The sequence below is a fragment of the Aestuariivivens marinum genome (assembly GCF_022662175.1).
Classification (GTDB): domain Bacteria; phylum Bacteroidota; class Bacteroidia; order Flavobacteriales; family Flavobacteriaceae; genus Aestuariivivens; species Aestuariivivens marinum.
Genome location: NZ_JAKMCR010000001.1, coordinates 1 through 230,686, shown reverse-complemented (window position 1 = coordinate 230,686; position 230,686 = coordinate 1). Strand labels below are relative to the sequence as shown.

At 35.1% G+C, this 230,686-nt stretch carries 194 protein-coding genes, 1 tRNA gene and 2 riboswitches (1 of these 197 cut by a window edge); of the genes, 126 read left to right on the top strand and 69 right to left on the bottom strand.

Annotated features, from left to right (window positions below):
* From proC to MR053_RS00930, 9 genes are all read left to right on the top strand, one after another.
* Positions 1-692 carry the 3' portion of a pyrroline-5-carboxylate reductase gene (gene proC, locus MR053_RS00970; protein WP_242130655.1) on the top strand. It extends 103 nt beyond the left edge of the window, so 692 of the gene's 795 nt are visible here — the last part of the coding sequence; its start codon lies off the left edge, out of view; it ends in the stop codon at positions 690-692.
* A gap of 1 nt (position 693) precedes the next feature.
* On the top strand, positions 694-1,830 hold the full coding sequence (locus tag MR053_RS00965) for an aspartate aminotransferase family protein (RefSeq protein ID WP_242130654.1): 1,137 nt from the start codon (positions 694-696) through the stop codon (positions 1,828-1,830).
* Between the two features lie 49 nt (positions 1,831-1,879).
* Positions 1,880-3,076: a glutamate-5-semialdehyde dehydrogenase gene (locus tag MR053_RS00960; protein ID WP_242130653.1), complete on the top strand. Its 1,197-nt coding sequence runs from the start codon at positions 1,880-1,882 to the stop codon at positions 3,074-3,076.
* 1 nt (position 3,077) lies between these two features.
* Entirely contained in the window at positions 3,078-3,842 is a 765-nt protein-coding gene (gene proB, locus MR053_RS00955; RefSeq protein WP_242130652.1) for a glutamate 5-kinase, read from the top strand.
* An 11-nt stretch (positions 3,843-3,853) separates the two neighbouring features.
* On the top strand, positions 3,854-4,795 hold the full coding sequence (locus MR053_RS00950) for an N-acetylornithine carbamoyltransferase (protein WP_242130651.1): 942 nt from the start codon (positions 3,854-3,856) through the stop codon (positions 4,793-4,795).
* A gap of 93 nt (positions 4,796-4,888) precedes the next feature.
* The gene (argB, locus tag MR053_RS00945; protein WP_242130650.1) at positions 4,889-5,665 is read left to right on the top strand and encodes an acetylglutamate kinase; all 777 of its coding nucleotides are present in this window, start codon (positions 4,889-4,891) and stop codon (positions 5,663-5,665) included.
* Position 5,666: 1 nt separating this feature from the next.
* Positions 5,667-6,734: a M20 family metallo-hydrolase gene (locus MR053_RS00940; RefSeq protein ID WP_242130649.1), complete on the top strand. Its 1,068-nt coding sequence runs from the start codon at positions 5,667-5,669 to the stop codon at positions 6,732-6,734.
* 66 nt (positions 6,735-6,800) lie between these two features.
* Positions 6,801-8,075, top strand: coding sequence for an argininosuccinate lyase (gene argH / locus MR053_RS00935; RefSeq protein ID WP_242130648.1), 1,275 nt, complete (start codon positions 6,801-6,803; stop codon positions 8,073-8,075).
* A 116-nt stretch (positions 8,076-8,191) separates the two neighbouring features.
* Entirely contained in the window at positions 8,192-9,556 is a 1,365-nt protein-coding gene (locus tag MR053_RS00930) for a TrpB-like pyridoxal phosphate-dependent enzyme (RefSeq protein ID WP_242130647.1), read from the top strand.
* A 167-nt stretch (positions 9,557-9,723) separates the two neighbouring features.
* Here the strand turns inward: MR053_RS00930 and leuB are convergent, their stop codons facing one another.
* Both leuB and MR053_RS00920 read right to left on the bottom strand, forming a co-directional pair.
* On the bottom strand, positions 9,724-10,842 hold the full coding sequence (gene leuB / locus MR053_RS00925) for a 3-isopropylmalate dehydrogenase (RefSeq protein ID WP_242130646.1): 1,119 nt from the start codon (positions 10,840-10,842) through the stop codon (positions 9,724-9,726).
* A 10-nt stretch (positions 10,843-10,852) separates the two neighbouring features.
* Positions 10,853-12,028 carry a 2-isopropylmalate synthase gene (locus MR053_RS00920; RefSeq protein WP_242130645.1) on the bottom strand — a complete coding sequence of 392 codons (1,176 nt, stop codon included), beginning with the start codon at positions 12,026-12,028 and terminating at the stop codon, positions 10,853-10,855.
* 148 nt (positions 12,029-12,176) lie between these two features.
* Between MR053_RS00920 and MR053_RS00915 the strand changes: the two genes are divergently transcribed.
* The 4 genes from MR053_RS00915 (at position 12,177) to MR053_RS00900 (ending at position 19,978) form a co-directional block, all read left to right on the top strand.
* A complete protein-coding gene (locus tag MR053_RS00915; protein WP_242130644.1) occupies positions 12,177-13,727 on the top strand; it encodes a hypothetical protein in 1,551 nt (516 codons plus the stop codon).
* Positions 13,728-13,816: 89 nt separating this feature from the next.
* Positions 13,817-13,926, top strand: a riboswitch (SAM riboswitch).
* A 152-nt stretch (positions 13,927-14,078) separates the two neighbouring features.
* Positions 14,079-15,356: an O-acetylhomoserine aminocarboxypropyltransferase/cysteine synthase family protein gene (locus tag MR053_RS00910; protein WP_242130643.1), complete on the top strand. Its 1,278-nt coding sequence runs from the start codon at positions 14,079-14,081 to the stop codon at positions 15,354-15,356.
* Complete coding sequence (gene thrA, locus MR053_RS00905) at positions 15,356-18,757, top strand: bifunctional aspartate kinase/homoserine dehydrogenase I (RefSeq protein ID WP_242130642.1); 3,402 nt, start codon at positions 15,356-15,358, stop codon at positions 18,755-18,757. The genes MR053_RS00910 and thrA overlap by 1 nt, the downstream gene beginning before the upstream one ends.
* A gap of 48 nt (positions 18,758-18,805) precedes the next feature.
* The gene (locus MR053_RS00900) at positions 18,806-19,978 is read left to right on the top strand and encodes a trans-sulfuration enzyme family protein (RefSeq protein ID WP_242130641.1); all 1,173 of its coding nucleotides are present in this window, start codon (positions 18,806-18,808) and stop codon (positions 19,976-19,978) included.
* A 4-nt stretch (positions 19,979-19,982) separates the two neighbouring features.
* Here MR053_RS00900 and MR053_RS00895 read toward each other — a convergent pair whose 3' ends face one another.
* Both MR053_RS00895 and MR053_RS00890 read right to left on the bottom strand, forming a co-directional pair.
* Entirely contained in the window at positions 19,983-21,191 is a 1,209-nt protein-coding gene (locus MR053_RS00895) for a DUF2264 domain-containing protein (protein ID WP_242130640.1), read from the bottom strand.
* The gene (locus tag MR053_RS00890) at positions 21,188-22,384 is read right to left on the bottom strand and encodes a glycoside hydrolase family 88 protein (RefSeq protein WP_242130639.1); all 1,197 of its coding nucleotides are present in this window, start codon (positions 22,382-22,384) and stop codon (positions 21,188-21,190) included. The genes MR053_RS00895 and MR053_RS00890 overlap by 4 nt, the downstream gene beginning before the upstream one ends.
* Before the next feature lie 175 nt (positions 22,385-22,559).
* Between MR053_RS00890 and MR053_RS00885 the strand changes: the two genes are divergently transcribed.
* The 17 genes from MR053_RS00885 (at position 22,560) to MR053_RS00810 (ending at position 40,149) form a co-directional block, all read left to right on the top strand.
* A complete protein-coding gene (locus MR053_RS00885) occupies positions 22,560-22,997 on the top strand; it encodes an RrF2 family transcriptional regulator (protein WP_242130638.1) in 438 nt (145 codons plus the stop codon).
* Positions 22,998-23,138: 141 nt separating this feature from the next.
* The gene (locus tag MR053_RS00880) at positions 23,139-23,438 is read left to right on the top strand and encodes a DUF2061 domain-containing protein (RefSeq protein WP_242130637.1); all 300 of its coding nucleotides are present in this window, start codon (positions 23,139-23,141) and stop codon (positions 23,436-23,438) included.
* Entirely contained in the window at positions 23,438-24,058 is a 621-nt protein-coding gene (locus tag MR053_RS00875) for a phosphoadenosine phosphosulfate reductase domain-containing protein (protein ID WP_242130636.1), read from the top strand. The genes MR053_RS00880 and MR053_RS00875 overlap by 1 nt, the downstream gene beginning before the upstream one ends.
* A gap of 13 nt (positions 24,059-24,071) precedes the next feature.
* A complete protein-coding gene (gene cysD / locus MR053_RS00870; RefSeq protein ID WP_242130635.1) occupies positions 24,072-24,989 on the top strand; it encodes a sulfate adenylyltransferase subunit CysD in 918 nt (305 codons plus the stop codon).
* A gap of 93 nt (positions 24,990-25,082) precedes the next feature.
* On the top strand, positions 25,083-26,330 hold the full coding sequence (locus MR053_RS00865) for a sulfate adenylyltransferase subunit 1 (RefSeq protein WP_242130634.1): 1,248 nt from the start codon (positions 25,083-25,085) through the stop codon (positions 26,328-26,330).
* A gap of 113 nt (positions 26,331-26,443) precedes the next feature.
* Positions 26,444-28,546: a HEPN domain-containing protein gene (locus tag MR053_RS00860; RefSeq protein WP_242130633.1), complete on the top strand. Its 2,103-nt coding sequence runs from the start codon at positions 26,444-26,446 to the stop codon at positions 28,544-28,546.
* 9 nt (positions 28,547-28,555) lie between these two features.
* A complete protein-coding gene (cobA, locus tag MR053_RS00855; RefSeq protein WP_242130632.1) occupies positions 28,556-29,317 on the top strand; it encodes a uroporphyrinogen-III C-methyltransferase in 762 nt (253 codons plus the stop codon).
* 3 nt (positions 29,318-29,320) lie between these two features.
* Complete coding sequence (locus MR053_RS00850; RefSeq protein WP_242130631.1) at positions 29,321-29,905, top strand: precorrin-2 dehydrogenase/sirohydrochlorin ferrochelatase family protein; 585 nt, start codon at positions 29,321-29,323, stop codon at positions 29,903-29,905.
* Position 29,906: 1 nt separating this feature from the next.
* Positions 29,907-30,956, top strand: a complete 1,050-nt coding sequence (locus MR053_RS00845; protein ID WP_242130630.1) for an NAD(P)/FAD-dependent oxidoreductase — start codon at positions 29,907-29,909, stop codon at positions 30,954-30,956.
* Between the two features lie 51 nt (positions 30,957-31,007).
* A complete protein-coding gene (epsC, locus tag MR053_RS00840) occupies positions 31,008-31,751 on the top strand; it encodes a serine O-acetyltransferase EpsC (protein WP_242130629.1) in 744 nt (247 codons plus the stop codon).
* The gene (gene cysM, locus MR053_RS00835) at positions 31,735-32,625 is read left to right on the top strand and encodes a cysteine synthase CysM (RefSeq protein WP_242130628.1); all 891 of its coding nucleotides are present in this window, start codon (positions 31,735-31,737) and stop codon (positions 32,623-32,625) included. The genes epsC and cysM overlap by 17 nt, the downstream gene beginning before the upstream one ends.
* Before the next feature lie 78 nt (positions 32,626-32,703).
* Positions 32,704-32,826, top strand: a riboswitch (SAM riboswitch).
* A gap of 52 nt (positions 32,827-32,878) precedes the next feature.
* Entirely contained in the window at positions 32,879-33,898 is a 1,020-nt protein-coding gene (locus tag MR053_RS00830; RefSeq protein ID WP_242130627.1) for a homocysteine S-methyltransferase family protein, read from the top strand.
* A gap of 103 nt (positions 33,899-34,001) precedes the next feature.
* Entirely contained in the window at positions 34,002-34,100 is a 99-nt protein-coding gene (locus MR053_RS14025) for a hypothetical protein (RefSeq protein WP_394800307.1), read from the top strand.
* Positions 34,101-34,186: 86 nt separating this feature from the next.
* The gene (metH, locus tag MR053_RS00825; protein ID WP_242130626.1) at positions 34,187-36,862 is read left to right on the top strand and encodes a methionine synthase; all 2,676 of its coding nucleotides are present in this window, start codon (positions 34,187-34,189) and stop codon (positions 36,860-36,862) included.
* Between the two features lie 368 nt (positions 36,863-37,230).
* Positions 37,231-38,187 carry a methylenetetrahydrofolate reductase [NAD(P)H] gene (gene metF, locus MR053_RS00820; protein WP_223548833.1) on the top strand — a complete coding sequence of 319 codons (957 nt, stop codon included), beginning with the start codon at positions 37,231-37,233 and terminating at the stop codon, positions 38,185-38,187.
* A gap of 34 nt (positions 38,188-38,221) precedes the next feature.
* Positions 38,222-39,319 carry an acyloxyacyl hydrolase gene (locus MR053_RS00815; protein ID WP_242130625.1) on the top strand — a complete coding sequence of 366 codons (1,098 nt, stop codon included), beginning with the start codon at positions 38,222-38,224 and terminating at the stop codon, positions 39,317-39,319.
* Positions 39,320-39,402: 83 nt separating this feature from the next.
* On the top strand, positions 39,403-40,149 hold the full coding sequence (locus tag MR053_RS00810) for a head GIN domain-containing protein (RefSeq protein ID WP_242130624.1): 747 nt from the start codon (positions 39,403-39,405) through the stop codon (positions 40,147-40,149).
* Positions 40,150-40,296: 147 nt separating this feature from the next.
* Here the strand turns inward: MR053_RS00810 and MR053_RS00805 are convergent, their stop codons facing one another.
* The 3 genes from MR053_RS00805 to gldA form a co-directional block, all read right to left on the bottom strand.
* Complete coding sequence (locus MR053_RS00805) at positions 40,297-41,484, bottom strand: acetate/propionate family kinase (RefSeq protein WP_242130623.1); 1,188 nt, start codon at positions 41,482-41,484, stop codon at positions 40,297-40,299.
* A gap of 3 nt (positions 41,485-41,487) precedes the next feature.
* The gene (gene pta / locus MR053_RS00800) at positions 41,488-43,578 is read right to left on the bottom strand and encodes a phosphate acetyltransferase (RefSeq protein ID WP_242130622.1); all 2,091 of its coding nucleotides are present in this window, start codon (positions 43,576-43,578) and stop codon (positions 41,488-41,490) included.
* 118 nt (positions 43,579-43,696) lie between these two features.
* The gene (gene gldA, locus MR053_RS00795) at positions 43,697-44,593 is read right to left on the bottom strand and encodes a gliding motility-associated ABC transporter ATP-binding subunit GldA (RefSeq protein WP_242130621.1); all 897 of its coding nucleotides are present in this window, start codon (positions 44,591-44,593) and stop codon (positions 43,697-43,699) included.
* Between the two features lie 281 nt (positions 44,594-44,874).
* Here gldA and MR053_RS00790 point away from each other — a divergent pair, with 281 nt between their 5' ends.
* The 4 genes from MR053_RS00790 to MR053_RS00775 all read left to right on the top strand — a co-directional run bounded on the left by MR053_RS00790 (position 44,875) and on the right by MR053_RS00775 (position 48,977).
* Positions 44,875-45,702: a prephenate dehydratase gene (locus MR053_RS00790; protein WP_223548823.1), complete on the top strand. Its 828-nt coding sequence runs from the start codon at positions 44,875-44,877 to the stop codon at positions 45,700-45,702.
* Positions 45,699-46,844 (top strand): pyridoxal phosphate-dependent aminotransferase, encoded by a 1,146-nt coding sequence (locus MR053_RS00785; RefSeq protein ID WP_242130620.1) that lies wholly within the window; start codon positions 45,699-45,701, stop codon positions 46,842-46,844. Before MR053_RS00790 ends, MR053_RS00785 begins: the two co-directional genes overlap by 4 nt.
* 109 nt (positions 46,845-46,953) lie before the next feature.
* On the top strand, positions 46,954-47,805 hold the full coding sequence (locus MR053_RS00780) for a prephenate dehydrogenase (protein ID WP_223548820.1): 852 nt from the start codon (positions 46,954-46,956) through the stop codon (positions 47,803-47,805).
* 89 nt (positions 47,806-47,894) lie between these two features.
* Complete coding sequence (locus tag MR053_RS00775; RefSeq protein WP_223548818.1) at positions 47,895-48,977, top strand: bifunctional 3-deoxy-7-phosphoheptulonate synthase/chorismate mutase type II; 1,083 nt, start codon at positions 47,895-47,897, stop codon at positions 48,975-48,977.
* A 46-nt stretch (positions 48,978-49,023) separates the two neighbouring features.
* On the opposite strand, the gene MR053_RS00770 is transcribed toward MR053_RS00775, so the two are convergent.
* A complete protein-coding gene (locus MR053_RS00770) occupies positions 49,024-49,476 on the bottom strand; it encodes a hypothetical protein (protein ID WP_223548816.1) in 453 nt (150 codons plus the stop codon).
* 86 nt (positions 49,477-49,562) lie between these two features.
* On the opposite strand from MR053_RS00770, the gene rsgA reads away from it, so the two are divergent.
* From rsgA to MR053_RS00725, 9 genes are all read left to right on the top strand, one after another.
* Positions 49,563-50,510: a ribosome small subunit-dependent GTPase A gene (gene rsgA, locus MR053_RS00765; RefSeq protein WP_242130619.1), complete on the top strand. Its 948-nt coding sequence runs from the start codon at positions 49,563-49,565 to the stop codon at positions 50,508-50,510.
* Positions 50,511-50,536: 26 nt separating this feature from the next.
* Positions 50,537-50,989 carry a D-aminoacyl-tRNA deacylase gene (gene dtd, locus MR053_RS00760; protein ID WP_242130618.1) on the top strand — a complete coding sequence of 151 codons (453 nt, stop codon included), beginning with the start codon at positions 50,537-50,539 and terminating at the stop codon, positions 50,987-50,989.
* A gap of 176 nt (positions 50,990-51,165) precedes the next feature.
* Positions 51,166-53,088 (top strand): DUF3857 domain-containing protein, encoded by a 1,923-nt coding sequence (locus MR053_RS00755; RefSeq protein WP_242130617.1) that lies wholly within the window; start codon positions 51,166-51,168, stop codon positions 53,086-53,088.
* A complete protein-coding gene (locus tag MR053_RS00750) occupies positions 53,081-55,021 on the top strand; it encodes a DUF3857 domain-containing protein (protein ID WP_242130616.1) in 1,941 nt (646 codons plus the stop codon). Before MR053_RS00755 ends, MR053_RS00750 begins: the two co-directional genes overlap by 8 nt.
* Positions 55,022-55,348, top strand: coding sequence for a nucleotide pyrophosphohydrolase (locus MR053_RS00745; RefSeq protein ID WP_242130615.1), 327 nt, complete (start codon positions 55,022-55,024; stop codon positions 55,346-55,348).
* A gap of 120 nt (positions 55,349-55,468) precedes the next feature.
* On the top strand, positions 55,469-56,701 hold the full coding sequence (locus MR053_RS00740) for a 3-phosphoshikimate 1-carboxyvinyltransferase (protein WP_242130614.1): 1,233 nt from the start codon (positions 55,469-55,471) through the stop codon (positions 56,699-56,701).
* A 170-nt stretch (positions 56,702-56,871) separates the two neighbouring features.
* On the top strand, positions 56,872-57,921 hold the full coding sequence (gene queA / locus MR053_RS00735) for a tRNA preQ1(34) S-adenosylmethionine ribosyltransferase-isomerase QueA (RefSeq protein WP_223548805.1): 1,050 nt from the start codon (positions 56,872-56,874) through the stop codon (positions 57,919-57,921).
* 233 nt (positions 57,922-58,154) lie between these two features.
* On the top strand, positions 58,155-59,195 hold the full coding sequence (gene rlmN, locus MR053_RS00730) for a 23S rRNA (adenine(2503)-C(2))-methyltransferase RlmN (RefSeq protein WP_223548803.1): 1,041 nt from the start codon (positions 58,155-58,157) through the stop codon (positions 59,193-59,195).
* A 198-nt stretch (positions 59,196-59,393) separates the two neighbouring features.
* Positions 59,394-60,371, top strand: coding sequence for a polyprenyl synthetase family protein (locus MR053_RS00725; protein ID WP_242130613.1), 978 nt, complete (start codon positions 59,394-59,396; stop codon positions 60,369-60,371).
* 34 nt (positions 60,372-60,405) lie between these two features.
* Here the strand turns inward: MR053_RS00725 and MR053_RS00720 are convergent, their stop codons facing one another.
* Complete coding sequence (locus MR053_RS00720; RefSeq protein WP_242130612.1) at positions 60,406-60,786, bottom strand: DoxX protein; 381 nt, start codon at positions 60,784-60,786, stop codon at positions 60,406-60,408.
* Between the two features lie 183 nt (positions 60,787-60,969).
* Here MR053_RS00720 and dnaG point away from each other — a divergent pair, with 183 nt between their 5' ends.
* Positions 60,970-62,928, top strand: coding sequence for a DNA primase (gene dnaG / locus MR053_RS00715; RefSeq protein WP_242130611.1), 1,959 nt, complete (start codon positions 60,970-60,972; stop codon positions 62,926-62,928).
* Here dnaG and MR053_RS00710 read toward each other — a convergent pair whose 3' ends face one another.
* Positions 62,929-63,561 (bottom strand): response regulator, encoded by a 633-nt coding sequence (locus tag MR053_RS00710; protein ID WP_223548796.1) that lies wholly within the window; start codon positions 63,559-63,561, stop codon positions 62,929-62,931.
* A gap of 106 nt (positions 63,562-63,667) precedes the next feature.
* The gene (gene nadE / locus MR053_RS00705; RefSeq protein ID WP_223548794.1) at positions 63,668-64,456 is read right to left on the bottom strand and encodes an NAD(+) synthase; all 789 of its coding nucleotides are present in this window, start codon (positions 64,454-64,456) and stop codon (positions 63,668-63,670) included.
* 95 nt (positions 64,457-64,551) lie between these two features.
* Between nadE and gldB the strand changes: the two genes are divergently transcribed.
* Together gldB and gldC are read left to right on the top strand one after the other, a co-directional pair.
* Positions 64,552-65,520, top strand: a complete 969-nt coding sequence (gene gldB, locus MR053_RS00700; protein WP_223548792.1) for a gliding motility lipoprotein GldB — start codon at positions 64,552-64,554, stop codon at positions 65,518-65,520.
* Positions 65,521-65,856 (top strand): gliding motility protein GldC, encoded by a 336-nt coding sequence (gene gldC, locus MR053_RS00695; RefSeq protein WP_223548790.1) that lies wholly within the window; start codon positions 65,521-65,523, stop codon positions 65,854-65,856.
* A gap of 70 nt (positions 65,857-65,926) precedes the next feature.
* Here the strand turns inward: gldC and rodA are convergent, their stop codons facing one another.
* The 7 genes from rodA to MR053_RS00660 form a co-directional block, all read right to left on the bottom strand.
* The gene (gene rodA, locus MR053_RS00690) at positions 65,927-67,204 is read right to left on the bottom strand and encodes a rod shape-determining protein RodA (RefSeq protein ID WP_242130610.1); all 1,278 of its coding nucleotides are present in this window, start codon (positions 67,202-67,204) and stop codon (positions 65,927-65,929) included.
* Positions 67,204-69,147, bottom strand: coding sequence for a penicillin-binding protein 2 (mrdA, locus tag MR053_RS00685; RefSeq protein ID WP_242130609.1), 1,944 nt, complete (start codon positions 69,145-69,147; stop codon positions 67,204-67,206). The genes rodA and mrdA overlap by 1 nt, the downstream gene beginning before the upstream one ends.
* Positions 69,144-69,650 (bottom strand): rod shape-determining protein MreD, encoded by a 507-nt coding sequence (locus MR053_RS00680; RefSeq protein WP_223548786.1) that lies wholly within the window; start codon positions 69,648-69,650, stop codon positions 69,144-69,146. The genes mrdA and MR053_RS00680 overlap by 4 nt, the downstream gene beginning before the upstream one ends.
* Entirely contained in the window at positions 69,643-70,455 is an 813-nt protein-coding gene (gene mreC, locus MR053_RS00675; RefSeq protein ID WP_242130608.1) for a rod shape-determining protein MreC, read from the bottom strand. Before mreC ends, MR053_RS00680 begins: the two co-directional genes overlap by 8 nt.
* A gap of 22 nt (positions 70,456-70,477) precedes the next feature.
* On the bottom strand, positions 70,478-71,506 hold the full coding sequence (locus tag MR053_RS00670) for a rod shape-determining protein (RefSeq protein WP_223548782.1): 1,029 nt from the start codon (positions 71,504-71,506) through the stop codon (positions 70,478-70,480).
* Positions 71,507-71,728: 222 nt separating this feature from the next.
* Positions 71,729-73,261: a bifunctional phosphoribosylaminoimidazolecarboxamide formyltransferase/IMP cyclohydrolase gene (gene purH / locus MR053_RS00665; RefSeq protein ID WP_242130607.1), complete on the bottom strand. Its 1,533-nt coding sequence runs from the start codon at positions 73,259-73,261 to the stop codon at positions 71,729-71,731.
* Positions 73,262-73,452: 191 nt separating this feature from the next.
* Positions 73,453-73,908, bottom strand: coding sequence for a GAF domain-containing protein (locus MR053_RS00660; RefSeq protein WP_242130606.1), 456 nt, complete (start codon positions 73,906-73,908; stop codon positions 73,453-73,455).
* A gap of 88 nt (positions 73,909-73,996) precedes the next feature.
* On the opposite strand from MR053_RS00660, the gene xrtF reads away from it, so the two are divergent.
* The 3 genes from xrtF to MR053_RS00645 all read left to right on the top strand — a co-directional run bounded on the left by xrtF (position 73,997) and on the right by MR053_RS00645 (position 76,161).
* Positions 73,997-74,551: an exosortase family protein XrtF gene (gene xrtF / locus MR053_RS00655; protein ID WP_242130605.1), complete on the top strand. Its 555-nt coding sequence runs from the start codon at positions 73,997-73,999 to the stop codon at positions 74,549-74,551.
* Positions 74,544-74,978 (top strand): exosortase F system-associated membrane protein, encoded by a 435-nt coding sequence (locus tag MR053_RS00650; protein WP_242130604.1) that lies wholly within the window; start codon positions 74,544-74,546, stop codon positions 74,976-74,978. Before xrtF ends, MR053_RS00650 begins: the two co-directional genes overlap by 8 nt.
* Before the next feature lie 73 nt (positions 74,979-75,051).
* Entirely contained in the window at positions 75,052-76,161 is a 1,110-nt protein-coding gene (locus MR053_RS00645) for a sialidase family protein (protein ID WP_242130603.1), read from the top strand.
* 44 nt (positions 76,162-76,205) lie between these two features.
* On the opposite strand, the gene MR053_RS00640 is transcribed toward MR053_RS00645, so the two are convergent.
* The 8 genes from MR053_RS00640 to miaB form a co-directional block, all read right to left on the bottom strand.
* Entirely contained in the window at positions 76,206-76,844 is a 639-nt protein-coding gene (locus MR053_RS00640) for a DUF6090 family protein (RefSeq protein ID WP_242130602.1), read from the bottom strand.
* 113 nt (positions 76,845-76,957) lie between these two features.
* Positions 76,958-78,589: a chaperonin GroEL gene (groL, locus tag MR053_RS00635; RefSeq protein ID WP_223548768.1), complete on the bottom strand. Its 1,632-nt coding sequence runs from the start codon at positions 78,587-78,589 to the stop codon at positions 76,958-76,960.
* A 98-nt stretch (positions 78,590-78,687) separates the two neighbouring features.
* A complete protein-coding gene (locus tag MR053_RS00630; protein ID WP_223548767.1) occupies positions 78,688-78,963 on the bottom strand; it encodes a co-chaperone GroES in 276 nt (91 codons plus the stop codon).
* A 159-nt stretch (positions 78,964-79,122) separates the two neighbouring features.
* Positions 79,123-79,491, bottom strand: a complete 369-nt coding sequence (gene secG / locus MR053_RS00625; protein ID WP_223548765.1) for a preprotein translocase subunit SecG — start codon at positions 79,489-79,491, stop codon at positions 79,123-79,125.
* Positions 79,492-79,493: 2 nt separating this feature from the next.
* Positions 79,494-80,444, bottom strand: coding sequence for a hypothetical protein (locus MR053_RS00620; RefSeq protein WP_242130601.1), 951 nt, complete (start codon positions 80,442-80,444; stop codon positions 79,494-79,496).
* 189 nt (positions 80,445-80,633) lie between these two features.
* On the bottom strand, positions 80,634-81,140 hold the full coding sequence (locus MR053_RS00615; RefSeq protein WP_242130600.1) for an LptE family protein: 507 nt from the start codon (positions 81,138-81,140) through the stop codon (positions 80,634-80,636).
* Between the two features lie 69 nt (positions 81,141-81,209).
* Positions 81,210-82,478, bottom strand: a complete 1,269-nt coding sequence (locus MR053_RS00610) for a sigma-54 interaction domain-containing protein (protein ID WP_223548759.1) — start codon at positions 82,476-82,478, stop codon at positions 81,210-81,212.
* Positions 82,479-82,567: 89 nt separating this feature from the next.
* Positions 82,568-84,013 carry a tRNA (N6-isopentenyl adenosine(37)-C2)-methylthiotransferase MiaB gene (gene miaB / locus MR053_RS00605; protein WP_242130599.1) on the bottom strand — a complete coding sequence of 482 codons (1,446 nt, stop codon included), beginning with the start codon at positions 84,011-84,013 and terminating at the stop codon, positions 82,568-82,570.
* 379 nt (positions 84,014-84,392) lie between these two features.
* Between miaB and MR053_RS00600 the strand changes: the two genes are divergently transcribed.
* The 9 genes from MR053_RS00600 (at position 84,393) to MR053_RS00560 (ending at position 96,030) form a co-directional block, all read left to right on the top strand.
* The gene (locus tag MR053_RS00600) at positions 84,393-85,163 is read left to right on the top strand and encodes a hypothetical protein (RefSeq protein ID WP_242130598.1); all 771 of its coding nucleotides are present in this window, start codon (positions 84,393-84,395) and stop codon (positions 85,161-85,163) included.
* Between the two features lie 17 nt (positions 85,164-85,180).
* Positions 85,181-85,948, top strand: a complete 768-nt coding sequence (locus tag MR053_RS00595) for a hypothetical protein (protein ID WP_242130597.1) — start codon at positions 85,181-85,183, stop codon at positions 85,946-85,948.
* Positions 85,949-86,086: 138 nt separating this feature from the next.
* Positions 86,087-88,570 carry a type I DNA topoisomerase gene (gene topA, locus MR053_RS00590; RefSeq protein WP_242130596.1) on the top strand — a complete coding sequence of 828 codons (2,484 nt, stop codon included), beginning with the start codon at positions 86,087-86,089 and terminating at the stop codon, positions 88,568-88,570.
* A 219-nt stretch (positions 88,571-88,789) separates the two neighbouring features.
* The gene (locus MR053_RS00585; RefSeq protein ID WP_242130595.1) at positions 88,790-89,956 is read left to right on the top strand and encodes a formimidoylglutamase; all 1,167 of its coding nucleotides are present in this window, start codon (positions 88,790-88,792) and stop codon (positions 89,954-89,956) included.
* A 161-nt stretch (positions 89,957-90,117) separates the two neighbouring features.
* Entirely contained in the window at positions 90,118-91,479 is a 1,362-nt protein-coding gene (porK, locus tag MR053_RS00580) for a type IX secretion system lipoprotein PorK/GldK (protein WP_449500933.1), read from the top strand.
* Between the two features lie 78 nt (positions 91,480-91,557).
* On the top strand, positions 91,558-92,193 hold the full coding sequence (gene porL / locus MR053_RS00575) for a type IX secretion system motor protein PorL/GldL (protein ID WP_242130593.1): 636 nt from the start codon (positions 91,558-91,560) through the stop codon (positions 92,191-92,193).
* A 51-nt stretch (positions 92,194-92,244) separates the two neighbouring features.
* Positions 92,245-93,804 (top strand): type IX secretion system motor protein PorM/GldM, encoded by a 1,560-nt coding sequence (gene porM / locus MR053_RS00570; protein ID WP_223548745.1) that lies wholly within the window; start codon positions 92,245-92,247, stop codon positions 93,802-93,804.
* Between the two features lie 96 nt (positions 93,805-93,900).
* Entirely contained in the window at positions 93,901-94,791 is an 891-nt protein-coding gene (gene porN / locus MR053_RS00565; protein WP_242130592.1) for a type IX secretion system ring subunit PorN/GldN, read from the top strand.
* A 195-nt stretch (positions 94,792-94,986) separates the two neighbouring features.
* Positions 94,987-96,030: an NAD(P)/FAD-dependent oxidoreductase gene (locus MR053_RS00560; RefSeq protein ID WP_242130591.1), complete on the top strand. Its 1,044-nt coding sequence runs from the start codon at positions 94,987-94,989 to the stop codon at positions 96,028-96,030.
* Between the two features lie 98 nt (positions 96,031-96,128).
* Here MR053_RS00560 and MR053_RS00555 read toward each other — a convergent pair whose 3' ends face one another.
* Positions 96,129-96,512 carry a DUF983 domain-containing protein gene (locus MR053_RS00555; RefSeq protein ID WP_242130590.1) on the bottom strand — a complete coding sequence of 128 codons (384 nt, stop codon included), beginning with the start codon at positions 96,510-96,512 and terminating at the stop codon, positions 96,129-96,131.
* A 120-nt stretch (positions 96,513-96,632) separates the two neighbouring features.
* Here MR053_RS00555 and MR053_RS00550 point away from each other — a divergent pair, with 120 nt between their 5' ends.
* The 7 genes from MR053_RS00550 (at position 96,633) to MR053_RS00520 (ending at position 102,511) form a co-directional block, all read left to right on the top strand.
* Positions 96,633-98,543: an ABC-F family ATP-binding cassette domain-containing protein gene (locus MR053_RS00550; protein ID WP_242130589.1), complete on the top strand. Its 1,911-nt coding sequence runs from the start codon at positions 96,633-96,635 to the stop codon at positions 98,541-98,543.
* 51 nt (positions 98,544-98,594) lie between these two features.
* Positions 98,595-99,479 carry a leucine-rich repeat domain-containing protein gene (locus MR053_RS00545; protein ID WP_242130588.1) on the top strand — a complete coding sequence of 295 codons (885 nt, stop codon included), beginning with the start codon at positions 98,595-98,597 and terminating at the stop codon, positions 99,477-99,479.
* Between the two features lie 86 nt (positions 99,480-99,565).
* Positions 99,566-99,748, top strand: coding sequence for a CPXCG motif-containing cysteine-rich protein (locus MR053_RS00540; RefSeq protein WP_223548735.1), 183 nt, complete (start codon positions 99,566-99,568; stop codon positions 99,746-99,748).
* 60 nt (positions 99,749-99,808) lie between these two features.
* A tRNA-Met gene (locus tag MR053_RS00535) sits at positions 99,809-99,881 on the top strand.
* A gap of 288 nt (positions 99,882-100,169) precedes the next feature.
* The gene (locus MR053_RS00530; RefSeq protein WP_242130587.1) at positions 100,170-100,898 is read left to right on the top strand and encodes a DUF6090 family protein; all 729 of its coding nucleotides are present in this window, start codon (positions 100,170-100,172) and stop codon (positions 100,896-100,898) included.
* Between the two features lie 105 nt (positions 100,899-101,003).
* Entirely contained in the window at positions 101,004-101,744 is a 741-nt protein-coding gene (locus tag MR053_RS00525; protein ID WP_242130586.1) for a DUF6090 family protein, read from the top strand.
* 53 nt (positions 101,745-101,797) lie between these two features.
* Complete coding sequence (locus tag MR053_RS00520; protein WP_242130585.1) at positions 101,798-102,511, top strand: DUF6090 family protein; 714 nt, start codon at positions 101,798-101,800, stop codon at positions 102,509-102,511.
* Positions 102,512-102,878: 367 nt separating this feature from the next.
* On the opposite strand, the gene MR053_RS00515 is transcribed toward MR053_RS00520, so the two are convergent.
* Entirely contained in the window at positions 102,879-103,721 is an 843-nt protein-coding gene (locus MR053_RS00515; protein WP_242130584.1) for an AraC family transcriptional regulator, read from the bottom strand.
* A 138-nt stretch (positions 103,722-103,859) separates the two neighbouring features.
* Here MR053_RS00515 and MR053_RS00510 point away from each other — a divergent pair, with 138 nt between their 5' ends.
* The 5 genes from MR053_RS00510 (at position 103,860) to MR053_RS00490 (ending at position 109,990) form a co-directional block, all read left to right on the top strand.
* Positions 103,860-104,783, top strand: a complete 924-nt coding sequence (locus tag MR053_RS00510; RefSeq protein WP_242130583.1) for a dihydrodipicolinate synthase family protein — start codon at positions 103,860-103,862, stop codon at positions 104,781-104,783.
* Between the two features lie 161 nt (positions 104,784-104,944).
* Positions 104,945-106,468: an aldehyde dehydrogenase (NADP(+)) gene (locus tag MR053_RS00505; protein WP_242130582.1), complete on the top strand. Its 1,524-nt coding sequence runs from the start codon at positions 104,945-104,947 to the stop codon at positions 106,466-106,468.
* 10 nt (positions 106,469-106,478) lie between these two features.
* Positions 106,479-107,489 (top strand): 4-hydroxyproline epimerase, encoded by a 1,011-nt coding sequence (locus tag MR053_RS00500; protein ID WP_242130581.1) that lies wholly within the window; start codon positions 106,479-106,481, stop codon positions 107,487-107,489.
* An 11-nt stretch (positions 107,490-107,500) separates the two neighbouring features.
* The gene (locus tag MR053_RS00495; protein WP_223548726.1) at positions 107,501-108,748 is read left to right on the top strand and encodes an NAD(P)/FAD-dependent oxidoreductase; all 1,248 of its coding nucleotides are present in this window, start codon (positions 107,501-107,503) and stop codon (positions 108,746-108,748) included.
* Between the two features lie 27 nt (positions 108,749-108,775).
* Positions 108,776-109,990: a M24 family metallopeptidase gene (locus MR053_RS00490; protein ID WP_242130580.1), complete on the top strand. Its 1,215-nt coding sequence runs from the start codon at positions 108,776-108,778 to the stop codon at positions 109,988-109,990.
* A gap of 17 nt (positions 109,991-110,007) precedes the next feature.
* Here MR053_RS00490 and MR053_RS00485 read toward each other — a convergent pair whose 3' ends face one another.
* Positions 110,008-114,102 (bottom strand): hybrid sensor histidine kinase/response regulator transcription factor, encoded by a 4,095-nt coding sequence (locus MR053_RS00485; RefSeq protein WP_242130579.1) that lies wholly within the window; start codon positions 114,100-114,102, stop codon positions 110,008-110,010.
* 326 nt (positions 114,103-114,428) lie between these two features.
* Here MR053_RS00485 and MR053_RS00480 point away from each other — a divergent pair, with 326 nt between their 5' ends.
* The 11 genes from MR053_RS00480 to MR053_RS00430 all read left to right on the top strand — a co-directional run bounded on the left by MR053_RS00480 (position 114,429) and on the right by MR053_RS00430 (position 137,951).
* On the top strand, positions 114,429-115,790 hold the full coding sequence (locus tag MR053_RS00480) for a Gfo/Idh/MocA family protein (protein WP_242130578.1): 1,362 nt from the start codon (positions 114,429-114,431) through the stop codon (positions 115,788-115,790).
* Between the two features lie 50 nt (positions 115,791-115,840).
* Positions 115,841-119,101: a SusC/RagA family TonB-linked outer membrane protein gene (locus tag MR053_RS00475; RefSeq protein ID WP_242130577.1), complete on the top strand. Its 3,261-nt coding sequence runs from the start codon at positions 115,841-115,843 to the stop codon at positions 119,099-119,101.
* 11 nt (positions 119,102-119,112) lie between these two features.
* Positions 119,113-120,891, top strand: coding sequence for a RagB/SusD family nutrient uptake outer membrane protein (locus MR053_RS00470; RefSeq protein ID WP_242130576.1), 1,779 nt, complete (start codon positions 119,113-119,115; stop codon positions 120,889-120,891).
* A 32-nt stretch (positions 120,892-120,923) separates the two neighbouring features.
* Positions 120,924-122,507 (top strand): LamG-like jellyroll fold domain-containing protein, encoded by a 1,584-nt coding sequence (locus tag MR053_RS00465; protein ID WP_242130575.1) that lies wholly within the window; start codon positions 120,924-120,926, stop codon positions 122,505-122,507.
* A 110-nt stretch (positions 122,508-122,617) separates the two neighbouring features.
* Positions 122,618-124,177, top strand: a complete 1,560-nt coding sequence (locus tag MR053_RS00460) for an arylsulfatase (RefSeq protein ID WP_242130574.1) — start codon at positions 122,618-122,620, stop codon at positions 124,175-124,177.
* Positions 124,178-124,567: 390 nt separating this feature from the next.
* Positions 124,568-126,427: a LamG-like jellyroll fold domain-containing protein gene (locus MR053_RS00455; protein WP_242130573.1), complete on the top strand. Its 1,860-nt coding sequence runs from the start codon at positions 124,568-124,570 to the stop codon at positions 126,425-126,427.
* Positions 126,428-126,802: 375 nt separating this feature from the next.
* Positions 126,803-131,500, top strand: coding sequence for a PKD domain-containing protein (locus MR053_RS00450; RefSeq protein WP_242130572.1), 4,698 nt, complete (start codon positions 126,803-126,805; stop codon positions 131,498-131,500).
* Positions 131,497-132,198, top strand: a complete 702-nt coding sequence (locus MR053_RS00445; RefSeq protein WP_242130571.1) for a hypothetical protein — start codon at positions 131,497-131,499, stop codon at positions 132,196-132,198. Before MR053_RS00450 ends, MR053_RS00445 begins: the two co-directional genes overlap by 4 nt.
* A 75-nt stretch (positions 132,199-132,273) precedes the next feature.
* Positions 132,274-133,899 (top strand): DUF3472 domain-containing protein, encoded by a 1,626-nt coding sequence (locus tag MR053_RS00440; RefSeq protein ID WP_223548704.1) that lies wholly within the window; start codon positions 132,274-132,276, stop codon positions 133,897-133,899.
* Between the two features lie 8 nt (positions 133,900-133,907).
* Positions 133,908-135,326: a sulfatase gene (locus MR053_RS00435; protein WP_242130570.1), complete on the top strand. Its 1,419-nt coding sequence runs from the start codon at positions 133,908-133,910 to the stop codon at positions 135,324-135,326.
* A 21-nt stretch (positions 135,327-135,347) separates the two neighbouring features.
* Positions 135,348-137,951, top strand: coding sequence for an alkaline phosphatase D family protein (locus tag MR053_RS00430; protein ID WP_242130569.1), 2,604 nt, complete (start codon positions 135,348-135,350; stop codon positions 137,949-137,951).
* A 1-nt stretch (position 137,952) separates the two neighbouring features.
* Here the strand turns inward: MR053_RS00430 and MR053_RS00425 are convergent, their stop codons facing one another.
* A complete protein-coding gene (locus tag MR053_RS00425; RefSeq protein WP_223548699.1) occupies positions 137,953-138,414 on the bottom strand; it encodes an Lrp/AsnC family transcriptional regulator in 462 nt (153 codons plus the stop codon).
* Positions 138,415-138,585: 171 nt separating this feature from the next.
* Here MR053_RS00425 and MR053_RS00420 point away from each other — a divergent pair, with 171 nt between their 5' ends.
* From MR053_RS00420 to MR053_RS00410, 3 genes are all read left to right on the top strand, one after another.
* On the top strand, positions 138,586-139,539 hold the full coding sequence (locus MR053_RS00420) for an NAD-dependent epimerase/dehydratase family protein (protein ID WP_242130568.1): 954 nt from the start codon (positions 138,586-138,588) through the stop codon (positions 139,537-139,539).
* An 11-nt stretch (positions 139,540-139,550) separates the two neighbouring features.
* Positions 139,551-140,744: a glycine C-acetyltransferase gene (kbl, locus tag MR053_RS00415; protein WP_242130567.1), complete on the top strand. Its 1,194-nt coding sequence runs from the start codon at positions 139,551-139,553 to the stop codon at positions 140,742-140,744.
* A gap of 129 nt (positions 140,745-140,873) precedes the next feature.
* Positions 140,874-141,509 (top strand): sugar-binding protein, encoded by a 636-nt coding sequence (locus MR053_RS00410; protein ID WP_242130566.1) that lies wholly within the window; start codon positions 140,874-140,876, stop codon positions 141,507-141,509.
* A gap of 15 nt (positions 141,510-141,524) precedes the next feature.
* On the opposite strand, the gene MR053_RS00405 is transcribed toward MR053_RS00410, so the two are convergent.
* A complete protein-coding gene (locus MR053_RS00405; protein ID WP_242130565.1) occupies positions 141,525-142,571 on the bottom strand; it encodes a LacI family DNA-binding transcriptional regulator in 1,047 nt (348 codons plus the stop codon).
* Positions 142,572-142,829: 258 nt separating this feature from the next.
* Between MR053_RS00405 and MR053_RS00400 the strand changes: the two genes are divergently transcribed.
* The 4 genes from MR053_RS00400 to nagB all read left to right on the top strand — a co-directional run bounded on the left by MR053_RS00400 (position 142,830) and on the right by nagB (position 148,189).
* The gene (locus MR053_RS00400) at positions 142,830-143,732 is read left to right on the top strand and encodes a nucleotidyltransferase family protein (protein WP_242130564.1); all 903 of its coding nucleotides are present in this window, start codon (positions 142,830-142,832) and stop codon (positions 143,730-143,732) included.
* Between the two features lies 1 nt (position 143,733).
* Entirely contained in the window at positions 143,734-144,798 is a 1,065-nt protein-coding gene (locus MR053_RS00395) for a phosphotransferase enzyme family protein (RefSeq protein WP_242130563.1), read from the top strand.
* 106 nt (positions 144,799-144,904) lie between these two features.
* Positions 144,905-146,221, top strand: a complete 1,317-nt coding sequence (locus tag MR053_RS00390; protein WP_242130562.1) for a sugar MFS transporter — start codon at positions 144,905-144,907, stop codon at positions 146,219-146,221.
* Positions 146,222-146,260: 39 nt separating this feature from the next.
* Positions 146,261-148,189, top strand: coding sequence for a glucosamine-6-phosphate deaminase (gene nagB / locus MR053_RS00385; protein WP_223548687.1), 1,929 nt, complete (start codon positions 146,261-146,263; stop codon positions 148,187-148,189).
* A 188-nt stretch (positions 148,190-148,377) separates the two neighbouring features.
* Here nagB and MR053_RS00380 read toward each other — a convergent pair whose 3' ends face one another.
* Both MR053_RS00380 and hutH read right to left on the bottom strand, forming a co-directional pair.
* Positions 148,378-150,375: a urocanate hydratase gene (locus tag MR053_RS00380; protein ID WP_223548685.1), complete on the bottom strand. Its 1,998-nt coding sequence runs from the start codon at positions 150,373-150,375 to the stop codon at positions 148,378-148,380.
* Between the two features lie 3 nt (positions 150,376-150,378).
* The gene (gene hutH / locus MR053_RS00375) at positions 150,379-151,878 is read right to left on the bottom strand and encodes a histidine ammonia-lyase (RefSeq protein ID WP_242130561.1); all 1,500 of its coding nucleotides are present in this window, start codon (positions 151,876-151,878) and stop codon (positions 150,379-150,381) included.
* An 80-nt stretch (positions 151,879-151,958) separates the two neighbouring features.
* Between hutH and MR053_RS00370 the strand changes: the two genes are divergently transcribed.
* The 3 genes from MR053_RS00370 to era all read left to right on the top strand — a co-directional run bounded on the left by MR053_RS00370 (position 151,959) and on the right by era (position 154,689).
* Positions 151,959-152,849, top strand: a complete 891-nt coding sequence (locus tag MR053_RS00370) for a LysR family transcriptional regulator (RefSeq protein WP_223548682.1) — start codon at positions 151,959-151,961, stop codon at positions 152,847-152,849.
* Positions 152,850-152,909: 60 nt separating this feature from the next.
* A complete protein-coding gene (locus tag MR053_RS00365; protein ID WP_223548680.1) occupies positions 152,910-153,638 on the top strand; it encodes an FKBP-type peptidyl-prolyl cis-trans isomerase in 729 nt (242 codons plus the stop codon).
* Between the two features lie 169 nt (positions 153,639-153,807).
* Positions 153,808-154,689 carry a GTPase Era gene (gene era / locus MR053_RS00360; protein ID WP_242130560.1) on the top strand — a complete coding sequence of 294 codons (882 nt, stop codon included), beginning with the start codon at positions 153,808-153,810 and terminating at the stop codon, positions 154,687-154,689.
* 9 nt (positions 154,690-154,698) lie between these two features.
* Here the strand turns inward: era and MR053_RS00355 are convergent, their stop codons facing one another.
* On the bottom strand, positions 154,699-155,202 hold the full coding sequence (locus MR053_RS00355) for a GTP-binding protein (RefSeq protein ID WP_242130559.1): 504 nt from the start codon (positions 155,200-155,202) through the stop codon (positions 154,699-154,701).
* Between the two features lie 76 nt (positions 155,203-155,278).
* Here MR053_RS00355 and der point away from each other — a divergent pair, with 76 nt between their 5' ends.
* The 5 genes from der to MR053_RS00330 all read left to right on the top strand — a co-directional run bounded on the left by der (position 155,279) and on the right by MR053_RS00330 (position 162,872).
* A complete protein-coding gene (gene der, locus MR053_RS00350; RefSeq protein WP_242130558.1) occupies positions 155,279-156,583 on the top strand; it encodes a ribosome biogenesis GTPase Der in 1,305 nt (434 codons plus the stop codon).
* Between the two features lie 118 nt (positions 156,584-156,701).
* Positions 156,702-157,184, top strand: a complete 483-nt coding sequence (locus MR053_RS00345) for a gluconokinase (RefSeq protein WP_242130557.1) — start codon at positions 156,702-156,704, stop codon at positions 157,182-157,184.
* A complete protein-coding gene (gnd, locus tag MR053_RS00340; RefSeq protein ID WP_242130556.1) occupies positions 157,177-158,580 on the top strand; it encodes a decarboxylating NADP(+)-dependent phosphogluconate dehydrogenase in 1,404 nt (467 codons plus the stop codon). The genes MR053_RS00345 and gnd overlap by 8 nt, the downstream gene beginning before the upstream one ends.
* On the top strand, positions 158,577-159,920 hold the full coding sequence (locus tag MR053_RS00335; protein WP_242130555.1) for a GntP family permease: 1,344 nt from the start codon (positions 158,577-158,579) through the stop codon (positions 159,918-159,920). Before gnd ends, MR053_RS00335 begins: the two co-directional genes overlap by 4 nt.
* A 174-nt stretch (positions 159,921-160,094) precedes the next feature.
* Positions 160,095-162,872, top strand: a complete 2,778-nt coding sequence (locus MR053_RS00330; RefSeq protein WP_242130554.1) for an outer membrane beta-barrel protein — start codon at positions 160,095-160,097, stop codon at positions 162,870-162,872.
* A gap of 33 nt (positions 162,873-162,905) precedes the next feature.
* Here the strand turns inward: MR053_RS00330 and MR053_RS00325 are convergent, their stop codons facing one another.
* The 5 genes from MR053_RS00325 to MR053_RS00305 form a co-directional block, all read right to left on the bottom strand.
* A complete protein-coding gene (locus tag MR053_RS00325) occupies positions 162,906-163,757 on the bottom strand; it encodes a TPM domain-containing protein (protein ID WP_242130553.1) in 852 nt (283 codons plus the stop codon).
* A gap of 7 nt (positions 163,758-163,764) precedes the next feature.
* Entirely contained in the window at positions 163,765-164,202 is a 438-nt protein-coding gene (locus MR053_RS00320) for a TPM domain-containing protein (RefSeq protein ID WP_242130552.1), read from the bottom strand.
* 5 nt (positions 164,203-164,207) lie between these two features.
* Entirely contained in the window at positions 164,208-164,831 is a 624-nt protein-coding gene (locus MR053_RS00315) for a LemA family protein (protein WP_242130551.1), read from the bottom strand.
* A gap of 62 nt (positions 164,832-164,893) precedes the next feature.
* Complete coding sequence (locus MR053_RS00310; RefSeq protein WP_242130550.1) at positions 164,894-165,223, bottom strand: MerR family transcriptional regulator; 330 nt, start codon at positions 165,221-165,223, stop codon at positions 164,894-164,896.
* Positions 165,223-166,194 carry a M23 family metallopeptidase gene (locus tag MR053_RS00305; protein WP_242130549.1) on the bottom strand — a complete coding sequence of 324 codons (972 nt, stop codon included), beginning with the start codon at positions 166,192-166,194 and terminating at the stop codon, positions 165,223-165,225. Before MR053_RS00305 ends, MR053_RS00310 begins: the two co-directional genes overlap by 1 nt.
* 180 nt (positions 166,195-166,374) lie before the next feature.
* On the opposite strand from MR053_RS00305, the gene alaS reads away from it, so the two are divergent.
* From alaS to MR053_RS00280, 5 genes are all read left to right on the top strand, one after another.
* Positions 166,375-168,987, top strand: coding sequence for an alanine--tRNA ligase (alaS, locus tag MR053_RS00300; protein ID WP_242130548.1), 2,613 nt, complete (start codon positions 166,375-166,377; stop codon positions 168,985-168,987).
* A gap of 125 nt (positions 168,988-169,112) precedes the next feature.
* Entirely contained in the window at positions 169,113-170,078 is a 966-nt protein-coding gene (locus tag MR053_RS00295) for a GSCFA domain-containing protein (protein WP_242130547.1), read from the top strand.
* 130 nt (positions 170,079-170,208) lie between these two features.
* Positions 170,209-172,062 carry a PQQ-like beta-propeller repeat protein gene (locus MR053_RS00290; protein WP_242130546.1) on the top strand — a complete coding sequence of 618 codons (1,854 nt, stop codon included), beginning with the start codon at positions 170,209-170,211 and terminating at the stop codon, positions 172,060-172,062.
* 622 nt (positions 172,063-172,684) lie between these two features.
* The gene (locus tag MR053_RS00285; protein WP_242130545.1) at positions 172,685-174,772 is read left to right on the top strand and encodes a tetratricopeptide repeat-containing sensor histidine kinase; all 2,088 of its coding nucleotides are present in this window, start codon (positions 172,685-172,687) and stop codon (positions 174,770-174,772) included.
* A gap of 2 nt (positions 174,773-174,774) precedes the next feature.
* Positions 174,775-175,425: a response regulator gene (locus MR053_RS00280; protein WP_242130544.1), complete on the top strand. Its 651-nt coding sequence runs from the start codon at positions 174,775-174,777 to the stop codon at positions 175,423-175,425.
* A 147-nt stretch (positions 175,426-175,572) separates the two neighbouring features.
* On the opposite strand, the gene MR053_RS00275 is transcribed toward MR053_RS00280, so the two are convergent.
* Complete coding sequence (locus tag MR053_RS00275) at positions 175,573-175,878, bottom strand: rhodanese-like domain-containing protein (RefSeq protein WP_242130543.1); 306 nt, start codon at positions 175,876-175,878, stop codon at positions 175,573-175,575.
* 104 nt (positions 175,879-175,982) lie between these two features.
* Between MR053_RS00275 and MR053_RS00270 the strand changes: the two genes are divergently transcribed.
* A complete protein-coding gene (locus tag MR053_RS00270) occupies positions 175,983-176,732 on the top strand; it encodes an enoyl-CoA hydratase/isomerase family protein (protein ID WP_242130542.1) in 750 nt (249 codons plus the stop codon).
* Positions 176,733-176,916: 184 nt separating this feature from the next.
* Here the strand turns inward: MR053_RS00270 and MR053_RS00265 are convergent, their stop codons facing one another.
* The 4 genes from MR053_RS00265 to MR053_RS00250 all read right to left on the bottom strand — a co-directional run bounded on the left by MR053_RS00265 (position 176,917) and on the right by MR053_RS00250 (position 180,496).
* Positions 176,917-177,609: a CPBP family intramembrane glutamic endopeptidase gene (locus MR053_RS00265; RefSeq protein ID WP_242130541.1), complete on the bottom strand. Its 693-nt coding sequence runs from the start codon at positions 177,607-177,609 to the stop codon at positions 176,917-176,919.
* A gap of 19 nt (positions 177,610-177,628) precedes the next feature.
* The gene (locus MR053_RS00260) at positions 177,629-179,389 is read right to left on the bottom strand and encodes an aromatic amino acid hydroxylase (protein WP_242130540.1); all 1,761 of its coding nucleotides are present in this window, start codon (positions 179,387-179,389) and stop codon (positions 177,629-177,631) included.
* Positions 179,390-179,595: 206 nt separating this feature from the next.
* A complete protein-coding gene (locus tag MR053_RS00255) occupies positions 179,596-180,162 on the bottom strand; it encodes a DUF4136 domain-containing protein (protein WP_242130539.1) in 567 nt (188 codons plus the stop codon).
* 157 nt (positions 180,163-180,319) lie between these two features.
* On the bottom strand, positions 180,320-180,496 hold the full coding sequence (locus MR053_RS00250) for a DUF5522 domain-containing protein (protein ID WP_242130538.1): 177 nt from the start codon (positions 180,494-180,496) through the stop codon (positions 180,320-180,322).
* Positions 180,497-180,705: 209 nt separating this feature from the next.
* On the opposite strand from MR053_RS00250, the gene MR053_RS00245 reads away from it, so the two are divergent.
* From MR053_RS00245 to hemL, 3 genes are read left to right on the top strand one after another with little or no spacing between them, the layout of a single operon-like run.
* The gene (locus tag MR053_RS00245) at positions 180,706-181,617 is read left to right on the top strand and encodes a 1-aminocyclopropane-1-carboxylate deaminase/D-cysteine desulfhydrase (protein ID WP_242130537.1); all 912 of its coding nucleotides are present in this window, start codon (positions 180,706-180,708) and stop codon (positions 181,615-181,617) included.
* Complete coding sequence (locus MR053_RS00240) at positions 181,618-182,424, top strand: glucosaminidase domain-containing protein (RefSeq protein ID WP_242130536.1); 807 nt, start codon at positions 181,618-181,620, stop codon at positions 182,422-182,424.
* Between the two features lie 4 nt (positions 182,425-182,428).
* Positions 182,429-183,715: a glutamate-1-semialdehyde 2,1-aminomutase gene (hemL, locus tag MR053_RS00235; protein ID WP_242130535.1), complete on the top strand. Its 1,287-nt coding sequence runs from the start codon at positions 182,429-182,431 to the stop codon at positions 183,713-183,715.
* Positions 183,716-183,788: 73 nt separating this feature from the next.
* Here the strand turns inward: hemL and MR053_RS00230 are convergent, their stop codons facing one another.
* The 3 genes from MR053_RS00230 to MR053_RS00220 all read right to left on the bottom strand — a co-directional run bounded on the left by MR053_RS00230 (position 183,789) and on the right by MR053_RS00220 (position 187,104).
* On the bottom strand, positions 183,789-184,253 hold the full coding sequence (locus tag MR053_RS00230) for a hypothetical protein (protein ID WP_242130534.1): 465 nt from the start codon (positions 184,251-184,253) through the stop codon (positions 183,789-183,791).
* Positions 184,254-184,366: 113 nt separating this feature from the next.
* A complete protein-coding gene (locus tag MR053_RS00225) occupies positions 184,367-185,584 on the bottom strand; it encodes a hypothetical protein (RefSeq protein WP_242130533.1) in 1,218 nt (405 codons plus the stop codon).
* A gap of 11 nt (positions 185,585-185,595) precedes the next feature.
* Entirely contained in the window at positions 185,596-187,104 is a 1,509-nt protein-coding gene (locus MR053_RS00220; protein WP_242130532.1) for a hypothetical protein, read from the bottom strand.
* Positions 187,105-187,555: 451 nt separating this feature from the next.
* Between MR053_RS00220 and MR053_RS00215 the strand changes: the two genes are divergently transcribed.
* The 7 genes from MR053_RS00215 (at position 187,556) to MR053_RS00185 (ending at position 193,227) form a co-directional block, all read left to right on the top strand.
* On the top strand, positions 187,556-188,023 hold the full coding sequence (locus MR053_RS00215; RefSeq protein WP_242130531.1) for a hypothetical protein: 468 nt from the start codon (positions 187,556-187,558) through the stop codon (positions 188,021-188,023).
* A 31-nt stretch (positions 188,024-188,054) separates the two neighbouring features.
* Entirely contained in the window at positions 188,055-188,534 is a 480-nt protein-coding gene (locus tag MR053_RS00210; RefSeq protein WP_223548624.1) for a hypothetical protein, read from the top strand.
* A gap of 37 nt (positions 188,535-188,571) precedes the next feature.
* On the top strand, positions 188,572-189,318 hold the full coding sequence (locus MR053_RS00205) for a ceramidase domain-containing protein (protein WP_242130530.1): 747 nt from the start codon (positions 188,572-188,574) through the stop codon (positions 189,316-189,318).
* 126 nt (positions 189,319-189,444) lie between these two features.
* Complete coding sequence (locus tag MR053_RS00200) at positions 189,445-190,740, top strand: DUF2157 domain-containing protein (protein WP_242130529.1); 1,296 nt, start codon at positions 189,445-189,447, stop codon at positions 190,738-190,740.
* A gap of 4 nt (positions 190,741-190,744) precedes the next feature.
* Positions 190,745-191,314, top strand: coding sequence for a GDYXXLXY domain-containing protein (locus MR053_RS00195; protein WP_242130528.1), 570 nt, complete (start codon positions 190,745-190,747; stop codon positions 191,312-191,314).
* A 250-nt stretch (positions 191,315-191,564) separates the two neighbouring features.
* Positions 191,565-192,437: an alpha/beta hydrolase gene (locus tag MR053_RS00190; RefSeq protein ID WP_242130527.1), complete on the top strand. Its 873-nt coding sequence runs from the start codon at positions 191,565-191,567 to the stop codon at positions 192,435-192,437.
* Between the two features lie 40 nt (positions 192,438-192,477).
* Entirely contained in the window at positions 192,478-193,227 is a 750-nt protein-coding gene (locus MR053_RS00185; protein WP_223548615.1) for an alpha/beta hydrolase, read from the top strand.
* A 257-nt stretch (positions 193,228-193,484) separates the two neighbouring features.
* Here MR053_RS00185 and MR053_RS00180 read toward each other — a convergent pair whose 3' ends face one another.
* Entirely contained in the window at positions 193,485-194,924 is a 1,440-nt protein-coding gene (locus tag MR053_RS00180; protein WP_242130526.1) for a glycoside hydrolase family 125 protein, read from the bottom strand.
* Between the two features lie 279 nt (positions 194,925-195,203).
* Here MR053_RS00180 and MR053_RS00175 point away from each other — a divergent pair, with 279 nt between their 5' ends.
* Positions 195,204-195,755 carry an ester cyclase gene (locus MR053_RS00175; RefSeq protein WP_242130525.1) on the top strand — a complete coding sequence of 184 codons (552 nt, stop codon included), beginning with the start codon at positions 195,204-195,206 and terminating at the stop codon, positions 195,753-195,755.
* 76 nt (positions 195,756-195,831) lie between these two features.
* On the opposite strand, the gene MR053_RS00170 is transcribed toward MR053_RS00175, so the two are convergent.
* The 5 genes from MR053_RS00170 to MR053_RS00150 form a co-directional block, all read right to left on the bottom strand.
* Positions 195,832-196,458 (bottom strand): hypothetical protein, encoded by a 627-nt coding sequence (locus MR053_RS00170; protein WP_223548603.1) that lies wholly within the window; start codon positions 196,456-196,458, stop codon positions 195,832-195,834.
* Between the two features lie 181 nt (positions 196,459-196,639).
* A complete protein-coding gene (locus MR053_RS00165; protein WP_242130524.1) occupies positions 196,640-198,505 on the bottom strand; it encodes a helix-turn-helix domain-containing protein in 1,866 nt (621 codons plus the stop codon).
* 250 nt (positions 198,506-198,755) lie between these two features.
* On the bottom strand, positions 198,756-200,447 hold the full coding sequence (gene lysS / locus MR053_RS00160; protein WP_242130523.1) for a lysine--tRNA ligase: 1,692 nt from the start codon (positions 200,445-200,447) through the stop codon (positions 198,756-198,758).
* A 131-nt stretch (positions 200,448-200,578) separates the two neighbouring features.
* Complete coding sequence (locus MR053_RS00155) at positions 200,579-201,016, bottom strand: DUF1573 domain-containing protein (protein WP_242130522.1); 438 nt, start codon at positions 201,014-201,016, stop codon at positions 200,579-200,581.
* Between the two features lie 111 nt (positions 201,017-201,127).
* Complete coding sequence (locus tag MR053_RS00150; protein ID WP_242130521.1) at positions 201,128-202,186, bottom strand: helix-turn-helix domain-containing protein; 1,059 nt, start codon at positions 202,184-202,186, stop codon at positions 201,128-201,130.
* 132 nt (positions 202,187-202,318) lie between these two features.
* Here MR053_RS00150 and MR053_RS00145 point away from each other — a divergent pair, with 132 nt between their 5' ends.
* Both MR053_RS00145 and lipB read left to right on the top strand, forming a co-directional pair.
* Positions 202,319-202,477 (top strand): YqaE/Pmp3 family membrane protein, encoded by a 159-nt coding sequence (locus tag MR053_RS00145; protein ID WP_223548593.1) that lies wholly within the window; start codon positions 202,319-202,321, stop codon positions 202,475-202,477.
* Between the two features lie 93 nt (positions 202,478-202,570).
* Positions 202,571-203,278, top strand: coding sequence for a lipoyl(octanoyl) transferase LipB (gene lipB / locus MR053_RS00140; RefSeq protein ID WP_242130520.1), 708 nt, complete (start codon positions 202,571-202,573; stop codon positions 203,276-203,278).
* 7 nt (positions 203,279-203,285) lie between these two features.
* Here lipB and MR053_RS00135 read toward each other — a convergent pair whose 3' ends face one another.
* From MR053_RS00135 to rsfS, 6 genes are all read right to left on the bottom strand, one after another.
* On the bottom strand, positions 203,286-203,552 hold the full coding sequence (locus MR053_RS00135; RefSeq protein WP_242130519.1) for an acyl-CoA-binding protein: 267 nt from the start codon (positions 203,550-203,552) through the stop codon (positions 203,286-203,288).
* A complete protein-coding gene (locus MR053_RS00130; protein WP_242130518.1) occupies positions 203,545-204,201 on the bottom strand; it encodes a phosphatidylserine decarboxylase family protein in 657 nt (218 codons plus the stop codon). Before MR053_RS00130 ends, MR053_RS00135 begins: the two co-directional genes overlap by 8 nt.
* Positions 204,191-205,012, bottom strand: coding sequence for a phosphatidate cytidylyltransferase (locus MR053_RS00125; RefSeq protein ID WP_242130517.1), 822 nt, complete (start codon positions 205,010-205,012; stop codon positions 204,191-204,193). The genes MR053_RS00130 and MR053_RS00125 overlap by 11 nt, the downstream gene beginning before the upstream one ends.
* 1 nt (position 205,013) lies before the next feature.
* Complete coding sequence (locus MR053_RS00120) at positions 205,014-205,625, bottom strand: LUD domain-containing protein (RefSeq protein WP_242130516.1); 612 nt, start codon at positions 205,623-205,625, stop codon at positions 205,014-205,016.
* A 117-nt stretch (positions 205,626-205,742) separates the two neighbouring features.
* Positions 205,743-207,692, bottom strand: coding sequence for an ATP-dependent zinc metalloprotease FtsH (gene ftsH / locus MR053_RS00115; protein ID WP_242130515.1), 1,950 nt, complete (start codon positions 207,690-207,692; stop codon positions 205,743-205,745).
* A 3-nt stretch (positions 207,693-207,695) separates the two neighbouring features.
* Complete coding sequence (gene rsfS, locus MR053_RS00110; protein ID WP_223548579.1) at positions 207,696-208,067, bottom strand: ribosome silencing factor; 372 nt, start codon at positions 208,065-208,067, stop codon at positions 207,696-207,698.
* A gap of 94 nt (positions 208,068-208,161) precedes the next feature.
* Here rsfS and MR053_RS00105 point away from each other — a divergent pair, with 94 nt between their 5' ends.
* A complete protein-coding gene (locus MR053_RS00105) occupies positions 208,162-208,890 on the top strand; it encodes a biotin--[acetyl-CoA-carboxylase] ligase (RefSeq protein ID WP_242130514.1) in 729 nt (242 codons plus the stop codon).
* A 54-nt stretch (positions 208,891-208,944) separates the two neighbouring features.
* Here MR053_RS00105 and MR053_RS00100 read toward each other — a convergent pair whose 3' ends face one another.
* Both MR053_RS00100 and pyrE read right to left on the bottom strand, forming a co-directional pair.
* Positions 208,945-209,340 (bottom strand): SRPBCC family protein, encoded by a 396-nt coding sequence (locus MR053_RS00100; RefSeq protein ID WP_242130513.1) that lies wholly within the window; start codon positions 209,338-209,340, stop codon positions 208,945-208,947.
* Positions 209,341-209,409: 69 nt separating this feature from the next.
* Complete coding sequence (pyrE, locus tag MR053_RS00095; RefSeq protein WP_242130512.1) at positions 209,410-210,054, bottom strand: orotate phosphoribosyltransferase; 645 nt, start codon at positions 210,052-210,054, stop codon at positions 209,410-209,412.
* Positions 210,055-210,183: 129 nt separating this feature from the next.
* Here pyrE and MR053_RS00090 point away from each other — a divergent pair, with 129 nt between their 5' ends.
* The 4 genes from MR053_RS00090 (at position 210,184) to MR053_RS00075 (ending at position 214,934) form a co-directional block, all read left to right on the top strand.
* On the top strand, positions 210,184-210,765 hold the full coding sequence (locus MR053_RS00090; protein WP_242130511.1) for an NUDIX hydrolase: 582 nt from the start codon (positions 210,184-210,186) through the stop codon (positions 210,763-210,765).
* Positions 210,766-211,020: 255 nt separating this feature from the next.
* On the top strand, positions 211,021-211,404 hold the full coding sequence (locus MR053_RS00085) for a hypothetical protein (protein ID WP_242130510.1): 384 nt from the start codon (positions 211,021-211,023) through the stop codon (positions 211,402-211,404).
* Positions 211,405-211,486: 82 nt separating this feature from the next.
* A complete protein-coding gene (locus MR053_RS00080; protein ID WP_242130509.1) occupies positions 211,487-213,145 on the top strand; it encodes a SulP family inorganic anion transporter in 1,659 nt (552 codons plus the stop codon).
* 37 nt (positions 213,146-213,182) lie between these two features.
* Positions 213,183-214,934 carry a hypothetical protein gene (locus tag MR053_RS00075; protein WP_242130508.1) on the top strand — a complete coding sequence of 584 codons (1,752 nt, stop codon included), beginning with the start codon at positions 213,183-213,185 and terminating at the stop codon, positions 214,932-214,934.
* Positions 214,935-215,040: 106 nt separating this feature from the next.
* On the opposite strand, the gene coaD is transcribed toward MR053_RS00075, so the two are convergent.
* Complete coding sequence (gene coaD / locus MR053_RS00070) at positions 215,041-215,496, bottom strand: pantetheine-phosphate adenylyltransferase (RefSeq protein WP_242130507.1); 456 nt, start codon at positions 215,494-215,496, stop codon at positions 215,041-215,043.
* Between the two features lie 19 nt (positions 215,497-215,515).
* On the bottom strand, positions 215,516-216,490 hold the full coding sequence (locus tag MR053_RS00065) for a D-alanine--D-alanine ligase (RefSeq protein ID WP_242130506.1): 975 nt from the start codon (positions 216,488-216,490) through the stop codon (positions 215,516-215,518).
* Positions 216,491-216,759: 269 nt separating this feature from the next.
* Here MR053_RS00065 and MR053_RS00060 point away from each other — a divergent pair, with 269 nt between their 5' ends.
* The 4 genes from MR053_RS00060 (at position 216,760) to MR053_RS00045 (ending at position 220,210) form a co-directional block, all read left to right on the top strand.
* Positions 216,760-217,314: a PASTA domain-containing protein gene (locus MR053_RS00060; RefSeq protein ID WP_242130505.1), complete on the top strand. Its 555-nt coding sequence runs from the start codon at positions 216,760-216,762 to the stop codon at positions 217,312-217,314.
* 1 nt (position 217,315) lies between these two features.
* Positions 217,316-218,365: an RluA family pseudouridine synthase gene (locus MR053_RS00055; RefSeq protein WP_242130504.1), complete on the top strand. Its 1,050-nt coding sequence runs from the start codon at positions 217,316-217,318 to the stop codon at positions 218,363-218,365.
* A 174-nt stretch (positions 218,366-218,539) separates the two neighbouring features.
* Positions 218,540-219,298, top strand: coding sequence for a peroxide stress protein YaaA (gene yaaA / locus MR053_RS00050; RefSeq protein WP_242130503.1), 759 nt, complete (start codon positions 218,540-218,542; stop codon positions 219,296-219,298).
* A 189-nt stretch (positions 219,299-219,487) separates the two neighbouring features.
* On the top strand, positions 219,488-220,210 hold the full coding sequence (locus tag MR053_RS00045) for a hypothetical protein (RefSeq protein WP_242130502.1): 723 nt from the start codon (positions 219,488-219,490) through the stop codon (positions 220,208-220,210).
* A 1-nt stretch (position 220,211) separates the two neighbouring features.
* Here MR053_RS00045 and MR053_RS00040 read toward each other — a convergent pair whose 3' ends face one another.
* Complete coding sequence (locus MR053_RS00040; RefSeq protein WP_223552172.1) at positions 220,212-220,346, bottom strand: 30S ribosomal protein THX; 135 nt, start codon at positions 220,344-220,346, stop codon at positions 220,212-220,214.
* A gap of 56 nt (positions 220,347-220,402) precedes the next feature.
* Between MR053_RS00040 and MR053_RS00035 the strand changes: the two genes are divergently transcribed.
* Complete coding sequence (locus MR053_RS00035; protein ID WP_242130501.1) at positions 220,403-221,113, top strand: uracil-DNA glycosylase family protein; 711 nt, start codon at positions 220,403-220,405, stop codon at positions 221,111-221,113.
* Here MR053_RS00035 and ppk2 read toward each other — a convergent pair.
* The 5 genes from ppk2 to MR053_RS00010 all read right to left on the bottom strand — a co-directional run bounded on the left by ppk2 (position 221,110) and on the right by MR053_RS00010 (position 227,984).
* The gene (gene ppk2 / locus MR053_RS00030) at positions 221,110-221,910 is read right to left on the bottom strand and encodes a polyphosphate kinase 2 (protein WP_242130500.1); all 801 of its coding nucleotides are present in this window, start codon (positions 221,908-221,910) and stop codon (positions 221,110-221,112) included. The two genes, MR053_RS00035 and ppk2, sit on opposite strands and share 4 nt — an antisense overlap.
* Before the next feature lie 268 nt (positions 221,911-222,178).
* Positions 222,179-223,390: a hypothetical protein gene (locus tag MR053_RS00025; RefSeq protein WP_242130499.1), complete on the bottom strand. Its 1,212-nt coding sequence runs from the start codon at positions 223,388-223,390 to the stop codon at positions 222,179-222,181.
* A 119-nt stretch (positions 223,391-223,509) separates the two neighbouring features.
* Positions 223,510-224,559: a nucleoid-associated protein gene (locus tag MR053_RS00020; RefSeq protein ID WP_242130498.1), complete on the bottom strand. Its 1,050-nt coding sequence runs from the start codon at positions 224,557-224,559 to the stop codon at positions 223,510-223,512.
* Positions 224,560-224,776: 217 nt separating this feature from the next.
* Positions 224,777-227,212 (bottom strand): ribonuclease HII, encoded by a 2,436-nt coding sequence (locus tag MR053_RS00015; RefSeq protein ID WP_242130497.1) that lies wholly within the window; start codon positions 227,210-227,212, stop codon positions 224,777-224,779.
* Positions 227,213-227,384: 172 nt separating this feature from the next.
* Positions 227,385-227,984: a ribonuclease HII gene (locus MR053_RS00010; RefSeq protein WP_242130496.1), complete on the bottom strand. Its 600-nt coding sequence runs from the start codon at positions 227,982-227,984 to the stop codon at positions 227,385-227,387.
* A gap of 573 nt (positions 227,985-228,557) precedes the next feature.
* Here MR053_RS00010 and MR053_RS00005 point away from each other — a divergent pair.
* Positions 228,558-230,528, top strand: coding sequence for a putative porin (locus tag MR053_RS00005; protein WP_242130495.1), 1,971 nt, complete (start codon positions 228,558-228,560; stop codon positions 230,526-230,528).
* Positions 230,529-230,686 lie beyond the last annotated feature (158 nt).

The following is a 230,686-nucleotide window of genomic DNA, read 5'->3' as shown; positions in this document are numbered from 1 at the left end:
CCTCGCATGTTGATGTCTATAAAGACCTTGATAACGTAACGGTAACCAACGATAACCTTTTGGCAGTTAAAGAATCAGAAATGGTCATTTTTGCCTTGCAGCCTAAGCACATCAATGGTGTTTTGGAAAGTGTAGCTTCATCGATAACTTCTAACCATGTGGTGATTTCTGTAGCTGCAGGTGTAGATATTGCACGTATTGAAGGTATCGTGGGCGGTGATAAAAACATCATCCGCGTTATGCCAAATACGGCTATTTCTATAGGTAAATCTATGACCTGTATTTCGGCTAACAAAAAAGCACAGGATAAGGTGGCCATGGCACAGGAAATATTCAATCAGTTAGGTGTAACGATGGTGATTTCTGAGGATTTAGTGCAGGCAGCAACAGTTATATGTGCCAGTGGTATTGCCTTTTGGATGCGTTTGGTACGTGCCACTACACAAGGAGCTATCCAATTGGGATTTGAAGCTGAACAGGCACATGAATTGGCTATTCAAACCTGCTACGGTGCAGCAAGTTTGTTGATTGAGTCTGGCAAACACCCGGAACAGGAAATAGATCGTGTTACTACACCTAGCGGTTGTACAATAGAGGGCTTAAATGCTATGGAACATCAAGGGTTAAGTTCAGCTTTAATACAGGGGATTGTGGCTTCATTTGAAAAAATTAATCAAATTAAAAAAAATTAAAATGCCATTATTTGACGTTTATCCATTATATGATGTTACCCCTATTAAAGCCAAGGATATATTGGTTTACGATAACCAAGGTACAGAATATTTAGATTTATATGGGGGACATGCTGTGATTTCCATTGGACATTCGCATCCAACCTATGTGTCTAAAATTAGTGAGCAGCTAGAAAATCTAGGGTTTTATAGTAATTCCATTAAAAATCCTTTGCAAATGGCCTTGGCTGAAAAACTAGGGCAGCTATCAAGTTGTGAAGATTACCATTTGTTTTTGTGTAATAGTGGTGCCGAAGCCAACGAAAATGCCTTGAAATTAGCCTCTTTTAATACAGGAAAGAAAAAGGTGATTGCATTTAAGAATGGATTTCACGGACGAACATCAGCGGCAGTAGCGGTAACCGATAATCCAAAAATTATTGCGCCCATAAATGAGCAGCAAGAAGTTGTTTTTGTCGATTTAGGTGACGAGGAAGCTGTTGAAACTGCATTGCAGTCAGGCGATGTGTGTGCGGTAATTGTGGAGGGGATTCAAGGGATTGGCGGACTGGATGAAGCAACAACCGATTTTTACCAAAAGTTAAGTGCTTTATGCAAACAATACGGGGCTTTGTATATTGCCGATGAAATCCAGTGTGGTTATGGTCGCACGGGGGACTTTTTTGCATTTCAAAGGCACGGTATAACCCCCGATGTGATTTCTATGGCCAAGGGTATGGGTAATGGCTTTCCCATTGGAGGTATATTGATCCATCCCAACATTAAAGCATCTTTTGGATTGTTGGGGACCACCTTTGGAGGCAACCATTTGGCTTGTGCTGCGGCGTTGGCAGTTTTGGAGGTTATGGAAACCGAAAACCTGATGCAAAATGTTCGGGACGTATCGACTTATTTTGTTGAGAAAGCTAGTAGTATAACCCTAGTAAAACAAGTAAAAGGACGGGGTTTAATGTTAGGCTTGGAATTCGATTTTCCTATTGCCGAGCTTAGAAAACAGCTTATTTTCAAGCATCACATATTTACTGGAAGTGCTAAAGATCCTAATATTTTGCGTATTCTTCCACCGTTAACCCTTCAAAAGTCACATATCGATGCTTTTTTTGAAGCCTTACAAACGGTGTTAAAAAGTTTAACATAAATATTATAAAATTAAAGTCGACTATCGGCTAACATAAAAAATACATAAAATGAACACTTTACTATCTATCGAAAAAAGAAACGCCGTTTTATTGCGAATGGCTAAACTTTTAGAAGAAGAAAGGAAAGCGATTATTGATATTAACAAAACCGATTTAGATAACTATACAGGTGGCGATATTTCCATGTACGATCGTTTAAAGGTTGACGATGCCAAGGTAGGTGAAATGATAAATGCTGTAAGCCACTTGGCTTCACAGGACGATCCTGTGGGTGTGGAACGCTTTCGTTTTACGCACGACAATGGCATGCAAGTGTACAACAAAACAGCATCGTTTGGCACTATATTGATTATTTACGAATCACGTCCCGATGTTACTGTTGAGGCAGCAGGAATTGCATTTAAATCGGGGAATAAGATATTATTAAAAGGCGGAAAAGAGTCCTTAAAATCCAATTTAAAGATTGTAGAACTGTGGCATCAGGCTCTAAAGCATAATGGAGCTTCAACCGATTGGGTAGAATATTTGCAGTTCAATAGAGCTGAAACCCAGACCTTTTTGGAAAAACCAACTCAAAAAGTCGATTTAATCGTACCACGAGGAGGTGAACGATTAATTGCTTTTGTGAAGCAATACGCTTCATGTCCGGTAATCGTTAGTGGTCGTGGCAATAATTTTGTATATGTGCATCAGGAAGCTGATTTGGATATGGCCTTAAAGGTAATCGTGAATGCCAAAACGGCAAAAATTTCAGCCTGTAATGCCTTAGATAAAGTACTGATTGATGAAAATTTGCCAAATAAATCAGAGTTCATTCAAACCTTAATTTCAAAATTAAAAACATTTAATGTAGAGATATTGGGAGGTGAGAAGCTTTCAGAATATGAAGGAGTTGATTTGATACCTTCCAAAGACATTTGGTATGAAGAGTTTTTGGATTATAAAATTGTGATTGGGGAAATCGCTTCCAGCGAAGTGGCTATTGCCAAGATCAATAAATATTCTGGAGGTCATTCGGCATCAATCATCACCACCAATGAAGTAGAAGCTAAATTGTTTATGGAAAATGTAGATACCGCAGCCGTGTATCACAATGCCTCGACACGATTTACCGATGGTGGTCAGTTAGGACTGGGAGGTGAGTTGGCCATTAGTACAGATAAATTACACCAACGTGGTCCTATAGGCTTGCAACATTTGGTGACCAACAAGTGGTACGTTCACGGAAACGGACAAATACGATAACATGCAAAAAAAGAAACGTATATTACTAAAGATAGGTTCTAATACCCTAACTAAGGAGACCGATAATATTTCAAGAGGTAAGATTGAAGATATTGCCAACCAAATTGCAGAGTTGAAGGATACCTGTGAGTTTATTATTGTGAGTTCGGGTGCTATTGCAGTGGCTAAGCAGTTTGTGAAATTGGAAAGCAAGCAAGAGGATGTGTTTGTAAAACAGGCCTTAGCATCTATTGGTCAGCCACATTTGATTCGCATTTATCAGGAAATTTTTAGGGAGTATGGCTTGTTGACCTCACAGTGTTTGTTGTCCTATTCCGATTTTGAGAAAAAGAAGAGTAGAAGTAATATTGTGAATACCATTAATGTATTGGTCAACAATAATTACATTCCAATCATTAATGAAAACGATACGGTAGCCACCGATGAAATCAAGTTTGGCGATAATGATAAATTAGGGGCATTGACCGCTTCGCTTTTAGAGGTCGATTTGTTTATTATTGCGACCAATACCAATGGTATTTATACCAAGGAATCGATGGAAAAAGGGACACCTAAAACGATACAGGAGGTGGTCGATTTTAAAGCTTTGGAAAAGCAAGTGGTCAATTCTAAATCATCCCATGGCAGTGGTGGTATGCAATCTAAAATTGAAGCTGCGTCCTTGGCCAAAAAGGCAAATATAGAAACGTGGATTGTAAACGGTATGAAAGACAATTTCATTATTAATGCATTTGAAAATAAGATACCGTTTACCAAAATAAAGTAAAGCATAAAAGAATGAAACATTACACCTCTATACACGATATCGATAATATTAATTATTGGATTGAGGAAGCCAAGGCATTAAAAACAAATCCCTTAAAGCATATAACATTAGGGAAACACAAAACCTTGGGTTTGTTGTTTTTTAATTCCAGTTTGCGTACGCGGTTGAGTACCCAAAAAGCCGCTTTAAACTTAGGGATGGATCCTATTGTGATGAACGTATCAGGCGATGCTTGGGGTATTGAGTTTGGTGATGGTACGGTTATGAATGGCAACACTGCCGAACATATTAAAGAAGCTGCTGCTGTGGTGTCACAATACTGTGATATTATTGCAGTAAGGGCCTTTCCGACTTTAGCCGATAAGATTAAAGACGAAAGCGAAGAAGTGTTGAAATCGTTTGTAAAATATGCTTCTGTACCTATTGTGAATATGGAGAGTGCCACTGGCCACCCGTTACAGGGGTTGACCGATGCCATTACCATTTCAGAGCATGCCAAGACTGCTAGGCCTAAAGTGGTATTGAGTTGGGCGCCGCACATCAAGGCCTTGCCACATGCCGTGGCCAATAGCTTTACCCAAGTCATGCAAAGAATGGAGGTTGATTTTGTAATTGCAAACCCTGAAGGCTATAATTTAAACCCAGAAATAACTGGAGATACGCCAATTATCCATAATCAACATGAAGCGTTTAAGGATGCCGATTTTGTGTATGTAAAAAACTGGAGCAGTTATGATAATTATGGTAAGGTAATAAACACCGATTCCCGTTGGATGATTACCAAAGAAAAATTAGGTCAAGCCAAGTTTATGCACTGTTTACCGGTACGACGAAACGTTATTGTTGACGATGCCGTATTGGATAGTAATAGTTCGTTGGTGATTCAGCAGGCGAATAACAGAACTTACGCCGCACAGTTGGTGTTGAAAAAGTTGTTAGAGAACATTAAATAGATTTAACAGGTTGAACCTGTCACCTAGAGCGGAGTCGAGATGTTAGGCATAATTTATCTTTCGATTCTGGTCGGGGAGAGAAAAAGCAGGAAAATGAAAAAACTATCCATAGTAAAAATAGGAGGAAACATCATAGAAGATAAAGTGGCTTTAAAAGCATTTCTAAAACTGTTTGCCAATATGCAAGGCCATAAGATCTTGGTGCATGGTGGTGGTAAACGTGCCACACATATTGCTTCAAAATTAGGTATTGAATCCAAAATAATCCACGGCAGACGCATTACCGATGCCGAAACCCTTGAGGTTATTACCATGGTCTATGGAGGCTTGGTCAATAAAAACATTGTGGCCCAATTACAAGCTTTACATATTAATGCCATTGGCTTAACGGGGGCCGATGCCAATAGCATCCTTTCTGATAAGCGTCCTGTAAAAGAGGTCGATTTTGGTTTTGTAGGCGATGTGAAACAAGTTGCTCACGAATCAGTCAATAAGTTAATTGAAGCTGATTTTACTCCTGTATTTTGTGCCATTACCCATGATGGTAATGGACAATTACTGAACACCAATGCCGATACTATTGCTTCACAAATAGCGGTGGGCATGAGTAATATTTATGAAACTTCCATTTACTATTGCTTTGAGTTGGATGGTGTGTTAAGGGATATTAACGACAAAAGTTCCGTGATCAAACACATGGATGCGAAGTTGTATGCTGACTTGTTGGATCAAGGTATTATTGCCGACGGTATGCTGCCCAAGTTGGAAAATTGCTTCGATGCCTTGCATCATGGTGTAAAAACTATAAATATGGGCAATACAGCCATGTTGACCCAAGAAAATGATAATTTTACAAGAATAACATTATAGTATGACGTTGCAAGAATTAACAAGGGATGCTATTGCACTTTTGAAACAATTGATAGAAACCCCTTCATTTTCATCAGAAGAAGACCAAACGGCATCGTATATTGAAGCTTGGTTTAAGCGTTACAACATCGATTATAAACGTACCCAAAATAATGTATGGGCAACGAATAAACATTTCGATGCCAGTAAACCAAACTTGTTGTTAAATTCACATCATGATACGGTAAAACCAAATAGTGCCTATACTAAAGATCCGTTTAAAGCCATTGTAGAAGATGAAAAATTGTACGGACTGGGTAGTAATGATGCTGGAGGCTGCTTGGTGTCGCTTATAGCAACCTTTACTTATTTCTATAAGCTCAAGGACTTAAAATACAATTTGGTTATTGTCGCTTCAGCCGAAGAAGAAAGCAGTGGGCCTAACGGTTTGAACAGTATGTTGAAGGTGATTCCAAAAGTAGATGTCGCTATTGTAGGAGAGCCAACCTTAATGAATTTGGCCATTGCCGAAAAAGGCTTAGTCGTTTTCGATGCGGTCGTTATGGGAACCCCTAGCCATGCAGCGCATCCAAATGATGATAACGTCATTTATAAATCCATTGAAGTCTTAAAATGGTTTAAAGATTATAAATTTGAAAAAGGCTCAGAAGTTTTAGGTGACGTTAAATTGACCGTTAGCCAGATAAAAGCAGGAAAACAACACAATGCCGTTCCGGCCGATTTGGAATTGGTAATAGACGTTCGGGTGAATGATGCCTATACCAATGCAGAAATCGCTGAAATTTTAAAAAAGGAAGCTCCTTGCAACAGCATCACACCTCGTAGTTTACGATTGAATTCATCCTCGATTCCTGTTGACCACGAATTGGTTATGGCTGGAATAGCTATGGGAATGACCACTTATGGATCGCCAACCTTATCGGATCAGGCGGTGTTGTCCTGCCCCAGTTTAAAATTAGGGCCAGGAGATAGTAAACGGTCGCATTCGGCAGACGAATTTATTTATATAAACGAAATAAAAGAAGGAATACAAATTTATGTAGAACTGTTAAAACGAGTGATTGCATAAACATTTGATTTGTTGATAGTGTAATCGTTCAAGCTTATCAACTCATAAACAAATAAACATTTTAAAATGAAACTCTGGGACAAAGGTATATCAATTGATAAGAAAATAGAACAATTCACTGTTGGTAATGATAGGGAAATAGACATCCATATAGCGAAATATGATGTGATAGCCTCTAAGGCTCATGCCAAAATGCTTCAAAAAATAGGGATTCTAAATACAATTGAATTGGAGCAATTGATGGATAGTTTAAAGGTTTTGGAAAACCAAATTGAAGTAGGAGAATTTGTCATTGATGAACAGTTTGAAGATGTTCATTCCAAGATAGAGTATGATTTAACAATAGCCGTTGGTGAAGTTGGTAAAAAAATCCATACAGCACGTTCAAGAAACGATCAGGTATTAGTGGCTTGCCATTTATACTATAAGGACAATCTCAAACAGGTTTATAATAAAACCCAAACCTTATTTAACACTTTACTTGATTTAGCCGAAACCCATAAAGATAAAGTGCTTCCTGGTTATACGCATTTGCAGGTTGCTATGCCATCATCCTTTGGTCTATGGTTTTCTGCCTATGCCGAATTGATGATAGACGATGTGTACTTATTAAATGCCGCCATTAAGACAGTGGATCAAAATCCGTTAGGATCGGCAGCAGGTTATGGTAGTTCTTTTCCTATCGATAGAGAATTCACGACTCAAGAAATGGGCTTTGAAACTTTAAAGTATAATGTGGTAGCTGCTCAAATGGGACGCGGTAAAAATGAACGTACTATATCAATAGCTTTGGGGAGCTTGAGCAATACTTTAGCTCGTTTTGCTATGGATGTGTGCCTCTACATGAGTCAGAATTTCGGATTTATTTCTTTTCCGGATGAATTGACAACGGGTAGTAGCATTATGCCCCATAAAAAGAATCCTGATGTATTTGAACTCATTCGTGGGAAATGCAATAAAATACAAGCCTTACAAACCGAAATGGTGTTGATTACCAATAACCTGCCAAGTGGCTATCATAGGGATTACCAGTTGTTAAAAGAAAACATGATTGGCGCTTTTGAAGAATTAAAGGACATTCTCGATATTTTTAATTTTTCAATCCAACAGGTTATTGTTAAGGATGTTGATGTTAATGACGATAAGTACAAGTACCTGTTTACGGTAGATAATATAAATACCTTAGTGGTAAAGGGTATGAGCTTTAGGGAGGCTTATCAAAAAATTGGTGGAGAGGTACAGAATGGGACTTACGTACCAGACACCTCGAAAAAACATACCCATGTTGGAAGTATCCACAATCTGTGTTTGGAGCAAATAAGGGCCAAGTTTCCAGTCTAACTTGACTATATGAAAAAATACCATTACTTTCGTTTGTCACACTAAGATATATACATTGTTTAGGTGTTATGTGTCGTTTTTTGTGATACCACACCATAAGTTTAAAACCAGAATAAATGAAACCAAGAAAAATTTTATTGACTGAAAAGGACATCCCTGAAAAATGGTATAATATCATTGCAGATATGCCAAATAAGCCATTGCCGCCTTTACATCCTGTAACTAAAGAGCCAATAGGCCCCGATGCTTTAGAGCCCTTGTTTCCAATGGAATTGATAAAGCAGGAAGTCACAACAGATAAGTGGGTTGATATTCCAGATGAGGTAAGGCACATTTATTCATTGTGGAGGCCAACGCCACTTTATAGAGCCTATGGACTTGAAAAGGCTTTGGATACGCCTGCAAAGATTTATTATAAATATGAGGGGGTAAGCCCATCAGGTTCACATAAACCAAATACCTCCGTACCCCAAGCATATTATAACAAGAAAGAAGGCATTAAAAGAATTACAACGGAAACTGGTGCAGGGCAGTGGGGAAGTGCATTGGCATTTGCATGTAACCATTTTAATATTGAATGTGAGGTCTTTATGGTAAAGCTATCCTATTTACAGAAACCTTATAGAAAGATAATGATGAATACTTGGGGGGCAAAGGTTTTTCCGTCTCCTTCTGAGATAACCCAAGCAGGAAAAAAAGTTTTAGCTGAAGACCCCAATACAACAGGTTCTTTGGGAATTGCCATTTCAGAAGCTGTTGAAAGGGCAGCGACAAGGGACGATACAAAATATGCTTTGGGTAGTGTGTTAAACCATGTTAAATTACACCAAACCATAATAGGGCAGGAAGCCGTGGCACAAATGGAAATTGCCGGAGATATGCCAGATATAGTTATTGCCCCATTTGGGGGTGGTTCCAATTTTGCAGGGCTTGCTTTTCCTTTCCTTAGGTTAAATTTTGATGAAGGGAGAAATATTCGCTGTATTGCAAGTGAACCTTCCTCTTGTCCTAAATTAACTAGAGGGGTCTTTAGGTACGATTTTGGAGATACTATAGGAATGACACCTCTGTTACCTATGTATACCTTGGGACATAATTTTGTTCCAGCACCAATTCATGCAGGAGGATTAAGGTACCATGGAGCTGGAGTAATTGTAAGTCAATTATTAAAAGATAAGTTGATCGAAGCAGTTGCACATGACAATATTGAGGTTTTTAAAGCTGGTGTTACTTTTGCAAAGGCTGAAGGTATTATTCCAGCTCCTGAAGCCACTCATGGTATAGCAACTGCAATAGCAGAAGCCGAAAAGTGTAAGCATGAAGGAGTTTCAAGAACAATATTGTTTAACTTATGCGGTCACGGTAATTTTGATATGAAGGCTTATGATGATTATTTTTCAGGTAATATTGTAAAACATGAATTAAGTGAAGTGGATATTCATCAATCACTTGCAAAATTAGATACACCTGAAATACTTTAATGAAATTTTTCAATTAAAATTATTCCATTTACATAAGTTATAGATCGCTTAAATTTTGCCTTTGAAATTTAAACGATCTCTTTTTTGTTTCTAAAAAAAAAAAGCGCACCTTATGATGCGCTACAAAAATCCCATTTTTTTAATTTTTGGTGACTAACTCAAAATAATTAAATAATAGTGGATTGTCCTATATGGATGTTTGTAAAGTTTAAATTCGTTTCGTTAGGGTTGCTAATGAAATCTTCTATAAAATCGCCTACCTTAGTAGTTGTTATGTGGTCGTATTTGGTGTTTAGATCGGGTGTGGTAATCTGTAATTGTAACGATTTGTTTACCGCTGTCCTTACTAGTGCTGCTTCTTCATCCAGTCCAAAATGATCCAATAACATAGCTGCCGACAAAATAGAGGCAATAGGGTTGGCAATACCCTTATTGGCTGCCTTAGTGTAAGCTCCATGTATGGGTTCGAACATCACATATTTATCACCTTTTGATGCCGACGCCAATAAACCAATTGATCCTACAATAACACTAGCTTCTTCCGATAGGATGTCACCAAACATGTTTTCAGTTAAAATAACATCAAACTGTTTAGGGTTGATAATAAGCTCCATGGCCGCATTATCAATGTAAATGCAATTCAACTCCACATCTGGATATTGGATTGCTAATTCTAAAACTACCTTACGCCAAAGCTTGGAGCTGGCAAGTACATTGGCTTTGTCAACCAAGGTAAGTTTTCGTTTTCTAGATAGTGCTGCTTTAAAGGCTTTGTGTGCTATACGTTCAATTTCAAAGCGAGTATAATGACAAACATCCCAAGCGGCATTGCCATCTTCGTTAAAGTTCTTGTCTCCAAAATAAATACCACCAGTAAGCTCTCGATAAATTAAAATATTAGTACCTTTTATTTGTTTCATTCGAAGTGACGATTTGTGCAATAAATCGTTGTAGGCAATTACGGGCCTAATATTTGAATAAAGATCGAACGTTTTTCTAAGACCCAAAAGCCCTTGTTCGGGGCGTATAGTAGATGAGGTATCGTTATTATATTTAGTATGGCCGATGGCTCCAAATAAAATAGCATCTGCGTTTTCGCAAATGCTAATGGTTTCTTCGGGTAACGGACTCCCCATTTTATCTATGGCGCAAGCGCCCACCAATGCTTTTTCAAAAGTAAAGACATGATTAAATTCCATAGCTATGGCCTTCAAGACCTTTACGGCTTGCGCAGTAACTTCTGGACCAATGCCGTCGCCCGGTAAAACAGCTATGTTTAGTTTCATTTGCCTTTAGTTAAGCAGAAGTAATTTCTTTATAAACTTTGCTGTTTTCAATAATTTGATGGATATCGTCATCGTCTACCTCTTTCTTTTTATCTGCAAAATTTAGGAAATCCATGTAAATTTCATCCAATTGTAATTTGGTCAATTCGTAACCAATATTTTTTGCCCTATAAGCCAATGCCGCCCTACCGCTTCGTGCTGTTAGCACAATAGCAGATTCAGTGACACCAACGTCTTTAGGGTCTATGATTTCATAAGTTTCACGATTTTTAATCACACCGTCCTGATGGATTCCAGAACTATGGGCAAAAGCATTTGCTCCAACAATAGCTTTATTAGGTTGTGTATAAATACCCATGCTGTCTGATACCAACTGACTAATGCCATAAAGCATTTGGGTTTCAATTCCCGTATCTAGATTTAAATAGGGATGTTGTTTTAATATCATGACCACTTCTTCTAAAGCGGTATTTCCAGCACGTTCACCAATACCATTAATAGTACATTCAATTTGTCGTGCCCCATTAATTACACCCTCAATAGAATTGGCTGTTGCCAATCCAAGATCGTTGTGGCAATGGCAGGATAAAATAGCTTTATCAATACCTTTCACATTTTCCTTGAGATATTTAATTTTTGCACCATACTCATGGGGTAAGCAATACCCAGTTGTATCTGGTATATTTAAAACCGTCGCTCCGGCTTTAATCACTTCTTCACAAACCCTAGCCAAATAATCGTTGTCTGTTCTACCGGCATCCTCTGCATAAAATTCAACATCTTCAACAAACGATTTGGCATAGCTTACCGCTTTTACGGCACGCTCTATGATCGTTTCACGATTAGACTTAAATTTATGTTGAATATGTGAATCGGAAGTGCCAATGCCAGTATGAATTCTAGCCTTTTTGGCATGTTTTAAAGCTTCGGCTGCAACTTTTATATCATTTTCAACCGAGCGAGTTAAACCACAAACAGTAGCGTTTTTTACAATTTTAGAAATGGCTTCAACCGATTTAAAGTCACCAGGACTTGATACCGGAAAACCAGCTTCTATAATATCTACCCCCAAGTTATCCAGTTGTTCGGCTATAACTAATTTTTGTTCAGTATTTAATTTGCAACCAGGAACTTGTTCACCATCTCTTAACGTTGTATCAAAAATTTGGACTCTATTATTAGACATTTATTCAAATATATTTTCTTATTGTAGTACGAATGTATATTTTGGTTTCGTAAAAACAGAATTCAACGTCTCGTTATTACGATGTTTAAATCAATAACGATGTATTTAAAAAACTGTAAATCAATTATTTAATATTGTTTTTGCAACTATGACAAGAGAGCAAAAAGATAATTTGTTTGTATTAGTAAAGTCGTTGTCTAAGTCTGAAAAAAGACAATTTAAGCTTTATGTGGGTAGATTGGGGGTAAATGAAGATTCAAAATTTTTAACCCTTTTCAATATCTTAGATAAACTTTCTGTGTATGATGAATCGGTAATTCTTAAAAAAGGTATAGTTAAGAAGCAACAGTTATCAAATTTAAAGGCTCACCTTTATAAACAAATATTGATAAGTCTTAGATTGAACCCCTCACATCAAAACATTCGAATTCAAATTAGGGAACAACTCGATTTTGCGACCATATTATACCATAAGGGCCTATACAAGCAAAGTTTAAAAATACTTGACAAAGCAAAAACTATGGCCATAGCTCATGAAGAAAAAAATGTAGCCTACGAAATTGTGGAACTGGAAAAGGTTATAGAGTCTCAATACATTACCCGAAGTATTAGCAATCGTGCCGATGAGTTGACCATACAGGCCAAGGAACTCAGTCTGCAAAATGTTTTAGCAAGTAAACTGTCTAATCTGTCGTTGCAGTTATATGGCATATTTTTAAAAACAGGGTATGTAAAGAATGATAAAGAACAACAAGTTATAACCAAGTACTTTAATAACCGATTGCCCAAATATGATATCAATGAGTTAGGATTTCGTGAAAAATTATGGCTTTACAAATCCTATTTATGGTACAGTTTTTTAACTGTCGATTTTTTGTCTTGTTATAAATACGCCTCTAAATGGGTGGATCTATTCTATGAAAACAAGGATATGATTGTTCTTAATCCTGTATTTTTTTTAAGGGGCAATCATTATTTATTGGAAGCCTTGTTCTACTTGAGGCAATATGAAAAGTTTAAAAATACATTAACACAATTAGAAGCGGTAACTAAGGAAAAATGGTTTCCGCTAGATGATAATAATGAAGGCCTAGCCTTTTTGTATGTTTACAACAACAAATTTAATTTACATTTCATAGAAGGTAGTTTTGAGGAAGGTTTACCACTTATTGAAGAGGTTTTAAAAGAGCTTCAAAACTACAGGGATAGAATAGATGAGCATCATATTATGGTATTCTATTACAAAATAGCGAGTATGTATTTTGGAGCGGGTGATACTAAAAAATGTATTTTGTTTTTAGACAAAATCATAAGTAACAAATCGTTGCAAATGCGTGAGGATTTACTGTGTTTTTCTCGAATTTTAAATTTGGTGGCACATTATGAGGCGGGCTTGGACTATAATTTAGATGTATTGATACGTAGTACTTATAAGTTTCTTATTAAGATGGAGGACCTGTATGAAGTACAGAAGGAAATCATTAAGTTCTTAAGAGGTTTAGGCGATATTTACCCACATGAGGTCAAAGGCGAATTTATCAAACTTCATAAAAAATTAAAGGTCTTTGAGAATGACCCTTATCAAAAGCGGCCTTTTTTATATTTGGACATCATTTCCTGGTTGGAATCTAAAATAAACAATCAGCCCATTGCAGATGTGATTCACAACAAATTTTTAAAGAACCAAGAGAAAAAGTAATTTTTTCATGAATTTCTTTATGAAAAATTTGGATATTAAATTATTCTAACTGAATATTTGCATTCACAAAGTTCAAAAAACTTATTGAAATGTTATCAAGAAAGGTGGAGGGATTAGACCCTATGAAACCTTAGCAACCCTTTAATTCTATTAAAGAAGGTGCTAAATTCTACCCTGTCCCTAACGTTGCACTTAGCTTAGTATAAGTGTTGTTTTGGGTCCAGCGGGATAGATAACCATCAAAATTACTTCCGGTAATTATTGTAATTTCTTTTTAACATTTTTCTATGAAGTACACCTTATAGGTGCATTTGACTTTTTAATTAATTATTAATAAAAAAAATTAGAAAAATGAGTACACACAGTCTAACAACAAACGCATTACATGCAGGACATGATGTAACCCAGCATGCTGGCACTAGAGCAATCCCAATTTACCAAACAACATCTTATGTATTTAGGGATTCTGAACATGCTGCCAATTTATTTTCACTTAAGGAATTAGGTTTTATTTATACCCGTTTAAATAATCCAACTAACCAAATTTTACAAGAGCGACTTGCTGCTGTTGAGGGAGGGATTGGAGCAGTTGTTTTTGCATCTGGAACATCGGCTATTTCTACAGGGTTGTTAACTCTTTTACGAGCTGGAGATCATATTGTAGCTTCAAGTAGTTTGTATGGTGGAACGTATAACCTATTGAATGTCACCTTACCTAGATTGGGTATTACCACTACCTTTGTGGACGCTTCGAATCCCGAAAATTTTGCAAAAGCGGTACAGGACAATACCAGAGCATTTTTTGTAGAATCATTGGGAAACCCTAAATTAGATGTGTTGGATTTGGAAGCGATAGCTGAACACTCCAAAGCAGCAGGGGTGCCATTTATTGTAGACAATACGGTAGCAACACCAGTTTTGCTAAACCCAATAGAGCATGGAGCTAATATTGTTATTCATTCCTTAACCAAGTACATTGGCGGCCAAGGAACCTCTATAGGTGGTGCAATTATCGATGCTGGAACGTTCGACTGGTCTAATGGCAAATTTCCTGAATTTACTGAACCTTCAGCAGGGTATCATGGATTAAAATATTATGAGACATTGGGTGCAGCCTCGTATACCTTTAAACTTATTTTAGAAGGCTTACGTGATTTTGGAGGAGCTTTAAGCCCAACCAATGCCTTTAATATCCTTCAAGGATTAGAAACTCTGCCTGTTAGAATTAAACAGCATAGTGAAAATGCTTTGGTATTGGCAGAATGGTTGGAGGAGCAAGATGAAGTGGCTTGGGTGAATTATCCTGGTTTGGAAAGTAGTAAATATAAAGCTTTAGCCAACAAGTATTTACCTAAAGGGCAAAGTGGTATTATAACCTTTGGTGCCAAAAGAGGTTTTGATGCCGCTAAGACCATTGCAGATGAAACTAAATTGTTTTCTTTATTAGCGAATATAGGAGATACTAAATCACTAATTATTCATCCAGCAAGTACCACGCATCAACAGTTATCCGAAGTAGAACAGATATCAGCTGGTGTTTCAGCCGATTTAATAAGGCTATCAGTGGGTATTGAGGATGTAGAAGATTTAAAAGCGGATTTAAAGCAGGCTTTTGAAAAAATAAAATAGTGAATCAAGAATTGCAACATATCATTATTAATGACTTTATCACAGAAAGTAAAGTACACATTCCTGAAATAAAGTTAAGTTATCAGTTATTCGGACAAGTTTTAGGTGAGGCTCCTATAGTATTGGTTAATCATGCGCTTACTGGAAATAGTAATGTGGCAGGGGAAGATGGTTGGTGGAAAGACTTAATTGGTAACGATAAAGTGATCGATACCAAATTATATACGGTTTTAGCCTTTAACATTCCTGGGAATGGATATGATGGTTTTGTCATTGATAATTACAAGGATTTTGTGGCCCGCGACGTCGCCAGTCTCTTTTTAATAGGATTGGAACGACTCAATACGGGGAAACTTTTTGCCATAATAGGAGGATCCTTGGGAGGCGGTATTGCTTGGGAAATGGCGGTATTAAAGCCTAATTTTACTGAAAATTTGATTCCTGTGGCCACCGATTGGAAATCAACAGATTGGCTCATTGCAAATTGTCAGATTCAGGAGCAGTTTCTGTTGAATTCTAAAAATCCGGTACACGACGCTCGCATGCATGCCATGTTGTGTTATCGTACTCCAGAATCGTTTAAGGAACGTTTTCAACGGTCTAAAAATGAAGATTTGGAAATTTTTAATGTAGAGAGTTGGCTGTTGCACCATGGTAAAAAATTACAGGAACGCTTTCAGCTATCTGCTTATAAATTGATGAACCAGTTACTAAAAACCATTGATGTAACCAAAGACCGTAAAGCCGATTTTAACGTGTTGGAACTTATTGAAGCAAACATACATATTATTGGAGTAGATTCCGATTTGTTTTTTACGGCTGAAGAAAACAGGCAAACCCATAAACAACTGGCGGTAACACATGCAAATGTAACATATAATGAAATCCATTCAGTACATGGGCACGATGCTTTTTTGATGGAATATGAGCAATTGGAAAAAATTATAGAAGGCATATTTGTGCCAAATTCTAAAAAGAAAAGAATGAAAGTACTAAAGTTTGGAGGAAAGTCCTTGGCCAATGGCAAAGGGTTGGAGAAAGTCCTTTCCATTATCGAAAATAAAATTAAAGTAGGAGAGCGCATTACCGTTGTGGTCTCTGCGCGGGGCAATGCTACTGATGAACTCGAAACTATTTTAGATGAAGCCCTTAAAGGTGAAGATTACAAATCATCATTGGAAATCTTTAAAACGTATCAGATAGAACCGTTACCATCGATAAATTTTTCAGAGGAATTCTCCATTTTAGATAAGTTGTTCGAGGGGGTTAGTTTACTAAGGGATTACAGTAAAAAAACCAAAGATGAAATTTTGGCACAAGGGGAACTGTTGTCTGTTAAAATGATTTCAGCTTTGCTGAACCAACGAAATATTAAAGCCAAGGCAACAGACTCGAGACAGTTGATTAAAACGAATGATGTATTTGGTAATGCGCAACCCATTTCGCAACCTTCAAAGGACAACATCAAGCAGTATTTTAAACAAAACAATGGCGATACGATTAACATTGTAACAGGGTTTATAGCATCTAACTTGAAGAATGAAACGACCACCTTAGGAAGGAATGGTAGCAACTATACTGCGGCCTTGTTGGCCAATTATTTGGATGCTGAAGAATTACAAAACTACACCCATGTTAATGGTATTTATACGGCCAACCCCGATTTGGTTGAAGATGCTAGAAAAATTAAGGAACTGTCGTTTAGTGAAGCTAACGAGTTGGCTAATTTTGGAGCCAATGTATTGCATGCCAAGACCATTATTCCGTTAGTTGAAAAAAATATAAACCTACGCATATTAAATACCTTTAATGAAGACGACGAGGGTACTTTAATTACAGCTAAACCGAGTTCTAAGGAAGTAACGTCGTTATCGGTTTTAGACAATGTTGCCTTACTGAATTTGGAAGGTAGAGGGTTATTAGGAAAAAGTGGTGTGGATGCCCGTATTTTTGGAGCCTTGGCCAATAAGGATATTAGTGTAAGCATCATTTCACAAGGATCTTCAGAAAGAGGAATCGGTTTAATTATAGATGCCGATAAAGCTACTCAGGCTGTTATTGCCTTGGAACATGAGTTCGAAAAAGATTTCTATTCGCAGGATGTGAATAAGATAGATGTGGTAGATGATGTGTCGGTCATTTCTATTGTGGGAATAGAATTGAGTTCATTCCACAAACCATTCAACGCCCTGATTAAAAACCAAATCACACCTTTATTGTTTAATAATACTGTAACGGGCAAAAATGTGAGTTTGGTAGTGCGTAAGGGTCAGTTGCACAAAGCATTAAATGTAATTCATGGTGAGATTTTCGGTATTTCAAAAAAGGTAAATATTGCCATATTTGGCCATGGAGGTGTAGGAGGTGCCCTTATCAATCAGATATTAAAATCGAAAGGGGAGATTGAAAAACGTAAGGGTATCAACTTAAATGTGTTTGCTATTGCCAATTCTAAAAAGTTGTTGCTAAACAAGAATGGAGTCGGTGTTAATTGGAGTGAAAACATTCAATCTACGTCTCAAGAAAGTCGGGTTGAAGATGTTATCGCATTTGCAAAAGCACACCATTTAGAAAACTTGATTGCAGTAGATAATACAGCAAGTCCAGAGTTTCATAATAACTATACATCTTTTGTGGACGCTGGTTTTGATTTGGTATCGTCCAATAAAATAGCTAATACCATTTCTTATGGTTTTTACAATTATTTGCGAGTTCAATTAAAGAGCCATAACAAACAGTACTTGTACGAGACCACTGTTGGTGCTGGTTTACCATTAATTGACACTATTAAATTGTTGCACGAATCTGGGGAAAATATTACTAGAATACGAGGCGTGTTTTCAGGGACTTTGAGTTATCTTTTTAATAACTTTTCTGTAGAGGACAAACCTTTTAGTGTTATTGTTCAAGAGACGATCGATAAAGGATTTACAGAGCCGGACCCTCGCGAGGATTTTTCAGGAAACGATGTCGCTAGAAAACTATTGATTTTGGCCAGAGAATTGGATCTGCAAAACGAGTTTGAAGATGTTTCAGTGCAAAATTTAATTCCTGAAGTCTATCAAAATATTTCGGTAACGGAATTTTTAGGACAGTTGGATGTTTTGGATGATACATTTCAGAAGATAAAGAGCGCCCAAAAACCTGGGCATGTATTGCGTTATGTAGGTGATTTGTCAGGAGATTTGTCCCAGGATAAAGGTAATTTGGAAGTAAAATTAGTTTCTATTCCAGAAGATAGTACCTTAGGTCATGTAAAAGGAAGTGATGCTATTTTTGAAATATTTACCGAAAGTTATGGCGAGCAACCTATTGTTATCCAAGGAGCCGGAGCTGGGGCCGAAGTAACAGCACGAGGTGTTTTTGGTGATATTTTAAGGCTGTCCAAACATATCAATTAAAATTAATATCAGGTTGAGAGGAGTCGAAACCTAATTAAATAGGATAAAATGAACAAGAAGAGTAACAGGTTTGAAACTGAAGCTATCCGTACTCAATTAGAGCGAACTGAATTTTTAGAACATACGAGTCCGTTATACCTAACGTCGAGTTTTATATTTGAGGACGCAGAAGATATGCGGGCCTCATTTACCGAGGAAAAAGAACGTAACATTTATAGCCGTTTCACCAACCCCAATACCACCGAGTTTGTAGAAAAAGTGTGTCAGATGGAAGGGGCTGAAAGTGGTTATGCCTTTGCTACGGGTATGGCGGCCATTTTTTCCACTTTTGCGGCTTTATTGGAGAGTGATGACCATATTGTATCGGCGCGTTCGGTGTTTGGTTCAACGCATACCTTGTTTACAAAGTACTTGCCTAAATGGCAAATAGAAACTACTTATTTCGATGTTACCAAGCCAGAAACAATTGAAGGATGCATAACACCTAAGACTAAGATTTTATATGCTGAATCACCAACCAATCCTGCGGTTGATATTATAGATTTGGATCTATTGGGAAATATTGCTAAAAAGCATAATCTTATTTTAATAATAGACAACTGTTTTGCAACGCCGTATTTGCAACAACCCATAAAACATGGAGCGCATTTGGTGATCCACAGCGCGACTAAACTCATGGATGGCCAAGGACGCGTATTGGGAGGTGTTACTGTGGGTAACGCTGATTTAATCCGTGAGATTTACTTATTTGCCAGAAATACGGGCCCTGCCTTATCGCCGTTTAATGCCTGGACACTATCCAAAAGTTTGGAAACACTCCCCGTGAGGGTTGATAGGCATTGTGAGAATGCTTTAAAAGTAGCTGAGTTTTTGGAAAATCATTCAAAAGTAAGTTGGGTAAAGTATCCGTTTTTAAAATCGCATCCACAATACGAAGTCGCAAAAAAGCAAATGAAACAAGGGGGTAATATTGTCTCTTTTGAAGTGAAAGGAGGTATAGAAGCTGGACGCCAATTTTTAGATGCGATAAAACTATGTTCATTATCGGCCAACTTAGGAGATACCCGAACCATAGTTACGCACCCAGCAAGTACCACCCACAGTAAATTGTCTGAGGAAGATAGACTAGAGGTAAGTATTACCGATGGCTTGGTTCGTGTTTCAGTCGGACTGGAACATGTTGACGATATTATTGCCGATTTGGAGCAGGCTTTGGGTTGATCGTTTAGTTTTTATACGAGTCTCGCTTTACTAAAGGATCTCCACCCCAAACCTTTACCATAGACCATGGTTCTGGTTTTGAAGTCCAGAACGAATGGTTTTCAGGTAATCCTAAGCATAAAAAACCTAAAGACGTTAAATATAGGCTTCCTGTACAAATATAAGGTTCGGCCATTTTAAGTTGGTGGCCAACGACTCCTATTTGAAGCCAATCTTTTTCGTTAAATGTACCTTCTGATTGATGTAATCTAATAAGTACTTTGGTTAGTGCTGCCCTTACTTGTCCTTCCGATAAGGTTTTAGGCAGTTTTTCCAAAAGTGCTAACTGTGATAAAACTTGAAAAGCTCCAAATCTATATACAGAAGACCGTCCTACTATGGGATAGGTGCCTTCAGGCGATATTTGGCGTTCTAAAATTTCACCATAGCGTTGTGCTCTTGTTAAAATAACATCATATAATCCTTTTAAAGGATGTGAAGTGTCTTGTAAAACAATCGCTATATCAAGAAGCATCGGGTTAATAACAAAGGAATTGTAATAGTCCCAATGGTAATATTTTCCATCAGCATATAAACCGTCTCCAACATACCATTCCATGTGCTTGTTTAAGGCATATTCAATGCGTAAAAAATCTGCACCTTCATCAAATTTCACAAAGAAAGCCTCGACAGTGGCCGCAAACAATAACCAGTTGTTGTAAGGAACATTTTTTATTGTTCTCGATTTTTTAAAAGCATTAATAACTAATTGCTTTGTTTCTATAGGCAAGGGATGCCACAGTTGATTTGGGGCTCGCAGCAATGCTTGGGCTAAAAAGGCTGCATCAACTAAAGGTTGGTTTCCTATGTCAAAGTTCAAATAATCTTTTGACTTGGGATTTACAGCATTGTAAATGGCTTTGTGGGCAAGTTCAATATAGGTTTTGCGTAATTTTCCCTCTTCGGTAGGGCTTGGCCCCAATTCTAACCAAGGTGAAATACCAGCCATTAATCTGCCAAAAGCTTCCAAACCAGCAAACGTGCTTCGGTCTCCATATTCAAAACTACTTTGTTCTATGGGCATGGTTTCTTTTAGTTCATCGTTAGCTAGTGCTATTAATACGGGTTTTGCCATTTTGGTAAGTTCATTTACCCAAACGGTTCTGTCATTTTGAGATAGTACAATAAATGAAATAAAAAACGCAATAAGTATGGATGTATATTTTTTCATCATTTATTCAATTGTTTTAATCGGTATAAGGCTTCCAGAAAATAATAATCGGCATAGTTTAAAGGGACATCAACTTCAACACCATGGGGTAGACTTCCAACCGAGTGTTTTAATAGAAAACCTGCGTTGGTTCCATTATCTGAAAAATAGCTTGGACTGCATAAGTTAAACATTATTTCATCAGCAAATGTTTTGTATTCCTTCCCTTTACTTTTTAAAAAACCACTTAGCTCATACAAAGCCGAGGCAGCAATAGCAGCAGCAGAAGCATCTCTTGGGGTATCACTCTGGTTAGGAGCGTTATAGTCCCAATATGGAATGTTATCTTTAGGTAAATTAGGATGTGTTTTTATGAATTCTGCTATTTTCAGTGCTTGTTCTAAGTATCTTTTATCATTAGTTTCTCTATAACATACCGTAAAGCCATATAATCCCCAAGATTGACCTCTTGACCATGCAGAATCATCAGCTAAACCTTGATGCGTATTTTTGATAAGGACATTGCCATTGCTGGTATCATAATTTAAAACATGGTAAGAACTGTTATCTACTCTAAAATGGTTCTCCAATGTTTTATCGGCATGTGAAACGGCTAAATTATAATAGGTTGAATCACCACTAATTTTTGTGGCATGAAAAAGCAGTTCCAGATTCATCATGTTGTCAATAATGACTGGACAGTTCCATTTCTGGGATGCGTTCCAGGATTGTATAATTCCTGCATTCGGCCTAAAACGTGTTGAAAGTGATTTGGCGGATTGAACGATAACACTGTCAAATGCTTTTGAAGGCAATTTTTTTAAGGCATTTCCATAAGAACATTCTATCATAAACCCAACATCGTGATTGCCAATCCAATATTGTATGGAATCTAATCTTTTGGTATATTTTAATGCTAACTGTTCCCATTTTGGATTCTCGGTTAAAAAATTTAAATACCATAAAGATCCAGCATAAAAACCACTGGTCCAGTCATATATACTTACATATGAGACTCCACCAGTATCCTTTATTGTTCTTGGAATAAAGTTATTACTTTTAAATGCTGAATCAACTGAATGTGAAAGTAGAGCGTATTGGGCTTCGGCATTTTCAATAATGGCCTTGTCATAAATAAAAGATGTGGACTTTTCTTTACAGCTTGAAATAATAACTGAGATAAAAAAAAGAAGAATTAAAACATTGGTTTTTTCCATGAAAATTATTCTTTGATAAGAAGATTTCAATAAGGTATATATTTTTAACCTAAAAACAAATAAACAAAACCTCTTTTGTCGTTTATTGTAATTTTCTAGGATATTTATGCAGTATATGCTTTGCTTTAGCTAAATAATTTATAATCGTTATTAGTTAATTATTTATATTAGCAACATGCTATCCAAAAAAACCAAATACGGCTTAAAGGCATTAGCCTATATTGCCAGAAGGGAGGACGATACCCCTTCTCAGGTAGGGGAGATCGCCAAAAGCGAACGAATTCCCCAAAAGTTTTTGGAAAGTATTTTACTTACCCTTAGAAAGGCCGGAATCCTTGGTTCTAAAAAAGGGAAGCATGGTGGGTATTATCTTAGAAAAGCTCCTTCGGAAATTTTAATGACCGAGGTGATGCGTGTTTTGGAAGGCCCTATTGCGATGGTGCCCTGTGTAAGTTTAAACTTTTATGAAAAATGTGATGATTGCCCGGATGAAAATCTATGCAGTGTCCATAAACTTATGATTCAAGTTCGGGATAGTACACTCAATGTCTTTAGAAACACTACCTTAGAAGATCTTTCAGGTAAAGTAACAGGTAGTGATTTCATAAAATAAGCTTCATTTGCTTTCATTTTTATCACTTTATCACTAAAAAGTTACATTTTTTCTAAAAAATTATAAAAGAGGTTTGCCGTGTAATAAAAAGTTTTATTTTTGTAATTCCTATTAAATCGATAGGAATAATATTTAATTGATATGATAATTGACGTTGTTTTAAATAGAAGTAATAAGGAGGTAAAAGAAGTTAACATTAGCAATCCCGAAGTTACAAATGCATTAGAGTGTAATAAACAATCTTCCGAAAAAGTAAAGCGTAGTTTGGTTAAAACCATTAGCTGGAGGGTTATAGGAACCTTGGATACATTGATTTTATCGTGGTTAATTGTTGGTGAAGTTAAGACTGCTGCTGCTATTGCTTCTGTTGAGTTTGTGTCTAAGATGGTATTGTATTTCTTTCATGAACGTGCATGGAATAATATAAAATGGGGAAAATAATGTTTACTGAAAAACAAATAGAGGAGCTAAATGAGGCTTTTAAAAAACTAACTCCAACAGAAATCATAAAAAAAGCCTTAGAATTTAGTGGTGATGCGGTTGTAACTACAAATTTTAGACCTTATGAAGCAGCAATTTTACATGCCGTAAGTATGGTAGAGGAAAAAATCCCAGTAGTATGGTGTGATACTGGTTACAATACACCACAAACCTATCGTCATGCAGAACAAGTGATTAAAGATTTAAACTTAAATATCTTTTTATACGTACCCAAACAAACTTCGGCCCATCGTAATGTGGTTTTGGGAATTCCAAGTATTGATACACCTGAACATGATTTGTTTACAGAACAGGTGAAGTTGGAACCCTTTAGAAGAGCTATGGAAGAGCATCAAGCCAAAGTCTGGTTCACCAACCTGCGCCAAGGACAAACAGCCTTTCGAAACACTATAGGTGTTTTTAGCTTGAGTAAAGATGGTGTTTTAAAGGTCAGTCCCTTTTATTATTGGTCTGATGATAAATTAGATTTATATTTAGAGGAAAATAACCTGCCTAACGAATTTAAATATTTTGATCCAACAAAAGCATTGGAAAATAGGGAGTGTGGGTTACATGCTTAAGATAAATAATATTATGAATAGTACGATTAAAAAAGACACATCACACATTAATTCGCTGGAAAACGAAGCGATTTACATTATGAGAGAGGTAGCAGCGCAGTTTGAAAGGCCTGTCTTGTTATTTTCTGGAGGTAAGGATTCTATAACTTTGGTAAGGTTGGCCCAAAAAGCTTTCTATCCAGCTAAAATTCCGTTTCCTTTAATGCATATTGATACTGGGCATAACTTTCCTGAAACTATAGAATTTAGGGATAATCTAGTTAATGAATTAGGTTTGGAGCTTATTGTAAGACATGTTCAGGATTCGATAGACGAAGGAAAGGTAAAGGAAGAATCAGGTCGTTATGCGAGCAGAAATACTTTGCAAACAACAACTTTATTAGATGCAATTGAAGAGTTTAAGTTTGACGCTTGTATTGGAGGAGCTCGTCGCGATGAGGAAAAGGCTAGGGCTAAAGAGCGCATTTTTTCAGTACGTGACGACTTTGGACAATGGGATGAGAAAAACCAAAGACCAGAATTGTTCGATATGTTGAATGGAGAAATAGATTTGGGACAAAATGTTCGTGTATTCCCGATTTCCAATTGGACAGAATTGGATGTTTGGTCATACATTGAAAAAGAAAATATAGAAATACCTTCAATTTATTTTGCACATACAAGAGCTACTTTCCTTAGGGATGGGTTGATCTGGTCTGCCGATGATGATGTGGTTTATCGGGATGATCATGAGGAAGTAGAAGAACGTGTAGTGCGTTTTAGAACTGTAGGAGATATGAGTTGTACTGCTGCTGTACTGTCAGAAGCAACAACCATTTCTAGAGTGGTTGCAGAGATTAGGGAGAGTACCATTTCTGAGCGTGGTGCCCGTATAGATGATAAACGTTCTGAAGCTGCCATGGAAAAACGTAAACAGCAAGGGTATTTTTAAAAAATGAATACCCGATTGTTATTGGGAGAAGTAAGAAATTAGAAGTAAAAAAATATTAGCTATTAGCTAAAATCTAGTCGCAAACTAAATAAAATGGAAGTATTAAAAATAGCAACCGCAGGAAGTGTAGATGATGGAAAGAGTACCTTGATTGGACGTATACTTTATGATACCAAATCACTTACTACAGATAAATTGGAAGCCATAGAAAAAACCAGTAAGCAACGTGGTTATGATTACTTGGATTTTTCTTTAGCAACTGATGGTTTAGTCGCTGAGCGTGAACAAGGCATTACTATAGATGTCGCACATATCTACTTTTCAACCGCTAAGAAAAGTTATATTATAGCAGACACTCCTGGGCATGTTGAATACACGAGAAATATGGTAACGGGCGCTTCAACATCACAGGCCTCTATTATTCTAATTGATGCAAGAAAAGGGGTGATTGAACAAACGAATCGCCATTTCTTTATCAATAATTTATTGCGCATTAAGGATATTGTTGTTGCCATTAACAAAATGGATTTGGTAGATTATTCTCAAGAGGTATACAACAAGATTAAAGCCGATTTTGAAGAATTAATGAGTAAACGCGATTACCAAGACCAAAAAATCACCTTTATTCCTGTTAGTGCCCTAAAAGGGGATAATGTTGTACATCTTTCAGATAAAATGCCTTGGTATAAAGGAGAAGCGTTATTAGAACATCTAGAAAAATTAGACAAAGCAGATATTTTCAATGTAGGAACTCCGCGTTTTCCGGTCCAATATGTTATTCGTCCAAAAACGGAAGAGTTTCACGATTTTAGAGGTTATGCGGGAAAAGTGTACGGAGGAAATTTAAGTATAGGTGATGAAATTATTGTATTACCATCTAAAACCAGATCTAAAATCAAAGATATTTATGTTTACGATCAAAAGTATGAAACTGCTTCGAGACGTTCATCGGTAACGATAACTTTAGAAGATGATATTAATGTGAGTCGTGGTGATATGATTGTTAAGGAAGGTGATTTGCCAACCATCGATAAACAATTTACGGCCAATGTGTGTTGGATGGATTCTGAAAAGTTAATAACAGGAGGGAAATATGTTGTTCAGCATGGAGTTAATAAAGTACTGGCGAAGGTAGATCGTATTAATCATAAGATTCATCCGGATTATTCAGGAATTGAAAATGATGTTTCTGGATTAAGCATGAACGATATTGCTTCAGTAAGCTTTAAACTAAATAAACCTATTTTTTACGATCAATTTAAAAATCACAGGACCAATGGGTCGTTTATTTTAATTGACGCCAAATCCAATAACACAGTAGGAGCTGGTTTTATCCAGTAAATCTACTAACATATTTCGGTTAGTAAGATTAAATAAAAAAATAAAAAAACTAAAAATTTCTTCATAAGCCTGCGTTTACTGCAGTCGAAATAGGAAGATTAGGAGGGATTGTCATGCAAAGTTTTAGAACAGAAATAGAAAATCCATTAGTTGAAAGGGATATTATTGAATTGGCCAATAAAATTGAGCTATTCAATAACGGAAAGATAGACGAGGAAAAATTCAGAAGTCTGCGTTTGGCACGTGGTGTTTATGGTCAACGTCAAGAAGGCGTGCAAATGATCCGTATAAAATTACCCTATGGAAAAGTAAAGAGCAACCAATTACGTCGCATTTCTGAAGTTTCCGACGAATACTCTCGTGGACGTTTACACATTACCACGCGTCAGGATATTCAAATTCATTATGTCGATTTAAACAGAACGCCAGAATTATGGGCCGAATTGGAACGTGATGATGTAACGCTTAGGGAGGCCTGTGGAAATACAGTTCGTAACGTAACAGCCAATGAAACATCGGGTATTGATGTTAACGAACCATTTGATGTGTCGCCGTATGCTGATGCCTTGTTCCGTTTTTTTTTAAGAAACCCTATTTGTCAGGAAATGGGACGTAAGTTTAAGGTGTCCTTCTCATCGTCCGATGAAGATACAGGGCTGTCTTATATGCACGATTTAGGTTTTATTGCCAAAGTAAAAGATGGTGAACGTGGATTTAAAGTGATGATTGGTGGCGGATTGGGCTCACAACCCCGTCATGCCGATGTACTTTATGATTTTGTTTCCACTGATAAAATTATCCCAATTATGGAAGGGGTGTTACGAATTTTCGATCGTCATGGTGAACGTCGAAGCCGTGCTAAGGCTCGTATGAAGTTTTTAATAAAGGATATTGGATTGAATGCTTTCAAAGCATTGGTTGATGAAGAGCAAAATGCCATTGAATTAAAATCGGTTCCTATTGATGTTGATGCTTATGAAGTGTCTAAGCCAGTTGAAGTTCATGATATTCCGCTGGTAGATATAAAAGATCAACAAGCATTTGAAACTTGGAAATCGACCAATCTTATCCCTCAAAAACAAGAAGGCTATGTTGCTATTGGTATTAAAGTGCTTTTAGGCGATTTTTATACCGATAAAGCGAGATTATTGGCCGATTTAATTGAGAACTATGCTGCAGGAGAACTACGGTTGACCTTGCGCCAAAATATTGTTATTCCGTTTGTAAAACGTGAATTGGTACCGTTTTTCTACACAGAATTAGAAAAATTAGGTTTTGTAGAAGCTGGTTACAATAAAGCTGTCGACATAACTGCTTGCCCTGGAACCGACACCTGTAATCTGGGAATAGCCAGTAGTACGGGTATCGCTAGTGAGTTGGAGCGTGTTATAAAAACAGAATACCCACAATATTTGAAAAACCAAGACTTGGTGATTAAGGTCAGTGGGTGTATGAATGCCTGTGGGCAACACAATATGGCCAATATTGGGTTTCAAGGGATGTCTGTGCGTACGCCTGATAAATTGGTGGCACCAGCGTTACAAGTATTAATAGGTGGTGGAAACTTAGGGGATGGTAATGGCGTTTTTGCCGATAAGGTAGCTAAAATACCAAGTAAGCGAGGGCCAGAAGCCTTAAGGCGCATTTTGGATGATTATGAAGCCAATGCCAAAGGACAAAAATTTGTCGATTACTATAAAGCTCATGGTGAGCGTTATTTTTACGATTTGTTGCAGGACTTACAAGATGTAACCAATTTAACCCAAGCTGATTTTATCGATTGGGGCAATACCGAAAAGTATGAAAAGGAAATTGGTGTTGGGGAGTGTGCCGGAGTGGTTATCGATTTAGTGGCAACTTTATTTTTAGAGAGTGAGGAGAAAATTGAAAATGCCAACGAGTCGTTTGCTAATCAAGTGTATTCCAGCGCTATTTATCATGCCTATAGTTCGATGATAAATTCGGCAAAGGCCTTGTTGATTGCTGAAAATAAACGCACCAATACCCATGCAGGTATTGTGAGTCAGTTTGATGAATTTTTCGTCACTAATGAAAAAATCAATTTGGAAACCTTGTTCTCAGACTTGGTATATCAAATCAATAAATTTTCGCCATCAAAGGAATTTGCATCCTGTTATATAGAAAACGCCAATCAGTTTTTGGAAAAAGTAAAAGCTTTTAGAGCAGCTGAAATGACTTTAGGTAAGGCAGTTTAATTCAGAGCCATGAATTTAAAAACACCAACATTAACAGTTGTAGGTGCTGGTCCGGGGGATTTGGCTTTAATAACCTTAAAGGCCATTAAAGCTATAGAATCGGCTGATGTTATTCTATACGATGCTCTTGTTAACAAAGCGTTATTGGATTATGCTCCTAAAGAAGTCGAACTTATTTTTGTAGGTAAGCGCAGGGGATGCTATGCTTTTCAACAAGAACAAATCAATGAACTTATTGTGGCAAAGGCTAAGGAAAAGGGACATGTAGTGCGACTTAAAGGAGGCGACCCCTTTATTTTTGGCCGTGGTGCCGAAGAGATCGATTATGTAAAACCTTTTGGTCTGGAAACTTTTGTGGTGCCGGGCATTTCATCGGCAACAGCAGTGCCAGCCTATCAGGGGATTCCCTTAACCAAACGTGGGGCTTCAGAAAGCTTTTGGGTGATTACGGGGACAACCAAAAACCACCAACTGTCAACTGATGTGGCTTTGGCTGCAAATTCTACAGCCACTGTAGTAATCCTTATGGGCATGCATAAACTGGATGAAATCGTTAGTGTGTTTTCCAAAGAAAATAAACAGGACATGCCAGTGGCAATTATTCAAAATGGAACAACGCCCGATGAAAAAGTGGCCATAGGTACTATAAATACCATTCAGCAGATTGTAAAAGAAAAACGGTTGTCGTCTCCAGCCATTATTGTCATTGGTGAAGTGGTAAATCAAAGATCGGTGCTGAGCTCGATTTCTAATGACGTTGCCTTTGCATAAACTATGGATTACAATAATTTATATCCCATTTTTTTAAAAACAAACCATCTAAATATACTCATTATAGGTGGTGGTTATGTAGCTGAGGAGAAATTGACATTTTTATTAAAGTCTAGTCCAGATGCTAAAGTGACTATGGTTGCACCCATATTTAGGGAAGGGACCGAAACCTTATCTAAACAAGGAGATGTTACCTTAATTAAAGATGTTTACAAAAAAAAATATCTAAAAGGAAAACATATAGTTGTTGCTACCACCGATGTTCCTGAGGTAAACATTAAAGTTTATAAACATTGTAGAAAGCTAAACATTTTGGTAAATGTGGCCGATAATCCACCTTACTGTGATTTTTATATGGGTGGTATTGTTACCAAAGGGAATGTAAAAGTAGCCATTAGCACTAATGGTAAATCGCCTACAACTACTAAGCGGTTACGACAATTTTTTGAAGATGTGATTCCTGAAAACATTAATGATTTGGTGAAAAATTTAAACCACTATAGAAAAACAATAAAAGGGGATTTTGAACAAAAAGTAGAAACCTTAAACGAAGTTACCAAAGGATTAATTGAAAAAGAAAAACCATAGCATGATTAAAACCGATATAATAATTATAGGAGCAGGCCCAACAGGTTTATTTACTGTGTTTGAAGCAGGATTGTTGAAATTAAAATGTCATTTAATCGATGCGTTGCCACAACCAGGAGGGCAATGTTCGGAGATTTATCCTAAAAAGCCTATTTACGACATTCCAGGGTTTCCTGAGATATTGGCTGACGATTTAACCAAGAATTTATTGGAACAGGGCAAGCAATTTGAACCGGGATTTACACTAGGTGAACGTGCCGAAACCATTGATAAACTGGAAGATGGATCGTTTATTGTAATTACTAATAAAGGCACCAGACACCATGCACCCGTGGTAGCTATAGCTGGAGGTTTAGGGGCTTTTGAACCAAGAAAACCTACTATCGAAGGTATTGCAAATTATGAAGATAATGGTGTTGATTATATCATTAAAGACCCTGAGGTTTATAGAAATAAACGTATAGTGATTTCAGGTGGTGGTGATTCGGCACTGGATTGGAGTATCTTTTTGGCCGATGTCGCTTCAGAAGTGACGCTTATCCATAGAAGAAATGAGTTTAGGGGAGCGTTGGATTCTGTAGAAAAAGTCAGGGAGCTTACTCTATTGAATAAAATCAATTTAATAACCCCAGCCGAAGTTACAGCCTTGCATGGTGATGGTAAAATTGAAGCAGTTACTGTAAGCAAAGGGGGTAAGTCCAATTTAATAGAAACTGATTATTTTATTCCGTTATTTGGATTGTTACCAAAATTAGGGCCTATAGGAAAGTGGGGGTTAGAGATTGAAAAAAATGCTATAAAGGTGGATAACACATTAAACTACCAAACCAATATTCCCGGGATATTTGCCATAGGTGATGTGAACACTTATCCTGAAAAATTAAAATTGATACTTTGTGGATTCCACGAAGCGACTTTAATGTGCCAAGCTGCTTACCGCATTATTAATCCAGGGAAAAGGTATGTGCTAAAATATACAACAGTGAGTGGTATAGACGGATTTGATGGATCGCGTAAAGAAGCACCAAAAGCGGTGATTCAGGCTATTTAATAAAATTATAATTGTGTAACTTAGTCATTTAATTTATGATAATATTAACTAATGAAAAGCTATAATGTTTGCCTAAAAGATACCGTTAAAACATTTACCAAGCGCTTGTTCTATTCACTTTTTGATGAAGAACAACATAATGAATATGAAGCATATTTAGAATTGACGTTTCTTAAAATCCTTGCCAAATTAAGTATAGAAAGGGGTGAGGAACACTGGGATACATTCAAGAATAAGTTGCCCGAATTAAGACTTATTTTGGATTTAGATGCCATAGCTTTTGAGCGCAATGACCCAGCATCGCATAGTTTACAGGAAATTTATTTGGCCTATCCCGGGTTTTATGCTATTTCTATTTATAGGCTAAGCCATCAGTTATACAAGCAAAAGGTCCATATATTGCCTAGAATGATGAGTGAGTACATCCATGGTATTACGGGTATCGATATACATCCAGGTGCGACCATTGGCGAATCGTTCTACATCGATCATGGAACGGGTATTGTCATAGGTGAAACTTCAATAATAGGCAATCACGTTAAAATTTACCAAGGGGTAACGCTTGGTGGTATTTCAGTAGCTAAAAGTTTGGCATCTACCAAACGACATCCTACCATCGAGGATAATGTATGTATTTATGCCAATGCCACTATTTTGGGAGGTGATATCGTTATTGGTACAGATAGTGTTATTGGTGCAAACGTATGGATTACCCAATCGGTTCCAAAAAATTCATTGGTAACTTACCAAACCGAAATAAAAATTAGACCCAAAAAGAATGACATTCGAAAATAGTATCATTGGTCAAATAGGCAATACACCGTTGGTTGAGGCTACACATCTTATTTCAAAAAAAGAGGTAAGGTTGTTTTTAAAACTAGAAGGAAATAACCCCGGAGGAAGTGTAAAGGATCGGCCTGCCTTTAATATGATTAGTGAAGCCTTAAATCGGGGAGATATTAAAAAGGGGGGTACTTTGGTTGAAGCCACTAGTGGTAATACAGGTATTGCTTTAGCATTTATTTCTAAGTTATTAGGGCTGAATATGGTATTGATTATGCCTGAAAATTCTACCGAAGAGCGAGTAAAAACCATGCGAGCTTACGGTGCTGAGGTTATTTTAACACCAGCTGATATTGGGATTGAAGGCTCCCGCGACTTGGCATTTAAGCTAAGGGACGAAAAAGGCTATACTCTTTTAAACCAGTTTGAAAATAACGATAATTGGAAAGCACATTACAAAACCACAGGGCCAGAAATTTGGGAAGCGACCCAAGGTGAAATAACACACTTTGTGTCGGCCATGGGGACTACCGGAACCATAATGGGAGTGTCAACCTATTTGAAAGAGAATAATAAAGACATAACTATTGTGGGAGCACAACCGGATGATAATTCCAGAATCCCTGGGATTAGAAAATGGCCTGAGGAATATGTACCTAAGTTTTTTGATAGATCTAAAGTCGATGTGATTGTTGAAGTGACAGAAGCAGATGCTAAGGAAACTACGCAAAAATTGGCAAGGGAAGAAGGTGTTTTTGCAGGGATGAGTAGTGGCGGATCGGTGTATTGTGCTTTAAAAATTGCTGAGCAAATAGATGAAGGCCTTATTGTAGCGATTATTTGTGATCGAGGTGATCGGTATTTATCTTCAACCTTATTTGAGTAAAGAAAGTAGTTTTTTCTGATTTCATAGGATAACAAAAATATAGTTGCTATTTTTGTCGTTCAGTTCATAAATGTACTAGTGTTATCAAGAAAGGTAGAGGGAATAGACCCGTTGAAACCTTGGCAACCCTTTTCCTAAAAATCACACAAGGCAAAGAAGGTGCTACATTCTACTAACTGTATTTTGTTAGAAAGATAACGAAAAGTGTTTTCTTAGCTTTTCTTGATGACATATAGATATAAATAATGTCGAAATGTCGAAAATAAAACAGGCTTTACAAGATCGTATTTTAGTGTTGGATGGTGCTATGGGTACTATGCTTCAACAATATAAATTTACTGAATCGGACTTTAGGGGCGAGCGCTTTAAAGATTATCCTGTACCCTTACAGGGTAACAACGATTTGTTGTCCATTACTCAACCCGAAGCCATTAAAACAATACATGCCAAATATTTTGAGGCTGGGGCGGATATTGTGGAAACCAATACCTTTTCGGGAACCACAATAGCTATGGCCGATTACCAGATGGAAGATTTGGTTTATGAACTGAATTATGAGTCGGCCAAGTTAGCCAAGGAAGTTGCAGTTGAATTTACAAAAAAAGAACCTCATAAGCCACGTTTTGTAGCAGGATCCATTGGGCCTACAAACCGAACGGCCAGCATGTCTCCAGATGTAAACGATCCAGGATATCGAGCGGTTACCTTCGACCAGTTACGTGTAGCCTACAAACAACAGGTAGAAGCACTTGTTGATGGTGGAGCCGACTTATTATTGGTGGAAACAGTTTTTGATACGCTCAATGCTAAAGCGGCGTTGTTTGCAATTGAAGAAGTAAAGGAAGAAAGAGGAATCGATATTCCAATCATGTTGAGTGGTACTATTACAGATGCTTCTGGAAGAACCTTGTCTGGGCAAACCGCAGAAGCTTTTTTAATTTCGTTGTCCCATATTCCGCTATTGTCCATTGGGTTTAATTGTGCTTTAGGAGCCAATTTATTACAGCCACATTTAGAGGCTATTGCCAATAAAACAGAGTTTGCCATATCGGCACATCCTAATGCAGGGTTGCCAAATGCCTTTGGGGAGTACGATGAAACCCCAGAAGAAATGGGTGAGCAAATAGAGGAATATCTAAAAAAGAATTTAATAAACATTATAGGAGGTTGTTGCGGAACAACACCAGAACATATTAAAGTAATTGCCAATATAGCAGCAAAATATAAACCTCGTAATTTTGTCACTCTGAGTGCGATCGAAGGGACTCATTAGATATTAATGATGATTTTAGAAGTTGCCATATTAAACATAAAGAAAGGTCTTTTCGAAATATTTTGAAGCTAATTTTCAAAGAGCTCAGCATATTATAGCGTCGATGAAAGGTTGTTTTTCGCATGAGTTGAAGACGTGTTTAGAGCATGACGACAAGTATATCTTATTGGTAAATTGGGAATGGTATAAAATCATGAAATAGGATTCCATAAATCGGAAAAACATTAAGAAAGTAAAGACTTGTAACACCATTTTATGAGCCTTTTCAAGTGGTAGAACATTTTAACAATGAAGATAAAACAAACAAAATACATGAAGCTTTCGGGACTGGAACCCCTAGTCCTTAACGAGAACAGCAACTTTATAAACGTCGGAGAACGTACCAATGTAGCAGGTTCCCGCATGTTTTTGCGATTGATAAAGGAAGGTAAGTTTGATGAGGCCTTAGATATAGCTCGTCATCAAGTAGATGGTGGTGCACAAATCATTGACATTAACTTTGACGACGGACTTATAGATGGTAAGGAAGCCATGGTTAAGTTTCTAAATCTTCTTGGAGCTGAACCTGATATTTGTCGTGTACCCATAATGATCGATAGTTCTAAATGGGAGATTATCGAAGCAGGCTTACAAGTTGTACAAGGTAAATGTGTAGTGAATTCCATTTCACTTAAGGAAGGCGAAGACAAATTTATTTGGGAGGCCAAGCAAATTAAACGTTACGGTGCAGCGGTAATTGTTATGGCATTCGATGAAGTAGGACAGGCTGATAATTATGAAAGGCGTATAGAAATAGCAAAACGCTCGTATGATATTTTAATAAACAAGGTGAATTTTCCATCGGAAGATATTATTTTCGATTTAAATGTATTCCCAGTGGCTACTGGTATGGAAGAGCACCGAAAAAATGCTATAGATTTTATTGAAGCCACACGTTGGGTGAGGCAAAATTTAGAAAATGTAAGCGTTAGTGGTGGGGTAAGTAATGTGTCGTTTTCATTTAGAGGGAATAATGTGGTACGTGAAGCCATGCATTCGGTGTTTTTGTATCATGCCATCCAAGCAGGTATGAATATGGGTATAGTAAATCCAACTATGTTGGAGGTGTACGACGATATTCCCAAGGACTTGTTAGAGCATGTTGAAGATGTTATTCTAGATAGGCGGGATGATGCTACTGAGCGCTTGTTGGAATTTGCTGAAACAGTAAAAGGTGTTTCCAAAGAAAAAACCGTTGACTTGTCATGGCGCAAAAGCCCACTTCAGGAACGTATTACCCATGCTTTGGTAAAAGGTATTGATGCTTTTATTATTGATGATGTTGAAGAGGCTAGGCTACAAGCCCAAAGGCCAATAGAGGTTATTGAGGGACATTTAATGATTGGAATGGACGTTGTGGGCGATTTATTTGGTGCGGGTAAGATGTTTTTACCACAAGTAGTTAAGTCGGCTCGAGTTATGAAAAAGGCCGTGGCGTACCTAAACCCGTTTATCGAAGCCGAAAAGTCCGATAAGCAAGAGCCTGTTGGCAAGATATTGATGGCGACTGTAAAAGGAGACGTACACGATATTGGTAAAAATATAGTGAGTGTGGTATTGGCCTGTAACAACTACGAGATTGTAGATTTGGGTGTGATGGTGCCACCTGAAAAAATTATAGAAACAGCCATAAAAGAACGGGTTGATGCTATTGGACTTTCGGGACTAATTACACCATCACTTGACGAAATGGTATACTTGGCCAAGGAAATGCAACGTCAAAAATTTGAATTGCCACTACTTATTGGAGGAGCAACAACATCCAAAGCACATACTGCAGTTAAAATAGATATCCAATATCAAAATGCAGTGGTTCACGTCAATGATGCTTCAAGAGCGGTAACAGTGGTTGGTGATTTGTTAAACAAGAAAACGTCCCGTGAATATGTAACCAAGCTAAAAGCCGATTATGAAGATTTCCGTACTAAGTTTTTAAAGCGGGGAAAAGAGAAATCTTATATTTCAATAGCCCAAGCCCGCCAAAAAAAATATGCCATAGATTGGGATAATTCATCTATTGTTAAGCCAAAAGAATTGGGAGTTCAGGTATTAAAGCAATTAAGTTTAAAAGATTTATTGCCATTTATAGATTGGAGTCCGTTTTTTAGAAGCTGGGATTTACATGGTAAATTCCCCGATATATTAAACGATGAGGTTGTTGGAGAACAGGCAAAGCAGTTGTATGATGATGCTCAAGAGATGATTCAGCAAATTGTAGCCAAGCAAATGCTAAAACCGAAGGCAGTTTTTGGCTTATTTGAAGCCAATACCATAAATGATGATGATATTTATGTTCTAAAAAAAGGCAAGGAAATTGGCGTGTTCAGAACCTTGCGTCAACAGTTGAAAAAACGGGAAGGTATTCCAAATATTGCCTTGGCAGATTTTATAGCACCTAAGGAAACTGGCAAAACCGATTATATTGGAGCCTTTTGTGTCGCAATTTTTGGAGCTCAGAAATTAGCAAAATCCTATAAGGACAAAGGCGATGATTACAATGCTATTATGGTTCAAGCTGTAGCCGATCGATTTGCAGAAGCCTTTGCTGAATATTTACATAAGCAAATACGAACCAAGCATTGGGGTTATTCTGAAGATGAAGATTTAACTAATGACGATTTAATTAAGGAGAACTATAAAGGCATTCGCCCTGCTCCAGGTTATCCTGCTTGTCCAGATCATTTAGAAAAAGAAACCATTTGGCAGTTACTTGATGTTGAAAAGTTAATAGGGGTCAAGCTTACCGATAATTTGGCTATGTGGCCAGCAGCAGCTGTTTCAGGATATTATTTTGCAAATCCGGAAGCGAAATATTTTGGATTAGGTAAAATTACTGATGATCAGGTTACCGATTATGCCTTAAGAAAATGTATTGATAAGGATAAAGCTAGAAAGTGGTTGCATCCTAATATTGCCGATCAATAAACTTTAAGCATTATTGTTTGTAGCGACATCCTTTTGTTTTCAATTCGAGTATGTGAAGCAAGTATCGAGAATAACACAAAAGATATATTAGAATGTGTGACTCTGCATAAATAGAGTGACGCCTAATAATAAATTAACAATTTGTTGTATTTCGTCTAACGGCATAAAACTTAATTAGTGCAAATTTTGCAGTGAAAATAAAAAATATGAAAAAAAATAGAGCAGAATTAGTATTCTTTGTTCAGCTATTAATACTTACTGTTACTGCACTAACTATTGCTTATTTTTTTAAATAAAAAGAAAGGGCTATCGGGAATCATTTGTAAATTCGTGGCTAATTTAAGTGATACTGAAATAAATCAGCATAAATGAAAGTAACAGAGCACATAAAGAAAGCAAAAGGAGAAACCTTGTTTTCATTTGAGGTGATACCACCAAAAAAAGGTATGAACATTCAAGACTTGTATAATAATATAGATCCTTTAATGGAATTTAATCCTCCTTTTATTGATGTGACTACATCAAGGGAAGAATTTGTCTATATTGATAAGGGAAAAGGCCTGTTAGAAAAGCGAATTACTCGTATGCGCCCTGGAACTGTTGGTATCTGTGCTTCTATTATGCATAAATACAAGGTAGATGCTATTCCACATTTATTGTGCGGTGGATTTACAAAGGAAGAAACCGAATATGTGCTGGTAGATTGTCATTATTTGGGGATTGATAATGTTGTTGCCTTACGTGGTGATGCTAGAAAGGACGAACCTTATTTTGTGCCTACCACAGGCGGTAATGCTTATGCTAGAGAATTGGTTGAACAGATAACAAATTTAAATAAAGGGCAACATCTACATGATAATGTGGAAACAGAACATAATTATGATTTTTGTATTGGTGTGGCTGGTTATCCTGAAAAACACATGGAGGCACCCTCATTGGCTACCGATTTAAAACGTTTAAAAGAAAAAGTAGATGCTGGTGCAGACTACGTTATAACCCAAATGTTTTTTGATAATAAAAAGTATTTTGATTTTTTAAACAAGGCTAGAGAAATAGGGATTAATGTCCCTATTATTCCAGGTATTAAGCCTATTGCAGTAAAACGCCATTTACAGGTTTTGCCTCAAATATTTAAAATTGATTTACCCCAAGACCTTATTGACGCTGTTGAAGCCTGTAAGGATAATAAGGCGGTAAGGCAGGTTGGTATTGAGTTTGCTATACAGCAGTCGAAGGAGTTGAAAGAGGCAGGCGTACCATTTTTGCATTACTACTCCATGGGTAAAAGTGACAACATTAAAGCGATAGCATCAGAGTTATTCTAATAATTCATGTACTTTTGCCTGAGAACCAATCTACATGAGGCTAATAGTTTTATGTTTTTTATGTGCAGTTTGTAGGATGTCCTTTTCTCAGGACAAAGCATATACATCCTTTATTGATGTCAATTATTTTAGCGGGAATATTGCATTACATAACAATGATATACTACATTTAATACAAGGACATCCTGAAGGCGTTATTTTTGGATGGAATAAGAAAACCTATGGATTCAATGCATGGGAGCAAAGGTATAACTATCCCGATTATGGTATGTCCATAGCTTATCAAAACCTTAAAAATAAGGTGTTGGGTAATGTGGTGTCAGCTTATGTTCATTACAATTTTTACTTTTTTAAGAGATATTTAATGTTTCGTATTGGTCAGGGATTAGCTTATACCAATAATCCTTATAATAAGGAGAACAATTTTAGGAATATTGCATTTGGAACGCATATTATGAGTAGTACATACGCTTTATTGAATTACAAAAAAGAATGTTTGTTTGATAACATTGGATTTCAAGCAGGTTTATCTTTTATCCACTATTCCAATGCTAATGTAAAAGCTCCAAATACCAGTATTAATTCAATATCTTTAAATGTAGGAGTGACTTATAGATTAGAAGAAAATAGTCCTGAATATCAATACACTTTAATTGAAAATGACAGAGGATTTAGGCAATCCATAAAGTATAATTTGGTATTTAGAACAGGTATTAATGAAAGTGATGTAGTGGGAAGCGGGCAATTTCCATTTTATATTGTTTCGGCTTATACCGATAAGCGCATTAATCGAAAAAGTGCCTTACAGTTGGGAGTAGATGTGTTTTTTTCAAACTTTTTAAAGGAATTGATCTATTATAAAAGCGTGGCTTTTCCAGAGGATAATATTTCAGGCGATGAAGATTTTAAACGTGTTGGTGTTTTTGTGGGACATGAATTGTTTATTAATAAAATATCCATATTGTCACAGTTGGGGTATTATGTTTATTATCCTTTTGATTTTGAAGGACGAACTTATTTTAGGATAGGTGTTAAACGTTATTTTGGCAACAAGTGGTTTGGAGCTTTGACATTAAAATCACATGGCGCAAAAGCTGAGGCGGTTGAGTTTGGAATTGGGGTTAGACTATAGTTTGTTATTCCTGAGAAGAGGAATCTTTTAAATTGAACTCTATAATGAATATATAGATTCCTGCTTTCGCAGTAATGATAGTAATGAAAAACATACTTTACATACTTACATTTATGTTGATTGTCGCTTGCAACAGTGAAGATTCAAACGATTGCTTTCAAAACACGGGAAGCATAGTTAGGCAGGAAATGGTGTTGGCTTCTTTTGATAAGGTTCTGGTGAATCGGGATATTGAACTGATTGTAAAGGAAGGTGCGGAGCAAAAAGTGGTTATTGAAACGGGAAAAAACTTAATCAATGATGTTAAAGCTGTAGTTATTGATGGTCGATTATTATTAACCGATAACAATAGCTGCAATTATGTACGCGATTATGGGGTTACTAAAGTCTATGTAACTTCGCCCAATATTACCGAAATACGAAGTTCCACACAGTATGATATTAGTTCCAATGGGGTATTGACTTATCCCAGTTTAACCATTTTATCCGAAGATTTTAATGCGCCAGACACTTTTGCCAATGCTAATTTTAAGTTGCATATTGAAAACAATTTATTTATAGTGGTTTTTAACAACTTGTCCAATGTCTATATTTCGGGCAAAACCAATAACTTACATATTACATTTGCCGCAGGAACATCTCGTTTTGAGGGTCGTGATTTGGTAGCTCAAAACGTGACGCTGTGGAACCGCAGTTCTAACGATATGATTGTAAACCCACAACAATCCCTAAAAGGTAAAATTTCAGGTACGGGCAATGTGATTTCAGTTAACGAGCCTCCTTTAGTTGAAGTGGAGGAATTGTATAAAGGCCAATTAATTTTTGAGTAAAATTTATCATCCTATGTTTGAAAAAGGATATAAATATGTATTAATAATTTAGTCGATTATTAATTAAAAGTAGATAGAGCAGGAGGTTTCATCTATTATAGGAATGAAACCTTTAAAAATAATAAAGGCTAGTGCCGAAATAGGTTGCTATGATTGGTATAATCCCGTAGCCTGCTTGGCAATTTCTAACTCTTCATTTGTAGGAATGACTAAAATTTTTGCTTTTGAATGTAACGCGTTTATTTCCCTAATTTGGCCAGATCGCTCTTTATTTTTTCCTTCATCTAATATAATCCCAAGAAAATCTAGGTTTTCACAAACCATTTTTCTAATTAACATAGAATTTTCACCAATACCAGCTGTAAATACAATAGCATCCAATCCGTTTAAAATAGCAGCGTAGCTACCAATGTATTTTTTTATGCGATATACATTCATTTGCAACGCCAATTGGCAAGCTTTGTTACCTCTTTGGGCTTCAGCTTCAATTTCCCTTAAATCACTGAATCCAGTTAAACCGAACATGCCGCTTTGCTTTTGTAGAAGTGTATTGATTTCATCTAAACTATATTTGTATTTTTCGGCTAAATAAAAAATAATCGCAGGATCAATGTCGCCAGAACGTGTTCCCATAATTAACCCGCTAACAGGTGAAAATCCTAAAGAGTGGTCAATACTTTTACCATCTTTAATAGCGGTCATGCTACACCCATTTCCTAAGTGTATGGTTATGATTTTTGAATCTTCTTTTCCTAAATATTTAACAGCTTGTTCTGAAACGTACTTATGGCTTGTGCCATGAAATCCATATACGCGAATGTTGTGTTTTTCCGAAAAATCGTTAGGTATAGCATATTTGTATGCATACTCTGGAATGGATTGATGGAAAGCTGTATCGAAAACAGCCACTTGCTTAGCGTTTGGAAAAATAGCAGAGGCAACTTCAATACCCTCTAAATTGGCTGGGTTATGTAAAGGTGCCAAAGCAGATAAGGCTTTAATCTTGGCTTTAACGGCTTTGGTAATCTCTGTGGTGTCACTAAAATGTTTCCCGCCATGTACAACGCGATGCCCAACAATGTCAATATCATCTGGAGATTTAATAATACCTGTGTTGTTATCTAAAAGTTGTTGAGACAAAAGCTCCAAGCCTATTTTATGGTTTTTTATAGGTGTAATCGTTTCTATGGTTTTTCCATTTGTTTTGAATTTGAATTTGGCATCTTCGAACCCAATACGTTCAATAAGTCCAGAACATAAAATAGTGGCTTCCGGCATGGAGAACAATTGAAATTTTAACGATGAACTTCCGGAATTTAAAACTAATACTTGCATAACTTATAGATCTTGGGCTTGAATGGCAGTTATTATAACAGTACTGTAAATATCGTCAGAAGTACAACCACGGCTTAGATCATTAACAGGTTTGTTAAGCCCTTGAAGCATAGGCCCAATAGCTAATGCTCCAGTTTCTCGCTGTACCGCTTTATAGGTATTGTTTCCTGTGTTTAAATCTGGGAAAATCAATACACTGGCTTGACCTGCTACTTCGGATTCCGGTAGTTTACTTTTACCAATCCGTAAATCTACAGCAGCATCATATTGTATGGGGCCTTCAATTTTAAGGTTTGGTATTTTGTGTTTCGCGATTTCGGTAGCAGTTCTCACTTTATCCACATCTGCACCCTTGCCAGAAGCACCAGAGGAATAAGACAGCATGGCCACCTTTGGTTCTATGCCAAAATCCTTGGCGGTTTTAGCTGAGGATATGGCTATTTCTGCCAACTGCTCTGCATTGGGATTTGGGTTTATGGCACAGTCACCAAAAATAGATACCCTGTCCTCTAAACACATGAAGAACACAGAAGAAACAATATTTACCCCAGGTTTGGTCTTAATAAATTGTAAGGCTGGACGTAAAGTGTGTTGAGTGGTATGTACTGCACCAGATACCATGCCATCGGCATGTCCTTTATAAATCATCATAGTACCAAAATAGGACACGTCCGTCATCATGTCTCTAGCCATTTGCAGGTTTACATTCTTATGTTTTCTAAGTTCATAGAAGGTTTGTGCGTAATCTTCAAAATAGGGTGATTTTGTTGGAGAGACAATATTTATTTTAGTAATATCTAAAGGAATGTCCAATTTTACGATACGTTCTTTAATTTTGTCGACTTCTCCAATTAAGGTAATATCTACTACCTGGGCATCGATTAATCTAGAGGTAGCCCTCAATACACGTTCGTCGTAACCTTCTGGAAGTACAATATGTTTTTTGTTTTTTAAAGCACGTTGCAACAAGTTATATTGAAACATCCTAGGTGTGAAAATATCCGATTCGAAAGTAATTAAATCATTAGCCAGTTTTTCTGTATTTACGTGTTTTTCAAACGTAGCAATTGAAGTTTGGATTTTATCAATGTTTTCGGCATAGATCTTCGATTTAATTTTTCCAATTTCATTGGTCACAGCAAAGGTGCCACCTTGTACAGAAATAATGGGAACAATACTAGAAAGTCCTTCAATAAGTTTTAAAATTGGATCTTCGGGAATGAGTCCCCCTGTTAAAACAATACCAGAAATTTTAGGATAGTTTTTTGATATATTGGCCTGTAAAGCACCTAAAATAAGGTCAGCACGGTCTCCTGGGGTAATTACTAAAGCATTTTCTTTTAAATGAACAAGGTAGTTGCGCAGTTGCATAGCTCCTACACTAAAGCTTTCGGATTGGTTGTTTATTAATTCTTTGCCAAAAAGGATGTTACCATTTAAGGTTTTTACTATTTCCTTAATGGTGGGGTTGGCCAAGCTTTTAATTTTGGGTATTACACTTATGTCTGTACTATTAGGAATACGATTTTGAAGCTGAACCTTTAATGTTGAAACAAAGTCTGATTCAATTTTGTTGGTCATTATGGACAGTACATCAACATCTTCTTTATAAGTATCGTGTGCCAGTTGGACACTATCAACAATTTCCTCAAGCGTTTTATTGTTGCCTTGCATGACGATTATAACAGGCAGTCCCAAATTTTTTGAAATTAGGATATTAATATCTAATTCCAGGCTTGAATTTTCATGAGAAAAATCGGTACCTTCAACCAGTACAAAATCAAAACGTTTTTCCAGCTTCTTATATTTCTTGATGATTTCATCAATAACATGTCCCGATTTACCTTGATTGTATAGGTTAAGTACTTCATTTCTGGTATAGACATAGGTGTTTTTATAATCTATATTAATATCAAAATAAGATACTACCGTATTGATATGGTTGTCCTTTTCGTCGTTTTCAGTATCTTCTATAATGGGTCTAAAATAGCCTACCTTTGCGGTTTTTCCTAAAAGCATACGCATTAAACCCAATACCACAACAGATTTGCCGCTATTGGGTTCTATGGTTGCTACATAAATTCCTTTGCTCATGGTGTTTTAGAGTATCTAGTATTTGTCAATGCAAAATTAAGGTCTAAAGTTTAGGACAAAGATGATATTTGTCATGCATTTGTTTAAAATGGGACTGGTTATAATATTTTAAAATGATTTAATTTTTGGTCAAATCCCTAAACAAACTTTCTAAACTTGCGTTTTTTTGGTTTAGTTGAAGGATTTTTAATTGGTTGTCGTAGGCAAAGTCAAAAACATGAGAGCGCATATCTTCCGAAGTGTTAAAGGTAATTTCATAAACAAAATCATGAATATTTACTACTCTATCTACTTTTGGAAGGGCCAATAAAAAGGTATCTTCTACACGATAATCAAACTCTACAATTACGGTTTGTTCTTTTTCCTTTCTTAAGTCTTTCAAGTTATTATCAGCAACTATTTCACCTTTGTTAATAATAATTACCCTGTCGCACATGGCTTCGACTTCCTGCATAATATGGGTGGATAGAAATACGGTTTTGGTTTTTCCTATTTGTTTTATCAAATGTCGAATATCAACCAACTGATTGGGGTCTAATCCAGTGGTTGGCTCATCCAAAATGAGCACATCGGGATTGTGTAATAGAGCACAAGCCAATCCTACCCGTTGACGGTAACCCTTAGAAAGCTGTCCTATTTTTTTATGTGCTTCAGGCGTTAGACCTGTAAGTTCAATAACCTCATCGATATGTTCCTTAGTCACATTATAGATATTGGCATTAAAGTTTAAGTATTCCCTAACATAGAGTTCTGTGTATAATGGGTTATGTTCCGGTAAATAACCTACACTTTGTTGTACCCTTTTAGGGTTGTTATTTACATTAAAGCCATTAATTTTTGCACTACCACTTGTGGCTTTTAAATAAGTGGTTAATATTTTCATCATGGTTGATTTTCCAGCACCATTAGGCCCTAAAAAGCCAACTATCTCTGGTTTATCAATGGTAAAAGATATTTTGTTTAATGCTTTTTGGTTGCCGTAAAGTTTTGTAATACCTATAACTTCTATTGACATATTTAAAATAGTTTGTTCAAAAGTAATGATTATCTAACGTATTGTGTGATTTGTTGTAAAATCTTTAAATCTTTTACAAAAATGCAAAAAAACGTTTTTTAGTATTTTAATATTTTAAAATATTATTTACTTTAGCCGCATAATTATGACAGCAACAGGACATTATACATATTTTAACAATTGGTTTTATTTCTTTTTTAGCTAAAGGAACGAGACGTTGTATGTATAATTTAAAGTATAAATTTAATATGGGGTCTCGATGAAAATCGAGACTTTTTTTTATGATTAAGACAGTAGCTATACAGGGTGTAAAGGGATCGTTCCATCATATTGTATCCCAGCAGTTTTTCAACAAAGATGTTGAAGCTATTGAGTGCTTGACATTTGATAGGGTAGTTGAGGCTCTACTTAACCAAGAATGTGATGCCGCTATCATGGCTCTAGAGAATTCTATTGCGGGATCTATATTGCCAAATTATGCACTTATTGATGGTTGTAATTTGCATATTGTTGGAGAACATTATGTTGATGTTCAGCATAATTTAATGGTTTTGCCTGGACAAAGTATTCAGGATATTGAAGAGGTATATTCACATCCCATGGCTTTGCTACAATGTAAGGAGTTTTTCAAAAAGTACCCACATATTAAGTTGGTTGAAGATAAAGATACTGCCGAGGTTGCACAACGTATTCAGAAAAAGCAGTTGAAAGCTGTTGGAGCTATAGCCAGTGTTTTGGCTTCTGAAATTTTTGAGCTTGATATTTTGGCCCATAGCATTCAAACCATTAAACATAACGAAACCCGTTTTGCCATTGTAAAGCGAACCAATTCTGAAGTACCTGAAAGTGAAATAAACAAAGCCTCAATAAAGTTTGAAACCGATCACAAGCGAGGTAGTTTAGCGACCATATTAAACGTTATGAGTGATTGTAAACTTAATTTAACTAAGATACAGTCTATGCCAGTGGTAGAAACGCCTTGGAAATATTCTTTTTTTGTTGACGTTACATTTCAAGCTTATTTGGATTTTAAAAAAGCCAAATCCGTAATAAAAATTATGGGCCATAATTTAAAAGTTTTAGGGGAATATAAAAATGGGAAGTCATGATTGAAGTAGCAAATAGATTGCATACTGTAGAGGAATACTACTTCTCAAAAAAACTACGGGAAGTAAATTTGCTTATTGCAAGTGGTAAACCTGTAATCAATTTAGGTATTGGTAGTCCTGATTTAAGTCCGCCACAAAAAGTGGTTGATGCTATTGCCAATAGTTTGTTCGATTCCAATGCGCATAAATACCAAAGTTATCAGGGGCTACCAGAGCTTAGGGAGGCTATGGCTACTTTTTATAAGGAACATTATAACGTGTCTTTAAGCCCGAAATCTGATATTTTGCCGCTTATTGGAAGTAAGGAAGGTATTATGCATATTTCCATGGCTTACTTAAATCAAGGCGATGCAGTATTGATACCTAATCCTGGGTATCCAACTTACCAATCGGTTACAAAACTTATGCAGGCGACACCTGTTTTTTATGAGCTGGACGAAAGGAATAACTGGCAGCCAGATATTAAGGCCTTAGAACAAAAAGACTTAAGTAAAGTAAAACTCATGTGGGTCAATTACCCACATATGCCAACGGGAGCTGTGCCTAGTGAGCACACCTTTAGGGAATTGGTGGATTTTGCAAAGCGCCATGATATTTTAATTATAAACGATAATCCGTACAGTTTTATATTAAATGATAATCCTACAAGTATTTTAAATATTGAAGGAGCTAAAGATGTCTGCTTAGAGTTAAATTCATTAAGTAAGACTTTTAATATGGCAGGGTGGCGTGTAGGTATGGTTGTCGGTAATGGTGATCATATTAATAATATATTGAAGGTTAAAAGTAACATGGATTCCGGTATGTTCTATGGTATACAAAAGGGAGCTATTGAAGCCTTGAATTGCTCGAAAATGTGGTTTGTTACACTTAACAGTGTTTATAAAAAGCGTCGGGATTTAATATGGAAATTAGCAGAGTCTCTTAATTGTACTTACGATAAGAAAGCTTCTGGATTATTTGTTTGGGCAAAATTACCTGCTTTTGTTAATGCGGAAGAATTTATTGATTTAGTATTAAAAGAGCATCATATTTTCATAACGCCCGGAACTATTTTTGGAAGTAAAGGAGAAGGTTACATACGTTTTTCATTATGTGCTCAAACCGAAGATTTAGAAGAAGCAATAACTAGAATTAAATAGGTAAGAGGTTCCGATAGTAATCTGGAATAATGGCAGATTGTAGTAAAAAAAAAATAATAATTAAAGTTCTCTCCGTTTGGAGGGATGCCGTAAAGGGGTGACAAAGGAAATGAAACAGATTTATGCTTTAGGAGTAGGTTTAATTGGAGGTAGTTTGGCAAAGGATATTAAACGCCATGATCCTGAAGTGGTTATACATGGAATTAGTAGAAAGGATGCAACACTTAATGAAGCCCTGTCCTTAAAATTAATAGATAAAAAGGCGACATTGGAAGATCTATCAAAAGCCGATTTGGTCATTGTCTCTATTCCTGTAGATGCCACGGTAAAATTATTACCAACCATTTTAGATAAGATTCCAGATACAGCATTGGTTATTGATGCAGGTTCTACAAAAGAAGCTATTTGTAAAGCTGTGGAAGATCACCCAAAGCGAAGAAATTTTTTGGCCATGCATCCTATTGCGGGTACGGAATTCTCGGGGCCTAGTGCAGCGATCGATAATTTGTTTGTAGGCAAAACAAATATTATTTGTGAAGTTGAAAAAACAGCATTCAAGCTACAGGAAAAAGCCTTAAAGCTGTTTGAAGCCATAGGGATGCGCATTCGGTATATGAATCCTGTTGCCCATGACAAGCACATTGCTTATGTATCGCATTTATCACATATTAGTTCTTTTATGTTGGGAAAAACGGTTATTGAGAAGGAGAAAAATGAGCGCGATATTTTTGATATGGCAGGCAGTGGATTTGCGTCGACGGTTCGATTGGCTAAAAGTTCTCCGGAAATGTGGGCACCCATATTTAAGCAAAACAAAGCTAATGTTATTGAGACTCTAGAAGAGTATATCAATAATCTTATGCTTTTCAAGGCCTTTATGGAGGAAGATGATTATGAGGCCATTTTTAATGAAATGAAAGACGTCAATCATATAAAAGATATTTTAAACGGAATAATCTAAAAGGTTGAAGTAAAAAATTAAATATTAAAACTAAAATAAATTTATAAATAGATTTTTCCGAAGGAAAAAATCTGAAAGACAAAAGGGATATGGAAAACAAGAAAGAAATGAGAACTTGGTTAGATGATTTAAACTTAGATCATCCGTTAGTTATTGCAGGGCCATGTAGTGCTGAAACCGAAGAGCAAGTGCTTAAAATTGCTAACGACTTAAAGGATACCGATGTCAATTATTTTAGGGCTGGAATATGGAAACCTAGAACCCGTCCAGGTATGTTTGAGGGTGTTGGGGCTTTAGGTTTAAAATGGTTGCAAACGGTAAAGCAGGAAACTGGTATGAAAGTGTGTACCGAAGTTGCCAATGCAGCCCATGTAAAATTAGCTTTAGAGCATGATGTAGATTTACTTTGGATAGGTGCTCGTTCTACGGTAAGTCCATTTATTATGCAGGAAATAGCTGATGCTTTAGAAGGTACCGATAAGCCAGTTTTAGTAAAGAATCCTGTTAATCCAGATTTATCGTTGTGGTTAGGTGGTATTGAACGCATTTATAGTTCTGGTGTTAAGAATATTGGAGCTATTCACAGAGGATTTTCAACCTACCAAAAGACCAAATATCGTAATATTCCAGAATGGCAATTGGCTATTGAGTTTCAGAATAGGTTTCCAGATATTCCACTAATCAATGATCCGTCTCACATTACAGGTAATCGTAACATGATTTTTGATGTGTCCCAAGAGGCACTGGATTTAAATTTTGATGGCTTAATGATTGAGACACATATCGATCCAGATAATGCTTGGAGTGATGCCGCACAACAAGTAACACCATCAACCTTGGTGCAAATAATGAGAGATTTGAAAATAAAGAAAGAAACCGATGCTGAAGCAGAATATGTTAATGCACTTAATAATTTAAGGGCTCAAATAGATGTTGTGGATAACCAGCTCATAGAACTATTAGGCAAACGTATGAAGGCAGCCGATGGTATAGGAGAACTTAAAAAGAGTAAAAACGTAGCGGTTTTACAATCTAAGCGTTGGAACGAAATTTTAGGTAAAATGGTGCTGGAAGGTGAGCAACATGGTTTAAGTGAAGAGTTCATTTTAAAAATGTTTAAGGCTATTCACCAAGAATCGATTAATCATCAAGAAAAGATTATTAATGGGTAGTTTATAAAAAAGCCTCGCCTAGCGAGGCTTTTTTATAAAAATATAATTACTGTCTGTTTCTTTTAAAAATATATCTAGTAATGAAAATACCTTGGCCATCATCTTTCCCACTATCACTCTCAACAGCACTAGTAACAAAGGCTAGTTCCCAGCCTTCTTCAATCATGGCATTAACTTTAGAGCTAACTACGGCATCGTTGGCTGCAATATTTTGAAATCTAATACCGGCAATATTGTAAAAGTTAAGTAGTTTGGTTTCTTCAAAATCTTTCACTCTAATATCTTTTCTATTCGACTTATTTCTTGTGTGGTCTTCTTCAGTTTGTTCAGATGTAAACTCTTTATAGTCTCTTTCACCAACGGAAGAAATTATGCGTGATCTTCCCAAGCCGCTAGGCACTATAGATTCAACAGTTGTTATAATTTTGTACTCAATTTGAGCATTAGTTTCAATAAAGGAAAAGAAACACAGGCTTAATAGAATTAATAATTTTTTCATAATGTGATGAATTTTGAAGTTAAGTGACCAATTTAACTATTTTTCTAACGGGAATAATTACTTTTTTTCAATTACTTTTGAAAATAATGACAGGAACAGTTTATAAATCTACAGGTAGTTGGTATACGGTTAAAACCGAATTAGGTCATGTATATGAATGTAGGATAAAAGGAAAGTTCCGCATCAAAGGGATTAAGAGTACCAACCCTATAGCTGTTGGAGATGTAGTGGATTTTGAATTGGAAACCAATAGTGACAATGTTTCAGGAATTATCCATAAGATACACGATAGAAAAAACTATATTGTTAGAAAGGCAGTGAACCTATCTAAACAAACCCATATCATCGCCACAAATTTAGATCAGGTATTTCTAATGATTACCATTAACAATCCTCCTACATTAACTAGTTTTATTGACCGGTTTTTGGTAACGGCCGAAGCCTATTCCATTAAAACTATTCTTCTTTTCAATAAAGTTGATACATACGATGATGAGACCCTTATGGAAGTGAAATATTTAGCCCATGTGTATCGTAATATAGGCTACGAGTGTATTGGAATTTCTGCTAAAACAGGAAAAAATATAGAAAAGGTTAAGGCGCTTATGACGGGTAAGGTAAGTATGTTTTCTGGGCACTCCGGTGTTGGAAAATCGACTTTGGTCAATGCTATTGAGCCCACCTTGGATTTAAAGACTAAGGAAATTTCTAGTTTACACATGCAAGGTCAACATACCACAACCTTTGCTGAAATGTTCGATACAGGTTTTGGAGCAAAAATAATCGATACTCCTGGTATAAAAGGTTTTGGAGTTGTGGATATGGATAAAGAAGAAGTGGGGGATTATTTCCCAGAAATTTTTAAACTCAAACAAGATTGTAAGTTTAACAATTGCCTACACATACAAGAACCTAAATGTGCAGTAAAAAAGGCTTTAGATAATAATGAGATTGCTTATTCACGATATAGGAGCTATTTGCAAATACTACAAGGAGAAGAAGAGCATTATAGAACCGATAATTGGGATAGTTAGAAAATAGTTAAGATAACAATAGGAAAATGAAAATAGTCATCCAAAGAGTATCTAAAGCTAGTGTAATTATCCAAGACAAAAAAGTAGCTTCAATAAACGATGGGCTTTTAATATTTCTTGGGATTGTTGATGAAGATTCTTTGGAAGATATTAAGTGGTTATCTAATAAAATAGTTAACCTACGTATTTTTAATGATGAACAAGGTGTAATGAATAAGTCTTTAGTCGACAACAAAAAAGATGTTATCGTTGTGAGTCAATTTACTTTGCACGCGTCTACTAAAAAAGGGAATCGACCCAGCTATATTAAAGCTGCTAAACCAGATGTTGCTATTCTATTATATAAATCTTTCATAAAACAGTTGGAAAACGATTTAAGAAAGTTGGTTCAAACCGGTCAGTTTGGAGCTGATATGAAGGTGGAACTTGTCAACGATGGGCCAGTGACCATAATAATTGATTCAAAACAAAAAGAATAGGTCTGTTTAGCATTATGACCAAATATTTAAGAATTTTTTTTCATTTTTCAACAAATTTCTTACATCCTTTTTTTATATTTGAAACACAGGGTTTTTGTATAACCTATTTGCTACAGGTTTAAAATTCTGAACTTCTCTCAAAACATTTTATTGAAAATCATCGTAAGCGTTGTGCTATGAAAATTAAATTATTGCTTCCCCTTTTTATATTGTTTTATAACGGTAATTTCATCTACTCTCAAGGCAATACATACTCTGTTTCAAATATTTCAGACGAATTAAAAAAAAATGCTAATGCTGTTATTAGATTGAATGATATACAAATTGTTATTGAATCGCAAAGAAAAATTAAGACTTCCTTGCACAGAGTAGTTACTGTTTTAAATGAAAAAGGAGATCGATATTTAAATGCAGGTGTTGGATTTGATAATTACATTAAAGTCAAATCGATACAAGCAATTGTTTTTGATGAATTTGGCGAAGAAATCAAAAAAATTAAAAAAAAGGACTTTATAGATCATAGTGCAGTCGATGGTGGTACTCTATATTCTGATTCTAGGGTATTGTTTATGGCTTATACACCAATAAAGTACCCTTATACAGTTAGTTTTACCTGTGAGATTGAATCTGTTAGTACAGCGTTAACACCAATGTGGAGGCCAATTAATGATTATTATGTAAGCATAGAAAAAGATACTTACACTTTGAATGATTTTGCTAACCTGGGACTTAGATTTAAAGAGAAAAACTTTGATGGCTATAATATAGTTTCCAATACTACAAATACTTCATTGTCTTATGCCATTTCTAATGTTCCATCTTTAAAACCAGAAGATTTGAGTCCTAGCTTTTCTAAAATCACACCTCAGGTTATGGTTGCAACGGAAAAGTTTCATTATAATGGAGTCGATGGTCAAGCTAAAGATTGGATGGAATTTGGAGCATGGATTAAGAATTCGCTATTGGATGGTAGAAATGAAGTGACTGAAAAAACAAAACAGGCAATACTCTCATTAGTGGAAGGTATAGATGATCCTCTTGAAAAAGCCAAAAAGATTTATGAGTTTGTTCAGGAAAATACAAGGTATATAAGTGTTCAAGTTGGAATTGGGGGAATACAGCCTATTGCCGCAATAGAAGTGGATAAGGTAAAATATGGAGACTGCAAAGGGTTAACAAATTATACCCAATCTCTTCTTGAAATAGCAGGTATTACTTCATATTATTCTGTAGTAGAGTCGGGTAGGGAAATTGTTGATTTTGATACGGATTTTGCATCCTTAGCACAAGGAGATCATATTATATTAGGAATACCAGCTGAAGATAAGATGATTTGGCTTGACTGTACGAGTCAAGTTCACCCATTTGGATTTATAGGTAGTTTTACCGACAATAGAAACGTACTTGCTATAAAAGGTAATACTGGAGAAATAATTAAAACTACAGTCTATCCAGATAAAGATAATTATCAACTTACTACAGCTGAAGTTGAGCTTAATCCTGATGCTAGCATAGCATCTGATGTGTCTATAAAGACCAAAGGGATTCAATACGATAAACGATTTGGTATTGAACGAGAATCTAAAAAAAATGTTATCGAATATTATAAAGAGTACTGGAGCAATGTAAATAATTTAGAGGTTCTTGATTATACCTTTGAAAATAATAAAGAAATAGTAGAATTTACAGAAACAATTAAGCTTTATGCGTCAAACTATGCTTCTTCAAGTGGAGACAAGCTCATTTTTGCGCCCAATACATTTAACAAAAATTCATTTGTTCCTAATAGGTATAGAAATAGAAGATTGCCTGTTGAAATACAAAGAGGTTACTTGGATGAAGATGTTTTTATTTACAAAGTACCTATGGATTTTGAGGTAGAGTCTATACCCGATAATATTCAAATTAAAAATAAGTTTGGAGAATATAGTGCCGAGTATATTGTTCGGGATAATGAAATTCAATACAAAAGAAAATTGTTAATTTCAAAAGGTGATTTTACAAAGTCTGACTATGATTCATACCGCAATTTTAGAAAAAAGGTAGCAAGTAACGATGATTCCAAGATAATATTAAAAAAAACCTCTAATCATGATTAAAAAAATCAGTCTAATAGTATTTATAATATCGATTCAGTTTAATTTTTCGCAAGAAATAGATTTTGGTAAGGTGTCAAAAGAGGAATTATTTGAAGAATCCTATTCTCTGGACCAATCGGCAAATGCTGTTGTGTTATATAGACATCAAAACACTTATTTATTGTCTACTAATGTTAATACGGAATTATTGACCGAGATCCACGAACGAGTTAAAATATATAATAAAGAGGGTTTTGATTATGCTACGCATGAAATAGATTTGTTTAAGAGTGGCAGTGCTAGAGAAACCGTAACTAAAATTAAAGCCTTTACCTATAATATTGAAAATGGAAAAATTGTTGAAACCGCTTTAGATAAAGACCAAATTTTTAAAAATGAAGTGAGGTATAATTATGATCAAACAAAGTTTACCATGCCAAATGTAAAGGAAGGCTCTGTAATTGAATATAAGTATACCATTAGGTCACCGTTTTATTTTGATATTGATGAGGTTAGGCTACAGTATGATGTCCCAATTAAAAAGATGGAAGTGGAAATAAGGACACCAGAAGGCTATAGGTTTAATAAAACAAGTAAAGGCTATTTAAGTTTTTATCCTAAAGTGGAGACAAAGCGTGACAATAGAATAGGCATGAATGTGGTATCAACAAAATACTTTTTAAATAATGTCCCAGCTCTTAAAGATGAAAGTTATGTAGATAATATAGATAACTATAGGGCAGGAGTAATATTCGAACTAGTATCTGTAGAGTTACCAGGATATTATAAAAGTTATTCGCGATCTTGGGGTGATGTAGCGCAATATATTGGAAATACTGATGATTACAAGAATAAATTGGATAAGACAAATTCCTTTAAAGACGAATTGGAAGAGCTTTTGTCTGGTAAAACAGATCAAATTGAAAAAATGGGACTCATTTTCAAATATGTTAAAGATAATATTAAATGGAATGGGATAGATGGGAAGGGATTTTATTATGGTATTAAGAAAGCATTAAAGGAAAAAAAAGGAAATACAGGAGATATAAACTTAACATTAGTAGCCATGTTAAGGGACGCAGGTATAAAAGCCAATCCAGTAGTAATAAGTACCAAAGACAATATAATCCCTTTTTTCCCAACGGTAGATAGGTTGAATTATGTTATTGCTTATGCTGAAATTGACGATAAGAAATACTTTATGGACGCTACTGACGAATTTAGTGACATAAATTTATTACCCGTTAAAGATTACAATTGGAAGGGGATATATATAGATAATGACAATTTGGTTTGGAAACAAATAGAAATTCAAACTCCCGAAGCTGCCATTTCTCAATATTCAATAACTGCAAGTTTGAATGAAGAAGGAGAAGTTAAGGGCCATTTAATGTCAAGACATACAAATCATAGTGCTTATAAATTTAGAGAGGCATATAAAAAAGCAGATGAGGAGAACTTTATTATCAATTTAGAAGAAAAGTACGATAATATTGAAATATCTAATTATGAAGTAAAAAATACTGAGACATATGATGGTTATGTTTCCGAATCTTTTGACTATTATCAGGAAACGGGGGCAGATATAATTGATGATAAAATTTATATTCACCCAATGTCCTTTTTAAGGATTAAAGAAAACCCATTTAAGCTTGAAGAAAGAAAATTTCCGATTGATTTCGGGTATCCATTTAGTCAAAAAGCGGTGGTGACTATTGAACTACCTAATAATTACCAATTAGAGTCTCAACCTGAACCTGTAGTTATGAAAATACCAGACGACTTAGGTTTATTTAAGTTTATACCAAAAGTGGTTGGTAATAAAATACTTTTAATGGTTGATTTTGAGGTAAGTAATGCACAGATATATCCAGATCATTATTTATTTTTGAAAGAATTTTTTAATCAAATGATTATAAAAGAAAATGAACAAATAGTTCTAAAAAAGGTGTAGATGGACATAAAAAATGCACAGAAGGTAGTAGACGATTGGATTAAAGCACACGGAGTTAGGTATTTTAATGAGCTTACCAATATGGCGCAGCTTACTGAAGAAGTAGGTGAAGTAGCGCGTATTATTGCTAGACGTTATGGTGAACAAAGTGAAAAAGAAAGCGATAAGGATAAGGACTTAGGTGAGGAATTGGCTGATGTGCTTTTTGTTTTATTATGTTTGGCCAATCAAACAGGAACCGATTTGGAACAGGCATTTGACAAAAGAATGGATAAAAAAGCAAAGCGTGATCACGATAGGCACCATAATAATAAAAAGTTGAAATGAATACTTTAAAATAAATTGGTTTAAGAATTAAAACTATACCTAAAAAAATAACAAGTTTCGTAGCATTAATATCGATTATCGAGTAAATTTGCAGGCTTAATAAGCAAGGCAATTTTTACAATGGATATTTTACTTCGCCAATCTAAAATCGTAAATCGTAAATCTGAAATCACAATAACGGGTTCAAAAAGTGAATCCAACCGTTTGTTGCTGCTCCAAGCTTTGTATCCAGAATTGAAACTTAACAATGTATCAAATTCCGATGATAGTAATTTAATGACCAATGCGTTAAGCTCAGATGCTGAGATTGTGGATATTCATCATGCAGGAACAGCGATGCGATTTTTAACAGCTTATTTCTCAATTCAAGAATGTAGGGAGGTTGTCTTAACAGGATCCAAACGTATGAAGGAACGTCCTATAAAAATTTTGGTTGAAGCCTTACAGGAACTAGGTGCAGATATTGCTTATGAAGAAAATGAGGGGTATCCACCCATTCGAATAAAAGGTAAAAAACTTACCAAAAATAAAGTATCGCTAAGGGCTAATGTAAGCAGTCAATACATATCGGCACTTTTGTTAATCGCTTCGAGATTGGAAAATGGAATTCAGTTGCATCTAGAAGGGGAGATCACGTCTGTTCCTTATATAAAAATGACCCTGGCTTTATTGGACGTACTTGGTATTGAAAACACATTTATTGGTAATACAATCACGGTAAAACCAAAAACCGAAAGCCCAGAGCCTAAAACGTTGACCGTAGAATCCGATTGGTCTTCGGCATCCTATTATTTCAGTATTGTAGCACTGTGCGACGTTGGTACTGAAATTACTTTATCCTCTTACAAGGCAAACTCATTACAAGGTGATTCGGCTTTAATTGAATTTTATAAACACTTTGGGGTTGAGACAATTTATGGAAATAATACTATTAAGCTTAAAAAAGTTTCGGAAGTAAATAAAGAACAAACAATCGCATTCGATTTAACTGAATCGCCAGACATCGCACAAACCATTTCAGTGACTTGCTTTGCACTTGGTATAACCTGTAACTTAACAGGATTGCACACCCTTAAAATAAAGGAAACAGATAGATTAGTGGCCTTAAAGGCCGAAATTGAAAAATTAGGAGGAGTTGTTAAGATTACGGATAAGTCATTGCATCTTTCAGCTTCAGAGCATATTAATGAAATGGTTGCAATAGATACGTATAACGATCATAGAATGGCTATGGCTTTTGCACCGTTAGCTTTAAAAGTTCCCATAATTATAAATGATGCCATGGTGGTCTCTAAGTCCTATCCAACCTTTTGGGAAGATTTGCAAACTTTGGGTTTTCAAATTGCAAAATAAAAATCACCCATTTACTTGACAACGCCTACCTAGACATTGTATATTTGCAACTTTCTTAAAAAGAAGCAATAAAAATAAACACATGAAACTTTAATCGAGTTAAGCGGATTGTTTAGTGAATGACGCTTAGAAAGTTACATGTGACCTTTGAAAAAAATAAATACTAACACATGAAATTATCAAACTTTGGTTTCAATTTACCAAGCGATTTATTAGCAGAATACCCTTCAGAAAATAGGGATGAGGCACGTTTAATGGTTTTAAATAGAAAAGACCAAACCATTGAACATAAATATTTTAAAGACCTTATCGATTATTTTAATGAGGATGATGTATTGATTTTAAACAATACTAAAGTGTTCCCTGCTAGGTTATATGGAAATAAAGAAAAAACAGGTGCGCGTATAGAAGTATTTTTATTAAGGGAACTTAATGAGGAACAACGTCTTTGGGATGTTTTGGTAGACCCGGCTCGTAAAATACGAATTGGCAACAAGTTGTATTTCGGTGATGATGATACCTTAGTGGCAGAAGTTATAGATAATACAACTTCTAGGGGTAGAACCCTTCGTTTTTTATATGATGGATCTTATAAAGAGTTTAGAAATAAGCTCAAAGAACTTGGTGAAACTCCGCTTCCAAAATATATAAAGCGTGAGGTAGAGCCGGAAGATGAAGATCGTTATCAAACCATCTATGCAAAAAATGAAGGCGCTGTAGCAGCTCCAACAGCTGGATTGCACTTTTCTAAACACTTGTTAAAGCGTTTAGAAATAAAAGGAGTTAATTTCGCTGAGGTAACATTACATGTTGGTTTGGGTACTTTTAATCCTGTTGAAGTTGAAGATCTCTCCAAACATAAAATGGATAGTGAAGAATTGACTATAGATGCCAAAGCCGTACAAACTGTTAATTTAGGTATTCAAAATAAAAAACGTGTTTGTGCTGTAGGTACCACAGTTATGCGAGCTATTGAAAGTGCAGTATCATCTAACGGTATGTTAAATGAAATGGATGGTTGGACCAACAAGTTTATTTTTCCACCGTATGATTTTAGTATAGCAAATTGTATGGTTACCAATTTCCATACACCAAAATCAACCTTGTTGATGATGGTATCTGCCTTTGCTGGTCATGATTTTATAAAGAGGGCCTATGAAGAGGCTATAAAGGAAAAGTATAAATTTTACAGCTATGGTGATGCCATGTTAATCTTATAAAGTATATGCCCTGACTAGTTCAGGGCTTTTTTGTTTTTGAACATTAACGTACTTATAAGTGTTGGTTGGACTTTTTTAGTAGTCTTTATCGTAAATACTTTAGGAACACCTTGGTCTTCAATGTAAAGAGCTCCAACAAAATTTCTATGCCTAACGCAAAAAGAATTGTAGTATGAAAATCGTTAAACCATAATGCTTCAATAGCAATTCCTTTCACTATTTTTGTACCACTTATGGGAGCTAACAAAAAAGATATACGTGCATTTACCAAGGAACAGTTACGCGACTTCTTTGTAAAACAAGGTGATAAGGCCTTTCGGGGAAATCAGGTATACGAGTGGCTTTGGCAAAAATCGGCGCATACTTTTGATGATATGACCAATATATCGAAGTCAACTCGACAAATGCTTGAGGATAACTTCGTTATTAACCACATTCAAGTGGATAACATGCAACGTAGTAGTGATGGAACTATTAAAAATGCTGTAAGGCTTCACGATGGTTTAATTGTGGAATCGGTTCTAATACCTACATCTACAAGAACTACGGCCTGTGTATCCAGTCAGGTTGGCTGTAGTCTAGATTGTAAATTTTGTGCTACGGCACGGTTAAAGCGTATGCGCAATTTAAACCCCGATGAGATTTATGATCAGGTGGTGGCAATCGATAATGAGAGTCGGTATTACCATAACCGTCCATTAAGCAATATTGTGTTTATGGGTATGGGCGAACCACTTATGAATTACAATAATGTGCTAAAGGCCATAGATAAAATCACATCACCAGAAGGCTTGGGCATGTCGCCTAAGCGCATTACTTTATCGACTTCAGGAGTGCCTAAAATGATTAAAAAGATGGCTGATGATGGCGTTAAGTTTAATTTGGCAGTATCCTTACATTCTGCAATAGATGAGGTTAGAACGTCCATAATGCCATTTAATGAAACCTTTCCCTTGGATGATTTGCGTGAAGCTTTGGAGTATTGGTACACCAAGACAAAAAGGAAAATAAGCTATGAATATGTGGTTTGGAAAGGGGTTAATGACACCCAAGAAGACATCGATGCTTTCGTGAAGTTTTGTAAATATGTGCCCTGCAAGGTCAATATTATAGAATACAATCCAATTGATGACGGAGGCTACCAACAAGCTTCAAATGAAGCATTGGAACAATATATAAGGACCTTGGAACAAAACAGAATCGTGGTTAATGTACGCCGAAGCCGAGGTAAGGATATTGATGCTGCATGTGGACAGTTGGCAAATAAATCTTAAAATAATTATGATTCGTGTGTAGAAGTTTTTCTTTAATAAATCCATATTTTTATGTCATGATATCTATTTTTCTATGACTGTACTTCTACTAAACTCTACATAAGTTTTAACATTAAATCTATCCTTTTTTTGTGATTAAAAATTAATAATGAATGTTTCATTTGAAATAGTATCTTTGAATCTGCTTAATAGGCTGATTTGAAAATAGTCGAACAAATAAAACAACCCATCGCTTTCGAGATGGAACTTTTCGAGCAAAAGTTCCAACTTTCTATGTCCTCAAAGGTGGCGCTACTAAATAGAATTACGCATTATATAGTAAATAGAAAAGGCAAACAAATGCGCCCTATGTTTGTTTTTTTGGTAGCCAAAATGGTATCTAATGGAGAGATAAGTGAGCGTACCTATCGTGGAGCATCGGTTATTGAGCTTATCCATACAGCAACTTTAGTGCATGACGATGTAGTAGATGACAGTAACCGCCGCCGTGGATTCTTTTCGGTAAATGCACTATGGAAAAATAAAATTGCGGTATTGATTGGTGATTTTTTATTATCTAAGGGCTTGCTTTTGTCTATTGATAATAACGATTTTGATTTACTTAAAATTATTTCCATTGCCGTTCGCGAAATGAGCGAGGGCGAATTACTGCAAATAGAAAAAGCACGTAGGTTAGATATAACTGAAGATGTGTATTATGAAATCATACGTCAAAAAACAGCAACATTAATAGCTGCCTGTTGTAGCTTGGGGGCGGCTTCGGTAAAACCCGAATCACAACATGTAGAGGATATGCGCAAATTTGGTGAACTTATAGGAATGGCATTTCAAATTAAGGATGATTTATTCGATTACGGTGATACACAAATTGGTAAGCCTACGGGTATAGATATTAAGGAACAGAAAATGACCTTGCCTTTAATTCATGTGCTTAATCACGCATCCAAGAAGGACAAAAACTGGTTAATCAATTCCATAAAGAATCATAACAAGGATAAAAAGAGGGTTAAGGAAGTTATAGCCTTTGTTAAAACTAATGGCGGACTGGACTATGCTATAAGCAAAATGAAACAATTTCAGGAAGAGGCATTAAATATGCTTAAATCCTACCCAAAATCAGATTATAAGGATTCACTTGAGCTTATGGTGAATTATGTAATAGATAGGAAGAAATAAGTTTGAAATTTTTGTTCTAGTTGAATTAAAGCTATTATTTAAAAAGCGGTTTGTACTTTTCCTTATAACCTAACAACAGCATAATATTTAAAAAAGCTACAATTAAAGCGGTCCATATTTTGCTAAAATCATTATCAGACAGATTAAAGATTAAAAAGGAAACGCTTAGCGGAAACAATACAATTAAAATAAAAGGGACCCATTTGTTAAAGATCAAGAATAGTCCTATTATTATTTCAAAAATATACAAGTAGGGTAGGTAAATGGCAACGGCATCAATGAAATCCCTAGTATTTTCAGGCATTTCACCATAAGTAAATGGTATGAAATGGAAAAATTGGTTGAGGGCATATACAATCAAAAATAAACCTAAAATAATCCTTAAAAGAGGAGAAAATTTTGCAGTGGTAGCCATGACTTTAAGATTAATAAATTAAAATGTTTAGTATTTATATTAAGTGCAAAGTAAAGATACTTTATGCGGATTTTATAAAATATGACTAATGTCATGTGATTACTAAGAAACACTAATCAGGGTATTTATAATTTCTATAATCCATAGTTTATAGTATTTTTACAATTCTTATAGCTTTATATTGTGATATCACAATCTTCCATAGACCAAGTATTTGAAACTGCCCGAGTAGAGGAGGTTATTGGCGATTTTGTTCAGCTTAAAAAGGCAGGCAGTAACTTTAAGGGGTTGAGTCCATTTAGTGATGAACGTACCCCGAGTTTTATGGTGTCGCCCGTAAAACAAATATGGAAGGACTTTAGTACAGGAAAAGGAGGTAATGTTGTTGCCTTTTTAATGGAACATGAGCATTTCACCTATCCAGAAGCCATAAAATATTTGGCTAAAAAATATAATATCGAAATAGAGGAAACCGAACAGACCAATGAGCAAAAAGAAGCTGCCAATGAGCGTGAAAGTTTGTTTTTGGTTAGTGAGTTTGCCAATGATTATTTTCAAAAGATACTTTATAAAACCGATAAAGGTAAGTCTATAGGGCTAAGTTATTTTAAGGAACGTGGTTTTACTGAAGATACCATAAAAAAGTTCAATTTGGGATATTCCCTAAACGAATGGCAGGCTTTTACTGATGAGGCCTTAAAAATGGGCTATAACATCGATTATTTGGAAAAAACGGGACTAACAATAGTTAAGGACAACAAACGATTCGACAGGTTTAAAGGACGGGTCATATTTCCCATAAAGAGTATGAGTGGACGGGTATTGGGCTTTGGAGGACGCATTTTAATAAACGATAAGAAAGCAGCCAAATACCTTAATTCTCCTGAAAGTGACATATACCATAAAAGTAAGGTGCTTTATGGTATTTTTCATGCCAAGCAAAGTATAGCTAAAGAAGATAATTGCTATTTGGTTGAAGGTTACACCGATGTCATTCAGTTCTATCAAACGGGAATTAAGAATGTGGTGTCATCATCTGGCACGGCTCTAACACCAGAACAAATTCGCTTAATAAACAGGTTAACCAAAAATATTACAGTCTTGTTTGATGGTGATGCGGCAGGCATGCGTGCTTCACTTAGGGGTATTGACCTTATTTTGGAACAAGGTATGAATGTTAAGGTGTGTTCATTTCCAGAAGGAGAAGATCCCGATAGTTTTGCAAAGCAAAATACGCTAGAGGAACTTACACACTATTTGGAAGAGAATGCCAAGGATTTTATTCAATTCAAGGCATCCGTACTCTTTGAAGATTCCAAGAACGATCCTATTAAAAAGGCAGAAACCGTTAGGGATATTGTAAACAGTATTTCTAAAATTCCCGATCGTATAAAAAAGGAGATATACATTCAGGAATGTGCTCGTATTATGGATATTAGTGAAGCCGTTTTATTTAGTACGCTGGCACAGATTAACAAAAAAGAGTTTCATGAAGAAAACCAAAAGTATAGAGCCGAACGCAAAGCTTTTGAAGTTATAAAGCATGAACAACTAATTAATAAGATTGATGTTCAATATGTTTTAGAACGTAAAATCATAGAAATTTTGTTGCTTTATGGCGATAAAACTGAAGATTTTGAAGATTTAGTGCTTAAAGAAAACAATAAGGGAGAATTAATTTTAGAACCTGTTGTGCATCAAGCCAAAGTTTTCGAAAAGGTGTTTTTAGATCTTCAGGATGATGAAATGGAATTCACCAACCAAAAGTTTAAAAGTCTTTACTATACCATAATAGATGCCTTAAATCAAAATCCTGAATTTGAACTGAAAACATTTATCAACTCCGTAGATCAAGATATGACTAATGAAATCACTTCCATTTTAATGGATGATGAACGCTATCATCTTGATAACTGGCAACGTATGAATATTTATCCTAAAGAAAAAAATCATACAGTTGCCCAGTTAGTAAGTGAAACTATTTTAAGTTTAAGGTGTTTTTTAATAGATCTTAAGGTAAAGGAGTTTCAGCAAGAAACAGAGCAAAACAAATCTGACTCAAATAAACATGTACTTGAGGAGGTAAAGGATTACTCTAGTTTAAAAATGCTATTGTCTAGAAAGTTAAACCGTGTCTTGTAGCTAATGAACTTGCTCCGAAAGTTTAGCTTGATTTACCAAATCTACCAAGTTATTGACTTTAAGCTTTCGCATCAAACGTGCCTTGTATGTGCTTACCGTTTTTTCGTTAATGTCCAGTTCTTTAGAAATTTCCTTGTTCTTTTTGCCTACAGTTAATAGTTTTAAAACTTCAGCTTCCCTAGTAGATAACTTTTTATAAAATCTTCCAGATTTATTAGTTCGTGTTCCAAATGCAAGCTGTTGTGTAAGTTCATTGCTAAGGTAAATACCGCCTTCGTGAACTTTCATTATAGCTTCACTAATGGTGATAATATTAACGGTTTTTGAAACGAAACCATAAGCGCCAGCTTTAATGGCGTTTATAGCGTAAACTTCTTCTGGTTCGCCACTAAAAATAATGGTTTTAATGTCTGGGTAGTCATTTTTTAAATGCCTTAGTACAGTTAAACCATTTAATTTAGGAAAATTAACTTCGGTTAAAATAATATCTACCGGATTGTTCTTAACAAATTCTAGAATGGCTTCACCATCATCTACACTTCCAACAATGTCAATACTTGAGGAAGAAGTTAAGAGTAGTTCTAAACCCTTTCTAATAATAGGGTGGTTGTCTGCTATTAATAATTTTATCATATCTTTTAGCTTTTAAGTATAATCATTTAAGAGTATGATTATATAGGTTGGTTGAGAGACTTAAGCTATAATGTAAAGATACTACTTTTTTTACAATTTTAATGTATTAATTAAATTTCTTCGGGATATTGCAGACAGGTATGGGGACCATTTTGTGCTTGTTTGAACTGTTATAGCGTTTGTATATTTTAAAGACTTCTTGTTTGCGTCCAGTAAAGTCTTTAGAAGTTTTGTTTTTGTTATCCATATCCATAGCCCATTCCAATTCGGGATACGAAGCGCCAATTTGGTCCTCATCACTTCTAGCATCTCCAAAAAGGCCATCACTGGGTACTGCTTTCATAATACTTTCAGGGACCTTTAAAAAATCTCCCAATTGATAAACTTCAGATTTTACCAAATCGGCAATTGGACTCAAATCAACTCCTCCATCACCATATTTAGTAAAGAATCCAACACCAAAATCTTCGACTTTGTTTCCTGTTCCGGCTACAAGTAGCTTATATAAACCGGCATAGTAGTATAGGGTAGCCATACGCAAACGGGCTCTGGTATTAGCTAGTGCCATATCTACAGTAGCCTGACTGCCATCTGCTATAACTTCTGTCTTAAACGATTCAAAAACAGGAGTTAAATTGGTGCGTATGTCCATAACGTTATCAAATCTGGATTTTAATTGAGCTATGTGTTCTTGAGCTCTTGTTACATGACTTTTTGCTTGGTGAATGGGCATTTCTAAACATAAAACTTTTAAGCCAGTTTTAGCGCATAAAGTTGAAGTGACAGCAGAGTCAATACCTCCCGAAATACCAACAATAAAACCATTCATATTTGCTTTAGTAGCATAATCCTTTAACCAATTAACAATATGGTTTACTACTTTTTCTGTTTGCATATTACGCTAAATTTAAATCTAAGAATAGTACCTTTGCAAACAAAAATAAAAGAAACCCCTCAATATATAAAAGATTAAACCGTTTAAGTTTTTATATGAAGTATACGAGATTACTTTTCATTATGCTTATGTTGGCCGCTTCTTGTAAAAAGGACGATAAGTTTGAACAAGACATAGCTAAAATAAATACTAATATAACCGTTGAACGTTTTGACAGAATGTTTGCCAACACTGATGTTAAAGATTTGCCGAAACTAAAGCAGGTTTATCCGTTCATGTTTGCCGAAAAATATCCAGATTCGTTTTGGGTTGCCAAAAAAAATGACACTTTGCAACGTCAGTTATACGCTGAGGTTGAAAAAGCTTTTCCGAATTTTGATGATATAGAATTGGAAATTGAATCGTTATTTAATCATCTACGCTATTATTTTCCTGAGTTTAACCCGCCAAGAATTATTACCGTAACAAATGATGTGGACTATAGAAATAAAGTAATTGTTACAGATACTATTGCCTTATTATCTATTGATTCCTATTTAGGGGATGATCATGAGTTTTATGTAAATAGCCGTATACCTAAATATATATATGAAGATTTAAAAAAAGAACAATTGGTAGTCGATTTATCTAGTGCTTATGCTAAGAAATATATTTATCAATCTCAAAGACGATCGCTTTTGGACGAAATGATTTATTTTGGAAAGCTTTTGTATTTTAACGACATAATGATTCCTTTTAAAACAGAAGCAGAACGTATCAGCTATTCAGAAGATGAACTACAATGGGCTGTAGCTAATGAAAGTTATATTTGGCGTTATTTTATAGAACGAGAACTATTATATAGTACAGATTCAAAATTACCAAATCGGTTTATTAACCCAGCTCCTTTCACTAAGTTTCGACTAGAGCAAATAGATAATGAGTCTCCAGCAAGATTGGGACAGTATATTGGTTGGCAAATTGTACGTGCTTATATGGCAAACAATGATGTGTCTCTAAAAGACATGCTTACTAAAAGTCCTGAAGATATTTTTAATAATTCTAAGTTTAAACCCAGAAAATAAATGGCAAATCACTTAACATCAAAAATAGAGCTGCTAGTAGAATTGGACGAAAATCGTGTTCCGGAAAAGTTGCAATGGACGGCAGTAGACGGAGGGATTACTAAAGAAGAGGCTAAAGCTATGTTGCTTTCGGTTTGGGATAGTAAAGCTAAAGAAACATTACGTATTGATCTATGGACTAAGGATATGCCAGTGGATGAAATGAAGGTGTTTTTTCACCAAACCTTGGTAGCCATGAGTGATACATTTAACCGAGCAACACAGGATGCGAAGATGACAGCCACCATGAAGGATTTTTGTGATTATTTTGCCGAAAAATTAGAGTTGAAAAAGTAGGGACAAAAGTTTCATTTTAAGGGGTAAAAAGGCTAAAATCAGTACTGTCTTTAACACATTATCTACTGGGTCACCATTCATTTATTCTGTTAGAATCTAGTTTAATAAAGACAAACAGTAAAAAGGTAAATGCCCAAAGACCTGAACCTCCATAGCTAAACATAGGTAATGGAATACCAATTGTTGGAATTAATCCCATAACCATACCAATATTAATGAGAAAGTGCATGAAAATTATTGAGGCCACGCCGTAACCATAAACCCTACTAAATTGTGACTTTTGTAATTCAGCCAAATGAAGGATACGTAACAGTAACAAAACAAAAGTAACCACTACTAATGCACTTCCAATAAATCCCCACTCCTCACCAACAGTACTAAAAATATAATCAGTATGTTGTTCTGGTACAAACTTTCCGGTCGTTCGGGTACCTTCCAAAAAACCTTTTCCAGAGATACCTCCAGAGCTAATCGCTTTTTCTGACTCATTAAGATTGTAAGCAAAGGTTTTTTTCATTTGCTCTAATTTTTCTGGATCCTTTTCCAAACGTAACCAAAGACTAATTCGATCTTGTTGATGGGGTTTTAAAATATCCTGATAGAAAAATTTCACACTAAAGGATAAACCCATACAGAGCAATAGGGCTATTAAAGACATTACAATTGGAGGTTTCTTTTTCGATAAAAAATAAAGTGCAACAATTGAGATAGCTGCTATAATAGTTGTGATTAAAAACCCGAATTTCAGTGAAAAAAGCGATAGAAAAATAACAACTACCCCTAGTGTTAAAAATATTTTAGGCAGGCCTTCCCGGTACAGTACAAAGAAAAAAGCGCCATAGACTACGGTGCTTCCGGTATCGTTTTGTAATAGCACTAAAAGCGCAGGAATTATAATTATGGTAAAGGTTTGTAGTTGGTCTTTAAGTTGCTTAATATCGGTGTTTAAGTCGCTAATGTATTTAGCAACGGCCAAGGCTGTAGCTGCTTTGGCAAACTCACTGGGTTGTAACGTCATACCACCAATGGCATACCAAGACGTAGCGCCATTAACATTTTTGCCAAAAAGGAAGAGGCCTACAAGAGAGACCATAGAAATTATGTAAATGATACTAGAGAACCGTTCATAAAACTTGGCTTCTACAGATAGAATTAAAATTATTAACCCAAAGGTAAGTAGTATAAAAATTAATTGCTTACCGTAAGGTTGTGATAAGTCAAAGTAATCTATTGTTTCGCCAGTATGTGAAGCCGAAAAAATATTTAGCCATCCAAAACCTACCAGTAGTAAAAAAAGAATGATGGTAATCCAATCGAATTTAAAATGCCTGTTGGTTTCTCTAACCATTAACTTTTTTGGTTTTTAAATTGTTGCAGTCGTTTTTTTAATCGCTCATACTCTAGGTCATCAACAGGATGAACTATTGTTTTGTCATTTATGTTGAAAGGTTTACCAGAGTATGGTTTCTCGTATTCATTTTCTAGACCATATCTTAGAAGCCAATCTTCTAGATCTGTTCTAGTAATTTCATCCTTTATATGTTTTTCAATCATTAAACTAGCTACTTTACCAGCAAATCGACTACCCCAATACCCATTTTCAATAAATACCGCAATGGCTATTTTTGGATTTTCTTTCGGTGCAAAAGCAACAAAAATAGAGTGATCTGTTAATTGTTTTCGTTCACCATCAATCCTTGTAAAATTCTCTACGGTTCCTGTTTTTCCACAAATGTCGATATCTTTAACCTGTAACCATTTGGCCGTACCATTTTTGTATACTTGATGCATGCCTTCAATAACAGGTTCAAAATGTTGCTTATCGATAGAAGTATAGTTGCGAGTGGTGAATTTTTTTGGGATGGTGTCACCGTCAATAGACTTTATTATATGGGGTGTGTAATAGTACCCTCGATTAGCTATAGCGGCTATCATATTGGCAAGTTGAATTGGTGTTGTGGCTATTTCTCCCTGTCCGATGGCATTTGAAATGGTATAAGTAGAATAGAATGTTTTGGGATAGACCTTTTTATAGTAATCTCTATCTGGAATACGCCCTTTTTGACCAACAAATAAGTCATTGTTTAAGTAGTTGCCAAGACCAAAGCTTTTGGCATGCTTGCTCCATACATCAATACCATCTGAAGCACTACCATTTTTGTCCAATATTTTTCTATATACGGTTGCGAAATAGGCATTGCACGATTCCTGAATGCCAGAAATCATGTTATTGCGTCTGCCAATATAACAATGGCATTTCATAAATCTATTGCCATACCTATATCCTGCATAGCAGGTAACCGTTTCATGAGGTGTTATAACACCTTCTTGAAGACCTATTAAGGCATTCATTAATTTGAAGGGGGAACCAGGTTCATACAACCCTTGCAGGCTTCTGTTGAATAGAGGGTTAGCTTTGGAATCGTTAAAGAGTTTGGAAAAGTTCTTTGAGCGGTTTCTGCCAACTAAAATATTTGGGTCATAAGAAGGAGCGGCTACCATAGCCAAAATTTCACCAGAAGAAGGTTCTATTGCAATAACGCCACCGCGTTTGTTTTGCATAAGTAACTCACCATACTCTTGTAACTTAGCGTCAATAGTAATGGTAATATCCTTGCCTTGTTCTGGAAGAATATCCAGTTTTCCTTCTTTGTAAGGGCCAATATCTCTATTAAAGCGATCTTTTTGAATAAATTTTAAACCTTTTACACCTCGTAAAATATTTTCATAAGAGGCTTCAACACCCTGTTTACCTTTTAAATCACCCATAGTGTAGTAGGAATCAGATTTAATATCCCTGGAATTGACCTCTCCAATATCGCCCAATACATTGGCACCAATGGATCTTTGGTAATGCCTTAAGGAGCGTTTTTGAATATAGAATCCTTCATATTTTCGCATTTTTTCTTGGAGTACGGCGTAATCTTCCTTCGAAAGGTGAGATACAAAAACCGAAGGAAGTCTTGGAGAGTAATTTGTCGCCTGTTTTAATGTTTTGTTATATTGAACCGTATCAATTTTTAACAGTTTACAAAATTCTTCAATATTGAAAGAGTCGACTTCCCTTGGAATGACCATGACATCATAAGACGGCTGATTGGCAACCAAAAGCTCGCCGTTTCTATCGTATACAAAACCACGTTTGGGGTAATCATAAACCTTTCTAATAGCATTGTCTAAAAATAAATCGTGTTTGGAAGCGGTATATGTATATACCTGAAGATAAAATAACCTCCCAATAAAAATAAATCCAACACTAATTACTGATAAGAAAAGCAAAAATTTTCTCATGCCTTATTCCTGGAGAATATTATAGTTAACAATACACATAAAAGTATAGTAAATATACTTGAGAATAACGCTCTTTGCAGGGTTAAAATTATTTTTGAAGCACTAAATATTTCCAGAGAGAAAAGAACTATGTGATGAATAGCTGTTAAAAAAGTAATGTATGTAAGTTTTGAGCCAAACTCTACTGCGCTAAATTTAATGGTTTGGTGTTCGTAAATCATACCGAAAGATGATTTTAAAAATATTGGTCTTGCATAAGCAATCAATACAGATGAAGCTGCGTGTATGCCACCGGTGTCCAAAAACATATCCACTGTTAGGCCCAATAAAAAACTTAAAAAAATAAATAGCATCCTATTATTTTTTACAGGGTAAAATAAGATGAATAATAAGTATGGATAAGGATTGATATACCCTAAAAAATTAATATGGTTAAAAATAAGCGCTTGGGCTAACACAAGTATTATAAAACGAATGGTATGTATGGAAATAACACTATTCATTTAGCAGATTGGTTATTTCGGGTTTGTCTATGTTTTCAATAATATGTACATGCTCGATATTGGTCATGTCATTAAATAACTTTACGTTTAGTGTATAAAAATTTTCGGCATCGTCCAATTTAAAATCTTGGACAGCTCCAATCAGAATGCCTTTTGGAAATATAGAAGAACGCCCTGACGTTATGATAGTGTCGCCAATTTTTACAGGGGCAACTTTTTGAATATCAATAAGTTGAACAAGTTCAGGGGAATTTCCGTTCCATTTTAACGAGCCATAGTGGTTTGTGTTTTTTAGTTGCGCACTTATTTGACTTGTTGTACTCAATATAGAAATTACTGTAGAGTAATTAGTACTACTTTTATCTACTATACCTATAATACCTTTTGAAGAAATAACCCCAAAATCTTCTTCTATACTGTCGTTTTGACCTTTGTTCAATAACAACATGTTATTGTGTAAATTATAGCTATTCTTTATGATATTGGCAGAGGTGAATCGGTATTGACTTGAAAATTTTGTACTATCTATAAAACTTGTATCTACTTTATTGGAATAATTGTATAATAGTGATTTCAGCCTATTATTTTCCTCAGTTAAAATTTTGTTCTGGGATTTTAAGCTAAAGTATTCATTTATATTATTTACTTTATTGTAAATGCCTCCAGTTAAAAAATTAGCAGAATTAATGAACTTACTTTTGTGGTAAGAGTGCGATTGGATAATAAAAAAGATAGATAAGGAAAACAGTAACAAGAACAACAAAAAGTTTTTGTTTCTTATAATAAAATTTACAATTTGTTGCATGGTTTATAGACCTGTTTTTACTCTACTTTATCAATACACTTTTGTATTTAGGTAAGTTTTTAAGCGTAATACCAGTCCCCCTTACTACAGCACGTAATGGGTCCTCAGCAATATAAACAGGTAAATCTGTTTTTTGTGACAAACGTTTGTCCAAACCTCTTAACATTGAACCACCACCTGCTAAGTATATACCAGTATTATAAATATCGGCAGCCAGCTCGGGAGGGGTTTGTGATAGCGTTTCCATAACCGCATCTTCAATGCGTAAAATTGATTTATCTAGTGCCTTGGCAATCTCACGGTACGAAATAGATACCTGTTTTGGTTTTCCGGTAAGCAAATCACGACCTTGAACACTCATATCTTCTGGAGGCAACTCTAGATCTTCGGTTGCAGCACCTATTTGTATTTTTATTTTTTCAGATGTACGTTCTCCTACGTATAAGTTATGCTGTGTGCGCATGTAGTAAACAATGTCATTGGTGAATACATCACCAGCAATTTTAACCGATTTGTCACAAACAATACCGCCTAAAGCAATCACGGCAATTTCGGTAGTACCACCTCCTATATCTACTACCATGTTTCCTTTGGGTTGCATGATGTCTACACCAATACCAATGGCAGCAGCCATTGGTTCATGTATTAAGTAAACCTCTTTGCCATTCACACGTTCAGCACTTTCTTTTACAGCACGCATTTCCACTTCGGTAATTCCGGAAGGAATACAAATGACCATACGCAATGCTGGGGTGAAAAACTTCTTTTTTAAGGCCGGGATATTTTTAATGAACATGCTTATCATTTGCTCTGAAGCATCAAAATCGGCAATTACACCATCCTTTAAAGGACGAATAGTTTTAATGTTTTCGTGGGTTTTTCCCTGCATTAAATTAGCTTCTTGACCTACTGCAATAATTTTGCTTGAAATCCTATCCCGAGCTACAATTGAAGGAGCGTCAACAACAACTTTGTCGTTATGTATAATAAGTGTATTTGCAGTACCTAAATCTATTGCAATATCTTCGGTTAGGAAGTCAAAAAATCCCATGTGTAAAATATAGTGTTAAATGGTTTAAACAACGAATGTCGTAAATGTAATAAAAGTTAATAATATACTAGATATTATAAAGCTGAAAATTCTGTATATCTAAAGTACATTAAACATATGTGTTGTTCTTCGGTTTTTGGATTGCCAAATATTACTGATTATTGAATACTGCTTATTGAAAGCAGAAGACTCTCAAATACAACTAGTAAGATAAACTTAAGTCTAGTGTTTAAAGTGACGTGTGCCAGTAATCACCATGGCCACATTATTTTCGTTACAATAATCAATGCTTAATTGATCTTTTATGGAACCACCGGGTTGAATTACAGCAGAAATACCTGCATTCTTAGCAATTTCAACACAATCGGGAAATGGAAAGAAAGCATCACTGGCCATTACTGCACCGCTTAATTCAAAACTGAAGGATTTTGCCTTGTGTATAGCCTGATTCAAGGCATCAACTCGGCTGGTCTGCCCAGTTCCGCTGGCATATAGTTGTTTGTCCTTAGCTAAAACAATGGTATTCGATTTTGTGTGTTTGCAAATTTTTGAAGCGAACAACAAATCGTCTATTTGGGATGCTGTTGGCGATAATTTAGTCACATTTGTTAAATCATTAGCACTATCGGTAATGTTATCCTTATCCTGAACTAAAACACCATTCAAACAACTTCTTACATTGGTTTTAGGCAATTCAATGTCTTTTAAAACTAAAAGGATTCTGTTCTTTTTGCCTTTTAAAATTTCTAAAGCATCTTTTGAAAAAGCAGGTGCAATAACCACTTCGCAGAATAAATTATGGATTTCTTCAGCCGTTGCCTTGTCTATTTCGGTATTACTTATTAAAATACCTCCAAAAGCTGAAACAGGATCACCGGCAAGAGCATCTTTGTAAGCCTCAAGCAAGGTGTCACGTTGTGCTAAACCACAAGCGTTGTTATGTTTAAGGATAGCAAATGTTGGTGCTTCACCTTTAAATTCTCCCATCAAATTAACAGCTGCATCAACATCTAATAGGTTGTTGTAGCTTAATTCCTTGCCGTGAAGTTTATCGAAAATAGCATCAAAATCACCAAAGAAAAATCCTTTTTGATGCGGATTTTCACCATAGCGTAACACATTGGCATTCGGTTCACTAATTTTTAAGACAGTTTCATTACCATCTTGATTGAAATAGTTAAAAATAGCGGTGTCATAATGTGATGAAACATTAAAAGCTTTTGCAGCAAAGCGTTTTCTGTCTGCTTCAGAAATAGTACCATTGTTCGCAGAAATCAACTCTAAAAACTCGGCATAATCGTTCACGGAAGATACACAAATTACATCGGCATAATTTTTTGCAGCAGCGCGGATCAATGAAATACCTCCAATGTCTATTTTTTCAATAATATCTTGGTTACTCGCGCCAGAGGCTACTGTTTTTTCAAAAGGGTATAGATCGACGATAACCACATCAATTTGTGGAATGTTGTATTCAGCTAATTCAGCAACATCACCTTCATGGTTTTGTCTGTTTAAAATGCCGCCAAATACTTTGGGGTGAAGAGTTTTTACTCGCCCACCTAAAATGGAAGGATAGGAAGTAATCTCTTCAACAGGAACAACATCAATTCCTAAATCCTTTATGAATTTTTCGGTACCACCGGTTGAAAAAATGGTAACCCCTTGTTGGTTTAATTCTTTTACAATAGGTTCTAATCCATCTTTACTAAATACCGATATTAAAGCTGATTTAATGGTTTTGTCGTTGCTCATTTTTGTTGTCTTATAAAATTCTCAAAACGAGAAGTTAAAGTTGAGTTTGTTAAAAAATATGTGATTTTAAATAAAATGCAAAAGTAACTATTTATAGCAGAAAAATTGCTTAGAAATTTTAAAATGAATGTAATTTTTTAACGAAAAGGGGTGTTTGTTAACAAGGAAAATTCAAACTTGAAAGTTTAAATCTATAGTATTTCAGACACTTTAGCGCAAATAAATTCTAAAAAAACTTCGTCGGCTTTAGTAAAGGGATCTGCAGTGTTCGAATCAATATCTATCTGCCCTATGTTTTTACCGTTTACAAAAATGGGAATAACGATTTCTGCTTTAACCGAAATGCTGCACGCTATATAATTGTCTTGGGCAGAAACATCGGGCACTACAAAGTTCTTATTGCTTACAGCCACTTGGCCACAAATGCCTTTTCCAAAGGGAATTATAGTATGTTCCGTTGGAGCGCCAACATAAGGCCCTAGTACTAATTCTTCTTTATTGCCATTCCTAAAATAGAAACCAACCCAATTATAATAGACTACATGTGTTTCTAGTAATTGGCATATTTCAAAGAGACGATTGTCTGCAGTTTGTTGGGTATTGGAAACTATAGATTCTACCATGGGTTTTAATTGATCAAAAGTCATGACAATAAAATTTTGGTAAAAGTATTTAAAAAGGCGTAATTTGAATACCCGTTTCACTCAATTTAACAGAATTAACTGTTTCGTTTTTTTGAAAAAGCTACTCATAAAATACAAATTAGTAATAAGATTTATACTGACGTTCTTATTAGTGTATATTTTACTGTCTCTTTCCTATAAATTTTATTTAGATTTTTCAAAACACACCAAGTTTTATCCTGATTACATAACGCATTTGGTTGCTAAACAAATTGAACATTTGATAGGTGATTTGGGCTATGATGTTCATGTTGTACCCCATCCAGATGAGCCTTCAATGAAGCTTATCATAAACAAAAAATTTGTAGCAAGAATTATTGAGGGGTGCAATTCCATTAGTGTCATTATTATGTTTGCTTCTTTTATTGTGGCTTTTTCAGGAAGATTAAAACAAACAGTTATGTTTTTGTTTTCGGGATGTGTGCTGATTTATGTCGTTAATTTGTTTAGGATAGTAATTTTAAGTATAGGCTTGTATCATTACCCTTGGCGAAGGGAAATTTTGCACACCGTTATTTTTCCAGCTATAATTTATGGTATGGTATTTTTTTTATGGATGATTTGGGTAAGGCATTTTGCAACCATAAACAGAAAACAGAATGAATAGATATACTAGATATTTTCTTTTAGTTTTCCTTTTTGGATTGTTAATTTTAATTCGTGTTTTCGAAAACGAATTATTTTACGATCCGTATTTGGTGTTTTTTCAAAATGATTATTTATACATCGATAACCCAAGACGTGAGGTGTTTAAGTTAACAGTTTTTACGGGTTTGCGTTATGGTCTCAATAGTATCATTTCCATTATCATCTTATATGTTGCCTTTAAGGATAAAAATGTCATTAAATTTTCTGTAATGATATATGTTTTGGCTTTTGTTATTTTAATTTTTATTTACTTATACTTTGTTGTTAATCCAAAACAAGAAGATTATTATATGTTCTTTAACGTACGAAGGTTTCTTATTCAGCCTATTGTATTGTTGTTATTGTTGCCTGCGTTTTATTACAATAGGCTTAGAACTAATGCTTAGATATTAAGAAATATAGCCATATTGATTGTATGTGATTTTTAGTTGAATCAAAAAAATAATAAAAGAGTTATGTATGAGATTTTTGTATAATGGTGTTTTTATAGTTTTGTCTTTAGCCTTATATTCACAGGAACACAAAACTCAAATATTGGATTATAAAGTTTTGTTTAGTGCTAAAAACAATACTAAAGTTTCCTGTTATAGAATTCCAGCTATTGTAACAGCGCCTAATGGTGTTTTGGTTGCAGCAATTGACGAAAGAGTGCCATCATGTGGAGATTTGAAATGGAGTAATGATATCAATATTGTATTAAGAAGAAGTAATGATAATGGGATAACATGGTCTAAAATAGAAACCGTAGTAGATTACCCTTTGGGACAATCTGCTTCAGATCCTTCTATGATAGTCGATAAAGTAACAGGGGATATTTTACTGTTTTATAATTATATGGACTTAGATCAAGAAAAGGATGTGTATTATTTAAAAGTGATTAAAAGTTCCAATAATGGAAAGACTTGGAGCCATCCACAGGATATCACTACTCAAATTTCGAAACCCGAATGGCATAAGGATTTTAAGTTTATCACTTCGGGTAGAGGCATTCAAACGGCAAATGGAACATTGTTGCATACACTTGTTAACCTCCAAAAGGGCGTATTTTTATTTGGGAGTAAAGATCATGGAGTGTCGTGGTATGTTCTTGATACGCCAATTACCCCCGGAGACGAGTCTAAAATAGTGGAGTTGGCCAATGGTGATTGGATGATTAATAGCCGAGTAAATAGCAAAGGGTTTAGGTATGTTCATAAATCTTCTGATAATGGTGAAACCTGGTATACACAACCTGATTCTTTGCTTATTGATCCTTCATGTAATGCCAGCATAATAAGGTACACTTCAATAATAAATGGAGATGATAAAAATCGACTTTTATTTTCTAATGCAAAGAAGCAAGGTAATAGAATGAATATGACAGTTCGCATTAGTTATGATGAAGGTAAAACTTGGACAAAGGGGAAGACTATATACTCTGGGAGTGCTGCCTATTCTTCAATGACGGTTTTAAACAATGGAGATATTGGCCTTTTTTTTGAAAAGGACAATTATGCTGAAAATGTTTTTGTTCGTTTAACTTTAGAGTGGTTAACCAATGGCAAAGATGTCTATAAAAGAGATAAATAAAATCACCTATTTTGCATATTTCTAGAGGTGTAAACCAAAACTAATTATTTTAAAATAACCAATAAACTATCACAGTTTTTAATACCTCGGATGGTAGCTTGCCTTTTTATCCAAAAAGAACCATTCATGCTTTGTAAAATGTTTTTAAATAAGACTTCATTGCTAAATCCAAAAGCTCCTTTTTTCATGTCGTCATAATTTGCATGATTAACCATGTAGTTGCTTAAAAATTCCTTGTGTATATTTTCTTGTCTGGAATAATCCTTAAGAATTGATTTATAACTCGCATAATGCTTTTCTATCGCAGCTTTTAATTCAAATTCATTAATGAGTTTAAAATCACCCGAATTTATCATGGTTTGGTAAGTGATATCATTTGGATAAAATTCAGTTATATTAAACGTACCAAATAGTTCTTGTCGTAATTTTATTTTTTCTGGAGAATCTGTGTTTATTAACGGAATAATTTCTTTTAAAGTTTCAATTTTAGTATTTATTTCTTTTAAGTTTTGTTCTAAATTCTTTTTATCTACTTTAATGTCATCCTTTAAGCTTTTAATATATAATGATTTTAGATTTTCATTTTTTTTGGTATCGGCACACTTATTCAAGCTAAAGGCTATTGAAATACCAATAATTACAATTAATATTTCTCCAAGCGCATAACGTAATTGTTTTTTCATGTAGATAATGTTTGTTTAAAGCTATAAAATATTGACCAATAAAAAAACGCCTCAAGATGAATTGAAGCGTTTTTTTGAATGTTTGAGCTAGATGGTAGTTGAGCTTATCGAAATTACATCATACCAGGCATTCCACCGCCACCCATTGGAGGCATTGCTGGAGCATCTTCTTTAATATCGATTAAAGCGCATTCAGTAGTAAGAATCATACCAGAAACCGAGGCTGCATTTTCCAGGGCAATACGTGTTACTTTTTTAGGATCTATAATACCTGCTTTAAGCATATCTACATAAGCTTCAGACTTAGCATCATAACCAAAGTCCTTTTTGCCTTCCAGTACTTTATTAATTACAACTGAACCTTCACCACCAGCATTTTCAACAATAGTACGTAAAGGTGCTTCAATAGCTTTATTAACAATTTGAACACCCGTGGTTTCATCTAAATTAGAAGTTTCTAGCTTTTCAAGAACAGCTTTGGCTCTTACTAGAGCAACTCCACCACCAGCAACAATACCTTCTTCCACGGCAGCTCTTGTAGCATGTAAAGCGTCATCTACACGATCTTTTTTCTCTTTCATTTCAACCTCGCTAGCGGCACCTACATATAAAACAGCAACCCCACCGGCTAGTTTAGCTAAACGCTCTTGAAGTTTTTCCTTATCGTAATCACTAGTTGTAGTTTCTATTTGGGATTTAATTTGGTTTACGCGAGCTTTAATAGCTTCTGTGTCTCCTGCACCATTCACTATAGTTGTGTTGTCTTTATCTACAGTTACAGTTTCAGCTGTACCCAACATGCTCAAATCGGCATTTTCAAGAGTGAAGCCTCTTTCTTCTGAAATCACTGTTCCTCCAGTTAATATAGCAATATCCTCAAGCATGGCTTTGCGTCTATCACCAAATCCAGGCGCTTTAACCGCAGCAATTTTTAATCCTCCACGTAATTTGTTAACAACTAAAGTAGCTAAGGCTTGGCCATCTACATCTTCTGCAATGATTAATAACGGACGCCCAGATTGTGCTACAGGTTCTAAAATGGGAAGAATCTCCTGTAAGTTAGAGATCTTTTTGTCAAATAATAAAATGTACGGATTTTCTAAATCAGCAATCATTTTATCAGCATCAGTAATAAAGTATGGTGATAAATACCCTCTGTCGAATTGCATACCTTCAACAACATCTACATAAGTATCCATGCCTTTGGCCTCTTCAACAGTAATAACACCTTCTTTACCGACTTTAGAGAATGCTTGAGCAATCAATTCGCCAATGGTATCGTCATTATTTGCAGAAATAGCAGCAACTTGCTTTATTTTTTCTGAAGAGTTACCAACTTCTTGTGATTGTTTTTCCAAATCCGCAGTAATGGCCTCAACAGCTTTATCGATACCGCGTTTTAAATCCATAGGATTCGCTCCTGAAGCGACATTCTTTAAGCCTTCTTTTACAATTGCTTGAGCTAATACGGTTGCAGTAGTCGTTCCATCACCTGCTAAATCGTTGGTTTTGCTAGCTACTTCTTTTACCATTTGTGCACCCATGTTTTCATGTGCGTCTTCCAATTCGATTTCCTTAGCTACCGTAACCCCATCCTTAGTAACTTGAGGAGCACCAAAACTTTTACTAATAATTACGTTACGTCCTTTCGGACCTAGGGTTACCTTTACTGCATTTGCCAACGCATCTACACCGCGCTTTAAACCATCGCGTGCTTCTATTTCAAATTTTATATCTTTTGCCATGTTTTTAGTGTTAAAAAGTTTAATGTTCAAAGTTAATAGTTAGTTTTTCAAGCAAGGTAACTTTGAACTTGAAACCTTAAGCTTGAAACCTAAATTGTTTAAACTATTGCCAAGATGTCGCTTTCGCGCATAATTAGATAGTCTTTTCCGTCTAGTTTAAGCTCTGTCCCTGCATATTTACCATATAAAACAGTATCACCAACTTTAACGGTAATAGGATCGTCTTTGGTACCGGGACCGGCAGCTACAACAGTACCTCGTTGTGGTTTTTCTTTAGCGTTGTCCGGAATAATAATTCCTGATGCTGTTTTAGTTTCAGCTGCAGCTGGTTCTATAAGAACACGGTCTGCTAGTGGTTTAATGTTTAAGCTCATAAGTTTATAATTATTTTTTATTTTAATTTTGATTAACGATGTTGTTTTAAGCTAAAAATGTGCCAACCCAATATAACTGACAAACTTGCAGATTAAAACTATATAAACAAAAAATGCCAACTTAAACAGTTGGCATTTTTTGTAAAGTTTTGTAGTAAATTAGTCTTCGGTTGTATTTACTGGTGTATCAGTTGCAGCATCAGTAGTTGTATCAGTTGCAGGGGTAGATACTGGTAAAGGTTGTGTTGTTTGTGCATCAGGATCTAATGCTTTAGAATCTACACTTTCCGAACCTCTATTTATGGCAACATTGGAAACTAAGATCAACACCAAAAGTAATGTTGCTAAAGTCCATGTACTTTTGTCCAAAAAGTCGGTTGTCTTTTTTACACCACCTAACTGTTGAGTTCCCCCGCCTCCAAAAGAAGAGGATAATCCCCCGCCTTTAGGGTTTTGAACCATGATGACCACTACTAGCAAAAATGCCACGACTACGATTAATGCTAAAAATATTGTAAACGTACTCATTATTATTTATTATTTTGTTCTTGTAATTGCTCTACTGCTTTAATTTGGTTTGCAAAGAAACCACTTTTTTCTGGATATTTCAAACTTAATATTTTATAAGATTGAATGGCCTTTTTATAGTTTTTTTGTTCAACATAAATACGGGCCAAAGTCTCTGTCATTAGAGCTTCAGGTTGTATCATTTGGGCTTCTGCCAAATTACCTTTGTTCACTGAAGATAAAGTTGGTTTTATTTTTGGATTATTAGTGATGAACTTGTCTATAAGCTTGAACTTTTTAGTTTTTTCATCTTCTAAGGAAGATAGTTCACGTTTAAGTTCTATTGCAGGCTCATTTGAGTCTTTTGTTCGGTCTATAGGCTTGTATCGCGTTAGTTTTAACCACTCATTAAAGGAATGGGTTTCAGTTTTATCGAAAGGTAGAGGTTGCCCTAAGCTCAAAAAGGTTTCTGCAGATACTTCCTGCGTTTTAGTGTTTTCGGTTACGGGCTCAATGATTTCCGATTCATCCAAACTAAAAGTTACTGTTTGTTGGGTTAGAGTCTCTTTTGGTTGAAATAAGGTGGGATCTAAAACACCTTGTGTATCTTGTATTTGTTGTTTAAGTAACTCGTCTATTGCAACACTTTTGTTTACCGATATGTCTTCGGCAGTAACTTCTATATGTTTTAAGTGCTCAATATTTTGTTTAATGAATTGAGAAATTTCATTTTGAATAAAAACATCTGAAGTAATGTAATCAAATAAGATACTACGGTCTGTAGTGTAAGCTGCCGTCGTTTTTAGTTCTTGGTTATAATTTAAACTACTTTGATCCTTCAATCCTTTTAGATATACTGCTCGAGCCGATTGCATATAGGGAAAGTCATCAATAATCGATTTTATGTCCTCGATCTGCTGGTGGGTCATAGCCTGTGGATTCTGCAATAAATATGTGAAATCGAGGGTGTTCAATGGTTTGGTTTAAGCTAAAGCAAATATATGTTTTTTTATTTTTTAGTGGTTTCGAGAGTACTTCGACTGCGCTCAGTATGACACCTCAACCAACAAAAGTGTTCTTTAAATAATAAAAATTGGCAGCTGAGATGTCACACTTAGTGACTTGTGCTGAGCTTTTCGAAGCAAGTATAAGTGCTGTCGAAGCTACCATCTTGCCAATGTAGCATTAATAATATCTTGCGTTATTCTATCAAAAATCTCTTCATGGGCTGTTGTTTTTTGTGCTCCAATGAGTTGTGCCCCTCCGGGATAGTCGTAAAAGAAAGAAAATGTTTGTTCCAGATCATCCTCTTCGTTGTTTCTATTGTAGAATCTAACTTTTACACTTATGGTCAATCTGTTTTGGGCAGCTCTATTGTCCGAGGTCGCTGTAGTGGGTGATATTCTATAATCTGTAATTTCTCCCTCAAAAATCAAATCGGCATTAGTTGTTTCTAATTTATAGTTGGTTTGATCTTGTATTAAGTCTTGCAATGTGTTTTGAAACAGAAGGTCTAAGCCAGGCTCAAACAAAAGGGATGTGTTTTCAAATCGATTTACTTGAAACGTTTCAGCATCTATAGAACTGGGTTGTGTGAAACCATATTGCACTTTACAACCAAAAGAAGTAATAATAATTAAAGGTAAAAGAATGTATTTTAATAGTTTCATGTTTTAATTTATGCTTTGTTAGCTTCAATTATGATTAGTTACTAGTACTATTGGAAACTGCGAATTTGTTTAAAGGTCGTATTGTTTAATCTTTCTATATAAAGTACGTTCGCTAATCCCTAATTCAGCTGCTGCTAATTTACGTTTTCCGTTATGACGTTCAAGCGATTTTTTTATTAATTCCAATTCTTTGTCCTGTAACGACAGCGTTTCCTCTTCTTCAATCTCTTCAGCAAAATGATACTTATCTGTGTTTGAAGTCTCTTCTATATTGGTACTGTGTTCAGGAATCGATAATAATTCGGCTGTGTCTTCAGTAGCTTCAAGTGCTTCCTCTTCAAAGTCGTCGTTACCATAAATTTTTTGAATTAAGCCCTCATGGTCTTTTTCAACATCCTTAACATTTCCCGATTTCATGAGTTCCATGGTGAGCTTTTTTAAATCGTTCAGGTCACTTTTCATATCGAAAAGGACCTTGTACAGGATTTCACGTTCACTACTAAAATCGCTTTCAGACTTAGATGTTTTTATTACGGCAGGTAAATTTGTGTTGGCTGTAGCTGGTAAATAACTGCGTAAAGTTTCAGCTGTAATGGTTCTGTTTTGCTCTAAAACCGATAGCTGTTCTGCAATGTTGCGTAACTGACGAATATTACCGCTCCATCGGTGTTTCAACAGTACTTGTATGGCATTATCAGTAAGTTTTACCGTTGGCATTTTGTATTTTAAGGCAAAGTCGCTGGCGAATTTTCTAAATAATAAATGGATATCGTCTTGGCGTTCCCGAAGCGGTGGTAAGTGGATGTCTACAGTGCTCAACCTATAAAATAAATCTTCCCTAAACTTTTCTTTTTCTATGGCTTCAAACATATTTACGTTGGTAGCCGCTACAATACGAACATTGGTTTTTTGCACTTTGCTGGAACCTACTTTGATAAATTCCCCATTTTCCAAAACACGTAACAAACGCACTTGGGTGGTTAAAGGTAATTCGCCAACTTCATCTAAAAATATGGTGCCGCCATCGGCTACTTCAAAATAACCTTGCCTGGTTTGAGTAGCGCCTGTAAAGGCACCCTTTTCGTGTCCGAACAATTCACTATCTATGGTGCCTTCAGGAATGGCTCCACAGTTCACAGCAATATACTTGTTGTGCTTTCTATGGGAGAGTTGGTGAATTATTTTTGGAATACTCTCCTTGCCAACCCCACTTTCGCCGGTAACCAATACAGAAATATCGGTTGGCGCTACCTGTATCGCTTTTTCAATGGCACGATTTAAGGCGGCTGTATTGCCAATAATTCCGAAACGTTGTTTTATAGTTTGAACAGATTCCATGTAATTTTTGTTTTGGACATAGAGACTCTCGAAATGCTTAGGCTCAATGTTTTAATGAACACTTCGGGAATCTTAGTGTTCCTAGTTTTTTAATTATTAATTGAATATCCCAAAGCCTCACCTATAAGTGTTGCACTGGTACAATCAGTTATTTTTACATTTACAAAATCCCCTACTTTATAGTTTTCTTTTGGGAATACAACAACGGTGTTTTGACTGTTGCGACCCGACCAATGGGCATCCGATTTTTTAGAGGACTTCTCAATCAGGACTTCTTCAACCTTGCCTAGATGTTGTTGCGTTCTGTAAAGTCCATGTTTTTGTTGTAATTGGATGATTTCGTTTAAGCGACGTTTTTTGGTGTCTTCTGGTACATCGTCTTCCATTTTGCGCTCTGCCAATGTTCCCGGACGTTCTGAATAGGCAAACATAAATCCGAAGTCGTATTTAACATGCTCCATTAAACTCAAGGTGTCTTGATGGTCTTCTTCGGTTTCGGTTGGGAACCCGGAAATCATATCCTGACTAATGGCACAGTCTGGGATAAGACGTTTTATGTTGTCTATCAATTCAAAATATTCCTCCCTAGTATGTTGCCTGTTCATGGCCTTTAAAATTCGGTTGCTACCACTTTGAACCGGTAAATGGATATAGTTACAAATGTTGTTATATTTAACCATGGTTTCAATAACGTCCATAGTCATATCCTGAGGGTTCGATGTTGAAAAACGAATACGCATTTTAGGTTGTGCTTCTGCACACAGCTCTAACAGTTTTGCAAAATTGGTTGCGGTGGCTTTTTGTAACTCACTGGCTTTGTCAAAATCTTTTTTCAGTCCGCCCCCATACCATAGATAGCTATCTACGTTTTGCCCCAAAAGGGTCACTTCCTTGTATCCTTTACTCCAAAGATCATTCACTTCTTCCAAAATACTTTGTGGATCTCTACTACGCTCACGCCCTCTTGTAAACGGCACCACACAGAAGGTGCACATGTTGTCACAACCACGGGTAATGGAGACAAAAGCAGTAACGCCATTACTGTCAAGACGAACGGGTGAAATATCGCCATAGGTTTCTTCTTTAGAAAGGATAACGTTAATGGCATCTCGACCTTCATTAACTTCGCTAAGCAGATTGGGTAAATCTTTATAGGCATCTGGACCAACCACAAGGTCTACGATTTTTTCTTCTTCTAAGAACTTATTCTTTAGGCGTTCTGCCATGCAACCCAATACACCCACTTTCATGGTTGGATTTATTTTTTTTATGGCGTTGTATTTTTCGAGACGTTTGCGAACAGTTTGCTCCGCCTTATCACGAATAGAGCAGGTGTTTACTAAAACCAAATCGGCATCCTCTAACTGCTGTGTGGTATTATAGCCTTCTTTTGCTAATATAGAAGCTACAATTTCACTATCACTAAAATTCATTTGACATCCATAGCTTTCAATAAAAAGTTTACGGGTGTTGCCTTCCTTTTGCTCTAAAATTAGCGATTCACCTTGTTTGTTTTCGTCAATTATTTTTTCCATAAAACTTGAGTTAACCATAGTGGTCAATATTCGTGCCCGTCAGCTGTAAGGCAGCTGCAAAGATACAATTAATTTGTGTTTTGTGACAAAGTGGCAGTTTTAAATTTTAATGTGTTTGTAAAAAAATGAACCCTTTAACATAAGTATTTTATCGTGGAAGTATCTTAAAACTAAGATAATGTCGAACTATGAAACTAAAACAGTTTGTATATAATTGCTGAAAAACAATTTATTGATAAAAATGTTTGGAAAACGATGAACTACTAATAAGAACTTTTTTTATTGTAATAACATTTTATAAGAATCCTGCTTAAGCAGGATTTTTTATAGAGAATGTTTATCTTTAACCACAAACTAAATCAAATGAAAGCTAAAATATATGGATACACTTGAGTCACTAACCAACAAAATTAATAATGCAAAGGCCTTAGATTTTGGCGATATTATATCCAATTCAATAGATTTTTTCAAAAAAGTATGGCTTAAGGGCTTTTTGGTTATTTTGATTTTGATGGCCTGTGGATTTGTTGTAGGCCTACTGTTTTCATTTATAGGCTTGGGGGTGCAAGGAAACCCTTTTTTAGAAGGATTTAACTTAAATTCATACTACGATTTTTATTTTTCAAACATTATTTACAATATACCCCAAGGTATTTTAGTGAGTACTTTAACCTTGGCGCTGCTGTCTTCTTTTTATCGTATCTGTAAACAGGTATATTTAAAGGAAAATATTACAGAGGATTATTTTTATTTTTTTAAGAAAGAGTACAGTTCCAGGCTATTGATGTTAGGTATAATTTATACTGGAATAGGCACATTAGCGCAATTAATGTTCATTATTCCCTATCTATATGTGTTTGTTCCTTTATCTTATTTTGCGATCGTTTTTGCCAACAATCCACATTTAACAGAAATGGAAGTGGTGAAAGCTAGCTTTAGAATTGGTAACAAAAAATGGTTGATCACATTTGGAACCATGTTCGTAACCGGGATATTGGCTATGCTTGGGATATTAGGGTGTGTTATTGGTTTGCTGTTTACCATGTCTATTGTTTACTTGCCTGTGTTTTTTATTTACAAAGATATAGTGGGGTTTGATGGTGCTAGTGAAATAGACCAAATAGGGGTTAGGGACGATTCAGATTATTAATTCAATACAAATATTATATGGAAACAATCAATGCTATTTTAGGAAAAATTGAAAATGCCAAAGCCTTAGATTTTGGTGATATTTTCAATAAGTCAATCGAGCTGTTTAAAAAGGTATGGTTACAGGGGTTAGTTATGTTGTTGTTGACCTTAGTATTAATGCTCCCTTTTTACATAATCATGTATTTGCCTTTAATAGCTATGGGTTTATTTGATAATGAGTTATTGCAGCAAGGGCAAGAACAAAATCTTGCCATTCTTGTTCCCTTTTACATATTTATGTTTGTATTTGCTTTTTTTGCTATGATAATTGGGTTTGGGTTAAAATCTGCTTTTTATAGAATATGTAAAATTAAGGACTTAAATGAAGCGGGCTCAGATGATTATTTTTATTTTTTCAAAAGACCTTATTTGGGTAAGACCATAAAATTAGCGGCTATGACCTTTGGAATTAGTTTAGTGGCCTTGCTTCTATGTGTGTTGCCTATTTTTTATGCGATGGTTCCCATAGCGTTAATAAATGTGGTTTATGCGTTTAATCCTGATATTTCTGCTTCCGAAATTGTGAAAATTGGTTTTAAATTAGGGAATAAAAAATGGCTGTTAACTTTTGGGCTTTTATTTGTTTCTTCAATATTGGCGCAATTGGTTGGTATTATAATGTGCTTTATAGGAGTTTTTGTAACAGCTTCTTTTGCATATTTACCAATGTATTTTATTTATAAAGAATCCATAGGTTTTGAAGAGGCTGATGAAATAAACTCTATTGGAGACACTTCAGAATAAATCGTTTTGAAATTTTTTAAAAGTACTGTGTTTATCTATAAAACCCAGTGCTTTTTTTATTGTAAAATTAGTAGCAATGCATCTGAAATTAGGTGCATAAAAAAATTTTCACATACATTTGTAGCCTAAAAATCGAGTATGGCAAAGAATTTAGTAATCGTTGAGTCACCTGCAAAAGCAAAGACAATAGAGAAATTTTTAGGAAAGGATTTTAAAGTTGAATCTAGTTTTGGGCATATTTCCGATCTGCCCTCAAAAGAACTAGGCGTTGATGTTGACGGCGATTTTAAACCTAAATATGAAGTTTCCAAAGACAAAAGAGCGGTTGTGAAAAAACTAAAGGAGCTTGCTCAAAAAGCCGATACCATTTGGTTGGCCAGTGATGAAGATCGTGAAGGAGAAGCTATAGCTTGGCATTTGGCAGAAACTTTAAAACTCGATAAAGAAAAGACAAAACGTATAGTTTTTCATGAGATTACAAAGTCGGCCATTCAAAAGGCTATTGAGAATCCGCGTGGTATAGATTACGATTTGGTCGATGCCCAGCAAGCACGTCGTGTGTTGGATAGGATTGTAGGTTATGAATTATCTCCGGTTTTATGGCGCAAGGTTAAAGGAGGGCTGTCTGCAGGTCGTGTACAGTCGGTATCAGTACGATTGATTGTTGAGCGGGAACGTGAAATACAAGAGTTTAATCCGCAAGCTTCCTATAGAATTGATGCGGAATTCTCCAATGCAGACGGACAAACCTTCAGGGCAAAACTACCTAAAAACTTTGCGACCAAAGAAGAAGCTCAAACGTTTTTGGAACAGAATGCTTCAGCTAATTTTAAAGTGGCCGATTTAGAAAAAAAACCAGCTAAAAAATCGCCTGCAGCACCGTTTACAACATCTACCTTGCAACAGGAAGCTTCAAGGAAACTGTATTTTTCAGTAAGCAAAACCATGACCATGGCACAGCGTTTGTACGAAGCGGGATTGATTACTTATATGAGAACCGATAGTGTTAACTTATCTGATGAAGCCAGACAGGGTGCACAAAAAGAAATTGAGCAAACATACGGTGCCAATTATAGTAAGCCAAGAAATTACACTGGTAAAACTAAAGGAGCACAAGATGCCCACGAAGCTATACGTCCAACCGATTTTTCCTTGTCTTCAATTGATGTTGATAGGGACCAGGCCAGGTTATACGATTTAATATGGAAGCGTGCTATAGCATCTCAAATGAGCGATGCGCAATTGGAGCGTACCAATGTAAAAATAGAGGCTTCCACACACAATGAAACATTTAGCGCCAATGGAGAGGTGATTCAGTTTGATGGATTTTTAAAGGTGTATTTAGAAGGTACTGATGATGAAGTTGAAGAGCAGGAAGGTATGTTGCCTATGCTTAAGGTAAACGAGTCACTGTTCAATAATTACATAACAGCAACCGAACGCTATACGCGTCCTCCAGCACGCTATACCGAAGCGTCTTTGGTTAAAAAATTGGAGGAACTGGGAATAGGTAGACCTTCAACTTATGCACCAACCATCTCTACAATCCAAAATAGAAATTATGTAGAGAAAGGTTCTGTGGATGGTGAAGACCGCAAGTATACCCAACTTACCTTAAGGGCAGGGGCAATCAAAGCTAAATCCTTAACGGAAAAAGTAGGTTCAGATAAAGGTAAGTTGGTACCAACAGATATTGGTATGATAGTGACCGACTTTTTGGTAAACCATTTTGAACATATTTTAGATTATAATTTTACAGCTAAGGTAGAATCGGATTTTGATAATATTGCTGAAGGAAAGGAAGACTGGACCAAAATGATGAAGATGTTCTATAAGGACTTTCACCCTCAAGTAGAAGATGTTAAGGAAAATGCCGACCGCGAATCTGGTGAACGTATTTTAGGAACCGATCCAAAGTCGGGTAGACAAGTTAGTGTGCGTTTGGGTAAGTTTGGGCCTATGGTACAAATAGGAACGGTTGACGATGAAGATAAACCGTTGTTTGCTAGCCTAAGCCCAGATCAACAATTAAATAACATCACCTTTGAGGAGGCTATGGACTTGTTTAAGTTGCCAAAACACCTCGGTGCTTATAAAGGTGAGGAAGTTGAAGTTAATAATGGTCGTTTTGGGCCTTATGTAAGATATGGTAAATCATTTGTTTCCTTACCTAATGGGACCGATCCATTAAGTGTTGAGCTTGATGAAGCTATTGCACTTATAGACGAAAAGAAAAAAGCAGATGCTCCTATATATATGTATCAAGGGTTGCCTGTCCAAAAAGGGAAAGGTCGTTTTGGACCATTCATCAAATGGAATAATATGTTTATTAATGTCAATAAAAAATATGATTGGGATAATCTTTCCGATAGTGATATTGTTGAATTGATTGAAGATAAAGTTCAAAAGGAAAAGGATAAATTAGTTCATCACTGGGAGGCTGAAGGCATTCGTGTTGAGAAAGCACGTTGGGGAAGACATCATGTAATAAAAGGCAAGACTAAAGTAGAGTTGGCCAAAACTGTAGATGTAACAGACATGACTCTAGATGAAGCTAAAACATTAATTGAAGCTAATGTGCCAAAGAAAAAGGTGACTAAGCGTACTGCTAAGAAGAAATAGTCAGCATTAAAGCTAAATTATATGGCCATCTTTTATTCCGTAATGTATTTATGTTTTAAGCATTATATTCACAGTAGCAATATGCGTTTTTGCTAAGATTTAAGGGAATTCAATAATTACGGATCTTTTTTATCTTAAATAGTGCGTGAAAATCATTTATTCTTTTAATATTTGTGTAAAAGCCCTAAAAGGGGCGACAGTTTAGCTTACGCATTAGTTATGAATTTTACTTTTCTTTCACCAGTTTCAGATTTGGTGCTTGCGCACAACGAATTATTGTCCACTCAAGCCTTAGGGAGAAAACTTAGAATCCATTCCGCACAACACGGTATGCCTGATTTAGATGGTGTAAAAATTGCACTTATTGGTGTTTTGGAAAACAGAAATGATATTAATTATATAGGAGAGGAGTTTCAGTTGCATGAAATAAGAAAGTCGCTTTACGAACTTTTTCCTGGGAGTTGGACAGTTGCTGTTGCTGATTTAGGGGATATTAGTAAGGGGGAGAGCGTAGAGGATACTTACTTCGCTTTAAAAACAGCTATTACCGAATTAGTTAAGAAAAATATCATACCTATTATAATAGGAGGAACACAAGACCTTACCTATGCCAATTATCGGGCTTATGATGATATTGTTCCAATGGTTAATATTGTTAATGTAGATAGTAAGTTCGATTTGGGAGATTCTGCAAAACCAATCAAGAACAATAGCTTTGTGGGAAAAATTATTTTAGAGGAACCATATAACCTTTTTAACTATGCGACCATTGGTTATCAAACCTATTTTAACTCGCAAGAAGAAATAGATTTAATGGATAAACTTTATTTTGAGGCATACCGCTTGGGGCAAATATCAAAAGATGTTACTGTGGTGGAACCGGTATTACGTGATGCCAATTTGGTAAGCGTTGATTTAGGAGCAATCAAAAGTTCAGAACTAAGCTTGAACCAAAAATATTCTCCCAATGGATTAGACGGTAAGGAAATTTGTGCCATTGCACGTTATGCAGGAATAAGCAATAAGGTGTCTTCATTTGGCATATATGAATATAAGCCTTCAAAAGATGATGAAATTACATCTAGGCTTGTTGCTCAAATGATATGGTACTTTATAGAAGGTTACAATTTCAGGGTCAAGGATGATGATTTTTCAGATGAAAGCAACTATCAAAAATTTATTGCCCTTGTTGAAGAACAGGAATTAGTCTTCTACAAGAGTAATAAGACGGGACGTTGGTGGATCGAGATTCCTTTTTTGGCTGAAGTCAATAATAAATTAAAGAGACATACGTTATTACCTTGCACGCACCAAGATTATAAGGATGCTTGTAACAATGTGGTGCCAGACCGCTGGTATAAAGCATTTCAAAAAAATTGCGTATAGTTAAGATAAGCATATAAGATGTTAATTTTATCGATGAAATGCTTATTTTTTACGATAAAACGTATTTTTTTTAGAAAAAAAGTTGCTTTTTAAAAAATATATAGATATGTTTACGCTCTCAAAATTAAAGCAGATTAATTAACCTCGAGTTTTCTATGGATATGAAGAAGTTTATTTTATTAACCACATTACTAACAATGTTCGCAAGTTGTGGCTCTAAAGATAGAGGCGAGCTTGTTGGTGTTAAAGGAAAGAAATGGCATCCAGAAAAGCCCTACGGTATGGAACTTGTTCCTGGAGGTGCTTTTACAATGGGTAAAGCAGATGATGATTTAGCAGGAGTGCACAATGCTCCAGCCAAAACAGTAACTGTTAGGGCCTTTTATATGGATGAAACTGAAATAACTAACAGTGAGTACCGTCAATTTGTAAATTGGGTTAGGGACTCTATTATTAGAACCAAATTAGCCATTTTAGCAGATGAGGTTGGTTTAACCCCAGAGGATGGAGGTATTGGTGAATTTGCATTTAAAGATGCCGATACGGCTAACATGACGGCCTACGAAAAATACATGCATGATAATTATTTTGGGTTAGGAGAGGATCCTTATGAAGGATATAAACTTAACCGTGATATTGATTTAATATTTGATACTGCAGAATATCCAGATGAATATTATTCTGAGGTAATGGATACCATGTATTTGCCATTGGAAGAATCTTATAATGGTCAACGTACTTGGGATGTAAAGAAATTTAAGTTTCAGTATACTTATATGGATATTCAAAAAGTGGCTAAAAACAGAACTTTAAACCGTAAAGATGCCATTAAAAAAGAAGCTGTTGAGGTGTATCCAGATACAACCACATGGATTAGGGATTTTTCATATTCTTATAACGAACCCATGCATAATGACTATTTTTGGCATGATGCTTATGGCGACTATCCGGTTGTAGGTGTTACATGGGCACAGGCACAGGCTTTCTGTCAGTGGCGTACACTTTACAAAAATTCGTATCAAAAAAGTAAAAAAGGAGCCCATTTTGTAAACGCATTTAGGTTACCACTTGAATCTGAGTGGGAGTATGCTGCCCGTGGTGGTTTGCGTGGCGCTACATTCCCTTGGGGAGGTCCTTATGCTAAAAACGATAGAGGATGTTTTATGGCTAACTTTAAACCGGTACGTGGTGATTACGCTGCAGACCAAGCGCTTTATACTGTTGAAGCAGATTCATACGAACCAAACGATTATAACCTATATAATATGGCGGGTAACGTATCAGAATGGGTGAATGATTCTTACGATCCATCATCATACGAATATGTTTCTACGGTTAACCCAAGTGTTAGCGATAATAAAAACCAACGTAAAGTAGTACGAGGTGGATCTTGGAAAGATGTAGCATACTTTTTACAGGTGAGTACTAGGGACTATGAGTATGCAGATTCAGCAAGATGTTATATAGGATTTAGAACTGTTCAGGATTACATGGGGACAAAGGTAACCAAGAACGGTAAATAACATAAATCAAATCAATTTTAAATAATACTATTAATTAACCTACTTAAGTATTCGTACTTAACTTAAAAATCGAAAATTATGGCACAGTCAAAAGCAAGTAAAAAGTTTATGAATTTAGCTTACGGTTTAGGAGCATCAATTGTAATTGTTGGAGCACTATTCAAGATTATACATTTTGAAATTGGACCGTTAACAGGTAACGTTATGTTAACCATTGGTTTGGTAACAGAGGCAATTATTTTTGCAATATCGGCATTCGAACCCGTTGATGAAGATTTAGATTGGTCGTTGGTATATCCTGAATTAGCTGGAGGAGAAGCTAACAAAAAAGAACCAAAAGATGCTCAAGGACTTTTATCTAAAAAATTAGATGAGTTACTAAAAGAAGCTAAGATAGATGGAGAATTATTAAACAGTTTAGGAGATAGTATTAAGAACTTTGAAGGTGCGGCGAAAAGTATTTCACCTACTGTTGATTCTATTCAAGCTACAAAAAAATATGGTGAAGAATTATCATTGGCAGCTGCTCAAATGGAATCATTAAACAGCTTGTATAAAGTACAGTTAGAAAGCATTAATAAGCAAGCGGCTATTAATGAAGAGTCTGTTGAAAATGCAGCTAAATTAAAAGAACAAATGCAATCATTAGCCTCTAACTTATCATCATTAAATGGTGTGTATGGAGGTATGTTATCTGCAATGAACAAGAGCTAATTAGGGGTTAACCCCAATTGATATTAATTAACCAAAAAAACCTAATTAGACATGGCAGCAAATAATCTATCTCCTAGACAGAAAATGATTAATTTGATGTATTTAATCTTCATAGCAATGTTAGCATTAAATATGTCGAAGGAAGTCCTTTCTGCCTTTGGATTAATGAATGAAAAATTAACGGAGTCCAATCAAGCGGCAACCGAACGAAATACTGCTTTTATTGCCAGTTTAGAACAAAGAGCAATAGATCAGAAGGAAAAGTACGAACCTTTAAAGGAAAAAGCTGTTCAAATAAAGGATTTAGCATCTACATTTGATACTTATTTAGAAGATTTAAAATCGAAAATGTCAAGTACTGTGGATGATCCTGAAGATTATGAAATCATGGACAAAGGGGATTACCTCGATGAAAACTTCTTTAAAGGAGACAAATTGAAGCCAGCTGGAGAAGAATTTATGGCACAAATGGCTGCGTTTAGAGATGGTGTAGCTAATGTTTTAGCCGATCAACCAGGAATGGAAGAGATTGTAAAAGATGTTCAAGAGAAATTCAATACAGATGACACTAAACGAGGTGCTGGAACACAATCTTGGCTAGACCGTAATTTTAAAGGATTCCCTTTGGTAGCTTCTTTAACCAAAATGACACAGCTTCAAGCAGATATTAAAACGACTGAATCTGAGGTGTTGTCTAATATGTTACAAGGTACTTTAACTAGTGAGGTATCTATGACTAATTATACAACCTTATTGGAAACCACTAAATCGGCTTACTTTAACGGAGAGACCTTTGATGGTCAAATAGTATTGGGAAGAAAAGATGCAACTACTAAACCAAATCGTGTAGAGTTGACTTTAGATGGTAGACCTTTAACCGAAAACCAATATACAATTGAAGATGGTAAAGTGAAATTAAATGTGGGTACGGGTGCTCCAGGTGAGCATAAAATTGAAGGAAAATTAATTTTTGCTCAGGACGGAGAGGATATTGAAGTTCCTGTATCATCATCATTTGCTACAGTACCTAAGCCAAATGCAGCAACGATTTCTGCAGATAAAATGAATGTGGTTTACCGTGGGGTGAAAAACCCAATGACCATTTCTTTTGCAGGTATTTCAGATAATAATGTTAGTGCTAGCGCTCAAGGGTTATCTAGAGTTGGAGGAAGCAAATACGTTATGGATGCAACTTCAATTAAAGGAAGAGAAGTTACTATTAACGTTTCTGGTAAATTACCAGATGGACAAGGCGTAAGCGATAAAGCAACCTTCAGGATTAAAGATTTACCAAAACCAACAGGAACCGTAAGAGGAGAAGATGGACAGGTTAAAATGCAACGTCAAAGCTTAGAGATATCAACTATAGGCGCTATGTTCGATGATTTCGATTTCGAATTACCGTTGCGTGTAACTGGTTTTATGTTTAAAGTCTCTGGTCAACCAACCATTCAAGTGAATGGCAATAAATTAGACAGTAGAGCCAAAGGTGCATTGCGTAAAGCCAAGCGTGGTTCTGATGTTCAAATATTTAATATTGAAGCCAAAGCAAGTGGCGTAAGTGTGATACTTAAAAAAGTGTCGCCTGTAATTATTGAACTTACAAATTAAAATAAACAGCTATAGTCAAATATATGGGCTATAGCTGTTACATACTGTGCTAATATAGCCCCAGATATGAACATTGTGAAAAATAAAATGGAACAGATGAATTTTAAAAGTTTTTTATTAACCGTATTAACTGTTTTTGCAGTATCGCATGTATTTGCACAGGCTAATATATTAAATGCGAAATCTCCAGAAGAAATAGGTGTAAGAACAGAAGCACAAAAAGCCATTGATAATGACGAACCGTTAGCTTACGGCTATGTTGACGATAGGGACATCCTGTATTCATCATTGGTTTGGGAAAAAATCGTTCTAGATGAGCGTGTTAATTTCCCATTGTATTACCCTATTGATACCAATAATATTGGTAAAGATAGACGCTCATTGTACGATGTGCTTATGAAAAATATCAAAAATGGGAACATAAAAAACATTTATGATGATTCCTATTTTAACACAAAGCGAACGTTAAAAGATATTGAAGCGGCATTGAAAAAAGTGGATACTACAGAGTTAGGTATTGAGCAATTAAATGCAGGTGAAGAATTGTCAGCAGAATATATAGATACATACGAGATCTCAGCTGCCGATATTAAAGAGTACCGAATTAAAGGACTTTGGTATTTCGATAAACGTCAATCGGAAATGAAATACCGTTTGTTGGGTATCGCCCCTGTAGCTCCCGATGTGAATTTTATTCATGATGAAAACCCTGATTTAGTGGAGTTGTTTTGGGTGTTTTTCCCAGATGCAAGGGAAGTGTTGCATGAAGCGAAGTCCTTTAATAATGAAAACAGTTCCATGCCGTTCTCATTTGACCATTTATTAAATTCGAGACGTTATAATGCCATTATTTATGCTGAGGAAAATGTACAGGGTGATAGAAAGGTCAATGAATATATTGCACAAAATGCATTGATGCAATTGTTGGAGTCTGAAAGAATTAAAACCCAAATAAGGGATTTCGAACTCGATATGTGGACTTATTAAGTTACACAAGGTTATACTAATAGAATTTGTGCCCACTTTTAAGTGGGCTTTTTTTTGGCTTCGAGTACCTCAGCTACCAAAAATTCAAGTTGAGGTGGTTGGTTTTAGCTATACTCCAACCTAAGCTCAGTAATTTTAAGTTAGAAATGGTATAACTTTAAACCCGAAATTGGAATTTAAAAGTATCTTCGCTTTATGAACGTTGATTATATTGTTGTAGGTATTGGCTTGGCAGGTATTAGCTTTTGTGAGCGGTTAAGGGTCAATAACAAAACTTTTGTGGTTTTTGACGACCAGTCCCAAAGATCTTCAATAGTCGCTGGAGGACTGTATAATCCTGTAGTGCTAAAACGGTTTACACCGGTTTGGAAAAGTGACGAACAGTTGCGTTTAGCCTCCAGTCTTTATAGCAATCTCGAAAAACGATTAAAAGTTAAATTAGATTATAAAATCCCTGTTTATAGAAAGTTTACTTCGTTTGAGGAACAGAACGATTGGTATGCAGCTTCCGATAAGCCACAGCTTACCAAATATCTGTCTACGGCCTTAATTAGAAATGATAACGATGCGGTTAATGCCCCTTATGGTTTTGGAGAAGTAAAACATACAGGTAGAATAGCTGTTAAAAAAATGGTGAAGACCTATAAACAGGAACTCAAACAAGAAGGTAGATTTATTGAAAGTGAGTTTAAGCACAGCATGCTTGATGTGATCAATAGCGATGTAAATTATAATCATATAAAAGCAAAGAACATTGTTTTTACTGAAGGCTATAATATGAGTAAAAACCCTTTTTTTAAGGATTTACCCTTATTACCAACAAAGGGCGAGCTGTTAACCATTCACGCCCCTGATTTAGAGATAGATTATGTATTAAAAGGTCCTGTGTTTTTGATCCCATTGAAGCACCATAACTATTTGGTGGGAGCTACTTATGGTTGGGGAGATACATCTAATACCATAAGTGAATCGGCAAAAATTGAACTATCAGATAAATTAAAAACACTTATTAATTGCCCGTTTGAAGTGGTCGATCAAGTTGCAGGGGTTCGTCCTACAGTAAAGGATCGACGGCCGTTGGTAGGAAGACATGCAACTCATGGTAACCTATATGTGTTTAACGGATTAGGTACTAGAGGTGTAATGATTGCTCCTTATGTGGCCAAACAACTGTTTGAATATATTGAATTCAATACACCTTTGGATAAGGATATCGATATAAAGCGATTTGATGATTAAAGTTTGTAGCGATTAGAGCCATTCTTGCCAGTGACAGAGGGTTGGGCGTTGAGCTTATCGAAATGCTCGAAGTCACCGCAAACATATCACAAAGAAAATCATTTCTTGGCCAATGACTTATCGTAATGCATAAAAAAGTTTATCCATATGTTTCTGGAAATCCTAATAATGATGGGCAGAAATACCACCAAGGTAGCAACAATGCTAGTGAAAACGATATTGATACCTGCATTAAAAACGAAAAAGGAAATTACAAAGGCAGCAGTAGCAAAAGCAATACCAACGGCATAACTTACATACATAGAGCCATAAAAAAAGGAAGGTTCAATTTTATATTTTGTACTACAGTTACTGCAAGTTTCATACATGTCTAGAATCTCTGAAAGTATATAAGGATTTTTATTCTTAAACATTGATTCTTCGTGACACTTTGGGCATGTGCCTGTTAAGATGCTGTATAATTTATTCCCTTTTTTAAACATAATATTTATGTACTTTTGCAAACGCATTTTATAGATTAGAGACTAAGAAAAATCAAATCTAAAACTGATAGCAAAAATAAGTTTTTACAATAAGGGCTTAGTAATAAAAGTTACATTTCTATGATTAATATCCATAATTTATCAATTTCATTTCAAGGTGAATACCTATTCGAAGATATTACCTTTAAATTGGGTAATGGTGATCGTGTTGGACTTATTGGTAAAAATGGAGCAGGCAAATCAACCATGTTAAAGATTTTGTCTCGTGAAATGGAGCCAGATACAGGACAAATAGCTACCGATAAAGCACTTAAAATTGGGTTTTTAAAACAGGATATTGATTTTGATTATGGAAGAACTGTTTTAGAGGAATCCTATGAAGCGTTTATCGAAATAAAGCAAATAGAGTCTAAACTAGATCATATTAACACCCAGTTGGCTGAACGTACCGATTATGAGAGTGAAGGATACCATCAGCTAATGGTAGATATTAATGAACTACAACATCAATATGAAATTTTAGGAGGTTACGATTACCAAGGTAATACCGAGAAGATTCTACAAGGCCTGGGGTTTAAACGCGAAGATTTTAATAAGCTTACCGATACCTTTTCAGGTGGGTGGCGCATGCGTATTGAGTTGGCTAAATTGCTTTTACAGAACAATGATATTTTATTGTTGGATGAACCTACAAACCATCTGGATATTGAATCCATAATTTGGTTGGAAGGATTTTTAAAAAACTATTCAGGAGCTGTCGTTATTGTGTCACATGATAAAATGTTTTTGGATACTGTAACCAATAGAACAATCGAGATTTCATTAGGCCGTATTTACGATTATCCCAAACCCTATTCAAAGTATTTGGTTTTGCGTGAAGAACTTAGGACACAGCAGCTCGCTTCACAAAAGAATCAACAAAAACAGATTGAGCAGACAGAAAGGCTTATTGAAAAATTTAGGGCAAAAGCATCCAAAGCAACTATGGCACAATCACTTATAAAAAAATTGGATAAGATTGAGCGTATTGAAGTTGACGAAGATGATAATAGTGTGATGACTTTAAATTTTCCTGTTTCTGTAACACCTGGTAAAGTCGTCGTTGAAGCAGAGCATGTTTCAAAAAATTATGGTGAAAATCAAGTGCTTAAAAACGTTAGTTTACTTATTGATCGTGATAGTAAAACGGCTTTTGTGGGGCAAAATGGACAGGGAAAATCAACTTTGGCCAAAATTATAGTTGGCGAAATTAGACACCAAGGATATTTAAAATTGGGGCATAATGTGCAGTTAGGCTATTTTGCCCAAAATCAAGCAGAGTATTTAGACGGAAACAAGACTGTTTTAGATACTATGATCGATGCATCTAACGAAAGTAACCGGAGTAGGGTTAGGGATATTTTGGGCTCGTTTTTGTTTCGAGGCGATGAGGTTGAAAAATATGTAAGGGTACTTTCTGGAGGGGAACGTAACCGGTTGGCATTGGCCAAATTATTGTTGCAGCCGTTCAATGTGCTTATAATGGATGAGCCTACGAATCATTTAGATATAAAATCCAAGAACGTTCTTAAAGAAGCATTAAAACGTTTTCAAGGAACTTTGATTGTAGTGTCTCACGACCGTGATTTTCTTCAAGGATTGACCAATAAGGTTTATGAGTTTAAAGATCAAAGAATAAAAGAATATTTAGGTGATATAGACTATTATTTGGAGGCACGTAATGTTGAAAGTTTGCGGGAGGTAGAAAAACGAACGGTAGTTAAAGAAGTTCCGAAGGAAAAAAAGCAACAGTCGTATGAAGAACAAAAGCGCTTAAAGTCACTAAATAACAAATTGAGTGGGGTAGAATCTAAAATTAGTCAACTGGAAAAGGACATTAAAGCCATCGATTTGGAGCTTGAAATCAATTATGAAGCAGTCACTTCACAACCAAATTTCTTCGATAATTATCAAACAATGAAAACCAATTTGCAGGAATTAATGCAGAAATGGGAGGACATTCAACTGGAAATCGAGCAGTTCGTCGATTAGTAAGTGTTAAAATTTAGCGTATTTTGTCGAATAAAATAGAATTTAGTCGGTATGCAGACTATCTTTGTAGGAGAATTGATCCCAAATTTATTCGACATGAAGACCTTAAAGCTAACCATTGCCTGCTTATTTGTTTCTTTTTACACATTTGCAAGCGTTTTACAAACCGAGAAAGAAGCCCTTATAGCGCTCTACAATGCTACTAATGGTAGCAAATGGAATACGTCATGGGATATGGAAGCCTCGATTGATACTTGGTATGGTGTTAAAGTAGAGGGTGACAAAGTAGTAGAGTTAAACTTACATTTTAACAACCTTCAGGGAACCATACCTCAAGAGATAGGAAATTTAACTGCTTTGAAAAAAATAAATTTTGGTTTCAATAAATTAAGTGGAACTATTCCATCTACAATTAGTAACTTAAAAGAATTAACAACTTTAGAACTTTTTATGAATAATTTGGAAGGTAATATTCCAAACGAATTGGGCGAGTTGAAAAAATTAGAATCCTTACACTTATATAGCAATAAGTTATCTGGTAATATTCCTGAATCCCTTATGGGATTGACAAACTTAAAGGAATTATTGTTAGGAAGCAATTTTTTAACCGGAACTATTCCAAATCAAATATATGCCTTATCTAGTTTAGAAAAATTGAGTCTTATAGATAATAAGTTGGAAGGAGAAATTCCTGTTGAAATCGCCCAATTAAGCAATTTACAAGAGCTAGTATTATCGAGTAATGGGTTTACAGGAAACTTTCCTATGGAATTGGTTAACTTAACAAATTTAAATACCATCATGGTAAGTGATAACAATTTAAACCAAGATATTACTACAATATCCAATAGAACAGGAAGTACACCACCTGATTTGTTATTCTTGGAATTGCAGAGTCAAAATGCTACAGCGACTATGGATATTGAAAAAGAATAATATAGTTTTTTAAGTAAATTAGTTTTAGTTAGTTAAAAAAAGGGAAAACAATCTAAGTTATTTTCCCTTTTTTTAATTTTATAACTATGATTGAACACTATTTTACTTGTCCTTATTGCTGGCAATCTATCTCTATGTTTTTAGATAGCTCAATTAAAAAACAATCTTATGTAGAAGATTGTGAAGTATGTTGTAACCCCATAAAAATTTCATTTGAATTTTTGAATTCGGAACTTCTAGAGTTTCAGGCAAATAGTATAGGGCAATAAATATTTTAGTAATTTCCTATTGTATAAACTAAAAAGGATTGTATATTTGCTCTCCAATATCGCGGGATAGAGCAGTAGGTAGCTCGTCGGGCTCATAACCCGAAGGTCACTGGTTCGAGTCCAGTTCCCGCTACACAGAAGCTCCTTGATTTTTTCAAGGGGCTTTTCTTTTTTGTTTAGAATCATCATTTAGAGGATAAATGAGCTATTAAATAGTGTTCCACATTATGCCACTACATATGTTCCTATGGATGCTGGATTCTTCGTCTCGACATCTACTTGATTTTATTGTATTATCTTTAGGATTACATATGGATGAATAAAACAACGATTTTTGTAGTACCAAATTATAATTGTGAAAATAAAGATACATACAACATAAAATCATAGGTTTTCCTTCAATAAAACTAACCATAAAGCAATGATAAAATTCTTTAGAAAGATTCGCAAAAATTTACTTATGGAAAATAAAACTGCAAAGTATTTGAAGTATGCAATTGGCGAAATAGTGCTTGTAGTGATAGGAATATTGATTGCCTTACAGATTAATAATTGGAATGAATTCAGAATAAAAAGGCAAAAAGAAATTGTCAACTTAATAGAGATAAAAAATGATTTAGAAAATGACCTGAATACAGAACTTGTACCCGGAATTAGTTTTTACTCTCAAGCTAACAAAGAGTTGAGTCGTCTAAGGGACTTTTATCTTAATAAAGCAACTATTCCCAAGGATTCCCTTATGAAGTATTTTCTCAACAATCAGTCTGAATGGTATTTCATCCTTAATAAAGGTGCCTACGAAAACCTAAAATCAACAGGGATTGATATTATTTCAAATGATTCCCTTCGTAATAAAATATCATCTCTTTACAGTAATGGCTACCCTGAATTAGAGAATCGAGATAATATAATTAAACAGTTTTACGATAATGAATTTAGACCAATTTTGTCTGATAACATTATACTTTATGATTCAACACTTTCTCAAAATGATTTTGATTTTATAAAAAACAGTAAACAGATTGGCAATAGAATTATGAGGCACTATACATTGAGAATTTGGTTGTTTGCTAGAACTGAATTAATGAAATCGAAAGTAGAATTAATAATTAGAGATATTGATAAAGAATTAGAACGACTTGATAATTAATTTAAAACTATAAATAGAATAACTAAAGCTCAACAACTTCTATAAATAATAGCTCATCAAACTCTGGATATATTGCATCTATTTAATAATACTAACCAATAACCTATGATAAAATTCTTTAGAAATATACGAAAAAGCCTTTTGAATCAAGGGAAAACCACCAAATATCTAAAATATGCCATAGGAGAAATTATATTGGTTGTTATCGGTATTTTGATGGCCCTTCAGATTAATAACTGGAATGAAGAGAGAAAAAACAGTAAATTAAAAAATACTTATAAGGAAAGTTTAATAGAAAACCTTGTTCTGGACAGTATTTCGATATCTTCGATAATAGGTAAAATTAATACTGATGTAAGAAATATTGAAAAATTTGAAGAAAGAGTTTCTAATTCTCAAAACCCTTTAGATACAATCCTCAAAATTGCTCGTTATGAATATCTTTTCCTCATATATATTATTTTAGATTTCCAACAAGACACTTATGAAGTTCTAAATTCTACTGGACATATTGGCTTATTCTCAAGTGAGCTAGTGAAGAAACTTAAAGAGGTAAATAGTTTACAAAAGCGTACTTTTTTTTCAATCTCACAATCTTTTGAATCATACAGAAATGTCCTGACAAATTATTCAAGAAAGTATCCTTTCTCATTTAAAAACAATTTAATCAAAAATAATACTAAAGCTGCAAGCGAAATTTGGAATAATATTTCTAAATCTGAACACGCTACAGAATTTAATTCTTTGATTATTGCTAAAGGAGATGTCTACAGACTTGAGTTAGGTCATTTAACTAAATTACAGACAAAAACAAATGAATTGCTTTCTCAACTTCGAGAAATATAATGTCAAAAAACTCAATTAAAGCCATAAAAAATAAATTAAACGTAAGCTAACCCATGATAAAATTTTTTAGAAACATACGAAAAGCACTTTTGAATGAGGGCAAGACCACCAAATACCTAAAATATGCTATAGGAGAAATTATACTGGTAATGATTGGAATTTTATTGGCAATTCAAGTTAACAACTGGAACGAGAAAAGAATACAAAGCATAAGCCTTGAAAAGGCTCTTCGGCAAGTTATGAATGACCTAATGCAAGACGAGATATATTTAAAACATTACGAAGATACAGATGCAAGAAGAATTGAATATTTAGAGGCACTTTCAAAAAGGAATTATCACAACATTATGTTAGATTCAATACTTTATAATCTGGACCATTACATCTACATGTATAAGAGTGATAACGCTTACTCAACGTTAAAATCAAGTGGTCTGTTCTCGGTAATTAAAAATGACAGCCTAAAAAGTAATTTGACATCCTATTACGAACAAATCTATGACCAGTTAAAAAGTATTACCGAATTTGGAGAAACCTTTACTAATGATAGAATAGTACCTTTTTTAATATCCAATTTTGATTGGGATGAAAACAGATTAGTTGATGAAACCCTAGTTAAAGAGAAGATAGCTACGACCAATCTTTTACAACTTACCAAATATCAAATAGATGTCAAAAGATATTCTTTTCCTTTTCTAACTAACGCTCTTACATTAATTAATACTTTGCGAATTGAAATTGAAAAGGAAATAGATAATCTGAAATAACCAAAGCTTAAAGACTTCTATAAACAATAGCTAATCAAACACTAGAGATATTGCATCTATTTAAAAATATTAATTACCTCACTCATACAAATTGAACATTATGATAAATAATGGTCTATTTGAGTATTGATTTTTCAAAATCAATTATTTTGATGAAGTCGCTGATAAGTAAACTTCGGTTCGATAATTCAAGCTTTCCCGCTACTAAACAAGACGCATCATCTAAATTAGATGGTGCGTTTTTAGTTTTAGCTCTCTTATCTATTACAATATTTAAGATAATGTCAAATGTTTAGCTGATTTTAGGGGTCGATATTCACGGTTTCGTGGATCAATAACTATGCCTGATGGATGTATTTACCTTTGTTTAATTAGTTTTTCTAAACATTGAAGGTGACTTGTGCTTAAGGGATTTAAATTGTCTGTTAAAGTTAGATTGATTATTATAGCCACAAAGTTCAGCAATTTCAATAACAGACATTTCAGGATGCTTCATTAAAAGTTTACTGGCATGCTCTATTCGTAATTCAGTTAAAAAAGCTACGTAGGTTTTGTTGGTGCGTTTTTTAAAATATTTACAAAATGCATTTTTGGTCATGTTGGCCACAGATGCTATTGTACTCAGAGAAATATCCGTTTCAAAATGGTTCATGGTATATTCAAAAACATCGCGGAGGCGTTTCCCTTCATTATCCGTAAATTTTTTGTTATACACATAGGATGATAAACTTATGTAATTGGCTTTAGTAGCTATTTTTAATAATTGTAATAAAGTAATCAGTTTGTCTAACTTAGAGGTTTTGTTAAGGTTCAAAAACAAATTGGTAATGATTTTTTTGTGGGATGTAATTTTAAATCCTTGTTTGGATCGTCTGAAAAAAGGTCGAACTTCTTTCAATTCTTCCAACTCAAAAAATTGATTGCCAAATGAATGCCTTGTAAAAAAAAGAGTAAACATATGCGAACTTGGGGATGAATCTGTGTCGCTTTTAAAAACATGGGGTATGTTACTGCCTATAACCAGAATATCTCCTTTGGAATAGTAGTTAACACTATCTCCAACAATTAAAGTGCCTTCACCTTCAAAAATTAAGCTTATTTGGATTTCTTCATGTTGATGCAGTTTATCATAAAACGCTATATCAAGGTCTTCCTGAAAAACAATAACGTGTTGTTCAGGTTTTGGAATTTTAAAAGGTAATACTTTCATAACGTAATATTGGTTAAATAATATTCAATATATAATATCGATTATAAATATAGGATAATATAATATTATATATGGATAATTATATATTAATTGTAACAACTATTTAACGGTAATTTTGATTGTCAAAAAAATATAACTATGAGTATTCAATGGAAAGGTGTTATGCCAGCAGTTACAACACAGTTCAAGTCAAATGATGTGTTGGATTTAGAACTATTTAAAGTAAATATTAAAGCACAATTAGATGCTGGGGTTCATGGTATTGTATTGGGAGGTACACTTGGTGAAGCCAGTACGCTTACAGATCAAGAAAGACGTATTCTTACTAGGGAAACGGTAGCTTTTGTTGAAGGTAGAGTTCCTGTTTTAATGAATATTGCCGAGCAAACAACGAAAGCAGCTATTGCTTTAGCTAAAACGGCTGAAGATGATGGAGCAGCTGGATTAATGATGTTGCCGCCCATGCGTTATAAAGCAAGTGATGAGGAGGTGGTGGAGTATTTTAAGACAGTTGCTAACAGTATATCATTACCAATCATGATTTACAACAATCCAATAGACTACAAAATTGAAGTGACTTTAGATATGTTTGCCCAGTTGTTAGAGGCATGTCCTAATATTCAGGCGGTTAAGGAATCCACAAGGGATACCACAAACATTACCAGAATAAAGAATAGGTTTGGAGACAGGTTGGCAATCATGACCGGTGTAGATACATTGGCATTGGAAAGTTTAGTACTTGGTGCCGATGGTTGGGTAGCAGGATTGGTTGATGCTTTTCCAGCCGAGACTGTAGCTATTTATGAATTGCAAAAAGTAGGAAGAATAAAAGAAGCATTAGAAATTTACAGGTGGTTTATGCCGCTGTTGGAATTAGATATAAGTCCTAAATTAGTACAGTACATAAAAATGGCATCGGTATATACGGGTATTGGGGCAGAATATGTGAGGGCGCCAAGATTGGTGCTGTCTGGTCAGGAACGCAAGGATATTATCAAAATTATTGAAGATGCTATTTCGGTGAGACCAATTTTACCAGATTATAAAAGTATAAATAATTAGGGGGTAACACGTCACACATGACCTGGCTTAAGTAACTCGATTTTTTTGTTCAAGATGGTTATTTTGAGTATATTTTAACCATTTAAAAGAACATAAAGAACTCAAATATTAGACTGAGTTAAGCCTTGTTAAAAGGTCTCAATTCCTAAAAAAAATAAAAGATGATAACAGGAAAAAATTATATAGGAAATAAGCTTTCGGCAGAGGGCAATATTACCCATCGCACTATAAATCCAAAGCTCGATATAGAAAATTCAACACCTTTTTTTGAAGCTACAGGTAAAGAACTTGACAAAGCAGTTGCATTAGCTTGGGATGCGTTTAAGGTATACAGAAAAATTCCTGGTGTTTGTAGGGCGGCGTTTTTAAATACTATAGCCGATGAAATTTTAGCGTTGGACCAAGGGTTGATTAATGTTTATACATCGGAATCTGGTTTGCCCGAAGGGCGTGCCATTGGAGAACGTGCAAGAACAGTATTTCAATTACGTTCTTTTGCCAATTTAGTGTCTAATGAAGACTGGAGGGAAAATACTATAGATGAAGCCATTCCAGATAGGCAGCCACTGCCTAAAGAAGATTTGCGAAGAACTTTAATCCCTTTAGGTCCTGTAGTTGTGTTTGCGGCCAGTAATTTTCCTCTGGCCTATTCAACAGCAGGAGGTGATACGGCCAGTGCTTTGGCGGCTGGATGTCCGGTAATAGTAAAGGCTCATGCGATGCACTCGGGTACAGCAGAGCTGGTAGCATCGGCTATTATTAAGGCTGCGGAAAAAACAGGTATGCCCAATGGCGTGTTTTCAAACATTATGGGGCGTGGTAGAACCGTTGGTACGGCTTTAGTAAAACATCCAAAAATTAAAGCTGTTGGCTTTACAGGAAGTATTTCAGGTGGTCGTGCTTTATTCGATCTAGCATCACAACGGGAAGAACCCATTCCTGTATTTGCAGAAATGGGAAGTATTAACCCAGTGGTTGTTACTTCAAAAGCAATCAATAAAAGATTAGCTGAAATAGCTAACAACTATGCGGCTTCCATTACTTTAGGAACGGGTCAATTTTGTACCAATCCAGGATTGATTCTAACTATTGAAAGCGAAAAAACACAAGAGTTTATAAAGGTTCTGGCAGAAAAAACTATTGCCATTGAAGCACAATGTATGTTGCATCCTAACATTAAAAAAGCCTTTATTGAAAATGGAAATAGTGTAACTTCCCAACCAGGAGTTGAAGTGGTTGGACAATTGAAAGGTGATTTAGAACCTAATTATGCTGCAACATTGGTAGCTACCGTTTCAGGCGCCAATTTTTTAGCAAACCCAAGGACGAGTCAGGAAGTTTTTGGACCTTTCTCCTTAGTGGTTCGATGTAAGAATGAAGCAGAGTTATTAGAGGTTATTGATGGTCTTGAAGGTCAATTAACAGCGACGATAATAGCAGAGGAAGAGGAATATGGGGATTTACACGATTTGGTAGATGCGCTTGAAAATAGGGTAGGAAGAATTATTTTTAATGGTGTGCCTACAGGTGTAGAAGTTTGTCCATCAATGCAGCACGGCGGACCATATCCAGCATCGACCGATTCCAGATTTACTGCAGTAGGAACGAATGCCATTAAACGATGGGTTAGGCCTGTTAGTTATCAATCTTTTCCAAAAGAGCTATTGCCATTGGCATTACAGTAATGATTTATAAATGAGTAAAAGTACGTTTGTTTGTATAGATGCCCATACCTGTGGTAACCCTGTTAGACTTATAAAGGAAGGAGGGCCATTGCTTATAGGTAAAACCATGAGCGAAAAGCGTCAACACTTTTTAAGGGAATACGATTGGATTCGCAAAGGATTAATGTTTGAGCCCCGAGGTCATGATATGATGAGTGGCAGTATTTTATATCCACCGCATAATCCAGAGAACGATTTTGCCATCCTTTTTATTGAAACATCGGGTTGCTTGCCTATGTGTGGTCATGGTGCCATAGGATCTGTTACTATTGCTGTTGAAGAAGGTTTGATAAACCCAAAAACACCTGGTAAAATTAAAATGGAAGCCCCAGCTGGTTTGATAGAGGTTGAATATCAACAAACAGGAGGTAAAGTAGATTGGGTAAAACTGATAAATGTTAAGAGTTTTTTGGCTGCTGAAGGTTTAACCGTTGAATGCCCAAAGTTAGGTGAAATAGTTTTCGATGTGTCTTATGGTGGGAACTATTACGCTATAGTTGAACCACAAGAAAATTTTGAAGGTGTTCATGCGTTTTCGGCTTCAAAAATCATTCAGTATTCTCAAATTGTTAGACAGCGTATAAATGAAAAATATCCTAATTTGTTCATTCATCCTGAAAATGAAACGATTCGTGATGTAAGCCACATGCTATGGACTGGAAACCCAATAGACCCAATGTCCTCTGGTAGAAATGCAGTTTTTTATGGGGATAAGGCTATCGACAGAAGCCCGTGTGGTACGGGTACATCAGCAAGATTAGCACAATTGCACGCTAAAGGACTGTTAAAACAAGGTGAGCCATTTATCCATGAAAGTTTTATAGGTAGCAAGTTTATTGGTTGTATTGAAGAAGAAACTACCTTAGATGGCAAACCAGCCATTGTACCAAGTATTAAAGGTTGGGCTAAAATTTATGGACATAATACGATTACCATAGATAGCGAAGACGATCCTTACGCTTTCGGATTTCAAGTCATTTAATCTATGAATTTATGAGTAAAAAGGTTCTTGTTATAGGAGGAGGTATTATAGGGCTGTGTTCGGCCTATTACCTGAATCAAGAAGGGTGTGACGTAACGGTTGTCGACCAAACCAATATGGACTCGGGAGCATCACATGTTAATGCTGGGTATATAACCCCAAGTCATTTTATTTCGCTTGCTGCTCCTGGAATCATTACCAAAGGCATTAAATGGATGTTTAATTCTGCCAGTCCACTTTATGTAAAACCAAGACTGGATTTAGAATTCTTTAAATGGGCTTTAAATTTTAAAAGATCTGCTACTAAAGAAAAAGTAGAAGCTTCTATTCCCATTTTAAGGGATTTTAGTTTATTAAGTAGAGATTTATATAAAGATTTAAAGCAGTCGGATACATTTAAATTTCATTTCGAACGAAAAGGGTTATTAATGTGTTATAAAACCGATAAAGTTGGAGAAGAGGAATGGGAAGTTGGCAAACGTGGTATACAGGAAGGTTTTGGAGTTAAGCACTTATCTAAACAGGAAGTAGATGTTCTTGAGCCTCATGTCAATATGGATATAAAAGGAGCTGTGTATTACGACTGTGATGCACATATGACCCCAAACAATTTTATGCAAGAAATGATGTTGCATTTGAAAACTAAGGGTGTGACATTTTTTAAAAATGAAAAAGTAAAGGATATTGAAGTTTCTAATAGCGTTATTAAAAGTGTAATAACAGATAAACAGAACTTAAAAGCAGATGAGGTTGTTTTGGCAGCTGGTAGTTGGAGTTCCTTAATGACCAAAAAACTTGGGTTAAATATACCTTTACAGGCAGGAAAGGGGTATAGAATTGATGTTGAAAAGAAAACGGGAATATGCTATCCTGCAATTTTATGTGAAGCTAGGGCGGCAGTAACACCAATGGAGGGATTTACCCGTTTTGCGGGTACCATGGAGCTTAGTGGAATTAATCATGATATTAACCCAAAGCGCGTTGAAGCCATTGCTAAAGCAGTTCAAAGTTATTATAGGGGTTTAAATATTAGTAATGAAGATAAAAATGCAGCTCAATGTGGCTTGAGACCTTGTACACCAGATGGATTGCCTTATATTGGTAAATCATCAAGATGTAGTAATTTAACCATTGCTGCAGGTCATGCCATGATGGGATGGAGTCTAGGTCCTGCTACAGGAAAACTGGTTTCTGAAGTAATTTTAGATAAAAAGTTGACTCTAAAAATACAACCCTTTAGTCCAGATAGAAAATTTTAAGGAAACGACTAATTAACTTAATTAAATATGCAAACCTACGGTATTGGAGGTTCAACTATAGAGGAGGAATTAAATAAAATATCACCTAAATCCCAGTTTGTATCTCCAATTCAAAAAGAGGAGTATCTGTCTCGTATTAAAAAGGTGGTTGGATTAATGAGGACTAATCATGTGCCTGCATTATATGTGAATGCAGGAACCAATTTAACCTATTTTACAGGTACAACATGGAGTCCAAGTGAACGTATGGTTGGAGCTCTAATTTTTTTAGATGGCTCTGTACATTATATTGCTCCAAAGTTTGAAAAGGGAACTATTTTAGACTTTATGGTTGTAGAAGGCGAAGTTCACTGTTGGGAAGAACATGAGAATCCTTATCATTTATTTACAACTGTTTTAACATTAAAGAATATTAATAATGGAGAAATTTATGTAGATGAAACCACCCCTTTTTTTATAACCAATGGTATTTTAGAAATAACGACATCCTATAGATTAATTAATGCTAGAGCCATTGTAGAACCGTGCCGCATGCAAAAGTCTAAGGCTGAAATAGCCATTATGCAATTGGCAATGGATATTACCCTTGAAGTCCATAAAGCTGCAGCCAGAATTATGCGTGTTGGAATAACCCAAAAAGAGGTTGTAGATTTTATACATGAAGCCCATAAACGTTATGGTATAGTATCTGGTTCTTATTTTTGTATTGTTTTGTTTGGAGCAGATACGTCTTTTCCGCATGGTGTTAGGTCGCCTAAGCCCCTTGAAGCAAATGATATTATTTTAGTTGATACTGGGTGTGTGCTAGAGGGTTATATTTCAGATATTACCCGAACCTATACATTTGGTAATCCAACGAAAGAGCAGATAAAAATTTGGAATATTGAAAAAGAAGCACAATTGGCGGCGTTTAATAGTGCACAATTGGGTAATACTTGTGGTGCAGTCGATAAAGCTGCAAGAGAAATAATAAGCTCATACGGCTTAGGGCCTAATTATGAACTACCAGGATTACCACATAGAACAGGCCATGGTATTGGTTTGGATATTCATGAATACCCCTATATTGTTAAAGATAATAATGAGGTTTTAAAATCGGGCATGTGCTTTAGTAACGAACCCATGATTTGTGTTCCCAATGGCTTTGGTATTCGATTAGAGGATCATATCTACATGACAGAAGAGGGACCGCAGTGGTTTACAGGGCCAGCACATACAATTAATAACCCTTTTGGTATTTAGGTTTTAAAACAAACGAGTTAGTTGTGATATTGGATGTTATACTTTTCAGCTAACTTGTTCCAGTCGGTATTTTTGCTTTCGCGTTTAAAAGTGGCAGGGGGAATACCAAATTCTTCTTTAAAACTTTTGGTGAAATATTTAGCATCTTTATAACCTACCATATAGGCCGCTTCAGAAATATTGTATCCATTTTGACTTATTAACAGAGCGGCTTTTCTTAATCTTAAGGATTTTACCAAATCGATTAGCGTTTTGCCTGTAATCTCTTGATATTTTCTATAGATAACAGAATAACTCATGTTAAATATCTTGGTTAAATCTTCCAGTTTAAAGTCGGGGTTCTCTAATTGTTTATTGATTTCGTTTACCAGTTTCTCCAAGAATATATCACCTTTTGAGGGTTTTGCAATATGTTCTGGACTGCTAATTAAATCCATTTTGTATTTAGAGATTGCTTTTTCTTTTGCTTTAAGTATATTGGTTACTTTTAATTGGAGCTCATAAAAGTTGAACGGTTTTTTTATGTATTCTACTGCACCAGTTTGTAAGCCCTTTATCTTATTTGTAGCCGAATTTTTAGCAGTTAAAATAATGATTGGAATATGGGCGGTCACTTTTTTCTTTTGAAGTAGTTTGCACATTTCTAGACCATCAATAACAGGCATCATAATGTCACTAATGATTAAGTCTGGAATGTGTTTTTCTGCCAATTCGATGCCTTCTTTGCCATTTGCAGCAATAAGCAAGTGATAAGCATTAGATAAAACATCTCGCAAAAACATTTGCATTTCAATGTTGTCTTCTACGATTAGCAATGTATATTTTTTATCAGTTTCAACATTTGTTTTTATGTTGAAATTTGTCTCTAAGTCTTCAAATTCCTCCTCAATAGAATCGGAAATAATGTTCGAATTTTCAACAAATATCTTTTCATCTTCGGTAAAGATGTTCTCTTTGGTTGAAAGCTTAACAGAAAAACAAGTACCGTTTTCTGGTGATGATTTCACATCTATCTCACCTTTATGTAATGTGATAAGTTCTTTAGTAAGCGCAAGCCCAATACCAATACCCTTGCTGTGTTTTCCTAAGTCCGATTGATAAAAAAGTTTAAAAATATCCTGAAGTTCTTCCTTAGGAATGCCAGGACCAGAATCCCTAACCGAAATATTGACCGACTCCTTAGTTTCATCTAAACTCACTTTAAGGGAAATTGTTCCTTCTTTTGGGGTAAACTTAAAGGCATTGGATAGTAAATTGTAAATGACATGTTCAATTTTGTCACTATCGTACCAAATATTAATATCAGTTTCTGGGTATTGTTGGATAAAATGGATGTCTTTAAATCGGGCTTGTTCGTTAAATGATAGGGCAATTCTTTTTAAATCTTTAATTAAATTGTTTTTTGAGGCATAGATACGTAGCTTGCCAAGCTCTTTATTCCTAACAGTCATTAACTCCATGGCTATTCGCGACAATCTATTGGCGTTATTGTCGATCATTAATAGCCTTTTGTATAAAAGTTTATTACCATTATCGCTAGCCCTTTTCAACATATCCGAAATGGGGCCTAAAATAAGGGTCAATGGTGTTTGTATTTCGTGCGACATCTTTGCGAAAAAATTCATTTTAAGCGCATATAGTTCCTTTTCTTTATTGTTTTGCCAGGTTTCTTTAATCAGCCTACTTTTTAAACGAAACCATACCCAAAAGCCGTAAATTAGTAATAGGCCAATTAAAAAATATAGAAGGTATGCCCATGAAGTGTACCACCAAGGTGGTTTTATTGAAATATTTAATGATATGGGCTCAATGTTCCATTCGTCCTTTTTAGTTCCTGCTTTCACCTGGAAGGTATAATTTCCATAGGGGATGTTTGTGTAGGTTGCTGTTCGTTCTTCTCTTGGAGTAATCCATTCGTTGTCAAACCCGTTTAGCCTATAGGCATAATGATAATCGGTATTTATTAAGTTCCCCAAGGCTGAAAATTGAAATGAAAAAGAAGATTGGTTATAATTTAATTTAAGATCTTTAACATATTCAACACCATAATGGACTTGCTCAGGTATAATATTGTTGGCAGGTTTATTAAGAATTTCAATATCGTTTAAATAAAGCTTGGCTTCCGTGTCATTTTTTTTAATTTCTGAGGGCAAGAAGGCATTAACGCCATGATCACCACCAAAATATAAAAAACCATCATTATCTTTAAAGTCACTCCTTCTTGAAAAAGTGGTATTGTGAAAGCCATCAATCTGATAAAAAGATTTAAGCTCATTTGATTTTAAGTTAAAATGGTGCACTCCATTTGTACTGCTTAACCATAAATTGTTTGAATCCTCTATTAAAACCGATGAAATAAAAATGCCATTCAAATAGCTGTTATTGGCGAAAGATTCAAAAGTATTACTGTTTATGTTATACTTGATAAGTATTCCAGATGCGGCTAAAATCCATAAATGACCATTAAAATCAGGTTTTAAGGAATGTATGTTGTAATTTCTTAAATCTTCTGGATTGGCTATGAAATAGTTGTGTTTAGTAAAATAGGACTCTTTTAAATCCTGTGCATCTTCATTAAGTTTATAAAGTTTATTAGGGTTTAAACCTAACCAAATATTACCATGTTCATCTTCGTTAATCCCCATACAGGTGGTTCCAAATAAACCTTTGTCATTATAATTAAAAGAAGCTAATAATTCATGCTTGTCATTGAACACATTGAAAGCCCCTCCAAAAGCTGCCCAAATTCTATTTTTTGAATCTTTAAAAACAGTCTGTACATCTGGAGAAGAGGTGTTATTTGGTTCTATTTTTTTGAAACTATTTAAGGAAGGGTTGTATACCCATAATCCATTTTGGTAGGTTCCAAGCCAAATGTTACCGTTTTGGTCTTCGGCCATGGATTGAATGTAACGCCCTTCAAAAAAATTATTATTCTTGTTGGAAGGCTTATATTGAATTTTATGACCGCTAGGAAGAACTTTATTGAGGCCTTTTCCATCCGTACCAATATAAATTATTCCATTAGAAGCTTTTAAAACCGATAAAACCTTTGTAGAACCTTCATTTTTTAATCCATTATAGTATTTTATTTTGTTTGTATTCTTTGGCAGGATATTAATAACACCTTGCTTTGCAATAGCCCAAATGTTATTTTTTGAATCTTCAGTAATGTTAGTAATGGTATTGTCACTTATTGAAAATCTATCATTCTCTTGATGTTTATAAACCGAAAGTTTATCATTATTTGTGTTAATACTGTAGAGGCCATCTCCATCAGTCCCTGCCCATATAACACCAGAACTATCACAAAAAATAGAAATAAACATGTGGTGTTTCGATGCTCCGTTATTTATTTCAACATCGTATTGTTTTAACATATCTATTTTAGGATCATAACAAAAAAGACCTTCCAGTTCAGTGGCAATCCATAAACGCCCCAACTTGTCATTAGTAATGTAAACATTCTGCTGGTTTCTGGTTTCAAGTCCTTCATATAGTTCAAGAGTATGGGTTATAGTTGAATAATTATAGATATTTCCTGTTTGTGTACTTACCCATAATTTGTCGGGGCTTGTTAAAGCAATAGTATTTATAGTTTGTTTGGTATCATTAATTTGAGGTAAAGTAAATATGGATTCTATGGTATTACTATTGAAGGTGTATTTAAAAAGATTACCATTCACTGAACCAAACCAAACAGTGTCATCTATTGGAGTTATGGAAGTAATTTGAGTGTAGCTGTCATTTTTTTTTATAAATTCTTTAAACGAGGTTTTTTCACCAGTTGTAGATAGTTTCAAAAGCTCACCTTTAAAAGAAGAAATCCAAAGGTTCCTGCGACTGTCTTTGGCTAAAATGAAATTCTGGTCTCTCGTAAAATCATTTCCAAAAACACTGGTTAAAGGTTTTCGTATAAAGTCATAGCCATTGTATTTGTGTATTCGGTTATTACCTATAAAAACCATGTAGCCTAGGTGATCTTCGGCAAATTGTATATTTCCACCAAAGGTATTATCTAGCTTGATAAAGTTCGATTCAACTTGTGCATAGATTACAGAAAAAAAATTGAATAGAAATAAAAAGTAAAATGGCTTTATATACTTTCTCATTAATTGGCGAATGATTCTAATTGCGATTTTGAATCAAATTTAATGGATTTCAAATTCATAAAAAAGAAAAGCTATTTGAATTAATAGAATTATAAAAACCTTAAATCTTTAAGTATAAAGTGTTTGAACACAAAAAACAAGATGGGCGGTAAATTAATCAAAAAAGGTAGTTTTTTTGTTCAATATTTTATTATTGAGTAAAATATCCTCTGTTTTAGGTAAAAAAAACTACAGTAATAGTCTTAAAAGATTAGCAAATTTGTAAGATAGTCTTAATATCTATTAACTTTTAAAGGGAAGAAAGTCTAATTGAAAATAATATTTTAATGAGTACAAGAAGAAGTTTTATAAAGAAATCTGCTATTGCTGGAGTTGGCCTCGCAACATTACCCAATGTTACTTTTGGTATTTCAAATTTTAGGCTAGAAGAAAAATTAAAGCTGGGGTTTATTGGTGTAGGTCTTAGGGGAACAAACCATCTTGATAATGCTTTGCAAAGGAAAGATGTTGTAATTACCGCTATTTGCGATATAGATCCAAACAGAATATCCATAGCTTTAGAAAAGATATCAAAAAAGGGTAGAAAAAAGCCAATGATTTTTGGTAGCGATGATAATGACTATAAAAATCTTTTAGAGTTGAAAGATGTGGACGCTGTAATAATTTCAACACCATGGCTGTGGCATACCCGCATGGCCAAGGACGCCATGCTTGCAGGAAAATATACTGGCTTGGAAGTTTCGGCAGCCAATACAATAGAAGAGTGTTGGGATTTAGTCAATACACATGAACAAACTGGAACCCACTTGATGCTTTTAGAAAATGTGAATTATCGTCGGGATGTTTTGGCTGTACTCAATATGGTGAAGCAAAATGTTTTTGGAGAAATGGTGCATTTTAGATGTGGCTACCAGCATGATTTGCGTTTTGTTATGCTGAATGATGGTAAAACAGCCTATGGTAAAGGCGTGGAGTTTGGTGATAAAGGAATATCAGAATCTGTTTGGAGAACACAGCACTCGGTATTAAGAAATGCGGATGTGTATCCAACACATGGTGTGGGTCCTATAGCCGCTATGTGCGACATCAATAGGGGCAATAGATTTGTATCACTAACTTCCCATGCCACAAAAAGTAGGGGGATGCATAATTATATAATAGAAAATGGTGGTAGAAATCACCCAAATGCAAAAGTGAACTTTAAAATGGGAGATGTTATTACGTCAACCATTGAAACGGCTAATGGGGAAACCATTATTGTTACTCATGATGTACACTTACCAAGGCCATATTCATTGGGCTTTAGGGTTCAGGGAACTAAGGGCTTATGGGAAAAGGACGGTGACAGGATCTATATAGAAGGACAATCGGAAAAACCACACCGTTGGGATGACTCAAAGGAATGGTTGCGAAAGTATGATCATCCGCTATGGAAAAAATACGGCGAACATGCAACGGGTTCAGGTCATGGCGGTATGGATTTCTTTGTGTTGCATGCTTTTGTAGAATCTGCTAAGCAAAATATTGTGCCTCCAATGGATGCTTACGATGCCGCCGCTTGGAGTGCGATTACACCATTATCAGAACTATCCATAGAAAATAATGGAGAGCCACAGGATTTTCCAGATTTTACAAGAGGCATATGGGTAAAGAAGAAGCCTTATAAATGGATTAAAGACAGCTATTAAATAAACTAAATAACTAAATTCAATATGAAAATTAAATCAATCTTTAAATTATGAGAAAACTACTAACTTTAAAACTTTTAGGAATTTTGTTGGTGCTTACATGTTCTATGCAGGCACAACAGAAGGTCGTTGGAGGTTCGGTAGCAGACGAATCGGGGTTGCCATTATCAGGTGCAACGATAGCTGTAAAAGGAACAAATACAGGAGTTTCTGCAGACTTTGACGGTAAGTATTCGTTAACCGTTAATGAAAATGCAATACTTGTAGTGTCCTACGTAGGATATATCACTCAAGAGGTTTCAGTCGCTGGAAAAACCATTATAAATGTTACCTTGCAGGAAGATGTTTCACAGCTTGACGAAGTTGTGGTTGTTGGTTTTGGTACGCAGAAAAAAGAAAATGTTTCTGGAGCTACTTCGTTTGTGAAAATGGATGAGATTATTGCAGATAGACCTATAGTCAATGCCGCAGAGGCTCTTCAAGGGGTTGCAGCTGGTTTGCAAGTTACCAATACATCTGGACAGCCTGGTGCTAATAGTGTAGGAATTAATATTCGTGGTTTTACTTCTTTAAACGGAGGTTCCCCATTAATATTGATTAATAACGTTGAAGGGAGTATTGAAGATTTAAACCCAAGAGATATCGAATCTGTTTCCATATTAAAAGATGCTGCAGCTAGTTCGATTTATGGTGCAAGGGCTGCATTTGGTGTTGTGCTTATTACAACTAAAAAAGCAAAACGCAACCAGAAACCTAGGTTTACTTATGACAATACTACAAGTGTCTCTACAACTACAGATTTGCCTGAAAAAGCTACGACTAGAGAGTTTGTTGAAGCTTTAAACGATTGGGGTGTAAGGGATTATTTTGCAGGCCAGAATGTTGAAAGGTGGTTAGGTTATTTAGATCAATTCGACTCAGATCCCAGCCAGTTAAATTTGATAATCGACCCAATTAATGGAACAACTTATCCAATCCATTTTGATACAAACGGATCGCAATACTATCCTTTGGCAGATTCAGATCTCATTGATGAGTTTTTAAATAACTTCGGGTATTCATCAATTCATAACTTTACAGTAAGCGGCGGTGGAGAAAGCGTGGCTTATCGTTTAAGTTCTGGTTATACCTATGAAGATGGTATTATGATAACCAATCAAGATAATTTTAAAAAATATAATATCAATGCGTTAGTTAATGCTGATGTTGCACACAATTTAGAGTCTACTACAAATATTTTTTATAGATCGAGTGTTCAAACAAGACCTAGAGCAGACTACGCTAGCGCAATTCAGTTACGTATGTTCGATCCAACTGGGTTTCTCGATATTGATGGAGAAGCGTTCCCTGTTGATACTCCCGGGAATCTAGTACGGTACAGAGAACCGACAAAAGGCTATGTAGACAACACGAGATTGTATCAACAATTAAAATGGGAACCGTTTAAAAATTTAGAGCTAACGGGTGAATACACTTATGAAAAGGATTTGGTAAGCAATTATTCCTTGAACAATGGGCGCCGCTTTGCTAGAGCGCATTTATATGCCGTTAATGGAACTGCCGAGGATGAAATTAGGAACAGTTCATTGTCGAGATCAAAAAGCCAAACAGTTTACAATGCTTTAAATCTTTATGCAAAATATAATTTTAGTTTGGGAGGGCACAATTTTAACCTTTTAGCAGGATTAAATAAAGAGGAAGAGAATTTTGAATCTTTTTCAGCATTCAGAAATGGTTTGATAGATGTAACAACACCTACTTTTGAATTGGCCGAAGGGGAAAACTGGGATATAAGCGAAGCATTTTACGATTGGTCTATCATAGGATATTTTGGTCGATTCAATTACAATTTCAAAGAGCGTTATTTTGCAGAGGCCAATTTTAGGCGAGATGGGTCGTCCATATTTGCAAAAGGCGATCGTTTTGTGGACTTGCCATCTTTCTCTTTGGCTTGGAATATTGCAAAAGAACCATTCATGAAGAATGTTGACTTTATTTCAATGTTAAAGCCAAGGTTCTCTTGGGGAGAAATAGGTAACCAAATAGCCAGAAAAATTGGGGGTGCCAGGGATTACTATCCATTTAATCCAGGTTATGAGTCTTTCTTTGCCAGCTGGATTAATTTAGGAAGTGATTTAAGGTATTTAACCTTCGAACCAGCACAGCTAATTAGTGCAGGCCTAACATGGGAACAAATTATTTCTACGAACTTAGGTTTAGATGTGACTATGTTTAGTAATCGTCTTGATGCAAGTTTTGAGGTTTATAGAAGAGAAACCAAAGGAATGTTAAGAGAAGGAGAGCCTTTGCCTGGGATATTAGGTACCAGTGCACCATTCCAAAACGTAGCCGATCTAGAGACTACCGGATGGGAAGCGACCTTGAGTTGGAAAGATAGAATAGGTAAGGATTTCACCTATAATATTAATATAAATGTTTTCGACAATATTGCAGAGATCACTAAGTTTAATAATCCAGGGCTTTTGCTTTCAGATTTTAGGGAAGGACAGAGACTGGGTGATATTTACGGCTATGTTACCGATGGCTATTATACTGTTGATGATTTTGTTGAAGGAACATTAAATGCCGATTTATCAGGAGCTAGTAGAGAATTAAAACCAGGAGTGCCAACATTTATTGGAGAAACACCTTATCCTGGAGATGTTAAATTTAAAGATTTAGATGGAGATGGATTCATTTCATCGGGGAATAATACTTTAATAACAGAGTTTGATAGTAATGGAGAGCCAATAAAGAATGCAGATGGTGTGATAACTACTGGTCCTGGAGATAGAAAAGTTATTGGTAATCTTAGAAAACGTTACCAATTTGGGGTTAATGGATCGGCATCATATAAAGGTTTTGATTTTTCTTTTGTACTAAGTGGTGTTGGAAAACAAGATCTTAATAGGAATTCAGATCTAATATGGCCATATCCTTCAGTATTCGATAATATTTACAAACACCAATTAGATTATTGGACACCGGATAACCAAGACGCATTCTATCCTAGAATTTATGGAGACCCAAATAATGGTAATACAGGTAGTAATTATGGCAGAAGCCGCAGGGACCAAACGAAATATTTAAGTGATGAGAGTTATTTACGTATTCAAAATATAACTTTTGGTTATAGTTTAGATAGTAAGTTTTTACAAAAAATAAAAGTTAATAAATTTAGAATATTTATTTCTGGAAATAACATTCATACTTTTGATAGGCTCCCTAAAGGATTAGAGCCCGACCAAGGATCTAATGGTGTATATCCTATAATGACACAATATTCTTTAGGACTTAATCTATCATTCTAAAAAATAGCATTATGAAAAAAATAAAATATATCTTAATATATGTCATGAGTGGTTTACTTTTAACCGCTTGTGAGAGTGATAAGTTTTTGGAGCAAGCACCAAAAGATGAACTTTCTGTAGCTACAATCTTTAGTACCTACAATAATATAAAAACCTATTCTTGGGGTTTCTATGATTTTTTTGATACTTATGGAAGAAGCACAAGCTGGTCAGCCACTAATGATCTGGATGGTGATTTAATGCTTGGAGGAAGACGTTCGTATATTTATGGAGAATATAATGTGCCATCTACAGATGGCAGATACACCAGGTCATATTCCAATATAAGAAAGGTTAACATCATGCTCGATAATCTATATAGGGCAGAGATTACAGAAGAAGAACGTAACCATTGGCGTGGTGTTGGCTTATTCTTTAGATCTCACGAGTATTTTAAATTGCTCTCTACTTTTGGAGGGGTAACTTGGGTCGAAAATGAGTTAACCGATCAGGATACCGATATTCTATATGGTCCTAGAGATAGTCGCGATGTTGTTGCAGATAATATTTTAAGAGACTTATTGTTTGCTGTAGATAACATTAAACCTAATGGTGATGGCGATAACACTATCAATGCCGATGTAGCTAGAGCCTTATTGTCAAGATTTGGGTTATTTGAAGGTACTTGGCGTAAATACCATGGTTTAAGTAATTCAGACAAGTTTCTATCCGCTTGTATTACGGCATCTAAGGCCTTAGTGGATAAATACACCACAATAATGGCAAATTATGATAGGGTCTTTAATAGTATGGATTTAGCAGATCAGCCAGGTATTTTATTATATAAACATTATGTGATAGACGAGCTAACCCATTGGGTTTCAACCAATACAAGATCTACAAACAACAAGTATGATATAACCAGAAAGGGAATTGATAAATTTTTAACTAAAAACGGATTGCCTATTTATAATTCAGGAAACACGCAGTTTTTAGGGGATAAAAATCCTAATGATGAGTTTAAAAACAGAGATGACCGGTTGCTTATCATGACACCTCCACCCTATAGGGTTTCTGGAGACGGATCTCAAAATTTCGGATATTTATCATCAAACCCGTCAGATCCAAGTAGGGAATATTTCCCCATTTTAGAAGCAATCACAGGAGGATTTCCATATAAAAATTTACCTGATAGAAACTGGTCTGGTCGTGTAACAGGGGAAGTCCCTAATTTCACCAGATTGGTTCCAACGCAAACAAATAACGGATACCGTTTTTGGAAAGTTTGGAACGAACATAATTATAAGACATCTTCTGCAGATATTAGTGATATGCCTTTGTTTAGGATGGGCGAGGTGATGTTGAATTATGCCGAAGCGACTTTTGAAATGGGTCAGTTTAATCAGACTGTGGCAGCAGCTACAATTAATAAATTAAGAGCGAGAGGTGGAATTGTACCTATGGATTTAGGAGCAATTAATTCAGATTTTGATCCTATGAGGGATGCGTCAGTAGACCCAGTGTTGTGGGAAATTCGTAGAGAACGAGCCATTGAACTTATGGGCGATGGTTTCAGACGTGAAGATTTAAGGCGTTGGAAGAAGATGGATTATGCCACCGAGGTGAAATTGGGACGTTGGATTAAAAAGTCTGATTATCCAACTGTAAAAATTCAAGATAATGCTCCTGAGGGATACGTGCAATTTTTAGATGATATACCAGGGGCTTTTCCAGAATATTATTACCTATATCCTTTGCCTTCAGAGGAATTAGTAATTAACCCTAATTTAGATCAAAACCCAGGGTGGTAGTAAAATCAATTAATTTTAAAAATGAAAAGACAATGAATCATATTAAAATAAAATCATTAATACCACTTTTACTCTTAGCTTTAGTTTTTGCTTGTTCACCGAATGATAATGGTTTGCGCAAAGATGAAGGTTCGGTAAATAGTAGTTTATTGCCAACTGTAGACTTTACTGCTAGCTCTACTACAATATTTCAAGGCGAATCGGTAACATTTTCAAATACTACAGCAGGAGAAGGATTGCTTTATTTGTGGAGTTTTGAGGAAGGTAATCCGTCAGAAAGTCATGAGGCTAACCCAGAGGTGACTTATTTTACTACAGGTGCGTTTGCCGTAACATTAAAAGTTAGAAATGAGTATGGAGCCCAAGAAATAGTTAGGGAAGGTTATATAGTGGTCGAAAAGGTGCCAATTCAAAAGCAGCCGCAACATCCAGCTGTTACAGTAAGATTGAATTTTGAAGAAAATTTGGGTAATGAAGGTTCAGTAGATACTGATGCCGAAACAACTGGAGCTATTGCCTTCGAGGCTGGAATAGTAAATGGTTTTGCTTTTACATTTGATGGAAGCAATGCGCTTACCATTCCTGCTTACAATGGTGTAAATGGAAGCAACCCAAGAGCTGTAACTGCTTGGGTAAAGACCACAAGTACAACCCGTGAAACCATAACGCACTGGGGTGCTCAGGCTACAGGTAGTAGAGCTTCTTTTGTTATGAATGGTAACGGAACCATACGCTTTGAAGTAGCAGGCGGAGGCATAAATGGGGTTACTGCTGTAAACGATGGTCAATGGCACCATGTGGCACATGTGTTTGATGGTGTGGATACTGTAAGAATGTATGTAGACGGTGTTCAAGATGCTATTTGGACAACAGGTATTATAAACACCGGAGTTGGCGGAGAAACTGTTGTGGAAATTGGTTCACAACTTGGAGGCAATGTATTTGATGGTAGTATGGATGATGTCCGTATTTATGATGTTGCTTTAAGTGATGGTGATATAGAATCCATTGCCAATGCCGATAAATTGGCAGTAAAATTAAACTTTGAAAGTGGATTGTTTAATGAAGGAGATAAAGGTGAAGATGTGATCTCAGCAGGAACTCAGGCTTTTGGTACTGGAAGAGTGAATGGCCAATCCTATACCTTTGATGGTGGTAATGCCTTAACGGTAAACCAATATAAGGGTGTAAACGGAAGTAACCCAAGAACTGTAACGGCATGGGTAAAAACCTCAAGTACCACTCGTGAAACCATAACACATTGGGGAGCACAAGGTATTGGAAGTAGAGCCTCTTTTGTAATGAATGGTAATGGTACTATACGTTTTGAAGTCGCTGGAGGTGGTATTAATGGAGCAACAGCTGTTAACGATGGACAATGGCACCATGTAGCCCATGTATTTGATGGCGTAGATACAGTAAAAATGTATGTAGATGGTGTTGAGGATGCCAGTTGGACAACAGGTATTATAAATACAGGAGTTGCTGGAGAGACCGATTTAGAGATTGGTTCACAATTAGGAGGCAATATTTTTGATGGTAGTATGGACGATGTTCGAGTATATGAATCGGCCTTGAGTGCTGCTGCAATAAACGCTTTGAGTCAACAATTTTAGTATACTTAATGTTTTTGTTGTGAGTTTTAAAAATATATTTTTATTTTAAAATAGTCTATAAGGGTTCTGTAATAGGGACCCTTATATTTTTTAATATTTATGTTGTGATTATGAATCTTAGAAGTATTTATTTGTTACTGTTTTGTCTTGCATTGGCTTCATGCAATTCTAAAACCAAGAAAGAATTAGTAAAGGAAATTAAACCTAACATCATCTACATTTTAGCGGACGATTTGGGTTATGCCGAAGTTGGAGCTTACGGGCAGGAAAAAATAGAAACCCCCAATATTGATGCTTTGGCTAAGTCTGGGATGTTGTTCACCCAACATTATACCGGGGCACCTGTTTGTGCGCCTGCTAGAGCATCGCTTATGACAGGAACCCATATGGGACATTCACCGGTAAGAGGCAATGACGAATGGGGAAGCAGAGGTGATGTATGGAGTTATGTGGAAATGGCTAAAGATTCTACCTTGGAGGGACAGTCACCATTGGGGGCAGATGTGGTCATTTTACCAAAATTGCTTAAAAAGGCAGGTTATACCAATGGGATGTTCGGCAAGTGGGGACTCGGTGCGCCTCATACTGAGTCAATTCCTACAAAAATGGGATTTGACTATTTCTTTGGGTATAACTGTCAGCGTCAGGCACATACTTATAACCCATTGCATCTGTACGAAAACGAAAAGCGTTATCATTTGGCCAACGATACCGTACCGCCTAATACGAAATTGGATGAGGGAGTCGACCCCTATGACGAAGCTTCTTATGCCAAATACAATCAACCATATTATTCTCCGGAGGTATCCTTTGAAAAAATGATTGGTTTTGTTGACCGCGTTAAGGACGAACCGTTCTTTATGTATTGGGCAACGCCCATACCCCATGCAGCCATACAGGCACCTAAACGATGGGTTGATTATTATGTCGATAAATTTGGAGAGGAAGAACCCTATTTAGGTCAAAGAGGGTATTTTCCTGTGAGATATCCACATGCAAGCTACGCAGGGATGGTATCGTATTTTGATGAAAACATAGGGAAGCTTATTGATCATTTAAAGAAAACGGGGAAATATGACAATACGCTTATTATATTCTCCAGTGATAATGGTCCGACCTATAATGGCGGTACCGATTCCCCTTGGTTTGATAGTGCCAAACCGTTTGAGAGCGTTTACGGTAGGGGCAAGGGGTTTGTGTATGAAGGTGGTATACGAGTGCCAATGATTGCTTCGTGGCCAGGCCGTATTGTGCCAGGAACTACAACCGATCATATCTCGGCATTTTGGGATGTGATGCCAACATTGTGTGAGGTGGCACAGGTAGAAACGCCTAGTAATACTGATGGTATTAGTTTTCTTAACACGCTTACACAAGAAGGAAAACAACGAGAGCATGATTACATGTATTGGGAATTTCCAGAGTATAATGGACAAGTTGCTGTTCGCATGGGTAAGTGGAAAATGGTCTGGAAGAATATTAAAAAGAACAATACACATATTGAACTCTATAATTTGGAAGAGGATATTGCCGAGCAAAACGATATTTCTGAAACATACCCAGAACTCATCGTGAAATTCAAGGAAATCATCAAAAAAGAACACCATACACCAGTAAATAAAAGGTTTATAATGCCCACACTGGAGGAGTTGACTAAATCTGAATTATAAATTCAAAACAAAAACCAGAAGAACAAAAGCCCCGATAGGTTAAGCCCTATGGTGGCTTTTGTGTTTGTATAATAGTTTTTTTAGTATGTTATTCACAAAAAATGTTATTTTGACGAATCAATAATTATACTACTTTTTTATAAACCTTCATAAAAGTATTGCTCCAAAAACTCCTCATTTTATTACGTTTTTTTATCCCTTTCAAAGTAAAAGAAGTCCTGCTTTAAAGATTAAAGTAGATATAGCATCCTCTTATACATTGTTTTTGTTTTTTTATCTGTATAATAAGGTTTTCGAAAATATTTCCCCTGTTTTCAACGAAAAAATAACCCTATTTTTCCTGTTCTCTCAGTAATTTTAACAAACTAACTGATTTTAAAATTGAGAAATATGAAAACAAAATTACTTTTATTATTAGTCTTATTTACAGGTACAATGGTATTTGGGCAAACTCTAGAAGCAAAATATGAGTTTGCTACCAATGGAGATTTAACAGACGCCTCGGGTAATGGAAGAACACTAACAAAAGTAGGGAGTACTCTTAAAACTTTTGCAACAGACAACTTTGGTAATGTAGAAAGTGCTTTCGACGCCCAAGATGTTACAGGCGAATACTTGGTGGCTACAGGTTATAAAGGTGTTGGTGGTGATGGTGCTAGAACAGTGGCAGCTTGGATAAAACTAAGAGCTGGAACAAATAGAAGAACTATTGCATCATGGGGCATTAATGAATCGGGGCAAATGTTTAATGTTATGGTAGAATTAGGAAAAATTCGTATTGAAGCTGGTAGCTCGAGTATTTTAAGCTCCCATGTTATACCTAATGGATCATGGCACCATGTAGCCGTAACCTTCGACCCAACTGATGATGGAGGTAAATTATCATCCTGTAAAATGTATATTGATGGAGTATTACAGGACATTGGAGGCTCTTTTAATGCGTCAACTACAATTATTAATACTAATGTAGCAACCCACGATGTTCGTATAGGTGAAGCTGTTTATGGTACAACCCATTTTTATAGAGGGGTATTAAATGATGTGGCTATATATTCTGGGGCATTGTCACAAGCCCAAGTTGCAGCTCTGGCTGAAGCAGATTTATCGGGTACACCTTCTGTAGATTTTATGGCCGATGTTACGTCTGCTAATATAGGAGAAGATATTACTTTCGATAGTAGTGCAACAACAAATAATCCTACTGTATGGGTGTGGGACTTTGGTGGAGGTGATGCGTCTGGAAATACTTATGACCAAAACCCGGTAGTGTCTTATGGAACACCAGGAACGTATACAATTACCTTAATAGCTAGAAATGCAAGTGGTGAAGGAGTGTTAACCAAAACGAATTACATTACCATCACAGGGAATGTTAATTATTTAAAAGCACAATATAATTTTGATGGTGATTTAACCGATAATTCGGGTGAAACGGGTACATTAGTAGAAACTGGATTTTCAGCCATGTACGAGAATGATAATGAGTCTAATCCAAATGCGGCTATAACATTACCTTCTGTAGATGGGCATTCTTTGGCAAGTTCAGGAAACTTTATTGTTACAGGAAATTCTCCCAGAACTGTAACCGCTTGGATTAAAACAAATTTTAATGAGTATCAGGGTATTGTATCTATGGGAGCATCAGGTACAAGAGAAAAGTATTCTGTGGTAATAGACGATTCTGGAAGGTTGCGCACTGAGGTATCAGGAGCAGGCCATAATGGAGCTGTTGACATAGCAGATGACACTTGGCATCATATAGCTTCGGTTTATGATGGTTCTGGAAAAAATGAATTATATGTTGATGGTTCCATAATAGCAACATCTACAGGGTTTGGCACTTTAATTACAGCAGAAGCACCTCTGTATGTGGGTACTGAAAATTTTGATGTTGCTGCTAGAAGTTTTAAAGGTGCTCTAGACGATGTGCGTGTTTATTCACGGGCATTGACTTCTAGTGAAATTACAAGTGTATATAATAGACAAAGTCTTTCTGTAGCTTCAAATTTAGAAATTCAAGATATTAGTTTGTTTCCAACAAAAGTATCAGAATATTTAACTGTCAGAACTAAAACACACATGACTCTAAAGGTTTCGGTTTATAATATGTTAGGAGGTTTGGTTAGTAAGATTCCCCATACTGCTTCAAATGAAGTAAAAGTCGATATGTCTACCCTAGCTACAGGTTTATATATAGTAAAAGTAAGATCTGGGTTGCAATTTTCAACGTTCAAAGTAATTAAGCAATAGGTTTATTGTAAAGTGTTTTATGGTTAATAGCAATGTTCCTAAAAATCCAGTATCATGGTTTGTCCATTAATACTGGGTTTTTTTGAATATTTTGAAAGCACTTTAATAAATGATAAATTCTGTTTACCGTTTCTTCTAAAGTTAAAGAAAACATATCAGGTCAGTCTATAATATCTGCGTTGTTTAAGGTTATGTTTAAAAGGAAATGCTCGTAAAAGATAAAAAAATAGACTTTAGTTGAAGATGATTAAAATCGGATAAATAATTTTATCTACCCTAAAAGCCGATTTAGTCTCCCAAAACATACAAGGTCATTTGGTAAATTGCCAAGTAATTAGGCGTTCAAATGACATGCAAAACAATAAAAATAAACACATGAGAAAGTCAATTCAGGCAATTGTAACAATGCTTTTGCTTTTAGGTTCATTTCAATTACAAGCACAGAAATACAAGGAAATGATGAATGATCCCAATTATAATGTTTATGATGTTATTAAAGAAGGGAACAAATATTTTGAAAGTAAAGACAAAGGAAAAGGATCTGGTTATAAACAATTCCAACGATGGATTATTGCTAATGAGGATGTTTTTTATCCATCGGGAGACAGGACCCAGGTCGACCCTAGGTTAACCTATTACTTGGGAAAGTCAAAGCATGATTTAGAGGCGAGTTTGAAAAGTTCGGCAGGAAAAATAGTTATAGACCCTATAACCGAAAGCCAATGGAATGAAATAGGGCCTTTTGTAGAACTAAAAGAGCCCTTTAGTGATAAGCGAAATGGTAACGGCAGGGTAGATGCGATTTGGGTCGATCCGGATAATGAAGATAGAATTTACATTGGTTGCCGTGGTGGAGGGCTTTGGATAACGACCGATGGAGGAAATAATTGGACGCCTAAAACAGACGACTTAGGAATAACCGGTATTTGGAGTATCGCGGTAAATCCGAACGACCATAACGAAATTTATATATCAACCAATGTAGGCGGCAGTGGAAATTATAGTATTGGTATTTTTAAATCTACCGATGGAGGAAATACATGGAGCCCTACAGGTTACGCTTTAGATGTGGTATCTACTTTTACTAGGGTTCATAAGTTGTTGATGAGCCCTGAAAACACCAATATTATTTTTGCAGGAACATCTTCGGGGCTTTTAAGGTCTTCAGATGGTTTTCAAACTTATACGACAGTATTGTCTGGTAATATTACAGACTTAGAATTTAAACCAGGAGATGCTAGCATAGTTTATGCAACTGATAGTTCAAGTAAATTCCTATATAGGTCGACAAATTCTGGGCAGGCCTTTTCCGCAACTACAGCTTCGGGGTCAGACCCTCAAGTAGCAGTTTCTCCTGCTGCTCCAAATAATGTATACTTTGCAGGTGACAATGTTAGTCTTAAGTCGGTCGATAACGGTATCACGTTTGTTTCAGGAGGCTCACCAGATGGAGCAATGGGACAGTATGGAGGTTTTGCGGTTTCTGATACCGATCCGAATTTAATTATAAATGGAAGTTTGGATACCTACAGATCTATTAATGGAGGAATAAGTTTTTCCAAAGTTACTAATTGGATCTATACTCAGTCTACTGGGGTTGGTGGTAATTTTGTACATGCCGATAATAGGGAAATAGAAGTGGTTAACGGTACTATTTATATGGGTACCGATGGCTGGCTGGTTAAAAGTACCGATGGTGGGCTGAACTATGATGTTTTGACCTATACCGTAGGAAACCATGAAATCTACCAACATGGTATGGGGGTATCGCAATCTGATGATAATACCCTCGTGGTAGGCGTCCAGGATAATGGAACGAGTATATGGTATGATGGTGTTTGGCACCATTGGAAAGGCGGTGATGGTGGAACGAGTATGATTGATGCCCAAGACCATAACATTATTTATGGATCACTCTATAATGGCGATTTTAAACGTACCGATAATGGAGGTTTTACCTCTGGTCGTGTCGATTTAGGCGATACCAAACCAGGAAGTTTACCACCATTAATTCAACATCCAACTGATTCAGCTATTCTTTTTTTAGGCGAAGGTAGCGGACAAATATGGAAGTCCAACAATCGTGGTAACAGTTGGGAGACACTTGCCAATTTAGGTGTAAACGATGTGATTGATGAAATGGCTATTTCACCTTCTAATCCGGATTATATTTACGCTTCAATTAAGGCAAGGATTTGGAAAACCACTGATGGTGGTGCCAATTGGGTTGAAATTAGTTCGGGTTTGCCAAACCGAGTAATCAAGGGCATTGCTGTCGATTACGATGACCCTAACCAAGTGGCACTTTGTTTTACGGGTTATGGTGCATTTGAGAAGGCCTACAAAACAGATAATGGAGGAACAACTTGGTCAAACATATCTAATGGATTGCCTAATTTAACCACTTCAGACATTGTTTACGACAATACAAGTCATAATGCACTTTATATTGCCACAGACATTGGAGTATATTATATTGATGACACCTTGACCCAATGGCAATCATTTGGATTGGGATTACCCAATGTAGTAGTTAATGATCTTGAAATACAACATAATACCCAAAGATTATATGCCGCTACTTGGGGACGTGGGGTGTGGAGTGCTGAGTTGGTAGGTATAGAGGAACCGCCCACGAGTAATTTTGGATCAGATGCACAAACTATTTTTGAAGGCGAAACCATTAACTTTCAAAATCAATCCATAGGATTTCCAAATTCATGGAGTTGGACTTTTGAAGGCGGGACACCAGCAACAAGCACCGACGAAAACCCAAGTGTAACTTATATGAATCCAGGGGTTTATAAGGTTATACTTATGGTGACAAACGATTTTGGAACGGATACCAAAACAGTTGAAGGTTATATTACGGTCAATCAAGCCATAGCACCTGTAGCGAATTTCATAGCAGACACCCAAACTGTTTTTCAAGGTAATTTTGTAAATTTTGAAGATACATCAACCAATTTGCCTTCCTCTTGGAGTTGGATTTTTGAAGGTGGTACTCCAACTACAAGTACCGAACAAAACCCAATGGTTACTTATAATGCCATTGGAACATACAAAGTAACATTAACAGCAACAAATCAGTTTGGATCCAATACTAAAGAAGTAACCAATTATATCACAGTCACAGAAAATCAAGGAACTGGACCTTTGCAAGCACAATTTAATTTTCAAAATAACTTAATTGATGATTCAACATATAAAAGAGACCTCGTTGTACAAGGTACAGGTGATGCAATTTACGTTGACGACCATTTTGGTAACCCTAATAGTGCCTATCAGAAACAATCAGGGCATTATTTAGAGAATACCTATACGGGTGTTGGTGGAACGGGAGAACGAACGGTTACAGCATGGATAAAAACAACTACGGCGGGATCCAGAAAAACAGTTGTGTCCTGGGGAGAAAACATATCTGGAAACATGTGGAATGTTATGGTAGAGAATGGTAATATACGGGTGGAAGGAGGTTCTTGTAATGTGCAGAATGACGATAGTTCAGTAACAAGGTTGGATAATGATATATGGAGGCATATTGCGGTTACTTATGACGCAACGGATGGTGTAACAATGAATTCTATAAAATTGTATATAGATGGGCAATATTATGCTAATCAACCTGATAGTGGCGATTCATTTAATTCTGAAGCAACCATTATAAACACCAGTACGGCAACTAATCTAAGGATTGGAAGTGCAGCTTACAATGGTAGTTACGATTGGATAGGGGAATTGGACGATATAAGGGTGTATTCAAAAGCGTTGACCTTAGAGGAGATTGTAGAAGTTATGAATGAAGCTCCCAATATGTCACCTATTGCAAATTTTGTTGCAGATAATACCAGTATATATGTTGGTGAATCTGTTTCTTTTACCGACACCTCATTGGGTTCTCCAACAGCATGGTCATGGACTTTTACAGGAGGATCTCCCTCATCAAGTAATGAACAGTCACCACAAGTTACTTATAATGTAGAAGGAACTTATGAAGTGTCTTTGGCCGTTACCAATGAATTTGGAACTGATACAAAAACAATTACCGATTATATTGCTGTAACTGTACAACCACCTCCTGTGGCAGATTTTACAGCTAACCTTACTGAAGTTTACGAAGGGGGTCAGGTTAGCTTTTCTGATGTGTCAACAGAAGGACCAACACAATGGGAATGGACTTTTGAAGGTGGTACACCATCAACCAGTACAGAGGAAGATCCATTGGTCACTTATAATACCGAGGGATTGTACAAGGTGATTTTAACAGTAACGAATCCAAAGGGATCCGATACAAAAGAAGTTGCAGATTATATCTTAGTTAAAAAAGCTGTTGACGTCATTTTAGACCAAAACAATTATTCGGTCTCTGTTACCAGCGAGACCTGTAGAAATAGTAATAATGGCAAAGTCAATATTACGGCCTTGGTAGATTACCCTTACACAGCTGTAATAACGAGTACGGGTTTTGATAATACGGTTACATTTGATGTGAGCAATCCCTTAGTTCTAGAAAACTTGTCTGCGGGAACCTATACCATATGTATAACCATAGCAGATGCACCGGATTATGAACAGTGTTTTACGGTACAGGTCGATGAGCCGGAAAATTTGAATGTCTTTTCAAAAGTATCAGATAATAAGGATGCCGTAACATTAGACCTTTCTGGATCACAAACGTATAATATTTATTTAAATGGTGAAATTACGTCTACCACAAGTAGTCGTGTGACCTTGAATTTGGAAGCTGGGAAATTCAATGTTTTAAAGGTGTTTACCGATAAAACATGTCAGGGTATTTATGAAGAGGTATTTGACTTTAGAGGAGAAACTTATTTTTATCCCAACCCTGCCAAAAATATATTAAATGTTGCTTTAAGTGAAACCTTTCAAAAAAGTAAGAATGTAACAATATCCATTTTTAACATAACAGGGGGGGTGGTTTACAACAAAGAAGTTGAAGCAAAACAAGATAGATTGTTAAAAATAGTGTTGCAAGGATTCCCAAAAGGGGCCTATCTCGTTCATGTTGTAAGTGAAGATGAATCTAAAATTCATAAAATGATTAAACTATGAGAAAAAATTTAATATACATGTTTTTAGGCTTGATTTTGTTTAATTGTAGTGGGGGAAGTAATGAAGAAGTAAGGGAAGTAGTAAGGCCTAAGAAGCCTACGGCAGCAAGTTTGGTCTTTCCTGAACAGAATTCAGAATGCACCGAAGGTACAAATGTCACCTCATCCGAAAGTACGATAACCTTTGAATGGAATGCCGGGAATGATACGGATTCGTATGTCTTGACTTTAAAGAATTTGCTGTCCGGGGTAACTACAACACATAATACCAATAACACGGAGATTAGTTTAACCTTATTGCGAGCAACCCCATATTCATGGTTCGTTACCTCCAAATCCAATTCGGTTTCCGATACGGCCGCCAGTGCCACATGGAAGTTTTATAATGCAGGTGAGGGATTGGTGTCCTATGCTCCATTTCCAGCAGTTGCAGTTAGTCCAACTAATGGAGAAAGCATAGCAGCTACAACAACGGTGACTTTGGAATGGTCTGGAAGTGATGTAGATAATGATATTGCACATTACGATGTGTATTTTGGTGAAGGGGAAACATTAAGTTTATTAGCAGACGATGAAACGGGTACAAATGTTTCAAATGTGTCTGTAGAATCTGGTAAAAAATATAAATGGTATGTGGTGACGACGGATGATTTAGGCAATACCTCAAATTCAGAACAATTTACCTTTAATGTCGAGTAAGAGGTGTTTTATTTTAAAATATTGATAACTAAAAAATATATATTGTTCTTTTGTGGCATCTTATTATTAAATTTTTTGCTCTCATGTTCTAATAGTAAAGAAACATTCTATACGTTAAATGAACAACATGAAACGGAGTCTAAATCACTTGTTTTTACACCTAATGAGAGTTTTTTTTCACCCGTGGGGACATTAACTGCCAACCTTAAAGATAAAACATCCGGAAACGAATATAATAAGTATGAGAATTATGACTACATCTATAATTGGCACGTTTTAACTGACACTATTGTTTTTGGAGTGGATATAAAAACCCAAGGGGATTTAACCATTCAGCCTGAAATGGGTATAGCTTCAAATCAAGTAGGGTCTAAGATGCTCATATATTTAGATGATGTTAGTAAAGAAATAACCCTTACGGCTACAGGTTCGGAAAGTACTTATGTTATTCAAAAAGGTGTTACGTTCGAAAATGTTTCGGTAGGATTTCATTTAATTAAATTGAAATTAAAGACATTATTAACACCAAATGAGGGAGTAGGTCACTTTAGTAATTTGCATTTAAGTGGCACTGCGGTAAAAAACTCAACAAACGTAATGCGTCGGTATCGAGCTAAAGCTGTACATTGTAAATGGGGTATAGAAGCATCTGATGCCCCAATTGAAATTAGCGTCCACGAACTTACAATTGCTACCAAAAATGTGAGTTTCTATCAACCCATTACCACGCCATTCGGCTATACAGGATCTACTTGGAATAAGGATTCACAGACCTTTGGCGGTTATAATTTTTCACTTTGGTCCTATGGGGCTAATGATCCAGCGCCACCTTTCTATCAAGAAAGCCATTTAATTGCAGTGGGGCCAGATTTGGAATTTGGGTCTTATGGGCATGAGGGTACTGGTGTTAAGCCTAGAGGGCCACATCCGTATATAGATGTTAATCGAAACATACAAATAATAGCTGTACGTATGTTACCAGGTGAGATTTATGACACCTATTGGAGTTATTATTTAGACCCTATAAGTGAGCATTGGAAGTTGTATGGTTGTGGTAAAAAATACAATAAAACAGGTGAAATAAAATACTTGACTACAGGCGCTTTTGTTGAGGTGCCTGGCGGAGCCCATAAAGTTAGAAGCGGCCATGAAATTTGTGAATCACATTATCGAGGCTGGCAAATGGACACAGTTGGTAATTGGCATACCATTACTAAAATGATAGGAACAACAGCTGAAAACAATTTAAGTGCTAGGGATTGGAAAATAGTAGATAGTAGGTTTGCTATGGAAATGGGCGGCTGGGGCGAAGTAGGTAAACCAAAAGAAACACTAGTTTTAAATGATATAGGAGAATTGCCCTATTATCTTCAAGGGGATTATGTGCAAGAATTATATAAAATGCCGGCTAGCTTTGAGAATCAAGGGGTTTGTGAAATTTCGAAAAATACGGCAAAAATAAAAATAAGTGTTTCTAATTTAGGAACCAATGCTCGGGCCTATTTGTTTTATGGTGTTACCGAAGGACTTACAAAAGAAGCCTTTTGGGAAAAAAATAAAGCCTTCCCCATCGATTTAGGGGAGACTACTGTTATGTTAGAAAATTTAACACCTGAAACCAAGTATTTTTATAGAATTAAAATCATAAACGATGAAGGAATCACATGGTCATTTAATACCAATGAGTTTACAACAAATTAAATTTTAAGATGTATCAAACACCTAATTATAAAATAAAGTACATGGTACTATTGGTTGTTGCCTCTACTTTGTTTTCATGTTTTTCAAAGCAGATAAAACATGAAAGAAAACCTAATATATTATTTATTTTGGTAGACGATTTGGGGTGGAGTGATACGGGCTTTATGGGAAGTCCCGTATACGAAACACCTAATCTGGATAAATTAGCGATACAGAGTGTTGTGTTTTCAAATGGTTATGCGCCCGCTGCAAACTGTGCGCCAAGTAGGGCTTGTATTCTAACGGGAAAGAATACGCCGAGGCACGGTATTTATACGGTGGGATCTTCAGAAAGAGGTAAAACTAAAGATAGGAAACTCGTTCCTACAATAAATACAGAAACACTTAATGAAAGTTTTGTAACGCTAGCCGAAGTACTTAAAAATAATGGCTACACAACAGGGACAATTGGAAAATGGCATTTAAGTGATAATCCGTTAACGCAAGGTTTTGATGTTAATATTGCTGGATCCCATGCCGGGCATCCCAAGTCCTATTTCAGTCCCTATAAAAACTCAGTTTTGGAAGATGGAGAAGATGGCGAATATCTTACAGATAGACTTACTGAAGAAGCCGTACGATTTATTAGTCATAATAAGGAAACTCCATTTTTCCTTTATTTGCCTTATTTTACGGTTCACACACCATTGCAAGGAAAGGAAGCTTTGGTTAAAAAATATAGAGCGAAGTTAAAAGGGGATGACAGGTTCAATGCAAAATATGGAGCCATGGTTGAATCTATGGATGAGAACGTTGGGAAGCTTTTAAATAAACTCGATGAATTGGGTATTTCTGATAATACGCTGGTGATATTCTCGTCTGATAATGGTGGTTTGGCAAGCGTTTCTTCTCAATTTCCCATAAGAGCTGGGAAAGGCTCTTATTACGAAGGAGGCATTCGGGTGCCATTTGTGGTGAGATGGCCTAACGAAATTCAAAATGCAAGAATTGATAGTACTGCTGTAAGCGGATTGGATATTTTTCCAACAGTTTTAGATATTATTAATGAAGATAATAATTATAACTTGGACGGTGCTTCAATATTATCTTTACTAACTGAAAATAAACCTTTGAAGGAACGATCTTTGTTTTGGCATTTCCCAATTTATTTGCAAAGCGTAAATCCAGAAAAGGAACAGGCTCGAGATTCTTTATTTAGAACTAGGCCGGGTAGCGCTATGAGAAAGGGAAAATGGAAACTTCATGAGTATTTTGAAGATGGTGAAATTGAATTGTATAATCTTGAAACAGATATTAGGGAGCATAACAATTTGTTTGATGAATACCCAGAAAAAGTGAAGGAACTATATGATGAACTTCAGGCGTGGAGAGCCAAGACCAATGCGCCTGTGCCTACAACATTAAATCCAAATTATAACTTAAATTAGTTTTATTTTTTATTATATTCTATGCATCGTAGAGATTATATAAAAACAGTTTTATTAGGTTCTATTTTACCAATGACGTCCTGTTATGGTTTTGAAAATGATCGCTTTTCGAATGAAAACCCAGTGACTTTTAAAAGTGAGTGGCACTTATGGCAAGATATGAAATGGGTGGGCCCTCAATATTGGGGCAATAGATTGCAGGATTGGATATTAAAAAAAGGTCAAGCAATATGCACTTATAAAGGAAATAATAGAAACCTACATTTGCTGACGGTTCAAAACCCAAATGGAAATGCAGAGTATGTGATAAAGGTCACAATAACTATTTTGAACAAACATTTTGAGGGAGCAAAACAGGGATGTTTCGGGTTAAGGTTAGGCGCTGAAGGGCGTGTTGACGATTACCGTTCTGCAGCAGTCTTTGGTAAAGGTTTGGATGTTGGGTTAAATCTGAAAGGAGATTTGGTTATTGGAGAACAGGTGTTCGAAACTAGATTGGTAACCTTGCCCCAACAGTTTACCGTACATGTTAATGTTTCTAATAAGACTGAAGAAAGCCAATTGCTCACTGCCCATATTATAGACACTGAATCTAAAACGGTTATCCATACAACACGTGATATTGATATTTCAAATGAAACCCTCGCCGGAAATTTTGCATTATTGTCCAGTGTTGATGTTAAGGGAGGTAATAGCCACCAACCACTAGTTGGCTTTAAAGATTGGTCTATAGATTCGAAAACCCTTTACTCTAACGAAGAAAATATTTTTGGACCGATTTGTTTTGCGCAATATACATCACACCGAGGGAAATTAAAATTAACAGCGCAATTATCGCCGATAGAAGATATTGAAGGCCATAAAGTGGTATTGCAATTTAAAAAAGGCGATAAGTGGAGTACCCAAGAGGAACAAGTTGTAAAGCATCAAGGGCGTGCTGTTAATTTTTCAGTAGCTAATTGGCAGGGTACAGAAGATGTTCCTTATAGAATTCGTTTGCTGATACCATTAAGGAAAGGCAAGCACCAATACGATTATTTGGGGACCATTAAAGCGGAGCCGTTTGATAAGGACCAATTAAAGGCAGCTATATTTAGCTGTAACTTCGATTATGGATTTCCAGATACCGATATTTATGAAAGTGTCTCTAAATTAAATCCGGATATTTGTTTGTTTTTAGGAGACCAGTTCTATGAAGGTACTGGTGGTTACGGTGTACAATTTACTGGTGATTATGATAAAACGTGCCTCGATTATTTAAGAAAATGGATGATGTTTGGATGGTCGTATCGTGAATTGTTTAGAAATAGGCCATGTGCTATAATACCAGATGACCATGATGTGTATCATGGAAATATTTGGGGAGAAGGCGGTAAGTTAGCCGATAACAGTAATGGGTATGGAGCACCCTCACAAGATAGTGGAGGGTATAAAATGACTCCGGATTGGGTTAATATGGTCCAGTTTACGCAAACTAGCCATTTGCCAGATCCTTATGATGCTACGCCAGTTAAAAATAATATAAGTGTATACTATACACATTGGAATTATGGCGGCATAAGTTTTGCTATTTTAGAAGATAGAAAGTTTAAATCGGCGCCAGCACATGTGTTGCCCAAAGAGGCAAAAGTTAACAATGGTTGGATAATGGCAGACGATTTTGATATAAAAGAATACAGGCATTTGGAAGCTGAGTTATTGGGTGCAAGACAGGAGGCCTTTTTGGAATATTGGGTAGAAGATTGGTCCCATGGCGCCCAAATGAAAGCCGTGTTGTCTCAAACCAATTTTGCAACTGTGGCGACATTACCCGCTGAAGCCAAAACAGGAGCAGTTATACCTAAACTATATATTCCAGAAATGGGCGAATATATACAAGGAGATAAACCAACTGTTGACATGGATTCTAATGGTTGGCCAGCTAAAAAGAGGGATAGGGCGGTAGAAATTATTCGTAAGGGATTTGCCTTCCATATTGCTGGCGATCAACATTTAGGGTCGTTTATTCAATACGGCTTGGATGATTTTGGAGATAGTGGTTATGCTTTTGCTGGGCCAGCATTAAACAATATTTGGCCCCGTAGATTTTGGCCGTCAGTTGATAGTTCTGAACATACTTACGAAAATCCTGCTTATACAGGTAATTATATTGATGGGTTTGGAAATAAAATGACAGTTAAAGCAATTGCTAACCCCCATAATATGCATAAGGAACCTGCTATATTACATAATAGGGCTGTAGGTTATGGTATTGTAACATTTAACAAAAAGGATAGAACTATAAAAACGGAATGTTTTAGGCGTTTTGATAATCCGTTAGAAGAAGGTTCCCAGTACCCAGGCTGGCCGCAAACTGTTGCTCAAGAGGAAAACTTTGGCAAAAAGGCCGAAGGCTATTTACCTGAGATTATGGTTGAAGGTGTTGAAAATCCAGTTATTCAAATCATTAATGAACAAACCAAAGACTTGGAATATGCCATTAGGATTAAAGGCCAAGTATTTGCGGCAAAAATTTTTGATGATAAAGCTAGTTATATTATAAAAGTTGGTGACCCAGACGAAAACTTATGGCAAGAGCAAAAGGGAATAACCATTAAAAGCGATAGTTTAAGCTTTGTGTTTTAAATTATATATAATATTCCGTAGTATGCAAAATCTCTTTCAGAACGAAGTAGCTTTCCAAAACACCAATATTTTCAATTTTTGAAAGTTTTGCACGTACAAACTCATGGTAAGCATCAAGGCTTTCAATATTAATTTTAAGGAAGAAATCAACTTTTCCTGCCATATGGTAGCATTCCTGTACTTCACTTAGAGCTCGTATTTGTTTGTCGAACTTATCTATAAAACCTTCATCATGGTAACGCAGTGATACCATACATACAGCGGTTATGGGTTTTTTAATAAGCTTTTTATTTAGAAGGGCCACATACTTTTTAATATATCCTTTTTTTTCTAATCTCCTAATGCGCTCGTAAACCGGTGATGAGGTGAGGTTTAGTGTTTCGGCAATTTCTTTGGTCGTTTTTTTGGAGTCCTTTTGAAGGATTCTTAAAATGTCTAAGTCGGTAGTATCAAGTTTGTCCATATAAAGATATTTTTTCTTAAAACGATTATTTTTGAAACATGGTAAAGATTAAAAAACTTAAAATATGTTTATTTAAAGGTAAAAATACTTATTTTAAGCAAAATAAAAGGTAAAAAAGTTATAATAATGCTTTTATTCTTAATTTTGTACTAATAATTATCATAATAAATAATGACTGAAAATATTTTAATAACAGGAGCTAGTGGACAACTTGGAGCAGTAATGACCAAAGCTCTTCAAGAAAAGTTTGGGGTTAATCATGTAATAGCTTCCGATTTACGCCCAAATGAATCTTTTGAAGGTCTTTTTGAAATATTGGATGTGACAGATAATGAGGCTTTGAAATCCATTGTTGCTAAATATAAGATTACCCAAATATATCATTTGGCAGCCATTTTATCGGCTAAAGGAGAGCTGTTTCCGCTAAAAACTTGGGATATTAATATGAGTACTTTTTTTAATGTTTTGGAAGTATCTCGACAGTTAAGCGTAAAGAAGGTGTTTTATCCTAGCTCAATAGCTGTTTTTGGTAGCAATATATCTCGTGTCAACACACCACAAGACTCCAATTTAATGCCCTCAACGGTTTATGGTATTAGTAAAGTAGCGGGAGAGAATTGGGCAAATTATTATTTTGAAAAGTATGATTTAGATGTGCGATCCATCCGTTATCCAGGTGTTATTGGATACCAATCCCTTCCAGGCGGGGGAACTACAGATTATGCGGTCGATATTTATCATAAAGCTGTGAAGCAAGAGCATTTTGAGTGTTTTTTAAAGGAAACAACAACCTTGCCAATGATATATATTGAAGATGCTGTTAGAGCTACTATAGAACTTATGGATGCGCCTGCTGAAAATATTTCGATTAGAACATCCTATAATCTTGCGGGCATGAGCTTTAGTCCCAAAGAAGTAGCAGACTCCATTAAAAAAACATATCCTAACTTTGAAGTGAGTTATAATCCTGACTTCAGACAGAATATTGCAGATTCTTGGCCTATGAGTATAGACGATACTAAGGCAAAAGAAGACTGGGGTTGGAAACCAAAATACGATTTGGATGCCATGTCTAAGGTGATGATAGATAATTTAAAAGCCTATTATAATTCAGTAATAGCATAAAATAATATATAATGTACGGAAAGATTAAAGACCATTTATTAGAGGAGTTACAAACCATTAAAAATGATGGTTTATTTAAGGAAGAGCGCATTATAACAACGTCTCAAGATGCCGTTATAAGAGTGTCAACCGGCGAAGAAGTTATTAATTTTTGTGCGAATAATTATTTAGGGCTATCCAATAACAAAGAGGTCATTAAGGCAGCAAAGGACACTATGGATACCCATGGTTTTGGTATGTCGTCTGTGCGGTTTATTTGTGGTACACAAGATATCCATAAACAATTGGAAGCTAAAATAGCTGAATTTTTCCATGGAGAGGATACCATTCTTTATGCAGCAGCTTTTGATGCCAATGGAGGTGTTTTCGAACCATTATTAACTAGTGAAGATGCAATTATTTCAGATGCTCTAAATCATGCCTCTATAATCGATGGTGTGCGTTTGTGTAAAGCCGCCAGATATAGATATGCCAATAATGATATGGCAGATTTGGAAGCAAAATTAATAGAAGCCAATACCCAAAACCATAGATTCAAGATTATTGTGACCGATGGTGTGTTCTCCATGGACGGCGTTGTAGCGTCTTTGGATAAAATTTGTGACTTGGCCGATAAATATGATGCCCTAGTGATGGTTGACGAATGTCACGCCTCAGGTTTTATAGGCAAAACAGGTCGAGGTACCATCGAATTAAAAAACGTTTTGGGGCGTGTCGATATTGTTACGGGAACATTGGGCAAGGCCCTAGGAGGTGCTATGGGCGGTTTTACAACAGGTAAAAAAGAAATTATCGAAATGCTGAGGCAGCGTTCCAGACCATATCTGTTTTCAAATTCCTTGGCACCTGCCATAGTAGGGGCTTCGCTTAAAGTATTTGAAATATTAGAAAAAGACACTTCTCTTAGAGATAAATTGGAAGAGAACACCAACTATTTTAGGACAAAAATGGAGGCAGCCGGATTTGATCTAGTTGGGGCTGATGCCGCTATAGTTCCTGTGATGTTGTACGATGCCAAGTTGTCGCAAATTATGGCAAATAGGTTGTTGGAAGAAGGTATTTATGTTATAGGGTTCTTTTATCCGGTGGTGCCTAAAGATAAGGCAAGAATTAGGGTACAGTTATCTGCTGCACATACCAAAGCACATATTGATAAAGCTGTGGACGCTTTTATTAAAGTAGGTAAAGAGTTAAATGTGATATGAATTGATTAATAGTATAATCACGTTTTTAAGATGGGCTTGTATTTCAAGCTCATTTTTTTTGCTTAAAATGAAAGGTTTACTAATTATTGTATTTTAGTTGTCACTAAATACATTTATTTCAGAATAAATATGAAAACATATAAGGTTAACCAAATTACAAAAAACTTAAACATTACGGGAAAAGGTGATTCGTCATTATGGGATAAAGCCAATGTATTAACCGATTTTAAATCGCCATGGGATTCAAAAGCAATAGATAGAATACAGTTTAAAGCGCTATGGGATAATGATTGTTTCTTTTTTTGTTTTAGGGTTGAAGATACTAATGTTTACATTGATAAAACAGATAATACAAAAGCAAGTATTAATAATTCGGATAGGGTAGAGTTGTTTTTTAGGCAGGACAAAAATCTTAATCCATACTATTGTTTTGAAATAGATCCTTTGCCAAGGGTTATGGATTTTATAGCACACCCCAACAAAAACTTCAACTTCAATTGGAATTGGCCCAAAGCAGAAATTGATGTAAAATCCTCTTTCGATGATTATGGTTTCACGGTTGAAGGTGTTATAAGTATAAAGTCTTTAAAGGCATTTAACCTTATAAAAGACAATGTTATCGAAACTGGAATTTATAGGGCTAAATACTACCTTCAAAAGGATGGCAGTTATGAGCCTACTTGGATAACATGGATTGATCCAAAAACTGAAACTCCAAATTTCCATATAGCATCGTCTTTTGGCCTGCTAAAGTTGGAAGAATGATCTAAAAAAACAGGCCTATTTTAAATAGCCCATGTAATTTTCAGAATTTACAATGTCAATAGGGATAAGATTTTTATTAGGAATGACCTTATTAAATAAAATATAATCAGCTAAAAAAACAGTGCCTAAATAAGCTTGTCGTTTAGGGTTCTGATGTATTAAATAATCAATGATTCCGGACTTTAAATACTTTATGTTTTCCTGTAATAAATCGTAGCCAACAACACAGGTGCTTTTTTTACTGTTGTTTAATAAAGCGGCTAGTAAATTGATTTTAGAATTTGTCACAAAAAAACCATTGATTTCAGGATGGGTGTCTATAAAGTACTTTATAGTTTTCTTAAGATTGTTGGCATTTCTGTGTTTTAGCTTATAGGTGTTTAAAGAAAAGCTATTGTCTTTAAGTTCATTAAAATAGCTACGAAACCCTTTTTCCTTTTCCTGCATGTGAGTTGCGTTTTTAAATACTTCATCAATGTGAATAATGGCAACCTCGGCATTACCCTTTAATGTAGAATGAATCAATTTGGCACCAATTCTTCCGCTTTGAAAAAGATCCTGCCCAACAAATTTTTGGGAATCAACACTTTTTAAATCGTTATTGAATAAAAAATAGGTTTTTTTAATCTTATCACATTCATTGATAAAGGCTATAGATTCTTTTTGAAAAAGAGGTGCTAATAAAATACCGTCAAATTCTGATTTTAAGGCTAGAAGACTTTGTTTTTCAAAGCTGTCTTTATTGAATGGGTTAAAATAAACATATTCTAAGGTTGTTCCAAAAGGTGAAAATTCATTGAGAGCCTCTTCAATACCATCAATACAGGGAGCCCAATAAGGATCAATTTCGGGATCTGGCATAAGGATGCACAAATGGCAATTTTTATTGTTTTTTAAACTTTGAGCAATTAAATTGGGTTGATAATCAATTTCCTTAAGTATATTATTTACTTTTTTCAAAGCCGTTTCAGATACCTTTCCCCTGTTGTGTATAACCCGGTCTACGGTACCTTTGGAAACACCTGCCAATTTTGCAATATCCTTTATGGTATATTTTTTCATGTCTTGCAAATGTAAAAATTTTTAATGTAATGATTAGGTTGTATTTATAAATTAACTCTAAAATATGTGCTCGAGCACATATTTTAGGATTTTTCTTTTTTTATTCGAGTTTATTATGTAGATTCGTATCCTGCATTAAGAGGGGTTGATGTTGTTGTTTTGGGTAAAATATTGTTTTTCAATATTTTGAAAACGTAAAAAGAATATTGTTGGATGAGGGATGTAAGATTTTTATAATAGATTTTTAGATATATAACAATGGATAAGCCAACACTAGTGATTTTGGCGGCTGGAATGGGAAGTCGTTATGGAGGGTTAAAACAAATGGATTCGTTTACTCCCGAAGGAGATACAATTATAGATTTTTCTCTTTATGATGCCCTGCAAGCTGGATTTGGAAAGTTTGTGTTTGTCATCAGGAAGAGTTTTGAGGAAGAGTTTAAGTCAATCTTTAATAAAAAACTCAAAGGTAAGGCAGAGGTGGCATATGTATTTCAAGAGCTTGACAATATTCCGGAAAAGTATATTAACCCAAACCGTGTTAAGCCCTGGGGAACTGGTCATGCGCTTTTAATGGCAAAAGACGCTGTTCAGGAAAATTTTGCCATCATTAATGCAGACGATTTTTATAGCAGGGAAGCTTTTGTTTCCATGGCCCAAGCATTGATAGCTACAGATAAAACTTCTTATAACTTTAAGACCATGGCTTATTTGTTGAAGAACACAGTGTCAGACTATGGTTATGTTTCAAGGGGGGAATGCAAAGTTGATAAAAATGGCTATTTAATAGATGTGACCGAAAGAACCCATATTGAAAAAATTAATGGTCAATTAATGCGAAAGGATGATAATGGAGACTTGGTTCCAATTGACGAGAATACCGTAGTGTCTATGAATTTTTGGGGTTTTACGCCCAAATGTTTTGGGTTTGGTGAACAATTGCTGATAGATTTCTTGGAAAAAAACCAGTCAAATTTAAAAGCAGAGTTTTATCTGCCAACTATAGTTAACGAAATCCTCAAGTCGGGAGGCGCTAATGTTGAGGTTTTAAAATCTAATGCCAAATGGTTTGGAGTAACCTATAAGGAAGATAAGGCTATTGTTCAAAAAGCAATAGAAGACCTTAAAGCAGCTAATGTTTATCCTAAAAATTTGTGGTAAGATGACACAGGAAAAGCTTATATATATATTCAATCATTTTGACCATGCTTCAAAATATTCATCCCACAAAGAGTTGGCCTCTGGACATATAAACGATACATTTTTAATAGAAACAAAGGAGGAGCCTTTTTATATTCTTCAACGTATTAATCATAATGTTTTTAAAGATGTTCCGGGGTTAATTTTAAATAAGGTACTTGTAAGCAAACACATTAAAAATAAACTGTCACATTTACCTGAAGAAGCGCTTAAAAGACGTGTGCTAACCTTTATTCCAGCAAAGCATGGAGAATACTACTATAGGGATGAGGATGGTAATTTTTGGAATGTTATGCTGTACATTAAGGAGAGTGTTACTCATGAAATTGTAACCAACAAAGAAGTGGCGTATGAAGGCGGTAAGTTATCAGGAGATTTCCTTAACCTTACAAGTGATTTTGATGCTTCTGTTTTGACAGAGGTCATTCCAAAATTTCATGATATGTCTTTTCGTTTTTGGCAATTTGATGAAGCTCTAAAAAATGCTTCTGAAGAAAGAAAAGAAAAAGCCAAACTGTATTTAGATAAGGTTATTGAGCTTAAGGAAGAAATGCATATCCTACAAAACCTAAAGGAATTTGGTGAAATTAAAATAAGGGTCACACATAACGATACTAAAATTTCCAACGCTTTGTTCGATAAGGATAATAAAGGGCTTTGTATTATTGATACCGATACGGTAATGCCTGGGATTGTGCATTATGATTTTGGAGACGCCATAAGAACCATTTGTAATACCGCTGCCGAAGATGAAACCAATTTGGATTTGGTTACATTTAATGTGGAATTTTATGAAGCTTACAAAAAAGGGTTTTTAGAAAAAGTAGAATCGGCCTTAACTTCTTTAGAAATTAAGACGCTACCATTAGCGGCTAAGACCATGATTTTTATTATGGCCTTACGTTTTTTAACCGATTTTTTAAATAATGATGTATATTATAAAACCAAATATCCTGAACATAATTTAGATCGTGCCAAAAATCAATTTAAGTTAATTGATAGTATGGTGTCGCAAATGGATGTGTAAATAAAATTAAAAGCCATGCCAAAATTGATTTTTTAAACCTAAAAACCACTAAGTTTTCATATTATTGATAAACAATTAACTAACTAATAATTAAACTCTTTAGATTATGACACAAGCACCTAAAAGTAGTAATACCGTAGCCATTACGATAATAGCAGGATTATTTGGAATATTTGGTTTCGTAACCTGGATTAATGGAACGCTAATTCCATTTATGAAAACCATGAATGAACTCACCGAAACCCAAGCTTATTTTGTGGCATCGGCGTCCTATATCTCGTTTGTAGTCATGGCGTTGCCAGCATCATATCTTTTAAATAAGATTGGTTATCGCAAGGGCATGTCAGTTGGTTTAATTATTATGGCTATTGGAGCTTTGGTCTTTATCCCTGCGGCAGAGGCACGTACATATTGGGTTTTCCTCTTGGCTATTTTTATTCAAGGTATGGGAATGACTATTTTGCAAACCGCTGCAAATCCCTATATCACGATTTTAGGGCCTATTGAGAGTGGTGCCAAACGTATTGCCATTATGGGTATTTCAAATAAAGGAGCGGGGATTATAGCAAATATTATTTTCGGTTCCCTATTATTGACAGGAATAGGTGATGTTAAGGAAAAATTAGCAGTTGTTTCAGTTGAAGAAAAGGAGAGTTTGTTGAATACAATGGCAGATAGTGTAGTGATACCTTATATTGTCATGGCTGTTGTATTATTTGTATTTGGATTGTTGATAAGAAAAGCACCTCTTCCGCATGTTGAAGCAGATCCTATTGAGGAACCTAAAGAAGGAGGTGGGTCTAAAACCAGCATCTTTCAGTTTCCACACTTGTGGTTAGGAGTATTGACTTTGTTTGTATACGTTGGAGCAGAAGTGATAGCAGGCGACTCTATTATTGCTTATGGACTTTCTCTTGGTTTCCCAGCAGAAGAAGCTAAGTTCTTTACGCCATTTACTTTAGCGGCAATGATTACCATGTACGCCTTGGGAGTCTTCTTAATTCCAAAGTATTTGAAACAGGAAACCGCATTAAAAATAAGTGCCGCTTTAGGTATTGTTTTTAGTATATGTATATTAACAACAACAGGATTTACATCTGTACTTTTTGTAGCTGCTTTGGGTATAGCCAATGCTTTGGTGTGGCCAGCAGTATGGCCGTTAACATTAGAAGGCTTGGGTAAATTTACCAAAACAGCTTCTGCGTTATTGATTATGGCAATTGCAGGTGGAGCCATTATTCCACCATTATATGGAAAATTGGTTGATGCAGGGAAGCATACATTAATCTCAGAAGGCATTGGAGAAACAGAGGCTTTGGCATCTGCCTCAACGAGTAGTTATTGGATATTAATTCCGTGTTATGCAATCATTTTGTTTTTTGCTTTATGGGGGCATAACATGAAAAGTTGGTCAAAAAAATAAATACAACAAATACAATTAGAACCACAAATTACATTTAAAATGATTAAGAGTAGTACAGACAAAGCTACAGGTTTTGAAAAGCGATTTGAAAATATCAATACGGTAATTTTCGAAGATTCAAAAGCCGCAGCTGTAGAGGTTGCAAATGAAATTGCTACGTTAATAAAGGCAAAGCAAAAAAGCAATCAATCATGTGTTTTGGGCTTGGCAACAGGATCGACACCAAAAGGATTGTATTCAGAATTGGTGCGTTTACATAAAGAAGAAGGCTTGAGTTTTAAAAATGTAATTTCATTCAATTTGGATGAGTATTATCCGATGGAGCCAGATTCCGTAAATAGTTATGTTCGCTTTATGGAGGAGTTGTTGTTTAACCATGTGGATATTTTACCTGAAAATTATCATATCCCAGATGGTCAGCTTTCTAAGGAAGATATTGCAAACTATTGTGCTGAGTACGAGGCTAAAATTGAAGCGTTAGGAGGTATCGATCTGCAAATTCTTGGAATAGGGGGTAATGGTCATATCGGTTTTAACGAATCTGGATCTTTGCAAAATTCCAAAACACGACTGGTAGCCCTAGACCATATAACTAGAGTAGCTGCGAGTAAAGATTTTGGTGGCTTGACCCAAACACCAAGAACGGCAATTACACTTGGTGTTAAAAAAATAATGGAAGCAAAAAGAGTTATTTTGATGGCTTGGGGTGAACCTAAATCGGATATTATTAAAGCTTCTGCGGAAGGTCCAGTATCCAGCCAAGTACCGGCCTCATACTTGCAAGAACATAGTAATGCAGTATTTGTAATAGACAAGGCAGCCTCGTCAAAATTAACACGTATTAATACACCGTGGTTAGTTGAGAAAATTGAATGGACCGATAAAATGGTGAGAAAAGCGGTATTGGGTTTAGCGCTTAAATTGAAAAAACCTATTTTAATGCTTACCGATGCCGATTATATTGAAAATGGAATGAGTGATCTTTTGGCAGATTCAGGCCCAGCTTACGATATCAATATTAAGATTTTCAATCAAGTTCAGCATACCATAACAGGTTGGCCAGGAGGGAAGCCAAACTCAGATGATAGCAAGCGACCAGAACGGTCAGAGCCTGCTAAAAAACGTGTATTGCTTTTTAGTCCACATCCAGACGATGATATTATAAGTATGGGAGGAACCTTTATTAGGTTACATGAGCAAGGGCATGAGGTGCATGTGGCTTATCAAACCTCTGGGAATATAGCAGTTGCAGATGATGAAGCTTTGAGGTTTGCCAATTTTGTTATAGATTATAACGAGAAGTTTGGTATAAAAAGTGAGGAAGCAGAGAACATTTATGAAAAAGCTTTAGAGTTTCTTAAGAATAAGAAAAGTAGCGATATAGATATTCCTGAAGTGCGTTATATTAAAGGACTTATAAGAAAAGGCGAAGCTAGAGCTACAGCACATTTTGTGGGTTTACCTGACGAACGTATCCACTTTATGGAATTGCCGTTCTATGAGACCGGTACCATTGAGAAAAATCCAATAGGTGAGGAGGATATTAAAATTACCATGAACTTAATTGAAAAAGTAAAACCACATCAAATTTATGCCGCTGGAGATTTAGCAGACCCTCATGGAACACATAAGGTTTGTTTGGATTCTGTTTTTGAAGCTGTTAAACGATTAAAGCCTAAAAAGTTTATGGATGATTGCTGGTTGTGGCTTTACAGAGGTGCGTGGCAAGAATGGGGTATTGATGAAATAGAAATGGCAGTGCCAATGAGCCCAGACCAAGTATTGCAAAAACGTCACGGAATTTTTAAACACCAATCCCAAAAAGATGGTGTTGTGTTCCAAGGAACCGATAGCAGGGAGTTTTGGCAACGTGCCGAAGATAGAAACCGTGAAACAGCAGAATTATATAATCAATTAGGATTGGCACATTATGCAGCCATAGAGGCTTTTGTTAGGTGGCATTACTAGTGTGGTTAAAGTTTTGCTATGCCATACCTTTTCAATAAACAATATTGGGGTTCATTTTAAGTTATTAATTCCTTAAGACAGAACATTTAACTAAACTTGGGCTTGACGGTATGGTATAGCTTTTATGACTGATTAATTAAGCAACAAAGCCTACAAAATTTTGTAGGCTTTGTTTTTTTAATTCTATTTTAGAACAATTTTTCTAAAAGGTCGTCATCTACTATGTTGGGTAATGTTACCTTTAAATCGGGAGTGCGTTGCATCTCCCGTTTAATAGCAAAAAGCGCTTCTTTATTTCTCGCCCAGCTGCGTCTTGCTATGCCATTGTTTACATCATAAAAGAGCATGCTTTTTAAACGATTTTCAGCTGCCTTTGTGCCATCTAAAAGCATTCCAAAACCACCATTGATAACTTCACCCCAACCAACACCACCGCCATTGTGAATGGATACCCATGTTGCACCCCTAAAGCTGTCGCCTATCACATTTTGTATGGCCATATCGGCTGTAAATTGACTACCGTCATAAATGTTTGAAGTTTCTCTGTACGGGGAGTCTGTGCCACTCACATCATGATGGTCCCTGCCCAATACTACAGGTCCTATTTCACCATTTGCAATAGCATTGTTAAAGGCTTCAGCAATTTTTGAACGCCCTTCAGCATCAGCATATAGAATTCTGGCTTGGGAACCCACAACCATCTTGTTTTGCTTTGCATTCTTTATCCAAGTGATGTTGTCCTGCATTTGCAGTTGGATTTCTTCAGGAGCCTGTTCCATAATCTCTTGAAGTACGTTCATTGCAATTTCATCGGTTTTATCTAAATCTTCCGACTTTCCTGAAGTACAAACCCAGCGGAATGGTCCAAAGCCATAATCGAAGCACATAGGTCCCAAGATGTCCTGAACATAAGAAGGGTATTTAAAATCAATATTGTTTTCAGCCATGACATCTGCGCCTGCACGTGAGGCCTCTAATAAAAATGCGTTGCCATAATCGAAAAAATATGTGCCTCTTGCAGCGTGTTTGTTAATGGCGGCAGCATGTCTTCTTAATGACGCCTGTACATTTTCCTTAAATTCTTGTGGTGCTTCACGTATTAATCGATTAGCCTCTTCAAAAGACACATCAACGGGGTAGTAACCCCCTGTCCAAGGAATATGTAATGAAGTCTGGTCGGACCCTACATGAATAAAAATGCCTTCTTCATAAAACCGTTCCCAAACATCAACCACATTCCCTATATATGCTATAGATACCACTTCATTGTTCGATTGTGCTTCTTTGGTTCTGCTAATCAAATCCTCCATAGAGTTTACTAAAACATCAACCCATCCCTGTTCAAATCGTTTAGTGGCTGCTTTTTCATTCACTTCAGCACAAATGGTTATACACCCTGCTATGTTACCGGCTTTGGGTTGTGCGCCACTCATACCTCCCAATCCAGCGGTTAAGAATATTTTTCCAGCAGGGTTTTCATCCTTTTGTAATATTTTTCTAAAGGCATTCATAACCGTAATGGTGGTGCCATGAACAATTCCTTGTGGGCCAATATACATAAATGATCCAGCAGTCATCTGTCCATATTGTGTAACTCCTAGGGCATTGAATTTTTCCCAATCATCAGGCTGGGAGTAGTTTGGAATCATCATGCCATTGGTTACCACGACTCTTGGCGCATTTTCAGAAGAGGGAAACAATCCCATGGGATGACCAGAATACATGTGTAAAGTCTGTTCGTTGGTCATTGTTGCCAAATACTGCATGGCTAACAAGTACTGCGCCCAATTTTGAAATACAGCACCATTACCGCCATAGGTGATTAACTCTTCGGGATGTTGGGCTACGGCTGGATCCAAATTATTTTGGATCATAAGCATAATGGACGCTGCTTGTTTAGATTTAGCTGGGTAAGCTTCAATATCTCGAGCATACATGTCGTAATCAGGTTTGAATCGGTACATGTATATGCGTCCAAAATCGTTGAGTTCTTGGGCAAACTCTTCGGCTAAAATAGAATGCCATGCTTCTGGAAAATAGCGCAGAGCATTACGTATAGCCAATTGTTTTTCGGCTTTACTAAGGATGTCTTTTCTTTTTGGAGCCCTGTTAGAGTTTTTTGGATAGGGCTTTTTCTCGGGCAAGGTGTTGGGGATACCCTGTAAAATAATTTCTTTAAAAGTCATTGCTTAAATTTTTGAAACGATAAGGGATTTGTTCTTAACAAGTGCTATCATAGCATCGATATCATGTTTTAATAGCCTATCTTCTTCTAGTTTATCCACTTTTTCACGAATAATGTCAAAGTTTGCTTCTAGTATGTCTGAAAATTTCAGAGGCCTTCTAAATTCCATAGCTTGTGTAGCGTACATAAGTTCTATGGCCAATATTTTTTCTAGGTTTTCCAATATCTGATTAAATTTTCGCCCCGAAATACTACCCATAGATACATGGTCTTCTTGGCCTAAAGAGGTTGGAATGCTATCGGCTGAAGGTGGAAAGCATAACGATTTGTTCTCGGTTACCAATGCGGCTGTAGTGTATTGGGGGATCATAAAGCCTGAATTTAAACCACCGCCAGTTGTTAATAACCTAGGTAAGCCAAACTTGCCCTCTATAAGCAGGTAGCTGCGCCTATCTGAAATATTTCCCAGTTCAGATGCAGCGATTGAGGTGTAATCCAATGCCATGGCTAAGGGTTGTCCGTGGAAATTTCCACCAGAAATAGCAACGGTATCACTTAAAACAATCGGGTTGTCTGTTACCGAGTTCATTTCTATTTCAGCCAGCTCCTTTAAGTGGTAATACGCATTTCTAGAGGCTCCATGTACTTGGGGGATACACCGCATCGAATATGGATCTTGTACTCGTTCGCAATTTTCGTGCGACATGATGTTTTCTGAATTTTCGAAAAGCATGCGCATGCGTTCGGCAACTTTTAAACTGCCTTTAAATGGACGAATATTATGCAAAGCTTCCTTAAAGGGTGATGCACTACCCTTATATCCTTCAATACTCATGGCTCCGGCCAAATCGGCTAAATCCAATAGATAATTCATTTTATTAAGCCCCATAATGGCGTGCGCTAAAATGAATTGGGTACCATTAATAAGTGCTAAGCCTTCTTTGGCTTGAAGTTGTATAGGATTTAAACGGTGTTCTTTAAGTATTTGTTTAGCAGATACAATACTGTTCTCTATCCAAAATTCGCCTTCACCAATAAGAGGTAAAAATAGATGCGATAGTGGAGCTAAGTCACCAGACGCCCCTACCGAACCTTGTTCAGGAACTACAGGAATTAAATCGTGCTCTATAAAATAAACAATGCGTTCTATGACCTCCAAACGAATACCAGAATAACCTTGACATAAAGCATGTACTTTACATATCATCATAAGTTTTGAAAGCTCCTTTTTTATAGGAGAACCAACACCTACTGCATGGGTAATTAATAGATTTTCTTGTAATTTACTGGTTTCCTCTGGGGTTATTTGAACGTCACATAGAGGTCCAAAGCCAGTATTGATTCCATAGACCGCTTTGTTAGAGCTTGCCATGGTTTCAACCATCTTTCTACAACCGTTAACTTTCTCAATGGCATGAGGTGTTATTGATGCCATCATATTACCACTACAAATGGCAATAGCTTTGTTTGTTGTAAGTGTGTCTATTCCGTATTTAAAGGCCATATGATAAAATAATTTGATTGTTACAAAGTTATTAGTATTTTTAATTCAAAATAATACTATTTTATTATTAATTAATAACTATGGGTAATCAATTAGAAATTCGACATTTAAAATATTTTTTGGCTGTAGCAGAAGAATTGCATTATAGAAAAGCGGCCGAACGACTATATATTTCGCAACCTGGATTGAGTAGGCAGATCAAGCAAATGGAAGAGGATTTGCAACTACAGTTGTTTTCTAGAAACAACAGAAAGGTGGAATTAACGAAGGCTGGAGCCTATCTCAAAACAGAAATAGTGAGGAACCTTAAAAACTTAGACAATATAATTGAACACGCTAAGCTTTTACATGATGGTGTTGAAGGAAATTTAAAGATGGGGTACGTAGGATCTGCAATGCAGAAAATTATACCAAACTTGCTATTAAAGCTCAAGGAAGTGTACCCTAATACTGTATTTTCACTTAACGAAATGAACAATCAAAAGCAAATAGATGCCCTGTTAGCAGAAGATATAGATGTTGGTTTCGTGCGATTGGATAGGGTACCTGAGCGTATTGCCATAAAACCTGTATTAATAGAAAATTTTTGTTTGGTTTTGCCCAAAGCACATCCTATTGAGGAGAATAACTTTAGCTCTATTAAACAATTAGAAAATGATTCGTTTATTTTATTCGATCCCAATTATAGCATAAGTTATTATGAAAAGGTCATGCGCATTTTTGATGATGCCGGATTTTCACCAACAGTTACGCATAATACAATACATGCAGGCTCAATCTATAAACTGGTAGAAAATAACTTTGGGGTGTCTATTGTGCCCCGTTCTTTACAGGTAGAACATATAAAAGGGGTAAAATTTATTGAATTAAAACAAGTGCCACATAAAACAACATTGTCTTTTGTGTGGAATAAGGATAATAGAAATCCTATTTTAAAACAGTTTCTTAAGAATATTATAAATAAGATGTAATCCCCTTGATTATTAATAAATTTTGCTACTTTTGGCTACCAATTAAAAAATATTGATAAAATGAAAGTTATAAAATTATTAAGTGTACTATTAATTGCATCTACAATAGTTTCTTGTGGTAAAAAAGCTTATACTAAAGCGGACTTGAAAACAGAATTAGATTCAGTAAGTTATGCCATTGGTATGGATGTGGGAAAAAATGTTCAAATGAGTTTTGATGAAATAAATAATGATTTGTTTATTGAAGGTTATTTAAACACATTAGACTCTGCAGATGTATTGATAGATGAGATAATGGCTAAAGGGATAGTTGAAAGTTTTTTTCAGAAGAATAGAGAGAAAATAATGAAGAAACGCCAGGAGGAAGCTGCAAAAAAAGCAGAAGAAAAATATGCTGAAGTAAAAAAGGCCAGTGAAAAGTTTTTGGAAGATAATGTGGCCAATAACCCAGATGTTTTAACTACTGATAGTGGTTTACAATATATTGTTATGAAAGAGGGAACAGGTAAGCAACCTACCGAGACTTCTAAAGTAAAGGTTCACTATCATGGAACTTTAATTGATGGAACAGTATTCGATAGCTCGGTTGAGAGAGATCAGCCAACTACCTTTGGTGTCAACCAAGTTATTAAAGGTTGGACTGAGGGACTTCAATTAATGAAAGAAGGTGCTAAATTTAAATTCTTTATTCCCCAAGAATTGGCTTATGGAGCTACACCAAGGGGTGGAAAAATCAAGCCATTTGATGCTTTGATTTTTGAAGTGGAACTATTGCAAGTATTAGATTAATTATTGATCTTATAAATAAGTGTAAAAGGCAGGAAGTTTAATTTCCTGCCTTTTGCATTTAAAAAGGTTGTAGTTTTGCATTTAGTAATAATTAAGTTAAGGGTTGCTGTTAATAATGTAAGCTATACATCTCCAATAACCATTAACTTTTAACGGAATAATTTAAAGCATGTCTCATAAAGCAGGTTTTGTAAATATTATTGGGAATCCAAATGTGGGTAAGTCAACCCTAATGAATGCTGTCGTAGGAGAGAAATTGTCAATCATTACTTCTAAAGCCCAGACTACCAGGCATCGCATTCTTGGAATTGTTAATGGAGATAATTTTCAAGTGGTATTTAGTGATACTCCAGGGATTATTAAGCCCGCTTATGAGTTGCAGGAATCTATGATGGACTTTGTGAAATCGGCTTTTGAAGATGCCGATATTCTAATCTATATGGTTGAAATAGGAGAGCAGCAGCTTAAAGATGAAGCGTTTTTTAATAAAATTAAGCATTCAAAGATTCCTGTTTTATTATTGCTAAATAAGATTGATAAATCCAATCAAGAGGAATTGGAGAGCCAAGTACAGCTTTGGGCTGTAAAAGTGCCTAATGCAGAAGTTATTCCAATATCTGCTTTAGAAGGGTTTCATATAAAAGAAGTGTTTGATAGGATTATTGAATTATTACCTGAATCACCTCCGTTTTATCCAAAGGATCAGTTGACAGATAAGCCTGAGCGTTTTTTTATAAATGAAACTATTCGTGAAAAAATTCTTTTACATTACAAAAAGGAAATACCTTATGCTGTAGAAGTTGAAACTGAGGAGTTTTTAGAAGAGGACAAGATTATTAGGGTGCGCTCTGTAATTATGGTAGAACGCGACACACAAAAAGGGATCATTATTGGACATAAAGGAAGTGCCCTAAAGCGTGTTGGAGTGGAGGCTAGAAAAGACTTAGAACAATTTTTTGGTAAGCAAATCCATTTAGAGATCTACGTTAAAGTCAATAAAAATTGGAGAAGTAATCAAAACCAACTAAAGCGATTTGGGTACAATCAATAACTTTTTAGATTAGTGATTTTTTGGTTTTAAAATGCTATTCATGAAGTTATGGAGTTCATGCATTTCATTCTTACTGGAATCCTTACCTATTCTACCTCCAAAATACAATACAAACCAAATAACCACCATTAGGAGCATTAGGCTTAATTGTATAGCATAACTAGTATTTAAAGCCCAATTGGTATATGCCCAAATGCCAAAAGCAATAAAAAAACCAGCTACCATAAAATGTAGAAACATAAACAGGGTCCAAACGGTTGGATTAGGACCAAATAAGCCATAAAGCAAACAGGAGTTTGTATTCACTTGATTAATTTCCAAATGCAATTGGGGAGACCAAAAATGTTGTTTGTGTTTTGGGAATTTTATAAAAACATGGTCGTCAATTCTATTAATTACAAAATAGGATTGCGTGGTTTTGGCTTGTTCAAAATCATTTAAAACGGATTCATTGTTGCGTGGAATTTCGAATTTAAACCGAGGTCTTAAAACAATGTCGTTAGGTATTTCCATGTTGTAAAATTTTCAAAGGTAAATTAGTGTTTTTTCTTTGATTTTAAACGTTACCTTTGCAAACAATTAAAAGCATATGAGTCGTATAGTTGCTATTGTAGGTAGGCCTAATGTAGGTAAGTCAACATTTTTTAATCGGTTAATTCAAAAACGAGAGGCTATAGTTGATGCAGTAAGTGGTGTTACTAGAGACCGTCATTATGGAAAAAGCGATTGGAACGGTAAGGAGTTTTCTTTAATCGATACCGGTGGCTATGTGGTAGGTAGTGACGATATTTTTGAAGCAGAAATCGATAAGCAGGTAGAATTGGCGATCGATGAAGCCGATGCCATTATTTTTATGGTAGATGTTGAAAGTGGTGTTACGGGAATGGATGAGGATGTTGCTAATTTACTTCGTAAAGTGGATAAACCCGTTTTTTTAGTAGTAAATAAGGTCGATAATGCCAAACGCGCTGAAGATGCTGTGGAGTTTTATGCCCTTGGCTTAGGAGAATATTATACCATTGCAAGTATTAATGGCAGTGGTACTGGAGAATTGTTGGATGCATTAGTTGAAGTGTTGCCCGAAAAAGAGGATGAAGAGGAAGAAGAACTGCCACGTTTTGCTGTGGTGGGACGCCCCAATGCAGGAAAGTCATCTTTTATCAACGCCTTGATAGGAGAGGATCGCTATATTGTAACAGATATAGCAGGAACCACAAGGGATGCCATTGATACAAAGTATAACCGTTTTGGATTTGAGTTCAATTTGGTAGATACCGCTGGAATTAGAAGAAAATCCAAAGTAAAGGAAGATCTGGAATTTTATTCGGTAATGCGCAGTATACGCGCTATTGAGCATTGTGATGTGTGCTTGTTGGTTTTAGATGCTACTCGTGGTTTCGATGGTCAGGTACAAAACATTTTTTGGTTAGCTGAGCGCAACCGAAAGGGCATTGTTATTTTAGTAAATAAATGGGATTTGGTCGAAAAAGACAATAAGTCGGTTAAGGATTATGAAAAAGTAATCCGAAAACAAATAGAACCATTTACAGATGTGCCTATCCTGTTTATTTCTGCATTGACTAAGCAACGTATTTATAAGGCAATAGAAACGGCAGTAGATGTTTATAAAAATCGTTCAAAAAAAATTAAAACAAGTAAACTTAATGAGGTGTTATTGCCCATAATTGAACATTATCCACCACCAGCATATAAAGGCAAGTTTGTAAAAATTAAATACATAATGCAATTGCCAACCCCACAACCACAGTTTGCTTTTTTCTGTAACCTGCCTCAGTATATTAAAGAGCCCTATAAGCGCTTTTTGGAAAATAAACTGCGTGAACACTTTGGGTTTAACGGAGTGCCTGTTAGTATTTATATGCGAAAAAAATAATAGATTTTTTATACTTTTATACATAAGTCAATTTGAAAATTGGCTATAATGCTTATAAAACGATTTTTTGAATCAAAAGTTCAAGAAGCAGCTTTTTTAAAACTGAATAAATTTTCCAATGATAATAATAATGGGAGTTAGCGGTTGTGGAAAAACGACCATTGGTCTGGCTTTGTCCAAGCAATTGGATTTACCCTATTATGATGCCGATGATTTCCACTCACAAGTGAATATTGAAAAAATGAAAAATGCCATACCACTTAACGATCAAGACAGGAAACCTTGGTTGGAAACTTTGGCAAAAAACATTAAAATATGGAACGAACAAGGTGGTGGGATATTGTCCTGTTCGGCATTAAAGGAATCTTATCGACAGATATTGTCTTTGGATAACAATATTACTTGGGTGTATTTAAAAGGGACATTTAAATTGATACAGTCCCGATTGGAACAGCGGGAAGGCCACTATATGACTTCAGCTTTGTTACACTCGCAATTTGAAGTGCTTGAGGAACCCAATTATGGGCTGCATATTAATATTGATGCAACACCAGAACTGCTTGTTTCAAAAATTATATCTAAATTGAAAGCCTATGGATAAAACTGAATTTGGGATTGTTGGACTAGGGGTTATGGGTAAAAGCCTAAGCTTGAATATGGCCGAAAAGGGATTTAAGATTTCAGTGTATAATCGCAGTGACGGTGATGAGGTTCAAGTAGTCTCAGATTTTATAAAAGAAAACCAAAAGGGTTATACTATTTTAGGTTTTACAGATCTTCAAGAATTTGTAATGTCCCTTAAACAACCTAGAAAAATCCTACTGATGGTTAAAGCTGGAGATGTTGTGGATAGGGTTATTGAACAATTAATCCCTTTGTTGTCTAAAGAAGATATTATTATCGATGGTGGTAACTCATACTTTAAGGATACCCAAAAGCGTTTCGAAGCACTAAAAGACGCACACATTCATTTTATAGGTTGTGGTATTTCAGGAGGTAAGGAAGGTGCTAGAAAAGGTCCATCTATTATGCCTGGTGGTAGTATGGGAAGCTACAAGAAAGTGGCCAATATTCTAGAATCCATTGCCGCAAAAGATAATGATGGTAAGCCGTGCTGTGTATATGTAGGTGATGATGGAGCAGGACACTTTATCAAGATGGTGCATAACGGAATAGAATATGCCGAAATGCAACTTTTAGCCGAACTGTATGCTTTAATGTCAAAGACTATGGACAATGAAGCTATAGCTAAAGTCTTTTTTAATTGGAGCCAAGGTGATCTATCGGGATATTTAATTGAAATTACTATAGATATTCTTAAGAAAAAGGAAGGTAAGTCCTATCTTTTAGATGTTATACTTGATAGTGCAGGTAATAAAGGTACTGGCAATTGGTCCAGTAAAGAGGCACTAGATTTAGGTATTCCAGCAAGTCTAATGGTGTCTGCCGTTTTTGCACGTTACTTGTCTTCTTTTAAACAGGAAAGAGTACAGTTGTCAGCTCAGCTTGGTTTGAAAAGAGGTATAACACAAAAATTAGATGTTGGAATTTTGGAAAGAGCCTATCGATTTGCCCGAATTATAAATCACCATCAAGGGTTTCAACTCATTGCAGAAGCGTCAGAAAATTATGGATGGCAGATAAACTTTCCGGAAATTGCCAGAATTTGGACTAATGGTTGCATAATTAAATCACAATTTATGGAAGATATTGCCACATATTTCAAAACTACTCCCAGTCTTTTGTCGAACCAGCATATTTTTGAAATATTAAAATCATCTGAAGCCTCTTGCTTAGATGCTCTGCAATATGCTCTTGCAAACCGTATACCGTTAGATGGGTTTTGGACAGCTTATAATTATTGGGTAGGTATGACCACGGCGCAATTGCCGGCCAACTTAATCCAGGCCCAACGCGATTATTTTGGTGCACATACCTATAAGCGCACAGATAAACCGTTAGGTTTGTCGTTTCATTCAAATTGGAAAACATCATGATGGATTTTACCCTTCTTTCAGCTGTATTAGTAGGTATAGCAGTTTTGCTTTTATTAATTTTACGGTTTAAGCTACAGGCTTTCATAGCTTTACTTATTGCCAGTATAGTTGTGGGTGTTATCGCTGGTATGCAACCCTACGCTATTATTAACACTATGCAGGAAGGCATGGCCAATACACTTGGGTTTGTAGCTGTGGTAGTAGGTCTGGGGGCTATGTTTGGAGCTGTTTTGGAGCATAGCGGAGGTGCAGAAGCTCTTGCAAACTACTTGCTAAAAAAATTTGGAGAAAAAAGAGCGTCTTCAGCTTTAATGCTGACGGGTTTTTTTGTGGCTATTCCTGTTTTTTTTGATGTGGCCTTTATTATTTTGGTACCTTTAATTTATTCGTTACAGCGCAAAACCAAGAAGTCTTTACTGCTCTATGGTATCCCGCTTTTAGCAGGGTTAGCGGTTACCCATGCTTTTATACCACCTACGCCTGGACCTGTAGCAGTAGCTGATATTTTAAAAGCCGATTTAGGTTGGGTTATTACTTTTGGAGCATTGGTAGGGTTTCCCGCTGCTATAGTTAGCGGGCCTGTTTTTGGAAAATATATTGCTAAAAAAATCCATGTAGAGGCACCTGCTTTGGATAGTGTTTTTTTGCCAAAAGAGAAATATCCAGCTGTAGGATTGATTTTATCCATTATAGGGATTCCCATTGTATTGATAGTCTTAAATACATTGTTGAATAGTCCATTAACTAATAATATCAATATTTCCCAAACCTTAAGGTTATGGATGAAAATGATTGGACATCCGTTTTCAGCATTAATTATTGCTAATTTGATAGCTTGGTATGTATTGGGTGTAGCCAGGGGCGTTAGCAATTCAGAGTTGTTAAAAATTACCACAAAGTCAATGGCCCCGGCCGGAATAATTATTTTGCTTACAGGTGCTGGTGGGGTGTTTAAGCAAATGCTAATTAATACCAAAGCAGGTGAAATGATGGCCAATTACTTTGCAGAACAAGGTGTAAGTATCTTTCTGTTTGCTTTTTTTGCGGCAGTTCTAGTTCGCATTTTGCAAGGTTCGTCTACCGTGGCCATGATTACTGCAGCAGGATTAACGGCACCATTATTAACAGTTGGTATAAGTGAGGTGGATAAGGCATTATTGGTTATTGCCATTGCTTCTGGGGCTTCTATATTATCCCATGTAAATGACAGTGGCTTTTGGTTGGTAAGTAAGTATTTGGGGATTAGTGAGCAGCAAACCTTTAGGAGTTGGACCCTAATGACCACAATCTTGTCCTTGGTTGGTTTTGGCACTGTTTGTGTGTTGTCTTTTTTGGTGTAGTGTATTTTTAATGAACATGTGTTATGTTAAATGATTTATAATATTTGGTTGTAGTTTTTTTTTATCTATAAATTCGCACGGTTATCAAATCAATGTCCTTTTCTGATACTAAAATCTTTAACGGCATAGTTTTTGCTCCAGAAATGAAGTTTCATCAATCAACCATTATTCTAAATGAAGCATGTTTTTTTACTTTTAATGTGCACGTGTACTTTTTTTGCTTTTGGCCAATCCAAATCATTTAAAATTTCAGGTAAAACCTTTTCAGAAACAGATAATCTACCCTTAGAGTCCGCTACAGTTTATTTAGAACGTGTAGAAGATAGTACTTTAATGACCTACACTATTTCAGATAAAAATGGGGATTTTATTTTAGAAGGAAAGACTTATGATAAAAAGCTGAATCTGCTAATATCCTACGTTGGTTATAAAATACTTAAGAGAGAAATTGTTTTAAATAAAGAAGAGATTACTTTAGGAAAACTAAATATGGCCATAGACAATAATGCTTTAGATGAAGTCATTATTAAATCTACGCCACCTATAAGGGTTAAAAAAGATACCTTGGAGTTTAATGTAAAATCCTTTAAAACAAAAAAAGATGCCAGTGTTGAGGATTTGTTGAAACAACTTCCTGGTGTAGAGGTTGATACAGATGGTAGGATAAAAGTGAATGGTAAAGAAGTTAATCAAATTTTAGTTAATGGAAAGCCGTTTTTTGGAAATGATCCTACCATTACAACCAAAAACTTAACCAAAGACATAATAGAAAAAGTTCAAATTACCGATACCAAATCTAAAGAAGATGCCTTTGTTGGTAAGGAAAGCGATGGCGAAAACAAAACCATTAACCTAACCATTAAAAAAGAGAATAATAAAGGTGTTTTTGGGCGTTTAGCAGCTGGAGGTGGTACCGATAAGCGCTACGAATTCGCAGGAATGTTTAATTATTTTAATAACGATAAGCGTATTAGTGTCTTGTCTGGTGGTAATAATATAAATTCTCCTGGTTTTAGTTTTGGCGAGATTAGAAAAATGTTTGGAGGTGGTAATAATATTGCCGTTTACGGTAATGGTAATTTTGTAGTTGATGGTCGCTCATTTGGTGGTGGGCAGGGGATTACCACCTCAAGAACTTCTGGGCTTAATTATGCCGATAAAATTGGTGAGGAAACTGATGTGTCTGGAAGTTATTTTTATTCGGGCAGTGAGTCTGAAAATGAATCGTCAACGCAACGGGAAAACATATTGCCAGATAGAAGGTATTTTACCGATTCTAACTCCAGTTCATCAAATTCAACCGATAGTCACAGGACAAATACCGAGTTTGAGTTTAAAATAGATTCTACCTTATATATCAATGTTCGTCCATCGTTCAACTTCTCTAAAAGTAAAAATATACTATCAAGTGATGAAGCGTCTAGAGATATGGATCAAGTTTTAATAAATGAATCCAAAAGGTCTTCTTACGTTGAGAATACAGCAAAAAACTTCAGCAACGATTTTAGTATAACAAAGCGTTTTGGGAATAAAGGCTCGTTTTTAAGGCTCTTTTTTAATAACCAGAACAACATGACCGAAACGGATGATTTTTTAGATTCTGAAGCTAATATTTATGGAACAACACCAAACAATATTATAAGAAAACAATTTACAGATGGCGAAAACCAATCTAGCGATGTGTCTACTGGAATTACTTACAGGCAGCCCATTATGGGCAAAGAGCTGTCGTTGGATTTTAACTATCGATATAACCGGAATAAGCAGAAAAATATACGAAACACTTTTGATTTTGATGATACCGAACAGGACTACAATGCCTTTAACAAAGATTTGAGCACCAACTTTAAGTATATTGATGATAATAGTATATATGGCATTGAGTTATCTTATAGAAAAGACAAGCTATTTGCTAATTTTGAGGCTGATTATGTGGATAGAACATTAGAAAATCAGGATTTTTTAAGGCCGGAATTAAATATAAAGAGAGGCTTTAATAACGTGCAGCTATCTTCAAGAATTAGATATCGATTTAGCCCCAAGGCTTCTTTTGGAATAGGTTACAGAATGCGGAATACCGTACCAAGTTTATCACAGTTACAGTCCTTTGAAGATGTGTCGGATCCCTTGAATACCGTAGTTGGTAACCCTAATTTAAAAGTAGGAAACAGCCATAATATCAATGTCAATTTTAATGCTTTTGATTTTACCAAAGGAACAGGTTTTTACGGTTTTTTAAGAAGTGATTTTAGGAACAACCAAGTGGTTAGAAAATCTACCATTGATGACAACTTAATAAGAAAAACAACTTACGAGAATGTTAATGGAAACTACAACCTAAACGGATATATTACATACAGCAAAAAAGTAAAGATAGACAGTTTAAAAACTGTAAGTTTTAATATAGGATTTGGTCCAGGCTTAAACAGGTCTGTCAATTTTAATAATGATGTAAAATATGCTTCCATCAGAAAATCCATTACCCCATCGGTAATGGTAACGTTTTCATGGAAAGACGTTTTAGAGTTTTACCCAAGATACAGAATGGCTTTTACAAGAAACACCTTTAGTATCAATAATTTTGAAAAACAAGAGTTTACAAGCCACACACTTGATTTGAATTTGGCTACTTTTTTACCTAAGCATTTCGAGTGGCAAAATAATATAAGTTTTAACTATAACCCCAATATAGCAGATGGTTTTCAAAAAAGTGCCTGGTTTTGGAATGCGACTTTAGGTTATAGCTTCTTGAAAGACAAAGCAATGTTAACCTTAAAGGCTTATGATATACTTAATCAAAACACCAATGCTAGTAGAATTGCTACCGAAAACTATATACAGGATTCACAAAGTACGGTATTGCAACAGTATTTCATGCTTAGCTTTAGTTGGAAGTTTAATAGTTTGGGCAGTAAAGGCGAGGTGCGTGAAAGAGGTTTTCATAGGTTTTAAATATAAGGCTTTAAGGAGCATTTATTGAGTGTTTTACCAACTACCACCAGCACCACCTCCTGAGAAGCCGCCACCACCGAAACCTCCGCCAAAGCCACCACCTCCAGACCAACCGCCACTGGAACCTCCCCAACCACTACTTCCTTTACTGGAAGAGCGTCCCATGTTACTGAGTATTATCATATCCCAGATATCTAAACCGTTAGACTTTCCTCCACGGTTCCCACCTTTTCCACCACTGTGTCTGTTTTTTGAAATGGATATAAGGATGATGATAAAAATAATAATTAACATCATGATAAAGCCAATAGGCAATCCATCGTTATTTTCACTTTGTTTTCTTGTGCCTTTGTATTCGCCATTGAGTAATTGAAAAATGGCATCAGCACCTTTGTTAAGGCCATTATAATAATCACCTTTTTTAAATTCGGGAATAATCACCTTTCTAATTACTTCTCCCGTTATACCTGCCGTAAGTTTATGCTCTACACCATAACCTGGAGCGATCCAAATTTTGCTATCGTCTTTTGCCAATAATATGAATATACCATTATCTTCTTTGGCCTGTCCCACACCCCATGTATGTCCCCAACGAGGTGCTAACAAACCAATATTCTCGCCTTTTGTTGTAGAAATGATAGCAACAACAATTTGTGTAGAAGTAGTATCAGAATATTTAATTAATTTGTTTTCCAGGTTATTTCTTTCTGAGGCTGATAATAAGTCAACATAGTCATAAACACTGGTTTGAAAATCTGGTTTTTCTGGAATCTCAAATTGAGCAAAAGCACTTTTAAATGAAGATAGGCCAAAAATAAAAGCAATGACTAAAACTTTAGCGCTTGTCTTAAAATATTTAATAGTGTTTATCTTTAAATGCCCCATTTAAGTATTAGCCTTTTGAAATGTCGTTAGGTAATTCATTGGTGTCATCATGGTGCCAAGGAAAGTGTTTCTCTAGCTCTTGTCCAGCTTTTAAAATGCCCTCAACCAAGCCTTGTTTAAAATGCCCTTGTTTAAAATGGGCTTGTATTATGTCTTTGGTGCTATCCCAAAAATTATTGGGTACCACATCGTTTATGCCTTTGTCACCGCAGATTACAAAGGTTTTGTCTTCTATGGCAACGTATATAAGTACACCGTTTTGATCTTTGGTATTGTCCATTTTTAAATAATGAAATACTTCTAGGGCACGATTAAAGGTGTTGCCTTTGGCTTTTTTTTCAATATGTACACGTATTTCACCCGATGTGTTTTTTTCGGCTATTCTAATGGATTCTATGATTTCCTGTTCTTCTTTTTCAGAAAGAAAATCTTTTATTTTGGACATGATTTTTATTTAAAGTCGAATTCTATATCTACAGGTTTATCAGCTCCAGCTTCAGAATCAAAATATGGTTTTTCATCAAAGTTTAAAATTCCTGCCAATATTGTGTTTGGAAATGTATTAACATGAACATTATAGGGTTTTATAGCTTCATTGTAACGTGTTCTGGCTGTTTGGATTGTGTTTTCGGTACTGGTGAGTTCGTCTTGCAGTTTTAAAAAATTCTGATTGGTTTTTAAATCAGGATAACGTTCAACGGTAACTAAAAGGCTTTTTAAAGCGCCGCTCAAACCACCTTGAACTTGGTTGTATTGTGCCAATTGTTCTGGGGTTATATTGTTGGGGTCAATACTAATGGAAGTCGCTTTGGCACGGGCTTCAATAACTTCGGTTAACGTTTTGCGTTCAAAATCGGCAGCACCTTGCACGGTTTTTACTAAATTACCTATAAGGTCATTTCTGCGCTGGTAGGCCGTTTGCACATTGCCCCATGATTCCTTAACGTTTTCGTTAAGTTCTATCGCTTTGTTGTTAAAATTATAAGCAAAAATTGCACTTACTATTCCAATAACAATAATTCCAATTACTATAAGCGCACCACATCCTAATCCAGCAATGACTCCTTTTTTCATAAATAATTATTTTTTTAATGTTTTTAATATTCCAATAATAAGTTGTCAATAAACTTAAAACGTTACAAATGCTCCTTAATTTTTATCAGTTGGTTTTTAATGCCTTCCAGTTTACTAATAATTTCAAAGTTGTTAAGCGTTTCCTTTTTTTCTTCCTTTAAATGTATTTTTGCGCCTTCCAAAGTAAACCCTCGCTCTTTTACCAAATAAAAAATAAACTTTAGATTCTTTATGTCCTCAGGAGTAAACTTGCGATTGCCCTTGGCATTTTTTTTTGGCTTTAGTACATCAAATTCTTTTTCCCAAAATCGAATTAAAGAGGTGTTCACCCCAAAAGCTTTGGCTACTTCCCCAATACTGTAATAGCGTCTTTCAGGTAAATCTATATACATTAGTCAAGAGATTGGTTTTCTAATGATGCGTTTTCTAACAATTCTGCATATTCCTCAGCGGTTAAACTGCCGTAGTAAAAGTTAATAGGGTTAATACGTTTTCCGTCTTTAAATATTTCATAATGTAAATGAGGTGCTTGCGAACGTCCCGTACTGCCTACAAATCCAATAAGGTCTCCACGTTTCACTTTTTGGTTTCGTTTAACATTATATTTATACAAATGTGCATATAAGCTGGTGTAACCATAACCATGGTCTATGCGAATGTGTTTTCCATATCCAGTAGCTCTAGCATCGGCTCTAACCACTATGCCATCGCCGGTAGCATAAATAGGCGTTCCACGTGGCGCTGTAAAGTCCATGCCCCAATGCATTTTTCTGGCTTTTGTGAAAGGGTCAGAACGCATACCGTACCCTGAAGCCATACGAGTTAGATTTTTATTGTTTACAGGTTGTATGGCAGGAATAGCTGCCAATAATTTTTCTTTTTCTTCAGCCAATTTTGCAATCTCATCCAATGATTTGGATTGGACAACTATTTGTTTTTGAAGGATATCCAGTCGCTTACTGCTTTCTATAATAAGTTTCGAATTATCGTAGCCTTCCAATTGTTTGTATCGGTTAATACCACCAAAACCAGCTTTTCGTTGTTCTTCTGGAATAGGGTTAGCTTCAAAATATACTCGGTAAATATTATTATCCCGGTCTTCAATATTGGCTAAAACGGCTTCGGCATGTTCCATTTTTTTGTTCAGAATACCATATTGTAGCTGCATATTCTGTAACTCTCTTTTTAAGGCTCTTTCTTTAGGCGATTCTACATACTGGCTAGCAAGGAAGACAAAGATAAATCCAAAAATAGCCGAAGCCAAAATAAACATGGTGGCGTATTTAAAAGTAGTTCTTTTTTTACGTTCAATTTTTCTGTATGAAAGTGATTCTGGATCGTAGTAATATTTTACCTTACTCATTACCTAAATTATAGTACTTTTGCATTCAATTAAAACAATTTTTATCTTAGTTTTTTAAGCAAACGATAAACCTAATAAAAAATTATCACCATTAATAATAAATTAAAAAAATAGGAGAGTAAATATAAAAATTGTTTTGGAATTAATATGAAAAACAAAACCATCATTACCAAAAAGTAAATGAAGTCACAGGATATTCGCTCTAAATTTTTAAGTTTTTTTGAGAATAAAAAGCACGCCATAGTACCATCGGCACCAATGGTTGTTAAGAATGACCCAACACTTATGTTTGTCAATTCGGGTATGGCCCCGTTTAAGGAATATTTTTTGGGAAATGCAAAACCTAAAAGCAACCGTATTGCAGATACACAAAAATGTTTGCGTGTTTCTGGTAAGCATAACGATTTAGAGGAAGTAGGTTATGATACTTATCACCACACGCTTTTTGAAATGCTTGGTAACTGGAGTTTTGGCGACTATTTTAAAAAAGAAGCCATTGCGTGGGCCTGGGAGCTATTGACTGAAGTTTACGGTATAGATAAGAATATTTTGTATGTAACCGTTTTTGAAGGTGATGGAATGGATAATATCCCTATGGATATGGAAGCTTACAACTTTTGGAAGCAACATATTCCTGAAGACCGCATTTTAAAAGGTAACAAAAAGGACAATTTTTGGGAAATGGGTGATCAAGGACCATGTGGACCTTGTAGCGAGATTCATGTCGACATTCGTTCTGCAGAAGATAAAGCCAAGATACCAGGTAAGGAATTAGTGAATAAAGACCATCCTCAGGTTGTAGAGATCTGGAACTTGGTGTTTATGCAATACAATAGAAAGGCAAACGGTAGCCTTGAAAGTTTGCCGGCAAAGCATATCGATACGGGTATGGGCTTTGAGCGCTTGTGTATGGTTTTACAAGGTGTACAAAGTAATTACGATACCGATGTGTTTACGCCGCTTATTAAAGAGATTGAAACCATTTCGCATAAAGATTATGGTAAAGACGGAAAAGTAGATGTAGCGGTTCGGGTAATTGCCGATCATGTTAGGGCAGTGGCTTTTTCAATTGCTGATGGACAACTGCCTAGCAATACTGGAGCCGGGTATGTGATTAGGCGAATTTTGAGACGCGCTGTACGTTATGGATTTACGTTTTTAAACCAAAAGGACCCCTTTATTTTTAGGTTGGTTGAGGTGTTAAGTAGAACTATGGGAGTGGCTTTTCCAGAACTAAAATCTCAAAAACAACTCATTGAAAATGTCATTAAAGAAGAAGAACAATCGTTTTTAAGGACTCTGGATCAAGGTTTAATATTGCTAAACCGAATTGTTGAAGAGGAAAAGGGAGATACGGTTTCGGGAGAGAAAGTATTTGAATTGTACGATACCTATGGGTTTCCTGTGGATTTAACGGCTTTGATCCTTTCAGAAAAAGGCTTGACTTTGGATGAAGAGGGGTTTAAAGTAGAACTACAAAAACAAAAAGATCGCTCAAGGGCCGCTAGTGAAATGTCTACAGACGATTGGACCATTTTAGTGGACGATGCTGAAGAAGAGTTTGTAGGCTATGATGCTCTAAAGGCAAATGTTAAGATTACAAGATACCGTAAGGTGACTTCCAAAAAGGATGGGGATATGTATCAATTGGTATTCAATCTAACACCTTTTTATGCTGAAGGTGGGGGGCAAGTAGGTGATAAGGGTTATTTGGAAGATGTTCATGGAGATGTGGTCTATATTTTAGACACAAAGAAGGAAAATAATGTTATTATTCACTTTGCTAAAAACTTACCGAAACATATCAACGAAACCTTTAAGGCGGTAGTGGATGCCAAACAACGCTATAGAACAGAATGTAACCATACTGCAACCCATTTATTACATCAAGCCCTTCGGGAGGTTTTGGGAACACATGTGGAGCAAAAAGGTAGTGCAGTGCATTCCAAATACTTACGTTTTGACTTTTCCCATTTTTCAAAATTGACCGTTGAAGAATTACGTGAGGTAGAAGATTTTGTAAATCGACGCATAGATGGTAAATTACCCTTGGAAGAGCAGCGTAATATACCAAAAGAAGAAGCTTTTGCTGAAGGAGCCATGAGTTTGTTTGGTGAAAAGTATGGAGATACTGTTCGCACCATTCGTTTTGGAAAATCTATTGAATTATGTGGTGGTACCCACGTGAAAAATACGGCAGATATCTGGCATTTTAAAATTGTTTCAGAAGGTGCCGTAGCAGCAGGTATACGTCGTATTGAAGCTATAACTAATGATGCCGTTAAGGAATTTTTCTATGAGAATAATCGTGCTTATTTTGAAATGAAGGATTTGCTTAACAATGCCAAAGAACCGGTAAGAGCATTACAAAATTTGCAGGAGGAAAATGCTAATTTAAAAAAACAGATTGAAGCTTTGTTAAAGGATAAAGCCAAAAACATAAAGAACGAATTAAAAGGGGAAGTGTCTCAAATTAATGGTGTTAAGTTTTTGGCTAAGCAGTTGGATATGGATGCTGCTGGACTAAAAGATATTGCTTTCGATTTGGGTAGCCAAATTGATAATTTGTTTTTGTTATTGGCCACTGAAAAGGAAGGAAAAGCCTTGTTAGCTTGTTATATATCTAAAGAACTGGTTGCAAGTAAAGGGCTAAATGCGGGTCAAGTAGTTCGTGAATTGGGGAAACATATCCAAGGTGGCGGCGGTGGTCAACCATTTTTTGCTACAGCAGGAGGTAAAAACCCTCAAGGAATTGAAGTGGCTTTAGATGCAGCAAAGAACTACATTGAATAAATTATCAAGTTGATTTAACTATTCAATTATGTGATTTCTTTCCCGAGTGATTTTGGTTGAAATAATTTTTCATGTAGAAATTAGTAACAATTCATTCATTCTTTAATTTTAGAGTTGAATTTTAAATGAATCTTCAAACCAACATAATATTAAGAAAGCAACCTAATAATTTAATAGACTACAATTCTAATCTGCTGTTGTTGGGATCTTGCTTTGTGGAGCATATTGGGGAGAAACTGTCGTATTTTAAGTTTAAAACCCTTCAAAATCCGTTTGGGATATTATTTCACTCCAAGGCCATTGAAACGTTGGTGGCTAAAGCAGTAGCTAAAAGTCAATACACAGAAAAGGATATATTTTATCACAATGAACGGTGGCATTGTTTTGATGCGCATTCCAGATTAAGCCATACTTCAAAAGACGTGTTGTTGCGGGATTTGAACAATAACATAAGTGTAACTACCAAACAACTTAGAAGTACTTCACACATTATTCTTACTTTAGGCACAGCATGGGTGTATCGTTTTTTGGAAACCAGCGCCATAGTAGCCAATTGCCATAAAATACCTCAAAAACAATTCAAAAAGGAATTGTTGTCTATAGAAACCATAACAAGTTCATTGCATTATCTAACCGATTTAATAAAGGCGATTAATCCAAATGTGGTGTTCATTTTTACTGTTTCACCGGTAAGGCACATTAAAGATGGTTTTATTGAAAACACTCAAGGCAAGGCCCATTTAATAGCTGCAATCCATCAATTATTAAATCAACAGTCAAAAACTGTTAATTCTAATCTGCATTATTTTCCTTCCTATGAAATCATGATGGACGAACTTCGTGATTATCGTTTTTATGCCGAGGATATGATTCATCCCAACACAATAGCAGTAAACTATATCTGGGAAAAATTTCAAAGCGTTTGGTTAGCTTCAGAAACTTCAAAAACCATGGAGCAAGTTGATGCTGTTCAAAAAGGATTGCATCATAAACCATTCAGCCCAAATTCAGAAGCGCACCTACAATTTTTGAAAAATATTGAGAAGCGAATGGAAAGTCTACAAGAGCAATTTCCACATATTTCTTTTTAGATAAGTCTCTATTGTTTGGTTTATTAGTAAAATGGCTTGATCAATTAAAAATATACGTAATTTATCGTATTGATTCCAGTGTTTTAAAGTTGCAATTTTGGTTAGCTATTAATTTTAAACAAAACCAACAATGAGAACATTTAAGAACACTGTGTTGTTGATAGCCGTTATGCTATTGGCACATGCGGGATGGTCACAAAAGACAACGCCAGATTATCAATATGCTTTTGACGGACAGGTAAAATGGTTACTGCTTCACGAGTCAGGTACCTTATTGGCTTCAACAGGAGAGGCTTTGGCGGGCATACGGCCCAATAGTAGTGAGGTGTCCTTTAAAATAGATCGCCTTAAGCGTGTTAAGGAGGAACACCTTGAATTTGTACCTAATACACCCTATCTTATTGTAAAACCACGTGGAATTTTTATGCATACTGTCGTGGTTGATGTTGTAAAAGGAGCTATAGTTTTTGACTCTAAAGCCGAAGATTGGCAAAATGGGGTTAGCAGTCGGCACTTTATAAGCCCAGAAATGATGTTTGTCGTTAATGGCATGCATAAAGAGGAAGGTATGGGGCAATATACTGGTGGCGTAGGGTTATACGATTTAAAAACGGGGAAGCTCGTCAAGATTTTTGAACGTAAAGCTTCAAATCCCATGGTTGGCGAGCCCGATATTATGGGAGACAATATTATTATACCCGGGTTAAAAGATGTCACCTGTTATTCCATTAGCTCTGGTGCCGAAAAATGGTCCGCCGATATTAAGAACGCTACAAATATTATTGCAAATGAAGACACCAAGGAAATATATGCATTTAGGACCAAAGGTGATAATACCGTAGTTTACAAAATCAATTCAGATAGTGGTGCTTCATTATGGCCTGAAGGTAACAAGATTAAAGGTGTAATATCCACCATTGAGTTTGCCGACCAGGGATTGGCAATAGTTACAAATATTTTAGGTGGTGGAAGTAAACTGGCAAGTAAGCTTAAAGGCTCTGGAACATCTAAGGTCTATTTGTTAGACCACAATAGTGGTACTGATTTATGGGATAAATCTCCTAAAACCAAAGGCATAATCGATCACTTTTATATAGAAGATGATGGTATTATTTTTGGAGTATCAGATGGGGGCATCAACAAAATAGCTTTTGATGGTACGCCACGTTGGAAAAAGCCGCTTAAAACAGGACCAGGTATTCAAATTATGGCAACGGTTCCCACAGGACTATTATATATTTCTGAAACAGATGCCGATATTATAGATATGGCAACCGGAGAGTCTGTATTTGGAAAGGCTATTAAATATAAGCGTTCGGCAGCAGTAGCATCGACTTATGATAAAACTAGGGATAGGTTTTTAATTTCTTGTAAGGATGGAGTTTATGAAGTTGATGGTAATAATGGTGAATATAATCTTTTAACAGGCGATATTAAATTTGAAGGCAAGGAAGATCCAACGGGTATTGAAGTTAGAAATAATGGGATATTATTAACAGCTGATCAAAATTTGGAAATGATAGATTTTCAGGGTGAACCAATTTGGGAAGTTTATCATCGACCACCGGGAAAAAGTGCTTTTGGACTTGCCATTGTAGGAGCCTTAACATTGGCATCGGCTTCAGCTGCCATATCACATTCTGCAACAGCAGGCTATATGAAAGGGGCTGGAGTGCCTTCATATAATAGTACTGTACAGTACCATGAACAACAGGCTGAAAGTTGGGCACAAGTGACTGATGCTGGTTTTCAGGAAATGGCAAAACGTTTCAAAGCCACCAAGGCCACAGCAAACTCAGCTTTTATTTTAACTAAAGTTGATGATGGTGTAGCATTGGTAAAAGTGGACAAAAATTCTGGGCTATCCCTTAATGAGATTGTGATTCAGGATAAAGACCCAATGTATGAAGTTGATGATATTGAAGGCTTTTTGTACTTCAAGGATAAAGGGAACAACATAAGTGCTTATAATTTAAACAAATAATCTCGTTGTTGGGATTTTTAGGATTGGGCGTAACATCTTTTTATTGTTGCGCTTAATCTTTTATAAGTGTCATTTTATCGAAAAAAAGTTAAATCGTGAACTTTAAATTGTACATTTAAAATGCTATTAATCAGTTCATATAGAAAACACCGATTACTAAATGTTTTTAGTGGTTGGTGTTTTTTTTTGTCATCATTAAGGTCTATTTCAAACTAAAATGGAGAGTATGGATTTTAGTTTGATTTTATTTTTACTATTAATAATTCTTTTGGTTATGACGATTTTGGTTTTGTTCCAAACCAAAAAATATATGACCCAATCTAAGAGGAATTATCTCCATTTACAACATTTGTATTTTCAAGAGTTACATAAAGGTCTTTTATATGAAGATCGAAATAAATTGTGTAGCACCACTTCAAAAACGGTATCAATTAGATTTTTCAAAATAACTAAAGTATTGCTTTCGCTTTGTGAAACTATAATTGCAGATACATATTCTAAAAATGAAAGAAAGGGATAATAAAAGTAACCTTATTATGTAGTTAAAAATAACGGGTGAACAATAATAGAAAAATTGTCCCACAATTTTATTATCTTGAGGGGGAGTTGTTAACATCTGTTTATGTTGAGGTTAATTGTTTTTAAGTGTTTAATTATTTTTAGCATTCTGCATTTGTCGGCTCAAGACAAATCTAAAGAGTTGGACAGTCTTAATCGTCAATACCAGTCGGAATCCAATAAAGTTGTTAAATGTAATTTACTGTATGACATTGGAGCTGCATATTTAACAGTCAATATAGATTCATCGGTTTCGGCTTTTACAAAGCTTAAAGTTTGTGCTGAATTTTTAAAAAACGATACTTTAAAAATAAAGGGGTTATTGGGGATGGGAAAAGCATTTACCGATAAGTCCAAGCTTGATTCGGCACAATATTATTTTAATGAAGCTGAAAAATTAATACCTAGTATTAATAATAAAGAGTTCAAAAAATCACTTTATATTAACCGTGGCATACTATTTTTCTATAAATCTAACTATAATGGTGCATCGGTGGAATTTAAAAAAGCATTGACCATTTCAATTGAAGACAAAGATGTCGATACCCAGTCGCGATGTTATAACAATATAGCCATTTGTAAAGCGTATTTAGGGGATTTTGAAGGCGCCTTACAAATGCATATTGAGTCTGCAAAAATTGCCCAAGCAACAAGCGATGAATTAAGTTTAGCTAAGTCTTATAATAATATTGGGTTGGTTTACATTGATTTAAAAGATTATAAAAAGGCAGAAGGATACTTTTTAAAATCACTGGAAATCAAAAAAAGAATTGGAAATATAGTAGATATTGTTGGAGCCTATTTAAATCTAGGGGTTAGCCAGAGGAATTTGGGGGTAGAGAATAAAGATTCTTTTAAATTAAAAGAAGCCAAGCATTACTTTGAAAACGCATTATCATTAAGTGAAAAAGGAGGGTATATTAATGGAAGGAACAATGCTTATATAAATTTGGCTCTAGTGGAAAATTCTTTAAGGAATTATGGAAAGGCAATAGAATTTGGGAAGCGTGCTTTACAGGCGAGTATAAAAAGTCATGATACCAATAAAGAAATGACAGCAAGGATTAATCTTGGAGATTCTTACCGCTATAATAAACAATTTGATTTGGCAGAGCAGCATTTATTAAAAGGGTATGAAATGGCCAAGAATAGTGAAAACAGTTATGTGCAGAAAGAAACATTACTTATTTTAAGTTTGTTGCATAGTGAACAAAACAATTTTAAAAAAGCTCTGGAGTACCATAAACAATATTATGCTTTAACCGATTCTATTTCGTCTTCAGATGTTAAAAATAAAGTCAATGAACTAGAAACACAATATCAAACGGAAAAAAAAGAAAAAGAGATTTTAGAACAACGCGCTATTTTAGCTGAAAAAGAATTAAACCTTAATAAAAAAAACACCCAATTAACAGGATTGATACTATTGGCTTTATTAATTACAGTTTTGGGCTTTTTGCTCTATAAACAACAAAAACTTAAAAATCAGCAATTGGTCAAAGAAAGCGAATTAAAAGAAGCCTTAATCAAGATTGAAACCCAAAACAAATTACAAGAACAGCGTTTAAGAATTTCAAGAGATTTACACGATAATATTGGGGCACAACTTACCTTTATTATTTCCTCCATAGAAAATTTACAATACGGTTTTAAGATTACTAATGAAAAGCTTACAAACAAGCTGGAAAATATCAGCGGATTTACAAAAGAAACCATTTACGAGTTGCGGGATACCATTTGGGCCATGAATAAAAGTGAGATTACTTTAGAGGATTTGCAGATCCGTATTTCGAATTTTGTTGAAAAAGCAAGTGCATCTTCAAGTGTACATTTTGAATTTAATATAGATGACAATTTGCTAAACGATATACAGTTTATATCTGTAAAAGGGATGAATATTTACCGAATCATACAGGAAGCAGTAAATAATGCCATTAAACATGCTAAAGCCAAAACAGTTTTAGTGTCGATTGGTAAAGAAGGTAGCCGTTTAAGAATAGAGATTTTAGATGATGGCAAAGGATTCGATTTAAGTGAAGTCAAACAAGGTAATGGTTTAAATAACATGAAGAAACGTGCCAATGAGATAAATTCAAAACTAATTGTTAGTAGTGAATTGGGTAAGGGAACCTCAATACTATTTACTGTATAATTATGGATGTTAGAATTGCCATAGTAGATGATAATTCGTTCTTAATAAATGTGGTGGCTGAAAAGCTTTCTTTTTTTAACAATTTAAACCTAAAGTATACTGCCCTAAATGGATCTGAATTGCTAAAAAAACTCAACAATGATCACCTTATTGATATAATTTTAATGGATATAGAAATGCCAGAGTTGAATGGTATTGAAACAACCAGAAAAGTAAAGGAAAAATATCCTCATGTAAAAATAATAATGCTTACGGTTTTTGATGATGATGAAAATATTTTTAAGGCCATACAGGCTGGAGCCGATGGTTATTTGTTGAAAGAAATCAATGCACAGGATTTGTATAAAGGTATAATGGAAACAATTAAGGGCGGGGCAGCTATGACGCCTTCAATAGCTATGAAAACGTTGAAGCTATTGCGGAATCCATTAGATTTAAGTAATAAACAAGAGCTGGAAACCGTAAAGCTAACCGCTAGGGAAATTGATGTTTTAGAGCAATTAAGTAAAGGGTTAAGCTATAGTTCAATTGCAGACAACCTTATTTTATCAGTAGGTACTGTTAGAAAGCACATTGAAAATATTTACAGTAAATTACAAGTGCACAATAAATTAGAGGCTGTTCAAAAAGCCATTCGAAATAAACTGATATAATGACAATAAGTTAACATACTATTGATTCAATATGTCTAAATAGTACATATATTTGTAATGCTATTAATCAAAGAAAATACATTAGTTAGACTTCTTATGTCGAAGGAAACTAATGTTTTCTAGTTTAATAAGGCGTCCTTTACTAAATTACAGCTTAGTTTTCAAGGCAATCCAACCACCACCATTTATAGACTCAATACTGTATTTTTTTAATACTGAAGCTGCACTGGCCGATCTCATGCCGGAAGCACAGCATGTAATAACGGGTTTATTGAGTTTTTTTATTTCCTCTATTTTAGATTCAATGACCTGTAAGGGGATATTTCTTGAGCCTTTTATAGCACCTTGCTTATATTCTGAAGGTGTACGGACATCGATAATGATTGCGCCTCTGGCTTTAAAATCTTTTATGTTATTCTCTTTATTGCCAAATAATAAATTTAGTAAACCCATAGTTTTATTTTGTTTAGGCAAAGTTCATTTTAATTTTATTAATGGTGTGTAACAAGAGTTACTGATATTTTTATGTATATTCAACCCAAAGAATCGATTTCAACATGCAGCCTTACGTAACGCTAAATATAAAAGATGAAGTAGGTTATATTGAGTTTTTTCACCCCGAGCAAAATGCCATGCCCACTGAAAATCTTAAGAAACTGGAAAAAACCATTGTTGAAGCTGGCGCTAATGAGGTCATAAAAGTTATTGTTTTACAAAGTGGAGGTGACCGTACCTTTTGTGCGGGAGCTAGCTTTAAGGAGTTGGTGGAGATTGAAAATATGGAATCAGGAACCCAATTTTTTTCGGGTTTTGCTAATGTTATAAATGCCATACGTCTCTGTCCAAAACTCATCATAGGTAGAGTTCAGGGTAAAGTTGTAGGTGGAGGTGTTGGTTTGGTGGCCGCAACAGATTATTGCTTAGCGACCCAATTCGCCTCTATTAAGCTAAGTGAACTAAGCATAGGTATAGGACCTTTTGTAATAGAGCCTGCAGTTTCCAGAAAGATAGGAAAGGCAGCCATGTCGCAAATGACTATTAATGCTGAAACTTTTTATGGTGCACAATGGGCAAAAGAAAAAGGATTATATGCCGGGGTTTATGACTCTATTGAAGCCTTAGATGAAACCGTTAAAACTTTGGCTACAAAGTTAAGTACATACAACCCCAAAGCTTTACAACAAATAAAACAGGTATTTTGGGAAGGTACATCGCATTGGGATACGTTGCTTTTGGAACGTGCTAAAATAAGTGGGAAATTGGTACTCAGTAAATTTACAAAGGAAAGGTTGAAGCGGTTTAAATGATTTGATTGTTGCTCTTTATTTTAGGACTAGTCACGTTATAAATTCTGTTTTATTGGCCTTTGTCCATTTTTAAGATAACGTACAAAAACACAAAACGTTCTTAAAATGAGTTTTTTTATTTAAAATCAAGGACTTTCGCAACGGTTACCGGTGTTGTATGCCATTTTTTTATTGTTTAACTCTTTTATTGGTCGGGATAAGTGAGTAACAACATTGCAACTTGAATTCCGTCATAAAGAACGTGAGCATAAACAAGAGGCATTAGTCGTTTCTTTTTTAAAAAGAAATAGCCACTTACCAGACTTTTAATTCCAATGGTTACCATTCCGTATGAACCTTGGCTCCAATGAGCTAAACCTATAATAATTGAAGAAATAAAAATTACTGCTATTGTCCAGATAAACCTTTCAGACCATTTCCATAAGCTGGTTAAGATAAATACCCTAATAAGTTCTTCGTACAAAGCAATTCCAATACAAAGAACAGGTCCAAACCAAATAAACAGAAGGAGAGGGCTTTCCCTCATATCAAGCATTAACCCTAATAATTCCATATTGGGATTAAATTGTAATATACTAGACAGTGTCAGTCGTCCTAGGTAAAATAGGAAAAAATAGATAATGGTCAGAATGAAACCCCAACCAATATCAGTAGTCCATCTTCCATTTCCTGAATTAAAATCGGATAGCTTTTCCTTTAGAAAAAACTTTTTAATTAACATTAATATTACAATACTCAATCCTCCAAATAGTAAAGGATATGTAATAAGCTCAATACTTGCAAAACCTGTTGATTGATGATTTCTAATCCATAACATCAATCCAAATGGAATGAAGACGATAATGGATAAAGCTATTATTGATTTTATTTTATTCATTTTCCTCAATGATAAATAACTAACGTATAACGGTGTTTTTTTCAACAATGACCAATCCATCATCAATCAGTTTACCAACCTCGGGTCTATTTTGTTTTATGGTTTCCAAATGGCTTAAAATACTACTAGACAAGGTTTTTTCATTGCCCTTGGTGGCCAATTCATAGAGTTCTAGGGGCAATAACCAATCGTTGGGGTGTTTTTCAATGAGTTGTTCCAAAACCTTGGTTCTGGAAATTGTTCTGTTTTGACCCTCTCTATAGTCCCTTACCTGTTGGTAAAGACGTTCAAGCTCCAATTGTTTAGCCGATTTTTTTACATGTATGGTCTGTGTAGAAGGCACATGGGTTATTAAATCGAAACTATTTAAATCGGCCGGTCCGGCAAATGCCGAAACCACCTCCTTACCAATAGCCATGTCGTAAATTCCCCATTCGGGTTTAAATAAAATAGTATCGCCATGGGTTACGGTACAATTTTTAAAACTCACCAGAATGATTTTGCCTTGTAAGTTTCTTTTGCCAGTAATAATTTCTCCCGATACTTTAATGCCACCTTCAAATTCCAAAGTAACAGTGCGTTCTTCATAAATATGATAGGCGGCTAAATCACGTGGACTCATATCCTCGATGGCCAAATTAATACCTTTCAGTTTTCCGATAGGTGAACCAAAACCAGTTTTATGGGTTTTTGTACCATGACCTACCAATTCCTTTTCCCTGTAGGCCAAAGCCGTTTCACTACTGGTTTGAATATAAATAGGTTTACCGTTGTGTTCAATTACATCTGTGAATACACTTGAAATTTGAAGCCCTGTACTTAATTCTATAGAGCCTAATGCTTTCGAGCTAATGAGTTTTCTAATTCCTGAAAGTCCACCACATCGCAAGGCCATGGTGTTGGCGTATTCCTCTAAAACCAAACTTAAATGGGCAAAATCTGGAGTTACATAAAGTTGTGGTTGTGGTTTAGTGATGTCAAAATCCTTATAGGTAGCCTCGATGGTGTAAGGCAATTTTTTTACAGCATCAGTCATGCACCAAGCGTTTTCACCAATAGACGATAACAATCCAGCACCGTAGATTTTAGGATTTTCAATGGTACCTATTAACCCATATTCAACGGTCCACCAGTGTAAATTTCGTATAAGGGCCATTTCGCTGGGTTCGCCCATATTTTGCTGAAGTTCCTCTACTGTTTTTTCTGCAGAAGTGATGTCTGCTTCTGGTGTGTTTGGTGCTTCTTTGATGATGGACAAATGCCTAACGGCTTCATACAATTCATAATCCTTAGCCGAAGAGATCGCCTTACAGCCAATTTCACCAAAACGTCTTAAATACTCGGCATATTCAGGATTGGCAATTATGGGAGCATGTCCCGCACCTTCATGGATAATGTCGGGAGCAGGTGTATACTCAATATGTTCCAATTGCCTAATATCACTGGCTATCACCAATACGTTATAGGCTTGGAATTCCATAAAGGCATTGGGAGGTATAAATCCATCAACGGCAACAGCAGCCCAACCAATTTCTTTTAAGATGCGATTCATACCATACATATTGGGAATGTGGTCTATGGAAATTCCAGTTTGTCTTAAACCTTCTAAATAAGATTTATGCGCAACTGTGGTTAAAAAGTCCACATTTTTACGCATGACGTAACGCCATACGGCTTGGTCTATCGCAGAATAGTTGGCGTAATTTTGAGGCTTAATAAATTGTTTTAAATGCTTGGGAAGCCTATTAAGAATAGCATTCGATTCAAAAGTGTCGGGCATAAACTTTCTTAAATTTTGATAGTGATGACGGATACTAAAAATACGAATAATCTATTAAAAACAGAATATTTTAAATATTATTCAAAAATCGATTGGTTTTAGGGAGGGTATTTAAATTTTATTAAAATTTATGTTTGGTAAAAAAATTAAACAATAAAAAAGCGACTGCACTTCGAGAGCCTCAGTGACCAGTCGCTTTTTATATATTATTGTTGTGATCCAGGTGGATATTTAGACATAATTTCAGCAACGAATTCTTTAATGCGTTCTTCTTTTTTATCAACATTTCTACTTAAATATCCAGTACCCATTCCTTGCCAAACCAATTCTTTTTTATTGGCATCAATAAGGTCTATGTATAAAGTGCCTTGGGTACTTGTTGAAACAGAAGGTTGGTTCCAACCCCAGCCCCAACCAGGGCCAAAACCACCCCATGGACCCCATCCGCCCCAACCCCAGGAACCATAGCCCCAGGTATTGTTATAGACGTCTACTCGTTGTTGGGATTTTGTAAACAAACTAATTAAAAGATCTGGATTTTCAGACTTCGTGAAGCCCTTTGCCATGAGCTCAGATTCAATGGCTCTTAAAATTCTACGTTTGTCCAAATCACTAATTTCTGCCTTGTCAATGCCAGTTTTAAAGAATGCAAAGGTCTTGTATTCGTTAAAATTTGCTCCTTTGTCATAATCTGCCGCAACGCGTACAGAGCTACAAGAAGATAGCATTACTAAAAATGCTAAAAGCGGTAATGTTTTTAATAGTCTATTCATAATACAATTTTTACGGTTATTTATGGTTGTATAAAATTAGTGATTAGAACGCTGTCCAATAACTATCAAAAAAATATTTTTATAGCAACTTTTTAATAAAATAACATCAATAATCGTACCAAGAGTTTATGGTTGAATCGTGCTAAGTGCTTGTGTTTTAGGTTTTGTTATTGCTATTTTTTAAGGTTGCCTTAGCATTGAATTCATAGGGGCAATGCCTGCAACCACTTTCACAGCAATAGCCTCTCTTTAGGTGGTATTGTTCAGTAAAACATCTATAGCCTTCAGGTGTCCAGTAAAAATCACCTGCTTCAATGGGGATTATCTTCTTCATGAGAGTCTAAATTCATCTATAACAAAAGTACGTGATTTTTTCAATTGAAAATTCATAAGGACAAATGAAAAAATACATTGGCTAACGAAGTGATTACTGAATTTAAGCTGTTTTTTACATAAGAAGATATATAATTTCAATATTAGTAACTTAAAACCTGCCTATTACCAGGAGTTATGTTTAGAGGTTTTTAAAGTATCTTCGCAAATATGATATTTAAGGTAAAAGATAGTGTCAATCAATTTGTCAATATTTACAATAATGATGTTCGATTGTATATCAAGAGGGAGGATTTATTACATGAGTTTGTCTCTGGTAATAAATTTCGGAAACTTAAATATAACCTAAAAGAAGCCCGTAAGAAAGGGTTTCAGACCTTGTTAACCTTTGGAGGGGCTTATTCAAACCATATTGCTGCAGTTGCTTCAGCAGGAAAGTTAATGAGTTTTAAGACTATAGGGGTTATTAGAGGGGAAGAATTGTATGATAAAATAGAACGTAACCCAACCTTGATGTTTGCCAAGGAATGTGGGATGAAATTTAAGTTTGTGTCTCGACAAACTTACAGACTTAAAACAGCCGAAACTTTTTTGAAGGAATTAAAGGAGGAATTTGGGACATTCTATTTTATTCCAGAGGGAGGGACTAATGCTCTAGCGGTTAAGGGGTGTGAGGAAATTTTGAGAGAGACAGATTTTGATTTTGATTACATTTGTTGTGCCGTAGGTACTGGGGGAACAATATCAGGGATAATCAATTGTTCAAAACCTAGTCAAAAAGTTTTGGGTTTTCCAGCGTTAAAAGGTTCTTTTTTACATAAAGATATTTGTAAATTTGTAACGCAATCGAATTGGGGCCTAATCACAGATTTCCACTTTGGAGGATATGCCAAAATAAATTTGGACTTGGTGGAATTTATCAATGGTTTCAAAAAGGATTATGGAATCACTTTAGATCCCATTTATACAGGAAAGATGCTTTTTGGCGTTATGGATTTAATTAGTAAAGGATTTTTTCCTGAGGGTTCAAAAATTTTAGCTATCCATACTGGAGGATTGCAAGGAGTTAAAGGAATGAATGACTATTTAAAGAAAAAGAATTTACCACAAATCGAAATTTAAATGCAGCGTATTTTAGCCCTATTTTTAATAAGTATTTTTATGTTTAGTTGTGGCTCTAAAAAAAGAGTCGTAGCTAAAAAGCCCACAATAGAACGAAAAACAAGAATATCCCCTAAACCTGAGTCTAGTGGAGTTAAAGAAGTAGTTGAAACGCCGAAGGTTTCTAAAACTTATGCCAGTACTACAGAAGAGTATATCGATATTTATAAGGATGTAGCTAAAACAGAAATGGAGCTCTATGGTATACCTGCAAGTATAACTTTGGCTCAGGGTATTTTGGAATCAGGTTCGGGTAGAGGACGGCTTTCAGTAGAAGCTAATAACCATTTTGGAATTAAATGTCATGATTGGACGGGTAAAAAAATATATCACGATGATGATAGATTGCAAGAATGTTTCAGAAAGTATAACGATGCCAAGTATTCCTTTAGAGACCATTCACTTTTCTTGACCCAGCGCAAGCGTTACGCTAACTTATTTCAGTTAAAAACAAACGATTATAAAGGTTGGGCAAAAGGACTAAAGGCCGCAGGATATGCAACCGATAGAAAGTATCCGCAAAAGCTCATTAGTTTGATTGAACGTTATAATCTCCATGAATATGATAAAGAAGTGCTTAATAAAAGTAGTGTTGTAGAGGATTATTTGTTAGCGGATACAACAGCCAAAATTAAGCATATTGTTGTTAAGGGAGATACCTTATATTCTATTTCAAAAAAATACAATACTACGGTAGAGGCTATTCAACAAATGAATGGTTTGGAAGATAATATCATTAGTATTGGTCAAACCTTAGTAGTACAATAATATTATGATTTATAAACGAAGTAGCGCATTGTTTGCTCAAGCTGAAAAAGTAATTCCTGGCGGGGTGAATTCACCAGTTAGGGCATTTAAAGGGGTTGGGGGAACTCCAATTTATATCAAAGAAGCCAAAGGGGCTTATCTTTATGATGAAGATGGAAACCGTTTAATAGATTATATCAATTCTTGGGGACCCATGATTTTGGGGCATGCATACAAACCTGTGGTAGATGCGGTTGTTGCAAAGGCAAAAAAAGGAACATCGTTTGGCACTCCAACCGAGATAGAAACACAAATAGCCGAGTTGGCTGTTTCAATGGTTCCTAATATTGATAAGATTCGATTTGTGAATTCTGGCACCGAGGCTTGCATGAGTGCTGTTAGGCTGGCTAGAGGTTTTACGGGAAAGGAAAAAATTATAAAGTTTGCGGGTTGTTATCATGGACATAGCGATTCGTTTTTGATTCAGGCGGGTAGCGGTGCAAGTACTTTTGGAGTTCCAAATAGTCCTGGAGTAACACAAGGTACAGCAAAGGACACACTTTTGGCTAGGTATAATGATATAGACCATGTAGCCGAATTAATTGAAAACAATAAAAGTGAAATAGCCTGTATCATTATCGAACCCGTTGCAGGAAATATGGGCTGTGTGCCTCCTAAAGAAGGTTTTTTGCAAGCGTTGAGAGATTTGTGTGATACTAATGGTATTCTTTTAATTTTTGATGAGGTCATGACAGGATTTCGATTGGCTAAAGGAGGTGCTCAAGAGCGATTTGGTATTAAGGCAGATATTGCTTGTTTTGGAAAAGTAATTGGTGGTGGTTTGCCGGTTGGTGCATTTGCTGCCAGAAACGAAATTATGAATTATCTAGCGCCAGTTGGCCCTGTGTATCAGGCAGGGACTTTAAGTGGAAATCCATTAGCTATGGCGGCTGGTTTAGCCATGCTTAGTGAAATAAATAACGACACCAATATGTTTGACCGTTTGGAAGATAAAACAGCCTATTTACATAAAGGCATTGCAAACGTTTTGAAGGCAAATAAGGTTACGCATACCATAAATAGAGTTGGGTCTATGATATCCGTACATTTTGATGCTGCCCAAGTTATTGATTTTAGTTCTGCGGCTAAGGGAAATAATGATACCTTTAAAACATTCTTTCATGGGATGCTAAACGAAGGTGTGTATATCGCTCCAAGTGCCTTTGAAACTTGGTTTATTAGTGATGCTTTAACCTATGAAGATTTAGATTTTACCATTAATGCAGTTGATAAAGTGTCTAAGGCCATATAAAAAGTAAAAGCGCATTTCAATTATATAGAAATGCGCTTTTCATCAACAAACTATAATCAACTAAACTAAAATATTATTGTTTTTGCATTTTTTTTCCTCTTCTATCACCTTTGCTTTTCATGCCAGATTTTCTTTTGTGTGCCATTTTAGCTTGAGCTTCTTCCCATTTGGTAAATTGGTCTTCGCTTAAAATGGTTTTCATTTTTTTCTTTATCTCAATTTTACGATCAAGTTGTGCATTCATCATGGAAACTCGCTCTTCCTGAGATGGTTTTTCCCCAGCTTGCCGCTTGGCTTTCCGGGCTTCCATATGTGTTTTTCTAAGTTTTGCGTTCTCTAAGTTTATGACGTAGATTTCTTTTTGTTGTTTGTCATTTAAATCTAAATGCAAGGTCATTTTTTTGGTCTGCAAGGTTGCCATCTCTTCTGCCGATAGTTTCATCATTTTATCTTGATACTTTGGCCCTTCCTTTTTTTGCTCTTGAGCTACAACCTGAAGTGAAGCTATTGCTAAGGCGATTAATAAAAACTTTTTCATCTTTTAAATTTTAAGTTGTTTATGTGTATGACATTTAAAAGGTGAAATAGTTTAAAGCAATCTGATTTTTAACGCTTTTTTAACGATCGTTTGAAGTTGAATTGCTGAAATAACTATTTGTAAAATGGTATTTGCAAACCAACACCAGTTTGAAAATCAGGAGCGTTGTTAACTAGAAAGTCCTCCTTAAAGAATAAGGACAGTTTTAACTTTGGCCTACCATAAGTATAAATAAAGGTCCAATTGGATAAAGCCTTGTAAAGTGTTTCTACACCATGTTGCCAGCCACCGTTTATCTCTTTCCATTGGCCAAGTAATTTGTAATAATCGGCCTCCTTTAGTTTGTTATATCTTGATTGAATGTGATAGTTCACACTAAAAGCATGAAAATTATGTTTTTGGGTGTATTTTGTGAATTCTATATTTGCTTCAATAGCTGCTAAGAATCTATTGTTTCCTAAATCGACAACTTCGCCAAAATCAATAACATTTTTATATAACACATTGGAACCTAGCCCGACATTGAATTCGTTTTTGTTTTTAAGTAAAAAGCGTTTAACACCACCTAAGGAAAGTCCGTAATCTATCGACGGATTAAACTTCGAGGTATTGATGCCTAGATGATTGCCAATATTGAAGTACAATTGTTTTGATGGGGTTTTAAGGAATGAGGGATAGTAGTAATGGCTGAGTTCGACACCGCCAATAAAAAAATCGTTATTGCCAAGTTTAAGGGTGTTCCCTTTTCTGTCGGCGTACTCAAAATTCACTTGGTTTAAACCGTAATACCGCCTGCCATAGGGGTCTTCGCCTCCCCAAAGGCGGCTATGAAACCATTCTATGCTTTCATCACTTGTGAAAAATGAAAATGGATACTTGCCTTTTGTAATAAGGTAGGAGCGTAATGAAATACCAAATTCGTGATGCTCTGAAATAGGAATGTTAAGGTTGGCCCTAAACTCTTTAATCACGGCATCAATAACAATATTCATGTAATCGGCTGGGGTGGTTTCTTGATCTATAAAATTAAAATTTCGATTATACCAAGTCACTTGGCTCAATTGTTTTCTAATTTCTAGGTCTTTAGGGAAATAGGCTTCAACATAAGGATGGAAGGTGTTGCCACTTGTATAATTAAAGGAAAGTATAAACTTTTGTGGTGAAGCGATTTTAAAATTTTGTTCAATTCTAGAGCTAAAAATGCCAAAATGGTGTGTCGCCAAAATATTAGACTTTATAATACCATTCTTTAAGGATAGGCTATCGGTTTTTTGTGCCAGTAATACGGTATGGCAACAACAAAAAAGAAACCAAATTAAATTTTTTAACATACGTAAAACACTTAAAGTTTTGATGGAATGGTTTCGGTATTATTAAAAAGTTTAAGAGTAACCTTGTACAAGTTCTGTTTTTCCATTTTGCTTTTTAACCAGGCATAAAAACTCATTACAAAAATATCTTCTTTTTGTGAGCTAATCCATTCGAATGAAGATTCTACCTTATCCTTAAACGTTTCTGTGGTTATAAGCTCTGGATGTTTATAATAATACTCCACCAATTTTACATAGGTTATGGCACGCTCTTGCTTAATACTCCTAAGGTATTTAAAATGACTTCTCTTAAAACTCAACAGTCTGGATTCTACCAAGTCTATATGGTTTAATTCTATATGTAATAAAATGTCAATCAAACTTTTCTTTATAACCCATTCCTTGCCAGCTTTTTCAGAATACCAAGCATCAGAATGATAGAACTTTAAAAATAGATAATGTGCTTTTTTAAGTTCTCCTTTTTGGAAATAATACATTACAAGACTTAAATAGATGTCCAAGACAGATTCTGTGTCTTGAAATTTTTGATTAATAAAAGACTCTAAGATTGTAATGGCTTTATTTTGACGATTGGTAAAGTTGTAGTTTAAGCTTAATAATAAATTATATTTTAGCTTAAAGGTATTATAATATTTACTTCTATACTGAAGCATAAGTTCATGCATTTGATACAAATAAGCTTCTGAATCAATAAATTTTTTATTTCTGAATAAAGTATTGGCAATATGATATACTATTTGAATGTGGTAATAAGGTTGCTTTTCTTTATCTTTATAGGATAATATTTTGTTGTAAGTTTCAATTAAAAAAGATTCTATTTTTAAATAATCATTGGTGGCAAATGCAGAAACAGACACAATGCTGATCAATTGAAATAAAGTCTTAAATGATAGATGACTAATAATGTCAATATTGTACTCGCTCAAAGTATTATCTAAGATGGTTTGTAAATCACTAGTGTCTTCCTGTGCTAACTTTAGCTTTATTTTTGAATAAACGATATTCAATTGGTCTTCTAGTAAATGGTTTTCCCTATTTGAATTAAATTTTTTGATGACTTCATCAAATTTAATCTTTGGAAATGCATAAGCGTATTGGATTTGGGTATGGTAAATTTCGTTAAGGAGAGGGTACAAATGATGTTCTTTTGAAATGGTTTCTGCCTTATGCAAAATTTTAAATGCGACTTTATATTGCTTTTGTTGCAAGTAGTTTCGTGAGGCCAAAATGTATTTTATGACCTCCATTTGTATGGAGTTTTCATCCTCTAAACTTGAATTGGCTGAAAAGTTAATAATAGACTGGAACAAGCGCTTTCTAAGGGCGTGGTAAGCGTCTTTTTTTTGATCGCCATATAGCTTTAAACAAATTTCTTCTGAGTTCAAACTGTTTTCATTTAGCAGTTTGAATAATTGTATGTTTTTGGCATCCCGTCGTTTGTTCTTTTTTTCTAAGTATGATGTAAAACGTTGTGCGTCATCTTTAGAAAAAGTGGAAATTATAGTTTTTAAATCATACATTTTAATCGTCAGTTATTGCAGTAATAATATAATAAATATATTAAGAATAGTTATAATATTGTAAATTAAGTCGTCAGTTTTTTTTAAAATCTGTATTTAAAAACTTTAGAATACTTAACAAATTTGTATTAAAGTTAATAAGTAAAAGAGAAGAACTTAAACAATTATATCATGGATTTTAGAGCAACAAACATTTCTACTTTCACTCAGGTAGTTTTGGATAAATACATTTACTATGTATTAATCAATAGGTATTATAAAAAATCATTAAATAATAAAAAAATAGTGTCCTTTAAGAGTTTTAATACTTATTATGATAATACAAGGGATTTATAAAGCTAAACCTGATTCTATTTAAATAGAACTTCTTAAAACCATGAAACCTATAATAATAGGTTACTAAACAATATGATAAAATGCTTTTAAATGTTCCTAACATAGAATAGCCGTAATGATACTAAGAAAATTAAATATAGCTTTTTTGGTAACTACAGGTGTTTCAGTTGTGGTGTTTGTGTACCTGGTATTTTTGGGCTATGATGAAATAAAGACACTCAAGGATGTCATTAAAATCATTGCATCTATTGTATTCCCAATACCCATGTTGTTTTTTGTTAGGTTTATCTTAATTCAACACTTTTTGCCTCAAAATACAGATGATTATAAACTTAAAAACCAAAAACCTGCTACCATATTATTGCTATTAACTATAATAACTGGAATAGGAATAATGCAACTAATAGAGTTTTTAACACATCAAAACCTTGAAAACAATTTGATTTTTGCACATCTCATCAACTCTACTGCTGTGAGCACTTATGTGTTAAATTTTATCTTATATAATAATTTGAAGGCCAATGGTATATTGAGCGGCGTGCTATTATCACTTGCGATTCATGTATTCTTTTTGTCTTCATAATAGAAAAGCGGAATTATCAAAATTTTAAATTATGCAACAAGTACTTCAAAACACAGAAAAAAACAACGCTTCAAAACGGGAACTGTTGTTTACCTTTCAAGCCATTATTGTAACAGGCCTACTATTGTTTACAACAATTGCTTTCTTTTTTTACAATGATCTCTCCATTATTAAAGGCATTAAGGTGGTATTTGCCCCATTTCTGTCTGTAGTGCCATTATTGTTTATTCTTTCTATTTTGAGAGATTTACAGAAAGGATTTACCGAAGGTAATTATAGCAAAAATGAGATAGTAAGATTCTGTATCATTGCCTTAGCAGTTACCGTAGGATTTACTGGCATAACCTATCTAATGTCCAAAATAGGAGCATTGGAAATTTTGCTTGCAGCCATAATGGCTATTTTAAGTACCGTATTCTTTTTAAGAAGTAAGGTTAAGGATATTCTGGGTATGAGTATAATTACTGGTATTGCTGAAGGCATTATTATTTATATGATTTTTTTGTTTTAAAGTACCAATGACTCACTCAAATCTGTAAGCTATAAATATGAGAACACAAGAAAAAATAGGAGTGGGCTTATTAATTGTCCTGGCTGTTTTTTCGGCTATAGGTGTTTTTTTAATTGATCCAATAGCGCAAGACCCATTATATCATAACTTTAGTGATGCTGTTGAAAGGTTTAATGTTGCTAATTTTTGGAATGTTGTTTCAAATATTCCATTTGCTATAGTTGGTATTTGGGGTCTAATTAATGTTAATAAAATTTTGGGATACAAAATCCAATATTGTTTTCTTTTCATTGGAATTATTCTTGTTTCAATTGGTTCGGGTTATTACCATTTAAGCCCAACTAATTCATCTTTGGTATGGGATAGATTACCTATGACAATAGTTTTCATGTCGTTGGTATCTATTATCTTGAGTGAATTCATTAACCCTAAACTCGGTAATAGGCTTTTAATGCCTTTAGTTTTTGTTGGAATGCTATCTGTTGTTTATTGGGTGGTTTTTAATGATTTAAGACCGTATGTTTTAGTGCAGTTTTATCCAATGTTTGCATTGCCTATTATTCTGTTAAGTTTTAAATCTAGTTTTACTATGAACTATGGCTATTGGACGCTAATAGTGGCATATATAATTGCTAAACTAAGTGAGAATTATGATGAAGAAATTTTTGGCACATTATCTTTCATAAGTGGGCATTCCATTAAGCACATTATATCTGCAATTGGTTTGGCAGTATTGGTTTTTACCTATATAGAGCGTCGTGAAATAATTTTAAACACCGTTTAATCTTAAGAGGCAATGATGAAGGAGTTACCCTTTTTCTAGTAATAGTATTATTGGCATTTTACATGGAATCCAAAACAGATAATTAAAGGGTGAAAGTTAAGTAATAGAATTAAAACAGTATTATAAATGAATTCAAAAATTCAAAATGATATTAAGGAACTTGTTGAACAACAGGTCATATCAAAAGAAAGTGCTTCAAAAATGGAAGCTTATTATCAATCCAAAAAAGTAGATGTCCCCAATAGGATGTTTACCGTTTTTGGAGTTCTAGGTGGTTTACTAATAGGATTGGGAATTATATTGATTTTAGCACATAATTGGGATGATTTTTCAAAATCAATCAAAACCTCTTTGGCTTTTTTGCCCTTAGTATTAGGACAGGTATTTGTTGGTATTTCAATTTTTAAGAATAAAAACAATGTTTGGAAAGAGTCTACCGGTACGCTTTTGTTTTTTGTGGTCGGCTCATGTATATCTCTTATAAGTCAAATTTATAATATACCGGGAAACTTTAGCGATTTCATTTTGACATGGATATTACTGTGTTTTCCATTAATTTATTTTTTAAGGTCACATAGTTTAGCAATATTACACATCATTTTTATGACATTTTATGCGGCAGATTTTGGATATTCTTATCTAAGCAACGGAAAGACTCCATGGTATTATTTATTGCTTTTGGGTTTGGTGTTCCCTCATTATTGGCAACTTTTAAAATATAAATCGGCTGCAAACATTACTTCTATTTTTAATTGGTTATTTCCTTTAAGTCTTAATATAGTTCTAGGAACCTTTGTACATAAGACAAGTGAATTAGGTGTGTTAATGTATGTGGTGCTATATGGCATTTTTTATAGCATTGGAAAAATGCCATTATTTAGTAATTTAAAATTAAGAGGTAATGCCTATTTGGTTTTAGGCTCATTGGGAACCATTTATATGCTTTTGTTAACCAGTTTTGACTTGATGTGGGAAGCAATAAAAAAAACAGAATTAGTTTATTCTTCACAGGAATTTTATATCACACTATTTTTATTGCTAATTGCCATAGGGATATTGATATATGGCATAGCTAAACAATGGATTTCTAAAATTGATTTGACCCATTACACTTTTCTAATATTTACTATCGTATTTTTTGCTGGTTTTAATAACAAATATATTCCATTAATAATAATAAACCTGTTGATTTTGGCCATTGGTATTTTGACTATAAAAAAAGGAGCAGACACATTTCATTTTGGGATATCAAACTATGGTTTATTGATCATAGCTGTTTTAATAGTTTGCAGGTTTTTTGATACAGAGATGTCCTTTGTAATTCGCGGAGTATTGTTTTTAGGATTTGGTCTGGGCTTCTTTTTAACCAACTATTTTATGCTTAAAAGACAAAAGGAAGGAAAAATGAATTTAAAAAAATAGAAAGATGAGAACAATACATATTTTTATACTGTTTATAGTTGTTGCCATAGCACAAATTTTTGTACCTATTAATATGATTCTTGGTAAAGAAGATATTCTTGCTAAGGGTCAATTATATAAGTTTAAAACAAGGCCTATTGATCCAGCAGACCCATTTAGAGGTAGATATATTGCCTTAGATTTTGAAGTTGGGTTGTATGAAACTAAAGATTCAACCTGGCAGAGAGGTGAGGATCTTTACATTTACCTTGAAACAGACAGTTTAGGATATGCTAAAGTGTCAAAGATTAGTCGAGTACTATTACCAAATGAAAAGAAGAATTTTGTGAATGCTAAGGCAAGATGGTACAATAAACAAAGTAAGGAATTAAATATTCAATATCCGTTTAATAGATATTATATTGAGGAAACCAAAGCTTATGATGCTGAGGTAGCGGTAAGAAATGCTCATCAGGATTCCTTAATTGATACCCATGCATTAGTTTATGTAAAAGCAGGTGAGGCGGTTTTGGATGATGTTATTGTTAATAATATTTCTATTAAAGATTATGTAAAAAAGATAGGTGTTAAGTGAGGTGAAAAACTATTTTCTTAAAGAAATTATAAAACTATATGGTGTGGTTTCTGTGTGGGAGGTTAACATTGGGAATTTTGTTCTAGCAATATTTAATACAATAATGTGTTTTAGAGTTAAGAATATTAAAGCGATGGGATTATTTCATGGAGTATTTATTATGCTCTAGCCTATAGGGATCCATTTGTAGAAATGTTTTTAAAAATGTTATGAGTAGTAATTTGTATATTAGTATGATTATAATCTGCCAATGGCGTACTGGGTTTCAACCATATTACTAATTATATCTATTTATATAACTGTTAGTGTAGCATTGTATTATTTGCAGGATTATATGCTGTTTAAACCTGAAAAGCTATCCAAAGATTTTGAGTTTTATTATGATAATCAGAACACTAAAGAATATAACCTTGAAACCAGGGATGGTGCAGTTATCAATGGTCTTCTGTTTATGCCCAAAGGAGATTCTAGAGGAGTGGTTTTATATCTTAAAGGGAACTCAAAAAGTATAAAGGGCTGGGGGAAGTTTGCTGTAGATTTTACCAGACATAATTATAATGTTTTAATGGTAGATTATCGGGGTTTTGGTAAGAGTACCGGAAAGCGTTCGCAAAAAGCTATTAAAAGGGATTTACAGGAAGTGTATAATAAAATTAAGGAACGAATCTCAGAAGACAGGATTATCCTTTACGGCAGGTCTTTAGGGTCTGGATTTGCTGCAAAATTGGCCTCGTTGAACAATCCTAAAATGCTTATTTTGGATGCTCCCTATTATAGCTTGACCAAAGTTACTGCTCGATACGCCCCATTTATGCCCTTATCGGTATTACTTAAATATCCATTACCAACATATAAATGGTTAAAATATGTAAGATGTCCAATTCACATAATACATGGAACAAACGATAAACTTATTCCGTATAAAACCAGTATAAAACTATCTAAGGTAAACCCAAAACGAACAAAACTTCACACTATAATAGGGGGTGGACATAAAAATTTAAATAATTTTGAATCTTATCATAAAATGATTCATGATATCTTAAATTCAAAGCCTCAAAATATTGATTTATCAACAACTAGTATTCATGTTAAACACAGCTCCAAACCTAATAAAACATAAGCTTAAGAAGATATTTTTTATTTTTATAAGTCTTTATGTTATGATTTTAACATTACTATACGTTTTCCAAGAAAGGCTATTGTTTCTGCCTACAGCACTAGAACAGGACTTTGAGTACCAATTCACATATAATTTCGAAGAATTATTTTTAAAGACTAATGATGGAGCTATACTAAATGCTATTCATTTTAAAGTTGAAAACCCAAAGGGCGTTATCCTGTATTTTCATGGAAATGCTGATAATCTGTCCAGATGGGGCGCCATTGTAGAGCCTTTTGTTGAAAGGAGGTATGATGTGCTAATTATGGATTACAGAGCTTATGGTAAAAGTATCGGAAAACTAAGTGAAGCATCTTTTTACAATGATGCCAAATTATTTTATAATTACCTAAAACAAGGTTATAATGAACAAGTTATTACACTTTATGGACGCTCCTTAGGGACAGCAATGGCAACATATTTAGCTTCAAAAAACAAACCGAAACAACTTATTTTAGAAACACCTTATTATAGTATGACAGATGTTGCGCAACTCAAATTTCCTATTTTTCCAGTAAAGCAGCTATTAAACTATAAATTTCCAAGCTTTGAGTTTATTCCAAATGTGAATTGTCCAATAACTATTTTTCACGGCACTCAAGATGAGGTTGTTCCGTTTTCCTCTGCAAAAAAATTAGTTACGATTAGCCCAAAACTGCAAACAACTTTTATTGTGATAGAGGAAGGAAATCATAATAATCTAATGGAATATAGGGCTTACCAATCAGAGATAGATAACCTATTTCCTTAATCAATTTCTTTTTACAAGACCTTTAATTCTTAAAGAAATTATAAAATTAGAAAGTAAGCTGTTAAACATTTCTAAATTAGTTTTACATATTAAAAAAATTGCGTCTCTTTGTACCGTAGTTAGATTTATAAATCATATAGCACATAATTTCTTTTCATAAGATTAGTTATTAGTGAATAAATTTAGTTTAGTTGGTTAGTTAGTTTAAAAGCCCAGTAATTTTATTACTGGGCTTTTGTATTTTATAAGAAAATATCTTAAAAACTATGGGATAGTATAGATTTACGCTCCCTGTAAATTTTAATGATCAATTCCCCAAACAGTGTGTTGGCCCAGGCAAACCAAGACCTGTTAAAATCTTCGGGGTTGTCCTTATTAAAGGCTTCGTGCATAAATCCAGTACCAGCATGGGTGTTTTTAAGCATTGTTAAACACTTGATGATTTCTTGATCATTGTCGCTGGTCATGGCCCTTAAAATAATACCCATGGGCCATATTTTGTTTTTCCCGGTATGCGGACTCGCTTGGCCTTCGGCAGCTTTACCCTTTAAATAATAGGGGTTGTGGTCGCTTAGCAGAAAGCGTCTGGTGTTTTGGTATATGGAATCTGTAGTCTTATGAGCTCCCAAATAGGCTAATGACATTAACGAGGGTACGTTGGCATCGTCCATAAAAACTTTGTTGCCAAAGCCATCCACTTCATAAGCGTAAATGTTACCAAAATCCAAATGATTGGAAATGGCATATTGCTTAATGGCTTCGTCTACTTCATTGGCAAAACGTGAACATTCATCAGCAAAAGCAGAATTGTTCAAGACGTTTTTATTAATAGCAGCCAATTGCTTTAATGAAATAACAGCAAATATATTGGAAGGGATTAAAAACGGAAACAAGGTAGCATCATCCGAAGGCCGGAACATAGAAGCTATTAGCTCCACGGGTTTTAAAGGTCTTCCTGTACCTGCAAATGTTGGGGCATCAATCATGGACGTCGTTTGCCTAATAAAGGTATATGGCGATTCACCATGTTTTCTTTGTTCTGTACGTAATGTTTTTACAACAAGTTGCATGGCTTGATTCCAATCTTCATCAAAAATTGAGGGGTCTTGGGTACGTTGGTAATACTCATTGGCTAACCTAATGGTATAACAAAGGGAATCTATTTCCCATTTTCTTTCGTGTACTCCAGGTATGGGTGTTGGTTTGTCACTTTCCCATTCCGATTTTTTACTTAAGTCCTTATAAAAGGCATTAGCATAAGGATCCTTAAGAATGCATTTGGTTTGTCGGTTAACCAACCCTTTAATAAGGTTTTTTAATTTATCATCCTTTTTGATCAAAGGCATGTAGGGCCACACTTGGGCGGTAGAATCCCTTAACCACATGGCATCAATATCACCTGTGATGATAAAAGTGTCTGGCTTACCATTTATAATTTCATAATCAACTGTAGTGTCCAGTGTATTGGGATAACAGTTTTCGAATAGCCAAGCCAGTTCCTCATCTTTTATACTGGCTTTTACTTCAGCGATTAAATCTTCAACGGCCCGACTTGTAAAGGTGCGTTGGTTTGGATTTGGCCTATTCGATGTGTATGTTTTTTGATCTATTAGTGTCTTTGCCGCTAAGGAAGCAGGTAATACAGTTAAGCCTCCAACCGCAATACTGTTTTGTATTAAAAATTTTCGTCTGTTCATGAGTTTAGTTTCTATAAAAATAGGATTTTATTATCAAGCTAAAGGTTAAAACCAAAAAACTTCATGGCAAATACTTTAGAATCTATGAAATTTAAAAGTAGTACAATATTCTTGGAGAATTGGATAGATTAGGCTTGTTAAGTTGGGTTTTTTGGGCAGTACCACTTTTATTTGCTGAAGCTATTTTAAAGTATAGGAAAACATTTAAATAATTGATAGTAAGTTTTTTAAATTGAATTTTCTTATCTTGATGAAATATTAACCAAAAACCAATTTTAAATGAAAACTCTATTTAATTTTAATATAATGTTATTGCTAACAGGTTTAGTTTTTATAAATAGTGCTTGTAAGGAAACGCCTAAAGAAGAAATAGAACAAGTTAAAACTGTTGAAGTTGTAAATGAAATTTCCGACACCGATTTTAAGGCTCTATGGGAGAAGATTGATCTTATGTGGGAAAAAAGAGCGCCAGAGCTCATAAATAATGTTTATGCCGATAATTTTACTAGAATAAGTCCAGGAGGCAAAAGTACGAGTGGAGCTGAGCTTGTTAGTGAATTCAATGCTATAAATGGAGCTTATCCAAATATGATATTAAATTTGGATGATTATTATATAAGCGGCAATATAGTTGTTGTAAATTGGTCTGCTGATGGAACATTTTCAGGTGAATTAATTGGTGTGAAAGGAAACGAAAAACCATTTAAAGCTATATCGGGTATTACAGTGCTCACGATTGAAGATGGTAAAGTTGTTAAAGATGATTCTTCCTGGAATGCTTTGGAAATATTTTTACAAACAGGATATAAAATAACTTCTCAGGAAGAATAAATAATGAATAAAAAAAAAGGAAGGAATCTTAAGATTCCTTCCTTTTTTTTGAATTGGATTTTTCTTTCTTAAATTACTATTCCGATGCGCTACCAGGTACAATAATTAATTCTCCTTCCTCTATAAAGAAATCAGTATAAAATGGATCTTCCCCTTCATTACCTGTAGTTCCTGAATGAACATAGGCATTGGTTTTAGCCCATCCGGATGCGCCTTTAAAACGACCGGTACCTCCAATAAATGTTATTTCGTCATTAAAATGTACTTGATAATCAGGGTTATCTCCTGTATATAGCCATATCTGGCCTGACTCAATTATACAATGTAATTCGTCTCCGTTAGCTGCTACAAATTTACCCGTTTCTATAAACCAATAGTTCACTGGAAAAATAACTTCTGGAGTAGGAGCAGAACAAAATCTCATAAAGATTTCCTGTAACTGGCCAAGATGTGTCGCTTCTCCATTTCCCTTCATTATCATGGTTTCACTAGAAGAACCAGGGTCACATGCTTGGGAACCTGGAGCCTCTGCACGCCACACGGTGAAGGTAGCTTTAAAAGGTAAACTTTTTTGAATGCTGGATTTTGAGGTTAGGTTGTCTTTTTCAAGTGAGTTTTGTTCTGAATGGAAATCTTCAATGTTACAGGCTGTGAAAAGAAAAAAACTTAATAGAGTTAAACAAAATAGTTTTATAGTTTTCATAATTACATAGTTTTACTTGTTATACAATACACTTTATACCTATAAAGATGGTTAAATAATGTACATGACATTAAGTAACTATGTTGCAAAAACATTAATTTTTTTTCAAAATTATGTTGTTTTGTTAAGCCATGTTGTTAATAGGAAGGTTGTTTAGGGTTAGGGCAGTTTCAATTGAGGATTATTTGTTAGAAACAGTGCTGTAAGGTAAGTTCATTTTTTTCATTAATGCCATAAACCGTTGATTGGAATGTAAAATATGAGAGGGGTACATATAGGGAATATCTCCAAGGGGTCTTCCTTTGTTGAAAGCATCCTCCAGTATATTTATGCCTTCATTAATGTCTCCTAAAAGAAATAAGCTTTTAGCTTTAAAATTAGGTTCTGAAATCTTGGAGATACACCATCTCATTAAACCATCTGTGCCAGATACTTCATATATGCTGTCTAAAGCTTGATTTGTTATATCACTTTTTATAATTGTTCTCAACTTCTTTATATTTTCTATAGCTAATGAATCATTTTTGAGCATATAATGTGACCAAAACTGATATAGTGAAGGTCTTATACTTTCCTTATTTAAATCTTCTGCAATTTTTGACTCAGCTATAGCCTTATGAAAACTTCCATTATTTAAATAAAGCTTTGCGCTTACTTCTCTAACTATGAATGACAAAGGGTCAAGCTCAATAGCTTTGTTTATGTGGGATCTTGCTTCTTCATGTTTCCCTAAATAACTAAGATATTCAGAGAAGCGATGGTGTAGTGTAGAATATTTTGTTCCAATGTCAAAAGCCTTTTTAAATGCTATATTTGCTTTTTCATAATTCCAATCAATATAAAAGTATAGTGTAGCTAGTACTGTATGGGCCTCTACTAAATTGGGGTCTATTTCCAAGGCTTTTAGTGCAAAATATTCGGCTTTTTCTCTATTTTCTTTAATCTCTTCACGACTTGATGATTTCCATATTTTTAGGAAATAGGTGTCGCCTAAGCCAGCATAAGCAAGCGCATAATTAGGGTCTTCTTTTACGGCTTTATTAAAATAATCAATGGCTGTTAAATAGTCTTTGCCCAATCGTTTTCCCCAATAAAATCTACCCAGTTGGTATAATTTATAGGCTTCAATGTTTTCAGTTAGATTTCTTTTAATCTTTAAAGTTTGTTGTTCTGAAAGAGTTGTATTAAGGTCTGAAGCTATTTGTAGGGCAATTTCACTTTGAATTTTAAAAATATCAGATAATTCTCTGTCAAAACTTTTAATCCAGACATGGTCATCACTAGTGGCATCAATAAGCTGAACTGTAATTCTGGCTTTATTCTCATGCTTTTGGATACTGCCTTCCAGAATATAGGAAACACCTAATTCTGAGGCAATTTTGGGAATTGTTTTTGTTGTGTTGTGTTTATAAATCTCGGATGATGTACGAGAAATAACTTTTAATTCTTCTAAGGTAGCTAACCTGTTTAAAAGACCTTCTACCAGTCCATCAGCAAAAAATTGATTGTCCTCATCACCACTAATATTCTTGAAAGGTAAGACCGCAATAGATTTTTCAGTTGAAGCTAAAACTTCAGTACTGGAATAGTAGTTAAACAATATATAGCCTACAAAAATTAGAACAAATAATAAACCAAAAGTTTTAAAAACCCTCCTGCTTTCACTTTTATAACTAAAACGGTTTTTCTTCTTTATTTCTTGTTTAAAGGCTTCCTCGTTTTTATGTTTTTTAGTTTCACTTGCAGGATACCCATAATGCTCGTGAAAACATTTATGAAAATAGGAGGGGCTTCCAAAACCAACTTTGTAGGCAACCTCAGAGATGGTAAAAGATTCCTCTTGGAGCAGTTTATGAGCCTCATTAAGCCTAATCTCTCTAATATATTGACTTATGGATTGTGATTTTAGTGTCTTTAATTTTCGGTGTAGATGCGACCGACTTAGACCTGCTGATTTTGATAAATCTTCAACGCCAAATTGTTCATTTTGAAGATTATCTAGAACGATCGATTTTAGTTTGGATATTAATTTATCATCCTGAATCATTCTTTGTCAACGGTATTAAGCCTAATAATTGAAATAAGGTAAACTGTCTTAAAATTAAGAGATTAAGAGAAGAATTCCAATACTATTCGATACAACTTGATATATTGATGATTAACTGTTTCTTAAAAAGCTTTAGTTTATATCATAGTTAAAGGAAAACTATATCGTCTAATATTTTTAATAGAATAAATGATAATAAAAAAAGGGAATCTCATTTGATTCCCTTTTTAAGATTTCTATAAAGGAGCTTTTAAACAACTTCAACAAACAAGCCTTCATCAGTTTTTTCAACTTTGACAAGACTATTTTTAGTAAGTTCTTTAATACATTTATCCCATTTTTTATTTGATAAGCCCGATTGTAGTTTTAAATCTGACAGAGGTAATCTTTCAGTTTTTCTCAAGGTTTCAAAAATGGTTTTGGCATCATCACTTAAAGCCACAGCTTTCTTTTCTGGCCGCATTTGCGGAAAGAACAGCACCTCCTGTATGGATTGGTTGTTGGTCAAGAACATAATCAATCGGTCCATACCAATACCCATCCCCGAAGTAGGGGGCATACCGTATTCGAGGGCACGTAAAAAATCGTAATCGATAGTCGCTGTAGCTTCCTCATCGCCTTTTTTGGCCAATTCCAATTGGTGCTCGAAGCGTTCACGTTGGTCTATAGGGTCGTTAAGCTCAGAGTAAGCATTGGCTATTTCCTTACCACATACCATGAGCTCAAAACGCTCGGTCAGTTCAGGATTGTCTCGGTGCTCCTTACACAATGGGCTCATTTCTTTCGGGTAGTCGGTAATAAAGGTGGGCTGAATGTAGTTACCCTCACATTTTTCACCAAAAATTTCGTCTATCAGCTTCCCCTTACCCATAGTTTCATCTACTTCAACACCCATAGCTTTTGCAGCTTCCCGTATTTCGGATTCACTTTTACCGATAATATCGAACCCAGTAAATTCTTTAATCGAGTCGGCCATGGTTACCCTGGCATAAGGGGCTTTAAAATCGATATCATGCTTACCAAACGTCGCTTTGGTGGTACCGTTAACCGCTTTGGCACAATGTTCCAGCAAGCGTTCACAGAAATCCATCATCCAATTATAATCCTTGTAGGCCACGTAAATTTCCATAGCTGTAAACTCTGGATTGTGGGTGCGGTCCATACCCTCGTTACGGAAGTTTTTAGAGAATTCGTAAACACCATCAAAACCACCAACGATTAAGCGCTTTAAGTATAGCTCGTTTGCAATTCGCATATAAAGTGGCACATCTAAAGCATTATGGTGGGTTACAAACGGACGCGCCGCAGCGCCACCGGCAATGGGCTGTAATACCGGGGTTTCTACTTCAAAATAACCAGCATCATTAAAAAACTGACGCATGGCATTGAACAATTTGGTACGTTTTACGAAAACATCCTTAACATGTGGGTTAACTACCAAATCGGCATAACGCTGACGGTAACGTAACTCGGGATCGTCAAATTTATCGTGAATATTACCTTCGGCATCCAGTTTGGGTAAAGGTAATGGCTTTAAGGCCTTACTTAACAAGGTAAAGTTTTTTACCATAACCGTTTTTTCACCAACTTTAGTAGTGAATAGTTCGCCTTCAATACCAATAAAATCACCTATGTCCAGTAATTTTTTATAAACAGTATTGTATTTTGTCTTATCGTCACCAGAACATATTTCGTCCCTGTTAAAATACAGTTGGATACGGCCTTCGGCATCTTGTAACTCTGCAAAACTAGCATTGCCCTGTATGCGCCTAGACATTAAGCGACCAGCGATAACTACTTGGTCACCCTGTTTAAAATTGGTTTTTATCGATTTTGAAGTATTCTTAACTGGATATAAATTGGCGGGATAAGGGTTAATGCCCAATTCGCGTAATTTTGCTAATTTCTCTCGTCTTACAAGTTCTTGCTCTGATAATTGCATGCTATTGTGATTTTAAAAACCGGCCCTTTATGGCCAGGTGCAAAATTACATTTTTTACACACAATAGCACACAACATTTTTAATAAGCTTGTACATAAAAAAACTTATATACAAGCTATGCTAGTTAACAATTAGCTTTTGGGAGCTTCTTTTGTTTCAGGTTTCAGTACTTCTCCCTTAATCCTTAATACTTTGTTAGGCTGGGAAGCATTTGTGGTTAACATTACCGTTTTAGTGAATTTACCAATTCTATTTGTAGCATATTTTACCTGAATTTCACCTTTTTCACCTGGTAGAATGACATTTTTGCTATAGGTAGGTACGGTACAACCACATGATCCTTTTGCTTTAGAGATTACTATTGGCGCGTCTCCTGTATTGGTAAATTTAAATACACGCAAGCCATCAGAATTATAGGCAATGGTGCCATAGTCTATTTCTTCGTTTTCAAAAGTGAAAACGCCAACTTTTTCAGATTTGCTTCCTTCTTGGGCAAAGCTAAATGCTGAAACCAATAAGAATAAAACAAGTAATAGATTTGTTGATTTTTGATTTAATGAGTAAGCCATGATTATTTAAATTTTAAAATTCTTGATGTAACAAACTTGCACATATCTTTTATTAAAAACTAAAAAAGCAGGATTGAAAAAGGTACTAGTACCTAATTATATACTTATTAACTAGTTATTAAACAATGACTTAGCTTCATTTCTATTTTGAATATTTAACTTCCTGTAAATGTTGTTTATATGGGTTTTTACGGTGCTAAGGCTAACAAAAAGGATGTCGGCTATTTCTTTATTGGATTTATCTTCAAGTAATAAATTGAGAATATTCTGTTCTTGCCGCGTTAATTGTTCTTTACCATTGGAAGACATCCGTTTCTTGAATTTTTTGAAGGACAGGAATAATATAATGTTAACCGATATAGATGCAATGAACAAAAAGAATAAAATATAGGTCCAATTAACAGCATTATTTTCAGACTCTCTGTTAAGTATAAATTCATCAGAATTAAGTTCGTTTCTGTATTGTTGGGTATAAGTTGCATCAGGATAGGCAACCGTTAATCTTTTAAGCAAATCTTCGTAATAGGGATTGGTCTTTAAATCTTCCAAATAATATTGGTGCATACTATTTCTTCTGTCTGATAAATAGGTGTAAATGTATAGCTCCGCCAAGGGTTCGTTTAAGCTTTGGCCAAAATCCTGTAATTTTTTAAACCATTTTTTGTTGTTCAATGCTCTGTTGGCTTCACTTCTAAATGTGCTGTAAGCATATTTCATTTCATCTTTAAGGGAGTCTATTTTAATGAGTGACAGGGCCTTATCATTTTTTGATTTCACATCGCAAAACATTTGATAGTCAAAAGAAAAAGGGAACTGTAAGGTGTCTGTGTTTTTTGCTATAAATAGTATTTCGTTACTTTCGTCGCAATGGCCATTAAAATGTGGCAGTTCTAGATTATCCTTTTCACAATTGTCAACGTGTATTCTATAAATCCTATAATCATCCTCTAACACACTTCCGGTAAACTCGAAATGACCGGTAGAGTCTGCCTTCACCATGTCAATAATCTGCTCTTCATAAATACCAGACAAGTGCCTATAATCATCTATGATGGAGAGGTACACATTGTCGTGCCACTTCGTTTTATCTATTTCACCCGAAAATTTATATTGTGCTTGAGCAAAAACCGATATTAGGAATAGTAAAATAAAACAGTAGCGTATGTTCATATTACGAAACTACCTATTTTCTTTGAATGAAACACCAATGACTAAAAATTTAACGACCTAGTGTAATGATTGAGTGTAACAAACCTTAAACTATTACGTCCAATAGGTGTCATCAATTAAAAATCGGAATACATGAGTTTTTGGAGAGTTTTATTGTCTATAATTTGTCCACCTTTAGCTGTTTTAGATAAGGGCTGTGGTTCTATTTTTATAGTGTTCTTGTTATGGTTATGCGGATGGGTTCCTGGGGTAATAGCGGCACTGGTTATTCTTAATAACCCTAACCGTTAAAGTATGGTTTAGCCAGTAGCCATTTGTAAAGCAATATTTTTCGTTTGTCTTATATGAATTTTAAAATGAAAAATTCCCGTACTTTTGCAGCCTATGAACAAGCGAATAGAACTGCAGGATTTAGGACTTAGGGACTACAAGGAAACTTGGGATTACCAAGAGCTATTGTTTAAGGGTATTGTAGACATTAAGGCTAAAAACAGGAGGGAGGAAACACACTTACAAACCAATAATTATTTCTTGTTTGTAGAGCACCCACACGTGTATACATTGGGGAAAAGTGGTGATTTGTCTAACTTGCTTTTAAACGAAAAGCAAATTACCGATAAAGGTGCTACATTTTATAAAATTAACCGTGGTGGGGATATTACTTATCATGGTCCTGGACAAATTGTTGGTTATCCTATTTTAGATCTTGAAAATTTCTTTACCGATATTCATAAGTATCTTCGCTTTTTGGAAGAAATGGTTATTCTAACCCTAGCAGAATATGGTATTGAAGCCACACGAAGTAAAGGTGAAACGGGGGTTTGGTTAGAGGTAGGAACGCCTTTTGCCCGAAAAATTTGCGCTATGGGTGTGCGTGCCAGTAGGTGGGTAACCATGCATGGCTTTGCGTTTAATGTCAATGCCGATTTAGGGTATTTCGATAATATTATTCCTTGTGGAATTAGAGGTAAGGCAGTGACGTCATTGAATGTTGAGCTAGGGGTCAAAGAAGTTGCCATGGATGAGGTTAAGAAAAAAATGTTAAAACATTTCGCTATGCTTTTTCAGGCTGAATTTGCAGAAAACGTATAAACGGATGTTATTCCCTGTATAAAAAGTAATTATTAACCAATTCTATATACTTCTCTTTGGCGGCCTTAGGACTTACATTTTGAACCTGAAACAAGGCGTTGGTCTTAAAGGCATTGATAATAGGTTTTTTGCTACTGGGTTTGCCATAATCGTTTGTGGCTCTTTTGTAATAGGCATAGAGTTTTAGTAGCGTATCAGCAGGAAACGGATCGGTATGATTGTTAACCCGGTTAACGGCTTCTTGGAAGGCTGTGTCTAAATCAATTTTACCCATTGGTTTCTGCAATAATGCTTTCGCCACCTTTTACTTTTTGGTTGAGTTGAACCTTGATTTTTGCATCTAAAGGTAAAAAAACATCTACCCTTGAACCAAATTTTATAAATCCAGAATCTTCCCCTTGAACCACTTTATCGTTTTGTTTGGCATAATTAACAATACGTTTGGCTAGTGCCCCTGCAATTTGACGATACAGTACCTTGCCATAATTTTCGTTTTCAACAACAACGGTTGTGCGTTCATTTTCCTCACTTGCTTTAGGGTGCCATGCTACTAAGTATTTTCCTGGATGATACTTGCTAAAAATAACGTTACCGCTTATAGGGTAACGAGTCACATGGACGTTGATAGGAGACATAAATACGCTTACTTGTAGGCGTTTATCCTTAAAATATTCTTTCTCGTAAACCTCTTCAATAACCACTACCTTTCCATCGACAGGTGATACTACAGTATTGTTGTTAATTAAAGTATTGCGTTTGGGGTTTCTAAAAAACTGAAGGATAATAATTAAAAACACAATCAATAGAAGCATGATACTTGTTCGCAACCAAGCTATGCCTATGAAAAAATCGGTTAGCAAGAACAGTGCTAAAACTAGAATAAACGTTACCGTTATAATTTTATGACCTTCTTTATGAAACATATTTAAGCATTCTTAAGAATAAATATATAATTGGAGCAGCAAAAATAATGCTATCCAATCGATCTAACAATCCACCATGCCCCGGCATAATTACACCGCTATCCTTAACTTGGGCTTGCCTTTTAAATTTAGATTCTATTAAATCCCCTAGCGTTCCAAATACACTAATAATAATAGCCATTATGAGCCAGTTAGTGAAATTTAAAGTTTCGGTAAAGGTAGCGATAAAATAGCTTGCTATACATGAAAAAAATAACCCCCCTAAAAACCCTTCTACAGTTTTTTTGGGCGATATTTTTTCAAAAAGTTTTTGCCTTCCAAAGTTTTTACCAACTAAATAAGCAAACGAGTCGTTTACCCAAACCAATATAAAAGCTCCTAATAAAATGTTTGGGTTATATGTAGTGTAATAATTGGTAATTAAAACCAAAAAAACAAATCCGCTAGAGAGATAAAAGGTTGTTAAAATAAAACGTTTGGAATGAAACAAGGGGATGACCTTTTCTGAAAACAAATCCTTAATTAAAAACAACTGCACAAAAATGGTTATAACCATTAAAATTTGGGTAGCTTCGTCGAGTCCGCCATTAGATTGTAGGACCTCTTGCCAATAACCAAAAATACCATAGAGTATAATAAAAATGATAAATGGAATGTTGCTTTTAAGTTGAATAAGCTTTTTAAATTCCATAAGACAAATCACACCAAAAACAAAAAAGAGAATAAGAAGTGCATGTTCAGAATATAAACATAATATAAGTAGAGTCGCATAGAGTAAGCCAGATAAGCCTCGAATAAAAAATTCCTTCATCCTACAGGTCTTCTAGAAGTAATAAGTATAAATTTTTGGCACTACTGCCATAACTTAGGAAATCTTTTTCATCGGCAGATTTAAAATGTTTAATGGTTGTAATATTGGTGGGTATTTTTTGTCTGCTTTTCGATTTTATAACTCGAAGTCCTTCTCCTATGCTTTCAACAATTTGACTGGTTGTAGCAAAGACAATGAAATTAAAAGGTAACTCACGTAATTTTTTTTCAAAAATCTGTTTGGAAGAAATAAGCAAAGAACCGTCATTGGCAATGAGGTTTTCACATGTCGTTAAGAAAAATGTAGCATCACTTATTTTTCGGGTAGATTGTAAGCAGGAGTTTTTAAACTTACTTTCAAGTTGGTCATCTAAAACTAACACATTTTTATTTTCCCATTGATTTTCAACTAATATGTTTTGTAAGTTTTGAAAAATTTCATCTAAGTTTTCACAGTAAAGGAATTTACCGCCATTAGCTTTAAAGTTTATGGTAAACCTTTCGTCTATCGGCAGTTTGATTTCAGGCATGTACTTGCCTCTTTCGTTTGATTTTATTAGTTCTTCATCCTTATTTTCAGATTTAAAACCAAAAATTTTTCTAAAAAGACTCATTAAGATTGTGCTATTAACTCAATTACATCTGGGTTTATCAAATATAAAAAATCTTAAACTAACCATGAGGGTAATTTAAGATTTTTACTATTTACTTAACAAAATAATAGAAATAATCTATTTTTCTGTTGTTTCTTGTTCTTCTTTTGTTATTTGTTCTTCTTCTTTTTCAAAAGTACGTTTGCCAAATATTTTTTCCAAATTGTCTTTAAATATTACTTCTTTTTCTAAAAGTACTTCAGCCAATTCGGTAAGTTTGTCTTTGTTTTCCTCCAAGATTTTGATGGCACGTTGGTACTGTTCTTCAATAATGCTGGAAATTTCTTTATCTATGAGTTCGGCTGTTTCTTCACTATAAGGTTTGGTAAATCCATATTCGCTCTGTCCTGAAGAATCGTAATAAGTTAAATTACCAATCTTATCGCTTAGCCCATAAATGGTAACCATGGCTCTTGCTTGTTTGGTTACTTTTTCCAAATCGCTTAATGCGCCTGTAGAGATTTTATCAAAAATAACCTTTTCTGCAGCACGTCCACCCAATGCAGCACACATTTCATCCAGCATTTGCTCTGGTCTAACAATTAAGCGCTCCTCTGGTAAATACCATGCTGCGCCTAATGAACGCCCTCTTGGAACAATTGTTACTTTAACCAATGGTGCGGCATGTTCCAACATCCAACTCACGGTAGCGTGACCTGCTTCATGGTAGGCAACAGCTTTTTTCTCGCTAGGAGTAATAATTTTATTTTTCTTTTCAAGACCACCTATTATTCGGTCTACCGCATCTAAAAAGTCTTGTTTGTCTACCATTTTTTTGCCATTTCTAGCAGCAATCAAAGCAGCTTCATTGCATACGTTGGCTATATCGGCACCTGAGAATCCTGGAGTTTGTTTAGCCAAAAAATCGGTATCTAAATCCTTGGATTTTTTTAGTGGTCTAAGATGCACTTCAAAAATTTCTTTACGTTCACGCAAATCGGGAAGATCTACAAAAATTTGTCGGTCAAAACGTCCGGCACGCATTAAGGCCTTGTCTAAAATATCAGCCCTGTTAGTAGCTGCTAATACGATAACATTGGCATTGGTACCAAAGCCATCCATTTCTGTAAGTAACTGGTTTAATGTGTTTTCACGTTCATCGTTGCTTCCAGACATAGCATTTTTCCCTCTTGCCCGACCAATGGCATCAATTTCATCTATAAAAATTATAGAAGGCGATTTTTCTTTGGCCTGCTTGAATAGGTCACGAACCCGTGATGCGCCAACACCAACAAACATTTCTACAAAATCAGATCCCGAAAGTGAAAAGAAAGGTACTTTAGCTTCTCCGGCAACAGCTCTAGCCAATAGGGTCTTTCCTGTTCCTGGAGGGCCAACTAATAAAGCGCCTTTTGGGATTTTTCCACCCAAAGTGGTATATTTTTCAGGATATTTGAGGAAATCCACTATCTCTTGTACTTCTTCCTTTGCACCCTCTAATCCAGCAACATCCTTAAAGGTAGTTTTTACATCGGTATTTTGGTCGAATAGTTTAGCTTTAGATTTCCCTATATTGAAAATCTGTCCGCCACCACCACCACCAGCACCACCAGACATGCGGCGCATAATGAATATCCATACGCCTATTAACAATATGAATGGAAGTAAGCTAATTAAAAAGTCACCCAAATGATTTTCGTCTGTTTCTAGGGAATAGATATCGTATTTCCCTATTGCCTTTAAATCGTTTTCAAAGTTTTGTAAATCTCCAATTTCAAATTTATAGTTTGGTAACTTAGTGGTTGAAGGAATAAAGGTTTGTGGCTTTGATCTTTTGTGAATTTCTTTATCCTGTGCTTCATCAGTAAGATAGACATTGGCAATACGCCTGTTTATTACAACAACTCTTTCAACGTCATTATCTTTTGCATATTTAAAAAATTCAGAAGTTGTTATGTTTTTTGAACTTTCAAAACTGTTTCCTCCCAATAGTTGAAATCCTAAGAAAACCACTATAATAACACCATAAATCCAATATGGACTGAATTTTGGTTTTTTTTCTTTTATGTTTTTTTTGTCGTTTGCCATGTTTTAGTAACTCGTTTCTATAACTGTTGTTTTTGCATCTCCCCAAAGGCTTTCTATATCGTAATATTCCCTAATATGCTTTTGGAAAACATGTACAACAACATTAACATAATCTATGAGCACCCATTCGGCATTGTCTAAACCTTCTGTATGCCAAGGATTATCCTTTAGTTCTTTACTAACCTTTTTTTGTATTGAATTTACAATAGCGGTAACCTGCGTGTTTGAAGTTCCTTCACAAATTATAAAATAATCACAAACCGTGTTTTCAATATCCCTTAAATCTAAAATACTTATTTCTTTACCCTTAACATCTTCAATCCCACTAATTATAACCGATATTAACTGGTCTGTACTTATTTTTTCTTTCGCCATTAATTTTATTTACTTTGTGCAAAGTTATTATTTTTTTAGTTCTTTATACTTTAAAATAATCATAAGATTTTAAAGTCAAAATACAACTCTATTAATGCGTATAATCAAACTTAATGCCATCGACTCCACAAATTCATTTTTAAAGGAAATGATCTATAATGAAGTAGTAGAAGATTATACAGTTGTTATTGCACAACACCAAACAAGAGGTCGTGGACAAATGGGTACGACATGGGAATCAGAAACTGGTAAAAACCTTATGTTTAGCTTGTTTAAGGACTTGAGTGTGCATGTGGTTGAGTTTCCTTTTTACATAAGCATGGCAGTTTCCTTGGCTATTTTGAAAGCGTTACAGCAATTCAATATTCCAGATTTACGCATCAAATGGCCAAACGACATTTTGTCAGCAAACAAGAAGATATGCGGCATATTAATAGAAAATGTCATAAAAGATAGGTTGAATTCTACCATTATTGGGATAGGGGTAAACGTAAACCAAACAGAATTTGAGAACTTACCACAGGCATCTTCTTTAAAAAGTATAACAGGAGTACATTATGATTTGGATGAAGTTCTGCATTACATAATGAAACAGACCAAATACTATTCCCAACTTTTACAAGATGGTGAATACAATACTGTTAAAAATGAATATGAAGCATATTTATTTAGAAAGGATAAGCCTTCAACATTTAAAGATGCTAATGGCAAATTGTTCTCCGGGTTCATAAAAGGGGTTACCAAATATGGAAAGCTTATGGTGACCCAGGAAGACCAGGTTGTTAAAAAATATGACCTAAAAGAAATTACCTTGATGCATTAGGCTGGATGAAAAGTTAAATTAAGTTTAGTGAAGTGTTCTTTGAAAACACCAAAATTAAATTGCATTGGGAATATTGGTTGCCAATGTTTCAATAAATTTGGTAATAGGGCCTTTAATCATCATGGCCATCATAGGGTTAAAATCACCGCTAAACTTTAATTGAACTTCACTGTTCGATTCATCTATTGCTTTTATTTCACCTACTAAAGAAAAGTCTATTTTCCCTCCAGCAGCACCTAAAACAATTTTATTTGGAGGGATTGTCTCTTTCTTTTTTAAGACAATTTCTGGCATGCCCTTTAATGCAAACACAAACTTATCGTGTTCAAGAATCTCAAATTTACTAATGTTTTCAGGCATTAAAGCTTCGAAGTTTTTTACATCAGATAAAAAGTTATAGACGTCTTCAGCCGATTTGCCAACGTTTATATTTGGGGATTCTAAATTCATAATGTATTTTATTATAGGTTTTTGCTGTTAAGTTATAGGAGTTGGATAACTCTTAACTAAAACTTTAATTTAATTTGGGTGCCATGCACTAGGATTTGAATTCCAATCCGATAAGGTTTTGAGTTCTTTTTCAGAAATATAATTGGTATAAACAGCTTGTTCCAGCAAACTTTCATAATTACCCAAAGTTTGGAGTTTCACGTTGGCTTTTTCAAAATTTTTGGTAGCGACATCAAAACCATAAGTGAAAATGGCAATCATACCTTTTACGTTTATACCAGCATCCCTTAATGCATTTACCGCATTTAAACTGCTTTTTCCGGTACTTATTAAATCTTCAACCACTACTACATTTTGCCCTTTTTCTATAAATCCTTCTATTTGGTTTTTACGTCCATGACCCTTAGCATCGGGTCTAACATATATAAATGGAAGCCCTAGGTACTCTGCTACCAACATGCCAATGCCAATGGCGCCTGTGGCTACACCAGCAATAGCGTCGGGTTTGCCATATTGCTTTTCAATTTGTTTTCCCATAGCTTCCCTTATATAGTTTCTTATAGGAGGAAACGATAAAATAATGCGGTTGTCACAATAAATTGGAGATTTCCATCCTGAAGCCCAAGTAAAAGGGACTTTTGGGCTTAGTTTTATAGCATTTACCTGCAATAAAACTTCAGCAGTTTTTCTGGCGGTATGTTTATTAAAAATCATAGTCGCAAAATTAAACATAAATTTAATTTAATGCTGTTATGGCCATTCGATTTAAAATATTTTTTTAACAATTTAAAAATTGTGCTTAAAAATGATATTTTTACCAAAACCTAACCGAAGACATTTATAATGTATCAAGTTTTTGTTGGAGATAAACCCATTGTTTTAACAGATAAAGTTGAATTGGAAAACGGATTTAGAAACTATTTGTTAAACACGGTAAACATAGGTAAAGTAATAAAAGAGCTTAATAAAACCGATTTAAAGGAAGTTCGTCTAATCCATAATAACAAGGAAAAACTACTTAAAAAGTTTTTGAAAAAATTACCTAATGTAATTGCTGGGGGAGGTAAGGTCTATAATGATAATGACGAAATTTTATTCATTTACCGAAACGACAAATGGGATTTGCCTAAAGGTAAAATTGAGGGAAGTGAATCCATTGAAAGAACTGCATTAAGAGAAGTTGCTGAAGAAACAGGTGTAGCTGGTCTTAAGATTGTTAAGCCGTTAGATACGACTTACCATATTTTTAAAAGAAATGGTAGGCATAAAATTAAAGTTACTCATTGGTTTCAAATGAAGACCAGTTTCGCTGGCGATTTGGTAGCTCAAGAAAATGAGGGTATAACTAAAGTAGAATGGTTGAACAACGGGCAAATCAATAAAGCACTAGAAAACTCTTATGCTAATATTAAATTATTGGTTTAGTGACTTGCTGCTCCATACAGAGAACTGTAACGAACTATTTATAAATATTTTAATTTTGTGTCCAATAGGGTAACTTATCATTTATCTAATTAATCCCACTGGCTATATTTAACAAAAAAACCAGAAAAATTAGTTTTTTACACAAAAGAAATTTATAAAAAATGTTTTAACTTTATGTTATTGTAATTTGCTATAAGTATACGGCATTAACTTGCTGTTTATTAATATGTAAGTCTCTCGATAACATCGTTTTTAATGGAGCGTTATAAATTGTCCTTTGGTGAAATTAAAATTTTAAATAAAAATCTTGCAGAGGTTATTGTAGATGAAGGTATAATTTTTGATGAAATTATGGTTGATGAATACCATGATTTCCTACTCAATTCCTTAACCCCTCCTTTTTTGTTATTAATTAATAAAAAGTATTCATACACCTATACGTTCAATGCCCAAAAAATAATTGCTAATTTAAAGGAAATAAAGGCCATGGCGGTATTGCTGTCTACATATGGAGGAGAAATGTCCACCCGTACATTAATTAATGTAAATGGTAATTATAAATGGAATATTGAATTATTTCAAAATAGGACAGAAGCCTTACAATGGTTACAGGAGCAATACCATTTTCAAACGTTTTAGTTAACTTTCCAGTAAATTACCTTTACAAGGTTTGTGCTTCTATTTATTAACCTTAAATTTGCCGCTTTTTAAGCAAACCATTATGACTGAGTTTATTAGAAAGCGTGCAGCTAATGCCAAAGATGATATTTTAAGCGGGATTACAGTGGCCTTGGCCTTAGTGCCTGAAGCTGTAGCTTTCGCTTTTGTTGCAGGGGTAGATCCTTTGGTGGGGCTTTATGCTGCATTCATGATTGGTTTGGTAACGTCAGTTTTTGGGGGCCGACCGGGCATGATTAGTGGCGCTACGGGTGCTTTAGCTGTGGTTATGGTAAGCCTTGTGGCCGAAAGTAATGCTATGGGAGCAGATGGTGAAAATCTTGGTTTGTATTATTTGTTTGCTACAGTTATTTTAATGGGAATTATACAAATGTTGGCGGGTGTATTTAAGCTCGGTAAGTTTGTTAGACTTATTCCGCATCCTGTAATGATGGGTTTTGTTAACGGATTGGCCATTGTGATATTTTTGGCCCAATTAAAAATGTTTCCACAAATAACTAATGAAATTTCATTTTGGGTAAATCCGAGTACTTGGTTTTCAGCATTATTTTCAAACGGTGAATTTTGGTTGATGTTAAGTTTGGTGGGTTTAACCATGTTAATTATGTGGGTATTACCAAAAATGAAGGCAACAGCAAAGTTACCTGAGGCTTTAATAGGGATTCTTGTTATTTCAGCGGTTGTAATTTTTGGAAAGTTGGATGTCGCTACCGTTGGGAGTTTTATTAGAGATGGTGGTGGTGAAGGCTTAAAAGGGGGCTTACCCCAATTTCAATGGGATATTTTTGGTAAGGTGCCTTTTAATATGCAGACTTTAGCCTTTATTGGGCCTTATGCCATCATTTTGGCGGCTATTGGTTTAATTGAGTCGCTAATGACCCTTAACTTGGTTGACGAACTCACCGAAACCAGGGGTAATGCCAACAAGGAATGTATGGCACAAGGTGGTGCCAATATTATTACTGGTCTTTTTGGAGGTATGGGTGGCTGTGCCATGATTGGTCAGTCATTAATCAATATAAAATCGGGTGGGCGAACTCGGTTGTCTGGAATTGTTGCTGCTGTACTTTTGCTCATGTTTATTCTATTTGCATCAGCCTATATTGAACAAATTCCTATTGCTGCTTTGGTAGGGGTTATGTTTATGGTGGTTATAGGTACCTTTGCTTGGAGTAGCTTTAGGATATTGAACAAAATTCCTGTAAGTGATGTTATTGTTTTGGTAGCAGTTTCATCATTAACAGTAATTTTCGATTTAGCCATTGCGGTAATCTCTGGGGTGATTATAAGTGCTTTGGTTTTCTCTTGGGAAAATGCCAAGCGTATACGTGCCCGTAAACGTATGAAGGATGATGGCACCAAAGTATATGAGATTTGGGGGCCGTTATTTTTTGGATCCATAATTGCTTTTAACGAAAAGTTTGATGTAAATAACGATCCAGATAAGGTTGAAGTCGATTTTATTGAATCTCGTGTAAGTGACCATTCGGCCATCGAGGCAATATTCAATTTGGTAAATAAATATGAAGCTGCTGGAAAGCAGATTAAACTCACCCATTTAAGCGAAGACTGTAAAGTATTGCTTTACAAATCAAGCCCTAAGTTTAGAGAAGTTATTGTTGAAGCTATTGATGATCCACGTTATTACTTGGCCGAAAACCCTGAAGCGTTCACTAAAGGACTGAGAGAGTATAAGCTTTAATTTGTTAGATTTGTTATGTGGTAAAAAACACATCTCAATGATAAAGCAAAATCTTACTGTTTTAGTTTTACTGGCTTTATGGTCATGTGTTAGAGTTGAAGTGATTGAAGAAACTAATAGTAAAGAAGAATTACCTCCTAAGATATATATTCCTGTAAATTTAAATTCTGATAAAGAAGGACTTCTTGGTGAAGATATTTACGTGAAAGGAGAAGGTTTTTTTTTAGATTCACTAGTGTTTTATTTTAATGATAAAGAAACGTATGGAAGTTTAAAAAACGATGACACGCTTTTGGTAAATGTTCCAAGAACTTTAGATAAGATAGAATCTATATTTACTATTTATACAAGATCCAAAGATTCGTTAATATATTCTTCAAATTTCAAATTAAAAAAACCGGTAATAAATGGCTTGAGTACACAACAAGTTACGTTTAGTGAAACAGTGTGGGTTTACGGCAATAATTTTGATAATGATTATAACTTTGTTAAAGCTTATTTAAATCAACAAAGTGTTATCCCTTCATTTGTTTCGTTAGACTCTTTAGAGATTATTGTTCCTAATGACATTGATCAAAAAAATGTTTTAATTAAAATTGGAGCCCAATTACAGGAGGTCGTTTATAGCGGTTTAAAATTAAAATCTCCCGAAATAATTAGTTTCCCCTCTGAAGTATTAATAGGTACTACAGGAAATATCCTAAAGGGGGTTAATTTCAACCCCGATTCAGAATATTCAGAAATTTTAATAAACGATACCTTAAATACTAAAGTCTATCATAATGATAAAAGTGGTAATTTAGATTTGTTCATTCCTTTTGGACCTTATAGTAATTTTAAAATTAATAGTGTTTCTTACGAAACGGCTGGGATGAAAGTACGTCAATTGCTTGATACAAAAATAGTGTCTAATCATATTCTTTTTTCTAGAAACCATACAGTTTCACCAGTATCTAGGCATTTAGTTTTTAATGGCGAAATGTATCTAATGTCGCCAGAAACAGATAGTCAAGACACTCCCCCTTTTTACTATATATGGCGATTTGATATGGCTAAGAGGTTATGGGTTAAAGATGAAAGAATTAAAGTTAAAGCTTATGGTTTTAATTTTTCCCAAATAGTTAATGGGGTATTTTATGCCTTTGAAAGCTATGGTAATAATAGGATTTTTAAAATCGATCTAAATGACTTTTCAATTGGAGAAATTGCAAGTATTCCAAGCGATACAGTTAGGGTTTCCCCAGTTCTTTTTATTAATAACGGATTTTTATACGTTGGAAAAGGTGTAGATGCATCAACGAATTTCAATCATCAAGATTTATATAAGTTAAGTCTATACTCAGTAGATCCAGTTTGGGAAGAAGTAGAGTCTGATGATAAGGTGTTTTATGGAGAGCAGCCTTTTGATTACAAAGGAGATACTTATATTGCCACTTATACTATAGGTTCTTTTGTTTATTATAGTTTATATAGGTTTAACCCCACTAATTCAAATTTTGAATTGGTAAAACATTTCAACTCAGAAAGTCCTAATTATGTTTTTGTAAATGATTCTTGCTATGTCATTATTGTTAATTCGGTTACAAGAACAAAAACTGTATATAAGTTGCAGGATATAGAAACCCCAGTATTTGATTTCACTTTAAACAGCATTCTAAACGACAGTGATTTTGAATATTATTCTTTTGATAATCAATTGTACTTTTCTGGTAGTGTTCAAAATAATTATTATTCGCCAAGTAGTGGAATGTACAAACTCTCTGAAGAGTTGAATAATAAATTTGAATAGAAAAATTTTATACTATAGCTTTGGTTTTTCTTTTGGGTTTATATTGACAGCCTTATACTAATAAATATTGATTTAAAAATTAGTCTACAATAATAATGTGAAAGGGTTAGTTTACTTTAACACTACTGGGCACTAATTTTGTATAATCTCCACCATTCCTAATCACATCCCGAACAATAGAAGAGGCTATGTAAGAGGTTTGGGCAGAGGTTAACAGAAAAACAGTTTCAATAGGAGCAAGGTCGCGGTTGGTATGTGCAATAGCTTTTTCAAATTCAAAATCTGCAGGATTTCGCAATCCTCGTAAAATAAAATCAACGCCTATTTCTTTACAAAAATCAACCGTTAGCCCTTTATATGTAACCACTTTTATTTTGGGTTCATCGGCAAAAGCTTCTTCAATAAACCGCTTGCGTTCACCAAGGGTGAACATATATTTTTTGTCAGAATTGACACCAATAGCCACAATAATTTCATCAAAAAGCGTCACGCCACGTTTTATAATATCGTAGTGCCCCAATGTTAAGGGATCAAAAGATCCTGGAAATAATGCGCGTTTCATGAATTTAAAATTACAACTTTTATTTTAAAGCTTCTACAATGGCATTATCAAAAAGTTCAGGAAGGCTTATCCCGGCTGCAGCGGCCTGTTGCGGTAAGATACTTTCCTTAGTTAATCCAGGTACCGTATTTACCTCAAGTAAATGGGGTTCACCATCTTTAAAAATGTATTCACTACGACTAAATCCTTTAAGTTTTAAAATATCGTAAACTTTTTTGGCAACAGTATTTACTTTATCCTCTTGTTCTTTTGTTAAACGTGCAGGGGTTATTTCTTGAGATTTTCCTAAATATTTGGCTTCGTAATCAAAAAAATCATTTTCGGAAACAATTTCGGTAATGGGTAAAACTTTGGTCTTGCCTTTGTACTTTATAACACCAACCGAAACTTCGGTGCCATCTAAAAACGATTCGATAATAATTTCATTATCTTCCCTAAAGGCTACCTCAATGGCATTTTGTAATTCTGATTGATGGTGCACTTTGGTGACTCCAAAACTACTTCCAGCCTTATTGGCTTTTACAAAGCAAGGGAGTCCTACTTTATTGATAATGTCATTTTCATTAACAGCATCACCTAAATTCAGGTAAAATGATTCTGCTGTTTTAATACCATAAGGTTTTAAAACACTTAAACAATCCCGTTTGTTAAAGGTTAAGCTGGCTTGATACATATTACAACTGGTTTGCGGAATGTTTAATAAATGAAAATAGGACTGCATATACCCATCTTCACCAGGTGTTCCATGAATGGCATTAAATACACAATCGAAAGTAATTTTATTGTGGTTAATAGTGACAGAAAAATCATTTTTGTCAATAGGGAATTCGGCATTATTTTCATCAACATAAACCCATTTGTCTTTAAAGATGTGAATGCGATAAGCCGTATACTTACTAGAGTCTAGGGTTTCAAAAACGACATTGCCGCTTTTTAGGGAAATTTGATGTTCACTCGAATATCCGCCCATAATTATGGCGATGTTTTTATTCATCTATTTTAAAATTTTTATTTCATTGAAAATAAAACGAACAAAAAAAATCTGCTCAAATGAGCCGTTGTGCTTTCGCATAAAAAATTAATTGTTTCGGTAGTAAAGCAAAAATTTTAATTTGTTTATGTTCATTTCATATAATTTAATTAAATACCATCTAAAAACCACAATAAAACGTATCTATTGTAAGTTAAGCTAAAATATCATATAAATTGCAAAAGAAAAAACACAACTGTTTTTATATATTTGCTACAAAGTAAATCCATTAAATGAGCCTTGTAAAATTCCTTACTAGTAAAGACTTTCTTAAACAAATAATTTTGGCCGTTATTGCGGTTGTGGTAATAAGCTTTATTATGCTCCGATGGCTTAAGTCGTCAACCAACCATGGCGAATTTGAAACGGTTCCGGACCTAACGGGAAAGTCTATTAGCGTGGCAGAATTGGAACTAAAAGACAATAATTTAGTTATGCAAATTCAGGATTCAGCTAATTTCAATCCTGATTACCCCAAGTTTTCGGTCATCGACCAAGATCCTAAATCTGGAACCAAGGTAAAGGAAAATAGAAAGATTTATTTAACACTTAATCCTTCTGGGTATCGTAAGATTTTAGTGCCTAATTTAGAAGACAAAACATTTAGGTTGGCAAAAAGTACTTTAGAAGCATTAGAGTTTAAGATTGGTAAATTAACTTATAAGGACAATATTGGAAAGGATATTGTTTTAGGTTTATCACATAAAGGTCATCCTATAAAATCAGGGGATAAACTACCAAAAACTTCAGTAATCGATTTGGTACTTGGTAATGGTAACAGACCTTGATATGGACGATTACACTCCACAGCTTCCAGACGACGATGATAATCTTTATGAGCATTATGCCTTTACTGTAGATAAAGGCCAGTCGCCTTTACGTATCGATAAATATTTGATGAATTTTGTAGAAAATGCCACCCGAAATAAAATTCAGGCAGCTGCTAAAAACGGGAGTATTGTTGTTAACGGCACTCCGGTAAAATCGAATTACAAGGTAAAACCCAATGATCATATACGGGTCTTGTTTACCCATCCACCACACGAAAACTTATTGGTGGGAGAAAATATTCCTATTGATGTGGTTTATGAAGATGATCAGCTTTTGGTAGTGAATAAACCTTCAGGAATGGTTGTGCATCCAGGTCATGGCAATTATTCGGGTACTCTGATTAATGCCTTGATTTATCGTTTTGACAATCTGCCCAACAATTCCAGTGAACGTCCAGGATTGGTACACCGAATAGATAAAGATACTAGTGGTTTACTAGTGATTGCCAAAACCGAAAAGGCCATGAATGACCTTTCCCTTCAATTTGCAGAGAAGACCAGTGAGCGTGAGTATGTTGCTTTGGTTTGGGGGAATGTTGAAGCCAATGAAGGTACTGTGGAGGGTAATATAGGTAGGCATCCAAAAAACCGGTTGCAAAATACTGTTTTTCTTGGTGATGAAGCTGAAAAAGGAAAACCAGCAATTACGCATTTTAAAGTTTTGGAGCGTTTGGGTTATGTAACCTTGTTGTCCTGTAAATTAGAAACAGGGCGCACACACCAAATACGGGTACATATGAAACACATAGGGCATACCTTGTTTAATGACGAACGTTATGGTGGTGAAAAAATCTTAAAAGGAACAACTTTTACCAAATATAAACAGTTTGTGGAAAATTGTTTTAAAGTATTACCAAGACAAGCACTCCATGCTAAAACTTTAGGGTTTAAACATCCAAAAACAGGCATATTCATGCAGTTCGATACTCCAATACCAGACGATATGCAACAGTGTATTGAAAAGTGGCGCAGCTATGCCAAGCATCAGGATTTGGAAGAAGAGACTTAAGGGTTCAAGTTCAAAATTAAAAATTTCAGAACTTTTATTTTTTTAATATTGAGACAGTGACTCAAACTGCCAACTGTTTTTTGTCTTTATACCCCAATTGGCAAAATTTATAATACCTTTTTTCGATTATAAGCAAGGAATTGTAAATTTGGGTCATAAACCTATTTTAAGATTATGAAGTTAGTATTATCACCAGCAAAGTCACTGGATTTTGAAAGTCAGCTACCCATAGATGTCCACACGCAACCTCAATTTTTAATTCAGTCGGAACGATTGAATAAAGTGCTTCGTAAAAAATCGGCTAAAACCCTTTCGAAACTAATGAGTATATCCGATGCTTTGGGACAGTTAAATTATGAGCGTAACCAATCATGGGGATTGCCTTTTACTGCAGAAAATGCTAGACCAGCTATTTATGCCTTTAGTGGTGATGTTTACCGTGGACTGGATGCCTATACCATTCCTGTAGATAAGGTTGGCATATTGCAGGAGAAGGTCCGCATATTGTCCGGACTTTATGGATTGCTTAAGCCAACCGATTTAATACAACCCTACCGTTTGGAAATGGGAACCAAATTACCCGTTGGCAAAAACAAAAACCTTTATGAGTTCTGGAAAAAGGATATTGTAAAAGCTTTAAATGAAGAACTGGAAGATGGTGAATTGTTCCTAAACCTCGCTAGTAATGAATATTTTAAGGCCATTGATGCTAAAGCTTTAAAGGTGCCTGTAGTAACTGCCAATTTTAAGGATTTTAAAAACGGGGAGTACAAAACGATTATGACCTATGCCAAACTCGCCCGTGGTTTTATGGCCCGTTATATTGTGGATACCAACGCCAACACATTAGATGATATTAAGGGGTTTAATTATGAAGGTTATAATTTTAGTGAGCCTATGTCGTCTGAAAATGAGTTGGTATTTATTAGGTGAGTTTAGATAGTTCTTCAGAAAAAATTAAAGGTGCCTTTGCGAAATTGTAACTAGGCAGATAGGAGACACTATCTTTAGATATACAACTAATAATCTTCTATTAAAATCTTGACAAAAAAAATTAAGTTCCATACATTAAGAATTTTCTCTAGATTTACATTTTTTGAAATTAAAAGAGTCTAAACTTTTATGTACTGGTATTTAATCATTGTGCTTCAAGCCTTTTGTTTGTATCATTTTTATAAGCACAGATCCAATTACTATTGGGTTTTTCTAATCTTATTCTTTCCGCTAATAGGATGTATAATTTATATCATTCTTAAAGTTTATAATAGGAGTGATGCAGAAAAAATTACTAATGAAATAACACATATTATTAATCCAACAAAAAAGATTGTTGATCTAGAGAAACGGTTACAATTTTCAGAATCCTATCAAAACAGGGTTAATTTGGCCGATGCTTATCTTGAAATAAAGGATTATAATAATGCACTTCCCCATTATCTTGAAGCTTTAGAGGATAGTACTCAAAACGACTTTTATGTAGTAAGTAAATTAATTGAAACCTATTTTTGGGCTGAGGTTTATGATAAGGTCATGGATTATGGCGAAAGAATTAAAGACCAAGCCGAATTTAAAAAATCAAGAACCCAATTCATATACGGTCTAGCTCTAGAAAAGTTAGACGATTTAGACGCCGCAGAAAACCATTTAAGACAAATAGATATAAGATACTCGTTTTATGAAGAACGACTTGTTTTAGCCAAATTTTTAATAAGCAGAAACAAAGTAAGTGATGCTAAAGAAATATTGGAGGAGATTCAAAAAGAATCCCAACACATGACAAAGTTTAATAAGCGTCAATACAAATCAACAATGATGGAAGTTGAAAAAATATTATCGGAGCTGTAATCTATTTAGCCTGTGCTTTATTACCTACATTGATTTTAGTCTCAACGGATGGTTTTTTCTTAATCCTCGGACGTCTTACGCCAAAAGTACCTCGGTTAATTTTACCACGTTTTGTTTTTTTATCGCCTTTTCCCATAAAAAGTATATTTTAGTTTTTCATAAAATAATAAAAATTACGAGAAAGTCAAGTCTTTGTTCAAACACCAACATCCATACGCGCCATTTATTCAATATGATACCCAAAAACTTATTGTGGGGACCTTGCCACCACCACGGTTTTCAACAGGAGAGCTTTTAGAAAAGGACGTTAATTTTTGTTATGGCAGTTATTATAATTCACTGTGGCTCTATACTGATGCTATTTACAGGTTGAAACTGCATTATGATAATTCCCAAGAAGCAATAGATCAACGAAAACAATTTTTAGTAGATCATAAAATTGGGGTTTGCGATATTGTTGAAAGCTGTGTGCGAGAAAAAATGGATGCTTCCGATTTAGGTATGCAACAGGTTAAGTTACGTAATCTGTTAGCTTATTTAAAACAGTACCCAAGTATTCACACCATTTTGTTTACAGGAGGTAATAGTAAAAATGGTCCTGAATATTTCTTTAGAAAACACATCAAGGAACATAATATAAAGTTGAAGTTGGTTTCAAGTGGGATTCCTAGAATTCATCAATTTGAATTACCTTGTTATTCAGATCCCGAGAGTTCTGGCGATGAATCCCAAAATGCAGTTCAAAAAAAGCAAAGAATCATCAAAACCGTATCCTTAACCTCTGCTTCGGGAAGTGCAAATAGGGCCATAGGTAACATCCCACTTTACAAACAGCTTAAAACCAAAAACCCTAAATTCAATACATTCGATTTTCGAGTGATGCAGTATCGGGAGTTTTTCTAATACTTCTCAGGAATAAACGTTTGGTAATCCATGGGTGGGCGCACATAAGCATGGTAATCTGGTAAATCGGGGAGTTCTATGGGTTCAATATTCATTTTTTCATAAGGTATTTTGCTTAGCACATGACTTATGCAATTAAGTCGTGCCTTTTTCTTATTGTCTGAATTCACCACATACCACGGTACTTGTTTGGTATCGGTATGGGCAAACATGGTATCTTTGGCTTTCGAATATTCTAACCAACGGGAACGCGATTCTAAATCCATAGGACTAAATTTCCAACGTTTTAAAGGACTTTTAATGCGGTTTTTAAAACGTTTTTCCTGTTCTTCGTCACTTACCGAAAACCAGTATTTTAAAAGAACGATTCCCGAACGCACTAGCATACGTTCAAACTCGGGACAAGAGCGTAAAAACTCCCTGTATTCTTCATCGGTACAAAAGCCCATAACTTTTTCAACGCCGGCACGATTGTACCAACTCCTATCGAAAAGTACAATTTGACCAGCATGAGGCAAATGTTCAACATAGCGCTGAAAATACCATTGGGTCCTTTCTTTTTCTGTGGGTACACCAAGGGCAACAACTTTGCACACACGTGGATTTAATGGTTCGGTAAATCGTTTTATAGTACCGCCTTTTCCGGAGGCATCCCTACCTTCAAAAATAATAACCACTTTTAACCCTTGGTTCTTAACCCACTCTTGTAGGTGTACTAATTCTACATGTAATTTTGACAGTTCTTTATCGTAATCGAAAGTTGTATTATTAGAGGTGTTGTTGTTTGATGGTTTCATGTCCACCAAGTTAATAAAAAAAGAAAATGGTAACAGTATAATTTTTTTGCAAATAGAAATTTTAGTCTGTCTTACGGTTCAGATATGCGTATTGAGGAATTGAAATCGGTAGTTTTCAATATTGCACTAACTGTAGCGAGCCGTTTTTATATTTGTTGTTTTTCTATTCATAAAAATCTAAACTGCGAGCGGTTAAAAAAGTTGAAACTTTGGTTTAGCACTTCAACTCGTATTAAGTATAGGAGCGATTGTTGACTTCTGGTATTTCTTAAATCAGTACCCTAAAGCTAAAGTACAAATCTTTATATTCCATAAAATCCTCGTAAGCTACTCCTAAAGAAATTCTGTTTACAAGGAATGCATTGTTAAAGTTGATATCCTTAAAGATTTCAGCTTTGTAATTAATTCGACTGTCGAATATTGATGTTGAAAATGTCGTGCTTATTTTGGGTTCAGAAAACCATTTAGAAGCATGTAAAAGGCCTCCGATTTTATCATAATTCTTACTTAAATAGTCTAATCCAACACCTATACTAAAGTTCTTTTTTAGATTCAAGCCGTACTTCAATTGATGATTTTCAAATTCATTTTTTATGTCATTTAAATCAAGAATTCTATTCTGATAATTATATGCTATGTAATCGGATAGACTTGAGTTTTTGTAAAAAATATTCCATTTGGCAATTTGAAGGTTTAGATGATGAAATCCATTGTTGTCAAAATTATACTGTAATGAAGCGCTTCCGTTTATTTTTGTTTCACCTATGTATGTAGCAGAATAGGATGAAAAGAAGCCTAAAGGTAATTTCGTAGCTCCGCTATATCCTAGCTCAAAAGAATTTGATAAATAACACATATTTACCATTCCTCCAGAATTATAACAACCCTTCTTTGGTAATGATTTTTTAAATGAATTGTAAACATCTTTTAGGTTTAATGTGTCCGACAGTTTTTTTACTAAATCTAACACAATAATTGCTTCTGGAATTGTGTCTTGTGAAGTCGGTGTCCAGTAAGTTTTTAACCAGTAACTTTTTTTGTCGGAATGCTCTATGATATAGGTGATTCCGTCCATTCCTTGGCTCCATTTCTCTATATTTTCATCTGACGGTAATTCTAAAATTTTAGAGTTCTTTACAATGTCATAAATATTTTTTGATTGTTGTGATGTCAGTAGAGTTTTACTAGTAAGTGTTTCTCTTTGACTTTTGTTAGGTTTTTTAGTGTGATAAATATAATTGACAATTGAGCCAGATATTTCAGAACTATCTTTTGAAATTTCAATTACTTGTCCGTGATTCCAAAATCTAAAATTGAATTCATCTTGTGACTTTTCAAAATCTTTTAAGTCCAAAGTTTTTTGAAACTCAATATTTCTTTTGTACCAATAAACGGTGTCTCCTTTTATTTCTTTCGTTTGGGAAAACATAGTCTGAAACAACAATAAGAAAGGAATTATGGTTATGTGTGGTTTCTTCATCTGCTTGCAAGTATCAAGAGAACAACATTAGTGCGTTTATTTTTAATATATTACTGTAAACATAGGTAATAAACTTACAGAAAACAAAGACTGTAAAAAACCACTGTGTTTTTACTAGGCTAGGCTTCAGCATTAAAATACACTTTATAATAGTGCATTTTTTTGTCGTTGTCGTAACCGCGTTCTAAATATTCGGTAGAGGCATCGGGAGCATCAATATCCAGTTTAATTTGTATGTGGGTATCTAGCTTAATGTCTGTTTTAATCTTTTTCTTTTCTTTATTTAAAACGGCTTCGGCCACATCAAACTGATTTCTAAGCACTACATTCTGCTCGTTCTCGAACTCTTTTTTGTAATCGTCAAATTGTTTTTTGTGCTTGTCCTCTTCAAACAGTTCTTCCTTAAACCGTTCAAAATGTACCACGTCATTTTCCTTAAAAAAGTCGATGGTTTTTGCTAAAAAACTATTTTGTTCCTGAGCACCGTAGCTGGTTTTAATGATTTCTGAAGAAAAGTCCTTACACAATGTTAGGTATTGTTGGGTGTGGTTGTTGGCATCATCGGCAAATTTAATGTTCAAAAACTGGTTGATCCAGTATTGGGCATCATAATTATTATTATCTACACTTAATACAATATTGCCTTCTACATCACTTTGGTTAAAAATAAGGCAGCCTTTATCTACTTTTTTTGAGCTTATGCCTTTTTGTACTAATACATCATAACTGTTGTTTTCCAGATAGGTTTGGAAGAAGTTAACCTTATTTTCAATTTTAAAAATGCCCAAAGCATTGGTGGTCATCTCATCAAATTGTATACCTTCGAACAGCACGACCAAAACATCCCCGGTTTTTATTTGGGCTGAGGTCGATTGTTCGTAAAGGTGGGTAACGATATGTTTAGAGACGTCTATAAAAGCATCTTCGTTATCAAAAATTTGAGACGCATAGATATTAATTTCATTAAGAGAAATATTGGCGTGGTGGTTAAACCGGTAACTTTGTACAATACTGCCAAATGGCCTAAGTAAAAATGGTAGCATAAGGTCGTGGCTTACCTCGTCGAAATCAATTGCCTTTTCCGAAAAGGCATTTTTAGTGTCGTTAAATTTATTACCAACTTTATGTATAATGAATTTTGAAATTGTAGCGTTTTTTCGTGAAATCATAGTCTGTATTTTAAGAATACAATACTATTAAAATAATTGTAAAGCATACAAAAAAAGTGAGCGCCAAAACAGGTGTTTTGACGCCCTAGATTTGAGGACTTGTTTTTTAATTGGAAAAAGTTTTGGTTTATTTTGTAACGGATTGATTAATAGCTGGTTTAAATATAAGAATAACTTAAGGATATGTAACAATGATGTATTGGGTTTTTTATAATACTTAATTTATTTGGTATAGGATTATGGTATTATTATCCCCTTTGGTTACAAACTCAAGGTTTCTGTCCTTATCTATATTATCCAAGTCTATTAAAGAATTACCATAAACTGGAAAGTTGGGCAACATTTCATTTTGACTATCGAATAAGTATATTTTTTGGGCTTGTAAATCGGTTAGGGTAACATAAATTTTATCATTTATGTAAAACAATTTAGGTGGCGAATAGTTACCATAATCTAACTCTCTGGTTTTACTCTTAATGGAAAGTTTGTTATCACTTTGGGTTACCAAGGTTTTTGATGAGGTATAGATGTGATGCTGTGCTAAAAGATTTAAATCTTGGAAAGCTGTATTGCCTTTGGTATCTATGGTTATTAGTTTGCCGTCAATGCTTGTGGTAGTGAATTTATCTTTATATAAATATATGGCTTCGTTGGAATAGTCACTATTTGTTTTTGGAGTGACTCTGTTCCTACCTGTGCGATCCAAAATGTGGACCTTGTTTTTAGTTTTAATGGTTAGGTAATCTTTACTTCCAATCCTAAAATGTTGTGGTTGGTAAATTACATCATCATTAGTGCCTTTAAATATAAATCCAGAAACTGGTTTTGCTCTTTTATCATACATTAACAAGTTTTTACCTTGAGTAACCAACAATCTGTAATTTTTATTTCGGTCATAATCAAAAACCGAAAGCGGTTGCGTTATTTCATCATTAAACTTACCAGGGAATGGGGCTACATCCTTGCCATTTCTATCAATGATATAAAGGCGGTGGGGAGTAGTAAATGCTAATTGGAGTCTTCCGTTTTTGTAAATATCAATTTGCTCAATATTACCTAAAACTGGGCCGTGTAATTGTTTTTTCCAAAGAATTTTTCCTTGGTTGGAAATTAAATACAAGTTGTTTTTAATATCCTGTACTACAATTTCCTTTTCTCGGGTCCTGTGATTGGTTACAAATTGTGGACTGTTCAATAAATCGCTATCCAATTTTATACTAAATTCTTCTGTAACAGCTTGTTCAATGGCTCTAGCTTTGTTTTTACTTATAATGCCATTTACATGTGCAAAATTAGAATCATAAACAAACTGGAGCACCGATGTTTTATAATTATTTAGGTTAAAACTTAAGTTGTCTTCAATGTTTTTGGAAACAACATTTTTTAGGGTTTCACCATTAGCTACAAACATTAAGGAAGATGCACTGCTTAAACCCTCTTGGTTATCTTTGTAGGGTGTAAACTCACTTAGAGTTGTTTTGTTTTGGTAATTGGCAATAATGTTTTGGAGCATGTCCATGGTATCAGCAAACACAAAAAAAGAATCTAAAACACAATAAAAATAAAAATTACTGTGTGTAATTAAAGGCTGAAAAGTTTTGGAAAATACATCGAACTGGCTAAAATTAAAGATGTCAACTTGCCTATAAGTATCTGCTTTGGTTTGTTCTGCCAACAAGGCATCAGTAGTAGCTATAACATCAATAGAATTCAATACAACGGCTTGACTTTTACCTTGATAAATAACGCCAACTTCAATAATGTTTTCAAATAGACTGTTATATTGTTCTATAATTGAATCTTTTTGGTTGAATTGTGTAAGGTTATTTTTAAGTGTATTAAAATCATGAAATGTAAAGCTCATAAAACCATCACTGTTAGATGGCGCAATAAGCTGAACTTGATTTTCCTGGGGGATGGTATGTTTAAAAACATTAATTATGCTCATAGTTGAATCTATGGCCTTGGTAATACCATTAAAGGTTATTTTGTTTTGATTTATGTCTACTTCCAATGCCGTATAATTTGTAAATCTATTATAAGACAAAGAATCGTTAATAAATAACGATTTAAAAAATGGGTTGTTAGGTTTTATTATGCAAGATACTGCTTTATCAGATCCCATAGTACTATTAATTTTTTCCAACATATCATCAATAATTACCTGTTTGTGGGCTTCTTCAATAATTGATTCTGAAGAAGAAACCATAAATATGCTATCAATAAATGTACTATATATAATTTCTTTATTTAATGTTGATTTAATAATGGTTTTGTTGTTATACTTTAAAGTTTCCTCAATATAATTTTGTAAAGAATCCCTAACAAATAAACCTTTATGATACTTGGTCACCAATGAAAAAAACAAGCTATCCTGTTTGTTTTTGCCTATTCCTAAAATGAGTTTGCTTTTAGGGTTTAACAATTCACAAAACCTTAGTTTAGAAGCAAGATCACTATAGGATGTTGTGTTTGAAAAATGATTTAAAAAATCGTTGTTTTTAATGCTACTTTTTAAGCTTTCTACAGAGTTGAATCCTATAATTACCGTAGCTTGTTCTGGCAGATAATGGATGGGGTTTGAGCGATTTGTTTTGGAATTGGAACAGCTTAAAATAAGGGTTGTGGCAAGAGCAAAACAAAAAAATCTCATAAATAAATTGGTTTATACAAAAGTACATGAATTTTTTCATTTGAAAATTGATAAAGGCTAAATGAAAAATTATATGGACTAGCAAAGTGGTTACTCAACTGAAGCTGAACTTTGTGAAGTTTTAAGATGTAAAATATAGTTTTTTAGGAAGAAACGAATCTATTTTGATGGGTTAAAATTCTAATTTTAATTGTTCGGAAAGTAATCTAAACGATTTTCTGTGGTATTTTGTTATACCATATTTTTTTATAGCTTCACGATGCTCCTTGGTTGGATAACCTTTATTTTGTTTCCAATTATACATAGGGTACTCTTCATGTATGGTATCCATATATAGATCTCTGTAAGTTTTAGCTAAAACCGAAGCGGCAGCAATACTTAAAAATTTAGAATCTCCTTTCACTATGGTTTTATGCTGTATATTAGGGTAAGGTTTAAACTTATTTCCATCAACAATAATGAACATTGGAGGCGGTTGTAATTTTGAAATAGCCTTATGCATTCCTAGAATAGAAGCATTTAAAATATTAATAGAGTCTATTTCTTCTTGAAAAATATGACTTACCCCAAAACTTAAGGCCTGTTGCTCAATAACCGGTTTTAGTAAGAAGCGTTTAGTTTCAGAAAGTTGTTTTGAATCGTTTAAAAGTTCATTTTCAAAATTTTCAGGTAAAAGTACGGCAGCTGCAGTAACAGGCCCAGCCAAACACCCCCTTCCAGCTTCATCGGTGCCACACTCTAAAACATAACCTGAATAATTTGGTAAAAGCATTGAAAATTTTAATTGTCAAATCTATGGGATTAAATATAAATTTAAAAAATATTTTAGGCATTAGCTGCTCCCTAAAACTAAAAAGTAATATCTATAAGCTGTTGAAAATATTTTCGTCATAGCGAATTATTTTAATGTTTATTTGTGATTGTTATGCACGCATAAAATAATGAATTTTTTACAATTATTTTTAAAAATAATTCAACATAAGTGCTATATTTTTTGAATATATGTAAAAGAATGTTATTTATATCGTTAATTATTTAATAATAAGATTGATTTTTAATATTTTTTTAACTTTTTTTTTTGGATATTTAAGATAATATTTCGATGTTTGTAATCGACTAACTCAAATTAAATATTCGAATTGTTGTCTTTTTAAGATGATAAACAAAAGAAAGCCGATAAAAATTTTATCGGCTTTCTTTGTTTAAATAATTCATCTCATTTATCGTTCAAATAATTACTTTTGTTGCGAATAAATAAGGATTTATCTTTAAAATAATACTATGTTTAGAAAAGTTAATTGGTTGAATATTGGTGTTAATTCTCAATTGTAACATAAATTATAGAATGAGGAAAATAATTTTAATAGGCGTTTTATTAAGTTTATTTAATGTTATTGAAGCACAGGAAAGACGATTCAGACCAGAAGAGGAATTCGATAGTTTTGATAGGCGACATGATACACTTAGCGGAGCCCAAAGAAAAAGTACTGGTATTAAAAATATTAAAAATGTCAATGCTAAAATTGAAGACTATCTTATTATATCACATTTAAACGACACTGTACATGTTGACACAACACTTACCATTAAAAAGGAATATAAATTCAATTACCTAAGAAAGGATAATTTTGGTTTAATTCCTTTTGCAAACTTAGGGCAAACTTATAATCGTCTTACTCAAGATTTCCAAAGTACCGATTTAATTCCAAAGTTTGGTGCTCGTGCCAGGCATTATAATTATATGGAAATAGAGGACATTAATTATTATAGAGTGCCAACCCCATTAACCGAGTTGTTTTTTAAAACAGCTTTCGAACAGGGACAGTTGGCCGATTCGTTTTTTACCGTTAACACATCACCTCAATTCAATTTTTCAATAGCCTATAAAGGATTAAGGTCTCTAGGGAATTATCAGCATCAATTAACCAGTACAGGTAATTTTAGGTTCACTACAAATTATTCAACCAAAAAGAAGCTTTACCATTTTCGAGGACATATAGTCATGCAGGATTTACTTAATCAGGAAAATGGTGGTTTAAGAGGTGATATGATTGATAACTTTGAGAACGGTGTGCCCGAATTTATAGACCGATCGCTCTTGGAAGTGAATTTTGAAAATGCTGAAAGTATTTTAAAAGGTAAAAGATTTCATATAGACCATATATATAACATTATTAGAAAAAAAGACTCACTCTCTAAGAACAAGCTCAGTATAAGGCACATTATGTCCTTTAAAGATAAATTCTATGAATATAATCAAACTGCCGCAAATAGTATTTTTGGAGTTGCATCGTCAAGTGCAATAAAAGATAAAGTGACCCTAGAAAACTTTTACAATCAACTAAGCCTTAATTATAGTAATGATATTATTGGTGATTTGCAATTTAATGTAAGCCATAACAATTATAATTATGGCTATAATTCGCTATTTAGGGACGAGGGAAACAATACAACAATTATAAATAGGTTAAAGGGAGAAATTTTAAGTGCCGGTGGAAAATACCGTAAACAGTTTAAGAAATTTGAATTGCAAGGTGAAATGGGATTAAATGTTTCGGGTGATTTTGAAGGTAATTTTTTAAGAGCTGATGCAACGTTTAAATTAAAAGAGGATGTTTTTGCTAAAGCATCTATTAACCATAATGCTCATGCACCTAATTATAATATGTTGTTGTACCAAAGTAAATATATTAACTACAACTGGCAAAATGGTTTTAATAATATAGAATCCCAGCAATTGGCATTTCAAATAAAATATAAAGACTATTTAGATATTGCAGTCGATTATTCAACCGTAAACGATTATGTGTATTTTGCTGAAGACACACAAACCAGTTTTGTTAGGCCTTTTCAATCCTCAGAGTCTATTTCGTATTTGAGGATTAAACTTGTCAATGAACTTAAGTACGGTAAGTTTGCTTTAAACAATACAGTGTTATATCAAAATGTTCAAAATGATAATAACATATATAATGTCCCTCAACTTATAACTCGTAATACCTTATACTTTTCAAGCCACTTATTCAAAAAGGCCATGTTTTTACAGGCAGGTGTCACTTTAAATTATTTTACCAAATATTATATGGATGCCTACAATCCCCTATTAGCTGAGTTTTATGTGCAGAATGAAAAAGAATATGGAGGGTTTCCAAGGCTTGACTTTTTTGTAAATGCTAAGATTCGCCAAACCAGAATATTTTTAAAGGCTGAACATTTTAACCCGACAATAACAGGATACAATTATTATTCGGCTCCAAATTATCCTTATCGAGATTTTGTAGTTCGCTTTGGCTTGGTCTGGAACTTTTTCTTGTAGTGTTAGTGTGACACTTTGTTTTGTGGTTAAATGGTGTTGGTTTAAAGTTTTCCTGATCCTTCACGGTTTTCTACAATGTTTTTGTCTACCCCTATTGGTTGCGACAAGTGTATAGTCGGTCCTGTTTTTTTTTGCGGGGATTGCTTAGGGGCAAAAAA

What these genes read in the sequence shown, in the direction of transcription:
- MR053_RS00965 (WP_242130654.1), top strand. Translation starts at nt 694, where the DNA reads ATGCCATTATTTGACGTTTATCCATTATATGATGTTACCCCTATTAAA.
- MR053_RS00960 (WP_242130653.1), top strand. Translation starts at nt 1,880, where the DNA reads ATGAACACTTTACTATCTATCGAAAAAAGAAACGCCGTTTTATTGCGA.
- proB (WP_242130652.1), top strand. Translation starts at nt 3,078, where the DNA reads ATGCAAAAAAAGAAACGTATATTACTAAAGATAGGTTCTAATACCCTA.
- MR053_RS00950 (WP_242130651.1), top strand. Translation starts at nt 3,854, where the DNA reads ATGAAACATTACACCTCTATACACGATATCGATAATATTAATTATTGG.
- argB (WP_242130650.1), top strand. Translation starts at nt 4,889, where the DNA reads ATGAAAAAACTATCCATAGTAAAAATAGGAGGAAACATCATAGAAGAT.
- MR053_RS00940 (WP_242130649.1), top strand. Translation starts at nt 5,667, where the DNA reads ATGACGTTGCAAGAATTAACAAGGGATGCTATTGCACTTTTGAAACAA.
- argH (WP_242130648.1), top strand. Translation starts at nt 6,801, where the DNA reads ATGAAACTCTGGGACAAAGGTATATCAATTGATAAGAAAATAGAACAA.
- MR053_RS00930 (WP_242130647.1), top strand. Translation starts at nt 8,192, where the DNA reads ATGAAACCAAGAAAAATTTTATTGACTGAAAAGGACATCCCTGAAAAA.
- leuB (WP_242130646.1), bottom strand. Translation starts at nt 10,842, where the DNA reads ATGAAACTAAACATAGCTGTTTTACCGGGCGACGGCATTGGTCCAGAA.
- MR053_RS00920 (WP_242130645.1), bottom strand. Translation starts at nt 12,028, where the DNA reads ATGTCTAATAATAGAGTCCAAATTTTTGATACAACGTTAAGAGATGGT.
- MR053_RS00915 (WP_242130644.1), top strand. Translation starts at nt 12,177, where the DNA reads ATGACAAGAGAGCAAAAAGATAATTTGTTTGTATTAGTAAAGTCGTTG.
- MR053_RS00910 (WP_242130643.1), top strand. Translation starts at nt 14,079, where the DNA reads ATGAGTACACACAGTCTAACAACAAACGCATTACATGCAGGACATGAT.
- MR053_RS00900 (WP_242130641.1), top strand. Translation starts at nt 18,806, where the DNA reads ATGAACAAGAAGAGTAACAGGTTTGAAACTGAAGCTATCCGTACTCAA.
- MR053_RS00895 (WP_242130640.1), bottom strand. Translation starts at nt 21,191, where the DNA reads ATGATGAAAAAATATACATCCATACTTATTGCGTTTTTTATTTCATTT.
- MR053_RS00890 (WP_242130639.1), bottom strand. Translation starts at nt 22,384, where the DNA reads ATGGAAAAAACCAATGTTTTAATTCTTCTTTTTTTTATCTCAGTTATT.
- MR053_RS00885 (WP_242130638.1), top strand. Translation starts at nt 22,560, where the DNA reads ATGCTATCCAAAAAAACCAAATACGGCTTAAAGGCATTAGCCTATATT.
- MR053_RS00880 (WP_242130637.1), top strand. Translation starts at nt 23,139, where the DNA reads ATGATAATTGACGTTGTTTTAAATAGAAGTAATAAGGAGGTAAAAGAA.
- MR053_RS00875 (WP_242130636.1), top strand. Translation starts at nt 23,438, where the DNA reads ATGTTTACTGAAAAACAAATAGAGGAGCTAAATGAGGCTTTTAAAAAA.
- cysD (WP_242130635.1), top strand. Translation starts at nt 24,072, where the DNA reads ATGAATAGTACGATTAAAAAAGACACATCACACATTAATTCGCTGGAA.
- MR053_RS00865 (WP_242130634.1), top strand. Translation starts at nt 25,083, where the DNA reads ATGGAAGTATTAAAAATAGCAACCGCAGGAAGTGTAGATGATGGAAAG.
- MR053_RS00860 (WP_242130633.1), top strand. Translation starts at nt 26,444, where the DNA reads ATGCAAAGTTTTAGAACAGAAATAGAAAATCCATTAGTTGAAAGGGAT.
- cobA (WP_242130632.1), top strand. Translation starts at nt 28,556, where the DNA reads ATGAATTTAAAAACACCAACATTAACAGTTGTAGGTGCTGGTCCGGGG.
- MR053_RS00850 (WP_242130631.1), top strand. Translation starts at nt 29,321, where the DNA reads ATGGATTACAATAATTTATATCCCATTTTTTTAAAAACAAACCATCTA.
- MR053_RS00845 (WP_242130630.1), top strand. Translation starts at nt 29,907, where the DNA reads ATGATTAAAACCGATATAATAATTATAGGAGCAGGCCCAACAGGTTTA.
- epsC (WP_242130629.1), top strand. Translation starts at nt 31,008, where the DNA reads ATGAAAAGCTATAATGTTTGCCTAAAAGATACCGTTAAAACATTTACC.
- cysM (WP_242130628.1), top strand. Translation starts at nt 31,735, where the DNA reads ATGACATTCGAAAATAGTATCATTGGTCAAATAGGCAATACACCGTTG.
- MR053_RS00830 (WP_242130627.1), top strand. Translation starts at nt 32,879, where the DNA reads ATGTCGAAAATAAAACAGGCTTTACAAGATCGTATTTTAGTGTTGGAT.
- MR053_RS14025 (WP_394800307.1), top strand. Translation starts at nt 34,002, where the DNA reads ATGAAAGGTTGTTTTTCGCATGAGTTGAAGACGTGTTTAGAGCATGAC.
- metH (WP_242130626.1), top strand. Translation starts at nt 34,187, where the DNA reads ATGAAGATAAAACAAACAAAATACATGAAGCTTTCGGGACTGGAACCC.
- metF (WP_223548833.1), top strand. Translation starts at nt 37,231, where the DNA reads ATGAAAGTAACAGAGCACATAAAGAAAGCAAAAGGAGAAACCTTGTTT.
- MR053_RS00815 (WP_242130625.1), top strand. Translation starts at nt 38,222, where the DNA reads ATGAGGCTAATAGTTTTATGTTTTTTATGTGCAGTTTGTAGGATGTCC.
- MR053_RS00810 (WP_242130624.1), top strand. Translation starts at nt 39,403, where the DNA reads ATGAAAAACATACTTTACATACTTACATTTATGTTGATTGTCGCTTGC.
- MR053_RS00805 (WP_242130623.1), bottom strand. Translation starts at nt 41,484, where the DNA reads ATGCAAGTATTAGTTTTAAATTCCGGAAGTTCATCGTTAAAATTTCAA.
- pta (WP_242130622.1), bottom strand. Translation starts at nt 43,578, where the DNA reads ATGAGCAAAGGAATTTATGTAGCAACCATAGAACCCAATAGCGGCAAA.
- gldA (WP_242130621.1), bottom strand. Translation starts at nt 44,593, where the DNA reads ATGTCAATAGAAGTTATAGGTATTACAAAACTTTACGGCAACCAAAAA.
- MR053_RS00790 (WP_223548823.1), top strand. Translation starts at nt 44,875, where the DNA reads ATGATTAAGACAGTAGCTATACAGGGTGTAAAGGGATCGTTCCATCAT.
- MR053_RS00785 (WP_242130620.1), top strand. Translation starts at nt 45,699, where the DNA reads ATGATTGAAGTAGCAAATAGATTGCATACTGTAGAGGAATACTACTTC.
- MR053_RS00780 (WP_223548820.1), top strand. Translation starts at nt 46,954, where the DNA reads ATGAAACAGATTTATGCTTTAGGAGTAGGTTTAATTGGAGGTAGTTTG.
- MR053_RS00775 (WP_223548818.1), top strand. Translation starts at nt 47,895, where the DNA reads ATGGAAAACAAGAAAGAAATGAGAACTTGGTTAGATGATTTAAACTTA.
- MR053_RS00770 (WP_223548816.1), bottom strand. Translation starts at nt 49,476, where the DNA reads ATGAAAAAATTATTAATTCTATTAAGCCTGTGTTTCTTTTCCTTTATT.
- rsgA (WP_242130619.1), top strand. Translation starts at nt 49,563, where the DNA reads ATGACAGGAACAGTTTATAAATCTACAGGTAGTTGGTATACGGTTAAA.
- dtd (WP_242130618.1), top strand. Translation starts at nt 50,537, where the DNA reads ATGAAAATAGTCATCCAAAGAGTATCTAAAGCTAGTGTAATTATCCAA.
- MR053_RS00755 (WP_242130617.1), top strand. Translation starts at nt 51,166, where the DNA reads ATGAAAATTAAATTATTGCTTCCCCTTTTTATATTGTTTTATAACGGT.
- MR053_RS00750 (WP_242130616.1), top strand. Translation starts at nt 53,081, where the DNA reads ATGATTAAAAAAATCAGTCTAATAGTATTTATAATATCGATTCAGTTT.
- MR053_RS00745 (WP_242130615.1), top strand. Translation starts at nt 55,022, where the DNA reads ATGGACATAAAAAATGCACAGAAGGTAGTAGACGATTGGATTAAAGCA.
- MR053_RS00740 (WP_242130614.1), top strand. Translation starts at nt 55,469, where the DNA reads ATGGATATTTTACTTCGCCAATCTAAAATCGTAAATCGTAAATCTGAA.
- queA (WP_223548805.1), top strand. Translation starts at nt 56,872, where the DNA reads ATGAAATTATCAAACTTTGGTTTCAATTTACCAAGCGATTTATTAGCA.
- rlmN (WP_223548803.1), top strand. Translation starts at nt 58,155, where the DNA reads ATGGGAGCTAACAAAAAAGATATACGTGCATTTACCAAGGAACAGTTA.
- MR053_RS00720 (WP_242130612.1), bottom strand. Translation starts at nt 60,786, where the DNA reads ATGGCTACCACTGCAAAATTTTCTCCTCTTTTAAGGATTATTTTAGGT.
- MR053_RS00710 (WP_223548796.1), bottom strand. Translation starts at nt 63,561, where the DNA reads ATGATAAAATTATTAATAGCAGACAACCACCCTATTATTAGAAAGGGT.
- nadE (WP_223548794.1), bottom strand. Translation starts at nt 64,456, where the DNA reads ATGCAAACAGAAAAAGTAGTAAACCATATTGTTAATTGGTTAAAGGAT.
- gldB (WP_223548792.1), top strand. Translation starts at nt 64,552, where the DNA reads ATGAAGTATACGAGATTACTTTTCATTATGCTTATGTTGGCCGCTTCT.
- gldC (WP_223548790.1), top strand. Translation starts at nt 65,521, where the DNA reads ATGGCAAATCACTTAACATCAAAAATAGAGCTGCTAGTAGAATTGGAC.
- rodA (WP_242130610.1), bottom strand. Translation starts at nt 67,204, where the DNA reads ATGGTTAGAGAAACCAACAGGCATTTTAAATTCGATTGGATTACCATC.
- mrdA (WP_242130609.1), bottom strand. Translation starts at nt 69,147, where the DNA reads ATGAGAAAATTTTTGCTTTTCTTATCAGTAATTAGTGTTGGATTTATT.
- MR053_RS00680 (WP_223548786.1), bottom strand. Translation starts at nt 69,650, where the DNA reads ATGAATAGTGTTATTTCCATACATACCATTCGTTTTATAATACTTGTG.
- mreC (WP_242130608.1), bottom strand. Translation starts at nt 70,455, where the DNA reads ATGCAACAAATTGTAAATTTTATTATAAGAAACAAAAACTTTTTGTTG.
- MR053_RS00670 (WP_223548782.1), bottom strand. Translation starts at nt 71,506, where the DNA reads ATGGGATTTTTTGACTTCCTAACCGAAGATATTGCAATAGATTTAGGT.
- purH (WP_242130607.1), bottom strand. Translation starts at nt 73,261, where the DNA reads ATGAGCAACGACAAAACCATTAAATCAGCTTTAATATCGGTATTTAGT.
- MR053_RS00660 (WP_242130606.1), bottom strand. Translation starts at nt 73,908, where the DNA reads ATGACTTTTGATCAATTAAAACCCATGGTAGAATCTATAGTTTCCAAT.
- MR053_RS00650 (WP_242130604.1), top strand. Translation starts at nt 74,544, where the DNA reads ATGAATAGATATACTAGATATTTTCTTTTAGTTTTCCTTTTTGGATTG.
- MR053_RS00645 (WP_242130603.1), top strand. Translation starts at nt 75,052, where the DNA reads ATGAGATTTTTGTATAATGGTGTTTTTATAGTTTTGTCTTTAGCCTTA.
- MR053_RS00640 (WP_242130602.1), bottom strand. Translation starts at nt 76,844, where the DNA reads ATGAAAAAACAATTACGTTATGCGCTTGGAGAAATATTAATTGTAATT.
- groL (WP_223548768.1), bottom strand. Translation starts at nt 78,589, where the DNA reads ATGGCAAAAGATATAAAATTTGAAATAGAAGCACGCGATGGTTTAAAG.
- MR053_RS00630 (WP_223548767.1), bottom strand. Translation starts at nt 78,963, where the DNA reads ATGAGCTTAAACATTAAACCACTAGCAGACCGTGTTCTTATAGAACCA.
- secG (WP_223548765.1), bottom strand. Translation starts at nt 79,491, where the DNA reads ATGAGTACGTTTACAATATTTTTAGCATTAATCGTAGTCGTGGCATTT.
- MR053_RS00615 (WP_242130600.1), bottom strand. Translation starts at nt 81,140, where the DNA reads ATGAAACTATTAAAATACATTCTTTTACCTTTAATTATTATTACTTCT.
- MR053_RS00610 (WP_223548759.1), bottom strand. Translation starts at nt 82,478, where the DNA reads ATGGAATCTGTTCAAACTATAAAACAACGTTTCGGAATTATTGGCAAT.
- miaB (WP_242130599.1), bottom strand. Translation starts at nt 84,013, where the DNA reads ATGGAAAAAATAATTGACGAAAACAAACAAGGTGAATCGCTAATTTTA.
- MR053_RS00600 (WP_242130598.1), top strand. Translation starts at nt 84,393, where the DNA reads ATGGATACACTTGAGTCACTAACCAACAAAATTAATAATGCAAAGGCC.
- MR053_RS00595 (WP_242130597.1), top strand. Translation starts at nt 85,181, where the DNA reads ATGGAAACAATCAATGCTATTTTAGGAAAAATTGAAAATGCCAAAGCC.
- topA (WP_242130596.1), top strand. Translation starts at nt 86,087, where the DNA reads ATGGCAAAGAATTTAGTAATCGTTGAGTCACCTGCAAAAGCAAAGACA.
- MR053_RS00585 (WP_242130595.1), top strand. Translation starts at nt 88,790, where the DNA reads ATGAATTTTACTTTTCTTTCACCAGTTTCAGATTTGGTGCTTGCGCAC.
- porK (WP_449500933.1), top strand. Translation starts at nt 90,118, where the DNA reads ATGAAGAAGTTTATTTTATTAACCACATTACTAACAATGTTCGCAAGT.
- porL (WP_242130593.1), top strand. Translation starts at nt 91,558, where the DNA reads ATGGCACAGTCAAAAGCAAGTAAAAAGTTTATGAATTTAGCTTACGGT.
- porM (WP_223548745.1), top strand. Translation starts at nt 92,245, where the DNA reads ATGGCAGCAAATAATCTATCTCCTAGACAGAAAATGATTAATTTGATG.
- porN (WP_242130592.1), top strand. Translation starts at nt 93,901, where the DNA reads ATGAATTTTAAAAGTTTTTTATTAACCGTATTAACTGTTTTTGCAGTA.
- MR053_RS00560 (WP_242130591.1), top strand. Translation starts at nt 94,987, where the DNA reads ATGAACGTTGATTATATTGTTGTAGGTATTGGCTTGGCAGGTATTAGC.
- MR053_RS00555 (WP_242130590.1), bottom strand. Translation starts at nt 96,512, where the DNA reads ATGTTTAAAAAAGGGAATAAATTATACAGCATCTTAACAGGCACATGC.
- MR053_RS00550 (WP_242130589.1), top strand. Translation starts at nt 96,633, where the DNA reads ATGATTAATATCCATAATTTATCAATTTCATTTCAAGGTGAATACCTA.
- MR053_RS00545 (WP_242130588.1), top strand. Translation starts at nt 98,595, where the DNA reads ATGCAGACTATCTTTGTAGGAGAATTGATCCCAAATTTATTCGACATG.
- MR053_RS00540 (WP_223548735.1), top strand. Translation starts at nt 99,566, where the DNA reads ATGATTGAACACTATTTTACTTGTCCTTATTGCTGGCAATCTATCTCT.
- MR053_RS00530 (WP_242130587.1), top strand. Translation starts at nt 100,170, where the DNA reads ATGATAAAATTCTTTAGAAAGATTCGCAAAAATTTACTTATGGAAAAT.
- MR053_RS00525 (WP_242130586.1), top strand. Translation starts at nt 101,004, where the DNA reads ATGATAAAATTCTTTAGAAATATACGAAAAAGCCTTTTGAATCAAGGG.
- MR053_RS00520 (WP_242130585.1), top strand. Translation starts at nt 101,798, where the DNA reads ATGATAAAATTTTTTAGAAACATACGAAAAGCACTTTTGAATGAGGGC.
- MR053_RS00515 (WP_242130584.1), bottom strand. Translation starts at nt 103,721, where the DNA reads ATGAAAGTATTACCTTTTAAAATTCCAAAACCTGAACAACACGTTATT.
- MR053_RS00510 (WP_242130583.1), top strand. Translation starts at nt 103,860, where the DNA reads ATGAGTATTCAATGGAAAGGTGTTATGCCAGCAGTTACAACACAGTTC.
- MR053_RS00505 (WP_242130582.1), top strand. Translation starts at nt 104,945, where the DNA reads ATGATAACAGGAAAAAATTATATAGGAAATAAGCTTTCGGCAGAGGGC.
- MR053_RS00500 (WP_242130581.1), top strand. Translation starts at nt 106,479, where the DNA reads ATGAGTAAAAGTACGTTTGTTTGTATAGATGCCCATACCTGTGGTAAC.
- MR053_RS00495 (WP_223548726.1), top strand. Translation starts at nt 107,501, where the DNA reads ATGAGTAAAAAGGTTCTTGTTATAGGAGGAGGTATTATAGGGCTGTGT.
- MR053_RS00490 (WP_242130580.1), top strand. Translation starts at nt 108,776, where the DNA reads ATGCAAACCTACGGTATTGGAGGTTCAACTATAGAGGAGGAATTAAAT.
- MR053_RS00485 (WP_242130579.1), bottom strand. Translation starts at nt 114,102, where the DNA reads ATGAGAAAGTATATAAAGCCATTTTACTTTTTATTTCTATTCAATTTT.
- MR053_RS00480 (WP_242130578.1), top strand. Translation starts at nt 114,429, where the DNA reads ATGAGTACAAGAAGAAGTTTTATAAAGAAATCTGCTATTGCTGGAGTT.
- MR053_RS00475 (WP_242130577.1), top strand. Translation starts at nt 115,841, where the DNA reads ATGAGAAAACTACTAACTTTAAAACTTTTAGGAATTTTGTTGGTGCTT.
- MR053_RS00470 (WP_242130576.1), top strand. Translation starts at nt 119,113, where the DNA reads ATGAAAAAAATAAAATATATCTTAATATATGTCATGAGTGGTTTACTT.
- MR053_RS00465 (WP_242130575.1), top strand. Translation starts at nt 120,924, where the DNA reads ATGAATCATATTAAAATAAAATCATTAATACCACTTTTACTCTTAGCT.
- MR053_RS00460 (WP_242130574.1), top strand. Translation starts at nt 122,618, where the DNA reads ATGAATCTTAGAAGTATTTATTTGTTACTGTTTTGTCTTGCATTGGCT.
- MR053_RS00455 (WP_242130573.1), top strand. Translation starts at nt 124,568, where the DNA reads ATGAAAACAAAATTACTTTTATTATTAGTCTTATTTACAGGTACAATG.
- MR053_RS00450 (WP_242130572.1), top strand. Translation starts at nt 126,803, where the DNA reads ATGAGAAAGTCAATTCAGGCAATTGTAACAATGCTTTTGCTTTTAGGT.
- MR053_RS00445 (WP_242130571.1), top strand. Translation starts at nt 131,497, where the DNA reads ATGAGAAAAAATTTAATATACATGTTTTTAGGCTTGATTTTGTTTAAT.
- MR053_RS00435 (WP_242130570.1), top strand. Translation starts at nt 133,908, where the DNA reads ATGTATCAAACACCTAATTATAAAATAAAGTACATGGTACTATTGGTT.
- MR053_RS00430 (WP_242130569.1), top strand. Translation starts at nt 135,348, where the DNA reads ATGCATCGTAGAGATTATATAAAAACAGTTTTATTAGGTTCTATTTTA.
- MR053_RS00425 (WP_223548699.1), bottom strand. Translation starts at nt 138,414, where the DNA reads ATGGACAAACTTGATACTACCGACTTAGACATTTTAAGAATCCTTCAA.
- MR053_RS00420 (WP_242130568.1), top strand. Translation starts at nt 138,586, where the DNA reads ATGACTGAAAATATTTTAATAACAGGAGCTAGTGGACAACTTGGAGCA.
- kbl (WP_242130567.1), top strand. Translation starts at nt 139,551, where the DNA reads ATGTACGGAAAGATTAAAGACCATTTATTAGAGGAGTTACAAACCATT.
- MR053_RS00410 (WP_242130566.1), top strand. Translation starts at nt 140,874, where the DNA reads ATGAAAACATATAAGGTTAACCAAATTACAAAAAACTTAAACATTACG.
- MR053_RS00405 (WP_242130565.1), bottom strand. Translation starts at nt 142,571, where the DNA reads ATGAAAAAATATACCATAAAGGATATTGCAAAATTGGCAGGTGTTTCC.
- MR053_RS00400 (WP_242130564.1), top strand. Translation starts at nt 142,830, where the DNA reads ATGGATAAGCCAACACTAGTGATTTTGGCGGCTGGAATGGGAAGTCGT.
- MR053_RS00395 (WP_242130563.1), top strand. Translation starts at nt 143,734, where the DNA reads ATGACACAGGAAAAGCTTATATATATATTCAATCATTTTGACCATGCT.
- MR053_RS00390 (WP_242130562.1), top strand. Translation starts at nt 144,905, where the DNA reads ATGACACAAGCACCTAAAAGTAGTAATACCGTAGCCATTACGATAATA.
- nagB (WP_223548687.1), top strand. Translation starts at nt 146,261, where the DNA reads ATGATTAAGAGTAGTACAGACAAAGCTACAGGTTTTGAAAAGCGATTT.
- MR053_RS00380 (WP_223548685.1), bottom strand. Translation starts at nt 150,375, where the DNA reads ATGACTTTTAAAGAAATTATTTTACAGGGTATCCCCAACACCTTGCCC.
- hutH (WP_242130561.1), bottom strand. Translation starts at nt 151,878, where the DNA reads ATGGCCTTTAAATACGGAATAGACACACTTACAACAAACAAAGCTATT.
- MR053_RS00370 (WP_223548682.1), top strand. Translation starts at nt 151,959, where the DNA reads ATGGGTAATCAATTAGAAATTCGACATTTAAAATATTTTTTGGCTGTA.
- MR053_RS00365 (WP_223548680.1), top strand. Translation starts at nt 152,910, where the DNA reads ATGAAAGTTATAAAATTATTAAGTGTACTATTAATTGCATCTACAATA.
- era (WP_242130560.1), top strand. Translation starts at nt 153,808, where the DNA reads ATGTCTCATAAAGCAGGTTTTGTAAATATTATTGGGAATCCAAATGTG.
- MR053_RS00355 (WP_242130559.1), bottom strand. Translation starts at nt 155,202, where the DNA reads ATGGAAATACCTAACGACATTGTTTTAAGACCTCGGTTTAAATTCGAA.
- der (WP_242130558.1), top strand. Translation starts at nt 155,279, where the DNA reads ATGAGTCGTATAGTTGCTATTGTAGGTAGGCCTAATGTAGGTAAGTCA.
- MR053_RS00345 (WP_242130557.1), top strand. Translation starts at nt 156,702, where the DNA reads ATGATAATAATAATGGGAGTTAGCGGTTGTGGAAAAACGACCATTGGT.
- gnd (WP_242130556.1), top strand. Translation starts at nt 157,177, where the DNA reads ATGGATAAAACTGAATTTGGGATTGTTGGACTAGGGGTTATGGGTAAA.
- MR053_RS00335 (WP_242130555.1), top strand. Translation starts at nt 158,577, where the DNA reads ATGATGGATTTTACCCTTCTTTCAGCTGTATTAGTAGGTATAGCAGTT.
- MR053_RS00330 (WP_242130554.1), top strand. Translation starts at nt 160,095, where the DNA reads ATGAAGCATGTTTTTTTACTTTTAATGTGCACGTGTACTTTTTTTGCT.
- MR053_RS00325 (WP_242130553.1), bottom strand. Translation starts at nt 163,757, where the DNA reads ATGGGGCATTTAAAGATAAACACTATTAAATATTTTAAGACAAGCGCT.
- MR053_RS00320 (WP_242130552.1), bottom strand. Translation starts at nt 164,202, where the DNA reads ATGTCCAAAATAAAAGATTTTCTTTCTGAAAAAGAAGAACAGGAAATC.
- MR053_RS00315 (WP_242130551.1), bottom strand. Translation starts at nt 164,831, where the DNA reads ATGAAAAAAGGAGTCATTGCTGGATTAGGATGTGGTGCGCTTATAGTA.
- MR053_RS00310 (WP_242130550.1), bottom strand. Translation starts at nt 165,223, where the DNA reads ATGTATATAGATTTACCTGAAAGACGCTATTACAGTATTGGGGAAGTA.
- MR053_RS00305 (WP_242130549.1), bottom strand. Translation starts at nt 166,194, where the DNA reads ATGAGTAAGGTAAAATATTACTACGATCCAGAATCACTTTCATACAGA.
- alaS (WP_242130548.1), top strand. Translation starts at nt 166,375, where the DNA reads ATGAAGTCACAGGATATTCGCTCTAAATTTTTAAGTTTTTTTGAGAAT.
- MR053_RS00295 (WP_242130547.1), top strand. Translation starts at nt 169,113, where the DNA reads ATGAATCTTCAAACCAACATAATATTAAGAAAGCAACCTAATAATTTA.
- MR053_RS00290 (WP_242130546.1), top strand. Translation starts at nt 170,209, where the DNA reads ATGAGAACATTTAAGAACACTGTGTTGTTGATAGCCGTTATGCTATTG.
- MR053_RS00285 (WP_242130545.1), top strand. Translation starts at nt 172,685, where the DNA reads ATGTTGAGGTTAATTGTTTTTAAGTGTTTAATTATTTTTAGCATTCTG.
- MR053_RS00280 (WP_242130544.1), top strand. Translation starts at nt 174,775, where the DNA reads ATGGATGTTAGAATTGCCATAGTAGATGATAATTCGTTCTTAATAAAT.
- MR053_RS00275 (WP_242130543.1), bottom strand. Translation starts at nt 175,878, where the DNA reads ATGGGTTTACTAAATTTATTATTTGGCAATAAAGAGAATAACATAAAA.
- MR053_RS00270 (WP_242130542.1), top strand. Translation starts at nt 175,983, where the DNA reads ATGCAGCCTTACGTAACGCTAAATATAAAAGATGAAGTAGGTTATATT.
- MR053_RS00265 (WP_242130541.1), bottom strand. Translation starts at nt 177,609, where the DNA reads ATGAATAAAATAAAATCAATAATAGCTTTATCCATTATCGTCTTCATT.
- MR053_RS00260 (WP_242130540.1), bottom strand. Translation starts at nt 179,389, where the DNA reads ATGCCCGACACTTTTGAATCGAATGCTATTCTTAATAGGCTTCCCAAG.
- MR053_RS00255 (WP_242130539.1), bottom strand. Translation starts at nt 180,162, where the DNA reads ATGAATAGACTATTAAAAACATTACCGCTTTTAGCATTTTTAGTAATG.
- MR053_RS00250 (WP_242130538.1), bottom strand. Translation starts at nt 180,496, where the DNA reads ATGAAGAAGATAATCCCCATTGAAGCAGGTGATTTTTACTGGACACCT.
- MR053_RS00245 (WP_242130537.1), top strand. Translation starts at nt 180,706, where the DNA reads ATGATATTTAAGGTAAAAGATAGTGTCAATCAATTTGTCAATATTTAC.
- MR053_RS00240 (WP_242130536.1), top strand. Translation starts at nt 181,618, where the DNA reads ATGCAGCGTATTTTAGCCCTATTTTTAATAAGTATTTTTATGTTTAGT.
- hemL (WP_242130535.1), top strand. Translation starts at nt 182,429, where the DNA reads ATGATTTATAAACGAAGTAGCGCATTGTTTGCTCAAGCTGAAAAAGTA.
- MR053_RS00230 (WP_242130534.1), bottom strand. Translation starts at nt 184,253, where the DNA reads ATGAAAAAGTTTTTATTAATCGCCTTAGCAATAGCTTCACTTCAGGTT.
- MR053_RS00225 (WP_242130533.1), bottom strand. Translation starts at nt 185,584, where the DNA reads ATGTTAAAAAATTTAATTTGGTTTCTTTTTTGTTGTTGCCATACCGTA.
- MR053_RS00220 (WP_242130532.1), bottom strand. Translation starts at nt 187,104, where the DNA reads ATGTATGATTTAAAAACTATAATTTCCACTTTTTCTAAAGATGACGCA.
- MR053_RS00215 (WP_242130531.1), top strand. Translation starts at nt 187,556, where the DNA reads ATGATACTAAGAAAATTAAATATAGCTTTTTTGGTAACTACAGGTGTT.
- MR053_RS00210 (WP_223548624.1), top strand. Translation starts at nt 188,055, where the DNA reads ATGCAACAAGTACTTCAAAACACAGAAAAAAACAACGCTTCAAAACGG.
- MR053_RS00205 (WP_242130530.1), top strand. Translation starts at nt 188,572, where the DNA reads ATGAGAACACAAGAAAAAATAGGAGTGGGCTTATTAATTGTCCTGGCT.
- MR053_RS00200 (WP_242130529.1), top strand. Translation starts at nt 189,445, where the DNA reads ATGAATTCAAAAATTCAAAATGATATTAAGGAACTTGTTGAACAACAG.
- MR053_RS00195 (WP_242130528.1), top strand. Translation starts at nt 190,745, where the DNA reads ATGAGAACAATACATATTTTTATACTGTTTATAGTTGTTGCCATAGCA.
- MR053_RS00190 (WP_242130527.1), top strand. Translation starts at nt 191,565, where the DNA reads ATGGCGTACTGGGTTTCAACCATATTACTAATTATATCTATTTATATA.
- MR053_RS00185 (WP_223548615.1), top strand. Translation starts at nt 192,478, where the DNA reads ATGATTTTAACATTACTATACGTTTTCCAAGAAAGGCTATTGTTTCTG.
- MR053_RS00180 (WP_242130526.1), bottom strand. Translation starts at nt 194,924, where the DNA reads ATGAACAGACGAAAATTTTTAATACAAAACAGTATTGCGGTTGGAGGC.
- MR053_RS00175 (WP_242130525.1), top strand. Translation starts at nt 195,204, where the DNA reads ATGAAAACTCTATTTAATTTTAATATAATGTTATTGCTAACAGGTTTA.
- MR053_RS00170 (WP_223548603.1), bottom strand. Translation starts at nt 196,458, where the DNA reads ATGAAAACTATAAAACTATTTTGTTTAACTCTATTAAGTTTTTTTCTT.
- MR053_RS00165 (WP_242130524.1), bottom strand. Translation starts at nt 198,505, where the DNA reads ATGATTCAGGATGATAAATTAATATCCAAACTAAAATCGATCGTTCTA.
- lysS (WP_242130523.1), bottom strand. Translation starts at nt 200,447, where the DNA reads ATGCAATTATCAGAGCAAGAACTTGTAAGACGAGAGAAATTAGCAAAA.
- MR053_RS00155 (WP_242130522.1), bottom strand. Translation starts at nt 201,016, where the DNA reads ATGGCTTACTCATTAAATCAAAAATCAACAAATCTATTACTTGTTTTA.
- MR053_RS00150 (WP_242130521.1), bottom strand. Translation starts at nt 202,186, where the DNA reads ATGAACATACGCTACTGTTTTATTTTACTATTCCTAATATCGGTTTTT.
- MR053_RS00145 (WP_223548593.1), top strand. Translation starts at nt 202,319, where the DNA reads ATGAGTTTTTGGAGAGTTTTATTGTCTATAATTTGTCCACCTTTAGCT.
- lipB (WP_242130520.1), top strand. Translation starts at nt 202,571, where the DNA reads ATGAACAAGCGAATAGAACTGCAGGATTTAGGACTTAGGGACTACAAG.
- MR053_RS00135 (WP_242130519.1), bottom strand. Translation starts at nt 203,552, where the DNA reads ATGGGTAAAATTGATTTAGACACAGCCTTCCAAGAAGCCGTTAACCGG.
- MR053_RS00130 (WP_242130518.1), bottom strand. Translation starts at nt 204,201, where the DNA reads ATGTTTCATAAAGAAGGTCATAAAATTATAACGGTAACGTTTATTCTA.
- MR053_RS00125 (WP_242130517.1), bottom strand. Translation starts at nt 205,012, where the DNA reads ATGAAGGAATTTTTTATTCGAGGCTTATCTGGCTTACTCTATGCGACT.
- MR053_RS00120 (WP_242130516.1), bottom strand. Translation starts at nt 205,625, where the DNA reads ATGAGTCTTTTTAGAAAAATTTTTGGTTTTAAATCTGAAAATAAGGAT.
- ftsH (WP_242130515.1), bottom strand. Translation starts at nt 207,692, where the DNA reads ATGGCAAACGACAAAAAAAACATAAAAGAAAAAAAACCAAAATTCAGT.
- rsfS (WP_223548579.1), bottom strand. Translation starts at nt 208,067, where the DNA reads ATGGCGAAAGAAAAAATAAGTACAGACCAGTTAATATCGGTTATAATT.
- MR053_RS00105 (WP_242130514.1), top strand. Translation starts at nt 208,162, where the DNA reads ATGCGTATAATCAAACTTAATGCCATCGACTCCACAAATTCATTTTTA.
- MR053_RS00100 (WP_242130513.1), bottom strand. Translation starts at nt 209,340, where the DNA reads ATGAATTTAGAATCCCCAAATATAAACGTTGGCAAATCGGCTGAAGAC.
- pyrE (WP_242130512.1), bottom strand. Translation starts at nt 210,054, where the DNA reads ATGATTTTTAATAAACATACCGCCAGAAAAACTGCTGAAGTTTTATTG.
- MR053_RS00090 (WP_242130511.1), top strand. Translation starts at nt 210,184, where the DNA reads ATGTATCAAGTTTTTGTTGGAGATAAACCCATTGTTTTAACAGATAAA.
- MR053_RS00085 (WP_242130510.1), top strand. Translation starts at nt 211,021, where the DNA reads ATGGAGCGTTATAAATTGTCCTTTGGTGAAATTAAAATTTTAAATAAA.
- MR053_RS00080 (WP_242130509.1), top strand. Translation starts at nt 211,487, where the DNA reads ATGACTGAGTTTATTAGAAAGCGTGCAGCTAATGCCAAAGATGATATT.
- MR053_RS00075 (WP_242130508.1), top strand. Translation starts at nt 213,183, where the DNA reads ATGATAAAGCAAAATCTTACTGTTTTAGTTTTACTGGCTTTATGGTCA.
- coaD (WP_242130507.1), bottom strand. Translation starts at nt 215,496, where the DNA reads ATGAAACGCGCATTATTTCCAGGATCTTTTGATCCCTTAACATTGGGG.
- MR053_RS00065 (WP_242130506.1), bottom strand. Translation starts at nt 216,490, where the DNA reads ATGAATAAAAACATCGCCATAATTATGGGCGGATATTCGAGTGAACAT.
- MR053_RS00060 (WP_242130505.1), top strand. Translation starts at nt 216,760, where the DNA reads ATGAGCCTTGTAAAATTCCTTACTAGTAAAGACTTTCTTAAACAAATA.
- MR053_RS00055 (WP_242130504.1), top strand. Translation starts at nt 217,316, where the DNA reads ATGGACGATTACACTCCACAGCTTCCAGACGACGATGATAATCTTTAT.
- yaaA (WP_242130503.1), top strand. Translation starts at nt 218,540, where the DNA reads ATGAAGTTAGTATTATCACCAGCAAAGTCACTGGATTTTGAAAGTCAG.
- MR053_RS00045 (WP_242130502.1), top strand. Translation starts at nt 219,488, where the DNA reads ATGTACTGGTATTTAATCATTGTGCTTCAAGCCTTTTGTTTGTATCAT.
- MR053_RS00040 (WP_223552172.1), bottom strand. Translation starts at nt 220,346, where the DNA reads ATGGGAAAAGGCGATAAAAAAACAAAACGTGGTAAAATTAACCGAGGT.
- ppk2 (WP_242130500.1), bottom strand. Translation starts at nt 221,910, where the DNA reads ATGAAACCATCAAACAACAACACCTCTAATAATACAACTTTCGATTAC.
- MR053_RS00025 (WP_242130499.1), bottom strand. Translation starts at nt 223,390, where the DNA reads ATGAAGAAACCACACATAACCATAATTCCTTTCTTATTGTTGTTTCAG.
- MR053_RS00020 (WP_242130498.1), bottom strand. Translation starts at nt 224,559, where the DNA reads ATGATTTCACGAAAAAACGCTACAATTTCAAAATTCATTATACATAAA.
- MR053_RS00015 (WP_242130497.1), bottom strand. Translation starts at nt 227,212, where the DNA reads ATGAGATTTTTTTGTTTTGCTCTTGCCACAACCCTTATTTTAAGCTGT.
- MR053_RS00010 (WP_242130496.1), bottom strand. Translation starts at nt 227,984, where the DNA reads ATGCTTTTACCAAATTATTCAGGTTATGTTTTAGAGTGTGGCACCGAT.
- MR053_RS00005 (WP_242130495.1), top strand. Translation starts at nt 228,558, where the DNA reads ATGAGGAAAATAATTTTAATAGGCGTTTTATTAAGTTTATTTAATGTT.